The 230,686-nt window shown below is 45.9% G+C and carries 221 protein-coding genes, 18 tRNA genes, 3 rRNA genes, 1 pseudogene, 2 riboswitches and 1 other annotated feature (2 of these 246 running past the window's edge); of the genes and pseudogenes, 153 read left to right on the plus strand and 90 right to left on the minus strand.

Translation table 11 applies throughout. The annotated features are described in order from the left end of the window. The 4 genes from mprF to VJ374_RS02600 form a co-directional block, all read left to right on the plus strand. Positions 1-1,631, plus strand: the 3' portion of a protein-coding gene (gene mprF, locus VJ374_RS02585) for a bifunctional lysylphosphatidylglycerol flippase/synthetase MprF (RefSeq protein ID WP_035412340.1). The gene continues 928 nt to the left of window position 1, outside the view; the window shows 1,631 of its 2,559 coding nt (coding positions 929-2,559); its start codon lies off the left edge, out of view; its stop codon occupies positions 1,629-1,631. A 184-nt stretch (positions 1,632-1,815) separates the two neighbouring features. Then, positions 1,816-2,973, plus strand: a complete 1,158-nt coding sequence (nagA, locus tag VJ374_RS02590) for an N-acetylglucosamine-6-phosphate deacetylase (protein ID WP_290754194.1) — start codon at positions 1,816-1,818, stop codon at positions 2,971-2,973. Then, entirely contained in the window at positions 2,970-3,731 is a 762-nt protein-coding gene (gene nagB / locus VJ374_RS02595) for a glucosamine-6-phosphate deaminase (RefSeq protein ID WP_056063434.1), read from the plus strand. The genes nagA and nagB overlap by 4 nt, the downstream gene beginning before the upstream one ends. Positions 3,732-4,055: 324 nt before the next feature. Beyond that, the gene (locus VJ374_RS02600) at positions 4,056-5,165 is read left to right on the plus strand and encodes an LCP family protein (protein WP_308102347.1); all 1,110 of its coding nucleotides are present in this window, start codon (positions 4,056-4,058) and stop codon (positions 5,163-5,165) included. A 56-nt stretch (positions 5,166-5,221) separates the two neighbouring features. Here the strand turns inward: VJ374_RS02600 and phnF are convergent, their stop codons facing one another. Further along, entirely contained in the window at positions 5,222-5,956 is a 735-nt protein-coding gene (gene phnF / locus VJ374_RS02605) for a phosphonate metabolism transcriptional regulator PhnF (RefSeq protein WP_081780439.1), read from the minus strand. Positions 5,957-6,084: 128 nt separating this feature from the next. Between phnF and VJ374_RS02610 the strand changes: the two genes are divergently transcribed. The 12 genes from VJ374_RS02610 (at position 6,085) to lysA (ending at position 18,594) form a co-directional block, all read left to right on the plus strand. After that, on the plus strand, positions 6,085-7,233 hold the full coding sequence (locus tag VJ374_RS02610) for an alanyl-tRNA editing protein (protein WP_329470055.1): 1,149 nt from the start codon (positions 6,085-6,087) through the stop codon (positions 7,231-7,233). Continuing rightward, positions 7,230-7,658, plus strand: a complete 429-nt coding sequence (locus VJ374_RS02615) for a GNAT family N-acetyltransferase (RefSeq protein ID WP_029340768.1) — start codon at positions 7,230-7,232, stop codon at positions 7,656-7,658. Before VJ374_RS02610 ends, VJ374_RS02615 begins: the two co-directional genes overlap by 4 nt. 118 nt (positions 7,659-7,776) lie before the next feature. Continuing rightward, entirely contained in the window at positions 7,777-8,982 is a 1,206-nt protein-coding gene (locus VJ374_RS02620) for an argininosuccinate synthase (protein WP_329470056.1), read from the plus strand. Further along, positions 8,979-10,349, plus strand: coding sequence for an argininosuccinate lyase (argH, locus tag VJ374_RS02625; protein ID WP_290788068.1), 1,371 nt, complete (start codon positions 8,979-8,981; stop codon positions 10,347-10,349). The genes VJ374_RS02620 and argH overlap by 4 nt, the downstream gene beginning before the upstream one ends. A gap of 70 nt (positions 10,350-10,419) precedes the next feature. Continuing rightward, a riboswitch (Lysine riboswitch) is annotated at positions 10,420-10,597 on the plus strand. A gap of 112 nt (positions 10,598-10,709) precedes the next feature. Then, positions 10,710-11,909, plus strand: coding sequence for an aspartate kinase (locus VJ374_RS02630; RefSeq protein ID WP_056063449.1), 1,200 nt, complete (start codon positions 10,710-10,712; stop codon positions 11,907-11,909). Between the two features lie 13 nt (positions 11,910-11,922). Beyond that, the gene (locus tag VJ374_RS02635; RefSeq protein WP_329470059.1) at positions 11,923-12,915 is read left to right on the plus strand and encodes an aspartate-semialdehyde dehydrogenase; all 993 of its coding nucleotides are present in this window, start codon (positions 11,923-11,925) and stop codon (positions 12,913-12,915) included. A 17-nt stretch (positions 12,916-12,932) separates the two neighbouring features. Next, positions 12,933-13,814 (plus strand): 4-hydroxy-tetrahydrodipicolinate synthase, encoded by an 882-nt coding sequence (gene dapA / locus VJ374_RS02640; protein ID WP_329470060.1) that lies wholly within the window; start codon positions 12,933-12,935, stop codon positions 13,812-13,814. After that, complete coding sequence (dapB, locus tag VJ374_RS02645; protein WP_329470061.1) at positions 13,811-14,557, plus strand: 4-hydroxy-tetrahydrodipicolinate reductase; 747 nt, start codon at positions 13,811-13,813, stop codon at positions 14,555-14,557. The genes dapA and dapB overlap by 4 nt, the downstream gene beginning before the upstream one ends. Beyond that, positions 14,544-15,251 carry a 2,3,4,5-tetrahydropyridine-2,6-dicarboxylate N-acetyltransferase gene (gene dapD / locus VJ374_RS02650; RefSeq protein WP_029340774.1) on the plus strand — a complete coding sequence of 236 codons (708 nt, stop codon included), beginning with the start codon at positions 14,544-14,546 and terminating at the stop codon, positions 15,249-15,251. Before dapB ends, dapD begins: the two co-directional genes overlap by 14 nt. A 25-nt stretch (positions 15,252-15,276) precedes the next feature. Next, a complete protein-coding gene (locus VJ374_RS02655) occupies positions 15,277-16,209 on the plus strand; it encodes a branched-chain amino acid transaminase (protein WP_023467124.1) in 933 nt (310 codons plus the stop codon). After that, positions 16,206-17,264 (plus strand): alanine racemase, encoded by a 1,059-nt coding sequence (gene alr / locus VJ374_RS02660; protein ID WP_329470064.1) that lies wholly within the window; start codon positions 16,206-16,208, stop codon positions 17,262-17,264. The genes VJ374_RS02655 and alr overlap by 4 nt, the downstream gene beginning before the upstream one ends. A gap of 13 nt (positions 17,265-17,277) precedes the next feature. Beyond that, complete coding sequence (gene lysA / locus VJ374_RS02665) at positions 17,278-18,594, plus strand: diaminopimelate decarboxylase (protein ID WP_329470066.1); 1,317 nt, start codon at positions 17,278-17,280, stop codon at positions 18,592-18,594. A 120-nt stretch (positions 18,595-18,714) separates the two neighbouring features. On the opposite strand, the gene VJ374_RS02670 is transcribed toward lysA, so the two are convergent. Further along, positions 18,715-19,710: a LysM peptidoglycan-binding domain-containing protein gene (locus VJ374_RS02670; protein ID WP_056063464.1), complete on the minus strand. Its 996-nt coding sequence runs from the start codon at positions 19,708-19,710 to the stop codon at positions 18,715-18,717. 191 nt (positions 19,711-19,901) lie between these two features. Between VJ374_RS02670 and VJ374_RS02675 the strand changes: the two genes are divergently transcribed. Together VJ374_RS02675 and VJ374_RS02680 are read left to right on the plus strand one after the other, a co-directional pair. Further along, positions 19,902-21,029, plus strand: a complete 1,128-nt coding sequence (locus tag VJ374_RS02675; RefSeq protein WP_313586387.1) for an ABC transporter ATP-binding protein — start codon at positions 19,902-19,904, stop codon at positions 21,027-21,029. Then, positions 21,026-22,609 carry an ABC transporter permease/substrate-binding protein gene (locus VJ374_RS02680; protein ID WP_056063467.1) on the plus strand — a complete coding sequence of 528 codons (1,584 nt, stop codon included), beginning with the start codon at positions 21,026-21,028 and terminating at the stop codon, positions 22,607-22,609. The genes VJ374_RS02675 and VJ374_RS02680 overlap by 4 nt, the downstream gene beginning before the upstream one ends. A 145-nt stretch (positions 22,610-22,754) precedes the next feature. On the opposite strand, the gene VJ374_RS02685 is transcribed toward VJ374_RS02680, so the two are convergent. Then, a complete protein-coding gene (locus VJ374_RS02685) occupies positions 22,755-22,940 on the minus strand; it encodes a hypothetical protein (RefSeq protein ID WP_035412391.1) in 186 nt (61 codons plus the stop codon). A 112-nt stretch (positions 22,941-23,052) separates the two neighbouring features. Continuing rightward, entirely contained in the window at positions 23,053-23,592 is a 540-nt protein-coding gene (locus tag VJ374_RS02690; RefSeq protein ID WP_047395039.1) for a gamma carbonic anhydrase family protein, read from the minus strand. Between the two features lie 124 nt (positions 23,593-23,716). On the opposite strand from VJ374_RS02690, the gene ade reads away from it, so the two are divergent. Both ade and VJ374_RS02700 read left to right on the plus strand, forming a co-directional pair. Further along, positions 23,717-25,450, plus strand: coding sequence for an adenine deaminase (gene ade / locus VJ374_RS02695; protein ID WP_329470069.1), 1,734 nt, complete (start codon positions 23,717-23,719; stop codon positions 25,448-25,450). A gap of 263 nt (positions 25,451-25,713) precedes the next feature. Then, a complete protein-coding gene (locus tag VJ374_RS02700; RefSeq protein ID WP_035412398.1) occupies positions 25,714-25,971 on the plus strand; it encodes a hypothetical protein in 258 nt (85 codons plus the stop codon). A 131-nt stretch (positions 25,972-26,102) separates the two neighbouring features. Here the strand turns inward: VJ374_RS02700 and VJ374_RS02705 are convergent, their stop codons facing one another. After that, positions 26,103-27,737 (minus strand): peptide ABC transporter substrate-binding protein, encoded by a 1,635-nt coding sequence (locus VJ374_RS02705; RefSeq protein WP_290754139.1) that lies wholly within the window; start codon positions 27,735-27,737, stop codon positions 26,103-26,105. 109 nt (positions 27,738-27,846) lie between these two features. Further along, on the minus strand, positions 27,847-28,530 hold the full coding sequence (locus VJ374_RS02710) for an MgtC/SapB family protein (protein ID WP_290788048.1): 684 nt from the start codon (positions 28,528-28,530) through the stop codon (positions 27,847-27,849). A 111-nt stretch (positions 28,531-28,641) separates the two neighbouring features. On the opposite strand from VJ374_RS02710, the gene VJ374_RS02715 reads away from it, so the two are divergent. Next, positions 28,642-30,039, plus strand: coding sequence for a basic amino acid/polyamine antiporter (locus tag VJ374_RS02715; RefSeq protein ID WP_201247407.1), 1,398 nt, complete (start codon positions 28,642-28,644; stop codon positions 30,037-30,039). Positions 30,040-30,104: 65 nt separating this feature from the next. Here the strand turns inward: VJ374_RS02715 and VJ374_RS02720 are convergent, their stop codons facing one another. Further along, complete coding sequence (locus tag VJ374_RS02720) at positions 30,105-32,132, minus strand: EAL domain-containing protein (protein WP_329470072.1); 2,028 nt, start codon at positions 32,130-32,132, stop codon at positions 30,105-30,107. Positions 32,133-32,318: 186 nt separating this feature from the next. On the opposite strand from VJ374_RS02720, the gene VJ374_RS02725 reads away from it, so the two are divergent. From VJ374_RS02725 to nagE, 3 genes are all read left to right on the plus strand, one after another. After that, entirely contained in the window at positions 32,319-33,521 is a 1,203-nt protein-coding gene (locus tag VJ374_RS02725) for an ornithine--oxo-acid transaminase (protein WP_023467138.1), read from the plus strand. Positions 33,522-33,675: 154 nt separating this feature from the next. Beyond that, positions 33,676-33,873 (plus strand): CsbD family protein, encoded by a 198-nt coding sequence (locus VJ374_RS02730; protein ID WP_035412412.1) that lies wholly within the window; start codon positions 33,676-33,678, stop codon positions 33,871-33,873. A gap of 212 nt (positions 33,874-34,085) precedes the next feature. Continuing rightward, entirely contained in the window at positions 34,086-35,594 is a 1,509-nt protein-coding gene (gene nagE / locus VJ374_RS02735; protein ID WP_035412415.1) for an N-acetylglucosamine-specific PTS transporter subunit IIBC, read from the plus strand. Between the two features lie 20 nt (positions 35,595-35,614). On the opposite strand, the gene VJ374_RS02740 is transcribed toward nagE, so the two are convergent. The 4 genes from VJ374_RS02740 to yhfH form a co-directional block, all read right to left on the minus strand. Then, the gene (locus VJ374_RS02740) at positions 35,615-36,517 is read right to left on the minus strand and encodes an EamA family transporter (protein WP_290788042.1); all 903 of its coding nucleotides are present in this window, start codon (positions 36,515-36,517) and stop codon (positions 35,615-35,617) included. 100 nt (positions 36,518-36,617) lie between these two features. Then, the gene (locus tag VJ374_RS02745) at positions 36,618-37,259 is read right to left on the minus strand and encodes a YkyA family protein (protein ID WP_290788039.1); all 642 of its coding nucleotides are present in this window, start codon (positions 37,257-37,259) and stop codon (positions 36,618-36,620) included. 15 nt (positions 37,260-37,274) lie between these two features. Beyond that, positions 37,275-38,120: a polysaccharide deacetylase family protein gene (locus VJ374_RS02750; protein ID WP_329470075.1), complete on the minus strand. Its 846-nt coding sequence runs from the start codon at positions 38,118-38,120 to the stop codon at positions 37,275-37,277. A gap of 192 nt (positions 38,121-38,312) precedes the next feature. Next, positions 38,313-38,459 carry a protein YhfH gene (gene yhfH / locus VJ374_RS02755; protein WP_290788033.1) on the minus strand — a complete coding sequence of 49 codons (147 nt, stop codon included), beginning with the start codon at positions 38,457-38,459 and terminating at the stop codon, positions 38,313-38,315. Between the two features lie 185 nt (positions 38,460-38,644). Between yhfH and VJ374_RS02760 the strand changes: the two genes are divergently transcribed. After that, positions 38,645-39,271, plus strand: coding sequence for a nitroreductase family protein (locus VJ374_RS02760; protein ID WP_308102355.1), 627 nt, complete (start codon positions 38,645-38,647; stop codon positions 39,269-39,271). 139 nt (positions 39,272-39,410) lie between these two features. Beyond that, positions 39,411-39,483 (plus strand) — tRNA-Val (locus tag VJ374_RS02765). Between the two features lie 45 nt (positions 39,484-39,528). Here the strand turns inward: VJ374_RS02765 and VJ374_RS02770 are convergent. Further along, positions 39,529-40,083, minus strand: coding sequence for a YdhK family protein (locus VJ374_RS02770; RefSeq protein ID WP_308102356.1), 555 nt, complete (start codon positions 40,081-40,083; stop codon positions 39,529-39,531). Positions 40,084-40,230: 147 nt separating this feature from the next. Here VJ374_RS02770 and VJ374_RS02775 point away from each other — a divergent pair, with 147 nt between their 5' ends. Genes VJ374_RS02775 through VJ374_RS02785 form a run of 3 tightly spaced genes read left to right on the plus strand, consistent with a single transcriptional unit; the run spans position 40,231 to position 42,814 of the window. Further along, a complete protein-coding gene (locus VJ374_RS02775) occupies positions 40,231-41,580 on the plus strand; it encodes a sensor histidine kinase (RefSeq protein WP_329470077.1) in 1,350 nt (449 codons plus the stop codon). Position 41,581: 1 nt separating this feature from the next. Continuing rightward, on the plus strand, positions 41,582-42,229 hold the full coding sequence (locus VJ374_RS02780) for a response regulator transcription factor (protein WP_047395058.1): 648 nt from the start codon (positions 41,582-41,584) through the stop codon (positions 42,227-42,229). Between the two features lie 18 nt (positions 42,230-42,247). Beyond that, positions 42,248-42,814, plus strand: coding sequence for a histidine phosphatase family protein (locus VJ374_RS02785; RefSeq protein WP_290788018.1), 567 nt, complete (start codon positions 42,248-42,250; stop codon positions 42,812-42,814). A gap of 58 nt (positions 42,815-42,872) precedes the next feature. Here VJ374_RS02785 and VJ374_RS02790 read toward each other — a convergent pair whose 3' ends face one another. Both VJ374_RS02790 and VJ374_RS02795 read right to left on the minus strand, forming a co-directional pair. Continuing rightward, entirely contained in the window at positions 42,873-44,360 is a 1,488-nt protein-coding gene (locus VJ374_RS02790; protein ID WP_035412432.1) for a phytoene desaturase family protein, read from the minus strand. A gap of 17 nt (positions 44,361-44,377) precedes the next feature. After that, positions 44,378-44,923 (minus strand): methyltransferase family protein, encoded by a 546-nt coding sequence (locus tag VJ374_RS02795; RefSeq protein WP_308102361.1) that lies wholly within the window; start codon positions 44,921-44,923, stop codon positions 44,378-44,380. A gap of 213 nt (positions 44,924-45,136) precedes the next feature. On the opposite strand from VJ374_RS02795, the gene VJ374_RS02800 reads away from it, so the two are divergent. After that, positions 45,137-45,964, plus strand: coding sequence for a D-alanyl-D-alanine carboxypeptidase family protein (locus VJ374_RS02800; RefSeq protein ID WP_047395064.1), 828 nt, complete (start codon positions 45,137-45,139; stop codon positions 45,962-45,964). Between the two features lie 199 nt (positions 45,965-46,163). On the opposite strand, the gene VJ374_RS02805 is transcribed toward VJ374_RS02800, so the two are convergent. Then, a complete protein-coding gene (locus VJ374_RS02805) occupies positions 46,164-49,304 on the minus strand; it encodes an efflux RND transporter permease subunit (protein ID WP_329470082.1) in 3,141 nt (1,046 codons plus the stop codon). Between the two features lie 184 nt (positions 49,305-49,488). On the opposite strand from VJ374_RS02805, the gene VJ374_RS02810 reads away from it, so the two are divergent. Next, positions 49,489-49,561: transfer RNA gene (locus tag VJ374_RS02810), tRNA-Val, on the plus strand. Positions 49,562-49,657: 96 nt separating this feature from the next. Here VJ374_RS02810 and VJ374_RS02815 read toward each other — a convergent pair. After that, complete coding sequence (locus VJ374_RS02815) at positions 49,658-50,680, minus strand: PTS sugar transporter subunit IIC (RefSeq protein WP_308102364.1); 1,023 nt, start codon at positions 50,678-50,680, stop codon at positions 49,658-49,660. Positions 50,681-51,042: 362 nt separating this feature from the next. Between VJ374_RS02815 and VJ374_RS02820 the strand changes: the two genes are divergently transcribed. After that, on the plus strand, positions 51,043-51,777 hold the full coding sequence (locus VJ374_RS02820; RefSeq protein WP_329470085.1) for a metallophosphoesterase family protein: 735 nt from the start codon (positions 51,043-51,045) through the stop codon (positions 51,775-51,777). Positions 51,778-51,813: 36 nt separating this feature from the next. Here VJ374_RS02820 and VJ374_RS02825 read toward each other — a convergent pair whose 3' ends face one another. Then, entirely contained in the window at positions 51,814-52,092 is a 279-nt protein-coding gene (locus VJ374_RS02825) for a hypothetical protein (protein ID WP_056063494.1), read from the minus strand. A 123-nt stretch (positions 52,093-52,215) separates the two neighbouring features. On the opposite strand from VJ374_RS02825, the gene VJ374_RS02830 reads away from it, so the two are divergent. Continuing rightward, positions 52,216-52,473, plus strand: coding sequence for a hypothetical protein (locus tag VJ374_RS02830; RefSeq protein ID WP_329470086.1), 258 nt, complete (start codon positions 52,216-52,218; stop codon positions 52,471-52,473). 53 nt (positions 52,474-52,526) lie between these two features. On the opposite strand, the gene VJ374_RS02835 is transcribed toward VJ374_RS02830, so the two are convergent. The 3 genes from VJ374_RS02835 to VJ374_RS02845 form a co-directional block, all read right to left on the minus strand. Beyond that, positions 52,527-53,081, minus strand: coding sequence for a TetR/AcrR family transcriptional regulator (locus VJ374_RS02835; RefSeq protein WP_035412451.1), 555 nt, complete (start codon positions 53,079-53,081; stop codon positions 52,527-52,529). Then, the gene (locus VJ374_RS02840; protein ID WP_329470087.1) at positions 53,068-55,386 is read right to left on the minus strand and encodes a YhgE/Pip domain-containing protein; all 2,319 of its coding nucleotides are present in this window, start codon (positions 55,384-55,386) and stop codon (positions 53,068-53,070) included. The genes VJ374_RS02835 and VJ374_RS02840 overlap by 14 nt, the downstream gene beginning before the upstream one ends. Positions 55,387-55,535: 149 nt before the next feature. After that, complete coding sequence (locus VJ374_RS02845) at positions 55,536-56,501, minus strand: quinone oxidoreductase family protein (RefSeq protein WP_035412456.1); 966 nt, start codon at positions 56,499-56,501, stop codon at positions 55,536-55,538. Between the two features lie 104 nt (positions 56,502-56,605). Between VJ374_RS02845 and yidD the strand changes: the two genes are divergently transcribed. Continuing rightward, positions 56,606-56,890, plus strand: a complete 285-nt coding sequence (gene yidD, locus VJ374_RS02850) for a membrane protein insertion efficiency factor YidD (RefSeq protein ID WP_035412458.1) — start codon at positions 56,606-56,608, stop codon at positions 56,888-56,890. 108 nt (positions 56,891-56,998) lie between these two features. Here yidD and VJ374_RS02855 read toward each other — a convergent pair whose 3' ends face one another. Then, entirely contained in the window at positions 56,999-57,388 is a 390-nt protein-coding gene (locus VJ374_RS02855) for a tautomerase family protein (protein ID WP_056063504.1), read from the minus strand. A 60-nt stretch (positions 57,389-57,448) separates the two neighbouring features. After that, positions 57,449-58,933, minus strand: a complete 1,485-nt coding sequence (locus VJ374_RS02860; protein WP_081780441.1) for an aldehyde dehydrogenase family protein — start codon at positions 58,931-58,933, stop codon at positions 57,449-57,451. 273 nt (positions 58,934-59,206) lie between these two features. Between VJ374_RS02860 and VJ374_RS02865 the strand changes: the two genes are divergently transcribed. From VJ374_RS02865 to VJ374_RS02885, 5 genes are all read left to right on the plus strand, one after another. Beyond that, entirely contained in the window at positions 59,207-59,695 is a 489-nt protein-coding gene (locus VJ374_RS02865; protein WP_231496923.1) for a DUF456 domain-containing protein, read from the plus strand. A gap of 192 nt (positions 59,696-59,887) precedes the next feature. Continuing rightward, positions 59,888-61,225 (plus strand): hemolysin family protein, encoded by a 1,338-nt coding sequence (locus VJ374_RS02870; protein WP_329470090.1) that lies wholly within the window; start codon positions 59,888-59,890, stop codon positions 61,223-61,225. A gap of 175 nt (positions 61,226-61,400) precedes the next feature. Next, positions 61,401-61,835, plus strand: a complete 435-nt coding sequence (locus VJ374_RS02875; RefSeq protein WP_035412467.1) for an organic hydroperoxide resistance protein — start codon at positions 61,401-61,403, stop codon at positions 61,833-61,835. Positions 61,836-61,862: 27 nt separating this feature from the next. Beyond that, positions 61,863-62,036: a hypothetical protein gene (locus VJ374_RS02880; RefSeq protein WP_197026247.1), complete on the plus strand. Its 174-nt coding sequence runs from the start codon at positions 61,863-61,865 to the stop codon at positions 62,034-62,036. Positions 62,037-62,063: 27 nt separating this feature from the next. Beyond that, positions 62,064-62,576, plus strand: coding sequence for a type 1 glutamine amidotransferase domain-containing protein (locus VJ374_RS02885; protein ID WP_290775338.1), 513 nt, complete (start codon positions 62,064-62,066; stop codon positions 62,574-62,576). 47 nt (positions 62,577-62,623) lie between these two features. Here VJ374_RS02885 and mce read toward each other — a convergent pair whose 3' ends face one another. Continuing rightward, entirely contained in the window at positions 62,624-63,034 is a 411-nt protein-coding gene (gene mce / locus VJ374_RS02890; protein WP_035412473.1) for a methylmalonyl-CoA epimerase, read from the minus strand. 264 nt (positions 63,035-63,298) lie between these two features. Here mce and VJ374_RS02895 point away from each other — a divergent pair, with 264 nt between their 5' ends. The 7 genes from VJ374_RS02895 to VJ374_RS02925 all read left to right on the plus strand — a co-directional run bounded on the left by VJ374_RS02895 (position 63,299) and on the right by VJ374_RS02925 (position 69,590). Next, positions 63,299-64,759 (plus strand): murein hydrolase activator EnvC family protein, encoded by a 1,461-nt coding sequence (locus tag VJ374_RS02895; RefSeq protein WP_290754057.1) that lies wholly within the window; start codon positions 63,299-63,301, stop codon positions 64,757-64,759. Between the two features lie 202 nt (positions 64,760-64,961). After that, positions 64,962-66,239 (plus strand): murein hydrolase activator EnvC family protein, encoded by a 1,278-nt coding sequence (locus VJ374_RS02900; RefSeq protein WP_329470096.1) that lies wholly within the window; start codon positions 64,962-64,964, stop codon positions 66,237-66,239. Positions 66,240-66,303: 64 nt separating this feature from the next. Continuing rightward, positions 66,304-66,414, plus strand: a riboswitch (TPP riboswitch). A gap of 114 nt (positions 66,415-66,528) precedes the next feature. Beyond that, entirely contained in the window at positions 66,529-67,332 is an 804-nt protein-coding gene (gene thiD, locus VJ374_RS02905; protein ID WP_056063516.1) for a bifunctional hydroxymethylpyrimidine kinase/phosphomethylpyrimidine kinase, read from the plus strand. Then, positions 67,313-68,080 carry a hydroxyethylthiazole kinase gene (gene thiM, locus VJ374_RS02910; RefSeq protein WP_329470098.1) on the plus strand — a complete coding sequence of 256 codons (768 nt, stop codon included), beginning with the start codon at positions 67,313-67,315 and terminating at the stop codon, positions 68,078-68,080. Before thiD ends, thiM begins: the two co-directional genes overlap by 20 nt. Further along, the gene (thiE, locus tag VJ374_RS02915) at positions 68,070-68,708 is read left to right on the plus strand and encodes a thiamine phosphate synthase (RefSeq protein ID WP_035412485.1); all 639 of its coding nucleotides are present in this window, start codon (positions 68,070-68,072) and stop codon (positions 68,706-68,708) included. Before thiM ends, thiE begins: the two co-directional genes overlap by 11 nt. A 167-nt stretch (positions 68,709-68,875) precedes the next feature. Then, complete coding sequence (locus VJ374_RS02920) at positions 68,876-69,163, plus strand: hypothetical protein (RefSeq protein ID WP_329470100.1); 288 nt, start codon at positions 68,876-68,878, stop codon at positions 69,161-69,163. 58 nt (positions 69,164-69,221) lie between these two features. Beyond that, positions 69,222-69,590, plus strand: coding sequence for an ArsR/SmtB family transcription factor (locus VJ374_RS02925; protein WP_035412491.1), 369 nt, complete (start codon positions 69,222-69,224; stop codon positions 69,588-69,590). A 44-nt stretch (positions 69,591-69,634) separates the two neighbouring features. Here VJ374_RS02925 and VJ374_RS02930 read toward each other — a convergent pair whose 3' ends face one another. Both VJ374_RS02930 and VJ374_RS02935 read right to left on the minus strand, forming a co-directional pair. Then, a complete protein-coding gene (locus VJ374_RS02930; protein WP_035412493.1) occupies positions 69,635-70,273 on the minus strand; it encodes a CHASE3 domain-containing protein in 639 nt (212 codons plus the stop codon). 201 nt (positions 70,274-70,474) lie between these two features. Continuing rightward, complete coding sequence (locus tag VJ374_RS02935) at positions 70,475-71,341, minus strand: YitT family protein (RefSeq protein ID WP_035412496.1); 867 nt, start codon at positions 71,339-71,341, stop codon at positions 70,475-70,477. Positions 71,342-71,477: 136 nt separating this feature from the next. On the opposite strand from VJ374_RS02935, the gene VJ374_RS02940 reads away from it, so the two are divergent. Both VJ374_RS02940 and VJ374_RS02945 read left to right on the plus strand, forming a co-directional pair. Further along, positions 71,478-72,080 carry a hypothetical protein gene (locus VJ374_RS02940; protein WP_308102370.1) on the plus strand — a complete coding sequence of 201 codons (603 nt, stop codon included), beginning with the start codon at positions 71,478-71,480 and terminating at the stop codon, positions 72,078-72,080. A 183-nt stretch (positions 72,081-72,263) separates the two neighbouring features. Further along, the gene (locus VJ374_RS02945; RefSeq protein WP_329470103.1) at positions 72,264-73,100 is read left to right on the plus strand and encodes a formate/nitrite transporter family protein; all 837 of its coding nucleotides are present in this window, start codon (positions 72,264-72,266) and stop codon (positions 73,098-73,100) included. A gap of 35 nt (positions 73,101-73,135) precedes the next feature. On the opposite strand, the gene VJ374_RS02950 is transcribed toward VJ374_RS02945, so the two are convergent. After that, entirely contained in the window at positions 73,136-73,555 is a 420-nt protein-coding gene (locus tag VJ374_RS02950) for a YkvA family protein (RefSeq protein ID WP_035412504.1), read from the minus strand. Positions 73,556-73,653: 98 nt separating this feature from the next. Between VJ374_RS02950 and VJ374_RS02955 the strand changes: the two genes are divergently transcribed. Then, positions 73,654-74,877 carry an aminopeptidase gene (locus tag VJ374_RS02955; protein ID WP_329470105.1) on the plus strand — a complete coding sequence of 408 codons (1,224 nt, stop codon included), beginning with the start codon at positions 73,654-73,656 and terminating at the stop codon, positions 74,875-74,877. 55 nt (positions 74,878-74,932) lie between these two features. Here VJ374_RS02955 and murB read toward each other — a convergent pair whose 3' ends face one another. Further along, on the minus strand, positions 74,933-75,847 hold the full coding sequence (gene murB / locus VJ374_RS02960) for a UDP-N-acetylmuramate dehydrogenase (protein WP_214856439.1): 915 nt from the start codon (positions 75,845-75,847) through the stop codon (positions 74,933-74,935). A gap of 245 nt (positions 75,848-76,092) precedes the next feature. Here murB and VJ374_RS02965 point away from each other — a divergent pair, with 245 nt between their 5' ends. The 4 genes from VJ374_RS02965 to VJ374_RS02980 all read left to right on the plus strand — a co-directional run bounded on the left by VJ374_RS02965 (position 76,093) and on the right by VJ374_RS02980 (position 78,546). Further along, a complete protein-coding gene (locus VJ374_RS02965) occupies positions 76,093-76,608 on the plus strand; it encodes a GNAT family N-acetyltransferase (protein WP_035412512.1) in 516 nt (171 codons plus the stop codon). A gap of 14 nt (positions 76,609-76,622) precedes the next feature. Then, positions 76,623-77,108: a GNAT family N-acetyltransferase gene (locus VJ374_RS02970; protein ID WP_329470107.1), complete on the plus strand. Its 486-nt coding sequence runs from the start codon at positions 76,623-76,625 to the stop codon at positions 77,106-77,108. Between the two features lie 29 nt (positions 77,109-77,137). Further along, entirely contained in the window at positions 77,138-77,497 is a 360-nt protein-coding gene (locus VJ374_RS02975; protein WP_329470108.1) for a hypothetical protein, read from the plus strand. 113 nt (positions 77,498-77,610) lie between these two features. After that, complete coding sequence (locus VJ374_RS02980) at positions 77,611-78,546, plus strand: hypothetical protein (protein WP_035412518.1); 936 nt, start codon at positions 77,611-77,613, stop codon at positions 78,544-78,546. Here VJ374_RS02980 and VJ374_RS02985 read toward each other — a convergent pair. Continuing rightward, on the minus strand, positions 78,535-79,365 hold the full coding sequence (locus VJ374_RS02985) for a GNAT family N-acetyltransferase (protein ID WP_329471010.1): 831 nt from the start codon (positions 79,363-79,365) through the stop codon (positions 78,535-78,537). The two genes, VJ374_RS02980 and VJ374_RS02985, sit on opposite strands and share 12 nt — an antisense overlap. Before the next feature lie 149 nt (positions 79,366-79,514). On the opposite strand from VJ374_RS02985, the gene VJ374_RS02990 reads away from it, so the two are divergent. Then, positions 79,515-79,778 carry a hypothetical protein gene (locus tag VJ374_RS02990; protein ID WP_035412522.1) on the plus strand — a complete coding sequence of 88 codons (264 nt, stop codon included), beginning with the start codon at positions 79,515-79,517 and terminating at the stop codon, positions 79,776-79,778. A gap of 97 nt (positions 79,779-79,875) precedes the next feature. Here VJ374_RS02990 and VJ374_RS02995 read toward each other — a convergent pair whose 3' ends face one another. Continuing rightward, a complete protein-coding gene (locus VJ374_RS02995) occupies positions 79,876-80,787 on the minus strand; it encodes a hypothetical protein (RefSeq protein ID WP_329470110.1) in 912 nt (303 codons plus the stop codon). A gap of 144 nt (positions 80,788-80,931) precedes the next feature. Here VJ374_RS02995 and nfsA point away from each other — a divergent pair, with 144 nt between their 5' ends. From nfsA to VJ374_RS03020, 5 genes are all read left to right on the plus strand, one after another. After that, complete coding sequence (gene nfsA, locus VJ374_RS03000) at positions 80,932-81,678, plus strand: oxygen-insensitive NADPH nitroreductase (protein ID WP_329470112.1); 747 nt, start codon at positions 80,932-80,934, stop codon at positions 81,676-81,678. Positions 81,679-81,693: 15 nt separating this feature from the next. Then, positions 81,694-82,899 carry an LCP family protein gene (locus tag VJ374_RS03005; protein ID WP_329470114.1) on the plus strand — a complete coding sequence of 402 codons (1,206 nt, stop codon included), beginning with the start codon at positions 81,694-81,696 and terminating at the stop codon, positions 82,897-82,899. A 156-nt stretch (positions 82,900-83,055) separates the two neighbouring features. Continuing rightward, on the plus strand, positions 83,056-83,766 hold the full coding sequence (locus tag VJ374_RS03010; protein WP_329470116.1) for an NAD(P)H-binding protein: 711 nt from the start codon (positions 83,056-83,058) through the stop codon (positions 83,764-83,766). 150 nt (positions 83,767-83,916) lie between these two features. Further along, positions 83,917-84,453 carry a TlpA family protein disulfide reductase gene (locus tag VJ374_RS03015; protein WP_231496927.1) on the plus strand — a complete coding sequence of 179 codons (537 nt, stop codon included), beginning with the start codon at positions 83,917-83,919 and terminating at the stop codon, positions 84,451-84,453. A 2-nt stretch (positions 84,454-84,455) separates the two neighbouring features. Then, the gene (locus tag VJ374_RS03020; RefSeq protein WP_035412539.1) at positions 84,456-84,908 is read left to right on the plus strand and encodes a hypothetical protein; all 453 of its coding nucleotides are present in this window, start codon (positions 84,456-84,458) and stop codon (positions 84,906-84,908) included. A gap of 90 nt (positions 84,909-84,998) precedes the next feature. On the opposite strand, the gene VJ374_RS03025 is transcribed toward VJ374_RS03020, so the two are convergent. Together VJ374_RS03025 and nhaC are read right to left on the minus strand one after the other, a co-directional pair. After that, positions 84,999-85,208, minus strand: a complete 210-nt coding sequence (locus tag VJ374_RS03025; protein WP_023467214.1) for a DUF3006 domain-containing protein — start codon at positions 85,206-85,208, stop codon at positions 84,999-85,001. Positions 85,209-85,465: 257 nt separating this feature from the next. Continuing rightward, on the minus strand, positions 85,466-86,842 hold the full coding sequence (gene nhaC, locus VJ374_RS03030; protein WP_329470119.1) for a Na+/H+ antiporter NhaC: 1,377 nt from the start codon (positions 86,840-86,842) through the stop codon (positions 85,466-85,468). Positions 86,843-87,349: 507 nt separating this feature from the next. Here nhaC and argC point away from each other — a divergent pair. The 7 genes from argC to argF are packed head-to-tail and all read left to right on the plus strand — an operon-like array spanning position 87,350 to position 96,513. Further along, the gene (gene argC / locus VJ374_RS03035) at positions 87,350-88,381 is read left to right on the plus strand and encodes an N-acetyl-gamma-glutamyl-phosphate reductase (protein ID WP_290775359.1); all 1,032 of its coding nucleotides are present in this window, start codon (positions 87,350-87,352) and stop codon (positions 88,379-88,381) included. A 30-nt stretch (positions 88,382-88,411) separates the two neighbouring features. Continuing rightward, positions 88,412-89,629, plus strand: a complete 1,218-nt coding sequence (gene argJ, locus VJ374_RS03040) for a bifunctional glutamate N-acetyltransferase/amino-acid acetyltransferase ArgJ (RefSeq protein ID WP_329470121.1) — start codon at positions 88,412-88,414, stop codon at positions 89,627-89,629. Beyond that, entirely contained in the window at positions 89,626-90,399 is a 774-nt protein-coding gene (gene argB, locus VJ374_RS03045) for an acetylglutamate kinase (protein ID WP_329470122.1), read from the plus strand. Before argJ ends, argB begins: the two co-directional genes overlap by 4 nt. Then, positions 90,365-91,510 (plus strand): acetylornithine transaminase, encoded by a 1,146-nt coding sequence (locus VJ374_RS03050; RefSeq protein ID WP_056063541.1) that lies wholly within the window; start codon positions 90,365-90,367, stop codon positions 91,508-91,510. Before argB ends, VJ374_RS03050 begins: the two co-directional genes overlap by 35 nt. Then, positions 91,507-92,565, plus strand: coding sequence for a carbamoyl phosphate synthase small subunit (locus VJ374_RS03055; RefSeq protein WP_329470124.1), 1,059 nt, complete (start codon positions 91,507-91,509; stop codon positions 92,563-92,565). The genes VJ374_RS03050 and VJ374_RS03055 overlap by 4 nt, the downstream gene beginning before the upstream one ends. Continuing rightward, a complete protein-coding gene (carB, locus tag VJ374_RS03060) occupies positions 92,555-95,587 on the plus strand; it encodes a carbamoyl-phosphate synthase (glutamine-hydrolyzing) large subunit (protein ID WP_329470126.1) in 3,033 nt (1,010 codons plus the stop codon). Before VJ374_RS03055 ends, carB begins: the two co-directional genes overlap by 11 nt. Next, complete coding sequence (gene argF / locus VJ374_RS03065) at positions 95,584-96,513, plus strand: ornithine carbamoyltransferase (protein ID WP_056063549.1); 930 nt, start codon at positions 95,584-95,586, stop codon at positions 96,511-96,513. The genes carB and argF overlap by 4 nt, the downstream gene beginning before the upstream one ends. 53 nt (positions 96,514-96,566) lie before the next feature. Here the strand turns inward: argF and VJ374_RS03070 are convergent, their stop codons facing one another. Then, on the minus strand, positions 96,567-97,376 hold the full coding sequence (locus tag VJ374_RS03070) for an MBL fold metallo-hydrolase (protein WP_035412567.1): 810 nt from the start codon (positions 97,374-97,376) through the stop codon (positions 96,567-96,569). 152 nt (positions 97,377-97,528) lie between these two features. Beyond that, positions 97,529-97,602 (minus strand) — tRNA-Gly (locus tag VJ374_RS03075). A 169-nt stretch (positions 97,603-97,771) separates the two neighbouring features. Between VJ374_RS03075 and VJ374_RS03080 the strand changes: the two genes are divergently transcribed. Then, positions 97,772-98,317 carry an imm11 family protein gene (locus VJ374_RS03080; protein WP_231496925.1) on the plus strand — a complete coding sequence of 182 codons (546 nt, stop codon included), beginning with the start codon at positions 97,772-97,774 and terminating at the stop codon, positions 98,315-98,317. Continuing rightward, positions 98,314-98,733 carry a hypothetical protein gene (locus VJ374_RS03085; RefSeq protein ID WP_023467229.1) on the plus strand — a complete coding sequence of 140 codons (420 nt, stop codon included), beginning with the start codon at positions 98,314-98,316 and terminating at the stop codon, positions 98,731-98,733. Before VJ374_RS03080 ends, VJ374_RS03085 begins: the two co-directional genes overlap by 4 nt. Before the next feature lie 71 nt (positions 98,734-98,804). On the opposite strand, the gene VJ374_RS03090 is transcribed toward VJ374_RS03085, so the two are convergent. Then, positions 98,805-99,761, minus strand: a complete 957-nt coding sequence (locus VJ374_RS03090) for an alpha/beta hydrolase (RefSeq protein WP_329470130.1) — start codon at positions 99,759-99,761, stop codon at positions 98,805-98,807. Between the two features lie 16 nt (positions 99,762-99,777). After that, positions 99,778-101,457 carry a formate--tetrahydrofolate ligase gene (locus VJ374_RS03095; protein ID WP_035412576.1) on the minus strand — a complete coding sequence of 560 codons (1,680 nt, stop codon included), beginning with the start codon at positions 101,455-101,457 and terminating at the stop codon, positions 99,778-99,780. Between the two features lie 166 nt (positions 101,458-101,623). On the opposite strand from VJ374_RS03095, the gene VJ374_RS03100 reads away from it, so the two are divergent. From VJ374_RS03100 to VJ374_RS03120, 5 genes are all read left to right on the plus strand, one after another. After that, the gene (locus VJ374_RS03100; protein ID WP_329470132.1) at positions 101,624-102,511 is read left to right on the plus strand and encodes a carbohydrate ABC transporter permease; all 888 of its coding nucleotides are present in this window, start codon (positions 101,624-101,626) and stop codon (positions 102,509-102,511) included. Continuing rightward, a complete protein-coding gene (locus VJ374_RS03105; RefSeq protein ID WP_035412579.1) occupies positions 102,508-103,395 on the plus strand; it encodes a carbohydrate ABC transporter permease in 888 nt (295 codons plus the stop codon). Before VJ374_RS03100 ends, VJ374_RS03105 begins: the two co-directional genes overlap by 4 nt. A 144-nt stretch (positions 103,396-103,539) precedes the next feature. Further along, positions 103,540-103,787, plus strand: a binding site (T-box leader). A gap of 66 nt (positions 103,788-103,853) precedes the next feature. Further along, the gene (asnA, locus tag VJ374_RS03110; RefSeq protein ID WP_035412582.1) at positions 103,854-104,828 is read left to right on the plus strand and encodes an aspartate--ammonia ligase; all 975 of its coding nucleotides are present in this window, start codon (positions 103,854-103,856) and stop codon (positions 104,826-104,828) included. A gap of 171 nt (positions 104,829-104,999) precedes the next feature. Continuing rightward, a complete protein-coding gene (locus VJ374_RS03115; RefSeq protein WP_035412585.1) occupies positions 105,000-105,221 on the plus strand; it encodes a hypothetical protein in 222 nt (73 codons plus the stop codon). Between the two features lie 16 nt (positions 105,222-105,237). Beyond that, positions 105,238-105,873 (plus strand): DedA family protein, encoded by a 636-nt coding sequence (locus VJ374_RS03120; RefSeq protein ID WP_056063558.1) that lies wholly within the window; start codon positions 105,238-105,240, stop codon positions 105,871-105,873. Positions 105,874-106,025: 152 nt separating this feature from the next. Here the strand turns inward: VJ374_RS03120 and VJ374_RS03125 are convergent, their stop codons facing one another. Next, the gene (locus tag VJ374_RS03125) at positions 106,026-107,486 is read right to left on the minus strand and encodes a potassium/proton antiporter (protein WP_329470135.1); all 1,461 of its coding nucleotides are present in this window, start codon (positions 107,484-107,486) and stop codon (positions 106,026-106,028) included. Positions 107,487-107,676: 190 nt separating this feature from the next. On the opposite strand from VJ374_RS03125, the gene VJ374_RS03130 reads away from it, so the two are divergent. Next, on the plus strand, positions 107,677-108,957 hold the full coding sequence (locus VJ374_RS03130; RefSeq protein ID WP_035412590.1) for an ABC transporter substrate-binding protein: 1,281 nt from the start codon (positions 107,677-107,679) through the stop codon (positions 108,955-108,957). Positions 108,958-109,016: 59 nt separating this feature from the next. Here VJ374_RS03130 and VJ374_RS03135 read toward each other — a convergent pair whose 3' ends face one another. Then, entirely contained in the window at positions 109,017-110,306 is a 1,290-nt protein-coding gene (locus VJ374_RS03135) for an NCS2 family permease (RefSeq protein WP_329470137.1), read from the minus strand. Positions 110,307-110,503: 197 nt separating this feature from the next. Between VJ374_RS03135 and VJ374_RS03140 the strand changes: the two genes are divergently transcribed. The 11 genes from VJ374_RS03140 (at position 110,504) to VJ374_RS03190 (ending at position 121,420) form a co-directional block, all read left to right on the plus strand. Beyond that, positions 110,504-112,267, plus strand: coding sequence for a sensor histidine kinase (locus VJ374_RS03140; RefSeq protein ID WP_035412597.1), 1,764 nt, complete (start codon positions 110,504-110,506; stop codon positions 112,265-112,267). Further along, positions 112,264-112,968, plus strand: a complete 705-nt coding sequence (locus VJ374_RS03145) for a response regulator transcription factor (RefSeq protein WP_035412600.1) — start codon at positions 112,264-112,266, stop codon at positions 112,966-112,968. The genes VJ374_RS03140 and VJ374_RS03145 overlap by 4 nt, the downstream gene beginning before the upstream one ends. A gap of 24 nt (positions 112,969-112,992) precedes the next feature. Next, positions 112,993-113,700, plus strand: coding sequence for a purine-nucleoside phosphorylase (deoD, locus tag VJ374_RS03150; RefSeq protein WP_035412602.1), 708 nt, complete (start codon positions 112,993-112,995; stop codon positions 113,698-113,700). Positions 113,701-113,800: 100 nt separating this feature from the next. Further along, positions 113,801-115,183: an aldehyde dehydrogenase gene (locus tag VJ374_RS03155; RefSeq protein WP_329470140.1), complete on the plus strand. Its 1,383-nt coding sequence runs from the start codon at positions 113,801-113,803 to the stop codon at positions 115,181-115,183. 62 nt (positions 115,184-115,245) lie between these two features. After that, entirely contained in the window at positions 115,246-116,415 is a 1,170-nt protein-coding gene (locus tag VJ374_RS03160) for a CDP-glycerol glycerophosphotransferase family protein (protein ID WP_329471012.1), read from the plus strand. 16 nt (positions 116,416-116,431) lie between these two features. Beyond that, positions 116,432-116,821 (plus strand): glycerol-3-phosphate cytidylyltransferase, encoded by a 390-nt coding sequence (tagD, locus tag VJ374_RS03165; RefSeq protein ID WP_035412608.1) that lies wholly within the window; start codon positions 116,432-116,434, stop codon positions 116,819-116,821. A 94-nt stretch (positions 116,822-116,915) separates the two neighbouring features. Next, positions 116,916-118,028 (plus strand): CDP-glycerol glycerophosphotransferase family protein, encoded by a 1,113-nt coding sequence (locus VJ374_RS03170; RefSeq protein ID WP_329470142.1) that lies wholly within the window; start codon positions 116,916-116,918, stop codon positions 118,026-118,028. Positions 118,029-118,191: 163 nt separating this feature from the next. Then, positions 118,192-118,899, plus strand: a complete 708-nt coding sequence (locus VJ374_RS03175; protein WP_056063687.1) for a Crp/Fnr family transcriptional regulator — start codon at positions 118,192-118,194, stop codon at positions 118,897-118,899. A gap of 231 nt (positions 118,900-119,130) precedes the next feature. Then, positions 119,131-119,244 (plus strand): cytochrome C oxidase subunit II, encoded by a 114-nt coding sequence (locus VJ374_RS03180; protein ID WP_155960209.1) that lies wholly within the window; start codon positions 119,131-119,133, stop codon positions 119,242-119,244. Between the two features lie 12 nt (positions 119,245-119,256). After that, on the plus strand, positions 119,257-119,727 hold the full coding sequence (locus tag VJ374_RS03185; protein ID WP_329470145.1) for a cytochrome c oxidase subunit II: 471 nt from the start codon (positions 119,257-119,259) through the stop codon (positions 119,725-119,727). A gap of 1 nt (position 119,728) precedes the next feature. Beyond that, complete coding sequence (locus VJ374_RS03190; protein WP_251137987.1) at positions 119,729-121,420, plus strand: b(o/a)3-type cytochrome-c oxidase subunit 1; 1,692 nt, start codon at positions 119,729-119,731, stop codon at positions 121,418-121,420. A gap of 99 nt (positions 121,421-121,519) precedes the next feature. On the opposite strand, the gene VJ374_RS03195 is transcribed toward VJ374_RS03190, so the two are convergent. Genes VJ374_RS03195 through VJ374_RS03215 form a run of 5 tightly spaced genes read right to left on the minus strand, consistent with a single transcriptional unit; the run spans position 121,520 to position 124,992 of the window. Then, positions 121,520-122,149 carry a response regulator transcription factor gene (locus tag VJ374_RS03195; protein WP_329470147.1) on the minus strand — a complete coding sequence of 210 codons (630 nt, stop codon included), beginning with the start codon at positions 122,147-122,149 and terminating at the stop codon, positions 121,520-121,522. Beyond that, the gene (locus tag VJ374_RS03200; protein ID WP_056063588.1) at positions 122,146-123,171 is read right to left on the minus strand and encodes a sensor histidine kinase; all 1,026 of its coding nucleotides are present in this window, start codon (positions 123,169-123,171) and stop codon (positions 122,146-122,148) included. The genes VJ374_RS03195 and VJ374_RS03200 overlap by 4 nt, the downstream gene beginning before the upstream one ends. Further along, positions 123,168-123,887 (minus strand): cell wall-active antibiotics response protein LiaF, encoded by a 720-nt coding sequence (gene liaF / locus VJ374_RS03205; protein WP_029340864.1) that lies wholly within the window; start codon positions 123,885-123,887, stop codon positions 123,168-123,170. The genes VJ374_RS03200 and liaF overlap by 4 nt, the downstream gene beginning before the upstream one ends. Positions 123,888-123,946: 59 nt before the next feature. Further along, entirely contained in the window at positions 123,947-124,564 is a 618-nt protein-coding gene (locus VJ374_RS03210) for a PspA/IM30 family protein (protein WP_023467259.1), read from the minus strand. 50 nt (positions 124,565-124,614) lie between these two features. Next, positions 124,615-124,992 carry a lmo0954 family membrane protein gene (locus tag VJ374_RS03215; protein ID WP_058704987.1) on the minus strand — a complete coding sequence of 126 codons (378 nt, stop codon included), beginning with the start codon at positions 124,990-124,992 and terminating at the stop codon, positions 124,615-124,617. Between the two features lie 273 nt (positions 124,993-125,265). Between VJ374_RS03215 and rsgA the strand changes: the two genes are divergently transcribed. Continuing rightward, on the plus strand, positions 125,266-126,315 hold the full coding sequence (rsgA, locus tag VJ374_RS03220; protein ID WP_290775384.1) for a ribosome small subunit-dependent GTPase A: 1,050 nt from the start codon (positions 125,266-125,268) through the stop codon (positions 126,313-126,315). Positions 126,316-126,387: 72 nt separating this feature from the next. Here the strand turns inward: rsgA and abc-f are convergent, their stop codons facing one another. From abc-f to pflB, 4 genes are all read right to left on the minus strand, one after another. Further along, complete coding sequence (gene abc-f / locus VJ374_RS03225; RefSeq protein ID WP_329470150.1) at positions 126,388-128,088, minus strand: ribosomal protection-like ABC-F family protein; 1,701 nt, start codon at positions 128,086-128,088, stop codon at positions 126,388-126,390. A 20-nt stretch (positions 128,089-128,108) separates the two neighbouring features. Next, on the minus strand, positions 128,109-128,276 hold the full coding sequence (locus VJ374_RS03230) for a hypothetical protein (protein ID WP_156323181.1): 168 nt from the start codon (positions 128,274-128,276) through the stop codon (positions 128,109-128,111). A gap of 86 nt (positions 128,277-128,362) precedes the next feature. Beyond that, positions 128,363-129,082 (minus strand): pyruvate formate-lyase-activating protein, encoded by a 720-nt coding sequence (pflA, locus tag VJ374_RS03235; protein ID WP_329470153.1) that lies wholly within the window; start codon positions 129,080-129,082, stop codon positions 128,363-128,365. A 34-nt stretch (positions 129,083-129,116) separates the two neighbouring features. Beyond that, on the minus strand, positions 129,117-131,366 hold the full coding sequence (gene pflB, locus VJ374_RS03240) for a formate C-acetyltransferase (protein ID WP_329470154.1): 2,250 nt from the start codon (positions 131,364-131,366) through the stop codon (positions 129,117-129,119). Positions 131,367-131,705: 339 nt separating this feature from the next. On the opposite strand from pflB, the gene VJ374_RS03245 reads away from it, so the two are divergent. The 3 genes from VJ374_RS03245 to VJ374_RS03255 are packed head-to-tail and all read left to right on the plus strand — an operon-like array spanning position 131,706 to position 133,976. Next, positions 131,706-132,134: a hypothetical protein gene (locus tag VJ374_RS03245; RefSeq protein ID WP_056063604.1), complete on the plus strand. Its 429-nt coding sequence runs from the start codon at positions 131,706-131,708 to the stop codon at positions 132,132-132,134. Positions 132,135-132,162: 28 nt separating this feature from the next. Beyond that, complete coding sequence (locus tag VJ374_RS03250) at positions 132,163-133,335, plus strand: DEAD/DEAH box helicase (RefSeq protein WP_035412637.1); 1,173 nt, start codon at positions 132,163-132,165, stop codon at positions 133,333-133,335. Continuing rightward, positions 133,332-133,976, plus strand: a complete 645-nt coding sequence (locus VJ374_RS03255) for a hypothetical protein (protein ID WP_035412639.1) — start codon at positions 133,332-133,334, stop codon at positions 133,974-133,976. Before VJ374_RS03250 ends, VJ374_RS03255 begins: the two co-directional genes overlap by 4 nt. Before the next feature lie 54 nt (positions 133,977-134,030). Here the strand turns inward: VJ374_RS03255 and VJ374_RS03260 are convergent, their stop codons facing one another. The 7 genes from VJ374_RS03260 to VJ374_RS03290 all read right to left on the minus strand — a co-directional run bounded on the left by VJ374_RS03260 (position 134,031) and on the right by VJ374_RS03290 (position 141,417). Continuing rightward, positions 134,031-135,818 carry a diguanylate cyclase domain-containing protein gene (locus VJ374_RS03260; RefSeq protein WP_308102385.1) on the minus strand — a complete coding sequence of 596 codons (1,788 nt, stop codon included), beginning with the start codon at positions 135,816-135,818 and terminating at the stop codon, positions 134,031-134,033. 10 nt (positions 135,819-135,828) lie between these two features. Next, positions 135,829-137,661 carry a GGDEF domain-containing protein gene (locus VJ374_RS03265; RefSeq protein ID WP_329471014.1) on the minus strand — a complete coding sequence of 611 codons (1,833 nt, stop codon included), beginning with the start codon at positions 137,659-137,661 and terminating at the stop codon, positions 135,829-135,831. 180 nt (positions 137,662-137,841) lie between these two features. Continuing rightward, positions 137,842-139,743, minus strand: coding sequence for an ABC-F family ATP-binding cassette domain-containing protein (locus VJ374_RS03270; RefSeq protein ID WP_329470157.1), 1,902 nt, complete (start codon positions 139,741-139,743; stop codon positions 137,842-137,844). Between the two features lies 1 nt (position 139,744). Then, positions 139,745-140,443, minus strand: coding sequence for a lysophospholipid acyltransferase family protein (locus tag VJ374_RS03275; protein ID WP_329470159.1), 699 nt, complete (start codon positions 140,441-140,443; stop codon positions 139,745-139,747). Positions 140,444-140,522: 79 nt separating this feature from the next. Beyond that, the gene (locus VJ374_RS03280; RefSeq protein WP_023467272.1) at positions 140,523-140,780 is read right to left on the minus strand and encodes a hypothetical protein; all 258 of its coding nucleotides are present in this window, start codon (positions 140,778-140,780) and stop codon (positions 140,523-140,525) included. A 38-nt stretch (positions 140,781-140,818) separates the two neighbouring features. After that, positions 140,819-141,124 carry a hypothetical protein gene (locus VJ374_RS03285; RefSeq protein ID WP_035412654.1) on the minus strand — a complete coding sequence of 102 codons (306 nt, stop codon included), beginning with the start codon at positions 141,122-141,124 and terminating at the stop codon, positions 140,819-140,821. 125 nt (positions 141,125-141,249) lie between these two features. Continuing rightward, positions 141,250-141,417, minus strand: a complete 168-nt coding sequence (locus VJ374_RS03290) for a hypothetical protein (protein ID WP_023467274.1) — start codon at positions 141,415-141,417, stop codon at positions 141,250-141,252. 233 nt (positions 141,418-141,650) lie between these two features. On the opposite strand from VJ374_RS03290, the gene VJ374_RS03295 reads away from it, so the two are divergent. From VJ374_RS03295 to map, 5 genes are all read left to right on the plus strand, one after another. Further along, positions 141,651-142,505, plus strand: coding sequence for a CvfB family protein (locus tag VJ374_RS03295; protein ID WP_035412657.1), 855 nt, complete (start codon positions 141,651-141,653; stop codon positions 142,503-142,505). A 332-nt stretch (positions 142,506-142,837) separates the two neighbouring features. After that, positions 142,838-144,397: a degradosome RNA helicase CshA gene (locus VJ374_RS03300; protein WP_035412660.1), complete on the plus strand. Its 1,560-nt coding sequence runs from the start codon at positions 142,838-142,840 to the stop codon at positions 144,395-144,397. A gap of 106 nt (positions 144,398-144,503) precedes the next feature. Continuing rightward, a complete protein-coding gene (locus VJ374_RS03305; RefSeq protein ID WP_035412663.1) occupies positions 144,504-144,770 on the plus strand; it encodes a hypothetical protein in 267 nt (88 codons plus the stop codon). Between the two features lie 73 nt (positions 144,771-144,843). Next, positions 144,844-146,034, plus strand: coding sequence for an EAL-associated domain-containing protein (locus VJ374_RS03310; protein WP_056063615.1), 1,191 nt, complete (start codon positions 144,844-144,846; stop codon positions 146,032-146,034). Between the two features lie 13 nt (positions 146,035-146,047). Further along, the gene (map, locus tag VJ374_RS03315; RefSeq protein WP_023467279.1) at positions 146,048-146,809 is read left to right on the plus strand and encodes a type I methionyl aminopeptidase; all 762 of its coding nucleotides are present in this window, start codon (positions 146,048-146,050) and stop codon (positions 146,807-146,809) included. A gap of 76 nt (positions 146,810-146,885) precedes the next feature. Here the strand turns inward: map and menC are convergent, their stop codons facing one another. The 6 genes from menC to VJ374_RS03345 form a co-directional block, all read right to left on the minus strand. Beyond that, a complete protein-coding gene (gene menC, locus VJ374_RS03320; RefSeq protein ID WP_329470165.1) occupies positions 146,886-147,956 on the minus strand; it encodes an o-succinylbenzoate synthase in 1,071 nt (356 codons plus the stop codon). Then, positions 147,953-149,335: an o-succinylbenzoate--CoA ligase gene (gene menE, locus VJ374_RS03325; protein WP_369814211.1), complete on the minus strand. Its 1,383-nt coding sequence runs from the start codon at positions 149,333-149,335 to the stop codon at positions 147,953-147,955. Before menE ends, menC begins: the two co-directional genes overlap by 4 nt. A 62-nt stretch (positions 149,336-149,397) precedes the next feature. Then, on the minus strand, positions 149,398-150,222 hold the full coding sequence (menB, locus tag VJ374_RS03330; RefSeq protein ID WP_023469886.1) for a 1,4-dihydroxy-2-naphthoyl-CoA synthase: 825 nt from the start codon (positions 150,220-150,222) through the stop codon (positions 149,398-149,400). An 18-nt stretch (positions 150,223-150,240) separates the two neighbouring features. Beyond that, the gene (gene menH / locus VJ374_RS03335; protein WP_329470168.1) at positions 150,241-151,017 is read right to left on the minus strand and encodes a 2-succinyl-6-hydroxy-2,4-cyclohexadiene-1-carboxylate synthase; all 777 of its coding nucleotides are present in this window, start codon (positions 151,015-151,017) and stop codon (positions 150,241-150,243) included. Further along, a complete protein-coding gene (gene menD / locus VJ374_RS03340; protein WP_052019171.1) occupies positions 151,014-152,657 on the minus strand; it encodes a 2-succinyl-5-enolpyruvyl-6-hydroxy-3-cyclohexene-1-carboxylic-acid synthase in 1,644 nt (547 codons plus the stop codon). Before menD ends, menH begins: the two co-directional genes overlap by 4 nt. Continuing rightward, positions 152,647-154,032 carry an isochorismate synthase gene (locus VJ374_RS03345; protein ID WP_035412678.1) on the minus strand — a complete coding sequence of 462 codons (1,386 nt, stop codon included), beginning with the start codon at positions 154,030-154,032 and terminating at the stop codon, positions 152,647-152,649. Before VJ374_RS03345 ends, menD begins: the two co-directional genes overlap by 11 nt. A gap of 159 nt (positions 154,033-154,191) precedes the next feature. Here VJ374_RS03345 and VJ374_RS03350 point away from each other — a divergent pair, with 159 nt between their 5' ends. The 4 genes from VJ374_RS03350 (at position 154,192) to VJ374_RS03365 (ending at position 157,624) form a co-directional block, all read left to right on the plus strand. Beyond that, the gene (locus VJ374_RS03350; protein ID WP_329470171.1) at positions 154,192-155,085 is read left to right on the plus strand and encodes a 1,4-dihydroxy-2-naphthoate polyprenyltransferase; all 894 of its coding nucleotides are present in this window, start codon (positions 154,192-154,194) and stop codon (positions 155,083-155,085) included. A 178-nt stretch (positions 155,086-155,263) separates the two neighbouring features. Further along, positions 155,264-156,175: a guanosine-inosine kinase gene (locus VJ374_RS03355; RefSeq protein WP_035412684.1), complete on the plus strand. Its 912-nt coding sequence runs from the start codon at positions 155,264-155,266 to the stop codon at positions 156,173-156,175. A gap of 25 nt (positions 156,176-156,200) precedes the next feature. Then, positions 156,201-156,629, plus strand: a complete 429-nt coding sequence (locus VJ374_RS03360) for an NUDIX hydrolase (protein WP_035412687.1) — start codon at positions 156,201-156,203, stop codon at positions 156,627-156,629. An 86-nt stretch (positions 156,630-156,715) separates the two neighbouring features. After that, positions 156,716-157,624 (plus strand): YihY/virulence factor BrkB family protein, encoded by a 909-nt coding sequence (locus VJ374_RS03365; protein WP_035412690.1) that lies wholly within the window; start codon positions 156,716-156,718, stop codon positions 157,622-157,624. 53 nt (positions 157,625-157,677) lie between these two features. On the opposite strand, the gene VJ374_RS03370 is transcribed toward VJ374_RS03365, so the two are convergent. Further along, positions 157,678-159,627 (minus strand): heavy metal translocating P-type ATPase, encoded by a 1,950-nt coding sequence (locus VJ374_RS03370; protein WP_329470172.1) that lies wholly within the window; start codon positions 159,625-159,627, stop codon positions 157,678-157,680. A 185-nt stretch (positions 159,628-159,812) separates the two neighbouring features. Between VJ374_RS03370 and VJ374_RS03375 the strand changes: the two genes are divergently transcribed. Together VJ374_RS03375 and VJ374_RS03380 are read left to right on the plus strand one after the other, a co-directional pair. Further along, entirely contained in the window at positions 159,813-160,742 is a 930-nt protein-coding gene (locus VJ374_RS03375) for a DMT family transporter (protein ID WP_329470174.1), read from the plus strand. Between the two features lie 162 nt (positions 160,743-160,904). Then, positions 160,905-161,192: a hypothetical protein gene (locus tag VJ374_RS03380; protein WP_023467290.1), complete on the plus strand. Its 288-nt coding sequence runs from the start codon at positions 160,905-160,907 to the stop codon at positions 161,190-161,192. 40 nt (positions 161,193-161,232) lie between these two features. On the opposite strand, the pseudogene VJ374_RS03385 reads toward VJ374_RS03380, so the two are convergent. The 3 genes and pseudogenes from VJ374_RS03385 to yfkAB form a co-directional block, all read right to left on the minus strand. Continuing rightward, a pseudogene (locus VJ374_RS03385) lies at positions 161,233-162,384 on the minus strand (MFS transporter); the annotation flags it as partial. A 71-nt stretch (positions 162,385-162,455) separates the two neighbouring features. Then, complete coding sequence (locus VJ374_RS03390) at positions 162,456-162,638, minus strand: hypothetical protein (RefSeq protein WP_035412697.1); 183 nt, start codon at positions 162,636-162,638, stop codon at positions 162,456-162,458. A gap of 86 nt (positions 162,639-162,724) precedes the next feature. Then, the gene (gene yfkAB, locus VJ374_RS03395) at positions 162,725-163,837 is read right to left on the minus strand and encodes a radical SAM/CxCxxxxC motif protein YfkAB (protein ID WP_308102393.1); all 1,113 of its coding nucleotides are present in this window, start codon (positions 163,835-163,837) and stop codon (positions 162,725-162,727) included. An 84-nt stretch (positions 163,838-163,921) separates the two neighbouring features. On the opposite strand from yfkAB, the gene VJ374_RS03400 reads away from it, so the two are divergent. Next, on the plus strand, positions 163,922-164,134 hold the full coding sequence (locus VJ374_RS03400) for an SE1561 family protein (protein ID WP_023467294.1): 213 nt from the start codon (positions 163,922-163,924) through the stop codon (positions 164,132-164,134). 40 nt (positions 164,135-164,174) lie between these two features. Next, a complete protein-coding gene (gene rlmD, locus VJ374_RS03405; RefSeq protein WP_056063648.1) occupies positions 164,175-165,560 on the plus strand; it encodes a 23S rRNA (uracil(1939)-C(5))-methyltransferase RlmD in 1,386 nt (461 codons plus the stop codon). A gap of 69 nt (positions 165,561-165,629) precedes the next feature. Here rlmD and VJ374_RS03410 read toward each other — a convergent pair whose 3' ends face one another. The 7 genes from VJ374_RS03410 to VJ374_RS03440 form a co-directional block, all read right to left on the minus strand. After that, positions 165,630-166,508: an aldo/keto reductase gene (locus tag VJ374_RS03410; RefSeq protein ID WP_290787848.1), complete on the minus strand. Its 879-nt coding sequence runs from the start codon at positions 166,506-166,508 to the stop codon at positions 165,630-165,632. 32 nt (positions 166,509-166,540) lie between these two features. Further along, positions 166,541-167,104, minus strand: coding sequence for a TVP38/TMEM64 family protein (locus VJ374_RS03415; protein ID WP_056063653.1), 564 nt, complete (start codon positions 167,102-167,104; stop codon positions 166,541-166,543). After that, positions 167,104-168,498 carry a sensor histidine kinase gene (locus tag VJ374_RS03420; RefSeq protein ID WP_329470178.1) on the minus strand — a complete coding sequence of 465 codons (1,395 nt, stop codon included), beginning with the start codon at positions 168,496-168,498 and terminating at the stop codon, positions 167,104-167,106. The genes VJ374_RS03415 and VJ374_RS03420 overlap by 1 nt, the downstream gene beginning before the upstream one ends. Then, positions 168,495-169,178 carry a response regulator transcription factor gene (locus tag VJ374_RS03425; protein ID WP_023467299.1) on the minus strand — a complete coding sequence of 228 codons (684 nt, stop codon included), beginning with the start codon at positions 169,176-169,178 and terminating at the stop codon, positions 168,495-168,497. The genes VJ374_RS03420 and VJ374_RS03425 overlap by 4 nt, the downstream gene beginning before the upstream one ends. Before the next feature lie 127 nt (positions 169,179-169,305). After that, on the minus strand, positions 169,306-169,866 hold the full coding sequence (locus VJ374_RS03430; RefSeq protein ID WP_023467300.1) for a GNAT family N-acetyltransferase: 561 nt from the start codon (positions 169,864-169,866) through the stop codon (positions 169,306-169,308). Positions 169,867-170,096: 230 nt separating this feature from the next. Next, positions 170,097-171,236 carry an amidohydrolase gene (locus VJ374_RS03435; protein WP_308102396.1) on the minus strand — a complete coding sequence of 380 codons (1,140 nt, stop codon included), beginning with the start codon at positions 171,234-171,236 and terminating at the stop codon, positions 170,097-170,099. An 18-nt stretch (positions 171,237-171,254) separates the two neighbouring features. Further along, positions 171,255-172,163, minus strand: a complete 909-nt coding sequence (locus VJ374_RS03440) for a TIGR01777 family oxidoreductase (protein ID WP_329470181.1) — start codon at positions 172,161-172,163, stop codon at positions 171,255-171,257. 133 nt (positions 172,164-172,296) lie between these two features. Here VJ374_RS03440 and VJ374_RS03445 point away from each other — a divergent pair, with 133 nt between their 5' ends. The 5 genes from VJ374_RS03445 (at position 172,297) to VJ374_RS03465 (ending at position 177,886) form a co-directional block, all read left to right on the plus strand. Beyond that, a complete protein-coding gene (locus tag VJ374_RS03445) occupies positions 172,297-173,112 on the plus strand; it encodes a RecX family transcriptional regulator (protein ID WP_308102398.1) in 816 nt (271 codons plus the stop codon). A gap of 321 nt (positions 173,113-173,433) precedes the next feature. Further along, the gene (locus tag VJ374_RS03450; protein ID WP_329470182.1) at positions 173,434-175,161 is read left to right on the plus strand and encodes an ABC transporter ATP-binding protein; all 1,728 of its coding nucleotides are present in this window, start codon (positions 173,434-173,436) and stop codon (positions 175,159-175,161) included. A 14-nt stretch (positions 175,162-175,175) separates the two neighbouring features. Next, entirely contained in the window at positions 175,176-177,236 is a 2,061-nt protein-coding gene (locus VJ374_RS03455) for an ABC transporter ATP-binding protein (protein ID WP_329470183.1), read from the plus strand. A 60-nt stretch (positions 177,237-177,296) separates the two neighbouring features. After that, positions 177,297-177,617 carry a DUF1811 family protein gene (locus tag VJ374_RS03460; protein ID WP_023467306.1) on the plus strand — a complete coding sequence of 107 codons (321 nt, stop codon included), beginning with the start codon at positions 177,297-177,299 and terminating at the stop codon, positions 177,615-177,617. Beyond that, a complete protein-coding gene (locus VJ374_RS03465) occupies positions 177,614-177,886 on the plus strand; it encodes a YfhJ family protein (RefSeq protein ID WP_023467307.1) in 273 nt (90 codons plus the stop codon). Before VJ374_RS03460 ends, VJ374_RS03465 begins: the two co-directional genes overlap by 4 nt. A gap of 45 nt (positions 177,887-177,931) precedes the next feature. Here the strand turns inward: VJ374_RS03465 and VJ374_RS03470 are convergent, their stop codons facing one another. Next, complete coding sequence (locus tag VJ374_RS03470; protein ID WP_035412727.1) at positions 177,932-178,915, minus strand: metal-dependent hydrolase; 984 nt, start codon at positions 178,913-178,915, stop codon at positions 177,932-177,934. Between the two features lie 103 nt (positions 178,916-179,018). On the opposite strand from VJ374_RS03470, the gene mutY reads away from it, so the two are divergent. From mutY to VJ374_RS03490, 4 genes are all read left to right on the plus strand, one after another. Next, positions 179,019-180,035, plus strand: a complete 1,017-nt coding sequence (gene mutY / locus VJ374_RS03475) for an A/G-specific adenine glycosylase (protein ID WP_329470185.1) — start codon at positions 179,019-179,021, stop codon at positions 180,033-180,035. Further along, positions 180,035-180,460 (plus strand): SRPBCC family protein, encoded by a 426-nt coding sequence (locus tag VJ374_RS03480; RefSeq protein ID WP_035412732.1) that lies wholly within the window; start codon positions 180,035-180,037, stop codon positions 180,458-180,460. Before mutY ends, VJ374_RS03480 begins: the two co-directional genes overlap by 1 nt. 116 nt (positions 180,461-180,576) lie before the next feature. Further along, a complete protein-coding gene (gene ntdP, locus VJ374_RS03485; protein ID WP_023467311.1) occupies positions 180,577-181,119 on the plus strand; it encodes a nucleoside tri-diphosphate phosphatase in 543 nt (180 codons plus the stop codon). 90 nt (positions 181,120-181,209) lie between these two features. Beyond that, on the plus strand, positions 181,210-182,943 hold the full coding sequence (locus VJ374_RS03490; protein ID WP_329471016.1) for an ABC transporter ATP-binding protein: 1,734 nt from the start codon (positions 181,210-181,212) through the stop codon (positions 182,941-182,943). 49 nt (positions 182,944-182,992) lie between these two features. On the opposite strand, the gene VJ374_RS03495 is transcribed toward VJ374_RS03490, so the two are convergent. Further along, positions 182,993-184,291: a glutamate-1-semialdehyde 2,1-aminomutase gene (locus tag VJ374_RS03495; protein ID WP_329470186.1), complete on the minus strand. Its 1,299-nt coding sequence runs from the start codon at positions 184,289-184,291 to the stop codon at positions 182,993-182,995. 175 nt (positions 184,292-184,466) lie between these two features. On the opposite strand from VJ374_RS03495, the gene perR reads away from it, so the two are divergent. Further along, the gene (gene perR, locus VJ374_RS03500) at positions 184,467-184,889 is read left to right on the plus strand and encodes a peroxide-responsive transcriptional repressor PerR (RefSeq protein ID WP_369792039.1); all 423 of its coding nucleotides are present in this window, start codon (positions 184,467-184,469) and stop codon (positions 184,887-184,889) included. 15 nt (positions 184,890-184,904) lie between these two features. Here perR and VJ374_RS03505 read toward each other — a convergent pair whose 3' ends face one another. Next, positions 184,905-185,267 (minus strand): DUF2614 family zinc ribbon-containing protein, encoded by a 363-nt coding sequence (locus VJ374_RS03505; RefSeq protein ID WP_029340912.1) that lies wholly within the window; start codon positions 185,265-185,267, stop codon positions 184,905-184,907. A gap of 114 nt (positions 185,268-185,381) precedes the next feature. Between VJ374_RS03505 and VJ374_RS03510 the strand changes: the two genes are divergently transcribed. The 23 genes from VJ374_RS03510 to VJ374_RS03620 all read left to right on the plus strand — a co-directional run bounded on the left by VJ374_RS03510 (position 185,382) and on the right by VJ374_RS03620 (position 195,810). Beyond that, positions 185,382-186,251, plus strand: a complete 870-nt coding sequence (locus VJ374_RS03510) for a nucleotidyltransferase-like protein (RefSeq protein WP_035412741.1) — start codon at positions 185,382-185,384, stop codon at positions 186,249-186,251. Between the two features lie 347 nt (positions 186,252-186,598). Next, positions 186,599-188,160 (plus strand): 16S ribosomal RNA (locus tag VJ374_RS03515). 168 nt (positions 188,161-188,328) lie between these two features. Further along, a 23S ribosomal RNA gene (locus VJ374_RS03520) occupies positions 188,329-191,245 on the plus strand. Between the two features lie 102 nt (positions 191,246-191,347). After that, positions 191,348-191,463 (plus strand): 5S ribosomal RNA (rrf, locus tag VJ374_RS03525). The 16S, 23S and 5S rRNA genes sit together here with 15 tRNA genes alongside, the layout of an rRNA operon. Before the next feature lie 6 nt (positions 191,464-191,469). After that, positions 191,470-191,544: transfer RNA gene (locus VJ374_RS03530), tRNA-Asn, on the plus strand. 26 nt (positions 191,545-191,570) lie between these two features. Further along, positions 191,571-191,661, plus strand: a tRNA-Ser gene (locus VJ374_RS03535). 21 nt (positions 191,662-191,682) lie between these two features. Beyond that, a tRNA-Glu gene (locus VJ374_RS03540) sits at positions 191,683-191,757 on the plus strand. Between the two features lie 10 nt (positions 191,758-191,767). Next, positions 191,768-191,841: transfer RNA gene (locus VJ374_RS03545), tRNA-Met, on the plus strand. A gap of 8 nt (positions 191,842-191,849) precedes the next feature. Then, positions 191,850-191,925 (plus strand) — tRNA-Asp (locus tag VJ374_RS03550). A 7-nt stretch (positions 191,926-191,932) separates the two neighbouring features. Then, positions 191,933-192,008: transfer RNA gene (locus tag VJ374_RS03555), tRNA-Phe, on the plus strand. Positions 192,009-192,039: 31 nt separating this feature from the next. Continuing rightward, positions 192,040-192,123 (plus strand) — tRNA-Tyr (locus VJ374_RS03560). 4 nt (positions 192,124-192,127) lie between these two features. Further along, positions 192,128-192,198 (plus strand) — tRNA-Trp (locus tag VJ374_RS03565). Positions 192,199-192,207: 9 nt separating this feature from the next. Beyond that, positions 192,208-192,280, plus strand: a tRNA-His gene (locus VJ374_RS03570). 10 nt (positions 192,281-192,290) lie between these two features. Continuing rightward, positions 192,291-192,362, plus strand: a tRNA-Gln gene (locus tag VJ374_RS03575). A gap of 8 nt (positions 192,363-192,370) precedes the next feature. Next, positions 192,371-192,445 (plus strand) — tRNA-Gly (locus tag VJ374_RS03580). Between the two features lie 6 nt (positions 192,446-192,451). After that, a tRNA-Cys gene (locus VJ374_RS03585) sits at positions 192,452-192,525 on the plus strand. Positions 192,526-192,561: 36 nt separating this feature from the next. Further along, positions 192,562-192,642: transfer RNA gene (locus tag VJ374_RS03590), tRNA-Leu, on the plus strand. Positions 192,643-192,646: 4 nt separating this feature from the next. After that, positions 192,647-192,717 (plus strand) — tRNA-Gly (locus VJ374_RS03595). Positions 192,718-192,755: 38 nt separating this feature from the next. Continuing rightward, positions 192,756-192,826, plus strand: a tRNA-Gly gene (locus VJ374_RS03600). An 87-nt stretch (positions 192,827-192,913) separates the two neighbouring features. Next, the gene (gene queG, locus VJ374_RS03605) at positions 192,914-194,074 is read left to right on the plus strand and encodes a tRNA epoxyqueuosine(34) reductase QueG (RefSeq protein ID WP_329470190.1); all 1,161 of its coding nucleotides are present in this window, start codon (positions 192,914-192,916) and stop codon (positions 194,072-194,074) included. Next, entirely contained in the window at positions 194,049-194,528 is a 480-nt protein-coding gene (locus tag VJ374_RS03610; protein ID WP_035409455.1) for a methylated-DNA--[protein]-cysteine S-methyltransferase, read from the plus strand. The genes queG and VJ374_RS03610 overlap by 26 nt, the downstream gene beginning before the upstream one ends. A 3-nt stretch (positions 194,529-194,531) precedes the next feature. Then, entirely contained in the window at positions 194,532-195,005 is a 474-nt protein-coding gene (gene trmL / locus VJ374_RS03615) for a tRNA (uridine(34)/cytosine(34)/5-carboxymethylaminomethyluridine(34)-2'-O)-methyltransferase TrmL (RefSeq protein WP_023467320.1), read from the plus strand. Positions 195,006-195,243: 238 nt separating this feature from the next. Then, on the plus strand, positions 195,244-195,810 hold the full coding sequence (locus VJ374_RS03620) for a DUF5366 family protein (protein ID WP_035409453.1): 567 nt from the start codon (positions 195,244-195,246) through the stop codon (positions 195,808-195,810). Position 195,811: 1 nt separating this feature from the next. On the opposite strand, the gene VJ374_RS03625 is transcribed toward VJ374_RS03620, so the two are convergent. Further along, entirely contained in the window at positions 195,812-197,587 is a 1,776-nt protein-coding gene (locus VJ374_RS03625; protein WP_329470192.1) for a transglycosylase domain-containing protein, read from the minus strand. 206 nt (positions 197,588-197,793) lie between these two features. Here VJ374_RS03625 and VJ374_RS03630 point away from each other — a divergent pair, with 206 nt between their 5' ends. Genes VJ374_RS03630 through VJ374_RS03645 form a run of 4 tightly spaced genes read left to right on the plus strand, consistent with a single transcriptional unit; the run spans position 197,794 to position 203,986 of the window. Beyond that, complete coding sequence (locus VJ374_RS03630; RefSeq protein WP_035409448.1) at positions 197,794-198,954, plus strand: glucose-1-phosphate adenylyltransferase; 1,161 nt, start codon at positions 197,794-197,796, stop codon at positions 198,952-198,954. A 13-nt stretch (positions 198,955-198,967) separates the two neighbouring features. Further along, positions 198,968-200,068, plus strand: a complete 1,101-nt coding sequence (gene glgD / locus VJ374_RS03635; RefSeq protein ID WP_035409446.1) for a glucose-1-phosphate adenylyltransferase subunit GlgD — start codon at positions 198,968-198,970, stop codon at positions 200,066-200,068. Positions 200,069-200,082: 14 nt separating this feature from the next. Beyond that, positions 200,083-201,534: a glycogen synthase GlgA gene (glgA, locus tag VJ374_RS03640; RefSeq protein WP_029340919.1), complete on the plus strand. Its 1,452-nt coding sequence runs from the start codon at positions 200,083-200,085 to the stop codon at positions 201,532-201,534. A gap of 28 nt (positions 201,535-201,562) precedes the next feature. Next, the gene (locus VJ374_RS03645; RefSeq protein WP_329470194.1) at positions 201,563-203,986 is read left to right on the plus strand and encodes a glycogen/starch/alpha-glucan phosphorylase; all 2,424 of its coding nucleotides are present in this window, start codon (positions 201,563-201,565) and stop codon (positions 203,984-203,986) included. Positions 203,987-204,027: 41 nt separating this feature from the next. Here the strand turns inward: VJ374_RS03645 and VJ374_RS03650 are convergent, their stop codons facing one another. After that, entirely contained in the window at positions 204,028-204,846 is an 819-nt protein-coding gene (locus tag VJ374_RS03650; RefSeq protein WP_290773596.1) for a sulfurtransferase, read from the minus strand. A gap of 92 nt (positions 204,847-204,938) precedes the next feature. Between VJ374_RS03650 and VJ374_RS03655 the strand changes: the two genes are divergently transcribed. Continuing rightward, positions 204,939-206,675, plus strand: coding sequence for a phospho-sugar mutase (locus VJ374_RS03655; RefSeq protein ID WP_056059933.1), 1,737 nt, complete (start codon positions 204,939-204,941; stop codon positions 206,673-206,675). A gap of 137 nt (positions 206,676-206,812) precedes the next feature. Then, entirely contained in the window at positions 206,813-207,709 is an 897-nt protein-coding gene (locus VJ374_RS03660; RefSeq protein WP_056059936.1) for an aldo/keto reductase, read from the plus strand. 174 nt (positions 207,710-207,883) lie between these two features. Here the strand turns inward: VJ374_RS03660 and VJ374_RS03665 are convergent, their stop codons facing one another. The 5 genes from VJ374_RS03665 to VJ374_RS03685 all read right to left on the minus strand — a co-directional run bounded on the left by VJ374_RS03665 (position 207,884) and on the right by VJ374_RS03685 (position 211,850). Further along, positions 207,884-208,072 (minus strand): hypothetical protein, encoded by a 189-nt coding sequence (locus VJ374_RS03665; RefSeq protein ID WP_035409434.1) that lies wholly within the window; start codon positions 208,070-208,072, stop codon positions 207,884-207,886. A 141-nt stretch (positions 208,073-208,213) separates the two neighbouring features. Then, positions 208,214-208,864, minus strand: coding sequence for an amino acid ABC transporter permease (locus VJ374_RS03670; protein WP_056059938.1), 651 nt, complete (start codon positions 208,862-208,864; stop codon positions 208,214-208,216). Beyond that, positions 208,861-209,628, minus strand: coding sequence for a transporter substrate-binding domain-containing protein (locus VJ374_RS03675; protein WP_214856772.1), 768 nt, complete (start codon positions 209,626-209,628; stop codon positions 208,861-208,863). Before VJ374_RS03675 ends, VJ374_RS03670 begins: the two co-directional genes overlap by 4 nt. 164 nt (positions 209,629-209,792) lie before the next feature. Then, the gene (locus tag VJ374_RS03680; protein WP_035409428.1) at positions 209,793-210,899 is read right to left on the minus strand and encodes an ABC transporter ATP-binding protein; all 1,107 of its coding nucleotides are present in this window, start codon (positions 210,897-210,899) and stop codon (positions 209,793-209,795) included. A 117-nt stretch (positions 210,900-211,016) separates the two neighbouring features. Beyond that, positions 211,017-211,850, minus strand: a complete 834-nt coding sequence (locus VJ374_RS03685) for a PucR family transcriptional regulator (RefSeq protein WP_056059943.1) — start codon at positions 211,848-211,850, stop codon at positions 211,017-211,019. A 78-nt stretch (positions 211,851-211,928) separates the two neighbouring features. Between VJ374_RS03685 and VJ374_RS03690 the strand changes: the two genes are divergently transcribed. Continuing rightward, positions 211,929-213,065: a DUF445 family protein gene (locus tag VJ374_RS03690; RefSeq protein WP_329470198.1), complete on the plus strand. Its 1,137-nt coding sequence runs from the start codon at positions 211,929-211,931 to the stop codon at positions 213,063-213,065. Positions 213,066-213,085: 20 nt separating this feature from the next. Beyond that, positions 213,086-213,460: a YlbF/YmcA family competence regulator gene (locus VJ374_RS03695; protein WP_023467337.1), complete on the plus strand. Its 375-nt coding sequence runs from the start codon at positions 213,086-213,088 to the stop codon at positions 213,458-213,460. A gap of 53 nt (positions 213,461-213,513) precedes the next feature. On the opposite strand, the gene VJ374_RS03700 is transcribed toward VJ374_RS03695, so the two are convergent. From VJ374_RS03700 to VJ374_RS03710, 3 genes are all read right to left on the minus strand, one after another. Beyond that, positions 213,514-213,726 carry a YhzD family protein gene (locus VJ374_RS03700; RefSeq protein ID WP_056059948.1) on the minus strand — a complete coding sequence of 71 codons (213 nt, stop codon included), beginning with the start codon at positions 213,724-213,726 and terminating at the stop codon, positions 213,514-213,516. Positions 213,727-213,783: 57 nt separating this feature from the next. Beyond that, positions 213,784-214,863 (minus strand): DNA polymerase IV, encoded by a 1,080-nt coding sequence (gene dinB / locus VJ374_RS03705; protein WP_308101119.1) that lies wholly within the window; start codon positions 214,861-214,863, stop codon positions 213,784-213,786. A gap of 63 nt (positions 214,864-214,926) precedes the next feature. Beyond that, positions 214,927-215,832: a magnesium transporter CorA family protein gene (locus VJ374_RS03710; protein ID WP_056059954.1), complete on the minus strand. Its 906-nt coding sequence runs from the start codon at positions 215,830-215,832 to the stop codon at positions 214,927-214,929. A 104-nt stretch (positions 215,833-215,936) separates the two neighbouring features. On the opposite strand from VJ374_RS03710, the gene VJ374_RS03715 reads away from it, so the two are divergent. Both VJ374_RS03715 and namA read left to right on the plus strand, forming a co-directional pair. Then, entirely contained in the window at positions 215,937-216,857 is a 921-nt protein-coding gene (locus VJ374_RS03715) for an HD domain-containing protein (protein WP_029340932.1), read from the plus strand. 12 nt (positions 216,858-216,869) lie between these two features. Continuing rightward, positions 216,870-217,901, plus strand: a complete 1,032-nt coding sequence (gene namA, locus VJ374_RS03720) for an NADPH dehydrogenase NamA (protein ID WP_329470203.1) — start codon at positions 216,870-216,872, stop codon at positions 217,899-217,901. A gap of 59 nt (positions 217,902-217,960) precedes the next feature. Here namA and VJ374_RS03725 read toward each other — a convergent pair whose 3' ends face one another. The 4 genes from VJ374_RS03725 to VJ374_RS03740 all read right to left on the minus strand — a co-directional run bounded on the left by VJ374_RS03725 (position 217,961) and on the right by VJ374_RS03740 (position 220,675). Continuing rightward, positions 217,961-218,875, minus strand: a complete 915-nt coding sequence (locus VJ374_RS03725; RefSeq protein ID WP_035409413.1) for a peptidylprolyl isomerase — start codon at positions 218,873-218,875, stop codon at positions 217,961-217,963. Between the two features lie 265 nt (positions 218,876-219,140). Next, positions 219,141-219,710: an HTH-type transcriptional regulator Hpr gene (locus VJ374_RS03730; protein WP_035409411.1), complete on the minus strand. Its 570-nt coding sequence runs from the start codon at positions 219,708-219,710 to the stop codon at positions 219,141-219,143. Between the two features lie 83 nt (positions 219,711-219,793). Further along, positions 219,794-220,135 (minus strand): hypothetical protein, encoded by a 342-nt coding sequence (locus tag VJ374_RS03735; RefSeq protein WP_035409409.1) that lies wholly within the window; start codon positions 220,133-220,135, stop codon positions 219,794-219,796. Positions 220,136-220,249: 114 nt separating this feature from the next. Beyond that, complete coding sequence (locus VJ374_RS03740) at positions 220,250-220,675, minus strand: HIT family protein (RefSeq protein WP_056059960.1); 426 nt, start codon at positions 220,673-220,675, stop codon at positions 220,250-220,252. A gap of 130 nt (positions 220,676-220,805) precedes the next feature. On the opposite strand from VJ374_RS03740, the gene VJ374_RS03745 reads away from it, so the two are divergent. After that, complete coding sequence (locus VJ374_RS03745) at positions 220,806-221,858, plus strand: TcaA second domain-containing protein (protein ID WP_035409406.1); 1,053 nt, start codon at positions 220,806-220,808, stop codon at positions 221,856-221,858. 57 nt (positions 221,859-221,915) lie between these two features. Here the strand turns inward: VJ374_RS03745 and VJ374_RS03750 are convergent, their stop codons facing one another. Both VJ374_RS03750 and VJ374_RS03755 read right to left on the minus strand, forming a co-directional pair. Then, a complete protein-coding gene (locus VJ374_RS03750) occupies positions 221,916-222,167 on the minus strand; it encodes a GlsB/YeaQ/YmgE family stress response membrane protein (RefSeq protein ID WP_023467348.1) in 252 nt (83 codons plus the stop codon). A 33-nt stretch (positions 222,168-222,200) separates the two neighbouring features. Continuing rightward, positions 222,201-222,449, minus strand: a complete 249-nt coding sequence (locus VJ374_RS03755; protein ID WP_035409405.1) for a GlsB/YeaQ/YmgE family stress response membrane protein — start codon at positions 222,447-222,449, stop codon at positions 222,201-222,203. Positions 222,450-222,765: 316 nt separating this feature from the next. On the opposite strand from VJ374_RS03755, the gene VJ374_RS03760 reads away from it, so the two are divergent. Both VJ374_RS03760 and VJ374_RS03765 read left to right on the plus strand, forming a co-directional pair. Then, positions 222,766-223,500 carry an ABC transporter ATP-binding protein gene (locus VJ374_RS03760; protein ID WP_035409404.1) on the plus strand — a complete coding sequence of 245 codons (735 nt, stop codon included), beginning with the start codon at positions 222,766-222,768 and terminating at the stop codon, positions 223,498-223,500. Continuing rightward, positions 223,497-224,633 (plus strand): ABC transporter permease, encoded by a 1,137-nt coding sequence (locus VJ374_RS03765; RefSeq protein ID WP_329470208.1) that lies wholly within the window; start codon positions 223,497-223,499, stop codon positions 224,631-224,633. Before VJ374_RS03760 ends, VJ374_RS03765 begins: the two co-directional genes overlap by 4 nt. Positions 224,634-224,695: 62 nt before the next feature. Here the strand turns inward: VJ374_RS03765 and VJ374_RS03770 are convergent, their stop codons facing one another. Continuing rightward, entirely contained in the window at positions 224,696-225,994 is a 1,299-nt protein-coding gene (locus tag VJ374_RS03770; RefSeq protein WP_035409402.1) for an ammonium transporter, read from the minus strand. 117 nt (positions 225,995-226,111) lie between these two features. Between VJ374_RS03770 and VJ374_RS03775 the strand changes: the two genes are divergently transcribed. From VJ374_RS03775 to cls, 5 genes are all read left to right on the plus strand, one after another. Beyond that, on the plus strand, positions 226,112-226,414 hold the full coding sequence (locus tag VJ374_RS03775) for a MerR family transcriptional regulator (protein ID WP_035409401.1): 303 nt from the start codon (positions 226,112-226,114) through the stop codon (positions 226,412-226,414). A 142-nt stretch (positions 226,415-226,556) separates the two neighbouring features. Next, a complete protein-coding gene (hemE, locus tag VJ374_RS03780; RefSeq protein ID WP_035409400.1) occupies positions 226,557-227,603 on the plus strand; it encodes a uroporphyrinogen decarboxylase in 1,047 nt (348 codons plus the stop codon). Further along, positions 227,600-228,532 (plus strand): ferrochelatase, encoded by a 933-nt coding sequence (gene hemH / locus VJ374_RS03785; protein WP_023467355.1) that lies wholly within the window; start codon positions 227,600-227,602, stop codon positions 228,530-228,532. The genes hemE and hemH overlap by 4 nt, the downstream gene beginning before the upstream one ends. Then, a complete protein-coding gene (hemG, locus tag VJ374_RS03790) occupies positions 228,522-229,931 on the plus strand; it encodes a protoporphyrinogen oxidase (protein ID WP_035409399.1) in 1,410 nt (469 codons plus the stop codon). The genes hemH and hemG overlap by 11 nt, the downstream gene beginning before the upstream one ends. A gap of 135 nt (positions 229,932-230,066) precedes the next feature. Then, a protein-coding gene (cls, locus tag VJ374_RS03795) for a cardiolipin synthase (protein WP_056059974.1) crosses the window boundary here: on the plus strand, positions 230,067-230,686 show its 5' portion. Its footprint extends 832 nt past the window's final position; the window shows 620 of its 1,452 coding nt (coding positions 1-620); the start codon lies at positions 230,067-230,069; its stop codon lies beyond the right edge, outside the window.

Here is a 230,686-nt window from a genome sequence, read left to right on the forward strand (position 1 = left end):
TTGGTCCGTCGGTTGAGGTCGGGGGTGTCATTTGGCGCTTGCAATTGCGATTCCTCAGTAAAATTCGTCACTTCACCTTAGCGTTGATTACGCTTGTCGCGGGTATCACGATCTGGGGGCTAGCGATTTTGCCACCGGTCTCGACACAATATGAATATTTGGAATCTAAATTGCCCCATGAAGCGTTGTTGCTCGCAAACAGTTTCTTTTTGATGGGCGGACTATTATTTGTCCTCTTATCGACAGCGCTCTATCGTCGAACGAAGCGTTCCTTGTATATGATGTATGGCGCATCGTTCTTCGCGCTGGTCGGGATGGCACTTCGTGGATTTAACTTGATTTCCTTCCTTGCCGTCGTCGTCGTCCTCGGATTGTTACTGATGTCTCGTAACGCGTTTCATCGGGAACGGACACTGATTACGACGTCGCGTTTCATCCGGGTTGCGTTCGTTGGTCTGTTGTACATTGGCGGGTTCGTCTTTTTCGGATACGCTTTTTATACACTCGGGTCGGCAGACGGTACAGAAGTGTATCCGTCGCATGAGATTTTCATGTTTGCCGCGAGCTCATCCATCTTTGCGCTCGTTTATGGATTAGTTTTCATACGCTTGTTTAACACATTTAATCAACCGGTGCTCGGGGAGCGGTTCGATGCTGAAAAAATCGAAACGGTATTACGTGAACAGGGTGGCAATTATTTGAGCCATTTAGCGTTTCTCGGAGATAAGCGCTTCTTCTTTTCCGAAACAGGTCGTTCGTTCATTCAGTTCAGTCAGACTGGCAACCGGATCATGGTACTCGGTGATCCAAGTGGAGATCCAAAGGAGCATTCACAAGTCATCGCCTCCTTCCTCCGCCGTGTCGAAGATCTCGGATACATTCCGAACATCTATCAGATTCAAGCACAAAACATGTCGCTGTATCATGATTTCGGCTTCAACTTCTTCAAACTCGGCGAAGAAGCGATCGTCGATATTCCGTCTTTCACCGTATCAGGAAAAAAACGAGCTGGACTTCGCTCGATTAAAAATCGCTTTGAACGAGAAGGTATGACGTTTGAAGTGATCGAGCCACCTTTTTCGGATACATTGTTAGCAGAACTGCAAGAGGTCTCGGATGAATGGTTAGGTGGGAAGTCTGAAAAAGGCTTCTCACTCGGTTACTTCCACAAACCTTACTTAAATCGAGCACCAATCGGCATCATGCGTGAAGCGGAAGGACGGTTGATCGGATTCATGACGTTCATGCCTGCTTACCAAGAGGGGGTCCTATCGATTGACTTGATGCGTTTTCGACCGGACGGACCGAACGGGATCATGGATGCGATGTTCATTCGGCTATTCGAATATGCGAAAGAAGAAGGCTACCGGACATTTAACATGGGAATGGCGCCACTCTCGTCCGTCGGCGAGGATGAAACGTCCTTCTGGCAAGAACGTGTGGCGGCAGATGTCTTCAATAATATTCGTTACATGTATAGTTTCACGGGTCTACGACGATACAAAGAAAAATACGATCCAAAATGGGAAGGGCGCTACCTTGCTTACCGAAAGCGGCAATCGTTACCGATAGCAATCTTAAAAGCGACGCGTCTGATTTCTCGAAAGAAAGACCGAATTTTATTACCCTGATCGACTGACGCATGAAGATGGCAGTAGACGGGTATACAAAGGGCGACCCTTTGTCTAATGACAAACGGGATCGCCCTTTTGCAATTTCAGTTCAAATGTATAAAGGTCTATACAACTAGAAATAATCACGTTATACTAAATACGAAAGCAAGTCATGGAACGGATAGAGAAAGGGTGATGCCAGATGACAGTGATCATCAATGCCCGGATTTACACGGGAGAGCAGACGATTGAAGACGGGTTCATTCGCTTTGACCGAACCATCGAGGCGATTGGAACAATGTCGGAATTTGAGGAAATCGCAGGAGAAGAGACGATTGATGCGCACCATCAATCACTCATTCCTGGAATGATCGATGTGCACATTCATGGGGGATATGATGTCGATGTCATGGATGGAGATGCCGAAAGGTTGCATCATTTCAGCCGACAGATGTTACAAGAAGGCGTGACGTCCTTTTTAGCGACGACGATCACCCAAGATTGGGCAGACATCACACGAGCGCTCGAGACGGTGCGAACAGTCGTTGAGGAAGAGGACACGACGATCGTCGGTGTTCATCTCGAAGGACCGTTTATCAACCCGGATTATGCTGGTGCGCAACCGCGCGAATATATCGTTGAACCCGATGTCGAACAGTTCCTGAAATGGCAGGAAGCGTCTGGCAATACGATCAAACTCGTGACCTATGCCCCAGAACGCCCGGGAGCGCGTGCATTCGAGGAGGCAGTGCGATTAACGGGTGCGATTCCGTCTGCCGGCCATACGGATGCGACGTATACCCAAAACCAAGCTGGTCATGTCACCCATGGTACTCATCTCTACAATCAAATGCGTGCGCTGCATCACCGGGAACCGGGAACAGTCGGGTACTGTCTCCTGACGCCGGAAGTCTATGCCGAGATCATTCCGGACGGGATTCATAGTGCACCGGAAATGGTGGACTTCGCCTACCGGATGAAGGGTGCAGATCGATTGATCGTCATCACGGATGCGATGCGCGCCAAAGGACTCGCAGAAGGTGAATACGAGTTAGGGGGACAAGCTGTATTCGTTCGAGACGGTGCGGCACGCCTTGAGAATGGTAGTTTAGCCGGAAGTATTTTGACGATGGACGCCGCTTTACGAAACATCATCGCCTATACAGGTTGTACGCTCGAAGAAGCGGTTCGTATGACATCGGTCAATGCGGCAAAAGAGCTTCAGTTGACACAAAAGGGAAGTCTCTCGGTCGGTAAGGATGCGGATATTGTGTTGCTCGACGAGGGATTACACATTCAAGAAACGATTCATCGTGGTACGCGATACCGGATCACGAACGGAAAGGAGTCTACCTCATGAAATGGATGATTGTAGAAAAAGGAGAAGAATTAGCGCATGTGGCGTATCAATTTTTGAAACAGGAAATTGAGCGTCATCCGGAAGGATTAACAGTAGGGCTTGCGACGGGCAGTTCACCAGTTGGTGTGTATGAAGAATGGCGGAAGGACTCGCTTGACTGCAGACATGTGACGACGGTCAATCTAGATGAATATGTCGGTCTCAGCCCAGAACATCCACAAAGCTACCATACGTTCATGCAAGAACACTTGTTTAATGATGTACGTTTCAAGGAGTCTTTCGTACCAATCGGGAATACGGAAGATCCGGTTAAAGAAAGTGAACGATACGAGGCGCTCGTGCGCAAGCGAGGAATCGATATCCAATTGCTCGGAATCGGAGCGAATGGACACATCGCTTTCAATGAACCAGGTACGCCGTTCGATGCGAAGACACACGTGACGGAATTGACGGAATCGACGCGAGAAGCGAATCAACGTTTCTTTGATCGATTGGAGGAAGTGCCGACGAAAGCGATCACGATGGGAATCGGTACGATCATGGAAGCAAAAAAAATCCTTCTCGTCGCTTCAAGCGAACGAAAGGCAGAAGCCGTCCGCGATATGATGGAAGGGGTCGCGACGACGGATTGTCCGGCGACCGTGCTCAAACGCCATGCCGATGTTATGGTGATCCTCGACGAAGAGGCCGCCTCTTTATTGTCAGATGACGCTAAACGTACAGGGCGGGCTGCTTATTTGAATTTCATGAAAGCATGATGGAGAAACACGAATGAATTACAAGGTACAGAGCCACCCCATCAATTGGCTTTGTACCTTTTTTGTGGTTCATGAAAGAATGGAATAAAGCCCGGTCTCATGCGATTTTATATTTTAACGTGAGATAGGTAAGGAAATAACGAAAGACGACATGCTGGTAGCATTCATGCTAATCAGGCAAAGTGCTACGATACCGGAATTATTTTAGATGCAACTATTCTGTGCGGTTTCTTTAATCGAAACGTAAATTGACATTTCATTAAATGTCCGGATAATGGAGATTAGCGAACTTTACGGAAAATTTACATGAAAATGAGGGTTTACATGATGGAAACGCGATCCGCACGAAAGAGACAGCCAAGTGCTGGCAAGATGTTCATGAAAGTCGTCGCTGCACTCGTCCTGCTCGTCACAATCATCGGTTCTGGTTATGCTGGAGCTGTTTTTATCAAAACGCAAGAAACATTGGCAAAGACGCAGATTAAGATTCCCGGCTCAAAAGTGAGCTCTAAATATGATGATGTTCCGTCTGAATCATTCTTGATTCTCGGAACGGATGAAACGAAAAAAAGTAAGGAACGTCATGAACCAGCTCGTTCAGACGTCATGATCGTCGGAATTTTGAACAAAAAGACGGAGCAATTAGTGTTGACGAGTATCCCACGTGATTCACTCGTGAACATCGATTATTCGAAGTATGATATCCCTTACGGCAAGACAGGTGTTGAGCAAGATAAGATCACACATGCCCTTTACTTCGGTTCGATGGATAAATCGAATTCCTACAACGGCATTAAATTAGCACGTGAAACGACAGAAAACCTACTCGGGATTCAAATCGATCACGTCATCAAAGTTAATTTCCAAGGATTCGTTCAATTGATTGATGCATTAGATGGTGTAGATATCGATGTACGGTATGCGTTTAAAGAACAAGATTCAAAACGTAAAGCGGGTACCATCACCGTTGATAAAGGAAAGCAACATTTGACGGGGGAACAGGCACTGGCCTATGTCCGGAACCGTCATGATGATCCGCTCGGTGATATCGGTCGCGGACAAAAACAGATGCAAGTCATTCAAGCGGTCGCAAAAGAAGCGGCAAGTTTCCGTTCGCTCAGTGCATACCGTGATATTTTGGATGCCGTGGGTGATAATGTTGAAACAAACTTAGGACCGAATGATTACACACGCTTAGCAGATTTCACTGCAGCACTCCGTGACACAACGGAGTATCAGCTCGCTGGAGAAGGCTATATCGGCATTAGCGGGAAATGGGAATACCACCTCGATCCGAATCAACTGGAACAAGTGAAGAGCAACTTAGCGAAAGCGATGCAAGGTCAAGAAGTCAAGCCGATCGCAGATGAAACGGATGCTGTACAAGATACGACAGAACAAGCACCAGAGACAGAAACGATCCCTGCGCAGTAATCTATACACGAAAACCCCTCGAATCACCGTCACAGCATGGCGATTCGAGGGGTTTTTCAGCGTTGGCGTTCCATTTCGACAGTGAAGGTATATCGGTCTCCTCGGTAAGCAGAGATGACGTATTCAAACGGTTGTTCCGTCGCGAGATACGTCAGTTGCTCGACGGATAAGACAGGCGAAGCGGTCGACAAGCCAAGGTGACTCGCTTCTTCCTTTGTCGCGAGACGTGATTCAAACGTTTGACTCGCACGTCCGAGGTTTAATCCACTCGCTTCAGCAAATGCATAGAGTGATGCGGTCGCGACGTCTTGATCGAGTCCAGGCAAGAGTTGCTCTGGGATGTAGACAGTCTCAAGAGCAAGAGCTTGCTCATCAGCAATACGTAAACGCTTCAATTCATATACGGATGCGCCTTCGCGAATCCGGAGCTTATTTGCGATCGTCATCGACGCGTCGATGATTTGATAGGAGAGGAGCGCACTCGTCGGTTCTAGTCCAAGATGTTCCATCTCTTCCGAGAAACTCGTCAAACCGGAAAGTTGCATGACGATTTTTTTATTCGCGACGAATGTTCCTCGTCCTTTTTGACGAATCAAGTAACCAGCGTTGACCAAGTTTGAAATGGCTTGACGAACCGTCATTCGGCTAATTTGGTGGGCCTCGGCGAATTCGCGCTCGGACGGAATCAAGTCTCCAGGTTGAAGGACGCCGCTTTCGATTTGTTGTTTTAAGGCAGCTTCAATTTGATAGTAAATGGGGAGTGGTGAATTTTTATTGATGTGCTGAATCACGGCATTTCGTCCCTTCGCGATCGGTAGTCTTTCGTCTAGTGTACTAGGAAAAAGGCAAGCCGACAAACGGTTCTGGATGAAATATGGCATAATACAGAGTGAAACTGACAGAGAAAGGTGGTCGAGGCATGCGCCCCGAACAAATAGAATCCGATGTCCGAACCTTTCAGACATCCCTTCGTGCGACAAAACAAGTAGACGGCTATTGGGTTGCTTTAGAGAAAAGTTACTTTTATCCGGAGAGCGGTGGACAGCCAGCGGATCGTGGAACATTGAACAACCAACCTGTCCTTGACGTTCAAATCGAAGACGGTGTCGTCTGGCATCAACTGGCGAATCCGCTCACAGGAGACGTCACCGGGATCATAGATGATGCAGTCCGAATTGATCATGCGGCGCAACATACGGCACAACACGTCATCTCTGCGATCTTACACGATGAGTCGAACATCAAAACGCTTAGTTTTCGGACGGGAAGTGAGGTTTCGACGCTTGATATCGAGACACCTGAATGGACAACTATTCAACAAGAACAGCTGGATCGACGATTACGACATGTGATTGAACAAGGATTACCGATCACGGCGACTGAATATGACGAGGAGGAAGCCCTACGTCTACCATTACGAAAAACACCACAAGTCGAAGGACGAATTCGTGTCGTTCAAATCGGCACACTTGATTATAGTGCCTGTGGTGGGACGCATCTCAATTCGACGGCACAGCTCGAGTTGATTCTCTTTACTGGGGTCGAACGGATTCGTGGGAACATTCGTCTATCCTATGTCGCAAAGGAACGGGCATACCAACTTGTTCAGTCAGAACGTCACGCCTTGAGGGAAGCGGCGCAAGCTTTGTCAGTCAAGCCGGTTCAAATGCTAGAAGCCGTTCAAGCGTTACAAGAAGAACAGAAACGCTTAACGAAACAGGTCGAACACGCCCAGGAACAACTTGCAACATTCACGCTCGCTCAAGCTTTAGAACAACAAGAAGGTATTCTGATGTTTGAACATCTGAATGAAGAAATCAAAGCATCCGAGCAACTCGCTAAAGCGATCCAAGAAGCGGGACGCGTCGGCGTCGTCTGGAATGGGACGACAAACAAGTTACTGATGAGTAGTCCAGGGGAACCCCATCTCGGGAAGTTCGCTAAAGCGCATGTCCAAGCATTCAATGGACGAGGTGGAGGAAGTGCGGTTCAGGCACAAGCACAATTTACGAATCGGGATGATGCGATGGCATATGTCGATCGATTACGGGAGGAATATCAGTTATGACAGTCATTCAAGTACGTACAGCAGAACAACATCAAGCCGTTCGGATGATCCGGGAGCGTGTCTTCGTCGAGGAACAAGGCGTACCACGTCATCTTGAATACGATACACATGATGAAACAGCGATTCATCTGCTTGTCCTCGATGAACAGAGTCGACCGGTTGCAACGGGTCGCACACGACCATATGACGACCAACGGATGAAGGTGGAGCGTGTGGCGACGCTGTCGACAGCCCGAGGAAAAGGATACGGTGGTGAGTTGATGCAGGCGATGGAACGTGTCGCGCGGCGTGAAGGAAAACAACTGCTGACACTCGGTGCACAAGTCCAAGCCATCCCGTTTTATCAAGGTCTTGGTTATACGATCGTCTCCGATGAATTCGACGATGCGGGCATTCCACACCGGACGATGGAGAAGAAAATGTAAGTTATTTTGAAAGAAATCCTGCAAAAAGGGTTTCTTTTTTTTGTTTTCTATGTATATATATAATTCATAATGAATTTTTATACAGACAAATGAATTAAAAACCAGGAGGGAATTATACATGTCAAAACAAAAATTAATCTTAGCGTACTCTGGGGGACTCGATACATCAGTAGCCATCAAATGGTTGAGCAAGGACTATGATGTCATTGCCTTATGCATGGATGTCGGAGAAGGAAAAGATTTATCCGTCATCAAGGAAAAAGCACTCCTCGTCGGTGCGATCGAATCAATCGTTCTCGATGTCAAAGAAGAATTCGCACAAGACTTTGTCTTGCCAGCACTTCAATATGGCGCCCATTACGAAAATGCCTATCCGTTGATCTCAGCGCTTTCGCGTCCATTGATCGCAGAAAAGCTCGTCGAAGTCGCACATCAGCATGGTGCGACGGCGGTCGCACACGGATGTACCGGAAAAGGGAACGACCAGGTCCGGTTCGAAGTTTCGGTCGCGGCACTTGATCCGTCACTCGAAGTCATCGCACCGGTTCGGGAATGGAAATGGTCACGGGAAGAAGAGATCGCCTACGCGAAAGAAAACAATGTGCCAATCCCGATCAACCTCGACAGCCCATACTCGATCGACATGAACCTTTGGGGACGGAGTAATGAATGTGGCGTCCTAGAAAATCCATGGACAGAACCACCACAAGACGCATATGCGTTGACGGTAGCACCAGAAGACGCTCCGGATCAGGCAGAAGAAGTCATTATCGGCTTTGAAGCAGGTGTTCCAGTTTCTATCAACGGGACGAAGTATCCATTAGCGAAACTGATTACGGAACTGAACATCATCGCTGGAGCACATGGGGTCGGACGGATCGACCACGTCGAGAACCGTCTCGTCGGTATCAAATCGCGGGAAGTCTATGAGTGCCCAGGCGCAACTGTTTTACTCAAAGCGCACGCTACACTCGAGACGATTACATTGACGAAGGACGTCGCGCATTTCAAACCATTACTCAGCAAACAATACGCAGAAACAATCTACAACGGTCTCTTCCATGCGCCATTGACGAAAGGCTTGAAAGCTTTCTTGACGGCAACACAACAGGACGTTACAGGAGAAGTTCGCGTTAAACTGTTCAAAGGAAATGCAACTGTTACAGGTCGTCAGTCGGCTGTCTCGCTTTATGATGAGAAACTTGCGACGTACACGAAAGAAGATGCATTCGATCATGAAGCAGCAAAAGGCTTCATCAAATTACACGGTCTTGCCGTTTCAACGCATGCGAGTGTACATCGTCAGGCGGGTGTAACGAAATGACCAAACTCTGGGGTGGACGTTTTACGGAAAGTGCTTCCGCTCAAGCGGAAGCCTTCGGAGCATCAATCACGTTCGATCAAAAATTAGCAAGCGTTGATTTGAAAGGCAGTCTCGCACATGCACAGATGTTATTTGAACAAGGGATTCTCGCTCAAGATGAGTGGACACAAATCCAGCAAGGATTAAAGCAACTCGAAGCGACGTTAAAGGACCATTCCTACACATTAGCGGACGAAGACATTCATATGAATCTTGAGCGTTTGTTGACGGAACAGATCGGTCCAGTTGCAGGGAAACTGCATACGGCACGGAGCCGAAACGATCAAGTCGCAACCGATTTACATCTATGGATGGAGCAGCATGTCGAAGCGTTGACGACGGCATTACGCGAGCTCCAATCGGTCATTACGGAACAAGCTGAGCAACATATCGAGACGGTTATGCCGGGGTATACGCATTTGCAACGGGCACAACCAATCTCGCTTGCGCATCACTTGCTCGCTTATTTCTGGATGTTCGAACGTGATGTCGAACGGTTGACGGACAATCAAAAACGAATTCGGAAATCACCACTCGGGGCAGGCGCGCTCGCGGGGACCACGTTCCCGATCGACCGTTTCCGTTCTGCCGAGTTGCTCGGTTTTGAGTCGGTCTATCCGAACAGTCTCGATGCTGTCTCCGACCGCGACTTTGTCATTGAATATCTCGGAATCGCCTCGACCGTCATGATGCATCTCTCACGTTTTTGTGAAGAAATCATCATCTGGGCGTCGCAAGAATTCGGCTTCATCGAGTTGTCTGACGCCTTCTCGACAGGCTCAAGCATGATGCCACAAAAGAAAAACCCTGATTTTGCTGAATTGATTCGTGGAAAAACAGGTCGCGTCTACGGCAACCTGATGGGCTTCTTGACGACGATGAAGGCATTACCACTCGCTTACAACAAAGACATGCAAGAGGATAAGGAAGGGGTCTTCGATACAGCAGATACCGTTCTCAAGTCCGTTCAAATCTTCACCGGAATGATTGAATCCGCGACGTTTAAGACCGAAGCGCTCAAGAAGGCGACAATGCAAGACTTCTCGAATGCAACGGAACTCGCCGACTACCTTGTAACGAAAGGCATACCATTCCGGGAAGCGCATGAAATCGTAGGGAAAGCCGTCCTTTACTGTGTGCAGAACGGTTGTTTCCTGAAGGACTTGAATCTCGAGACGTATCAAACGTTCCATCCTGATATCACAGAAGACGTCTATCCGCTCCTCGATCCGGTTCAAGCAGTGGCACGCCGGACAAGCTACGGCGGTACAGGGTTTGCTGCCGTTTCGGAGCAACTCGAACTCGCGAAACAGCATCTTGCGAATTGACGAATTTTGAAAAAAATCAGTCAAATGACTGGATTTAACAAAAGATGTCTGCTATAACTGTAACTAACAACCGACAGATAGAGGCGCGGATGACATGAGTAGCATCATTCTTGAAGGCAAGCATGCTGAATGATGTGAAAGGGGAAGTCCGCCGAAGTGAACGAGAAGATGCTTCTTCTTATTTGCTGGTACAACGGTTAAGATCCGTTGTACTGCCGAAACCGATGTTTCGGAGCGCTATCTTACGTAAAAGAACGAATGACTTTGTCTTCGTTTGTCCGATCGTGATAACGACGGGCCGTAGGAACGCTCCTACCGGCCCGTCGTTTTTTTCTGTATCGGGACAAAGGAGATAGGATTGTGACAACTGTACTTAAATTTGGTGGAAGCTCGGTTGCGACTGTCGAACAGATTCAGTCTATTGCGAATTATTTGAAGAGTCGCGCAGCCGAAGGTGAAAAACTCGTCGTCGTCGTTTCGGCGATGGGCAAGATGACAGATTCTTTGATCGCTCAGGCGCAAGCCATCACGGATCGCCCTGAGCGGCGAGAACTCGATCGGTTGCTTGCCATCGGAGAAGAACAGACGATTTCATTACTCAGCATCGCTCTCAACTCACTTGGCGTCAAAGCGTTATCGCAAACGGGCGCGCAAGCAGGGATCAGCACGATGGGCGTGCATACGAAAAGTAAAATCAAACAGATCGATGGAGATCTATTACGACAAAAACTCGAAACGTACGATGTTGTCATCGTCGCCGGATTCCAAGGTGTCAACGAACTTGGTGACGTGACGACACTCGGACGAGGCGGATCGGATACGACGGCTGTTGCTCTTGCGGCAGTCCTTGATAAACGGTGTGAAATCTACACTGATGTCGACGGTGTGTATACGGCTGATCCACGAATCCATGCCACTGCTCAACCGATTCCACATATCTCGTATGATGAGATGATGGAAATGAGCGCCCTCGGGTCGAAGGTCATGGAAATGCGAAGTGTCGAACTAGGAAAAAAATACGGCGTACACATCTTCGTCGGGAAAACACTTGAATCGAAAAGGGGAACATGGATCATGGAAGCGACGGAAACAATGGAACAAAAAGCGGTGACGAGTGTCAGTGTGACGAAGAACGTCTTGACGGTATCAATCAAACACGTACCGCAAACGAATGCAGCAGTAGCCGATATCTTCGAACTCTTATCGAACCGTCACGTCAATATCGACATGATCAGTCAAACGACGTTCGACAGTGACATCTTCTTATCGTTCTCTTGTCCACTCGACGAGGAAGAGTTCCTCGACGAAGCATTGAAAGATATCATGGATCGCTTCACGACAGTCAAGGTCGACCGCCACGATCAGCACGCGAAGTTGTCTGTCGTCGGAATCGGAATGCGAGATGCGACAGGTGTTGCCTCAAAGTTGTTCGCGATCTTCCGAGCGGAGAACATCCCGTTCTATCAAGTTACGACATCAGAAATCAGTATCTCGTATACGATTGCACAAGCAGATATCGAACGGACGGTTGCAGCGATTGCAAACGCGTTCGAGTTATAAGGAGGAAAACAGCATGTATCATGTAGCCGTCATTGGAGCAACCGGCGCCGTCGGTCAAAAAATGTTACAAGTACTCGCAGAACTGGATTTCCCGGTCAGCCGCTTATCCGCCTATGCTTCTGCTCGTTCAGCAGGGAACACGGTACAGTTCAAAGGAGAAGACATCACGATTCAAGCGTTGACACCGAACATCACGGAAGACGGTATCGATGTCGCGCTGTTCGCAGCGGGCGGAACGATCAGTGAACAATATGCCCCTTTACTAGCTGAAAATGGAACACTCGTCGTCGATAACTCAAGTGCCTTCCGGATGCAGGAGACGATTCCGCTTGTTGTGCCAGAAGTTAATCCACAATCGATTCAAGCGACGGATCGCTTAATTGCGAATCCGAACTGTTCGACGATTCAATCCGTCGTCGCCTTAGCACCGCTCCAGTCACTGGGATTCGAACGGATCAATTACACGACGTATCAGGCAGTATCGGGTTCTGGTCAAAAAGGGATCGAGGACTTGGCGCGTGGGGCGCGCGGAGAAGAACCTGTCAATTATCCGCATCCGATTCACGATAACATCTTGCCGCATATCGATGTGTTCCTTGAGAACGGCTATACGAAAGAGGAGCAGAAGATGATTGATGAAACAAGAAAAATCTTCAATCTTCCAGCATTGCCTGTCAGTGCGACGTGTGTCCGGGTTCCGGTCACGAACTCTCACTCGGTTGCAATCAATGTCACGTTTACACAACCGACGACGGTTGCAACGATTCGTGAAGCACTTAAAAACGCACCCGGCGTCGTCCTCGTCGATGATGTCGCGAATACACGCTATCCGATGCCACTCGATGCGAGTGGGACGGACGACGTCTACGTCGGTCGGATTCGACAAGATGATAGTCTCGCGAACACGTTCCATCTTTGGTGTGTAGCTGACAACATCCGAAAAGGTGCTGCGTCGAACGCCGTACAAGTTGCACGCCAAGCGATCGAAGAGTCGATTCATTCATAAAAAAGGAGGAGTTCTTCATGTTCAAAGGAGCAGGTACAGCACTCGTCACACCATTTAATGAAGCAGGCGAGTTGGATTTACATGTATTCGAACGCTTGATCGAGCAACAACTCGCAGCAGGGATTCAGGCACTTGTCGTCGGAGGGACGACAGGAGAAGGCTCGACATTGACGAATACGGAATTCGAACAACTACTGACGACTGCCGTTCAGGTCACGGCAGGACGAGTACCCATCATTGCAGGAACGGGTTCGAACAACACGGCAGTAACGATCGAGAAAACATTACTCGCAGAACGCCTCGGTGCGGACGCAGCGATGCTTGTGACGCCTTATTACAATAAAACATCACAAGCTGGTCTCATCGCACACTTCACGGCAGTTGCTGATGCTACACAATTACCAATCATGCTGTACAATGTCCCGTCACGGACTGGTGTTGCGATTGCCGTCGAAACAGCGGTGACATTGGCACGTCATCCTCGGATTCAAGCTTTTAAAGAAGCGAGTGGAGACGTCAGCTTCATGGGTGAACTGATGGCGGCGATTCCGGAAGACTTCGCGGTCTTCTGTGGAAATGATGATCAAATCCTACCGTACATGGCATGGGGTGCACAGGGCGTCATCTCGGTTCTTTCAAATCCGTATCCAGCAGAGACACAAGCACTTGCTGAAGCGTTACTCGCGCAAGATCTCGCCACGGCCCGCCGGATTCAGGCAGACTTGTTACCAGTCATCGGTGCTTTGTTCAGTGACGTCAATCCGATTCCAGTTAAAGCATCGCTTGAAGAACTTGGCTTTGCTGTCGGTGCACCGCGCTTACCACTCGTCCGTCAATCGGAATCGGGTCATGCCCATTTACTTGAAACAATGCGTGCTTACAAAGGAGTGGTTCGATGAGACTCGCGTTACACGGTTATGGGGCGACAGGACAATACGTCGTCGAACTAGCAGCGCAAAGTGTCGTTGCGATCGTTGACCGGACGAAGTCATCCGATACAATCGCTTCATATGCCGAGCTGACGGAGATGTCAGAAACAGTCGATGCGATCATCGACTTCTCGCATCCGAGTTTGCTACCGGATCTACTCGCATACGGGCTGGCGACAAAGACGCCACTCGTTATCGCGACGACTGGTTTTTCTGAAGCGGAGCTTGCGTCCATCAAGGACGCTGCAAAAGAAATTCCGATCTTCCAGTCGTATAACATGTCGTATGGTATCGCAATGGTGCAGCAACTACTGAAGACACTGGTGCCACTGGCAGGGGCGTATGACATCGAATTGCTTGAGAAACATCATAATCAAAAAGTCGATGCTCCAAGTGGGACGGCCGAGTTGTTACTGCAAACGATTCAGACGGCACGTGACGTCACACCTGTGTATGACCGGTCGCAGACGCGGCAAAAGCGGGAGACGAACGAGATCGGGATGCATGCGATGCGCGGTGGAACGATCTTCGGAGAACACGAAGTCTTATTCGCAGGTGTCGACGAGTTGATTGAAATCAAACATACAGCGCTATCGAAAAAAGTATTTGCTTCTGGTGCGATCAAAGCAGCTGAAGCACTCATTCAAAAAACAGCGGGACTCTATACGTTAGAGACGCTCTACACACAGGAGGATTCACATGTTACTCACTGATGCTTACGAAATTGCTAAATTCATTAAAGATGCAAAAAAACAAACACCGGTAAAACTTTATGTTAACGGCGATTTGGCGGGCTTGACGATCGAAGGTGCTACAGCGTTCGGATCAGATGAATCAAAAATTTTCTTCGCAGATGCAGGACTTGCGGCTACTTTCTTAGAAAAGTATTCAGATCGCATCACGGATGTTCATGTGGAGTATGACCGTCGCAACAGTGCGGTACCTATGCTTGATACACGTCATTTGAATGCGCGAATCGAACCAGGTTCATGGATTCGTGATCATGTCGTCATTGGTGACAACGCGGTCGTTATGATGGGTGCCATCATTAATATCGGCGCATCGATCGGAGATGGTACAATGATTGATATGAACGCTGTCGTCGGTGCACGTGGGACGATCGGGAAAAACGTTCATGTCGGCGCAGGTGCCGTGGTCGCGGGTGTCCTCGAACCACCTTCAAAAACACCTGTCATCATTGAAGACGGTGTCTTGATTGGTGCGAATGCAGTCATTCTCGAAGGCGTCAAAGTCGGTAAAGATGCCGTCGTCGCTGCCGGTAGTGTCGTCACAGAAGACGTACCTGCTGGAAGCGTCGTTGCCGGAACACCTGCACGTGTCATCAAACAGAAAGATGCGAAAACAGAAGAGAAGACGCAATTGGTGGATGATTTACGTTCACTCTGATTGACGTCGAAGAGGAGGAAAACACATGGCAGTGGATACACAGTATGGAGAAGCAATTTGGTTAGATGGAGTCTTTCATGATCCGAAAGATGCGAACACGAGCGTCATGTCACATGCGATTCACTATGGTAGTGGATTCTTTGAAGGAATTCGTGCCTACGCGACACCGGACGGACCGGCGATTTTCCAATTGAAGGAACATATTGAACGTCTTTTCCGTAGTTGCGCCTATTACCACGTCACAATTCCGTATACGGTTGATGAACTCGTCCAGGCGACGATTGATCTAGTTGCGAAAAACGGATTCGAATCTTGTTATATCCGTCCATTCGTGTTCCTCGGTACGCCATGGCAAGCATTGATGGCGAAAGATACGACAGTTCATGTCGGCATCTCTTGCTGGGAACTTGGGGAATACTTCGATAAAGGCGCTGGCATCCGTGCTAAAGTCGCGTCATATCGCCGCGTCTCATCAACGATGATGCCGATGCAAGCGAAAGCGGCTGCCAACTATATGAACTCACAACTCTTAAAAGGTGAAGCCATCCGTGATGGATTTGATGAAGCGATCGCACTCGACATGAACGGAAATGTCAGTGAAGCGAGTGTCGCGAACCTCTTCCTTCTTAAAAACGGAACGATTCATACACCATCACTTGATTGTTCAGTACTCGATGGTATCACACGCCAAGTCATTATCCGTTTGGCACAAGATCAAGGCTATCCTGTCGTCGAACGTCACATCGGACGCGATGAATTATATGTCGCAGATGAGATTTTCTTAACAGGAACAGCTGCTGAAATCACGAGTGTCGGCGAAATCGATCATATCTCCATCAACGGCGGAACACGGAACGTCGCAGATGAATTGCTCGATCTTTACCGTCAAGCCGTCACAGGTCAATTGCCGCAATACGCGGATTGGTTGACGTATGTGACTCCAGCTGTTGCGGAATGAAGACGCGTACACTCGTTACGATCGATCGGAAGGCGGTGCGACAGAACGTCGCATCGGTCTTCGCTCGGTCACGTAAACATATTTTTGCCGTGGTCAAGAACAATGCGTATAACTTAGGGATGCTCGAGATGGTCGAGACGCTGATGGCGTCTGATGTGCATCATTTTGCTGTCGCCGAGTTGTATGAAGCCATTGAAATCAAAACGAATTTTCCAGACAGTTATGTACTGGTGATGAATCCGACGGAGGATTTTGAAACAGCACGACGTTTCGGAATTGCACTCGGTGTCTCATCGCTAGAATGGCTCGCCCTAAACAGTAAACAGCTGCAAGGAATCGAGTTACATTTGAAGATCAACGTCGGGATGAATCGTTTTGGTGTCAATTCGCTTCAAGAGGCGGAAGCTGTTCTTGCGCTTGCGCAAGCAGATTCGCTCGCTTTAACGGGTTTATATACACACTTTCCACTTGCCGATGAACCGGATGCGGATCACGATGGACAAGTCGAACGTTTCGTCGCCATTGCCGATGTACTACGAAATCGCCATACGTTTACGTATATGCACTCGGAAAACAGTGCAACGATCGTCAAACACGATCCGCGTCTCGCATTTTGTAATTATGTCCGCCCTGGAATCTTCTTATTCGGCTATTCACCGATCGAAAAGATGGACTGGCTCGTGCCATCGCTACGGATGACGACGGAGGTCGTTGAAATTCGCGAAATCAGACCGGGTGAGCACGTGGGATATGGCACGAACTTTACGAGTACAGAACCGATGCGGATTGCCATCTTACCAGTCGGCTATGGAGACGGTGTCGTCCGTGGGCGTGCCGCTCTGCCTGTTCATATTAAAGAAAAACCTTATCCGGTCATCAATAAATTATTCATGAGTCATACGTTCGTCGCTGTCGATGGAACGGTTGAGGTCGGAGACGAGGTCGTGCTATACGGGGATGGCGTTGAAATTGACGATATCACCCGGACAGGAGCAGCGAACAATTCAGAGCAGATGTGTGCCCGATCGTGGCGTTTGACGCATCAGTATCTATAAGGAGGAACTTATTATGTATGGAAGTCAATACCTGACAGAAGAAAACAACACGTTGCACATCGATGGTGTCGCAGCGACCGATCTTGCAGCACAGTACGGAACACCATTGTACGTGATGGCAGAACGGGAGCTGACGGATCGACTGGCGACCGTCCGGGAACACTTCCTTGATAAGTATCCGAATACGTATGCTTCCTTCGCTTCTAAAGCATTGACTGTCAGTGCGGTGTATGAACAAGTCGTGCGTCATGGTCTTGGAATTGACGTCGTCACGGGCGGGGAACTCTTCATCGCCCGTCAATCGGGCGTTCCAGCAGAGCGAATTTATTTCCATGGTTCGAATAAATCAACGGCTGATCTTCAGTATGCTGTCGAAGAAGGTGTCGGACGAATCGTCATCGATCACTTTGCAGAGATTGCACAACTGGAAGCGATTGCGGCACAAGCTGGTCGAACGGTTCATGTCTTGATTCGGATCGTGCCACAAGTCATCGGGGGAGCGCATGCGAAAATTCAGACAGGTGGTGTCGATACGAAATTCGGTTTCTCGACACATGCGTCAGATTACTTGGACGCAATCGAAGCGATTTTAGCATCAGAACATCTATCGTTACTTGGCATCCATTGTCATGTCGGTTCGCAAATCCAAGATCCGTCGCTGTTCGAACAGACGGCTCGGACGATGATGGGCTTCGTCGAAATAATTCGTGTACAACATGATTTCACAGTCAGCGAAGTCAACGTTGGAGGTGGGTTCGGAATTGCCTATACGCAGGACGACCAGCCACTTGATTTTGAAGCGACGATCGCACGCGTCATGGATGTCATTGAGACGGAAACGGCACGACTCGGCATCGAACGTCCGCGAATCGGTATCGAACCAGGACGCTGGGTCGTTGCGAATGCAGGGACGACACTTTATACAGTTGGGGCAATCAAAGAGATCGAACGCGTCCGGACATATCTTTCGGTGGACGGTGGAATGACGGATAACATTCGTCCCGCACTTTACGGAGCGGTTTATGAAACCGTCATCGCTAACCGGATGAGTGGCGAAACGACCGAAGTGACCGTCGTTGGAGCAGCTTGTGAATCAGGTGATCTCGTCGCTGAAAAAGCGCAGTTAGTTACGCCAAAGAGTGGCGATACCCTCGCTGTATTTGGAACGGGAGCGTATAACTTCTCGATGGCAAGCAACTACAATCAATTCTTACGTCCGGCACTCGTCTTCGTTCGGGACGGGGAATCCCGCGAAGTCGTCCGTCGACAAACATATGCGGACTTAGTTCAGTGTGATCTTGGAATCAATGGGGTCCGTTCAGAGTCATAAGAGGTGAGGGGTCAAGCGATTGACGACAAAAAAACCGGCGCAATCTCGCCGGTTTTTCATACATGTGACGATTCTTCTCGCGACTAGAGAGGAATCGTTTTTTTGCTGTGATCAGTATATTCATTTTGGGATTTTCAAGACTTGTCCAACGAGTAAGAGATTCGGATTTGTGATGCCGTTCGCCTGCATTAATGCTGTGACGGTGACGCCGTAACGTGTCGCAATCGAGTAAAGTGTATCACCCGCTTTAACCGTATACGTCGTTGTCGGGATTTTTAAGACTTGACCGACATTGAGTAGACTCCAATTCGTGATGTTGTTCGCACTCGCGAGGGCAGAGACCGAGACATTGTATTTACGGGCAATCGAATAGAGTGTATCGCCCGCTTTGACCGTATACGTCGTACCGGTTGGGACCGTAGAACGCAACAGTTCTGAAATCGTGACGAACGAATAGCCTTTTGCTTTTAATTTCGAAATCATCGTCGGCAGGGCGGTTGGTGTTCCTTTCGCACCAGCCCCAGTGTGCATGAGGATGATTGATCCAGGAACGACTTTTGGTAACACACGATCCAAGATGGCTGTTGAAGAGATCCCTTTCCAATCCGTCGAATCGATATTCCATTGAATCGTTTTCGTATAACCAGCCGCTCCGACGACACTCAATACCTTGCTGTTACTCGCGCCGAACGGCGCCCGAAAAATTGGTTTCGTCGTTTTTCCGGTCAAGGATCGGATGAGCGACTCCGTCCGGGATAATTCACTTGTCATTTGGCTTGCTGATAAAGTCGTGAAATCCGGATGTGAATACGAGTGATTGCCGATTTGATGTGTTGGAGAGGCGGTTGTGATGTTTTTAATCGATTGAGGATGGTTGTTTGCACCACTGCCTGTTAAAAAGAAAGTAGCTTTCACTTGATTACTTTTTAAGACACTTAATATTTTGGCAATGTTCGTTCCGTCTGAACCGTCATCAAATGTCAATGCGACGACTTTTTTGGTCGTCGTTCCTTTTGTGACAAACGTAGAACTCGCTGCATCGACCTGTGAGGGAATTGAAAGTGGGGTTAGGAGAAGCAATCCGATCATCATGATGGTGGGTTTCTTGATGTTCATCGTTAAGGGCCTCCTTCATCAAAACATGCTTTATCAGTACTCTTTATTTAGGTATTCCCTTTATTTTTAAAAAAGAACTAAGAATTTCCCCTTTTTCAAAGAAATAAAACTGATTTAATGGAAATTTGTTTAAACCATAATCTTTTTGGGAAACCATAATATATGGAAATAGTAAAAAGGAGTGAGAAGGAATGATCGAATTCAAAAACGTCGGCAAGCAGTTTAAGGAAAATGTCGTCTTAAAAGGCTTATCGCTCGAGATTCAAAAGGGTGAACTCGTTGTTTTCATCGGACCAAGTGGTTGTGGGAAAACGACATCACTTAAAATGATCAATCGATTGATCGAACCTTCTTCAGGCACGATTTTGGTCAATGGGAAGGATATCATGAAGACGGATACGATTGAATTAAGACGACATATGGGATATGTCATTCAACAAACTGGTCTGTTCCCTCATATGACGGTCCGGGAAAACATTCAATTGATTGCTGGACTTGAGGGGAAAGATCACGATCAAATGGATCAGCGGACAGAACAACTATTAACGATGGTCGGGCTTGATCCGAGACAATTTATTGATCGTTATCCGAGTGAACTCAGTGGCGGACAGCAGCAACGTGTCGGTTTTGCGCGTGCTCTGATGAATGATCCTGATGTCATCCTAATGGATGAGCCGTTCAGTGCTCTCGATCCCGTTACTCGTAATGATTTGCAGGAAGAGCTTTTCAACTTACAAGAGGAAGTGAAAAAGACGATTGTTTTCGTCACTCATGATATGGATGAAGCGATCAAGTTAGCGGATCGGATATGTATCATGCGTGACGGGGAGATCGTTCAGTTCGATACTCCAGAAGAAATCCTGCGTCATCCAAAAGATGAATATGTCGAATCGTTCATCGGAAAAAATAAAATTTGGAGTAGTCCAGAATTCATCAAGGCAGAAGATATCATGATTGAGGATCCAGTTTCAATCAGTGGTAAACGTACATTGCTACAGGGAATTGAAATCATGCGTGGGCGAAAAGTCGACAGTCTATTGATCACTGATCGTGACCGCGTTTTACAAGGGCTGATTAAGTTAAAGAACATCCAGACGATCCCGGATAAGAGCCAACGAATTGAAGAAGTAATGGAGGGCGAAATCATTGCCGTCAATGAACACGATTCGTTACTTGATGTCCTTGAAGTCATGAATCAGGAAGAGACAGGTTATCTGCCGGTAACAGATGCAACAGGAAAACTAAGAGGATTAATCACGCGTAGTAGCTTACTTTCCGTCTTGAGTGAGCAATTCATTCATGAGGAGGAAGTTCAATGAACGGTTTCTTTGATTATGTAAAAAATAATACCGATCAAATCGGTGACTTATTACTGGAGCACTTACAGCTGACGGTCTTTGCCGTCGTCATCGCCGTCGTCCTTGGGATTCCGATCGGGATTTTAATCACGCGCTATCAAAAGTTCGCAAAACCGGTCCTCGCGCTGACGAGCGTCGTGCAAGCCGTCCCGAGTCTTGCTTTACTCGGTTTCTTAATTCCGTTCATCGGTATCGGATCGACACCAGCGATCATCATGGTCGTGCTCTATTCACTCTTGCCGATCGTCAAAAATACGTACACAGGTCTATCGAGTATTCCGGGAGATACGCTTGAAGCAGCAAAAGGAATTGGTTTGACGGATCGTCAAATCCTCAGTAAGGTCCAGATTCCGCTTGCCTTACCGATCATGATGGCAGGGATTCGGATTTCAGCCGTCACAGCGGTCGGTTTAATGACGATTTCAGCATTCATCGGTGCCGGTGGTCTTGGTTACCTTGTCTTTTCAGGTATTCAAACGGTTGATAATAACCAGATTCTCGCCGGAGCGATTCCAGCTGGTATCTTAGCGCTTATCATCGACTTCGTCGTCAGCCGGATTGAATATTCGGTGGCGCCGAACGGTATTCCGCTCGCAGATGGTCGAATTAAAAACAAGGCACGGAAGCGCCGTAAAGCGATGTCAGCGGGACGCAAGATCGCAATCGCAAGCATCGTCTTCCTATTGGTTGGTGGTACAGTCGCTTATTCTTTCCTCAAGGAAGATAAGATCGTCATCGGATCGAAGAACTTTACGGAACAGTTGATTCTTGGAAATATGTTAGCGGATTTAATCGAAGATAAAACGGATCTACAAGTCGAACGTCAATTAAATCTCGGGGGGACGAAGGTCGCTTACGGGGCGCTTGAAAAAGGGGAGATTGACGCGTATGTCGAGTACACAGGGACATTGTTGATCGACGTGCTCAAGCAGGAAGTCGAGACGGATCCGAAAACGGTCTATGCAAAAGTCGGGAAGATGATTCCCGAAAAAAGTCAGGTCGATGTCCTAGATCCGATCGGCTTCAACAATACGTATGCTCTTGCCATGACAAAAGAAGACATTAAGAAGTACGACTTGAAGACAGTGTCGGACATGTCAAAAGTCAGTGATCGCTTGATTCTCGGTTCAACGATTGAATTCGCGAACCGTGAGGATGGTTATCTTGGTCTAAAGAAGAAGTATCCGGATATGAAGTTCAAAGATGTACAACCAGTTGATGGAGGACTTCGCTATACAGCATTGACGAACGGTCGAACGAATGTCATCGATAGTTTTTCAACAGACGGTCTTTTAAAGAAGTTTGATTTGACTGTACTCAAAGATGATAAAGAGTTCTTCCCACCCTACTATGCGGTACCACTTGTTCGTCAAGAAACCCTTAAAGAACATCCAGAGCTGAAAAAAGTCCTCAACACATTGAAGGATAAAATCACGGATGAAACGATGCAAGAACTGAACTACAAAGCAGATGTTGAGAAGCAGCGTCCTGAAAAAGTCGCGCGTGATTTCTTGATTAAAGAAGGATTGATTTCTAAATAAACAGATAGAGCCGAGGCGGGAATCCGCTTCGGCTCTTTTTGTATGCGCGCTGACGCGCTATATCGTTTTGGAAAATACGTAATCAAGTGATTAAATTATTTTTTGATGCGACTAGCGAGCCAAGCGCGAACAGTGCGTTGCTGAATCATACACGTTCTTCCTCTCGGTTTAATGTTCCAAGGCGGTGCTCGGCATCTTTAACGATACGTACTTGAACCTCAGCTGTCAACCAATCTGTTTCGAATTCAGGTAACGTCGGCAAACCATAGCTTGGGTTACTCGTAGATGAAAATAAATCAGACATAATACGTTCTTCATATACTGGAATCATATAAAAATCCCCTCTCTGTGTCTTGATTCATCTCTTGCACCTCTAGTGTACGAAAGAATTGTAAAGACGGAAGAGGGGAGGTATTAAGAACCTGTGAACTTTGTAAACGTTCTCACAAACTTGTCAAATCCTCTGTAATGGCTTCACAACTATCGGCATATTGCTGCCCTCGTTTCACATATTTTCGGACTGTCCGTTCCATGATGAATCGATCGTGGTCGCTGATATCGCGGACGATTTTTGCAGGAACCCCCATAACCATTGTCCCTGCAGGCACCTTCATTTTTGGCGGAACAAGACTTCCGGCAGCAACGAATGCACCTTCTCCAATTTCAGCTTCATCAAGGATCGTTGCCGACATTCCAATCAAAGCTCCTTTTCGAATGATACCTCCATGAATCATTGCCATATGACCAATCGTGACTTCATCTTCAATGATAGTCGGAAACCCTTCATACTGATGAATCATCGAACCATCTTGAATGTTGACGCGTTCTCCGATTTGGATCGGACCTTCATCTCCCCGGATGACTGTATTGAACCAGACGGATGAGTCTTTTCCGATCGTGACCTCTCCGATGACCTTTGATCCATCCGCTAAATAAACGGATGGATCGATGTTTGGAATAAGTGAACCGACACGATATTTCATGCGTTTTTCCCCCTCAGGCATTAAATCCATACTCTTTCATCTTGACGTTACAAAAAATAAATTGCAACAGCTTCCAAACTAATTGTAAGATAGTGAAAATACGCTTACACCAGGAGGAGACAGGATGGAACAAACAGTACGTGAACGATTGATTGCGATTGCTGCAAAAAAAGAGAAAGCAGCTGTCGTCTATCAGAACATTTCAGTCATCGATGTCATGACACGTGAGACGTATACGGCAGATGTAGCGATTGATTCAGGCTTTATTGCTGCTGTCGGAGAGGGGTATGAAGGAGTCGAGAATCGTCCGGGAACGAGTCTGTTCATCGCTCCAAGTTTTGTTGATGCCCATGTCCATATCGAATCATCGATGGTACCACCAAGTGAGTATGAGCAGGCGATTTTACCACTAGGCGTCACGACGATCATCGCGGATCCACATGAGATTGCGAACGTCAAAGGCGCAGAAGGTTTGTCCTTCATGCTAGATGATGCAGAAGATCTCGCCCTTGACGTGCGCATGATGTTACCGAGCTGTGTCCCGGCGACTTCGTTTGAACATGCGGGGGCATCACTTGATGCTGCGGCACTTGCGCCATTCGTCAATCATCCGGGTGTCCATGGTTTAGGTGAAGTCATGGATTATCCGGCTGTCGAACGAGCCGATCGCGACATGTTACAAAAAATCAAACAGATTGAAGACGCAGGGAAACTTGTCGATGGACATGCTGCAGGACTCGGACTACGCGAAATCAACATTTATGGTGTCGCTGGAATTCGGACGGATCATGAATCCGTCAGTAAGGAAGATGCAATTGCACGAGCACGTCGTGGTCTGTATGTCGAGGTACGGGAAGGGTCAGCAGCCCGAAACTTGAAGGAAGTACTCGATGCCGTGACAGAGAGTAATGCCAGCAGGTTCCTCTTCTGTACGGATGATAAACATTTGGACGATACATTACGCGAAGGTACGATTGATTATAATATTCGCTATGCGATTCGTCATGGGATTAAACGCGAAACAGCGTATGCGATGGCATCGTTGCACGCGACGAACGCGTATCGTCTAGACGATCGGGGAGCCATCGTACCAGGACGCCGGGCGGACTTCGTCTTATTATCGGATGCCGATAACGTCGTGATTGATGAGGTTTATATTCAAGGGAATTGTGTCGCACGAGCAGGGAAAACGATTCGACCCGTTCGCCGTGCTCATGTGCCGGAGTCATTACGTGGAACCTTGAATACAAAACCGATCACACCAGAAGTATTCGCCCTTCCACTCGAATCAGCACGTGCGCATGTCATCGGAGTCATTCCGAAAAGCATCGTCACCGAGCATTTAATTCTCGACGTTCCACTTCAAGAAGGGCATTTCGTTCCTGTGCCAGAGGAGGATCTCTTAAAAATTGCTGTCATTGAGCGTCATCACGGGACATCGTTCTCAGCAGTTGGGATCGTCAAAGGATTTAAGATGAAGCGTGGAGCGATTGCTGCGACCGTTGCTCATGATTCACATAATCTCGTCATCGTTGGGGCATCAGACGAAGAGATGCAACTCGCTGCAGAACGTCTTGTTCAAGCGGGTGGGGGTGTCATTGCTGTTAATGGACAAGACGTGCTTGCAGAGTTACCGCTTGAAATCGCTGGGTTGATGACGAATCGTCCTTTCCAAGAAGTCGGGGATACACTCGAAGCATTAAACGATGCACTTGATGTATTAGAAGCGGATCGGTCCTTTAATCCTTATTTGACGATGTCGTTCCTTTGCTTACCGGTCATTCCGGAATTGAAGTTGACCGACAGTGGGTTATTCGATGTGAAACACTTCCAGCATATTTCAGTACAAGCAAACTAAAGTCCATCGCGAGTCTGAGTCTCTTTCCGGGACTCAGACCGTTTTTTATTAGAAATAGATGATCTAAAATCAAAGAAAGATACTTTACAAAAGGTCTAAATATTCTTAATGAAACTTAATAGTTTGGATGTTGAATCATTTTGGAAAGCTTGTTATAGTAAGGTCTATATCATTTGTGAGAAATCTCACTTTCTTTGAAACTCTTTATTTAAAAGAGTCGTAGAAAAGAATAGGATCACTAAAGTGGAAAGGGGGCTATATTTATGGATAAATCATATTTTGAAGGACATGAAGTCTTGATTGCGGACGTCTATCGTTCATTCACGCGTCAATTTTATGCACTTCCGACACATCGGCGAACGAAACGTCAATTGCGAAACCTTGCATTCTCCGTTATTCGTCAAGCCAGACCGACGTATGAAGAACGCACCGTTTTGTACGCCTATTTTGCTGAATTCTTCCGAGCAGTGGAAGAAGGACAAGATGAAGAAATCGCTTTTTATAAACAAATCGCACAGTAAAGACCCCCGATGGCTCCGTCAGAAGGGGTCTTTGTTGTTTTTAGAGATATCTTCAGGAAATCAAAAACAAGTAGCGGACGAGGTCCACTACTTGTTGATTAAAGAATTCGATGTGTGCGTCAGGTCCTCGTTTACTTGATTTCCATCCATTTAAAGCTCATATCGGCACCGAATGGGTGACGGTATAATTTATCAATGTTTGTCCGTTGCAAGTACGCTTCACCTTTTTGATAGATCGGCGCGATCGCGTAGTCATCGGTTAGCAAGATTTTTTCAGCTTCTTGCATATCAGACCAACGTTTCGCTTCATCTGCTTGTTGTTTTGCCCCTTTGATGAGATCATCGAATTTTTTGTTCGAGTATTCCATCCGGTTGAAGCTTCCGCCTGTCAACCACATATCGAGGAACGTCATTGGATCCTGATAGTCAGGTCCCCATCCAGCTGCAGAGATATCATAATCGCCCTTCGATTCGAGGTCGAGGAAGTTCTTGAACGGTTGTTGTTTGATATTGATCGTCAAACCAGGAAGATGTTTCTCTAGATCACCTTTTAAGTATTCAGAGACTTTCTTGAATGCATCCTCATCTCGTGAGAGCATGCTGAGTTCGACTGTTTTGACACCAAGTTCTTTCAATCCAGCATCCCAAGCTTTTTTCGCTGCATCGGCATCATAGCTTTGAAGATCCGGATATTTCGCTCGGAAATCCTCACCATCCGGTGTGAACGTGAAGTCTTTCGCAACGATGAAGTTTGCTGGTTTTGATCCATCGTTTAGGATGACGTCCGTAATCCCTTGTTTCTCAAAACCAAGTGCGAGCGCTTTTCGGATGTTCTTGTTTTTCAATGCTTTATTCTTTTGGTTAAAGCGGAGGAAGTTGATCCGAGCATCTGGACGTGTCTTGTAATCCTCTGATTTTTCATATTGTGAAACGAATTCAGATGTAATCGGTGCGAAGTCGACCTCTTTTGCTTCAAAGAGGTTGACGCCAGTCGAGATTTCCTTAACGACTTTAACGTTGATCTGATCCATCTTGACGTTTGCTTTATCCCAGTAATCCGGGTTTTTCTTATATGTCCAACCCGCGTTCGCTTGCCACTTATCGAGGACAAAAGGTCCGTTGAAGACCATAGTGTCCACACTTGTCGCGAACTTATCGCCTTTATCTTCAACGAATGATTGCTTTAATGGTAAGTAAGTCGGAAAACTCGTCAAACCAAGGAAGTAAGGTGCTGGAGCTTCGAGTTGTACTTCAAGTGTCTGATCATCGATTTTCTTGACACCGAGTTCATCGAGTTCAGCTTTGCCTGCCATAATTTTATTGGCATTTTTCAAGTCCTGTAAAATGTATGCGTATTCTGCGGCTGTCTTTGGATCAAGTGCACGCTTCCAAGCATAGATGAAATCATCTGCTGTGACGGCTGATCCATCCGACCACTTCGCATCTTTACGCAATTTAAACGTATATGTCTTTTTATCTTTTGACACTTCGACACTTTCTGCGATTCCAGGTGTCGGCTTGTTATCACCATCAAGTCGATAAAGTCCTTCAAAGACGTTGTTCGTAACAATGATGGAAGTCGAGTCCGTCGTTTTCGTCGGATCAAGCTGAGGTACATCTGTCGTCGAAACGAGCGTGACTTCCTTTTTCTTGTTTTTTGAATCAGATCCGCTTGTGTTTTCATCATTTCCTTGCCCGCATGCAGCGACAGCAAGTAGTGCGATGCTAGATAGTCCAGCAAACGCAATTTTCGATGTTTTATTCATGGAACGATGACCCCCCGAGAGTTAGAGTTAAATATTTCAGAAAAATGTGAACATATTGTTAATTTAAGTGAAAGTGATTAAAAATGCAACATAAATTTTCAGATAATTCTCACTGATCAAGGTCTATATCCTTAATTCCGAGTGATTTTAAATAGTCATAAAGTAGGAATATGGTCAGTTTATGCGGGGAATACATTCGTAATGTCAATCGAACCGGATCTCCTCGCATGCGCATATTCGTAATATGAACACCTTTTCGTTCAAGAGCGAAGATGATTTCAGATGGATCCAGATCAGCAGGAAGGAGCAAGTGTGCGACAAGGACGTTCGCTTCGAACCGACTGTTATTAATACGGCGCATTCCTCGAGTCAACCCCTCTAATAAGAAGAACAAAAACAAAACAAGAAAAACTGATTCCCATATAAATCCTGCACCGACAGCAATTCCAATTCCACTTGAACTCCATATAATGGCGGCCGTCGTCAATCCACTGACGATATCGTGAGGGCGACGCAAAATGACACCAGCACCAATGAAGCCGATTCCGGCAATGATTTGTGCGACAAGGCGCATCGGATCCATTTGAACATTCGTCGCCATATCGTGATAGAGTGAAACGGATTTGATCGATACGATGGTTAAAAGACAGCTGATGAGGGTAATTACGAGGCTAGTGCGTATACCGACCGGTTTATTTTTTATTTCACGCTCGAATCCCATGAAAATTCCAAGGGCAGCAGCTATTAGGAGTTTGAAGAGGTCCTCGAGCTGAAATACATGAATCCAGTTCATTCGTCTCAAATCCTTTCTTTACTTTAAAAGGTGATTTGTTATAATGACTTTTGTGTCTTTCGAATGAATATACGTAAGATGTAATAGATATACGGAAAAAGGAAGTGTCTCATCATGAATCAGCAAAAAATCGGCTTCTTTGCTCTCGCAGCAATGGTCATCGGTTCGATGGTCGGTGGAGGTGCCTTTAACCTTCCCGGTGCAATGGCCCAAAGTGCAAGTGCAGGACCTATTCTCATCGGCTGGAGTATCACAGGAATTGGAATGATCATGCTCGCGCTCGTCTTTCAGCACCTTGCAAACAGTAAACCCGAACTTGAAGGTGGTATTTATGCCTATGCACGTGAAGGGTTCGGACGTTTCGTCGGTTTCAACAGTGCTTGGGGATACTGGGTATCTGCATGGATTGGAACGGTTGCGAACATCACGCTCGTCTTCAATGCGATTAGTTATTTCTTCCCGATTTTCGCGGCAGAGAATCGGATATTCCTTCTTTTAATGAGTATGGTCGTCATTTGGGGATTATTCTGGCTTGTCTCAAGCGGGATCAAGGAAGCGACCCTCGTCAATCTGATTACAACGATTGCAAAGCTCGTTCCAATCTTAATTTTCATTCTATTGGTTGGGATCGCCTTTAATATCAAAACGTTCAATTTAGACATCTGGGGAGATGGGACAGAACTCGGTTCAATCTTCGATCAAGTAAAAGGAACGATGCTCGTCACGCTTTGGGCGTTCGTTGGAATTGAAGGGGCAGTCGTTTTATCGAGTCGTGCTAAAAATCGAAGTGATGTCGGAAAAGCGACCGTAACGGGACTCGTTGGTGTTTTGGTCATCTATATCTTGATTTCGGTCTTATCACTTGGCGTCCTTAGTCAAGAAAAACTGGCTGGATTAAAGGAACCGACGATGGCGTATGTATTAGAGGCAGCAATCGGACCAGTCGGCGCGACGATCATCATGATTGGTTTAATCATCTCTCTATCCGGAGCGCTTCTTGGATGGACGATTTTAGCATCAGAGATTTCATATTTGGTTGCGAAAGATGGTGCGTTCCCGAAAGCATTCGCTAAGACGAATCGAAAAGGGGCACCAGTCGGAGCACTACTGATTACACAGATCGCCACACAAATTGTTGCTGGGATTGCGCTATTCTCTGCACAGACGTATCTCGTTCTATCAAGTATTGCCGGGATTTGTGCGCTCTTACCATATCTGTTATCAGCCTTGTACAGCATCCGGACTTCACGGGAAGAGCGGAATCGGAAAATGTTACTCTTCTCGGTCATCGCATCCGCGTACTCTATTTGGCTCGTCTATGCGTCGGGCGTTTGGTATATCGTCATTGCGGCATTAGTTTATGCGCCAGGCATTTTAGCATATGCGTTAGCAGAACGAGAACAGCAACGGACAGGCATGTCACGCTACGAGTGGATTGCTAGCATGATTCTTGTTGTCTTAGCCGGAGTGGCTGTTTACGGAATGGTCGTAGGAGAAATTCAATTGTAATTGTAAAAAACGATATGAAAAAAGAAGTCGTGGTGGATGCTTTTCCACCGTGACTTCTTTTTTTATTAAGGGGTTGAGAATCGTTTTTCGACATCCTGTACGGACAGTGGTTCAGAGAAAATGAACCCTTGCATGTACTGGCAATCTGTCGTTTTCAAGTAAGTCAAGGCATGCTCTGTCTCAACACCCTCAGCGACGAGGTTCAACTCTAGATTGCGACCCAGTTGAATGATAGAATCCAGCAAAGCATGATCGTTCTTTGCTAGTCCATCAATAAACACTTTATCGATTTTTAATTCATCAATTGGAAACGCACTGAGATACTGTAAAGAAGAGTAGCCTGTTCCAAAATCATCAATCGATAAGCGGAAACCGAGTGACTTAATGAGGTGCATGCGTTCGACGGTTCGTTGTGTCTGTAAGATAGCAATATTCTCTGTCATCTCGAGCGTGACGGAAGATGGCGAAACGAGTCGCTCCGTTACGATATGTTGCAACGTTCGAATAAAGGAGTCACTTTGGAATTGGTGCGGTGAAATGTTGATCGCCATCGTCAATTCAGGGTCAATCGTTTGTTGCCACTTCGCGAGCTGTTCGCATGCTTCGATGATGACCCAGTTGTTGATTGGTGTGATTAGAGAAGCTTCTTCGGCGAGTGGAATGAACTCATCCGGCGGAATATTTCCGAGCGCCGTATGATTCCAGCGTAATAACGCTTCGAATCCTTTGACGGCTTGTGATTGAAGCTCGATGATCGGTTGATAAGCAAGGTAGAGCGACTGATCTTCGAGTGCTGTGAAGAGAGAACGTTCGAGTTGGATTTTACGTGTGAATTGTGTGTCCATCTCGTGTGTTAAGTACTGAATCGTTCCCGTACCAATTGATTTTCCCGCATAGAGAGCAGTTTCAGAGCGGCGGTATAAATCTTCAAGTGTTTTCGCTTCAGACGGATAGACAGTGATACCGAATGTGCAAGAAACGATGAGTGAATGACCGTTAATGTAATAAGGACGTTGTAACGCTTGTTGTAATTTTCGAGCATATTGAAAGAGTAGATTACTCGAGGGTGCAGGTAATAGGACACCGAATAAATCACTCGTCGGATGAAAAGCAAGGACACCCGTCGTATGTTCCAAAAGCCGTGTTGCCATTGCTTGAAGGAGTTGATCCCCGACATGTGTTCCAAACGAATCGTTTATGACTTTGAAACGATCGATATCGAACAAAATGAGTGCAATGGGTTCATGTGATGCAGCAGACTGGAACAATGCTTCCCCTTCGCGTAAAAATCCACGTTTATTTAATAAATGCGTCATCTCATGGTGATGCACTAAAAAATCAAGTTCTTCTTCAAGCACAGTTGTTTCCGTAATGTCGTTACCGATGAACAGATGCTGAAAACGAACGCCGTTTGCATCATAAATCGGAATCAATGTTGCTTGGAGATGTTTTCGTTCACCCGTATGTGAAGTGAGACTAAGACGACCAGACCACGCTTTGCGTTCACGGAGTTGTGTTCGGATTTCTGAGACAGTCGCACTAGTTTGATCGAGAATTACGGACCATGGCTGACCAATAAGCATTTCAGGACAGTAACCTGTTACATCCATGAGTTGGTCGTTTATATACGTAATTGCACCACGCGCGTCAAATACAGCGACACTGGCGATTTGATCGAACGCCTGACGTAAATCCATCAAACCTTGAAATAATGGTTTTGTTGTAATCGGTTGTTGAGCAGACGGAATACCACAAACGAAAGCAGCAACGACGTTGCCTACTTCATCAAGTAGAGGAGACAGTAGCAACGTTGAGGTCATGGGAGTACCAGACTTATGGAATAAGGAGGCATTCGGCAATTGGACCGATTGACGGCGTTCTAAAAAGGAATGCCAAATTTGATGGCTGAATGCCATATCTTCCTGGTCAAGTAAAGGAACGATTTGGCCAACGATTTCCTGTTGTGTCCAGCCCCAATGCTGTTCTGCTAACTCGTTCCAGGAACGAATGGTCAAATCGATATTTAAGATGAAAGACGGTAGTGGAAACTCTTGAATGACGACTTCATAGGAATCAATGGTCGAACGATCCATTACGTGCGCACGCTCCTTTATGATGAAAAGAGATGACGGTTCACTTGTCTTGTCTTTTCCCAATATATTCAATTCTTACGCATCCCAATCCTCTAGGTTATACATTTTTTAGATGAAGATTATACAAGAAAATCTGCTATAATGATCTTGAAAGCGTTTTCTAAAGAGCTATAAGGGGGAATCTTGATGAATCAAACAGAGAAAATCATTCAACAGACAGAACAGTTCGGAGCACATAACTACCATCCACTCCCGATCGTCATTTCAGAAGCAGAAGGTGTCTTCGTCACGGATCCGGAAGGACGTCGTTATATGGATATGTTGAGTGCTTACTCAGCCGTCAACCAAGGACATCGTCATCCGAAAATCATCGAAGCTCTAAAACGACAGGCGGATAAGATCACTTTGACGTCACGTGCCTTCCACAATGATCAACTGGGCTTTTTCTATGAAAAAGTAGCACAATTGACGGGTAAAGACATGGTATTACCGATGAATACAGGTGCGGAAGCTGTTGAGACGGCAGTGAAAGCAGCACGACGCTGGGCATATGAAGTGAAACAAATCCCAGGTGATGCTGAAATCATCGTTTGTGAAGGAAACTTTCACGGTCGAACGATGACAGCCGTCTCCATGTCGACGGAGGCAGAATATCAACGAGGATTTGGACCGCTTCTTCCTGGAATCAAGACGATTCCATACGGCGATCTGGAGGCACTAAAACAGGCAATCACTGAAAATACAGCGGCATTCATCTTGGAGCCGATTCAAGGCGAAGCAGGAATTTTAATTCCGTATGATGGCTTCCTAAAAGATGCACAAGAAGTTTGTCGTGCGCAGAATGTTTTGCTCGTATCGGATGAGATTCAATCTGGACTTGGTCGTTCCGGTAAATGGTTTGCTTCTGATTGGGACGAGGTAACACCAGACATGTACATTCTTGGGAAAGCACTGGGTGGTGGGGTATTCCCAATCTCATGTGTTGCCGCGAATAAAGATGTCCTTTCTGTCTTCAATCCAGGTTCACACGGCTCGACGTTCGGTGGTAATCCACTCGCTTGTGCCGTATCGATTGCTTCACTTGAAGTATTAGAAGACGAAAAGTTACCGGAACGTTCACTCGAACTCGGTACGTACTTCATGGAAAAATTAAAACAAATTAACAACCCGATGATCAAAGAAGTACGTGGTCGTGGATTGTTCATTGGTGTTGAACTAACAGAAGCAGCTCGACCATATTGCGAAGCGTTGAAAGAGAAAGGCTTACTCTGTAAAGAAACACACGAGACAGTCATTCGCTTTGCACCACCGCTTGTCATCACAAAAGAAGAGTTGGATTGGGCGTTCGAACGGATTGAACAAGTGTTAGGCGTTTCCGTCGCCCAGTAAATGAATACATTCAAATCGAATAACAGTGAACAAGATGTTCACTGTTATTTTTGTTTGGATGAGTGTCGGTATGGATACAGGAAATGTTTGAAATTCAGTCATACGGGAACATACAACTATCGCAAAAAAAACTTTTTAAATGGGGGTAATGGTTATGTCAAATGACAGTGGTCTCAATAAAAAAGCAGATGGTCTTGTTGATAAAGTAGCGGGTAAAGCAAAAGAAGCACTCGGTAAAGCAACAGGAGATAAATCGACAGAGCGCGAAGGTAAAAAAGATCAATTAAAAGGTGACGCCAAGAAAACCGTAGGAAACGTTCAACAAAATTTTGAAGATACAACTCGTCGTTAAGACCGTGGGAATTAAATAGAAAAACCGGACTGGAGGAATACTCTAGTCCGGTTTTTAGTGTTTGCTATAATGAATTTTTATACTAATAAAAAAGATAGTGAATAATTTGTATAAAGGTCTAGTCATTTAGATATTTATATGGAATAATTAAAAACGTAAAAGCGTTTACATTGTTCTGTCATTATCGTTTTATTCAGGAAAGGGTGAAAAGGATGTTGCAGTTTCTACAACGAATTGGTAAGGCTTTGATGTTACCAATCGCAGTATTACCAGCTGCCGGAATCGTACTTCGATTAGGTTCGGCGGATATGCTAGATATTCCATTGATGGTAGCAGCAGGAGGGGCAATTTTTGATAACCTTCCATTGATATTTGCCATTGGTGTCGCAATCGGTCTATCGATTGATGCGAGTGGGGCAGCGGGTCTTGCCGGAGCCATCGGGTATCTTGTCTTAAAAAATGGCGTCGACTCGATGAACAAGGATTATTCCAGTGCACAGATTCAAGCAAAATATGATGCGATTGCGGCGATCGTCAATGATTCCTCGACCAAGGTCGATGGCGCGACACTTGGTTCGATTGCGAACCAGGCGACGCTCGGTTCAACCGTCAATATGGCAGTATTCGGTGGGATCATTGCGGGTATCGTTGCCGGTCTTCTATACAATCGCTTCTACAATATTAAGTTACCGGATTGGTTGGCATTCTTCGGAGGCCGTCGTTTTGTTCCAATCATTACCTCAGCTGTCATGCTCGTACTTGCTTTCATCTTTGGTTATGTTTGGCCGTTCATCGAGCAAGGTATCAACGGTGCCGGTGAATGGATGGTCGGTCTTGGCGCAGGAGGCGCTGCTTTGTTTGGATTCTTTAACCGTCTCCTGATTCCTGTCGGCTTGCACCATGTTTTAAATAATATTTTTTGGTTTGTTTTCGGTTCATACGAAAAAGCAGATGGTACGGTAGCGAACGGGGATATTGCGCGTTTCTTCGCTGGAGATCCAACAGCGGGGATTTATCAAGCTGGCTTCTTCCCGATCATGATGTTTGCCTTGCCAGCTGCAGCCTTTGCCATCGTCATGGCTGCGCGTAAGGAAAATCGAAAAGCCGTTGCCGGAGCGATGATTGGTCTTGGACTGACATCCTTCCTGACAGGAATTACGGAACCAATCGAGTTCTCGTTCATGTTCTTGTCACCTGTTTTATACGTCATCCATGCTGTACTAACGGGTCTATCGATGGCCATCGTTAACTTACTCGGTATTTTACATGGCTTCTCCTTCTCGGCTGGTTTCATTGATTACGCCTTGAACTTCGGGATTGCGAAAAAACCATTGTTGATCATCCCGGTTGGTCTCGCGTTCGCGGTCGTCTACTACTTCCTGTTCTACTTCATGATCACAAAATTCGATCTGAAGACACCAGGTCGTGAAGATGAATCGCTCGTTACAGACACGGGAGTCGTTTTGACGGACTCAGACGATAAATATGAACAACAAGCAGCTCAAATTTTTGCTGGATTGAAAGGAACAGAAAATGTCACGTCGATTGACAACTGTGCGACACGTTTACGTCTTCAAGTAAAGGATCCAAGCATCATTGATGAAGCGGCGATTAAAGCGGCTGGAGCAAAAGGTGTCATGAAGATGGGGGCAACAAGTGTTCAAATCATCATTGGCACAGATGTCGAATTCGTTGCAGATGCGATGAAGCGACAGAAGTAAAAAAACGACCTTTCCTGAGATCAGGAAAGGTCGTTTTGCTGTACGTTCGCAACAGGTGCTGTTTTGCTCGAGCGATAGATCGGATAAAAGATTCCAATCAAGATGATGACGATCCCAATCCATTGAGAGCTCATCAGATGTTCACCTAAAATTAACACGGAACAGATGACTGCTGTCGGTAGTTCAGCTGCTCCAAGCAAAGAAACGCTTGCTGGGGAGAGGTGAGGCGCGCCCGCAGCAAATAAGAGCGGTGGTAAAATTAACGCGAACAGACCGAGCGGAATCGCGTATAACAGAAGTCCATTTTCGAAGTTCGCAGAGGACAAGAACGTCGTCGGTGGATACATCGTCATGACGAAAGCAAGACCACCTGTCATCATGTAAAAACTCTTCTTGATGACGGGTAAATGATTGGCGATGCGTCCACTAGCGAGTAAGAAAATTGAGAAGCTGACAGCCGCTCCAAGACCGAATAATGTTCCACGGAAGTCAAGTGGACTCGAGTAAGCGGCACTCGCAAGAATGGCTCCGCCAATCAACAGAATCGCAGACAGGAAATGCGCGCGAGATGGTAAACGTCTGAATGCGAGCGCATCGATGATGACACCGATCCAAGTGAATTGGAATAAGAGAATGATTGCAACGGATGCCGATACGGTCTGAAGACTTTGATAGTACAGATAACCAGTTGTACCACTAGAGATACCGATCAACATGAGAAGACCAGCTGTCTTGAGATCGAGACGAAGATTTTTCGTAAATAAGGCAAGACCGAAAATCATCAGCCAACCGAAGAAAAATTGACTCCCAGAAACGGCTGCTGAGTTAAATCCAGCTGCATAAGCGAGTTTGACGATCGTTGAGAGGACACCATAACTGATAGCGCCAATGAGAACGAATAAGGTTGCTTTTGAGCGATGCATGAATAATTTCCCTCCATTTTTAGTAAAAACCACACAAAAAAGGTTGCAACGGGGCCTTGTCCAGGTTTTTTGGACAGGGTTTGGTTGCAACCTGTGTGATTTATTGAGTTGATGTGTCGAGCAAACGATACAGCCGGGTTTTCGTTTGATTATACCGAACGGTCAGCGTATTCCACTTCTTTAATGACGCGGTAGCTTTCCGTGTTAAACGATTTAAATCCGCTGTTGACTCATCAATCTTAACGAAATCCGGTTTTTTAGTCAAGCGTGAAAGCACTTTCTTTTCAGCGTCCATCGCTTGTCGATACGTTTTCGAGAACGTTTGAAACGTCTGCTGGCGTTCCTTGATGATTGCCACTAAGGCAGTTCCCTCTGTTTTTGCTTTACCATCAAGTTTGTTTACAGCATCCTTCAATTCTTCAAGATCAAGTTCAGCGTACGTTTCCTTACGTAACGTTTCTTCTTGTTTCAATAAAGAAAGCCGTTCGTCATTTAAGGCTTCTAGTTCCTCCCGTTCATTTTGAGAGCGTTTGATTTCTTCAGCACCTGCATCAAGAACGGCTTGGTACGTATTAACTGAAATTTCGTCCTTACGAGCACGTTGATCAGCTAACGTGAATGCTTTTTCTTCACCTTTGACTTGTTGCTCTAGCTGTTCATGAAGAGAGGCTGGTGAATCGTTGGAGCAGGCAGCGAGTCCGAAGCTCGACAGGAACAGTACTGCTACGAATGATTTTTTCATCTAGATAGTAACTCCTTATAAATTCGAGTATTGCACGAAGTTGTACGGAATATGGAAATCTTCATCATAAATCGCGAACTGATAGCCCTTTTTCTGAAGTCCGGCAACAATGGCCGGAAGGGCCTTGATAGCTTGTGGTTGTTCATGCAAGAGAATGATTTCAAATGGACGCTCTGCTCGCCGAATGACCGTATTTGCCACTTCTTTTACACTATCTTTGTAATACCAGTCCATTGAATCGATCGACCAGTCCCATACTCGGAAGTCTGCAGCGTGGATGGCAGATGCCATCTTTTTCGTAATGCCAGGATCAGATCCGTAAGGTGGTCGTGTCAAATGTGTTGTCAGTTTTGTTAAATCATAAATTTTTTTCTGAACGCTTTTCATTTCTGAAACGTACTGTCCTTTTTTGTACAATGTATCGTAATCGTGTGTTTCACCATGTAAGCCGATGTAATGTCCGGCTTTCGCAGCAGCTTTAACTTCTTTTGGAAAAACATCTACCTGTGATCCGAGATAAAAGAAAGTAGCGCGAGTATGAAGTTGATCTAATGTTCGAAGTAACTCTGATGTTAATGCGGATGGTCCGTCTTCAAAGGTTAAATAAGCGACTTTTTTGGTCACACCATTCCATTTTTCGACGCGTGCTTTCTCCATGTTGACGACAGGAACTTCGGTAATGGACTTACCGGTAGTGATTGCCTGTTGTTCAGGTGTGAAGACGTATCGATAAGCAATATACCCTCCGACTCCGAGAAAAACGAGTATAAGAAGTAAGAAAAATCGAGGGAAGAACTTTCTTTTTTTTGTCCGCGGTCGTGGACCGAGTTCGCTAGCGTGGCTTGAGGTAAATGGATCCATCGTTGTCTGTCGCTCCTTGTGTCAAAAAATATCATATACAGATAATGTAACATTTTAATTGTTTCTTTTGTAACAAATAGATGACAAAAAGATGACGGAAAATCGATTTTTCTAAAAATATCAACTTAATTAGAAATAGAGTATATAAAAACAAAAAAACAACCACTAGTTAAGTGATTGTTTTACATGTTATTAGTGTTCTGTTACAGCACATTCAACACATTCTGATTGATAGGATTCACATTGCTCGTCCATTTCTTTCCCACAATGAGCGCATGTCTTAACAGGAAGTTCACGATAAAACTCAGCAGACGCTTCTTGGTAAAGGGGTTGTTCCATGTGTTTTTCCTCCTTCAAAATAAACAAAATAGTCTTTTTTCTTGTTTTTATTGTATTAGTACAGAAGTTTAATGTCAAACATTGTTTTATAACAGATGATTTATTTGGAGTATTGGTAGAGGACAATGAAAAAGAGACATGCTACGATATCTAAGTAATCTGATAATAATAAGGGGGATTTGCACATGACACAGGCAACACTGGATACAATGCGTGTCTTAACAGAAAGACGTTCCGTTCGTCATTACGACGAAACGTTCAAACTTTCAAAACAGGAAGTGGAAGAACTATTAGAATGGACGACAGCGGCGCCGAGTGCTTGGAATCTACAACACTGGCATTTCACGGTCTTCCATTCAAAAGAAGCGAAGCAACAGCTTGCACCAATTGCATACAATCAGCCGGCCATCACTTCGGCTTCAGCAATCATTGCGATTCTAGGGGATGTTCAAGCCAATCGAAACTATAATCCGGTCTACGGTCCGGCAGTAGAAGCGGGTGGTATGACAGAAGAATTGTTCGATTCGATCAAGGCACAAGTAGAAGGCGCTTATCAAAGTGAAGCGTATGGTCGCGACGCGGCAATGTCGAATGCGAGTCTTGCTGCGATGCAATTGATGCTTGCGGCAGAAGCGCGTGGATTATCAACACTCGCAATGGGTGGATTTGATCATCAACGTTTTGCGGAAACGTTTATTACCGAGTCACGGTATGTACCGGTCATGTTAATTGCTGTCGGTAAAGCGGTCGAAGATGCAAAAAAACGTCCGGCACTCCGTTTACCGATCGATCGAGTATCAACCTTCCTGTAAGTCATTCAAAATGGAGGAAGCGGGGTTCAATTCCTCCGTTTTAATTTTTTTATTTTTTTTCGGAAAAAGACTTGTCAGCCTTTTAGTTTCTTGATATATTAATACATGTCCTAGCAAGTACATTACGTACTGCAAACATGATTCTGTAGCTCAGCTGGGAGAGCGCTACCTTGACAGGGTAGAGGTCGCTGGTTCGAGCCCAGTCAGAATCATACTGAAAGCCCGCTTCTCCTTTATAGGAAAAGCGGGCTTTTTTATTATTTCTTTATCTCATCCTCGGTGACCCATTTATGATTTTTCACCATCTCTCCACCGTCCGTTGGTTCATAGTTCACCATGTAGACAGTCGTTTCTTTTACTTCATCAATCGTCGCTTTAGCTCCATCCATACCTTTCATATGATCTGCCTTGACAGTCGTTTCATCACCAACTTGCAGTGGCTTAGTTGGAACTGGATCAAGTTCTTCCTGAATGACCCATTTGTGATTTTTCACCATCTTTCCACCAGTAGTCGGTTTATAACTGATCGCATAGACGACAGTATCATAAGCACCGGCAATCGTTGCTTTTGCTCCGTTCATTCCGTCCATATGATTCGTCGTCAAAGTGACATTACTGCCTCTCGGATAAGTCGGATCACTAGCTTTCTTTAAACCAGACGGTACCTTTCCGTCACTCGAATGCATCATATCTCCATGTGACATGTCGTGTGAGTCACTATTACTTCCATCGTCATTTGAAGCGGATCCACATGCACCGAGCCAAAGCGTAGAACTAAGAGCAAGTACAGTTAACGTCAATGATTTTTTCATATTAAAACCCTCCTGAAGTCATTAGTCTTCTTTACTATACCCAGCGTATGTGCAAATCGTGTGCAGATGAAGTGACAGTTTCGTTTATCGGCATTGATTATGTTTTTTTTCGCTATACTAAAATGGAGAGATAAGGAGGGAAACGTCATGCGTCGTATTTCATACTCGGTCGGAGGAATCGTTCTTGCGGCATTTTTAATTTGTGGCAGTGTATTGTTCGGGACTTTATATTATCAGTTGTCTCAAATACGAACGCAGGAAGTGGTGGATGGTTTGCTGAACCGAGGGAATACCCATCGTGATGTCCTGGTCGATTCCTACGACCAAACGACGATGCGTCATGTCAGTATGATGGAAGCGAACTCATCCTTTACTGTCGTGATCACCGATGCAAGAGGGAAACAACTCGAAGCATCACGTCCTTTGACGAGTGAGATGAGACGTGTATTACAACATACAGATTTTGATTATCGTCAACGAGGAAAAATCGTAACGATGCGTAACTTTTTAATGACGGACAGTCCCATCACCATTGACGAGGAACATCGTGGTCATGTCTTCATGTTCGCTTCTAAAGCAATCGTGGATCACGTACTTGATCCGTTGAAACAGCAGTTTTTCCAAGTTGGTCTGCTTGCACTTTTATTGGCAGGTGCTGCAAGCATTTGGACGACCCGAATCATTTCTCGTCCGTTGATTCAGATGGAAAAAGCGACGGCGCGTCTATTGGATGGGGAAAGTGGAGAGTTGCCAATTGATCGAAAAGACGAACTGGGACAATTGGCGCGTTCGATTCAGCAATTAAAACAGGATCTCGATTTTTTAAATCGGGAACGATCCGAATTTTTAGCAAGCGTATCTCATGAACTACGAACACCATTGACATATATAAAGGGATATGCGGATATTCTCAAACGCCAAACATTGACACCGGATGAACAACGACGCTACATCACGATCATTCGAGAAGAAAGTCAGCAAATGAATGAATGGATTGAACAACTATTTTGGCTGGCACGAATTGATGCCAATGCTTTTATGATGGAACGAAAACCAGTTGATGTCGAAGATTTGATTCATCAAGTGACACGATTGATGCGTCTAGACATCGAACAAGAAAATATTTCTTTTGAGATAGAAGGTGAGCCATTACAAGTGATGGGTGACGCTCAGCAACTCCGTCAGATGATTGTAAATATCATTGAAAATGCACGTCGACATACGACGTCGGGAAAAATCATCGTTCGTTATGGTGTCAACGCAGTAGGGGCTTTCATTCAAATCGAAGATACAGGAGAAGGGATTGCTGCAGACTCCTTACCTCATGTAACGAAACGGCTCTACCGAACGGAAACATCGCGTTCTCGAAAACATGGAGGAACTGGAATCGGACTCTCCATCGTTGAAGCAATTGCGCAGACACATGGAGCTGAATTGAACATCAAGAGTCAACTTGGACATGGAACACAAGTGACACTGCAGTGGAGGGAGAAATAAAATGCCGCATGTATTGATTGTAGATGATGAACCGAGAATGCTTGAACTGTTAAAACTGTATATTCAGCCGTATGGGTACACGTGTCAGCTTGTGGATTCTGCGCAACAAGCTCTTGAGCTCTGCTGTCAGAACGTATTTGATCTTATTTTAATGGATGTCATGATGCCAGATATGGACGGATGGACATGTTGTCGTCTCATTCGAAAACACTCTAACATCCCGATATTGATGGTTACGGCACGGAATCAGCGGGAAGACATCATTCGGACACGGGAAGTAGGGGCGAATGATTACATATCAAAGCCGATTCAAGAAGGAGAACTGATCGGACGAATGGAAGTTTTATTACAGCAGCGGCATGCTGGTCTATCCTATGACCGGGAAGGCTATCGTTGTTGTTACCTCCAACAAACGATTTCGTTAACGAAGACGGAGTTTGAATTGTTAGGTGTATTTTTAGATTCTCCACGACGTGTTTGGACGCGGAATCAGCTGACGACGATGTTATGGGGAGCGGAAGCGTCTGTAGACGAGCGGACAATCGACTCGCATATCAGACATTTAAGAGAAAAACTACGTGTTTGCGGTTTTCCAATCGAACAGCATCTGGAAACGGTTCGCGGAATCGGATACCGCTGGATACACTAGTAAGAAGGAGATTCAAACATGACGACACTCTATTTCGTACGGCACGCACATTCGACATACTCACCGGATGAACGGAGACGTCCACTTTCCGATAAAGGACAGGCAGATGCAAGACGTTTACTTGAAACGTTTCAAGAAATTCCAATCGACAGATTCTATAGTAGTCCGTATCAGCGGGCAATCGAGACGGTTGCACCGCTCGCGGAGGCACGTCGACAACCAATTATTGAGGTAGAAGAACTAAGAGAGCGATTACTAGCACCTGGAGAGCTTGACGGTTTTCAGGAGGCGGTTATGTATGTATGGCAACATCCGAACGATAATCCATTCGGGGGCGAAACGAACAAAGAAGCAGCGCAACGCATTCGGCAATTCATCGATGAACTGGTGGAGAAGCATTCCGACGAAATAGTTGTTCTTGGAACACATGGAAACATCATGGTGTTACTTCTCGAAACATTCGATCCGACATTTGATTATACATTTTGGAAATCCTTACCGATGCCAGCCGTGTGCCGGTTGGAAGTGAAATCAGGAGGAGAGGTAGATATTCACGTCGTACCACTTTTGACGAATGTAAAGTAAAAAAGAGGCGGAACTGATGAGTAAATCAGTTTCCGTCTCTTTTGTAATCAAAGAAATCTTAAGGCGTAGGAATAGCACCTTCATGTTTTCGGATCAAATCAGCTGTTAATTGACCGGATAAGGTGACCATCGGCACACCGCCGCCTGGGTGTGTAGAACCACCAACGAAATAAAGTCCTTCGTATAACTCGCTCTTCGATGGAATCTTGAATCCACCATTTTTCTTCCGATCAGCTGCGACACCATAAATCGATCCACCGTTTGGACCATATAAGTCCTTCAGATCTTCTGGGGTGAAGCGATATTCAAACTCGATTGATTCCCGAAGACCGTAAAGTCCCATTCGTTCGAGTTTATCAAGAACAACTTCACGATAAGCATCCCAGTCGACCTCACCTTTTTGGAGTGTTAGAGGAGGGACATGCGTCAAGACGAACAGATTATCTTTTCCATCGGGCGCTTGCGAAGCATCAGATTTCGACGAAACCCCGACATAAATCGTCGGATCCTCAGGAGGCGTTCCTTCTTTGAACATTTGAGCGAATTCGCGCTCTGGATTTTCTGAGAAAAAGAAGTTGTGATGTGCTAGTCCACTATACTCACGGTTCACACCAAGTAATAATACGAGTCCAGAAACAGAGGGAGCAAACGATGCCTGTAATTTTTTTGCCTGCTTCCGGGCTTTTTTCTCAGGTACGATTCGTTCGTAAGTCGGGATGACCTCAAGATTTGAGACGACGATGTCGGCTGCATGGAACGTACCATTCGAAAGGACACCAACTGCTTTTTTATTTTCAAGGACGATTTGTTCAACCGGTGAGTTGAGATGCACCGTGACGCGGAGCTCGTCAAGCAATCGTTTCATAGCACGCGCGATTTGATACATCCCGCCTTTAACATAATAGATGCCAAGCCCCATCTGTACATAAATCATTTGATTGAAGACGGCTGGCGCTTGATAAGGGTTGGAACCGACATACATGACCATGTAGTTGAACAGCTGTTCGAGATACGGATTATTGAGGTGTTTTTTTGTTCCGGTCGCGACGGTGTTCATCGGGTCCATCTTTAATAAATCAGACATCGTATGGTATTTTTTTAAGTCCTTTAAATCTTCGAGACTGTATTTATAAAAGCTGTCGAGACATAAGTCATACATTTGTTTTGAGTACCGGAACAATTCGACGAAATCCGCTCGTGACGAAATTTGCTCGACTTCTTCAAGCATTCCAGGTAAGTCACCTTTGACGTCGATTTTTGTTCCATCTTCAAAAAAAGTACGCCATTGCGGTTCAATGCGTTCGATTTCTAAGTAATCATCTAAGTTACGATGAACACTTGAGAAGAGTTGTTCGAGTACCCAAGGCATCGTTAAAATCGATGGACCAGTATCAAAAGTAAATCCTTTCCCGCTGCGCTGATTTAGTTTCCCACCGACGTTTGCATTTTTTTCAAGCATCGTGACTGCGTAACCATCTCCAGCTAAACGAATGGCAGCAGACATACCGGCAAGACCAGCTCCAATGACGATTGCACGTTTCTTCAAATGGATCACTTCTCCTTTTAATAGATGAATGGAATCAAACGTTTTCGTTTTGCAGCCCACATCGTATAGGCAGGTCCGAAACCTTTTGTCAACATCGCTTCCTCGATCCGGATTCGATAGAGTAGGAAAAAGAACATGAGCACTCCAGCGAAAGCGAATAGGACCATTTGTCCCGTGAACAGAGGAAAGCTGATCGTGATCAACAATAATCCACTGTACAATGGATGGCGCAAGAAACGATAAGGACCACTACTGACAAGCTTGTCATCAGCTGCGACGACGACGTGACGAGTGAATTGTTGTTTTAAGTGGAGAATTCCCCAAAGGCGTAAAGCGACTCCACTCCACAACAGCAGGCAGGAAGTGATGCGCAACCAGGGAGAAACACTTTCGTCCGCAAAGAGGAAAGAGCAGACGATCGTTCCACTCAAGACAAGGAAAATCAAATAAAAACTTACTTGTTCTGCGGCGCCCGACTGGGAATCGGATCGATTCCGAAAACGAATCATTTCACTGATCCAACAGACGCTACCAATGCTGAAGATCCATTCCCACAATGTCACGTACGCTCCTCCTTTCTGTTTCAGAACTTGTTTCGAAAGCGCATTCAACGTTATTTACCCATTGCAATTCACCCTTAAGCTACATTTAGAAAACTTCAGAAATACTTCATTTTCATGACAAGCATTCCGAATGAACCCTGTTTGAAAAAAATAATGGTATTCTAATCTAAAATGTGGATGCAGATCCTCATGCATAAAGGAGATACACGATTCATGAAATACATCAAGACACTCATCACGACATTGGCATTGACGGTAGCCTGTACGTCGACTTATATATCAGAAGCTGAGGCGGCGACCTCTTCTTATCGTCAAGCCAAGACATCCCTTCATTTACGTCAAGGGACATCAGTCGAGCAACCGAGTATTGCAGTCATTCCGACAGGGATTTATGTAACAGAACTATCAAAAATCGGTACGTGGTCCAAAATACAGTACGGAACGAAGATTGGCTATGCGAGTACGAAATATCTGTTGACGGATGAACAAATCGGTGGGAAACGTATTGGCAAGACACTCATCGCGAATAAGAACTTAGCACTCCGTTCGACGTACGCTCCTGGAGAGAATCAGCAAGCGCGTGCAGCTTTTGAGAAAATGCGCTTGGCAGCAAAAAAAGAGGGGATTACGCTGGTCGCATTTAGTACATACCGTTCGTACGCTTACCAAAAGGCATTGTTTGATAAATATGTCGCGCGAGATGGATATGAAAAAGCGAGTACTTATAGTGCGGAACCAGGAAAAAGCGAACATCAGACAGGACTCGCTTTTGATATCGGGGGAGCAGATTCTTCTAAATACGCGATGTTCAGTTTTGCGAAGACGAAAGAGGCGAAATGGCTGTTCGCGAATGCGCACCGGTACGGTTTCCATCTTCGTTATCCATCTGGTAAAGAATCGTGGACAGGTTATACGTATGAAAGCTGGCACTACCGTTATGTAGGGGCGACGCTTGCTGCTCGCCTGAAACTCAGTGGGTTGACAATGGAAGAGTATTTTCATCTTGCTCCTTGGAAACCAGTAAAGACTTCGACATCTTAAAACATGATAAAAGAGGGTGTTGGATTCATCTATTATTCGTCTTGAATGAAAGAGATGGACTGTTTGACAATGACCGGCATGCTGATTGGTGGCTGAACATGACGGTACATTGGAGCAGACGGATGAACCGTTGGAATCATAAGCCTCACACTATAAAAAGCCCATCGCAGTCCAAGCGATGGGCTTTTTTGATGTTCACTTAATTGGTTGTTCGTTCTTTTTTCGCTTTTTTGAAGAAGAACAGTTCATAGACGACTGGAACAATGATGAGTGTTAACAACGTAGATGTCGTTAACCCCCCAATAACTGTTAGGGCGAGACCTTTTGAGATCAATGTCCCTGAAGAAGTTGTTAATGCGAGTGGTACCAATGCCATGATCGTTGCGAATGCGGTCATCAGGATTGGACGCAATCGTGTTTTACCCGCTTCAATCAATGATTCGCGAATTGGCATACCACGACCAACGTTTTGACCAATACGGTCGACGAGAACGATGGCATTCGTGGTGACGATACCAATTAACATCAAGAAGCCGATCATGACACTGACCGATAATGGTTCATTTGCCAAGAAGAGCGTGACGAGTGAACCGATTGGAACAAAAATCAGTGAAGACAAGATGATGAACGGAATTCGTGCTTTTCCGAACGTGATCAGCATCGTCAGGTAAACAAGCCCGATTGCAACGACAATCGCGATTCCGAGGGACTGGAAGATTTCGACTGTATCATCATTCCCACCACCACTTGTCAACGAGACACCGTCTGGTAAATTAATTTTTTCGACCTCTGTTTTTACAGCATTAGAAACGTTTTGTACGTCGTCTCCTTTAATTTGTCCGGAAACGCGAGCATATACTTTTCCGTCGAGCTTCTGAATTGATGTGAAGGTCTCAACTTCTTTAACGGTCGCGACATCTGTTAGAGCAACAGGACCGTTTGCTGAGAACAGTTGGACGTCTTCGAGATCTTTCTTCGAAACGAGTCCTTTTTCATAAGACAATTGTACATCTTGATCTTTATTATCAAGATTCAACGTGCCAACAGTAACAGGCTTGGTTTGATCATTGACGGTCCCAAGGATCTGGAAGCCGGATAGTCCACGATCACTTGCTTTTTCAGGATCAATTTCAACGAGGAATTGCTTTTGTTTTTCGCTGAAGTTGTTTGTGATATATTTTAAATCACTATTTTTGGACATATTATCCTCGACTAATTTCGCAGCTTTTTGAAGCGCTTCGAGATCGTTCGAGAACAGGTCGACATCGACGTTGTTGTTCGACGGAGGACCACCTGTTGATAATTCAGCTACGCTGATTTTGACATTGACGTTTTCCTCTTGAGCGATGTCTTCCATCTGTGTCTCAAGTGATTTGATCGTTTTCTCAACGTTCGCGCCGTCCTTCAGGTTCAAGAAATAACTTGCTTTATTATCGAGACGTAAGCCTGTCGTAAAGTCTCGTGCTCCGACAGACGTCGTGACGTCAGCGATTGCTTGTTCTTTATCAAACATATTTTCCATCTCAAATGAGACGTCGCTCGTTTTCTCGAGCGATGTGGCAGCCGGAAGTTCAAGCGATGCCGTTAGTGTCTTTGAGGCTTCGTTCGGAATGAACGTAAAGCCGAGACGTGGAACGATCGCTAGAGAACCGCCGAGAAGAATGAACGATACAATTAAGATCGTCGCCTTATGCGAGAGTGACTTTTCAATCAGCTTGCCATACCACCGTTGAAGAGCACCTTCTTTTTCTTCTGCTGGAACCTTCTTAAAGGCAAATTTCGCAAGAATCGGTACGATCGTGATCGCAACGAGTAGTGAAGCAAGTAATGAGAAAATAATTGTCAAAGCAAACGGTAAGAAGAACTTACCAGTGATTCCACCTACGAATCCGATTGGCAGGAAGACGACGACGGTCGTTAGCGTCGATGACGTGATTGCTTTTAGAATCTCTTTTGTCGATTGTTCGATGATCTCATCCGTCATACCGGATTCGGATTTTCGAACACGCCGGAAGATGTTCTCGATAACGACGATACTATCATCAACGACACGACCGACCGCAACGGCCATCCCGCCAAGTGTCATGATGTTCAGAGAAATATCTTGCCAGTTCAAGAAGATAGCAGCAATGAGTAACGATAAAGGAATCGAGACGATGGCAATAATCGTTGCGCGAATATTTCGTAAGAACAAGAGTACAGCGAGAGAGGCAAAGAGGGCACCAAGTAATCCTTCTTTGACGAGTGTCGCGACGGATTCCTCGATATCCTTCGCTGAATCGATCCCAATCGTATAGTCGACTTGATCGTCATATTTATTAAGGATCTTCGTGACTTCATCTGCGATTTCGACCGTATTGGCATCTTGTTTTTTCGTGATTGCCATCGATAAGGAATCTTTTAAATCGTAACGTGTTTTTTCGCTTTGTTGCGAGACTGCTTCGATTTTTGCAATATCTTCTAGACGAATCGGTTCTGCAGGTTCAGACGCCTGATCTGTAGCTGCTCCACCTGTTGTACTTGGTGGTCCTTGTGTTGCACCTTGTGGTGGACCGCCAGCAGATGAACCACCTGTTTGATCGCTACTAGCTGAACTAGTCGCACCTGCAACGGGTGTCAATTGTAGATTTTTTAGTTTATCTAGATTTTCTAGTTTTTCCTCAACGCGAATCGGTATTTTTGAATCGTTTTCTGATAGCTGACCAGATGGGAACGAGACATACTTTCCGTTGATTTGTTCCTTGATACTTGAGAGCGAGAGTCCTGCTTCTGTTGCTTTCTGATTATCGACGGTGATTTGAACGAGATCATCTTTGTAGCCACCAACGGAAACGCTATTGATTCCTGGAATCTTATTAAGTTCAGGTTCGATATCGTCCTTGAGGATTTTTTCGATGTCTTTACCATCCTTACTAAAGAAAGAGATATTATAGATTGGGAACGATCCAAAGGACAGACGATTTAATTTCGTTGTTGCTTCCTCTGGTAGATTCGCATCTTGGATTGCAGCATCAATCTGTTGTTCGACTTTATCCATATCAGTATCGAACGGGAATTCGATGTTTAAGATACCGATGCTTTCATAAGAAGAGCTTGTCAGCTTAGTAGCTCCTTCGATTCCTTTCAAGGCAGTTTCAAGCTTCGAGACGACTTGTTTATCGACATCGTCGGGCGAAGCACCAGGATATACTGTTTCAACAGAGATTTGAGGAAATTCGATTTCTGGGAACTGATCGACTTTTAATTTCGAGAAAGAATAGACGCCTCCTAAAACTAAAAGAATGGCGATGATGAAAACAGCCACCGAATTCTTTAAACTGAATCGGGTTAAAAAGTTCATATGAACACTCCTTTCGTTTATATGTGCTTATTTACATAGTAGAGGACACTCATAGAACCCGCAACTTTAAAACTGTTTTATTCAAAAAGATCTTTTTGAAAAAAGATAATTTTTTTTGTTAAAAAGGCTTTACACCTTTCAATATGCTGCTATAATAAAAATATACCCAGTAACAACACAGCATGATTCTGTAGCTCAGCTGGGAGAGCGCTACCTTGACAGGGTAGAGGTCGCTGGTTCGAGCCCAGTCAGAATCATACCGAAATCGTTCCTTTTCGAAGGAACGATTTTTTTGCATTAAAAAAACTATTCCCGAAATCAATCAGGAATAGTTGGAAGGTAGAAATATTATTTTATTGGATTTCGAGATGAAGATCGCCACGCTTCGTCCAGCCTGCGACAGTCGTCAATCGATAGAAGACGAGTGTCAAGACACCAGGTAAAACGACACCAGTCAAGAAGAAGATAAGGAACGCCTGAGGACCTTGGTTGACGAAGATATTGAGTGGCGCAATCATCGAATTTAAACCGAGTCCAGCGAGTTCATATGGTACTTTCAAAGAGAGAAGAAGCGTCGCTACAGGAGCTGAAATCATCGCTGCGAGAAACGGTGCAACGACAAGACGTGGATTTTTAACGATATTCGGGAATTGTACTTTAGGTGTGACAAAGAATGAAGCAATCAAACCACCGGGATCCGTCTGACGATATGCCATCAATGTGAAGCCAACGAATTGAGCGGAACAGCCAATGAGTGCAGCGGCACTTGCTACAGGATCAAGCTGCAAAGCGATAGCGAGTGCTGCAGACGAAGCGGGAGACATCAATAAGACACTAAAGATGAGTGCAATGACAAGAGATGTAGCAATAGGAGACGATTCGACTGAAGCGGTGATCATAGCGCTGAATTTTGTAAGGAGTGGTGTCGTTACGGCAGCAGCACCGATACCAGTGATACCACCGGCAAGCACAGCACTCATCGGGATGACCATCATGTCAAATTTCGTTTTTCCAGTCATGCGTTTTCCAACGTATACAGCGACCGCAGCTGCGAGTAACGCACTGATTGGCTGACCGGGTACAAGAACGAGTCCAGAAGCAGTCGATTGAAGTGCAGCACCACCAATCGTCGCTGCGATCATCGCGCTGAACAGGACAAGTGTGTTTCCTCCGAGCTGAAAGGCGATACCGGCACCGAGTGCAGGAGCAAGCAGTACTTTTGCGACGCCGCCAATCGTCAGCAACATTTGGATATGTAAAAAATTGCCGAGCGTCTCAATCAGGAGTCCGACACCGAGTGTTACAAGAACGGCATTCGCCATTCCAGCTGATACTTTTACCATTCGATCCATCGCATATTCTTTCAACGTTGTCATCCTCTCTCTATCTATCTCTATTTTTTGCCATGAAAAAAGCCTATCCATTTTTGGGATAGGCGCCACTCATTCTGTGCGGGCGCCTCATTCGATGCATCGAAAGGAGGGCCCAAAAATCATTTCCGTTTCATCATCGGAAAAGTTTTCAGTCCCTCATGCATAGAATAATCAGTCGTCCGGCTTGGTTAAATGGCTGTTGCGTCGGAATCATTCAATCGTGCCCCTCTCTGTGAATTTTTCTAAGCCTAACATGCTTCTGATCAATAATCAATATTTTCTGACAATTTATTTTTTCTCTAAATCTAATAGGAATTCACGCTATCATCGGGAAATCCTAATGTACTAACAATGGAGGCGTTTACATGAAAGTAATGATTTTTACAGATATTCACGGGAATGTTTCAGCATTGCGTGCCGTGTTGTCCTATCTCGATCAGTCTTCAGACATCGATGCTATATATTGCCTCGGTGATCTCGTCGGTATCGGACCTGAACATAATGAGGTCATCAATTTGTTAAGGCAGCGACCTGATATTCAGACGATTTCAGGAAACCATGATGAATGCGTCCTTGCTTTGATTCATGGGGATGTCTATCCCGCTAGTTACCAACATGCGAAAGAGCATCACCAATGGATTGCAGATTCATTGACGCAGGAGAATCAGAGTTATTTGGAGCGTTTACCGCGTGTATTGAATGTCACCCATCAGGAACAAATGATGTATCTGACACACTATGCCTATGCCGATCAGACGAAAAAAATCGGTGAGGAGCCCTTAAAGCCAGCAGTGGATGGAACAAAAGAAAGCTTACCCGTCCTTTTTTCTGGAAATGAGGCGCGAATCATTGGCTTTGGTCACCACCATCCAGCACAACAAGTTGAGACGGAGCAAACGCTGTACATCAACCCTGGAGCGGTCGGATGTCAGGAAACAGCTCTTGCCCCAGTAGCAATCCTCACTTTAGAAAAAGGACAAGTTCGTTCGGAGATTCTGACGATTCCATATGATGACCGACCATTTCTAAATGTACTCAATACAACAGAAATGCCGGAACGTGAATTGATGCGACGTCTCTTCTTCGGAAATAGATCATGAAAAAAACCTTCATGAATAGTTCATGAAGGAAGTCGATCATGCAGAAAGTTTCGTCATGATTGAGACGAGGCAGACGATAATCAGTAACAGGATGCCGATATTTCGTTTCAACGAGTGGCGTGACCAGTAGAAGAATAGTGCAAGGACAGGAGCCACGAAAAAGGCAAGAACAAGACTGATCAGTGTTGCAAGAAATAAAACAAATATCCAGAGCTTGCTCGTTGTCCGGTAAACCTGCCACATGTCGTAAAGCGACATAAGTGTATAAGCGAGTAATACAAAGATGATTCCAGTTGATAAACTCAAAACGATCATCACTCCATTTCTTTTTTAGTATAAGGGAAGGAGCAAAGATGACTATATGTCTTGCAGGAAAAAACGTGACGAATCGATGAACGTACGACTAAACGCTGTAATGAAGGAAAAGGAGAGGAATTCATGTCAGATATGTATCGCCGTTTTTTTCTGTTTCCAGATATTTTAATCATGCTTGTATTACTGATTGGAATAAGTGGGTATATCATCGCGCAACCATTCAGTTGGTCCATGTTGCTATTCTTTTGCATCGGATTGATCGTCATGTTGCTTGCTTACGAGTGGAAGCATTATGTGGCGCATGTTTTGCTAAAGCCGAGAAGACGCTTTGGGAAATGGATGAAAAAACAGTCTTATCCAGCCAAGCGACACGTGATTTAGAAAAAGAATTGAATAATAAAAAACCGTCGATCCATGGATCAGCGGTTTTTTATTCATAGAACGCGCAACATGGCACGTCGAATCGTATCGAGTTCAAGTGGACGCGCAATCGATGGCCATTCGGCGATCAACGCGATATACGTTCGAAAGATCAGGAAGGCCGTGACATCGACCGGTATGTCGCGATCGTCTTGACCAAGACGAGTCTCAAGTAATGTCTTGATATATTCGACGACATGTCGTTCAATCCGCATCCGTAATTCCTGCATCTCTTGTAATTTTAAGTTGCGTGTTTCTTCGATGATTTGAAGAATGAATAAGTGTTGTTGCTGATGATAGACGATGGCGTCGATCATTGCTTGTTTATTTTCTTCTACGGTCGCCTGTTCGACGTAAGCGCGTTCTGCTTCTTCTTTCATCTCTTGCAACACACGTGTTACGAGTGATTCAAACAGATTGAGTTTACTTTCGAACAATTGATAGACGGTTGGTTTTCCGACATGAGCGCGTCGGGCGACACGCTCGATCGTCGTTCCCTTATAACCGAGTTCTGAAAAGCAAGCCATTGCTGAGTCGAGTATCAAAGTTTCTTTATCAGACTGTGTCATGTTGTTTTCGTCTCGCTTTCGTTGAGAGTAGAATCCGTTTGGCTCCGAGCCCTCCAACGAAGCTGATGATTAATGCGACGACTAATATGGTCGCAAGGACTTGACTATTGGATACGAGGGCATCCGTCACACCGAGTCCAAGCGCTTCGCGGAATCCACCGACCGAATATGTCATCGGTAAGAAAGCGTGAATCGCTTGGAAGAACCCTGGCGTCATTTCGACAGGGAACGTTCCACCACTACCACCGATTTGAAGAAGGAGTAGTAAGAAGGCAAGGAACTGTCCGACGCGACCGAGTAGCATCGCGAGCGTGAACAGAATGGTAATGAACGTCATACCTGTCAAGGCAGCGAATCCATAGAGCGCAGGGACACTCGCGACATCAGCATCCAGCACATAGACGATTGCTGTGGCCGCTGCGACACCTTGTAATGCGCCAATCGGTAAGATAAGTGATAATTTACCGACGAGGAAGCGCCATGTCAGACTCTCACCATGTTCGGGACGAATCTGATAGACCGAAGAGAACATCAAGGCACCTGCGAACAAGGCAATACTAAGGATATAAGCTGATAAACCAGAACCGTAATTGTTGACAGTCGAATAGTCATGTTCTTTTAAGACGACGGGTTCTGCTAGCATATTATCCCGCTCTTTTGTCGGCTTGACCGTCGCGTCTTTAGCTCCTTTGCTGAGCTCATCCTTCAGTGTTTTAGCTCCATCTTCAAGTTTCGTGTTGGCATCCGCGATTTTTGAAGCACCCTCGGTCGTTTTGCCGATACCATCTGTAATCGTAGAAGAACCAGATGCCAATTGTCCTAATCCGTTATTCAACGCGCTAGCCCCAGCTTGAAGTTGATGTGTACCATCTGACAGTTGGTTTGCGCCGTCAGCTAGTTGGGCACCGCCTGTTGCGGCTTTATGCACACCCGCAGTATACTGACCGAGTTTTTCATTGAACGTCTGTTGTCCACTAGCTAATTGTTGTGCGCCAGACTCGACTTGTTTCGCACCATCGACGAGCTTCAATTGTCCAGCGTTTAGTTGCGATACAGCAGACTGGACTTGCTGACCACCTGCGGCGAGTTGACCGATTTTCTTCGTTGCTTCTGTTGCTTGAGCAAGACTCTGATCAATTGCACCTTCTTGGGCAGCAAGACTTTGAATATTTTCTTCTAATGAACCAATAGAACCGAGTAATGTTTGTTTTTCTTCATCTGATAACTGTTCAGAAGCAGAAATAACTTCTTTTAGTTGAGCGACGGTTGCCTCAAGTGCTTCGCGACGGGCCCGTAAGTCCTGTTTCGCCTGTTCAGCATCTTGATTGAGTTGTGTTAAAAAGGCATTCGCAGCTTGTGCTTTTTCATCCAGTTGATTTAATCCGTCCGTCAACTGAGGAATTTTTTCATTAAGCTGAGCAGTACCCGCAGCCAGTTGTTCTGCCCCTTGGCGTACCTGTGTTGAGCCACCGCTGAGTTTTGTTGCGCCTTCTTGAAGTTGCGCGGCACCTGCCTGTAAATTGCCACCGTTTTCATCGAGTGTGTTCAATCCAGAAGATAGCTCATCCGTTTTTTGAGCGAAGAGGGTGGTCTTTTCGTCGAGTGTCGTGACACCATCACTCAGTTTTTTCGAACCTTGATTCGCTTCCCCGAGTTTTTCGGACAGTGTCAGACTGCCATCTGCGAGTTTTCCAAGATTTGTTGCTAGTGTTCTAGCGCCATCCGCTGTTTTATGGTTACCGTCCTCGAGTTTAGAGGAACCGTCCGACGCTTTTTCCATTCCGTTTGCGATTTTCTTTAACGCACCGAATATAGCACTACTATATTGTTTCGTAACGGATTTTCGGATTTTTTCGTTTAACTGTTTTGCGGCAGTACTCGAAATTTGTGTTCCCGAGTAGTTTTTCGCTGGATTCAAGTAATATTCTAACTCAATCTTCTTAGGGTGATCATCGAGTAGGGTCGTTGCATTTTTAGAAAAATTCTTTGGAATGACGACTGTCATGTAGACTTTTCCGTCACGCAATTCTTTCTCTGCCTTATCCTGAGACAAGAACTGCCAATCAAAATCATCATTTTTTTTGAGTTTATCGACGAATTGATCCCCGATGTCGACTTTCTCTCCTTTAAACTTTGTCGCCTGATCTTCGTTGACGATAGCGACCTTAATATCTTCTGTACGACCGTACGGGTCCCAGAATGCAGATAAGAAGATGGAGTTGTAAAGAAACGGTACGAGGATGAGGGCGAGAATAACGACGATCATCATCGGACTCTTCAATTTCTTCCATTCTGAGCGAAACATAAATACAAATCCCCTTTCTAAAACTCAAAACTAATTTGAGTTTTAGGTTTTGATGAGATTTACTTTACTCTCTTCATTATAAAAAATCAATCGATAATTCCAATTTCACACAAAAAAACGACTCACGGAGAGTCGTCTCTAGAAAATGATTAAGGAATTAACAGTAACTTTCCTGTACTACGTCGGCTTTCTAAAAAGTCATGCGCTGCTTTTCCATCAGATAAAGCAAAAATTGTCGGAGAGGACAGGTTAAGGTGACTAGATAAAATCCAATCAAACAGCTCACCCGATCTGCGGATGCGTTCCTCAGAAGACGTTAACACATTCCAAAGGTCGCCACCTGTTAATGTTTTGGACGTATCCATTAAAAAACGTGGATCGACAGGTGCGGGATCACCGCCTGCCATACCATAGAAGACGACGGTCCCATGTACTTTCGTTACATGGAAACTGTCCATTAGCGTAGAACCGATAGACTCATAAACGACATCGACCCCTCTACCAGAAGTTTGTGTAAGCACTTGCTCGACCCAGTTCTCTGAGTACAAATAGACAGACTCACAACCGGCAGTTTTTGCGATCTGTGCCTTATCGGGAGAAGAAGTTAAGCCAATCGGAGTTGCACCAAGTAAACGAATGAGTTGTGTCAGTAATTGCCCCACGCCACCGGCAGCAGCGTGAACTAAGACGGTATCTCCTGGTTGAACGTGATAACTGTCGCGAGTCAAATAATGTGCCGTCAATCCTTGTAATAAGACAGAAGCTGCTGTTTCGTATGAGATACCGTCAGGAAGCGGAATCAATTTATCAACGGGTGCCGCCACGTACTCAGCGTTCGCAAGCGGAACGTCCGCAAAAGCAATCCGTTGACCTACATGGAACGTTGAAACGGCTGCACCGATTGCGGTGATGACTCCTGCTCCTTCGTAACCTAAAATATAGGGAGGCTGTCCTTCTAAATGATAGTTTCCTTTTCGACGATAAATATCTGCAAAATTCAGACCGATCGCTTTCATTTCAATCAGAACTTCCTGTTCGCTGATTGTTGGCGTTGGCACGTCTTCGAAGCGTAATACATCAGAACCTCCGAATTCGTGGAATGTTAATGCCTTCATCTCAACACATCCTTCTTTTAAATCTGCTTATAGTATAAAGCAGAACATCTGAAAATGATGGACAGATGCGTTACACTAGAAAAAAAGAAGAAAGAAGGGACGTTATGAAACGTGTCTTAATGGGAGGCATTCGCTTTTATCAAAAAGTCATTTCTCCCATGAAACCAGCCACATGTCGATTCTATCCGACGTGTTCCCATTACGGGATGGAGGCAATTGAACGTCATGGTGCAGTAAAAGGGAGTTATTTGACGACACGCCGTTTGCTCCGTTGCCAACCGTTTCATCCAGGAGGTCTCGATTTCGTTCCAGAACCTGATCAGTTTAGTTGGAAAGCGCCGTTACAGCGAGAAAATCCCCGTGAGAAGGTCGAAGTCACTGTGGAATAAGTCATGTTAGGGTTTATGTTAATAGTTTAATGAATGAAGAAAAAGGGGGGGGGTTACCGGAAATCATCGGTAACACACCCCCCTTTAATTGTTTCATTTGTTGAACGCTCATAGTTTACCTGTTAAAAACTGTGCTTCACCGAGACCGAAACTCCAGTCCGCCGCATCATTTTCGACGATTGAAACCATTAAATCAGTCGGAGCAAGTCCACAATTTGCTTCTAATCGTTCAGCGAGCAATTGATAGAGACGTTGCTTCTTCTCTTTCGTCCGCGTTTTACTTGTCACACTGATAAGGACGATATCTTTACTCCGCTTAAAACCAAGACCTGTATCTTGAATGACCATTTCGTGAGCTTTGTGTGTATGCACGATTTGATACCGATCACGTTCCGGCACGTCGAATGCTTCGACCATCGCGTCATGTGCAGTGTTGAGTAACACGTTCAACTCTTCTTCAGAACGTCCTTCAATGACGTCGAATCGTAATAATGGCATAACCGTTCAGCTCCTTTTTTAAGTATGTAGAGCAGGGAAGAGTTCCCTGCTCTCGATTATTTATTCAAAGAATGGTTTGTATTGGCGGCGATCATGCATGACGGACAACCATTGTACAGTTGAGAATTCTTCAAGTACCCATTCACCGTTGAAGCGACCAAGTCCTGAATCTTTTTCACCACCAAATGGCATATGTGGCTCATCGTTGACCGATTGGTCGTTGATGTGAATCATACCTGTCTCGACTTCCAGTGCAAAAGCGGTCGCACGTTCAATAGATGAACCGTGCACTGCACCACTCAATCCGTATGGAAGAGAGTTTGCGATTTCAAGTGCCTCTTCATCTGTATCGAATGGGATGATGACGGCAACTGGTCCAAAGATTTCATTTTTAGCAAGCGGCATATCGTTCGTGACGCCTGTGACGACAGTTGGCGCAATGACGTTGTCTTTTGCTTCTCCACCTACACGAACGGTTGCACCGGCAGCTTTTGTTTTTTCAAGATCTTCAAGGATGCGTTCGACTTGTGATTGATTGATGAGTGGTCCGACTTGTGTCCGGTCATGTGATGGATCACCATACTGTAATTCTTTCACACGAGCAACGTATTTTTCGACGAACTCATCATGAATCGAAGAAGCGACAAGAATTCGGTTCGTCGACATACAGATTTGACCTTGATGATAGAACTTGCTGTAGACAGCAGATTCAACCGCACGATCGAGATCAGCATCATCAAGTACGACGAAGACGTTGTTTCCGCCAAGTTCAAGCGCTGTTTTCTTCAGGTGTTTACCGGCAAGTTCTCCGATGTGGCGACCGACTTCAGTTGATCCTGTAAAGGAAATCAAGCGTGGGACAGGGTGTTCGACGATGGCGTCACCGATTTCTGAACCACGACCGACGATGACATTTAAAACACCTTTTGGTAATCCAGCTTTTTCAAACAGGCTAGCGAAAATTAAACCGCCTGAGACAGGTGTGTCTGTTGCCGGTTTAACGACGACTGCATTCCCAATAGCGATAGCAGTAGCAATCGACCGCACAGCTAAGTGGAACGGGAAGTTCCATGGACTGATGACACCGATGACGCCAAGTGCTTTACGATAGATTCGGTTTTCTTTGCCTGGTACGACCGATGGACGAATTTCACCGTGCATCCGTAATGGGAAGGTAGCAGCTTCCTTGACGATCAAGACTGAGGCAAGGAATTCACCTTCCGCTTTAATACGTGTACTTCCTGACTCTTTGATTAGCCAATCGATGATAGTCTCTTTTTCTTCGTACAACACCTTCAGGAAGTTTTCGATGAGACCTTGGCGTTTTAAGGCAGGAACTTTCGCCCAGTCTTTTTGAGCAACTTGAGCCGCTTCATACGCGTCATCTAAATCTTGTTGGTTCGCGGCAGAAATCGTAAAGAGCTCTTCTCCAGTGAATGGATTTGTGTTCGTCATGTTGCTGTCACTTGCGCCTGTGCGCCACTGACCGTCAATATAAATCTTCGTAAAATCCGTATGCAATGTAGCTTCGTTTTGTTGAGCCATCTCATTTCATCCTCCATTCGTTATTATAACAATTAAGTTATTCACGTTATGAAAAGAAGTAAAACACATCCATACACTTCTACCAAACATGTTGCTCAAAATCAGTCAGTCAAGCGGGTTTTAAAGAACTTTAAACCAGGAATTTAACCAATATAATGCTATAAAAATGAGTGGGATCGTTCTTTTTTAGAAGGACGATTGAAACAAGCGCTTGATGAAACCTTTACCTCTTCACGTTCGTAATAAAAGCAAGAACTTTAGAAGAAGGGAGGGATGGAAGTGACAATTTTATTATGGAGTCTAATCGTCGTGTGTTTTCTCGTCGCTTTTGCAGGACTCGTATATCCGATCATCCCAAGTGCGCCGATTTTAGTGGTAGGCTTTTTGATTTATGGATTCGGATTCGGTTTCTCTGAATTATCGATTAGTTTTTGGGTGATTCAAGCGATTTTTATCATTCTCTTGTTCACACTGGATTATCTCGTCAGCGCCTACACTGTTGATCGACGGGGAGGATCTCAAGCGGCTAAAATCGCGACGACAGTGGGATTGATTGCTGGACCGTTTATTTTACCAGGAATCGGACTATTGATTTTCCCGTTCGTCTTTGCCATCTTGACGGAAAAAATCATTAGTAAAAAAACATGGCAAACAGCCGTTTCAGTAGGAATCGGTACGGTTCTCGGTATCTTATCAAGTGCGTTGTTAAAGGGAATCGCGATGTTGCTCATGATTGTAATCTTCATCCTATACGTGGTCTGACCGATTGAAATCGTGTCTTCAAGTACACATTTTGCAAAAGTTCCGTTATAGTATGAATATGAAAAAGTAAGGAAGCTTTGAAAGAATAAAGCTTCTTTTTGCTGTAAACGACCAGATGCCTTTGCATCTGGCTTTATATTAATGGAGGTGAATCCCCTTTCTTCGGGGAAACGATTGGACAGTACACACTCAATGGAGACATTCGACACGACGACGATCATTATTCGACTACTCGTCATTGCACTACTCATCATTTTAACCGCTTTTTTTGTTGCCGCCGAATTTTCGGTCGTCAAAATGCGAATGTCTCGAATCGATCAGTTGATTACAGAAGGAAGCAAGACTGCGAAAGTAGCGAAAAAGCTGCTTGAGAATTTGGATTATTATTTATCAGCCTGTCAACTTGGAATTACCGTGACAGCGCTTGGTCTCGGGTGGCTAGGAGAATCAACGGTAGGTGCGATTCTCAGTATGTTGTTCGAAGAAATCGACATCCCAAACTCCGTTTCGACGATCATTTCGTTCGTCCTTGCATTCTCAATTGTAACGTTTCTTCATGTCGTGCTTGGAGAACTAGCTCCTAAGTCCTTGGCTATTCAAAAGACGGAAGCCATCACGATGTTACTCGCACCACCGCTTTATTGGTTCGGTAAGGTCATGAAACCTTTCATTTGGACATTGAACGGTTCAGCCCGGGTCATTCTTCGTTTGTTTGGTGTTGAACCTGCTGGTCACGAAGAAGTTCACTCGGAAGAAGAAATTAAAATCATCATGACGCAGAGTTACAAGAGTGGAGAAATTAACCAGACCGAACTTTCCTACATGCAAAATATCTTCTCGTTCGATGAGCGGATCGCGAAAGACATCATGTTACCGCGGACAGATTTAATCACGATTTCGAACGATGCATCGATGGAGGACATTATTCGTCTCGTTGAAGAGTATCAGTTCACGCGTTATCCGGTAGCGGAAGAAGGAGATAAGGATAAAATACTTGGCTTCATCAATGCAAAACAATTATTTACGGACCATATGGCGAACAAGGGGAAAGCATTAAGTTATTATATCCACAACTTGCCGATCGTATCCGAGTATTCACCTCTTCAAGACGCGATGCTGAAAATGCAAGTGGAACGGACGCCAATGGCACTCGTCATTGATGAATACGGAGGGACAGCTGGTGTCATCACGATGGAAGACATATTGGAGGAAATCGTCGGAGAAATCCGAGATGAATTCGATAAAGATGAGAAAGCGGATATCGAACAGATTCATGAGCGATTATACCGGATTTCAGGTCGTGTCTTGATTGATGACTTAAATGAACGCTTTAACCTAGGTATTGAAGAAGAAGATATTGATACGATTGGTGGTTGGGTCATGGCACAGGATACAGAAGTATCAAGTGGTCAAGAATTCCGCTATCAAGCGTATACGATCAAGGTCATGGAAGTCGATAACCACCAAGTGAAGTCGATTTATCTTCAATTGCCTGATCAAGAAGAAGTTGCAGCAGAGGATATCGGATAAAATAGCAAAATCAAAAGACGATGGACATTAAGTTCATCGTCTTTTTTCGTTATTGAAAGAATGGCAGGGTAAAGGGATTGAACACTCCTTGTGTTTATCTCCGCCAGTGACGGGTATTACTGTTTATGTGGCAAAAAAGTCTTTTTTAATTCAACAGGAAAAGGGGTTTTCTATCATGTCAAACGTCATTCTTACTTCACGCGCATCTGCAGTCGGTGGTCGCGACGGGAAAGTCGCTTCAGATGATAACGTCATTAATCTTGATTTAGTCATGCCTGGAACAAAAGGCAAAGAAGACATTCCGACATCAAACCCGGAACAGTTATTCGCAGCAGGATATGCCGCTTGTTTTGATGGTGCCTACAATTTGATGGCGCGCCAAGCGAAAAAACGAGTCGAGACGCGGACGAATTCAGAAGTCAGCCTCTTACAGGACGAAGCGGATAACGGTGTGAAAATTGCGGCGAAACTCGTCGTCGAAGTCGTTGGGGTATCGCAAGAAGAAGCAGAAGAACTACTTGAGAAGACACACAATTTCTGCCCGTATTCAAAAGCGACTCGTGGCAACATCGATGTTGACCTTTCTGTTAAAGTCGTCGATTCGTTATAAGAAATGCATCCTTAAGGAGGGTTTTCGATGGCACCAAAAGAAACCGATCGTCCAAATGAAAAATTGGAAGATGAACGGGATCGTCTGTCTGATAAAGAACGGAAACTGACAGAGGAGCAACAAAAGGAAATCCTAAAAGGTAAAAACGAGATGCCAGATGATCCGGTTTCTCCACGAGATCGCGGAGAAGATCCGATTTAAATTCAAACAACTTGGGAGATGAATCACATGTCTAAAAAAGTAGCAGTCGTACTCGCCGATCATTTTGAAGATGTAGAATTCACTGGACCGGTTGATGCGTTAAAAGAAGCGGGGCACGACATTACTGTCATTGGTGCCAAAAAAAGTGCAGAGCTTGTTGGTAAACAGGAAGATGCAAAAGTAACCGTTGATCTCTCAATTGATGAGACATCGGCGGCAGACTATGATGCCCTTTTGATACCAGGTGGATTTTCACCAGATTTACTACGCGAAGATGAGCGTTTCGTCTCATTCGTCGAAGAATTCGATATGTCAAAAAAACCGATCTTCTCGATCTGTCATGGACCTCAGTTGATGATTAACGCCAAAATCGTTAAAGGAAGAAAAATGACAGGTTATAAATCAATTCGCATCGACCTAGAAAATGCTGGAGTAGATTTCGCGGACGAAGAAGTCGTCGTTGATGATAATTTTATCTCAAGTCGACAACCGGATGACATTCCTGCATTCAATCGAGAAATCGTTGCAAAACTCGGCTAATCGTATAAAACAAAAATCAGCACTGCGTTGTCGCAGTGCTGATTTTTTTATGAGTTCTCTGGATAATCACAGAGTTCCGTGATAACCCCATGTGAATGACGAGGGTTCATATAAATCAGTCGTCGTCCAAACGGCGTCGTTCGATACGTATCTTCTAAAAATGTTAAGCCTTGTTGTTTTGCTTCGGCGATTGCTTGATCTAAATCATCAACACGGTAGGCAATGTGATGGACTCCTTTTCCACGTTGTTTTAAAAAACGAGCGATTGGACTATCCTGGCTAGTTGGTGTCAACAGCTCGATATGCGCATCATCGAACTCGATGACGGCGATGTTGGAAGCGACACCAGGTGCGGGGTTTGAGTACTCTTTTGTTAATGTTCCACCAAGTACTTTTGTATAAAATGAGATTGCTTCTTGCATATCGCGAACGGCGATGCCGGTATGATCTAGTTTCATCTGATGTTTCCCTCCATTCGCTTCAGTTTCCCAAAAATGAATCAAAGTTGCAATGGGAAGCTGTTTTCCATCATTTTCTATTACATAGAAGAGGAACAATTTATTTAAAATGAAATATCACTGAAATATTATGGAAGAGGAATGAATGCTATAATCAAAAACGTTCCTATAAATAAGAAAAACTATTATAGAATTTAATTTTAACGTAACTGTTATTCCATATAATGCATCGACATACTACTAGAGAAAAAGAGGGAATACTACATGAAAAAAACGTTCGCGTCGCTCATCGTTTCCGCACTAGTTCTTTCATCAGCACCTCATTTTGCAGCAGCTGACGATTTAAGTGAACAGAAAGCTAAAAACGAACAACAGCAACAAGACAATGCTAAAAAACAAAAAAACTTAGAGTCTTCCGTTAATCAGGAGGGTCAAAAAATTTCTAAGACGCAACAAGAAGTCAATCGATTAGACGAAGCCTTGAATGAAAAGATCTTTGCTGTCGAAACGAAAGATCGTCAAATTAAGGCGACGGAACGAGAAATCGTTCAACTTGGAAAAGAAATCGAAAAGTATAAAGCGAAATTAAAACGCCAAGAAAAACTACTTGGGGATCGTCTTCGTGTCATGCAAGAAAATGACGGGAACTCGATTAAATGGGAAGAAGTCATTTTTGGGGCAAAAAACGTCGGTGACCTCGTTAGCCGTGTCATGGCCGGAAAATCGATTTCAAAGCAAGATGATAAAATGATCACGGATTATCAAAATACGCAAAAGCAGTTAGCGGATGCACAACAAGAAGTGAAAGACAAGAAAGCACAATTGGTTGTTGAAAAGCAAGAATTGAAACGCCAACAAGCAGAACTTGAATCGCAATTAAAAGAGCGAAACAAACGCTTAAAAGAATTACGTAAGAAAAAAGAGAAATTTGAAACACAATTGATGGATGCAAAAGAAGTCCAGCAAATTCTGATTGCTCAAGAAAAAGCGATTGCAGCTGAAAAGGCAGCACGTGAACGTGAAGCACGTATCGAAAAAGAGCGTCAAGCTCAAGCAGCACGTGAAGCAAAAGCGCGAGCAGAAGCTGAAGCAGCTCAAGCAGCGGCTCAAAAAGAAGCTGAGCAACAAGCAGCTAAAGAAGCAGCGGCTCAGCAGGCAGCACAAGAGAAAGCGTCGCAAGCAGCGAAACCTTCTGGTTCGACGAAACAATCGACTCCAAAAGCATCTACACCTGCGCCAGCACCAGCTGCGCCAGCACCAGCTGCGCCAACACCGTCAGCACCTGCGACACCTAAACCGTCACCATCATCCGGTGGTCTGTTCATCCATCCAACGGTTGGGGCTGTCACGCAAGGCTATGGCTCAGCAGGTGGAGAAAACGGTTATACGTTCCATAACGGGATCGACTTTGGTGGTCCGGTTGGAACTCCAATCGTTGCAGCTGCAACAGGAACAGTCATTACAGCATCAGGTGGTGGTCCTTACGGAAACCACATCATGATTGCTCACCAATTAAACGGTAAAACGTACACAACATTGTATGCTCATATGAGCGCACTCAATGCTCACGCAGGTCAACGCGTCAGTCAAGGTGAACAAATCGGTTTACGTGGAAGTACTGGGAATTCAACTGGTCCACACTTACACTTTGAAATCCACGTCGGTGGATACAGCTATAGTGCAACTGGTCCAGCTAGCTCAGTGAACCCAATGACGATGTTTTAAACAGTAAAGAATCGTTGCTTATGCAGCGGTTCTTTTTTTGCGATTTTCAAAAAATAAATGATTATATTACAAAAAAACGTTTTCATTTGAAATGTAAATGAAATTTTTTTGAAACGATTAGGGTGCTATAATCTATTTCAGATATGAGAGAAACTTGAATACTATAATAAAATATGAAAAACATAAGTGAGGAAAACGATATATGCTAAAAAAACTAATTTCTACCATTGTTTTAGGAGCATTACTTATAACAGGAACACAACCAATTGCGGCAGCAACGATCAAAGAAAAAAAGGCTGAAAATGCCGCAGAACAACGTAAATTAGAAAAAGCAATTAAAAAACAAGAGTCGAAAATTTCGAAAGAACAACGTCAAATCAATCGAATCGATGCAGCGATCAACGAAAAGATTTTTCAGATTTCCGAAAAAAATAAACAAATCGAGAAATTGAATTTGCGAATCGATGAATTAAAAGCGGACATCGTTCGCTACGAAGAGATGTTGAAAAAACAAGAAGAACTACTCGGTGATCGTCTACGTGTCTTCCAAGAAAACGATGGAAACTCAATCAAATGGGAAGAAGTCATTTTTGGATCGAAGGATTTAGGTGATTTATTTAGTCGTGTCATGGCAGGGAAAAAAATCGCGGAGCAAGATGATAAAATGATTTCGGATTACATCGCAACCCAACAAAAGCTAGCGGAAGCAAAACAAGCGCTCGTTGAAAAAAAGGCGGAGCAGGTTGAAGAGAAGAAAACATTAATCGAACAAAAAAAAGCGTTGAAAGTTCAAATGAAAGAACGCAGTGCTACGCTTAAAAAATTACGAAAAGGTAAGACGAAGTTTACGACAGAACTTCTAGACGCGAAAGAACTACAAACCACACTTGAAGCTCAAGAACGTGCGATTGCGGCAGCGAAGGCAGCAGCTAAAGTAGCGGCTGAAAGAGCAGCAGCCGAGAAAGCAGCAGCTGAAAAAGCCGCTAAAGCGAATGCTCAAGCAGCAAAACAAGCAGGTAAGAGTTCAGAATCACCTACTTCAGTTGCCCCACCCGTTGTTTCGAGCGGTGGGAAATTCGTTCGTCCATCTTCTGGTGGCGTATCACAAGGGTTTGGACCAGCAAGCGGTGCGAACGGCTATACGTTCCATAATGGTGTCGATTTCAGTGGTTCGGTCGGCTCACCAATCGTCGCAGCAGCAGCTGGAACGGTCATTACAGCTTCAGGTGGTGGGCCTTATGGAAATCACGTCATGATTTCTCACTTCCTTGACGGGAAAGTCTATACGACAGTCTACGCTCATATGAGTTCATTATCTGTTCATGCAGGACAAACAGTTTCTCAAGGTCAGCAAGTTGGAACACTTGGTAGTACTGGGAATTCAACAGGACCACACTTGCATTTCGAACTACATGTCGGAGGCTATCAGTACAGTGCCTCTTCTCCTCTGAATGCAGTTAATCCATTAGCATACCTATAATTCAAAACGAGCTTCGGCTCGTTTTTTTCTTGCCGCTATGCTACAGTTAAGGCGAAATGAATACTTGAGCAACTAGGGGAGCTGGAGGAATCCGGCTGAGAGGAAAACCAATCTGTTTTCGACCCTATTACCTGAACTGGATAATACCAGCGTAGGAAAGTTGAGCCGAACGGATACCGAAATGGTTGGATAACGATTTCGTATAGCGTCGACTGCTTTTTTACAGCGGTCGACGCTTTTTTGTCGGTAACAACTCCCTTACATTGCTCGATGGAAAGGTGAGAAAAATATGAAACATGTATTGACGATTGCGGGATCTGACTCCGGTGGTGGAGCTGGAATTCAGGCAGATTTAAAGACATTTTCGGCATTGGGCGTTTATGGGATGAGTGTTTTGACGGCGGTAACGGCTCAAAATACACTGGGCGTTCAAGCAGTAGAAGAGTTATCATCGGAAATCGTTGATGCCCAATTAGCTTCAATCTTTTCAGATATTCGTGTGGATGCTATCAAAATCGGTATGGTCTCGAATGCACAAACGATTCACGTCATTGCAACACATCTTCGCAAACAGACAGTTCCGATCATACTAGACCCTGTCATGGTCGCAAAAGGCGGGCATGCCCTATTGCGGACGGAGGCAGAGGAAGCACTAATCGCGGAGTTACTGCCACTTGCGACACTCGTCACACCAAATTTACCGGAAGCAGAGCGCTTAACAGGGCAGTCAGTTACTAATCTAGAGGAGATGCGACTGGCGATGCATCAGTTGGCTATGAAGACTGGAGCCGTCTTGCTAAAAGGTGGACATCTACCGGGAGCTGCCACGGATTTATTATGGGACGGGCAAGAGGAATACCGTTTCACATCAGATCGGTTAGATAATCAACATACTCATGGAACAGGCTGTACCTTATCTGCAGCGATTGCGGCACGGATGGCACTTGGAGAAGCTTTACCGGACAGTGTACGTCAGGCCAAGAAGTATGTTACAGAGGCGATTCGTCATGGATTTGCTCTCGGACAAGGGATTGGACCGACACATCATTTTCATTCACTTTGGAGGGATACACATGTTTACGACCATTCTTAAACACAAACCACTCATTCATCATTTGACGAACACAGTCACGATCAATGATTGCGCCAATGTCACACTCGCCGTTGGCGCATCTCCAGTCATGGCGGAGGATATTCGCGAAGTGGAAGAGATGGTTCGACTTGCGCAAGCTCTTGTCTTGAACATTGGAACAATTGATGCAGACATGCAAGCAGCTCAACGACTCGCCGCAAGCGAAGCGAGACGCTTGAACGTTCCGATCATCCTTGATCCAGTTGGAGCGGGAGCTACATCATTGCGTACGTCCTTTTCAAAAGAATTGAGTAGACTCGGATGTACGGTCGTTAAAGGAAATGCTTCAGAAATCAAGACATTGCTTGGGGAGAATGGACGAACAAAAGGAGTCGATGCTGCTAGTGATGAGATCATGGATCGAGAAATCATTCGTGCATTCGCTCGTAAACAAAAGTCCGTCATTGTCGTCACAGGTCCAATCGACTACATCACGGATGGCATGCGCGAAGTGGAACTACAAGTAGGTACGCCGCGTCTCGGAGACGTCACAGGTACGGGGTGTATGACAGCTTCTTTGATTGCGAGTTTTCTTGGTGCAGGATATTCTGCGTTTGAGGCAGCAGTCCACGGAACATTTATCATGGGAAAAGCAGGAGAACAGGCAGCATCAGAAAAAGGTCTAGGTAATTTCAAACGAGAGTTGCTCAATGCAATCAGTCTGATGACGGAGCAAGATTTGATGGAGGTGGTAGAACATGTCAATTGATTATTCCATTTATGCGGTGACAGATCGTCGATATCATCCGGGAGTTGCAATCGAAACGGTCGTTGAAGAAGCGATTTTAGGTGGTGCAACGATTATACAATTACGGGAAAAAACAGCGCAGGGAAAGGAATTCTTCGAACAGGCAGTCCGGTTAAAGAGATTGACGGATCGTCATGATGTTCCTTTGATTATCAATGACCGAATTGATATTGCGTTACTTGTCGGAGCTGGTTTGCATATCGGACAAGAAGATATTCCTCTAACCGCAGCGCGACGTCTCTTACCGAACACTGTGATCGGCGTATCGGTAGCAACCGTCGCGCAAGCGATTGAAGCAGAACGAGATGGAGCATCTTATTTAGGTGTAGGTTCTCTATTTGCGACGTCATCGAAAGCAGACGCCGACTCGATGTCACACACGATGCTTCAAGCGATTCGCGAAGCCGTGCGCTTACCTTTAATCGGCATTGGTGGAATTACGGCAACGAATGTCGCTTCTCTTCCTATCCCATTAGAAGGATATGCGGTCATCTCGGAAATTTTTGCTAAAGAAGATCGACGACGTGCTGCACAACATATGACAGATGCTGTATGGGAATGGCATCAATCTCTTCAGAACAGGGTATAATCCGTTCAGAGGTGATTGTATTGAAATGGCAGATGATCCGTTTTCGGGGCTATTGGATCCGGTATCGATTGGAACCACAAATCATTCGCGTGGATAATCGGGGGATCTACCATTTGGGGAAAATTTTATTTCCGCGTCCTAATCGTGTATCTTATGAAATGGCTCTCTTGCTGAAGGAAAAGTATGAAAGACGCTACAAACGTCCGTTGTATATCAAGACAAGTTCGATCGCTACAGAAATTTGGGGACACACCCACTTAGACATCTATTATCGAATACTGCTTCGTCTCCCGATTCCTGCTCGATTACGTAAGCGTTATAGGAATCGATTGGAGAGTACGAAGATCATCGATATCGGTGTACGTGCGGTCGATCAAAATCGAATCGTTTGGGATATCGGTGATTACGTAGGGGGATGGTTTGTATTTTGGCTCATTCGTAGGCGGATGCGCTGAACTTGCAAATGTCCTGTTTCTCATGGTGCAATATAGAAATAGAAACGAGGTGACGGACATGGACATTCCCCGTTGTGAAACGATTGCTATTGATGAACAGCGTGCGTCTGAGATTGGACAAGTCGTTGATACGATTCCGACGCTTGAAATCGGAAAATTATTTAAGATCCTTTCAGATGCGACACGACTACGAATCGTTTATGCGTTGACGATCGAAGAGGAATTGTGCGTTTGTGACGTCTCTGCTTCTGTCGACTGCTCGATTGCGACAGCATCTCATCATCTTCGCTCCCTGTTGAAACAAGGGCTCGTCAAGTTTCGTAAAGATGGAAAAGTCGTGTATTATTCTTTAGATGACCATCATGTGTCGTCGCTTGTTCATATGGCGATGGAGCATGTACAAGAGGGAAAAGCAGTATCTGAATAATTTTTAGAGTAAACGAAAAGCGCAGCTTTGGCTGCGCTTTTCGTTTACTCTAAGGACGATTCGTCTGACTTGTTAGGTGCGAACCGGTGGGAAAAAAAGATTGTCGCACTAATTAATAAAAAGGACAGAATAGAGAGACTGAGACACATCCATTTATATGTAGCGACTAAAGTATCTGATTGTTGTAATTTTGCTTGAAGTGTCTTATACAAATCATCTTTCACACGAGATAAGTCCTCGAGAATCGTTTGTGTCGTTTGCGTCGTTTGTTTGGCAAGGCGCTTTGCTGCCGTTGGACTCTGACGCTCATAGACGACGAATACTCGTTCAATCTCGGACTCCCAGACATTATTGCGACGTAGTAAATCCTTGATTGCTCCTGGCGTGGTCGACGATTGATTTAGACTGTTTCGTAAATCATGAATTTTAGAAGTAGAAAAGTAATACTGTTCGAGATAACGACTATCTTCATACAATAAAAGACCACGCACCGCATTGGCACGATCTCGGTTATGTTCAACCAACTGGTCCACTTGATTGATTAACGGTATGTCATGATCCTTCATTTGCTCTGTTATCGTTGCAATCGTCCGATAACCGGATAGGGCGTAAATGATTGGGATAGAAGCGAATAAACTGATCAAAAGGATCAGCAGAATACGCTGACGCCAAAGTGAGTGCATGCAATCATTCCTTTAAATAAATAGACATGTCATAAGCTTAACTACTATCGCAAAAAAAGTGAAGCCTGTCCATTTTTTGAATAGGGAGAAGAAAGTAAAAAAATCAGTATTCCTAATAAAAAAGCAGGAAAGCTGGTGCAATACGAGAAGCTGTTTTAAAGTAAACGAAATAGAAAAAGCACAGCTAGGCTGCGCTTGAGTTTAAAACGAATACGAATGTTCCTTATAATTTCCAAAAACAGTATGGATTTCTGAGAACGTAACGAACGCGTTAGGTTCGACAGAAGAAACAATTTCTTGCAAACGGACGATTTCATTATTTTGAACGACGACATAGACCATTTTCTTCGTTCGGTTGGAGTATCCTCCCCGTGCATCAAGGATCGTCACACCGCGACCAAGTTCTTTTGTGATGACTTCATTTATTTCATCCGCCTTTTCGCAAATAATGATACATTGCTTAGAAGCGGAATAAAAACTGTAAACCGTTTGAAGAGCTTTGGCGCGAACGAAGCTCATGATAAGAGCATACATAACGTGTTTCAAATCGAAGACCCACCATACCAAGATATAGATGACAAGATCTTGCATCAGAAATATGCGAGGAAGTGGCCAATTATGAAAACGAGCAAAGAAAAACTTTCCAAGAATATCGAGTCCACCAGTCGATGCGCCACCAAAGAAAATCAATGCCATCGCAAGACCAGAGACTAGACCGGCAAAGATGGAGGCAACAAGCGGATCATTCAACGACTCGGGAACGATCTGAGTCGGAATCCAGTCGATTAAAAAAGAAGAGGCAACGACAATGATGCCAGATAAGAACATGAATCGCTTTCGTAAGAAACGGAAACCTAAAAGGAAGAGGGGAATGTTTAAGAGCAATTGGGTTAATCCGATTGGGGTGTGGAAAAGCTCTTGAATGACAAGCGTGATCCCCATGATACCACCTGATCCGATATCATTTGGAGATAGTAGTAAGCTGATGTACAAGGAATACAGCAACGTACCTATGATTAAAAAACTGATTTTTTCAACTCTCTTTTTCTGTGGGTGTGTTGTAGTCATGGCATTATGATGAGTGACCTCATGCTCCTCCTTCTGTGAGTATCTGCCTGCAAGAGTACGCCCATATGCATAAAATTTCAACCCTTCTTATGAAAAAAGATGAAAAAGGGTAAGTTTTTTTAGGAAGGTGATGAAAATGAAGAAAACATTCTTGATTATAGGCTGTATTTGTTTAGGCGTATTGGTGGGGATTCGTCTTTTTCAACAACCAGACGAAGAAAACCAACGATCTATTTGGCATGATGGTGATCTCGTAGCAAGACAAGTCGGTGCTTCCATAATGAATACGGTAGCTGTTCGCCAATTAGCTGAACAACTCCCGTTTTCATCAGAATTAAAACAGGTAGATGTCGAAGGAGAGTCGTTACGGCTCGCTTATGACGTCACAGGCAAAGAACGGCGTGCTTGGATCGGGACCGATACTGGTACATTACAAATGAATCAGGATTTCTTGAACGCTCGCTTATCAAAAGTACTTATGCATCATACGCTTGTTTTATTTTCGACGATTCCTGACTTGACCAATCTTGAAATTCACTATACCGATCCCTATTCGAAAGCTGATTTTAAGATAGATCGTAGCGCGTTCGACATCTATACACCATCTGACATCGAACGCGCTACGTCATCGTCTGGACGTTTTAATCGTGTCGTCATCGATGGATATGTGCTTGATGCCTCCAGACGACAAACCTTTTTCGAGCATTTCGCATCAGGATTTTCGATTCAAACTAATTAATTGTATAAAGCAAGAAAAGGCATTTTTCACAATCTCGACACAATGATATCGTTTACATCTCGTTCTTTTATGAAAACGATAAAACAGGTCTATTCAAGACTTGAACATCTCTTAAGATGGAAGTATCATAATAAATGAACAAACATTGTGAAGTGTTGAACAAAAGAAAGAGAGGTTTCTACAATGAACGAGGTAGAAGCATTAGAAGGATTACGGAATAAAGCAATCAAGTCGACGCGTATGCTACAACTGCGTCCTCTCGAATACTTAGTTCGTGCCATGTTAGCGGGGATATTCATTGGATTTGCAATCATTTTTACCTTAAAAGCAATTAACGGGCTGTATATGGCAGAATCACCTGTCGCAACACTTGTCGGTGGATTGACGTTCGGAGTGGCACTCGTCTTGATCGTCTATGGCGGTGCAGAACTGTTTACAGGGAATACGATGTATTTCACGACGGCAACGATGCGCGGCTATACAACGAATATGGATACGATGAAGGTCTGGCTGGTTTGTCTGATCGGAAATGGGCTTGGAGGATTAGCATTCGCATTCCTCTTCTCTCAAACAGGCATCTTACAAGAACTTGGAATGAACAATTGGCTGTTTGCTGTATCGGAAACAAAAATTCATCATTCGACGTGGGAAATCTTTACTCGGGCGATCTTCTGTAACTGGATGGTCTGTTTAGCGATCTTCATTCCGAAGAACATGAAGAATGAGTTAGCGCAGATCATGATGATGATGGTACTTGTCGCAGTCTTCTTCGCATCAGGATTTGATCATGTCATCGCAAATATGGCATTGTTCTCTATCGCATTAATCGTACCACATCCGGATACGATTACGTTTGCAGGAGCCATGCACAATCTGTTACCGGCTTTAGCTGGGAATATCATCGGTGGAGCAGTCTTCATGGGAATGATTTATACGTGGTTGAATAAAGAAAAACTAGAAATAGATGAATCACGTCAATCTACGGCACCGGTTCATATCGCTTCTAAACAAAATGCATAATGAAAAAGCAGCTGTCGCGACAGCTGCTTTTTTATTCATTCCATATGTTGAAAGCGATCAACATCTGCGGCGAGTTCTTCGTAAATCGTCTCGACGATTTGTGCGTCATCAAAGAGTCCGAGGACGTTATCGTCCGGTAAGGCGTCAACAGGAGACGTAAAGTACAGAACTGCCGTTAGCAATAATTGTTCTTGCTCTGCATGCATCTCGAATTTTTTCTGATAGAGGGCACGAAGCATTTCGAGTAGTTGTTTTAATTGGAAATAAAGGACGAGTTCTGCCTCGCGTTCGATATCAGAACTTTCCGTAGACGCGATATCCTGTGTCAGATGTGCGAGTCCAATTTCTGCTCGAATCAACAATTCTTGTTGTGCTTTTTCATCACCGACGAGATCGAGTGCCTGTCGGTGAAAATACGTATAAGCTGATTTAAAATCTCCGGGTGTGAATTCCATGATGATGCCTCCTTCTCTTCTCTTTCTAGTTTCGCCTTATTTCTTGCAAAATTGCAACTATTTCGTGAAAATAAAGATACAAGAAAGGGGATTACATAATGCCGACACAAGCAGAATTACAACAGTACGCGTCTTTAGCAGTGCGTACCGGGATCAATCTACAGCCAGGACAACAACTTGAGGTGCGAGCGGGAATCGAGAATTTACCACTTGTTCGCGAAATCACACGTGTAGCATATGAAGTAGGTGCTACGCAAGTATATGTACAATGGTCAGATGATGAGATGACGAAAATCCGTTATTTTGATGCACCAGAAGACTCGTTTGATACATTTCCGGATTGGTTAAAAGCACGTTACGATCAGCTTGCAGAAGAAAAAACAGCATTCTTATCGGTCGTCAGCGAAGATCCAGATTTATTAAATGGTGTTGATTCAAGTCGAATCGCGCGTGCGAATAAAGCAGCTGGTATTGCTCTCGCCAATTGGCGAAAGTTCGTCATGAGTGACAATGTCAGCTGGTGTGTCGTAGCAGCACCTTCTGAAAGCTGGGCGAAGAAAGTATTCCCTGATGCAGAGGAACCGATTGAGAAACTGTGGGCAGCTATTTTGAAGGCAACACGTGCTGATCAAGCGGATCCGGTTGCTGCATGGGCGGATCATGATCATAATCTGCGTTCAAAAGCGAAATTCCTGACAGAGAAGAAATACAAAACATTGCATTATAAAGCGCCAGGAACAGAGTTATCAATTGAATTACCAGAACGTCACGTTTGGTTAGGTGGCGGTGGTCCGAATGCAGATGGTGTTGATTTTATCGCGAATCTGCCGACTGAAGAAGTGTTCACATTACCGAAGAAGACAGGTGTTAACGGTCATGTCTCGAGTACGAAACCACTCAGCTACAGTGGTAACTTGATTGATGAATTTACTCTTTGGTTCGAGGACGGAAAAATCATCAAAGCGGAAGCGAAACAGGGGCAAGAAGCATTGGATGATTTAATTTCCCTCGATGAAGGTGCCCGGTATCTCGGAGAAGTCGCGCTCGTACCACATCGTTCTCCGATTTCTGATTCAGGTATTTTATTCTACAATACGTTGTTTGATGAGAATGCTTCGTGCCACTTAGCAATTGGTCGTGCGTACTCGACGTGTCTTGAAAATGGTCCCAGTCTTTCAGCGGAAGAACTAGAAGCACAAGGTGCGAACGACTCGATGACGCATGTCGACTTCATGATTGGATCCGCGGATCTATCAATTGAGGGAGAACTTGCGGACGGGACGCGTGAATCAGTCATGCGTGACGGAAACTGGTCGATCTAAACGAATAAAAAGGTGAGTCCGAATACTGGGCTCACCTTTTCTAATTAGATTATTATCATGCTTCTTCCCCAATGATTTTTACTTCTGTCTCAAGTAAAATACCGAATTTTTCTTGGACGGTTTCTTGTACATGGCGAATGAGTGCAATGTAGTCAGATGCTGATGCGTTTTCGACGTTGACGATAAAACCGGCGTGTTTCTTTGATACTTCAGCACCACCGATGCGTGTTCCTTGGAGTTCACTATCTTGAATCAATTTACCCGCAAAATAGCCTTCTGGACGTTTGAAGACACTACCACAAGAAGGATATTCGAGAGGCTGCTTTGTTTCTCGTTTATGCGTTAGATCATCCATGACTTCCTTGATCAATGCTGGATCACCCTCCGTCAAAGCAAATCGTCCTTCGAGAATGATGTATTCTTTCTTTGAGAAACAACTCGTCCGGTATCCCAGTTCGAGTTCATCATGCGAAATGTTCAACAGATCCCCTTGTCGTGTCAAAACAGTGGCGCTATGAAGGCAATCTTTGACTTCTCCACCGTAGGCGCCTGCATTCATGATCAACGCGCCACCAATCGTTCCCGGAATCCCGCAAGCGAATTCAAGACCACTCAGTTGATGCGCATACGCAACACGAGACGCCTCGATGATTGCTGCGCCACTTTGAGCGACGAGTTCATGTCCTTCGACCGAAATGTCGGTTAACTTTTCAAACGAAAGAACGATACCGCGAATACCGCCATCACGTACGACGAGATTCGATCCGTTCCCGAGCAATGTCAAAGGGATGCCTCGTTCGTAAGCATATCTTACGACAAAAGCCGTTTCTTCATAAGACGTTGGGATGATGAAGAGATCAGCGATTCCTCCCATTTTTGTATACGTATGATATTTTAAAGGTTCATTGATCAGTACAGATTCTTTTGAAATGCCTTCATATAGCCCTGTCATTACTTGTTCAGTCATCATGGTCTCAGTCCTTTTCATAAATTCCTATCCAGCGCTTATGCGCTCAAAATATATTTTAACATTAATTGTGCAGTCGTTGTTCAACATACTGTTCCCAAAATACCGACTTATGCCGGGAATTGCAAGCACTAGGGAGTGAATGTCATCGATTAGTAATGAAAAACATCGCACAGGTAGAATAATAGGGAAGAGGAATGAAGGGAAAAGAACTCGGGAAAAGAAACATATAGAAGGAGGCGATGAGGATGGAAAGTGAACGATTATGGATGCGACCATTCGAAGAAGCGGATTTCAGCTTTTACAAGTCACTTGTTCAAAATGAGCAAGTCATGCGCTATATCAATGGTGGCGTTGCTCTGAGTGAAGATGAGGCACGAGAATGGTTCGATCGACAATTGGAACGATACTCGGATGAACGACAAACTGGTTTTTTGCTGTTATTCAAAAAAGAAACGAATGAACCAATCGGTTTCGCTGGATTATTGATGCAGGAAGTGGATGGAAAAGAAGAATTAGAAGTCGGTTATTGGCTCGAACCGAAGCACTGGAAAGTCGGTTATGGTCGTGAAGCAGCGAAACGACTAATGATGGAAGCGTTTAATCGAGGGCATGATCGAATCATCTCGATCATTCATCCCGATAATCGTTCTTCTCAAAATGTCGCTCGCGCAAACGGTCTGAACTGGGAAAAAGATACGATTTTTAAAGACATCCCGGTCACGATCTATGCTGGACAATTATCACGACTTTGTCGTAACTAAAGAGGAGAGTTTTTATGTACGTATTCGCATTTGAGTCTTTTCATCACATGACACCCGATACGTTATATGCATTGTTGAAATTACGAATGGATATTTTCGTCGTTGAGCAGGAGTGTGCATATCCGGAACTAGATGATCAAGATCAACAAGCCACACACCTGATCGTACGTAACGAAAGCGGTCAAATCGTTGGATGTCTTCGGATATACAACCATCCGACAAAAGGATTAGCGATTGGCCGGGTTGCCGTTCATAGTACTCACCGATCAGTTGGATTGGCAAAACAAATGATGGAGAAAGCGATGGATTATTTGCAGGAAAAAGCTACGATCTACTTACAAGCGCAAGCGCACTTAGAAGGGTTTTACGGGTCATTTGGTTTCGAAACTGTATCCGAACCTTATTTAGAGGATGATATTCCACATGTAGATATGCAGTTTTACGCAAAGGATTCTAAAAAAGACTTCACGTCGTCGAAGGATAAACCGATGAATAAGTAGAATGAACTTTTCTCGGAGGTGGATCAGTCATGAAGAAAGTGCTGGTCATTTGCGCGCTTAGTTTAATCGGTATCCTCTCTTTAGGAGTCGGTATTTCGTATGCTCAATTGCAAGGGAATTACCGTGATTCTGAGCAAGAATTGATGACGATTTTAGAGCGACAACATGATTTATCGGCTTCCTCCTTTCTTGAAGTGCATGCCTCCTTTTCTTTACAGCATCGGCAAATCATACACGTCCGCCTTCGTGGCGAGCCTGCCATCATATACGAATTCATCCAACCAAAGGATGAAATCGAATATTATGGATCTGTCGGAACAAGTGTTGAAAAGACAGGGAAGCACGATGACGTCTTTCGAAATGCTCATCTAAAAGTCGGGGAAAAATAAAAAAATGGAGGATCTTCCGGAAACAACGGAAGATCCTCCATTTTTTGCTTTTAAGACGATCGGATATTGCGTACACTACGAAGAGATACTGGAATGAGGAGGTCGAGGGAATCATGTGGAAACCCTTTACGAAAAATCAATCAATTGCTCCGGCGTTGCAAGCCTTTCGGGAACTTGACGTTGAGATGTTTCGGACGCACGTTGCTCAACTGAACGATGCGGAACAACGTGCCTTACAATTCATTAAACGATCGCTAGAGCAGGATTCACCTGCTCATTTAGAACTAGCACTGGAGATGAAACAACCGTTCAGCGAAATCGATCGTCTGTTCCAAACGCTTGTCGCGTGTCAAAATCGTCAGCAGTTACTCGAGATGCTATTAGCGCATGGTCTTGACGTCAATCAAGTCTACACACTTGAGGGTCATCGCTCCATCGTCCGGCAGCCGCTTCACTTTCCTGTAGGTCTTTATGCGGCGCGTCATCCAGAGCTATGGACACTTGTCGCTACAAAATTGGACGTTACCTACACAATGCATCTTCAACGCAGTGATCAATTCATGGAGACGCATGAATTAAATCTGCTTGATCTCGTCTTATTACTTGATATCGAAGAAGAATTGACGATTCGAGTGCTGGATCAGCTGAGCGAATGCAAAGCGACCGTTGGGCTAGCAGAACGATTACAGCGCCCGACTTCACCGTTGTTGTTCAAAACAATTGAGGCAAATGCCTATCTTCCGACGTTCGTTTATGCGAAACATTACTTTCCATTCTATGCGTTGATTGGACGGCAAACGACGCTCTTTCCATCTTTATTAAAACGTGTGATGCAAGAGCCTGTTGCATCTGAAATCTGTAAGGATGCCTTGCTTGCTTTCCATAACCATCACCCTGGACTTGCTATGACAATGGGAGACGTCTATATCGAACAGTTATTCGGGATGGGTCTGGTGCTTCGTGACGTGGGGCACGTTGATTTTAGAAAAATGGATGCGGAGTATGTGTTACCTGAATACAGAGAGGTCGTCGATCGGTTAAACGATTAACGGGGGATGATCTGTACTAAATGTATGCCAATAAGAGGTTAACTGGATATCGCAAAACATCGTGGGACGATATAGTCGTAATACGTCTTGCTGTGTTGAAAGAAAAAAGACTTCAAACGTTTGAATGTTCGAACGTCGTAGTTTTTCCTGAAACGTATGGAGTATGCGACTTCCGTAGCCTTGACGTCTCAGCCCAGGTAGACAGGTGATTTCAAGAAGACGAATGTTCGGACCGAGTTTTTGAAATAAGAGTGTACCGACGATCAATTGCTTATCATAGACTAAATAAGGAACAGCTTTTCGCCTGATTAACTTTTCTAAATCAGCAACACTGTGAGGGAAGAAGTGGGTGGATCCTTTGAGGGCATCGTTACGAAGAGCCAGATACGTATCTTGATTGCGTTCATGAACAGCTTTCAAACGCAATGTGGCAGGTTGTCCGTCTGATAATCCGATCAAACGAAATTGTTCGGCATATAAACTGTAGCCAAGCTCTTTCCAAATCGAGGTTACAGAAAGGTCATGTGGTGGAGAAACTTGTACGTGAATTTGTCGACACCCTTGCCGAAGGGCATGTGTGTGTAATGAAATGGCGAGACGACGGAAGGCTTGAATATCATGAAAAGCTCCGTTCGTTAAACGAACGACATCATGTACGACATGATAGCCAAGTGTCGCCTGGATCTGACCAGACTCGAGGTAAATCCATTGACACTCTTCAAGAGGCTGAAAAAATGAAATATCATACGGCTGTTGATGAGAATGTAGAAGTTGATGGACGTGTCGTCTTTGAACATGAGACAATTGACCGTAATACACGATAGGCAAATTAAATTCCTCCTTTAAGAAAGTGAAGATGGTTGCATCTCACTTTTATTTTACAGGAAATAAAAGGTATTTATATCTTTTGTTTCAAATAAAAAGTAGACGGATTCCTGAAGATAAGAAAGAATCGAGGCAAAAATATCATGAAGTATTTTTGGATCATCATTGGGTTATCAGGATTTCTAATCAGTGCGGATACATTGACAGTAGAAGCACGTGATTACGATGAACCGGGCGTGAGTAGTTCGACGACGTATGGTAATTATGGAACGGAAGACCATATCATCGTTGATCGAAAAGAACCAATTTATGAAGGATTCGATTCACCAAACGATATGGCATTTTTATTTGCCTGTATTGCTTTACTGGCAACGGTTGGACTTGGAATCGTTAATGCTTCTGATTGAGATGAATCTGCTCTGAGCCACGAGAATACAAAAAGCAAGTGACGCTGTCCGTCACTTGCTTTTTTGTATAGTATGAGTGGTTAGGAAGAGAAGGACCTTAAAAATGAATACGTTTTTTACGTCCGACGCGCTCCATACGATCATGCTCTTGTTCTAGTCCAGCGCGCTCGAGGAGGTCGAGATAATAACGAAAAGGAGTCGAACGATGCGAAAAGTAAGGAATATATTCTGTGAACAGCATTGTCTCCGCTCGTTCTAAGGCTCGTAGTGAAATCAGGGCATGCAACTCTGCAAAGCGAATTTCTTGATAAGTGGATAAAGCATCTGCATCGATTCGGACATGTGACTGTAGTTTTTTTGCATGCACGTTCAAGCAATTGATATAGGCTTCTTGGTGTTCTGCTGTCTCACAGTGGGCAAGTACGGCAAGTAAAAGATCACTGCGTTCGGTATCAACGTCCATTGGAACTTTCAAGGCAGTATAGAGCGCGCGTTCCATCCACTCGATGCCATGACTATCATTTTTATAATAACCGACTAATTCTTGAAAAAAATCGACTTGTGAGACTTTTAATAGTCGAAAAGGATCGTTACTTAAAAATAAAGGTTCTTCTCCGGCAGCTGACGAAAGAAGAAAGAAAAACTCCTCAAAGGCAATCTGGGTTCCATTTTTGCGATGTGCATAATGGCGTAAATGCTTCAGCAAACGTTTTGCGGTAATATACCAATTCTTTTGTTCGCGAAGCGGTACGATTGGGTTTGGCTCAAGGTACTGTAAGTCGTACGCCAATTGGATGAACCGATCTGTCTGTGCGATGGTTTGTTCGACGGTCGGTTGTTCCTGTTCTTTTTGCAAATCCTTATACTTCACGAACTGTGTCAACATGGCGTCAAACTCTTTCTCTTCGATGACTTGTCTCGGAAGTTGACGATAGATTTCGACGATGATATCGCGAAGGGTCGTATCGCCATACTGTTCCAATAAAAGACGTAGTTTCCGTATTCTCATGATCGACCTCCTTCGCCAAAAAAGCACAGTACAACACTATTCATTTCCCGCTTTTTTCATAAACCGAACCTCTTCATTTGCGCTTTTTAGTCAGAGACGACTATCTTAAATAAGAAGACTCATTACAGAAGGGGACAATTACTCATGAATGAAACCATTCAACATTTACTCAACCACCGGTCAATCCGGAAATTCAAACAACATCAATTAGACGAAAAGACAATCGAGACACTTGTTAAAGCAGCGCAGGCTGCATCGACATCTTCTTATCAGCAAGCCTATGCGATTATCGGTGTCGAAGATGAAGAATTGAAACGACAACTAGTCGACGTTGCAAGTGGTCAACAATACGTGGCAGAAAATAGTTATTTCTTTGTATTTTGTATGGATTACCACAAACACATGTTAGCAGCAGAACTAGCAGGGGGGGATGTAAATCGGACGATCGAGACGACAGAAGCACTTGTTGTGGGGGCTGTTGATGCGGGACTCGCTGCTCAAAATTTAGTCGTAGCTGCCGAGTCGCTCGGATATGGAACAGTCTATATCGGTTCACTGCGTAATGATGCCCGTCGTGTCAGCGAGCTCTTACAACTTCCTGATCACGTCGTACCATTATTCGGAGTCGCAGTCGGTCTTGCGGATCAGCAACCTGGTAAAAAACCCCGCCTTCCGATGGATGCGGTCTTCCACCGGAATACGTATACTGATGACGATACGATGCGTGACTTACTGGCACAATACGAAGAGTCGACGTCATCGTATTACGGAGAACGGACCGGTGGTCAACGGACAGAAGGGTGGGTCAAACAGATGGCTGCCTCGATGCACGAACCGAAACGGACGTATCTCCGCGAATTCTTGAAAGAGAAACAAATCGCAAAAGATTGATACGGAGGTATCTGAATGGCAGAACATCAACCACAGCGCTCCCGCTTGGAGCGACGACGCTTAGAACTAGAAGAGCAAGCAAAAGAAGAGGCATTTTCGTCGGAAGAGTCGATTGCTCATGAACCACTTAAGGGACAGCAGGGAACAGAAACGTACCATCGATATGTTGAAGAGCAACGACGGGACCAAAAAAGTACATCGCGTCGTTCTAAAAACAGCGTACTGAAACAGGTCGTACAGATGATCGGGAGCGCAGGCTCGCGATTGTTTTCTAATCAAGAACGCTCGAGACGTTCGAGAAAGACTGGGCGATCAGAGCAATCCGTGCAAAAAAAAACTGACGTATCTTCAAAAGAAGCCTATCCTAAAAAAATCAAGAAAAAACGTCGTTTTAAACGAAAGCTTCTTGGATTGTTTTTGCTGTTGCTCATCGCATTCGTTCTTTTTGCCTCCCAACCCTTCACGTTTTTGTTGATCGGTAGTGACGCACGACCTGGAGAATCGTTACGCGGGTCACGTTCAGACTCCCTGTCGGTTATGCAATTCATTCCACTTTCTCGAACGATTCAGTTGACATCGATTCCTCGGGACACGTATACACCGATCTCCTGTGAGAATGGAAAGAAAGATAAAATCACACATGCTTTTGCCTTCGGTGGAGAAGAATGTACACAAGATGCCGTTTCTGGTCTACTCGATGAAGACATCGATGGGAAGATCGTTATCTCCTTCGATAGTTTCATCGGATTAGTTGATCAAATCGGCGGAATCGATCTTGTATCGACAGGAACGTTCTCCGAGCAGGATGCAAGTGGGAAAGCAAATCAGTATTCATTCCAGAAAGGAAAGGAATACCATATGGATGGTGCAATGGCACTTGCCTATTCGAGACACCGTAAAACGGACAATGACGGGGCACGCGCAAATCGTCAGTCGGAAGTCATCCAAGCCGTCGCGACGGACTTGTTGAAGCCAACTGGATGGTCGAAAATTCCGGCAGCGCACACGTATATGAAAGAAGAGATGAACCTCGATTTAAGTGTTCGTGAGATGGCAACAGCAGGTTTATCGATCGCCTTGATGTCAGAACGGAAACACTATGAAATTGAAGCCGTCAGTCAGCGATTGAATGGTATTTTCTATGACTTACCGAATGAGAAGGCACTGCAAGAACTACGTGATCGTCTCGATACGACGTTTTATGGTACCTTGAAGAACTAAAGGGGAGGGGTTTCCTTCCGGTCATTGCGGGTATAAATTGATGTACGTTGCTCCTTTGGTGGATCGTGTTAGGTCATCTCCGAAAGTAACGATTTTTGGACATGACATCATGACATTCCACGAAGGTGACTAACTTATCGAGGAGGGACCCCCCATATGAAAGTACTAGTTGTAGGTGCATCCGGTACGATTGGAGCGCGCGTCGTCAAATCGCTTGCCAAGGGTCATCAGGTCACGGTCATCGTTCGTCACGAACATCTGGTGGAACGATTCGAAAAACTCGGTGTCAAGGCACATTACGTCGATATTGAAACAGAACTCGAAAAAGTCATTGAACATGGAGTCGCAGGACAGGATGCAGTCATTTGTGCGGCGACCGCAGGAGTAGACGGCGAAGCAACGGAAATTGAACTGCTGGATCGGACAGTTGCCTTAAAAACGATCGATGCAGCTAAAAAAGCGCGTATACGTCATTTCGTACTATTAAGTGCGTACGGTGCAGATCGACCTGAGCAATTTAAAAAGGATGTCTATCCGTTCTATGCTGCTAAGAATGCGGCTGAAGAGCAGATTGAACATAGCGGTTTGACGTATACGATCATTTGTCCCGTTGCCATCACGACTGGTGAAGGGCGCGGTTTGATTGAGGCAGATGAAGATTTGAAAGATACAAAGGATGCAACGATTTCGGAAACAGATGTCGCATCGATTCTCGTTGCTTCCGTTGATAATCGGTCAGTATTCAATCGACGTCTAGAAGTCAAGGAAGGGAAGACATCCTTGAATGAGGCCTTAGGCGGAACCGAGGCAGTCGGTAGCGTCAAAGATAACCGTCAAGTCAAAAAACAATTACCACGTTTTAACTAATCATTTAAAGAGCGTATCTAAATAAAATGAGGCGAACTCTTTTCTGTTTACAAAACAGAAGAGTTCGCTTTTTTGTTGATAAAAGAAGACGGTCGAAAAGAGGAAGTCTGCTACACTTAACGAAGAAGGAGGGGATTAGATGTGAAAAAAATGTTGATCTATCTGATCCTAGCGATCGCTATCATCGGCATTGCCTATCAAGGTTATCAAACATACGATGCGAAGCAAAAGAAAGTAGAACAACAACAAAAACAAGCATCACAAGGTGGTCTAGAGGTAGGGATGAAAGCCCCGAATCTATCCTTGCGTCAAGAAGGAAAAACAATCGATCTAGACGAAATTAATCATGATGTCTTTGTTATTAATTTTTGGGCGACGTGGTGTCCACCTTGCAAACAAGAAATTCCAGAACTAAATGCCTTTGCACGACATACGAATATACCTGTTTATGGCATCAACGTCACGACATCGGAGAGGCGTGTTTCAGATGTTGCCGATTTTCTGAAGCAGACACCTGTTGAATATTCCGTGTTGTATGATCGAACAGGAAATTCAGAAGACGCCTATCGTCTCGTAGCAATGCCCGCAACCTATGTATTAGATCGTAAAGGAACGATTCTTGCAAAACATGTCGGTCCTGTGACGGAACAGATGTTAAAAGAGATGGTGAAACGAACAGGAGGATGACAATGGAACTCCTATGCGACAACTGCTCCTTTCAACAAACATTTCAACTCGGTCAACTAGATGGGTGGCCGACGTTTCCTGCTGTCTTGACGCAAGGAGTTGAAGCGTTCATGACAGGTCTGCCGCTTTGGTTCGTACCGTCGATGCATGAACCGGTCTTACAGCGGACGTATGTGGACGACTGGAATCGTTTTCGTTTAATCCAATACTATCAGCTACATCAAGCAGAAGTAGCGGATGATTGGGTACCGTACCAATTAGACTTATATCATTGTCCAACATGTCACCAGTTTTCAAATCGATTTTGGTGTGCTTTATTTTTGCAATTGGATGTCGTACAGCCACAGTATGTGTGTCCAAACGATCAAACAATATTAGAACGAATCGAAATATCTGATGTCCATCAGTACCCTTGTCCGTCGTGTAGTCACCATTCCCTATATGTTCGTCGTTAAAGCGAAAAAGCCATTCGTTTCATGAAGGACTGATGAGAGAAATTTTTCTCTATAGTCGATGCATGATACCGAATGGCTTTTTATCGATCATCAGCCCATTTGCCGAAACGAAAACGTTTGAAAGGAAGAGGGTGATGAATTGCTGACATCTAACGTATAAGTCGTACCGTCAAAAATAATTGTATCGCCTAATCTTGCTTCAGGTGGTAAATAACGTCGTGGAATGAAGCTTGAACCATTTTCCCACAGTAGAACGGCATATTTACCATCAAGTCGCTCCAGCGTACCACGTTTGATCATATTAACTCCTCCCACAATTACATCGAAGTCGTTCCTCGATCGAACAGGAACGTACTCTTTCTCTATCATTCTCTGTAAATTTTATTCTTATGTTTGGTATATTCCCAGTTCGTTTCATCTTTACACATAATTCTTTAAAAAAACGTGATTCCAAGCCGTTTTCGTCGTAATTCGGACGTAATTAACTGGAAATAAAAGCGATAGTGGCAGAAAAAAAGATCCGATATGTCATATCGGACCTCTAATATGAAATAGACTTAAGAAGCGAGGGACTGTTTCGTTTGGACTTTAGTCGGACGAAGAAAAGCAAGTAAGAACGTAAACAATGGTGAAAGAAGTAAAAAGAATGCGAACGGGATGTATTCCGTTACCGGAACACCTAGTGTTGAAGCGAAGAATGCTCCGGAAACTCCCCACGGAATGAGTGGATTGACGAGTGTTCCTCCATCCTCTAGTGAACGAGAAAGGAAACGTGGATCAATGTGACGTTCTTCAAAAACCCGTTTAAATGCTTGTCCTGGCAATAAAATCGACAAGTACTGTTCTCCAGCCATCACGTTGACACCGATGGAAGATAAGGCAACAGCAGAGATGATACTTCCATCGCGTTTGAGTCGTGAAACGGTCCGTTCAATGATGACATCGATGACACCGATGCCGCGTAAAACACCACCGAAAGCGAGTGCGAGCATGACGAGCGAAACGGACCACATCATTGATTGCAAGCCACCCTTACTGATGATTGCTGCGACGGTTTTACTAGAAGATTCTAGTTTTAAACCGTTTTGAATGACGGCCATCCAATTTGAAACGTCCCAATTTCCTTGAACGAGACCTGTTAACAATAGACCACTTAAGACACCAGCTACAAGTGTCGGGATGACCGGCATCTTACGCAATGCTAGAACCATGACAAGTAAAGGAGAAAGTAGCGTCCATGGTGATAGATGGAACAAGCGGGCTAATTCCTCTTGTGTCGTTTTCACAACAGTCGAATCGACCGTGCCACTGCTACGTCCAAAGATGAAGAACAAAATAAATGTGATCGTGATGGCAGGAATCGTCGTTCCCATCATGAAACGAATATGATCAAATACGGTAACGTTGACGATTCCCGGTGCAAAGTTCGTCGTATCTGACAAAGGTGACATCTTATCTCCAAAACATGCGCCACTGATGATAGCACCTGCTGCAAGTGCGGGATTGACACCTAACGCGATTGCGATTCCCATTAAGGCAACACCAACCGTACCGATCGTCGTAAATGAACTGCCTGTAAAGGTCGAAACGACCATCGCAATGAGAAGGGCGCTCGGTGCGAACCAAGTCGCCGAAAGAGTGGATAAACCAAAATGAAGAAGGGTCGGCACTGCGCCACTCATCATCCAGACTGCGATCGTTATGCCGACGAGTAACATGATTAAGATTGGTTTAATCGCTTCCCGAATACCTTGAATCATATGATGTTCAACGTCTTCGAACTTAAATCCACGATAAACAGCATATCCTGAGACGAAAATAAGACTGGATAAGATGGCAAGATGCGGTTCGGCTTTAGCACCGAATAACGCGGACAATAAGATGATGATGCTGATTCCTAGGATAGCTGCGGATTCACGGAATGACATGCGCATGCTTCCACCTCCTTAAAAGAATATGGATAGATGATAGTCCTCTGTTGCTAACACGCTTTTATGCATGAAAGCAATGAACAAACGTAATCTTAACGAATAATAACGTTGGCGTCAACTATAAGAGATTCGCCAATGAATTAGAAAAGAGTATAAATGTGACGATTTTTTGTCGTAAACGCTTTCTTTTTTTCTTTAAATCTTGCACAATAGGAAGTATCAGATGACATTTTTGTGAACGATGAGGAGGATACATATGTTTACAATGATTTTTGTGGTAGTCGTTGCGATCATGGGTGCAGGCGTATTTGGGATCGATCATCTCGTAGCACAACGTGCTGAAAAGCGTTAAATGAGTGGATATAAAAGAAGTGTTGAAGGGGCTGTCTTATAGAAGACAATCACTTCAACGCTTCTTTTTTGCATAAAAACTAATAAAAATTCAATTGACAGTATAAATATACATATGTTTAAATCGGTATAACATTCTTTGAAGGGGAGCGTACAGTTATGAAATGTACCATCATCGGAGTAACAGGATACACCGGAATTGAACTATTAAGGCTATTAGAAGCACATCCTTCATTTGAAATCGTTTGTTTGATGAGTGATTCGATGGCAGGACAATCGATGAATGAGTTATTCCCATTCATGAATAAAAAAACGTATTCATTATTATCTTCCTTTTCCGTAGAACATTTAACGGAAACAGAGACAGACATAGTGTTCTTAGCGACACCGAGTGGAGTCTCGAAACAATACTTAGAACAACTTCAAAATTGGTCCGGTTACGTTATCGATTTAAGTGGTGATTTACGACTACCGTCTGAATCGTATGAAGCTTGGTATGATAAGGAACCAATTGATGCCCAGTTACAACAAAAAGCGACGTATGGTTTACCGGAATGGAATCGTCAAGCAATCAAAACGAGCAGATGGATTGCGAATCCCGGTTGTTATGCGACAGCGGTCCTTCTTGGACTAGCACCATTCGTAAAAGAGAAAAAAATCGATCCCTCTCAAATCATCATCCAAGCATCTTCTGGTCTAACGGGAGCAGGAAAGACGTTGACAACACAGACTCATCATGTCCATTCCAGTGAAAACGTTCGTTTATATAAAGTAAATCAACACCAACATATTCCAGAAATTGAACAGGCACTTTTGGAATGGACCGGTTCATCGTATCCGATCACGTTCTCGACGCAATTATTACCGATCAATCGAGGCATCATGGCGATCATGACGGTCCAGCCGTTCCTTGATCAATCAGAAGCAGAATGGCGATCCTGGTTGACGGAACAGTATGCAACGGAACCGTTTATACGTGTACAACACAGCGATCCGGAGATTAAGTCCGTCGTGGGTAGCAACCACTGTGATTTGACCGTCTATAAGGATGAACGGACAGGGCGCGTTACCATCGTTTCGGTCATCGATAATATGCAAAAAGGTGCTGCCGGACAGGCCGTTCAAAATGCCAACATTCTAGCAGGATTTGATGAAATGTCTGGTTTGACCCAACAACCGATCTTTATTTAAATACTTGGAGACGAAAGAGGAGGAACGCCTGTGTGGCAAGTACAAGTAGAGACCCCATTGACGATCACGACACCGAAGGGATTTCAAGCATCAGGGGTACACGTGGGGCTAAAGCGAAAGCGAAAGGATCTTGGTTTGATTTGGTGTGAGGAAGGAGCAAGTGCCGCAGCTGTCTATACGACGAATCAGGTGCAAGCAGCACCGATTACTGTGACGAAGCAAGCGATTCAGGCGTCACAAGGACGCATTCATGCCGTCCTCGTCAACAGCGGGAACGCGAATGCCTGTACGGGAGAACTTGGTCTATCACATGCGTATACATCACAACAAGCGTTAGCGACACATTTCGGGATCGCTCCTGAACAAGTTGTCATCGCTTCGACTGGGATCATCGGTCAACCGTTAGCCATTGATACGTTACTGGCAGGTATTCCACAGCTGATTCCTACAAATGACAAGGATGCCGCGAGTGATTTCGCCCATGCGATCCTGACAACCGATACCGGTACGAAATCAGCTGGTCAACAATACATGCAAGGTGATGTCCAAATTTCAGTATGTGGTGTAGCGAAAGGATCAGGGATGATTCATCCGAACATGGCGACGATGCTTGGGTTCTTGACGACCGATGCAACGATTGAACCGGATGTCTTACAGACACTATTGCGCCGGACGATTCATCGGACGTTTAACTGCATTACCGTAGATGGAGACAGTTCGACAAATGACATGGTCATGATTTTAGCGAGTGGAGCTGCAGGGGGAGCGCCGATCGTTGAAGGTACGGACGAAGCATTCGCATTCGAACAGGCCATCGAAACGGTTTGTCAAGATTTAGCGAAACAAATTGCGCGGGACGGGGAAGGTGCGACGAAGTTAATCGAAGTGACGGTAAAGGGAACACAAACCGATGAAGTAGCGCGGATGGTCGCTAAACAAGTCGTCGGATCGTCTCTCGTCAAAACAGCAATCTTTGGGGAAGATGCGAACTGGGGACGAATCATCGCTGCTGTCGGAAGTATCAAGGAGCCGCTTGATGTATCAAACGTTGATATTAAAATTGGTTCGCAGTGGGTGTTACAACAGAGCATGCCTGTCTTATTCGATGAAGCAGTTGCATCGCAGGAACTGGCAAAGCAGGATGTACAGATTCACATTGATTTGCATGATGGAGTAGGACAAGGACACGCTTACGGCTGTGACCTGACGTACGATTACGTCAAAATCAATGCGAGTTACCGGACATGACGAAACGAAAAGTCATCAAACTAGGTGGTAGTGTGTGGGAGCAATTGGATACGCGGTATTTCGAGGAATGGAAAGCGTGGGTCGAAACCGGTAACGAATTATTGATCGTCCATGGAGGTGGTCCTCTTCTATCGAGTTACTGTGAACAAGAGGGAATCAAACCCGTGTTTCGAAACGGTGTCCGTGTAACGACGGATGGTGTCTTACTCGGGGCGCGACGGATCTTAGCAGGGGAAGTCCAATCCGGGATCGTTCAGCAGTTGAATCAAGCGGGGATTCCTGCCGTCGGGATGAGCGGGTTAGACGGCGCAAGCGTCCATGGTAAAAAAGTCAAAGGACTCGGGGCAGTCGGTCAGATCACGCACATTCATCCGCGATTGTTCACGGTGTTGAGTACGAATGGTTATGTGCCGGTCGTCACATCCCTTGTCACAGGGGAGCAAGGTGTATTGAACAGTAACGGGGACGCGTGTGCGATTGCTGTCGCGAAAGCTTGGTCTGTCGACCGATTTGAATTGTTGACGGATGTTGAGGGTGTAAAAGTAAACGGTGACTATCAATCAGAAATCACGTCTGCAGCCATCGAAGCTGCGATCGCGTCGGGAGAAATCTACGGGGGAATGATTCCGAAGGTCGAAGCGATGATGCAGGCCACTCAGCATGGTATTCCAGAGATCGTCATTCGGTCTGGGAAAAATGCGTTAGCTGCAGGGACACGAATCAAGGAGGAATTACATGAGTGCACTACTACCCACTTATCAACGTACTGATGTGGAATTGGTCAAAGGACAAGGGTCGATCGTAGAAGATGCGACAGGAAAGACGTATCTTGATTTCATCATGGGAATCGCTGTATGCAACACAGGGCACCGTCATCCTTATGTTCAGCAACGGCTAGAGGAACAGTTGAACCGAATTTGGCATACGTCGAATCTGTTTCAAATCGCGGCACAAGAGCGGGTCGCCGAGCGACTGACGGAAGACAGTCATCTCAGTCATGCTTTCTTTTGTAACAGTGGTGCTGAAGCAAACGAGGCGGCGTACAAACTCGTTCGAAAATGGACAGGGAAAACAGAAGTTGTCACGTTTAAACAATCTTTCCATGGTCGGACATTTGCGATGATGGGCGCAACAGGACAGGAAAAAATCAAAGCGGGATACGGGGAGATGGTGAATGGATTCAAACATCTACCGTTTAACGAGATGGAAAGCCTATCAGCAATTACGGATCAAACTGCTGCTGTATGGCTCGAAATCATTCAAGGAGAGGGTGGGGTCGTCGTCGCTGACGATGCGTGGCTAGAAGCGTTGATGAAGAAGGCGCAGCAATACGATGTCAAAATCATCGTCGATGAAGTGCAAACCGGAATTGGTCGGACGGGTTCACGTTTTGCATTTGAGCAGACACCACTCGTACCGGATATCATCACCCTTGCGAAAGGACTTGGAAGTGGACTCGCGGTTGGTGCGCTACTCGCAACGGAAGAGGCAGCAGAAGTATTCACGCCCGGATCGCATGGTTCGACATTTGGTGGAAATCCACTCGCGATGACAGCTGCAGAAGCAACACTTGACCTCTTGTTAAGTGACACTGTCATGGCAGACATTCAAGAAAAAGGTGAATATTTACGTCAACAATTAGAAAAAAAATTACCCAAGTCGATCGTGAGTTCTATTCGTGGTCGTGGCTTGATGATTGGTATTGAATGTACGATGCCTGTCGCACCGCTGATTGACGCCTTACGTGAGAATGGTCTTCTTGTCGTTTCGGCTGGTCCTCATGTCATTCGCTTGTTGCCATCGTTATTCGTGACGGAACAAGAACTCACGCAAGCCATCGAAAAAATACAACTCGTTTGTCAACAGGAGGTCATCGTATGAAACAATCCGGAAAACTAACGCTTGCGAACGGAACGACGTTTACCGGTTCGTGGCAAGGAACAGTTCCAGTCAAAGGAGAAGTCGTCTTTTTTACTGGGATGACAGGATATCAGGAAGTCTTAACGGATCCATCTTATCAGGGGCAAATTCTTGTCTTCACATATCCGTTGATCGGTCAATACGGTATTCAAGCGGAGGCGTCAGAAAGCAACCAGATTCAAGTCGCTGGTGTCATCGTTCAAACTTTGGCTGAGGATGGGCAAGGAACATCACTCGCAAGCTGGCTAGGCGAAGCGAATGTTCCGGTTTTGTCGGGAGTAGATACGCGTTCCCTTGTACATCTATTACGGACAGAGGGCGACCAATTTGGAGACATGATGCAGGAGAATATGACAGTACCGGAGTCAGTAGACGCAGCATACATCGCTTCTGTGTCGACGACTTCAAACGTTGAATACGTTCCGGAAGTCGAAGAGGGTCATGTCGTCTGTATCGATTACGGTGTGAAACAATCGATGATCGATGCTTTGCTTGAACGGCATATGCGTGTGACGGTCGTGCCATACGATACGACACCGGAACGGATTCAAGCACTGGCACCAGACGGTCTGCTGTTTTCCAATGGACCTGGTGATCCGACGCAACTAGATCCATTCCTTTCAGAAATCCGTGAACTGGCGACGAGCTATCCGACACTTGGTATTTGTATGGGACACCAAGTTCTCGCTCATGCGTTCGGTTGTACCTTATTAAAACAACATCATGGACACCGAGGAGCGAATCATCCTGTACGTCATCTAGCATCCGGACAAGTATTCATGACGTCTCAGAATCATGGTTATGCCGTTGATGTTAAAAGCATCGAAGCGTCTGAGATGGAACTTGCGTATGAACACATCAATGATGGATCCGTTGAAGGATTGATTCATCCGGCTCTACCGATCATGACAGTCCAGTTTCACCCAGAAGCGAGTCCAGGACCGACAGAGGCGATGGTCGTCTTCGATCAATTCGTAAATACCGTATTACATGAGGAGGTAGCATATGTGGGATAAACAGAAAGTACTCGTCATCGGTTCGGGTCCGATCGTCATCGGACAAGCAGCAGAATTTGATTATTCCGGCACACAAGCCTGTCAGGCGCTTCGAGAAGCGGGATGCGAGGTCATCTTAATGAATTCGAATCCGGCTACTATCATGACGGATCCGAGCACGGCAGATCATGTCTACATTGAGGCGATGACTCTTGAAAAAGCAATAGCTATCATCAAACAAGATCGACCGTCCCATCTCCTAGCGACGGTCGGCGGACAAACGGCACTCAATCTTGCAATGTCACTCGAAGAAGCAGGAGTACTTGAGCAATACGGTGTCGAACTCCTAGGGACATCGCTTGAGACGATCCGAGACGGAGAAGATCGCGAACGATTCAAGCAAAAGATGATCGAGCTCGCGCAACCGCTCCCGGAAAGTCAAACGATCGAATCGTTAGCAGAGCTTGAAGAATTCATGGCAGTACATGGTGTCCCACTCGTCATCCGACCAGCCTTTACGCTCGGGGGAACGGGCGGTGGAATTGCGCTGACAAAGGACGAAGCACGTCTGCTAGCGCAAAACGGCTTACAAGCAAGTCCGATTTCACAGTGTTTGGTTGAAGTGAGTATTGCTGGTTATAAAGAAGTTGAATATGAAGTCATGCGTGACAGTGCAGATACGACGATCATCGTCTGTAACATGGAAAACATTGATCCCGTCGGTGTCCATACCGGAGACTCTGTCGTCTTTGCACCGATTCAATCGATTTCGGATCGAATGAATCAGCAATTGCGGACGGAAGCGCGTAAAATCGTGTCGCACCTCGGTGTCATCGGTGGATGCAACATCCAGTTTGCGATCCACCCGACGGAAGAACGCTACTTCGTCATTGAAGTCAATCCGCGTGTCAGTCGCTCTTCAGCACTTGCTTCCAAAGCGACGGGATATCCGATTGCGAAATTAGCGACGCGTCTTGCACTCGGTGAGCGACTCGACGACTGTATCAATCCTGTCACAAAGGAGACGATGGCGAGCTTCGAACCGACGATGGATTATATCACGGCAAAAGTGCCTTGTTTCCCGTTCGATCTATTTACTGGCAGTAACCGGACACTTGGTACACAAATGAAGGCGACCGGTGAGAGTATGGCGATGGGGAAGACGCTGGAAGAAGCGTTACAAAAGGCGTGGCGTGGTGCAGGAGTCGAGCAATCGCCTCTTTATCCGACATGGATGAAAACAGCGGAGGCTGGCGTATTGTGGAAAGAAATAAAAGCGCCGACGGACCGTCGTCTGCTCGCGATGTTAGCACTACTAGATCGTCAGGAAACGACCGTCGAAGAACTCGTCGAACAGACGAAAGTACAAGCTTTATTCGTCAAAGTACTCCAGCGCCTCGTCGATCAGCAACAAAAAATTGATTTATCGAATGAAAGTTCTTTAAAACAGACAAAAATGATGGGCTTCACGGACGAACAAATTGCCCTTCTGACGGGTGTCGGTGCTGTAGACATCGAGCACTTACGTAAAGAAAAAGGCATCCTTCCTGTCTATCATATGATTGATACATGTGCAGGAGAGTTCAAGAGTGCAACTCCTTACTTCTACGGAAACTGGAGTGGTCAAACGGAAGTCACTGCATCGACGAAAAAGAAAGTCGCTGTCATCGGTGCGGGACCCATTCGGATCGGTCAAGGAATCGAATTTGATTATTGTTCCGTTCACGCGGTACGTGCACTACAAGCATCCGGTTATGAAACGATCATGATCAACAATAATCCGGAGACCGTCTCGACCGACTTCGAAGTCGCAGATCGCCTATATGTTGAGCCCCTGACACTCGAAGACGTCATGCATGTCCTAGAAGCAGAGGATTGCCAAGATGTATTAGTCCAGTTCGGAGGACAAACGGGGATTGCGCTTGCGTCTGGTTTAGAGACAGCCGGTTATAATCTTCTTGGAACGACGGCAGCTGTCATCGATCAAATGGAAGACCGTGAGCGGTTCTATCAATTTTTAGATGACATCGGAATCGATCGTATTCCAGGACAAGAAGTGGCGACACACGAACAAATGATAGAAGTCGCAACAACGATTGGTTATCCGGTCATGATTCGTCCTTCCTATGTCATCGGAGGTAAAGGGATGCATATCATCCACGATCAAGAGCAATTAGAGACGATCGTTTCCGAATTAGCATTCCCTGTCCTTGTGGATGCCTACCTCCAAGGAAAGGAAATCGAAGTCGATTGCATTACGGATGGAACAACGACGTACGTTCCGATTTTGATGGAGCAATTGGAACGGGCAGGAGTTCACTCTGGAGATTCGACGATGATTCTACCACCTGTATCGCTCAGCGCTACCGTTCAGAGCGAAGTAGAACGAATTGCACAGATGATCGGGCAACGGATGGATTATAAAGGAGCGTACAATATCCAATTCGTCTTGCATGACGATCAGGTCTACGTGCTAGAAATCAATCCGCGTGCCTCCCGCACGTTACCGATCGTCGCCAAAGTAATGGGTCAACCAATCTTGCAGTGGGCAGTCCAAGCTGCTGTCGGTCAAGCGGTCGCACTACCAACAGAACAGACGAAACTTAATTTCCATGCCGTCAAGACCCCTGTTTTTTCAACGCTGAAACTACAAGGAGTCGATCCGAAAACAGGCCCTGTCATGCGTTCGACAGGTGAAACGTTGCAATGGACGACAGACGGACTGGCACTGGAGCGTTTCATTTTCGACGAGACGACGAAACGACATTTGACCGCAAGAGACATCATCGTTGCTGGAGCAGATACCGAGGCATTCGGAACAGGTGTAGCGTTAGATGAAACGATCGACTGGGCACAATGTGCGATTTTCTATTCACACGTGACAGAAGAAAAAACCAGTCGCGAAGCAGCGCTTGCTGCCGGAGTACAAGTTCTGACAGAACCTGAACTAGCACAGTATCATCTACAAGCGGTAGAAAAGTCCTCTTATGCTATTAAGCCACTTCATACATGGACAGAGCCGATCAAGGAGGAAGTAAAATGAAGACGATGCAACAACTGCAACATTTCTTGACGATGGCGGAACTGACGCCGGAAGCATTGACGGAGCTATTGGCACTCGCGAAAGATATCAAGCATCAACCAAGCGTTTACCAAAACGTATTAAGCCATAAAAAAGTTGCCTTATTGTTTGAAAAGGCATCGACGCGGACACGCCTATCATTTGAAGTGGGTGTTGTCGAACTTGGCGGGCATCCAATCGTACTGAGTGGAGCAGATATGCAAATCGGTCGGGGGGAGCCGCTTTCTGATACGATTCAAGTCATGAGCCGTTACGTCGATGCCCTCATGATCCGGACGTTCGGTCATGAGATCGTCGATACACTTGCGGCACATGGCACGATTCCAATCATTAACGGACTGACGGATTTGCATCATCCGTGCCAAGTCCTTGCTGACTTGCTGACGATCGAAGAGACATTCGGAACCCGGGCTGGAAAGATTTTGACATATATCGGGGACGGGAACAATATGGCGCATTCGCTAATGATTGGTGGAGCGCTCAGTGGAATGGAAGTCCGAATTTGTGCGCCAGCAGCCTATGCTCCTGATCCACAAGTCGTTCATGAGGCACAAGCCATCGCGAAAGAAACCGGTGGAAATATCATCGTCATGACGGACCCTAAGGAAGCAGCGAGTGGTGCGGATGTCGTGTATACGGATGTCTTCGCAAGCATGGGGCAAGAGGAAGAAGCGACGATGCGTCTGCAAGCATTTGAAGGATATCAGGTCAATGACGATATCATGAATCAAGCGAATGATGAAGCCATTTTCTTGCACTGCCTGCCGGCACACCGTGGGGAGGAAGTCACGGCAGACGTCATCGATGGCAAGCAATCTGTCATCTTCGATCAAGCCGAGAATCGTCTCCATGCACAAAAAGCGTTACTCGTCACATTACTTGGATAATCATAAAAGACTCGGTCGCCGATTTAGCGACCGAGTCTTTTGGTTGATGAAAGTTAATCGTAGTGACGCCGTGCTAATCGTTCCTCGTGTTCTTGTTTGACTTGTCGCTTATTTTTTTCGTGCAGACGTTTCATGAACGGAGTCGTTTGCCAGGATGGTGCCCAGTCAGATTCTTTTCCGGCACGGAGCGCGAGGATATAATCATAGCTCTGATGAAGTCGTTCAATCATCTCTGTTCGGACATCGCAAATGTGACCGTGTCCGGGAATCAAGAGTTTGACTTCATATTCATAAATGAACGACTCGAGTAGTTCGAGTGTCGTCAAATATTCAGAGGAATCGTGTTCAATCAAAGGGATTTCAACATCGGAAGCATAATCACCGCAGACTAACAAGTGAAGTGGCATAACGATGAAGGAAAGGTGAGTCGCTTCATGACCGGGCGTCATAAAGAAGATCAGCTTCGTCTGTCCAATCGTCAAAATCGTTTCAGACTCATGGATCACATGCGTCACATCTGGAAATAGCACGGGGGAGTCGATGTAAAATTCATCGTTAAAGTCTTGAACGGCTTTGAGCGCTTCTTGTCGATCGACATCGATGAACGGTTTAGAAGCGATGACGATGGCATCCGTAAAGGCGTAAGCACCTAAAATATGATCAAAATGAGCATGCGTATAGACGACATATAATGGTCGTTCACGACGCACGATTTCAACGTCTCGACGAATCGTTGCAATCTCATCAGGAAGCCAGCCAGGATCGACGACAATCAGACAATCAGGCGTCTCGATCAATGTTGAGGTTGTTTTCATAAGTGTACTTTGATAAATCGTCACGCCAGGCATTTTCATCTGAATCATACGAATCCTCCTTTACGAATCTCTATCTATATCGTTGTATACCCATAAATTCGTTGGAATCATCAGCAGAACCAATAAAAAAGACGACTCGCACGCCGCGAGTCGCCTGCCCTCTAGAGGGAAATGGTCCTAGACCTATGTTATGTCATAATTGGAGCGGGTGAAGAGAATCGAACTCTCGTCATCAGCTTGGAAGGCTGAGGTTTTACCATTAAACTACACCCGCGTATTGGCTACATGAAATATAGTAGCATAGCAAAGAGAGCATTTCCATAACTTTTATGAAAAAAGGCAATTTCTTTTGAGATTCAGTGTACAATAATACTAGTTAATCGTTTACACTGGTAATCTTGATTTGTAATATGGGTAAAGTTGGGTAGAGGAGAGAGTGTCTGGTGAATGAAGTAAGAGTTTGGAGCGAACAGCCGATGGGAAAAGGATGGGAAGCAATTTGTCATCACCAATTCGATCGTCATCGCTTATTGATAGGAGAGTGGTTCCATAACGTAGGTGTACTTGCTTTTTCCATCAATCAAGATGCGGATTTGCTACCGGATGTCCTTCCGAACACATTCGATCTGCCGCTCGTCTCGGAACGTGTGCAGCGAGTCATTGCAGCATATGCGCCCTTTTCTGTACAATGTCTCAAGGTACATCTTGAGACGAAGGACGGAGTGGTTCCGTACTATCTTCTCAATCTCTTATCTGTCAGTCGGATCGAACATTTACATACGACGGATGTATTCCGTCCGATTCCGAGACGGCGCGTCTATTTTTTGACAGAGCGACGAATCAGCGATTCGATATGTCCGCATCATCTTATGCGAGATGAGCGAACACATCGCATGTTCGTCTCTGCTCAACTCGCTCGACAATTCGAGCGTATGGCTGTGACGGGTATTCGCTTTGAAGAGATACAACGAATGGAGGAATTCAAATGAAACAGTACACAGTCGATCATTGGATCACGCTAGAATATCCAAAGGTATTTGAATATCAAGAAGAAGAAACATACGTCAGTTTTTATTCAACAGACGAAAATGCAATGGGCACGCTACAATTATCCATTTATGAGTCCGATTCAGAAGAACTGACACCGTATGAAGCGGCAGAACAAGAAATCAATCTGTTGGTAGAAGAGTTCGGCATCGAACTAACGGGAGCACTTGAAGTCCGCCGTAATTCAACAAAAGAAGCATTGCTAGCAGTAGACGGGAAAGAAGAAGATATCTTCTTACGCATCTATGCGTATTCAGACGGGGAACGGCTAGTCCTATTGACATACTCCGCAGAACGCGAGACGCTTGAAATCGAGGAAATCGAAGCGATGATTTCTTCACTAACTTGGATTCAATGAAGTACACAATAGATTGTTCAAAAGGCAGCAGATCCAAGGATCTGCTGCCTTTTTGTATCGATCGATATGACTTAAGAAGAACGAGAAGATGAGCGTGTAGCTGCAGGGTTGACTTGTTTATTCAACCAGCTCGCGATATCTGCGAAAACGCGGATACGTTCGAACTCATGGAAGAGCTCGTGGCGTAACCCTTTATAAATCGTCAGCTGTACGGCATCGACACGGACACGGTTATACATATCGAACAGATGATGGATACCTTTGCCGTCAAATGCGACCGGGTCATCGCCACCCGCAATGAGCAACAGTGGTAAGTGACGCGGATGCTGATAGATGGAGGCAAGTGCGTTGACGAGTTTCGTTGCGTGCAAGAGTTCATGGAAGAACCCGAGTGTGACCGTTTGACCGGATAACGGATCTTCATCATAGCGCATGACGGATTGTAGATCCGAAGAGAGCCAGGCATTTTTCGATAGTGCTGGGAAGAAACGTAGATTATAGCGTCCGAAGACCAGTTGTCCGAAACGTTCAGCAAGATGTGTAGAAGAAAGCTGATTGATTTGGCGTTCGACGAGCTTTTCGCTGATGTTACCGAGTAAACCTGTGCTCGTCGGAGGGCCGCTCGCGATGATTCCTGCTACCGTGTGACCGAGTGTTTGACCAATCCGGCGAGCGATCAACGAACCAAAACTGTGACCGAAAATGAATACTGGTAACGTCGGGTAACGTTCTTTGATGTCAGAGACGAGTTCTTCTGCGTCCTGCATCAATTGATTAAAACCTTGATTCGGTTCAAGATGACCGAGTGTCCCGCGCTGTGCAGCTTGAGTTCCGAAACAGCGCAAATCTGCGATGATCGTGTGGTAATGATGAGCATAGAGGAATTCTGCGAATTCCTCATACCGTGCGCCATGCTCCATCATCCCGTGAAAGACGATCACGACTCCTTTCGAATCATGTGCTTCGAGGCTATGCAATGTCGTAGTATAGCCGTCAGAGGCTATCCAGTGTGAATGATCAATCGTCATGTAACTCATCCTCTCATTAAGAAAGTCCGAATACCTGTCCGTCTTCCGAAACGCCCATATGGAAGGCAGCAGGAACCGCGGGTAATCCCGGCATCGTTAATACATTCCCAGTCAATGCAACGATGAATCCTGCACCAATCGATGGTCGGATTTCACGAACTGTAATCGTGAAGTCTTCGACACGACCATACCGAGCGGGGTCATCGGTTAAAGAAAATGGCGTTTTTGCCATACAAATCGGTAAATGATTCAATCCCATCTCCGTACACCGTTCGAGTTCGCGGAGGGCTTTGTCTTCAAAATGAACGTCGGCTGCGCCATAGACACGTTTTGCGATACGTTCGATCTTTTGACGAAGCGGCAACTCGTCAGGGTACAGTGGACGGAACTGGCTTGGTTCCTCAAGTGCTTGCATGACTTCCGCGACGAGTGCTTCACCGCCGGCACCGCCTTTACTGAAGACTTCGCTTTCCGCCACACGAATATTTCGTTCCTGGCACCATGTCAAAATCATGTTCCGCTCGGCTTCCGTATCGGTGAAGAAACGGTTCAAGGCAACGACGGCAGGGACACCGAACAAGTTCATCGTCTCAACGTGTTTTTCAAGTAAAGCAAGACCATCCGTTAAGGCAGCGAGGTTTTCTTCGCTGAGTTGTGTTCTGTCTACACCACCATGCATCTTCAAGGCACGAACCGTAGCGACGATGACGACGGCATCCGGATGGAGTTTGCCAATCCGAGATTTGATATTGAAGAATTTCTCAGCTCCTAAGTCAGCGCCGAATCCTGCTTCTGTGACAACGTAGTCACTTAACTTCAACGCGGTTTGTGTAGCAATCAAAGAGTTGCAGCCGTGTGCGATGTTCGCGAACGGTCCGCCATGAATCAATGCCGGTGTTCCTTCGACGGTCTGAACGAGGTTTGGGCGGAATGCATCTTTTAGAAGTAACGTTGCAGCTCCTGATGCTTGAATATCCTTGACCGTAACCGGCTGTTGATCGTACGTATACGCAACGACAATGCGGCTCAGGCGTCGTTCGAGATCCGTGATAGAGTCTGATAGACAGAGGACAGCCATGATTTCGGAAGCGACCGTGATATCGAAGCCATCTTGACGCGGAACGCCATGTGCAGGACCGCCGAGACCAATCGTAACTTGGCGCAAGGCACGGTCGTTTAAATCAAGCACACGTTTCCAGACGATACGGCGTGGATCAATGCCAAGAATGTTGCCTTGATGCAGGTGATTGTCGAGCAAGGCACTGATTGTATTATGAGCAGATGTGATCGCATGCATATCACCTGTGAAATGGAGATTGATCTCCTCCATCGGCAGGACTTGGCTATAGCCACCACCACACGCACCACCTTTTAATCCCATCGTCGGACCAAGTGAGGGTTCCCGTAAACAAATCATCGTCTTATGGTTTGCTCGGTGTAGTGCTTGTCCGAGTCCGACAGTGACGGTTGATTTCCCTTCACCGGCAGCCGTTGGATTGATAGCAGTGACAAGAATCAGTTTGCCGTCAGATTTCGTTGCCAGCCGGTTCAGCAGCCCGTCTGTCAACTTCGCTTTATACTTTCCGTACGTATCAAAATCTTCTTCTTGCAAACCAATCCGATCCGCGATTTCTCGAATCGGGCGTAAGACAGTTTGTTGTGCGATTTCTAAGTCAGAACGAATGGTCTTTTCCATGGTATCGACTCCCTCTTTGATTGGATCTCTCTTTTTTCTAATAGTAGCCTATCTAGTGTGAACGCGCCAAAAGAAAACGTTCAATATTTTCCACCCAATGGGTCAAATGGTGACGTGTTCAAGTGTAAGTGAAAGACGTACTGTAGAGTGGAGGAGGGATGAAACAATGACATCTGGACAAAAGAAGTGGAAACGCGGTCTTGATTTTTGGCTCTTCGTCGGACCGGTCTTTCTTGTATTCGCAGTGATCGTGCTTGTACCGTTTTTCAATGGCGTCATGTATTCGTTCACGGACTGGAATGGTGTAACAGGAGAATTAAATTGGATCGGCTTTGATAACTATGTCCGTCTCTTTACGAGTGACGAGCAGTTTCAGCAGTCATTTTGGTTGACGACGAAATATACGGTCGTCGCCGTCGTCTTAACGAATGTCGTCGGTTTCATCTTGGCGTTCTTATTGACACAAAATATTCGCACACGTAATTTCTTACGGACAATATTCTTTATGCCGAACTTAATCGGTGGATTGATTCTCGGATTCGTCTGGCAGTTCATCTATGTCAAAGGCTTTGCATCAATCGGTGAATTGACAGGGTGGAGCATATTTGAACTTCCATGGTTAGGAGATGCCCGAACAGGGTTCTGGGGTATCGTCATCGTTTCAATTTGGCAAGGTGGCGGTTACATCATGGTCATCTATATCGCGGCTCTACAAAACGTTCCTCAAGAGCTGATTGAAGCAGCAAAAATCGATGGTGCCAATCGTATATCGACGTTACGGAACATTACGTTGCCACTGATCATGCCGTCCGTCACGATTTGTCTGTTCTTAACGATTTCGTGGTCCTTCAAGTTATTCGATACGAACTTGTCACTAACGAATGGTGGACCCTTCAAATCGACCGAAATGCTTGCTTTAAACATTTACAAGGAATCGTTTACGAATAATAATCTTGGACTCGGTTCAGCGAAAGCAATCATCTTCTTCGTTGTTGTTGCGGCGATTACAGTCACTCAAGTCTATCTGACGAAAAAACGGGAGGTGGAAGCATGAGTACGGCACAACCGTTACCTACTCCACAAGAGGAGAAACCAAAGCGCTCTAAAAAGGCGAGAGGTCGTTATTCACTCCGTCTTGGAACGGTCGAACTAGCAGCCTTATTGATGGGGCTTCTGTATATGATTCCGTTTTATTACGTCGTCTCGAATTCATTCAAGACGCAGGGAGATATCTTTACGAACACATCGGGTCTACCAAAGGAATGGATGACTTCCAACTATTCAGAAGCATGGGAAGCCATGAACTTCGGAAAAGTCTTTTTAAACTCCGTCATCATTACAGTCGGTGCTAATGCGGTCATCATCATCTTTTGTTCGATGGCAGCCTGGAAGCTTGTCCGTACGAAAACACGTTTGTCGACGATCATCTTCTTCTTGTTCGTTGCTGCGATGATCATTCCATTCCAATCAATCATGATTCCTTTATCGAAACTGTCTGGGGATCTTGGATTACAGAATAGTTATTGGGGACTGATTTTGATGTACCTTGGTTTTGGTTCTGGACTATCGATCTTCCTGTATCATGGTTTCATGAAGTCGATTCCTGAAGAAATCGAGGAGGCAGCAATCATTGATGGTTGTTCACAATGGGGTGTGTTCTGGCGCATCGTCTTCCCATTGCTCAAGCCGATTACAGTGACGATCATCATCTTGAACACGCTGTGGATTTGGAACGATTTCTTATTACCCTCGCTCATGTTACGAGATGTCGATTTACGGACGATTCCTCTCGCGACGTTTTACTTCTTCGGACAGTATACAAAACAATGGGACTTGGCTCTTGCCGGACTCGTGCTTGGGATCATTCCGTTGTTGCTATTCTTCTTCGCCCTGCAAAAACAGATCATTCAAGGGATTACAAGTGGATCAATCAAATAATTTTTGTAAGCGCGTTCTCGATTCTAGGAGAACGCTTTTTTTATGTTTCATGCATCAGATTAATCTGATAACTTTTATTTTTTTTGAAAAAAAGGCTTTTCAAACACTTGCGACCTGTTGTACGATGTTCTCAATTCAATTGTAACAACGACGTTGAAGGGAAGAGTAACACCTTGTACGACCGTATAGCGAGCTGGGGATGGTGAGAGCCCAGTCGGAAGCAAGATGCGAAGAACCTCCCGGAGTCGCTACCCGAACCCGAATGTCAGTAGGCGTAGCCGGAGTTGCCTGTCCGTTATCATATGGCCGAAGATGAAGCGATTCGTCTTTTGAGTGAGCAACATCGTTGCTAACATGGGTGGTACCGCGGAACCGAGTCTTTCGTCCCATATTCTTGGGAAAGAAGGGCTCTTTTTTATGGCTTCTTTTTCAAAACACAATTGAGGAGGAACACCACCATGACAACACTCGTATCGATGAAACACACACAGGAAGCAATCACACTCGTAAAGAAACGCTTTGAGGAACGCTTTTCGACGACACTCGGATTAACACGTGTTGAAGCACCATTGTTCGTAGAGAGCACACTCGGCGTCAACGACCATCTCAACGGCGTAGAGCGCATCATCCGCTTTGATGCACTAGATCACACGACAGATCTTGAAATCGTCCAATCCCTTGCGAAATGGAAACGTCAAGCGCTTCACACATACGGATTCGAAGCTGGAGAAGGATTATACACATTGATGCATGCGATTCGTCGTGATGAGATACTTGATGCGACACATTCCATCCACGTCGACCAGTGGGATTGGGAACGGGTCATTACGAAAGAACAACGGACGAGTGCCTATCTAAAAGAAACGGTACAAGCGATTTATGCAACGATTCGCCAAGTCGAGCAAGAAGTGGAAGCAGAGTATGGCATTTCAGCGATCTTACCAGAAACGATTCATTTCATGACAACACAAGAACTAGAGGATGCCTATCCAACGCTTTCAACAAAAGAACGTGAAACAGAGGTCACGAAGGCATACGGTGCTGTTTTCTTGATGCAGATTGGTGGCGCGCTTGCTTCGGGAGAGAAGCATGATGGTCGAGCGGCAGATTACGACGATTGGACACTCAACGGTGACATCTTAGTACATCACCCAGAAATCGGAGCATTTGAATTGTCTTCAATGGGAATTCGTGTTGACCGTGAAGCGCTATTAAAACAGACGTCCATCGCTCAAGAAGAGGATAAATTGGCTTTCCCGTTCCATCAAGGTGTGCTCGAAGAGCGTCTGCCGTTAACGATGGGTGGAGGGATTGGTCAATCACGTATGGCGATGTTCTTATTGAAGAAACGTCATATCGGCGAAGTCCAAGCTTCTGTCTGGTCGGAAGAGACTCGTAAAAGTCTTCAAGCTGAAGGTATTCACTTGCTCTAACATATATATATAGTAAGAAAGCGTCAAAGGAATGATATTTTAAGTAACGAAGAGCACACTTCCATTCGGAAGTGTGCTCTTTTTTTAAAGGTCATAAGACCTCAGGCGGAGGAAAAGCGTGTCAATTCTTGATAGAATGGGGATAACAATAAATAAGAAAGAGGTGAAAGCATGTCTTCTCTATTAATCGTCGGAATACTCATCCCCATTTTGTTCATTGCGTTTCTTTGGTTCAACATTAAAGGTTTACGGACAATGTGGCGGGATTATAAACGGACAGGCTCAATCGTTGCACTCGGCTTTTTCATTGTCGGGGTCATCGGAATTTTCACAGGTGTCTGGACAACTCTAGTCGTCATCATTTATTATCTCCTCCGTCCAGCGAGAGGATGAACGGAGGGTTACTCGTATGTTGGAATGGTTATTTTCGGCCGGAGAATCCAATCTCTGGCTGTTTTTAGGAATCATGATCATTGGTCTTGGAACAGAATTGATTCCAGCAGAAGTCGGATTACCGCTACTCGGTTTATATGTATCGAACGGAACAGTCAGTTGGACAATTGCTGTTCTCGTCGGCTTTCTAGGGAGTTTGATGGGGGCGACAGTCTTTTATCTCTTAGGGCGTTACGCAGGTCGTCCAATCCTTGTACGATACGGAAAATGGTTACTGATCAAAGAAAAAGAAATTGAGCAGGGTGAGCGAATCGTCGGAAAGTATGGAACATGGTCCGCGTTATTTGGACGATTCTTCCCTGTCGTTCGTTCAGTCGTTTCGATTCCCTGTGGTCTGTTTGGTCTATCATTCAAGCGCTATCTACTCGCTTCAAGTATTGGATTATTTCCGGTCTCTTTCTTTTACATCTGGGTCGGGGAGCGATTCGGAGTAAAGCGAGCGGAGTCAATGCTTAAAGGGCTAGAGCAGGAGTTATGGTGGATTTTAGGCGGAATCGTCGTAATCCTCGGCGGGTACATCCTGTATCGTCGCTCTAAAGCGAAACAACACGGACAGACGCAAGACGTAAAAACGAAGCAACAGAATAAATGAAGGGGTCGACAAAAAGTCAGTCTCTACAAAGATAAGGGTGGCAGAATGATGATCTGCCACCCTTATCTCATAAAAAAGGACTCGTCACACGCGACACCTACAGGAAAGGGCGTGAAAAGACGAGTCCTTCTTTTTTTGAGTAAGCCCGGGATTCAAGCAGGAGGAAACAAGAATCGCTTCAGCGACTTAATACGATGTTTAGGCGTCAGCAGTAACAGTTGATCATTGCCTTCAAGAGCAGTGTCGCCACGGGGAGTAATGATATGATCATCGCGAATGATGGCGGTAATCAAAAACTCTTGCGGTAGATCGATTTCTGATATCGTCGTTCCGATGAACGGATGGGACATCGGTAACGTCAATTCAATGATTTCTGCGTTCGGTTTACCGATCGACATGAACTCAATGACCGTATGGATAGCAGAAGTCTGTGTCTCGTTGAGACGTAACCGTTCGGAAAGGAATGTCAACATACTCCCTTGAATCAGTGTCGATAGTAGAACTGTAAAGAACACGATATTGAAAATCATCGATGCATTCTCGATGTCGGCAACAAGTGGGTATGTCGCAAGAATGATCGGTACCGCTCCTTTTAGACCAGCAAAAGAAATAAAGACCTTCTCTTGCCACGAATAACGAAACGGCAATAAGCTAATCCAAACGGACAGCGGTCGAGCAATGAAAATCAAAATCAACGCAAGGGCAACGGAAGACAGGATAACCCGGATATCGAGCAATTGTTTCGGGAAGACGAGCAACCCGAGAACAATGAACATTCCGATTTGAGCTAGGTGCGCCATACTCATCGTAAAGCGGACGAGCGTCTGACGGTAGACGAGTTCATGATTACTGATATAGATTGCTGTCACATAAACGGCGAGAAATCCACTAGCATGAAATGTATCAGCTAACCCGAAAGACAAGAAAGCAAACGACATGAGTAAAATCGGATAAAAGCTCGAGGAAGATAAGTCAATCCGATTGATCAAGGTTGAAGCTGTCCATCCAATGAATAGACCGATTAAAAGCCCCATCGACATTTCCCAAACGAGTGAACCGAGTCCCATCAAGAGTGATGCTTCTTCAGGATTCGTCACGAATTCAAGGAATAAGACGGTCAAAAAGACAGCCATGGGGTCATTCGTTCCAGATTCAACTTCGAGTGTTGACCCTACCTTACGTCGGATCGGTTGTCCACTTAAGACAGAAAAGATGGCAGCAGCATCCGTCGATCCTACGATTGCGCCAAGTAAAAAGGCATTCGCCCAACTGAAGCCAAGAATGTAATGGGAGGCAACTGCAACGATGGAAGTAGCAATGAAGACTCCGGACGTTGCAAGAGAAAGCGAAGGTGCGAGCTCGTGTCGCACTTCTTTCCACGCTGTTTGCAGACCACCTTCAAACAGAATGATGATCAGAGCGACAGTTCCAAGAAGCTGGGCAAGTTCCGCATCGTCAAAGCGAATGAAACCCGTAATATCACTTCCGGCAATCATACCAAGAGCGATAAAAATCAATAGAGCAGGAATATTCAGACGACTTGATAACTTCGTCGTCCACACAGCGGCGAACAATAGTATACCAATCAATAAAATCGTGAATTGTAAGGACATGGCATCAAGCTCCTATTCAATAAAGAATCTTCTAGTTTCATGATACAACAATCCCGATGAAAAGACTCGGATAACGATTGTTCAATATTTTCCACCACACCGGACAACTTTCTCTCTCTTCATTGCAAGCGTTTTCATTTATTGTGAAGGTGTAGCACGTAAATGAAACGAAATCAGGGAGGGAATCCGAATGCGTAAAAGAAGATGGGCAGCATTACCTGTCGTCACAACGGCGATGGTCGTCGCTTTGGCAGCATGTGGTGGCGGTACATTGAATAGCGATGACTCGAAAGATAGTGGTTCAAAAGATGGTAAGACGCTCAACGTATTCCAATTCAAGGCTGAAATCGCAAAAGACATGGAAAAGATGGCAAAAGCGTATGAGAAGGAGACGGGGACGAAAGTCGTCGTACAAACAGTTGGTGGTGGATCGGATTATGGTGCTGCCTTGAAGTCGCAGTTTGCCTCTGGGAATGAACCGGATGTCTTTAACAACGGTGGCTTTACGGAAGCAAAAACATGGCAGGATAAATTAGAAGATTTGTCAGACGAAAAATGGGTCGGTGATCTAACGGACCTATCAAAAGAGCCGATGACAATTGATGGAAAGTTATACGGCATGCCGATGAACCTTGAAGGATACGGCTTCATCTACAACAAAGATATCTTCAAAAAAGCAGGCATCACAGAGCTTCCAAAAACATTAACGGAATTAACGGATGCATCTAAAAAGTTGAAAGCAGATGGTGTGACGCCGTTTTCGATCGGATATGGAGAGTGGTGGATTCTTGGAAACCACCTAATGAACATTCCGGTCGCACAGCAGGATGATCCAGATCAGTTCATCGCGGACTTGAATGCTGGAAAAGCTAAATTCGAAGATAACAAACAGTTCAAGGAATTCATGAATCTGTTTGATTTGACGATTAAGTATGGGAATAAAAATCCGTTAACGACGGATTACAACACACAAGTTTCTCAGTTCGCTGAAGGTAAGACAGCGATGATTCAACAAGGGAACTGGGCACAGCAATTGATTACAGATGTGAATCCGGATATCAATATGGGCTTCATCCCGATGCCAATCAATGACGATAAAGAAAAAATGGATCGTCTCCCTGTTGGCGTACCAAATAACTGGGTCGTCAATAAAAACTCGAAGAATAAAGCAGAAGCGAAAAAATTCCTCGAGTGGATGGCGACATCTGATACAGGAAAAGACTACATGGTCAACAAATTCAAGTTTATTCCGGCCTTCAAATCAATCGAAGCAAAAGATTTAGGACCGCTTGCGGATGATATCCAAGCGTACTCGAAAGCTGGTAAAACGATCTCATGGAACTGGTTCAAGTATCCGGATGGTGCAGTAAACGAGTTTGGTGCGATCATGCAGGCATACGTCGGTAAGCAAAAAACAGCTGACGAGATGCTACAAGATTTCACGAAAACATGGGACAAAATGAAGAAATAAGAAGTGATTCAAAAAAACATGCCTGTTCCGATCAACTGACGGAACAGGCATGTTTTTTATTATAGGAAAAATAATTGGATGAAGAAGAGAAGCGCAAATACATAGATGAGTGGATGGACGCGCTCTTTTTGGATGGCTTTCATGATCGGATAAACGATGAAGCCGAATGCGATACCGGTTGCGATGCTACCGGATAACGGCATGATCAAGATGACAAGGAAAGCTGTGAAAGCTTCACTGAAATCATCCCATGGAATCTGTTTGATGTTTTGAATCATAAAGGCACCGACTAGAATCAACGCGGGTGCGGTAATCGCGGGAACACTTGAAATCGATTGAACGAACGGTCCAAAGATGGCAGATAATGCGAAGAGTATCCCGACCGTCACGGACGTGAGTCCAGTCCGACCACCCGCAGCAACACCTGCTGCAGATTCTACATAAGCAGTTGTTGGACTTGTTCCGAACAAGGAGCCGGCAACCATCGCAGTCGAATCAGATAATAGTGCGCGTTCACTATTTTTCAATGATCCATCTTCTTCAATCAATCCAGCTTGTTCACCGACAGCGACCATCGTACCTGTCGTGTCAAACATCGTTACGAGCACGAAGGAGAGGACGCCGCTGAATAGCCCGTACTGAAATACGTCCTGAATGGCGTTGAACGGATTAGTGATGATCAATCCTTCCGGTAACGTTGGTAACGCGACGAAGGAATCTGAGAACTTTAATTCACCTGTCAAAAATGCGATCACACCAGAAAGGATCATGGCGTAAAGGATAGCTCCTGGTACCCGTTTGATCGTCAAGATCGCAGCAACTAATAACCCGATGAGTGTGATCAGCGCTTCTGGTGACGTCAAGGCACCAATCGTGACCAGTGTATCTTCACTACCAATGAGAATTCCTGACATCTTGAGACCAAGTGAAGCGATGAAGAGACCGATTCCACCCGTGATGGCAAGCTTTAAGGTCATCGGAATGATTTCGATCAGTTTCGTACGGATCGGCGAGAGTGATAACAACAAGAAGATGACACCAGCGACGAACACGACTGAAAGTGCTGTTTGATATGGAATTTTTTCACCGACGACAAGTGTATATGTGAAGTACGCGTTGAGTCCCATTCCGGGTGCGACTGCGATCGGTAGATTCGCATATAACCCCATTAAAAGTGTACCGATCAATGTAGCGATGATCGTCGCAGAAAAAGCTTGGGCTTGAGGGATACCGGCATCTGCTAAAATCGTCGGATTGACGAGCAAAATGTATGCCATCGTAATAAACGTTACAAATCCGGCTTGAATTTCACGTTTTACGGTTGTTTGGTGTGCGGCAAGTTTAAACATGGATAAAAGAACCACCTTCATAACAAATTGATTAAAAGACGAACATTGATGATATTATAGTAAAATTCATTCGGAATCAAGTCGAAAGAAAAAATAATTTATTATTGCAATCCTGAAAGAGAATATCAGGAAATGATGTAAGCGAATTCAAGGTTATGATACGATTGATTACAAGAAAAAGGATGGGGGCGCCTTTTATGAAAAGTATCCGGACACGTTTGATTCGTCTCGTTGTCTTAGCGATCTTAATTCCGACAGCCCTCGCGACTTCGATTTCCTATCTTTATGTACGACACCAGAACATCGAACAGGCAGAACATTCTAGCCTGAACGTGTTGACTCGGGGAAATACACAGGTGACTCATTATATAGAGGATATTCGACGTCTATCAACGAGTTTATATGCGAATCGCTCGTTGATGAACATCATGCGTGTCGGAGCGGATCAGGAACTAGACGAATCCGATGGAGTCGTCTCGCGGGCGATGTTAGGTCTATTTTTATCCCGACAGGATATTGAGCAGTTACATTTCGTCATCTTGAATGGCTATTCAGAGTATTCGGTTTACAATATGAAAACGACGAGTCGAGGAACATTTGATTGGATGCAAGAAACGGATTATTTTCGATTAATGAAACAAAAAAACAGTTGGTTGATTGACGGAGCTCACCCGATCGAACCGTACAATGTGCATACGATGATTCTCGATGAGAAACAAGTCGTCAGTTTTCGTTATCGGATTGATCGTGTCGAGACGGATGAGCCGCTTGGGTTCCTCTCAGTCGATATTCCGGTTCGGGTATTTGAACAGCAATTAAAATTGTTCGAGAATGATCCAGATGAGTCGCTGTGGCTGATGACCGATCAACGTGTTCTGGCACAGACTGGAGCAAAGATGGACCTACCTACCGACCAATTCACTGGACAGAGTGGAAGTCTACGTGTCGGAAAATCGTTCATCGTCTACTCGAAAACGATGACGAACGGAATCCCGTTGACACTGATCAAACGGATTCCTTATGCATCTGTCATCCAAGGGGCAAACGAGACGGCATTGATTCTCGTACTGATTGGTCTCGCTTCTCTTATCGTCATGATTATTGCCGCGAGTCTGGTTGCCATGCAAATCACGAAACCGATTAAACAGTTGACGGCAAACGTCTGGCGAGTCGAACAGGGTGATTTATCGGCACCGTTCGTTGCCACGACGAATGACGAGATTGGATTACTCAATCGTCAGTTCCAACGCATGATTCAACGGATCGATCGTTTGATTAAACGGGAATATCGATTGGCGCTCGAAAATCGGACGAATGAGCTTCGAGCCTTACAATCTCAACTCAATCCTCACTTTTTATTCAACGCCTTGCAATCGATCGGAACGACGACGTTACAAGGGGACCGGAAGATCGCGTACCGCTCCATCACCGGATTATCGCAAATGATGCGTTACTCGATGAACAATGAACAAACGATCGTAACGTTAAAACAAGAAGTCGATCATCTTCAAGCATACATCCGTCTGCAACAGCAACGTTTTCCTGAGCGATTCCGTTATATCGTCGACGTCCCTTGGCACCTCAATGACATTGAAGTACCAAAGATGATCTTACAACCGTTTGCTGAAAACTATTTCAAACACGGCTTCCGTCAACAATTAGCGGCGACAGAAAACTATCTTGCCTACAAAGTACGGACGGATGGTGGACGTCTCATCATTCAAATCGAGAATAGCGGTGCCGTCCTTGAAACAGGACGACTTGAAGAAATTGATCGAAAAATGCGTATGCATCGTAGTCCAGAGGATCTCGAGACGAGCGGGATCGGTCTCCACAATATCTACGAACGTCTCTTGATATTTTACGGGGAGGAAGCAAGTATGACCCTCTCTTCTCCAGTGACGGAGGGAGGATTCAAAATCGTGATTCGGATTCCATATGAAAAGGGGGATTTGGCATGAACGTATTGATCGTAGATGATGAACGACATGTACGAGAAGCGGTCAAACTGCTCGGAGAATGGGACAGATGGCGTGTTTCAAACCTATACGAGGCGGAACATGGGGAAGAGGCAAAACGTTTACTGGATACCGGAACGATCGATTTAATGCTGACCGACGTCGAAATGCCTGGACTGGACGGATTAACGTTACTGGAATGGACAAAAAATCATCATCCAAAGGTCGTCACGATCGTGCTGACAGGGTATGATGATTATACGTATATGCGGCGTGCCATTTTGCATCAATCCTTTGATTATTTATTGAAGCCAGTTGATCCAGATGTACTCAATGATGCCCTGTCCCGCGCGATGGAATGTATCCATCCGGTAGTGGAATCAGGGGAAGCGATTGATCAAATCGCAAAATACATCGAAACGCATTATGCGGAAGAATTGACACTACAATTCATGAGCGAACGGTTTTACTTGAGCCGAGAGTATATATCACGGCGCTTCAAACAGCGTTTTTCTGTTAACTTATCTGATTACATTCAAACAATTCGTTTGAATCGGGCGAAGGAATTGTTGAGCGAGACGGAAGCGCGTATTTATGAAATTGCGCTTGAAGTCGGATATCAGGACGATAAGTATTTTCGGAAAGTGTTCAAAAAACAATTCGGTGTCACACCGAACGAGTTTCGTGAATTGTTGTCGATTTAAACGACTATCGAGGAGGAATCGTACATGAGTGTACACATTAACGCAGCTGAAGGACAAATCGCCGAAACGGTCTTACTTCCAGGAGATCCGTTACGGGCTAAATACATCGCCGAGACGTTTTTAGAGGATGTTGTTCTCTACAATGAAGTTCGAGGAATGTATGGTTTTACAGGTACTTATAAGGGTAAAAAAGTTTCTGTTCAAGGAACAGGTATGGGTGTACCATCGATGTCAATCTATGCGAACGAACTCGTTCAGTCGTATGGTGCGAAAAACTTGATTCGTGTCGGTACTGCTGGTGGCATTACTCCAGACGTTAAAGTCCGCGATGTCGTTATCGCAATGAGTGCTTCACATGACATGGCACAAAACCGCGCTCGTTTTAACGGATTAGACTACGCACCGACAGCGTCTTTTGATCTGTTGCATAAAGCCTATACAGCCGCAAAAGAACAAGGCATCGATGCAAAAGTCGGTCAAATCTTCACGACGGATCAGTTCTATCAAGATGATTTTCATCATTTCAAAAAATGGGCAGATTTCGGATGCCTCGCAATCGAGATGGAAGCAGCAGGACTGTATACGCTCGCTGCGAAACATAAGGTAAATGCATTGACGATTTTGACGATTTCGGATCATCTGTTGACAGGGGAAGAAACGACATCGGAAGAGCGTCAAACGACATTCAACGACATGATGAAAGTCGCGCTCGAGACAGCGATTCAATTATAAAGAGCAAGACGGAGAATCCTCTCCGTCTTTTTTCATATTGAAAAAGAGATATGGTAAGATGAAGGCAGTGTTATAGACCAGTTAAAGGAGAGATTCTCGGATGGAAACAACGATGACAGAGACAGTTCTTTCAGAACGCTTGCAATTACAACGGCACTTTTTCCGGACAGGGGCAACACGCAGTCTAGCCTTCCGCTTAAGTATGTTAACGTTCTTACGCCAAGCAATCGAAACACATGAAGCGGCGATTTATGAGGCATTAAAACAAGATCTCAATAAAGGACAGCATGATGCGTTCACGACGGAAATCGGATTCGTTTACGGAGAGATTCAACGGATGGAGAGACAACTCCGTCGACTGGCAAGACCAAAACGTGTCGCAACACCGCTTCTGCATATCGGGTCGAAAAGTGAAATCCAATACGAACCTTATGGCAATGTGCTTGTGATTGCACCATGGAACTATCCCTTCCAGCTCGCACTTGCTCCTGTCATTGGTGCGATTGCAGCCGGGAATACGGTCGTCCTTAAACCATCCGAGTTGACACCGAATGTCTCTCGCGTATTACGAGAAGTCTTTGAAACGGCATTCCATGAACGATTCGGAATCGTCATAGAAGGGGATGCTGAAGTCAGCAGTGCCTTATTAAACGAGCGTTTTGACTATATCTTCTTTACGGGTTCCACACGCGTCGGAAAAATCGTACATCAGGCTGCGGCGAAGCACCTGACGCCTGTCACGCTTGAACTAGGTGGAAAATCTCCGACGATCGTGCACAAGGATGCAGACCTTCGTCTAGCAGCGAAGCGGATCGCATGGGGAAAATGGTTGAATGCGGGACAGACATGTATCGCTCCGGATTATGTATTGATTCATGAAGACGTCAAAGAACGCTTCTTACAACTGATAGAAGAAGAAGCCTTCAAACAGTACGGAAACGGCGTAGGCGTCTCTTCATACGTTAAAATCGTATCGGACGATCATTTGAATCGTTTAAGCAATTATTTAACGCAAGGAACGATCGAATTCGGTGGACAAGTGGATCCGGAAACACGCAAGATGGCGCCGACCGTCATGACTGGTGTAGTAACGGATGCTCCATTGATGCAAGACGAAATCTTCGGACCGATCCTACCGGTGTTAACATACCGTGAAATCGAAGAAGTTATTACATTCGTCAATGATCGTGATAAGCCGCTTGCGCTTTATCTATTCACAGAGAATAAAGCCATCGAGCATCGCGTCCTTGAGCGAATTTCGTTTGGTGGTGGATGCGTCAATGACACATTGATGCATGTCGCACAGCACCACTTACCATTTGGTGGAGTCGGAGCGAGTGGAATGGGTGGATATCATGGCAAATATAGTTTCGAGACGTTCAGTCATCGGAAAGGAATCGTCAAAAATACGACGGCATTTGATTTACCGTTCCGCTACATGCGAACAAATAGCAATTCCAAATGGATGCGCTTTTTGTTATGATGAGCTGTGATTAATTGACTTAAGAAGGAGCTCTTCACTTGAAAGATCAAGTAAAACAGTGGATGAAACGAACAGGCTTGATTGAACGCGGTCTTCGTACCGTCATGAGAGTCTTTACATGGTTGCCACAAAAACGTAAGCGAATTCTTTTCGAGAGTTTTCTCGGAAAACAATATAGTGACAGTCCGCGTGCCATTTACGAATTGATGCGCGCGATGCATCCGGAGTGTGAGTTGATTTTCAGCAAGCAACGAGGTGTTGCATTTCCACCAAATGTCAAGACAGTAGATCGGTTGACGTTCCGCTGGATTTATTTACTTGCGACGTCACGGGTCTGGGTATCAAACAGTCGGTTACCGGGTTGGTTGATCAAACCGGAAAAAACGTTTTATCTCCAAACTTGGCATGGCACACCGCTCAAGAAACTAGCGCTTGATATGGATGATGTCCAAATGGCGAATACGACAACCGAACGATATAAACAAGGATTTAAGCAGGAAGCAGCAAAATGGTCTAGCTTAGTTTCACCCAATGCCTATTCCAGTTCAATATTTAGACGGGCATTTGCATTTGAAGGTGAGATGCTAGAAATTGGGTATCCTCGAAATGATATATTTTATCAAGAGGCGCGACATGCTAAAATCAAAGAAGCAGTATATCGCCACTATGATATTGATCATTCAAAAAAAGTCTTATTGTATGCACCAACTTGGCGAGATAATGCATTCGAAGGTCAAGGGAAATATTCATTTGAGCTGCCTTTTTCGCTAAATGAATTTGAAAAGCGATTTGGGGATGAATACGTTCTGCTTGTCCGAATGCACTATTTAGTCGGAAGTCGTCTCGACGTCACTGCTTATCCATCCGTTCGAAATACATCGGACTACCCGGATATCGCGGAGCTTTATCTGGCATCGGACGCCTTGATCACGGATTATTCTTCTGTCATGTTTGATTTTGCGCACTTATCTCGTCCGATTTTATTCTATACGTATGATTTAGAACATTATCGAGATCAATTGCGTGGGTTTTACTTCGATTTTGAGCAGGAGGCACCGGGACCATTGTTGTCAACTGAAACAGCACTGTTTGAAGAGCTGGACCAGTTAGATGATTGGCACGCACGGTATGCGTCAGCATTTCGAGCGTTCCAAGAGACGTATTGTCAATGGGATGATGGACAGGCTTCAGAACGGGCAATGAAGACGATCATAAAGAGAATTCACGGATAAAAGGGAGAGAAGAATCATGAAGAAGGTTATTACGTACGGAACATTTGATTTATTACACTGGGGTCATATCAACATCTTAAAACGCGCAAAAGCGATGGGAGACTATCTTATCGTTGCGATTTCAACGGACGAATTCAATCGTTTGAAACATAAGCAGTCCTACCATAATTTCGAGAATCGGAAGATGATTCTTGAAGCTATCCGTTATGTGGATGAAGTCATTCCGGAAAACAGCTGGGATCAAAAAGTAGAAGATGTGAAGAAGCATAACGTCGACCTCTTCGTCATGGGTGATGATTGGAAAGGCGAGTTCGACTTCTTAAAAGAGCATTGTGAAGTCGTTTACCTTAGCCGAACTGAGGGTATTTCTACGAGTCAGATTAAAACGGAATTAGCTTCGAAGTGATTGAAGAGGAGACCACACGACGACGTGCGGTCTTTCTTCGTAGAAGGGCAGGATGAAAGTGGTTAGAGAAGGGATCGTATGGGTCTATTTATTGTTGTTTCGTATTTGTTATGGTGTTTTTCGGTTGTTACCGCTTCGCCCCGTCACTTTATTTTGGATGACATACGGGGATAACGCAAAACCTGTTAATGATCGCTTGGCGAAGGAATTGCCAAATGAGAAACGGTATCTTGTATATGATCACCATTTCATGAAGCAGCCGGATTTATGGAAGTCAGACCGAATGCTTCGCTTTCGTCGATTACGGTTCGTCAGACTCGCATATTTACTTGCGACCTCCCGGACGGTTTTCGTCGATAATTATGTTGCGGAATTCAGTGTTGCTAAAACGCGACGTGGAACACGACGTATCCAGCTATGGCATGCCGGCGGAACGTTAAAGCAGTTTGGACTAACTTCTTCGAAAAGCCTGTTCGTATCGGAACGGATACGAAATCGGTTCCGACGTGTCTATCAGGAATATGGTGATTTCATCGTGCCGGGGATGCGTTGTGCGACACAATTCATGGCACCGCATGATTTAAAACGATCTCATTTTAAACCGTTCGGCATGCCGCGGACGGATTATTGGTATGATGAGGTTCAGCGGGAACATCGGGCGCTTGATTTAAAAGAACGTTATGTAAAACCCGACCGCCGGATTCTATTGTATGCCCCGACTTACCGCGAATATAAAGGAACGGAAGATCACACGATTCAACAATTTGAACAACTGGCTAAAACAGGCTGGACGATTCTTGTTAAGTTACATCCGACGATCCGAGCGCTTTCGACCTATCGTTCCGCCCATATACATCTTGTGGATGACACGTTTCAGATCAATGATTATTTGCTCATCACGGATGTTCTGGTGACCGACTATTCGTCGATTCCATTTGAAAGCTGTCTTCTTGAGGTTCCAACGTTCTTATACACACCGGACATCGATACATATCGACAACTACCAGGACTTGTCGATCAGTATCCGAAACCATTACCGGTGCGACAGACGGAGCAGATGGCGCAATTGATGGAGTGGATCGTGTCTGACGCGATACTTGAAGAGTGCCGTCAGCACATGCAAGAATTCCAAACAAGTTGGTATGATCACCCACCAGGTCAAGCAGTTGAACGAATCGTTCATCATTATTACGGAACAGGTATGTAATACTATATCTGACGATTGCTTTAGTTTTAGAAAGCGGTCGTCAGATACTTTTTCAAAACTAATGTGAAACATTGAACAAAGTTTGACAATCTTTTGAAAATCCATTCTTTTGAACTGTGATGTTCTATACTAAAAGCAGAAGAAAAGGAGAGGAGAAATGGATATGCTGACTTGTGGAACGACTGAAGCGAATACATTCATCTTATCACCTGAGACAAGAACGTTACTAGAGAGCTTCATGACGGAAACGACGTTCAAAAAGGATTCCATCGTCTGTTGGGAAGGGGAAATGAACGACAAGTTGTTTTATGTGAAACAAGGAGGCGTCAAACTATCGAAGTTGACGAAAAAAGGCAGTCCATTACTCATGTTCTTATATTTCAAAGGGGATCTATTTGGTGAATTTGATGTAGGAGAAGCTTTTCCGAGTTCATACAGTATCGAGACGATGGAGGATAGTATCATCGGTTTCCTCTCAAAAGAAAAATTAGAGGAACTCATGAGAAAGGATGGTACTTTTGCGCTTGAGATCATGCGGTGGCAAGCATTGATGCGGAAACAGACGGAGACTAAATTGCGCGACTTGCTATTGTTCGGAAAACCGGGTGCGTTAGCTTCGACGTTACTTCGTCTCATCGCGATGGAAGGGGAACAAGTAGGAGAAACCTACCGTCTTGCAAAACGTCCATCCGATGGGGAGTTTGGTCAATTGATTGGCGCACCGCGTGAAACGGTCAATCGGATGTTCTCCCAGTGGAAAAAAGAAGGTGTCATTTCGATGACGCCAAAAGAAATCATCATTCATGATGCACAATATCTGCGTGATCTGTGTCATTGTGAAGGATGCCCAGCAGGTGTTTGTCGAATTTAATAGATAGTGTACAAACAATTCAAACGTGAAGCAGAATTTTCTGTCTCATGTATGGATTGTTTTTTTGTAGATGAGTCGTGCCTCCTTCTCTTGTTCAGATGTGAACTTTCTGTGTGTTTTTAGAAAGAAAAGTGCGGATTCTTCACATTTGAAGTGATATATATCACAGTTTCCGAACTTACTGAATTCTTACAATAAAGACAAGTTCAAAGCAGGAGAGGAGTAATCACCATGGACCAAAAATCAGAATCAAACCTCAAAGGAACATTTATTGCCGTCCTGATCGTAGCAGGTATCATCATTGGGATGTGGAGCTCAATCTTTCTACTATTCTTATCACGGTAAGGGGGAGTCACAATGCATATTCATCGTCTAGAAAAAATCTGGCTGATTTTTGGAACACTGATGCTTGGCGTCTTTTTAACCATCATCGGCGTATCCGCTTTTGCATCCGGAAATCAACCGCCATCCGATGCAACATTGATTGATCCGACGAAAGTTGATCAAACGAAACCATTCGACAAGCCAGGACTAAAAAAAATCGATGACGACCGATACGAAGCGATCATCGTCGCACAAGCGTTCCAATTCACACCAAAAGATATGGTCATTCCCAAAGGGGCAACGGTTGATTTTTTGGTGACATCAAAAGATGTTGTCCACGGCTTTGAAATTGTCAAGACGAATGTCAATATGATGGTCGTTCCTGGTCATATCAATTCCATTGAATATACATTCAAGGAAGCTGGCGAGTATTTGGTCGTCTGTAATGAATACTGTGGATCGGGTCATCATATGATGGCAACCAAAATCAAGGTGGTGGAATAAGATGAATGCCATTTCAAAAAAATTAAGACAGTTCGAGATGGAGCGTGGTCTGCCTGCTACCGTCATCGGAATTAAGGAAGCGAAGCTCGCTTTCGCACATGTTAGTTTTTCACTCGTTGCCTTATTGATTGGTGGTTTATGTGGATTGTTGCAAACGATGGTACGGACAGGTGTCATTCCAGAAATTGCTGGAGTCGGCTACTATGAGCTTCTCACTGCCCACGGGTTAATGCTTGCGATCGTCTTTACGACATTATTCATATTTGGATTACTGTTTTCATTTTTAGGTCAATCCTTTGGACGTTTCGAAGACTTTCCTCGACGTCTCGGGTGGGTTGGATTCTGGTTCATGATCCTTGGTGTCATCCTCGTCACATGGATGGTACTTGCAGGAGAAGCTTCCGTCCTCTATACATTCTATGCACCACTCAAGGCACATCCAGTATTTTATATTGGACTCGTCATCTTCGTCGTCGGAACGTGGATTGCTTCTGGTGCCATGTTCCGTATGTATGCTGATTATAAACGGGAACACCCTGGCGTTCATCCACCACTTCAAGCATACATGAGTATTATGACTGCCTTATTATGGGTGGTTGCGACACTCGGAGTAGCAGCGACGATTCTCTTTCAGCTCCTTCCCTTATCCCTTGGTTGGACGGATAAGGTCGGAATCGAGCTATCCCGGACGCTATTTTGGTACTTTGGTCATCCACTCGTCTATTTCTGGTTGTTACCTGCCTACATCGTCTGGTATACAGTCATCCCGAAAATCGTTGGTGGAAAGGTTTTTTCTGACGCGTTAGCACGTATGTCATTTTTATTGTTCCTCCTCTTTTCGTTCCCGGTTGGTTTTCACCATCAATTGTTAGAGCCGGGGATTTCTGCTTTTTGGAAGTATGTCCAAGTCGTCTTAACGTTCCTCGTCATCATTCCATCATTGATGACAGCCTTCTCGATGTTTGCGACTTTTGAGTTGGCGGGTCGTCGGAAAGGGGCGACCGGGGTATTTGGTTGGGTGAAAAAAATGCCGTATCGCGATGTACGTTTTCTTGCACCGTTCATCGGGATGTTGTTCTTCATTCCTGCAGGTGCAGGTGGTGTCATCAACGCATCCCATCAACTAAACATCATCGTTCACAATACGTTATGGGTCACAGGACACTTTCATATCACGGTCGGTGCCGCTGTGGCATTGACGTTCTTTGGAACGGCTTACTGGCTTGTCCCGCTCTTACGTGGTCGAACGTTAACAGCGGCAATGAATCGTCTTGGGCTTATTCAAACGGCTGCCTGGACGATCGGAATGCTCTTCATGTCGACAGCAATGCATATATCAGGTCTACTCGGTAATCCACGACGGACGGGTCCTGCCGCCTACTTCAAAGATTCGATCGTCGCTGACTGGATTCCATATCATGTCGCCATGGCAATTGGTGGGACGATTTTATTCATCTCGATTTTATTGTTCTTGTATGCGATGTTCCAACTTGCATTTCGTACACCAAAAGGAACGGAAGAATTTCCGATTGCTGAAACGGAAGAAGAGGCGATGGCAACGCCACTCTTCTTTGAAAATTGGAAGCTATGGATTTTTGTAACGTTCGCTTTGATTGCGTTTGCGTACACAGTACCGATTTGGCATATGATTGAAAACGCCCCTCCAGGCGCTCCGGGATGGAAGCTTTGGTAATCGTTTCGTCCAACATCAAAACCCCGAACGGTCTCTGACTAAGAGACGATTCGGGGTTTTTGGCATGCGCTTAAAGAATAAGTAATGAAGGGCTAAATCTTATTTGACGAGATTATGCTTGAAGGCATAGACGACAGCTTGTGTACGGTCTACGACATCTAGTTTTGATAAGATGTTCGAGACGTGTGTTTTGACGGTTTTTAAGGAAATGAATAATTCGTCCGCAATCTCTTGGTTCGCCATACCACGAGCCATCAATTGAAGAACTTCCTGCTCACGTTCCGTTAAATCATCATGTAAGTGTGTCGTAGGACGACGAAGACGTTCCATCATTTTACCGGTCACTTGTGCTGCCATGACGGATTGACCGTTTGCTGTCTTGCGAATCGCTTCTGCGATGTCAAAGGCGCTAGCTGTCTTTAAAACGTAACTCATCGCACCCGCTTCAATGACAGGATAGACTTTCTCGTCATCAAGAAAACTCGTCACGACGAGAATTTTTGCTTCCGGCCAGTCTTTGCGGATCAACCGGGTTCCTTCGACGCCATCAACTGGCTCCATCACTAAATCCATCAAGATAACATCCGGTCGGTGTTCGAGCGCTAGCAAGGCTCCCACTTGACCATCCGAAGCTTCAGCGACGACCTCGATGTCTGTTTGTGTGGAAAGGAAAGCAGACACACCGGCCCGGACCATCTCGTGGTCATCTACTAATAATACGCGTATCATACTTGCACCATCCGATCTTTTCTAAGTTTTACTTCGATTTGGGTTCCTTGTCCAGGAACACTGACGAGACGAATCGTTCCACCCATCTCAGCCGTTCGTTCTCGCATCGAATTGATGCCATAAGAGGCAAGTTTTTTTTCATCCACAACAAATCCAACACCATCATCATTCATGCTCAGGATAATTGTTTCGTTGAATTCTCGGAGCTCAATATCCATATGGGACGCTTTCGCGTGACGTAAGGCATTCGTTAATCCTTCTTGAACGATCCGGAACAACTCGTTTTCGATTTGTCGTGGGAGTGACATCTCTTCTAACTTCCAACTCAATTGTGTGGACTGCTTTCTAGATAATTCTTCGAGCAGTTGAGAAAGTCCTTGTTGTAACGTCATTCCTTCGAGTTCGACGGGACGAAGTTGAAGTAAGAGCGAACGCATTTCAGACTGTGCCGTTTGTGCCATCGTCTCGACCATTTCGATTTGTTTGGCAGCAGCTTCAGGTTGAGACAAAATCGTCTGTTTGGCTGCTGTCGTCATCATCGAGATGGCATAAAGTTGTTGTGAAACGGAGTCGTGTAAATCACGTGCGAGTCGCTTGCGTTCTTCGGTGACAGCTTGAATCCGTACCTGTTCGACGTGCTGCGGACGCGTGCTGATCTTTTGAACGGTCTCGACTTGCTCGTCAATACGTTTTCCAATTCGTGACAGGCGTGTCAACGTATGAAAATAGGGACCGGGAACAATTGTGACATCTTTTCCTTGCTCCAGTTCGATAATGGCAGTCGTGACACGCTTGAAGTCACGACGCAAGAAAAAATAATGCATGCTACCGATAGCAAGCGGCAGTAGTAATGAGAGTCCGATGACGAGTAAAAGGACAGGAAAGTCTTGCTGACGGACGAAGAGAACATGCCAATCGACTTGGCGTGTACTTAAGAATAACAACGTCGTCATGACGGCTGTCAAGAAGCCCGTCATGACTTGCAGAGCGATGACACCAAGCGGAAATTGATCACGCTTCATATCGAAGACACCTCCACGTTGCCAATACCGAGCATGACATGAATACGAACCTTCCGCGTCGCTTCACCATATTCTGGTGCTCGGAATTGAATGCGTCGATTGAAGAAGGTCGGAATACGGCGGATGTCCGTCTTGACGCTTCCGAAGCCGATCGACGTGTCGAGCGTATAATCATAACCGGACGGTAAAAGAATCCGGACGTCCCCGACGACGCCACTGACGACGATCAATGTTTCACCTTCCGGGACATAGGCATGCGTCAAATCGATTTCTAAATCCTTGACGATGAACTGTTCACTTAAGTCCTGTAAGACATACGGTGCATCGGCCTGGGTCGAGAAGGAGTAAGCTGGTTGAATCTTGATGCCTTCCTCTTCATATTGATGGGGGGCAATCCGTGAAAACAAAAATTCACGGACAGAATGCCGTGTCACAAGAATGATCCCAAGATAGAGCAAAATTCCGGCAATGACAAAACCGATGGCAGCCGAACTGAGGACGACGCCAGCAAGAATGATCGTACCGACGATATAAAAGAGGATCGCTAGTTTTTCATGATTGCGCCGCCGGAAATGAATCCCGACGTAATACAGCAGGAAAGGGAATAAGACACCGAACAATACATTTCCTGCACCGGATAATAGGTCATAGAATAGACCAAGGGCGAACAGGATCGATACGTAACCGACCAGTTGTTTCGTACTTAATCGTCGCACGATCAATCTCCTTTCTAACATGACAAAGGGAGGCATACGCCTCCTTCGTCATGAACTGCTTATTGGTGAATGCGGCGTTCGAGTTCAGCGATACGCGCATCGATATCATCTTCATCAACGGCTGGTTGTTTTGCTTCAGGTTCTTCCGCCGTGAACGGATGTGCTTCTTCTTTTATAGTAGCATTTGGTTCGCGATCTAGCACCTGGTTCATCTTGTTTTTTAAGTTCGAAACGTTTTCGCGCATCATCCATTCGTACCGTTTGTTCTGTAGGTCTTCGAGCTTCAACTTCAATTCGAGGGCTTCACGTTCAAGCTCATTTAACTCACGTTTCGTTTCAGCGACGAGTTCTTCGAAGAACCGGTATTGCTCTCCGTAATGTTTCGATTCGATGGCAGCACGTTCGGCGAGTTGCTGTTCACCGGCTTCATTTGCGATTTCAACTTGTTTGAAGCGTTTATCGGCTAAATCCTTCGCTTCTTCCTGCTTTTGAGTCAGTTCCAGCAATAATGTCCGTTGACGCTCAAGTAGTCGATCAATCTCTTTTAAATCAGCTTCTGTAGATCGAATATGACGAACGAGCTTTTTAGCAGGTACTTCGCCCTGTTCAGCGGCTTTTTTGACTTCTGTCATCATTTGTGTCGCAAAATCATTGAGTTGATCAAACACGTTTTTCATGAAAAATTCCTCCTTGAAAGTGGTAAACAGTATGGGTATTATCTTTAAATTTAGAATCGTTTTTCGTCTAAGTCTTTCCAGTCAGCTTCAAAATGTGTTGTTGACGTACGGCGGCGGTTAAAGAGATCTTGAACATTGACACGCTGTAGTTTCATACGCATGTAACCAACGTACAATGCGATGGCTGCTGCGATTCCGATGACTGCCCAGATGTTTGAGAGGGCAAGTCCGATTCCGATGGCTGCTAGAAATCCGAAACCGAGTTTCGCTGGCCATTTGTTCGATTGCATGAACTTACTGATCGAATAGAACGCAAGTAATGCCCCTAAACCAAGTCCGATCATATGTGGTAATGTTCCGATGACAACGGCGAGTAATGCGAGTCCGGCAAGAACCATCACCAATTGTTTTCCTTTCGATTGCTTCATGAGGAAGCCTCCCTTGTGTTGATACCTTTATAATACGGAAGTCCTTCTGTTCGTACGACGCTCTTTGGACCGTATTTGCTCTCGGGCTTAAGGCGGAGAGAAGGTCTGACTTTGAGGGAAGCGCTACCAGAAACATTGATTGATATGATATTCTATAAAGGAATCGAATCGAGAGGAGTGATGTTGATGAGTGCAACAATCAACGCTAAAAAAGTAACATGTGTCGAAAACCAGGGAGGGGTTTCCCTCCCTTAAATCAGAGGAGGAAACCATTTGAACGAATGGGGTACACCACCTGTCTACGAAACGACAGGAACAGAACAACTGGGACGAATCACGGCCGTCTACCAAACGCATTATCGTGTCATGACGGACACAGGAGAATCACTTAGCGAACTGTCTGGTAAGCTGCGTTTTCAATCAGGAACGAAAGCTGAATTGCCAGCGGTTGGAGACTGGATCATTCAAACAGAGCGAGAGCCAGGCAAAGGACGAATCGAACGGGTCTTGCCACGGTCGTCTCAATTTTCCCGAAAAGCGGCAGGGACGGAGACCGAGGAACAAATTATCTGCGCGAATGTCGACGTTGCCTTGCTCGTCATGGCTTTTGGACATGACTTCAACGTCCGTCGACTGGAACGTTATTTAACGGTTGCTTGGGATGCAGGAGTGACACCAATCATCGTCCTAACGAAAAAAAGTTTGATGCCGTCGATCGAAATAGAACTGCAGGCTGTCGAAGCGATTGCGTTCGGAACACCAATCCTTGCCGTTGATTCTTTGACGGGTGACGGATTAGAGGAACTACGTGCCCAGTTACAAGTCAAGCAAACGATCGTGTTAGTCGGATCGTCCGGCGTTGGGAAGTCGACGCTCGTCAATGCTTTAGCTGGAGAACAGTTAATGGAGACGGGTGGCGTACGGGAAGACGATGAACGTGGACGTCACACGACGACACATCGCGAACTGAAACGACTGGCGAACGGTCTATTGCTTGTTGATACACCGGGGATGCGAGAATTGGCCTTATGGGATGGCAGTGACGGTTTATCGTCGACGTTTTCCGATATTGAGGAGCTTGCTGAAAACTGTCGTTTCCGAGACTGTGAACATGATAAGGAACCGGGATGTGCCGTTCGGATAGCTTTAGAAGATGGCACACTAACTGCTGAGCGCTGGAACAGCTTCGTCAAGCTAAAACGAGAAATCGCCTATGCGGAACGCAAGCAAAACGTGGCGTTGCAGGCGGCGGAGAAAGAAAAGTGGAAAAAAATCCACAAGCAGGCCCAAGCGCATACGAAAGTGAAGTATCAAAAGCGATAATACGATTGATATATGAAAAGCATCTGCAACGGAAAAAGGAGTCTCTTTTTCTATGCAGATGCTTTTTTCTCGTTATTCTTTTGAAAGTGATTCATTTGTTTCTGTATTGAACGGCACGTTACCCGTCAAAGCATCAAGACGATGTAGATCGGATTGAATCGCTTCAGGGTCACTTCGGCGCGCGTTTCGTACCGTGGCCGTTCCGACCGGATGATCGTTGAATCCAGTCGTTAAATCAAACGTCCGATTCGACAGCCGATCGGTAAAATAACGATCGTGAGAGACGAAGAGGAGCTCACCAGGGAAAACATCGAGGGCGGCTTCGATTTGTTCACGAGTCGCAAGGTCCAAATAGTTCGTTGGTTCATCGAGAATAAGCAAGTGAGCACCAGAAAAATACAGACGTAAGAAAGCGATCCGACATTTCTCACCCATACTGGCGTCGGAAATCGACCGGTAAACATCATCGCGACGGAATAAAAAGCAGGCGAGCAACGTCCGGGCGTCCGTTTCACTCATCGTGCCGTACTCAAGTAACGCCTCTAACAACGTACCGGATGTCGGTAAGTGGGAGAGGGCTTGTGAAAAATAGCCGGTCTTCAATCGAGGATGACGGATTACGTTCCCTTGATGAGGAGCATATTCGCCCTCGATGAGACGCAGTAAGGTCGTTTTCCCGCTTCCATTCGGTCCGATGACAGCAATTCGGTCACCACGTTCTACCGTAAACGAAACGTCGTTTAGGATCGGTTTCGTCTCATGCATGAATGAGACACGTTCGAACGAAATCAGTCGTTTCGCACGAATCGCTTCATGTTCGAATGCGACGTGAACAGTCGGTGCAACTTGTGGTTTTTGTACACGATCCTCGAGTAGACGCTCGAGTTGCTGCTCTTTTGCCTTGACCTTCGTCGCATGTTTAGCAGCCTTCTTTTTCGCATACGGATCGCGTTCACTCGCTTGATTCGAGGCTTTTTGATGCCATTGCCGGTATCCTTGAATTATGCGTGTCAGCTCTTTACGGGTGCGTTCTTGTTTTTCGTACGCTCGTTGTTGCGACAGAGCTTGATGTTCCTTTTGTTCTTTATAGGACTGATAGTTTCCGCTGTATCGCGTTGCCCCTGATTCGGATAATTCAATGACGGCATCAGCCGTTGCGTCGATGAAGAATCGTTCGTGTGAGACATAGAGAATCGAGGTCCGTGACATGTTGACCCATTCCGTGAGCCACTCGAGTGTCTCTTGATCCAGATGATTCGTCGGTTCATCGAGAATGATGAAATCAGGTCGTGATAGAAGCAGACAGGCAAGTTGGAGGCGCGTCTGTTCACCACCGCTTAAACTGGATGCTTTGTGTGTCCAGAGTGCTTCCTCTAATTTGACTTCTTTTAAGACGCGTGCTGCATCTGCTTCCAGCGAGAAGGCGTCCTGATCGATTGCTTGTTGATAAATCGTCAAGTCACCATTTATGGCATTAGCGCGAAGTTGATAACGAACCTCATCCGCTCGTTCGACGACATCAAGAACGGTGTGATCGCCCGCCACAAAGTGTTGTGATAGTAGACCGAGTTTTTTGAAATGACGCTTGATCGAACCGTCAGTCGGCTGAAGTTGGTCAGTGATTAAGTGTAACAATGTCGTTTTTCCGATGCCGTTCGGACCAATCAAAGCGACGTGTTCGCCAGTATGAATATGAAAGGAGACGTCCGAGAAAAGACGTCGTTCGTCGTAATCCATTGATAGGTGTTGGATCGTAAGTGTTTCAGTAGGCATAAAAGCAGCTCCTTTAGTGTTCATTTCCGATAAGATGAAATGAAAAACACACCATCCGAAGCGAGCGGATGGTGTGCCGGAGTGTAACTCAAAGAAGGCGATGACCAGAGGATGGTCACACCGAAAAAGAGCAGACTCGTAGCGTCAGACATCCGCAACTGCATTGCGAAAGAGATGATTTCATTCATCAAGCGACGTGTACGAGTGATTGCTTCATTTCGGTGTTGTACCTCCTGTTCATAATCTATGATGTCATTGTAACAAATTGGAAACGTTAACACAAGTACGATTCAAGTAGGGTTTGCGCAGCATCCGTTTCTTCTCGTGAAGGGGGAAGCACATCAGTTAACGGATAAGCAAGACCAAGGTTTTCCCACTTATAGACTCCAAGTTGATGATACGGCAGTACCTCGACGCGCTCGACGTTTCCGAGCGTCCGGATGAACTCGCCGGTCTGACGGAGGAAATGTTCCGACATCGTGATACCTGGAACTAGGACGTGGCGAATCCAGACGGGAATGTTTCGCTCGGCTAGGCGTTTTGCAAAGGCGAGTGTATTGGCGTTACTCCGTCCAGTCAAGACGCGACAAGCAGCATCGTCGATATGCTTGATATCGAGCAGAACCAGATCCGTCGCATCGAGGATCGCGTCGATGTTTTTCGGGACGACGGATCCCGCGGTATCGATGACCGTGTGCAGTCCATGGCGTTTTGCCTCTGTTAAAGCAGCCTCTAGGAACTCTGGCTGAGCGAGCGGTTCACCTCCAGAGAAGGTGATTCCGCCACCCGTTGCTTCGAAAAAGGATCGATAGCTGATCGCTTCTTTTACTACTTCGTCTGCTGAGACACGCTGTCCGCAACCGAACTCCCATGTATCCACGTTATGACAGTATTGACACCGTAGTGGACATCCTTGCGTAAAGACGATGAATCGAATGCCAGGACCATCGACTGTTCCACATGATTCAACGGAATGGATCATACCATAGGTCATCCTGCTCACTTCCTTTCACATACTACACATCATTTTAGAGAGAACCGTGGAACGTACGATTGATGACATCAATCTGTTGTTCACGCGTCAGTTTAATGAAGTTGACGGCATAACCGGATACCCGAATCGTTAACTGTGGATATTGTTCCGGATGCTCCATGGCATCAAGTAACGTCTCACGGTCAAAGACGTTGACATTCAAATGATGTCCTTTTGAAGTCGTACCGCCCATATATCCGTCAAGTAATCCGACCGTATTTCGAATACGTGTGGCTTCATCCTTACCAAGTGCTTTTGGCACGATCGAGAACGTGTAGGAGATACCATCGAGCGCATGTTCATATGGTAATTTTCCGACAGACGTCAAGGCGGCGACAGCACCACGGGTATCACGTCCATGCATCGGGTTAGCACCCGGTGCGAATGGTTCACCCGCACGGCGTCCGTCGGGTGTATTTCCTGTCTTTTTACCGTAGACAACGTTTGAAGTGATCGTCAGGACAGACTGTGTCGGGAGCGCATTGCGATACGTTGGATGTTTACGGATTTTCTCCATGAACAGCGTCACGAGATCAACCGCCATCTGATCGACCCGTTCATCGTTATTCCCGAACTTTGGAAACTCGCCTTCGATCTTGAAATCAACTGCAACCCCATCCGCATCTCGGATTGGACGAACTGTCGCATAACGGATGGCGGATAGACTATCAGCGACGACTGATAAACCAGCGATACCGCATGCCATCGTCCGTAAGATTTCCGGATCATGTAAAGCCATTTCAATCCGTTCGTAGCTGTACTTATCATGCATGTAGTGGATGACATTCAGTGTGTTGACGTACAGTTCCGCGAGCCAATCGAGTTGACGATCATAAGCCGCCATGACGGTTTCGTAATCGAGTACTTCATCGAGCATCAATGGTGTAGCTGGGGCGACTTGGATTTTGAGCTTCTCGTCCATTCCGCCATTGATCGTATAGAGTAATGCTTTTGCCAGGTTTGCTCGAGCACCGAAGAACTGCATCTGTTTCCCGATCTTCATCGCGGAGACACAACAAGCGATGCCGTAATCATCTCCATAAACCGGTAACATCAAATCATCGTTTTCATATTGAATCGAGCTTGAAACGATCGACATCTTCGCGCAAAATTCCTTGAATCCGCGTGGAAGCTGAGTAGACCAGAGAACGGTTAGATTCGGTTCCGGTGCCGGACCGAGTGTCGAGAGCGTGTGTAAGAAGCGGAATGAACTTTTCGTGACGTTTGATCGTCCATCTTCACTCATTCCACCGATTGATTCCGTTACCCACGTCGGATCACCTGAGAAGAGATCGTTGTAGTCTGGTGTCCGTAAGAACTTGACGATCCGAAGTTTCATGACGAAATGATCGACGAGCTCTTGTGCTGTCTCTTCCGTCAAGCGACCAGCCGCAAGATCACGTTCGACATAAATATCGAGGAACGTCGAGACGCGACCAAGTGACATGGCTGCCCCATTTTGCTCCTTGATGGCAGCAAGATAGGCAAGATAGACCCACTGGAATGCTTCTTGTGCTGTTTCTGCAGGGCGGGAGAGATCGAAACCATAGCGAGCTCCAAGCTCGGTCAATTCCGTTAATGCGCGCAACTGTTCATTCATCTCTTCACGGTCGCGAATCATCGATTCAGATAAGAACCCGCCACGTGCCTTTAAATCCTTCTTACGTTCTTCGATCAAGCGTGCCGTTCCGTACAAAGCAACACGACGATAGTCACCGATGATCCGTCCGCGTCCATAAGCATCAGGTAATCCGGTGATAATACCGGCTTTACGTGCGGCACGCATCTCAGGGGTATAGGCATCGAAAACCCCTTGGTTATGTGTCTTCCGGTACTCGCTGAAAGTTTTCGTGACGGTCTCGTCTGCTTCAAAGCCATACGCAGCTAAGGCATCATTCACCATCCGAATCCCGCCGTTCGGATGAATTGAACGTTTGAACGGTTCATCCGTCTGTAAGCCGACGATTTTTTCAAGAGAGGGATCAAGATACCCTGCATCATGCGAGAGGATCGTTGATGGTGTCTTGGCATCGACGGCAAACACACCACCACGTTGTCGTTCTTCATTTGTCAGCTGTAGAATTTGTTGCCAGAGCCGTTCCGTCGCTTGCGTCGGACCGACTAAAAAGTGATCATCTCCTGTATATTCCGTGCGATTGAGTCGAATGAAATCTGCAACATCGATTGTCTTGATCCATTCGCCAGACGTAAAGTTTGCCCAGAAACTCGTTTTTTCTAATAACATGGATACCACTCCTTTAAAATTGAGCTAATGATCAGTTCCTTATGTGAATAGTGTAACAAAAGGAGAAGGAGATTCCCTTTACGTTCATGTGAATATTTTAACAAGTGACCAAACGTTGATATGACGGGCTTTCTTTATTTCTGTACTTATGAAAGAGTGAAGATTAAAAAACAGGTGAAGCCTGGTAAATCAAGATTTTCACGAAACTGTATGAGCTGATTTGAAAAAGATCCACTAGCACAGTTGAAACTGTGAGGAATGTCACGTTACGGTATCTTGTGTTTTTACGACGTATCGTTGACAATGAAAAAGGGAATATAGAACGTGGAGGTGTGCCAAATGGAGTATGTGTCATTAACACAACAAGGAGATTATCAGTCGGGAGACTGGGTCTCACTGAAAATCGGATCGGAAGGTTCGACGCGAACTGGGATGATCACAGAATTTGAAGGTGATGGATTCTGGATTCGGTTTGAAGATGATTTTGATTATGAAGACTTTATCGGCTATGATGAATCGTACTGGATTGCGCTTGTTCGCCGTCCCGTGGACGTAAAAGCGACGTATGCCAGTCTTGCCGTGTATCCGGCACTCGCTGCAGAATTACAGGATCGTGTCATCCAAGGCTTCGAGATTTTAGAGGAAGAAGCTGGTGAAGGAGAAGTCCGGTTCCACATCCGATTGCTCGACGCAGGAAATGAATATACACAGACATTACGGGGATACCGTGATGCATCAGGAGATCATGTCGAATACGTAACGGCATGATGGAATTAAGAGAGTAGGAGAAATCGTTATGAACTTTACAAAACCATTTTTACAGGAAGCATGGGAACGGGCGCGCTTTACAGAGTTGATGCCTGTTCAAGAACAAGCGATTCCGTTGTTGCGCGAAGGAAAAGATGTCCTAGCTGAAGCGCCGACAGGAACAGGGAAGACGCTTGCTTATGTCATTCCAGCTTTAGAAAAGATTGAAGTGGAAGAGCCACACGTGCAAGTCGTCATCACGGCACCAACACGGGAACTCGTCATGCAAATTCATCAAGTCATTCAATTATTTGCTCAAGGAAGTGGTATCAAATCCGGTGCATTCATTGGTGGTGTTGAATTAAAGCGACAATATGAACGATTGAAGAAAAAGCCGCAAATCATCGTCGGAACACCGGGACGTCTCGTCGAGTTGATTGATTCGAAGAAGCTGAAGATGCATAAGGTGAAATTGATCGTTTTAGATGAAGCGGATCAAATTTATGAAAGTGGCATGAGTGACTCGGCGACGCGAATCGCAAATAGTGCGCTACGCGATCGACAACTGGCATTTGTCTCAGCGACATTGCCGGAACGGACAGCAGAATGGGGACGGACGCTTGCGAATGATCCTGAGACGATTCGTGTTGAGCGTGCCGTCAGCACACAAGTGACATTCGGTTATTTGGAGACTTCACGTCGTCAGAAACCGGAATTGTTACGTCGTCTGGCGAACATGCAAGGATCAAAAGTGCTGACATTCATCAACAATCGCTCATTCCTTGGACCATTGAATGGCGAGTTGAGTAAATTCTCACTGAAATACCGGATTTTAGATGCTGAAAAAGGAAAACGAGAGCGGATGGAGACCTTGCGTTCTTATAAAAAGGGAGAGTTTCCTTTACTCGTCACGACAGGTCTTGCGGCGCGTGGGCTTGATATCGAAGCGGTCACACACGTCGTCCATTACGATTTACCGGAGTCGCTTGACGATTTCGTACACCGTTCAGGTCGGACGGGACGCGGAAACGCAAACGGGATGGTACTTGCACTTGTCACGGATCAAGATTTAAAACACTTAAAAACACTTGCAAAGCAAATGGGCGTCGAGATGGAGCCAATGGAAATTTACCGCGGAGAAGTCATTCCGAAACGTGAATTCACAGCTCCTCAGACGATTAAGCGACCGGCTACTCCTCACCGGAAAGGGCGATCGAAATGAAGAACGATCGAAAAGTAATTCCATTTCCGACGACGGTTTCTGAAGCGGAAATGAATGCAGCCTTGAAGAAAATGTATCAGGAAGCAGCAACAGCACGCAGTACGGACTGGGTCGCTTTCATTGAAGAGATTGCGACAGAAGGACGTTGGTATTTAAAAGATGCTGAATTGTTCCGGGACTTATTCGTTGACTGGGCGATCTTCTATGAAACGGATGATCAAGGAAAAACACCGCACGGTCGTTTTCTCGAGCAGATAAAAGACGAGCTATCACCTAGTCTCTATCGCGCCTTGCGTGGATTAGCTGACCCGATGCCTTCGCTGTTTCAAGTCGATGCAGATGGTGTTGTTGATTTAATGTCGAAACAGACGTATCAAACGGATTTGGCTGAGATCGAAGTCGAACCGGGGGATCTGTTGATTGGGAAACTGCTCTATATTTCTGGGAAGTGGCGCTTTGCGATTGCCTACATGAAGGTAGCGCGCGCATTAGTACCAGAAGTCCTCGCTTTGTTGACGGACTTCGTGGATGAAGTGGGAGAAGACGCGTTACTTCGTCAATATCCAGAGTTTTGTGCGGAATTAATCGACTTGCTCCTCGATATCGAAGAAGGTAACATTGCACCAAGACCAGAAGAATAACTCAAAAAACCTAGGACACGTTGACTACAAAAAGTCATATGTCCTAGGTTTTTTTCATGGGTCCGCTCGATATAAAGCGACATCATTCTTATCCCGATGTTTCACGCGATACATGGCAAGATCGGCTTGCTTTAAACATGTTTCAAGATCGGCCTCATGACACGCTGTCACTCCGATGCTTGCGGAAACGAATAAAGATTGTCCTTTGTAGACATAGGGACGTCTTAAAAATTGTAAAAAGGATTTACATTTTCGGCGTAAGGAGAGTTCATCATCGGCTTGTAAAAGGATCGCGAATTCATCTCCACCGAGGCGATACACGGATTCCGAAGAACTTGTATGTTCGCTCAATCGCTTCGCAACTTCAATTAACACATAATCTCCTGCCTCGTGACCATACGTATCATTGACTTGCTTAAATCCATCTAAATCGACTAAGGCAAGATAATTCTTATCGGAGAGTCGATTTGAGAAATCTCGTTCTAAGGAACGACGGTTTCCGATATTAGTCAAAGCATCATGATAGGCATGGTATTCGATTCTCTTTTGACGAATTTTGCTTTCCGTGACATCATGTAAAATCGTGAATCGTCCCATCGAGGTAGCGGCAATTTGAATCGGAATATCAATGATTTCATAGCGTCGACTTTGTTCATCCTCATACTCATCAACGTTCGTTTCGAGCATTTCTAACAAATGACGCATCGTACGAGGAACATGTTCAATCGTCATATCTGACAAATGAAACAGACGTTGGGCAGCTAAATTCGCGTACAGCGCAGTGCCGGACTGATCGAGTCGAATCATCGGATCAGGATGACCGAGGAAGAGTGGAATGACCTGTTGTTCACTATCTTGGATTTGTTGTTTTCGATGTTCAATGCGTGAAGCGAGTTGTTCATTTCGTTCGTGTAATTGTGCGACAATCAACCCATGTTGACGGGCAATCAAGATTTGTCGAACGATTAGTAGGAATAATATGATAAAGATGTCGAGTTTTCCACCTTCTTGTTCCACCATGTAGTGGATGAACAAAGGGATGGCCAGTAAAGGAAGCCACGAACGGGGAATGACCGTCGTTCGAGCAGTTCCTTCTTCAATATGATCAACATGCCATAGAATAGCTGCGCTTTGCGCCAAACGAATCAATATCGGGAAGAACACCAGATAATTCGCTGAAAAATCAGGGAAGTAGACACTAGAGACTTCATAGATACCACGAATGAAAATGGATAAGAATAATAGAAATAAGGCCATCCGTGATACCCAATGTGTTTCTTGGATGAACGTAAAATAGAAAAAAACGAACAAACCGAGTGATGTGTTCGTAATGACGATGATGGCATAAGGAACAGTCTGAAGCCCAGGGTTCGTCAGTTCATTGAGGACATGGAATGCGACAAGTCCAATGAAAATGACGATAATCGCGGCATCAACGAAAGCAAGTACATGTTGTCCGAGTGTTCGTTTTGTGATGATTCGGTAAAAAATCGCGTATAAGAATACGTAATGGGATATTGAAAATAAAATCAGGCTATAAATAGATGGAATTGGAAAGTCTAAATAGACAAAACGTAACGTCTCAAAAATGGAACCGATATAGGATAAAACCAGTGATCCTAAAGCAATCAGCCAGAAATTTCGTCTGGGTACGACTAATATTTGTTCCTTACGATAAGCCGTAAGAATGAAGTAAGCGATCAACCCAAGTGATACATACTGAAGTACCTGTTCGACAATCCCATTAGAGATGGAAGGAGTCCATGTAGTAAGGATCATTAGAATAAAAGAGATGACGAGCATGGCAGGGAACCAACGGATGAAGTAGTTTGATTTAAGCACGGGATCCCTCCTAACGTTTGATGTGGACAGCGAACATATAGTTATTTTTCTCGTTCTTCTTGATCTGGTACATGGCTTCGTCTGCCCGAATCAATAACTGTTCTGAACTCTTACCGTCTTCAGGGTATAAGGAAATTCCGATAGATGGTGTGATACGAAGCGTATACGTGTTGATATAGAATGGATAATTTAGGATTTCGAGAACGTGTTCGGCAAACTGTCGAGTTTCCGAGGCAGATGCCTGAATGAAGATCAAGAATTCATCTCCACCAAGGCGTGCGACGAGATCAGTTGGCGTCGTCATTGATTGAAGACGCGTTGCTGTTTCTTGTAGCAGTAAATCACCGACATCATGTCCATAGGTGTCATTGATTTGTTTGAATCCGTCCAAATCTATGAATAATAAGGAGCCATAATCTAGCGTTGGCAGAGTTAGATAGAGTTGCTCCTCGAAGTAACGCCGGTTTGGTAAACGAGTGAGTGAGTCATGGTATCCCATACGTTCTAGCCATACTTCCTGTTGATAGTCTTCTGTGACATCCGCTAAGACGACGAAATAGCGTTGCTGATGTGGAATATCGATGATTGTCGTATTCAAAAAGGTTTCTGGATGTTCCTCCGTAGCAGGTACATGTAGGAGGTGAGCAGGATAGGTCGACTGCTTTTGTTGAAGCAACGGGATGAGCCGATCAAGTTGACGGCGTTGACTCGGTCCGAGCGGTAAATCATTCCATCCTGCTTCTGCAGCGGCTGGATTGACGGATCGAATTTGATACATGTCATCGATTTCAAAAACGATTTCTGGATAAGACAAAAAAAGTGACGTCAGTTCTTTTTCACGCAACTGTAGCAACTCTGTTTTTTGATGAACGATGTCTTCTAGATTCGTTTGTAATGCCGTTGTTTCCTGTAACAACCGAAGATTTTCCCGGTATGAAAAAAGCTGCCGTGTTAAAAATAATAAAAACGTAATACCAATAGACAACAAGAAGAAGGTTCGAGAGACAGGATAAAACGTAATATAAAGAATCAGCGCAGATAATAAGATGTAAACCAACAGTGAACGCGTAAGTGTCTCGACTCGAATGAGATTTGCTTGCTCCTCACGACTCATGGGAAGTGTACGTGTGTTCAAAAAGGCGATGAGGAACAGACCGCTAAGTGGATATAGCGGAAGCAATAGACCCGATATTTGCGGTTCACCGTTTAATAACAAGGTATAAAACACAAAGTTCGTCATGCCGAGAATGAATGTTCCGAGGACAAGAAAGATAAATCCTGATCGTGATACGTTCCGTCTTAACCCAGACGCATAGAGTAAAAAAAAGAAAAGCGTCAACAAAATTGTCAAGAAGGCATAAAATGTCCAACTGAGTTGCTCGAGTGTCGTTCGCGTATAAGAGGGAACAAAGCGGAAAATAGCGATATATCCAGCAATCATTGAAACAGCGAATAAAGTCAAGGAATCAAGAATCAATAACTTTTGTTTTTTGAATAATGTCAAATCTAATTGTCGGAAAAAGAAAAGGACCATCATTGTCAAATGAATCGTATAAGGTAAATCCAGCAAGACGTTCAAATTGACATCGTTCCATTGAAAGAAACGTCCAATCATATTCAGGAAATCGCCTAAAAAATAAGAGAAGAAAGCGATGGATAACCACTTGTACGGAAGGGAAGGTTGTTTGAAAGCCGTCGATCGACTAAATAAGAAAATCATGAAAGAACCGCTTAAACTAATAAGTGCCGAGAGTTGTAACGAAAGGTCTTGTGGCAATAGCCAGAGCAGTATGTAAGTAATGACTAAGTAGAATGCGACGATAGGGTAGATGTTTTGAACCATCCGTTTCACTAGAACTCCTCCTTTCGCAAGCCTTCCTCCAAAACGAAATATGCTATAACATTACCCGATATCTAATATGAATTCACATTTATTTTCATAATTAAAAATAAAAGTAAGAGATGTTTTCTATTTCATAAAAAAAGCGGAACTCTTCTAAGTGAAGAACTCCGCTTATCGGATTTATTGATGAGATTGGCGATGGTTTTCAAATGCCTCGATTTTTTCAGAAAGATATGTCCAATATTCCATTCGCTCGTCAAGCATCGCTTTGGTCTTTTCGATGGCTTGATACAATTCATTGACCTTTCCGAGATCACTTCCTGCTGAAGCGAGATCAGCCTCTAATTGCTCTAGTTCAACTTCACTCTCTTCAATTTGTTGCTCAATGATAGCCCAATCTTGTTGTTCCTGATAACTTAGTTTCTTTGGCGTCTCTGTTTTTGGTGCTGTAGCAACCTCTGCCGTTTTTTCAACGACGATTGAGGGAACGGGTGCTGCCATTTGCTCAAGATAGTCTGTATATTGTCCGTAATAAAAAATGATGTTTCCATCTTCAAATGCAATCAGGCGATCGACGACCCGGTCGAGGAAGTAGCGATCATGACTGACTGTGATGACAGTACCTGGGAATGATTCTAAATAATCTTCTAGTACGGATAAGGTCTCGGTATCCAAGTCGTTCGTCGGCTCATCAAGGAAGAGGACGTTCGGTTCTTCCATCAAAATCGTTAACAATTTCAGACGTCGCTTTTCGCCACCAGAAAGCTTGCCGATTTGTTTATATTGTGCTTCCGGTTTAAAGAGAAATTGTTCGAGCATCTGACTTGCTGTGATCTCCTCACCGGCGAGTGTCGTAATGACTTTTGCGATCCGTTCGACCTCATCGATGACGCGGCGTTCGGGATGCGTAAATTCGGCGAATTGACCGTAAAAACCAATCTTCACCGTTTCGCCGTGAATGATCTCACCCGTTGTTGGCTCTAAGCGTTTCGCGAGGATTGAAAGAAGTGTCGATTTTCCACTACCGTTTCGACCAACGATGCCATACCGCTCTTTGCGTCCGATCAGAGCGTCAAACGATTCAAAAAGTGTCCGTTCACCAAATCGGTGCGAGACGTCATATGCTTCAATGACTTTCTTGCCGAGGCGGGTCGAACCGACCTGTACTTCAAGTGTCGCTTCTTCTTCCTCATACGAAAGGTCTTGTAAAGCATCCACGCGCTGGATCCGGGCTTTTTGTTTCGTCGTCCGTGCTTTTGCTCCGCGACGCAACCAAGCGAGTTCGCGACGGAGGATGTTTTGACGTTTTTCCTCCATAGAAGCCGTCCGTTCACGACGTTCGGCACGTTTTTCAAGAAACGATTCATAGTTTCCGACATAGAAATAAGCTGTTCCATTTGCGATCTCCATCATATGATTCGTGACACGATTCAAGAAATAGCGATCATGAGTGATTAGTAGAATCGCACCACGGTATTCCTTGATTTGAGTCTCAAGCCAGCTGATCGTCTCGGCATCAAGTTCGTTCGTCGGCTCATCAAGCAGGAGGAGATCGGCTTCATCGAGTAAGGCTTCAGCGAGTCCGACGCGCTTACGTTGTCCTCCGGAAAGAGAGCCGATCAACGCGTTCAAGTCGAGGATGCCGAGTTTGTTTAAGATCATTTTTAAACGCGATTCCGTGTCCCACGCTTGCGCGGCATCAACCTCGGTTTGCGCTGTGATGAAGCGGTTGAGTAACGTCTCACTTGTCGGATCCTGTTCGAGCGCTAGTCGTGCCGTTTCGTAGTGGCGCAACGCGTTGATCGTTGGTGTGTCACCCGAAAGGAGTACTTCCATGACAGTCCGATCTTCCGGATAATCGGTCGTTTGCGATAGCAAACGGATCCGATAATCATTTGGATGATGGATCGTACCAGCATCTGCTGTTTCTTTGCCTGCTAGAATGTGCAGGAGGGTCGATTTACCGGTACCGTTGACGCCAATGATACCGATCCGGTCACCAGGAGAGACAGAAAACGTGACATCTTCGAAGACAATTTTATCGGCAAATTCTTTTTTGAGATTTTCTACTTTCATTAACATATTAGACACCTTCTACAATCTGTTTGATTTGATGTTCGACCGTCTGGACGAGTTCTTTCTGTGTCATCGTGCTCGGATCAATCGACGGCAAGATCGTGACTTCGACTGTAGCCGGACGGATCTTACCCGTTTCCTCCATGACACGATAACTACCTGAAATCGCGACGGGTACGACGCGTGCGCCACTTGATGTCGCAAGGGTAAAACTTCCTGCTTTGAATTCCGCCATCGGTCCGCCTTTTGAACGTGTTCCTTCTGGGAAGATGATCATTGATTGTCCGTCCTTGATCGTGTCGACACCAGAGCGGATCGCTTTTAGGGACTGGCGTCGGTCTTTTCGGTCAATCATGACACACCCCATCAGATTCATCCAGACATTAACGATTGGAATTTTATTCACTTCGATTTTTGAGATGAATGCTTTTGGTTTATCGATTTTTCCAAGTAGAATCGGAACATCGAAGTTTCCTTGGTGATTCGAGATGAACACGACAGGTTCATTTGCCGGGATATGTTCATGCCCCATCACATGGACACGAACGCCAGCGAGTCGGAGGAGAGAGTTCGCCCAGGCGCTCGCTACACGCTGAACGAATGCATAGCGCGCGAGATGCGTTCGACGTTTTGCGGTTGGTAAAAACGGTAAGGTACAGGGTAAGACAAGTCCAAAATAAATGAACCAAATGACAGTACGGATCATGGTAAAGTGACAGCTCCTTTTTTTCATTGCTGATGTTATTGTACAAAAAAAGACCAGGTGTCGCACCCGGTCTCCATGATTATTCCCAGTAACGAGGCTCAGATTCCTCTTCGCTTTCTCCAAGTTCGAAAGTGAGGCGACGTGTCGTCGGATCAACGGAGAACGTAGCGTTCGTGTTGTCGATCTGTTTGATTTCCATCGTCTCTTCATCCAAGATGAGAGTCAAGCGGACCTTATCTTCGTGATCTACGAGCAGTACGCCATCTTCCTTCAACCATAAATCGATGACAGGTGAGTAGCGGAGTGTCCAACCGTTTGATAAAGGGATTTCGTTCATAATGAATCTGTTCCTCCTAGGTGATGAAATCGTGTTCTTTATTTATCATGCTGGTCTGTCCCAGAGAATGCAAGTGGTGTACTCGAATCTCGATTAGGATAGGCAATTTGATAAGACTGTTCTCGTTTTTTCATGCGTTCGTACTGTTTTTTGACGCGACGGTATTGAATGTATTCAATGTAAGTCAGATAGGACGTACGGAGTAACTGTCGAATCGATGATAACGATAGGCAAATCGCTAACGTAAAGACGAAAACACCAATCGAACTTGTATAATAACCGGTAACAAAACTTAAGTATGTAGTGATGAGACCCGCAATCGTCGTGAATAAGTAGAAGAGCACGTCCGTTTCCTCCTCGAAATTAAAATATAGGTATGTTCATCTAATTCGAGGTTGAACTTGATTTTCCTTTATCGTCCTGTAAATGTCCGGAAAAAATAAAAAAATCCACACGGAAGGTGTAGATTTTAAGGGCGATCGATTTGCTGAAGCGCTGGTGTCTTCGGAGTCATATCTGTACTGTTTGATCCTTCTGCAAAAACGATTCCAATCGTAGCAAGGAAAGCAAAAAATGCAAAAACCAATGTTTTCGTGAAGCGTCGAGCGAACGAACGCGATTGAATATTATGAAACATTTTTATCCCCCATATTTACCTAAACTAAACCTTCTTTTTCCTGTTATTTAATCATATATCTTTTTTTCAAAAAAATCACGCAAATGTGTTTCGTTCACAAATATGTCACAACTGTCATCGTGTGGTCGATTTCAGAGGTGAACAGAAAAAGAGTATAGTATGGTAGGGAAAGAACAGAAGGATGGTTCGAATGAACTTGAACCAATTCAAATAGAGAGAGGAGATGACCCGAAATGGGATTACGCGCAGGACAGGTTGTCACATTAAAAGTAGAACGTGAAGCAGAGTTCGGAGTGTTTTTGACAGATGGAAATGAAGATGTGTTGTTGCATAACAATGAACAGACACAAAAAGTAGCTCTTGATGATGAAGTAGAAGTCTTCTTGTATCAAGATAATGAAGGACGTTTGGCATCATCGATGACGATTCCAGAAGCTTCATTTGAAGACTACGTCAAGACGACGATCAATGGGACGCGCTATAACACAGGAGTGTTCGCGAATATCGGGATTCAAAAAGATGTTCTTGTCTCACTTGACGATTTGCCGCAACGTCGGATGTTCTGGCCGGAAGAAGGCGATCAACTTTTCATTCGTCTAAAACATGATCAAAAGCTTCGTTTACTCGGAGACCCTGCACCATATGCTTACTTCAACTTACGAGCGAAGCCAGCTCCAGAAGAATGGAACAACATGGACGTCGAAGGTCTCGTCTTCTCACAACGCGAACCAGGCGTCAATGTCTGGGTCAACGATCAGTCAATCGGATTCTTGCATGAACGCGAGATGGAACGTTGGCCGCGTCTTGGAGAAGTCTTGAAATTACGAGTGACAAATGTAAAACCAGATGGTACAGTATTACTTTCAGCACGACCACGTGCCTTTGAAGCCATTGATACAGACGCGGAGTTGATTCTGAACCATCTACTTGAACATGATGGTCAGATGCCGTATGGTGATAAGACAGCTCCCGAGAAGATCGATGAAGTATTCGGTCTCAGTAAGGCAGCATTCAAACGAGCGCTCGGTCGCCTGTTGAAAGATAAAAAAATAGAAAAAAATGAAACGGGTATTCGGTTGACGCAATAATCAAACCGAGTAAGCCTGCGTTTCGAATAGATAGTAAGGAATTCATCATTTTGGTGGTTGCGGCTGGTTTGATTACCGGCGACCATTTACTGAATATACCCCATCACTAGTGGGGGCACGCGATGACGTTCATCGCACGGTCCGGGCACTTCGCCTTTCCCTCGCCCTTATGGCAACGATTATGATGGTGACTTCCCTAAACATTATTATGAGAGAAACCACTCTATCTTTATGGGATAGATTCTGTTATAATAGGTAGTCGATTGTATTCGTTACGGTAGCGTCTGTTTAGTGGCAGACGCTTTTCATATGACAAAGGAGAGTATTTAGCATTGACAACATTTCGTGAATTAAATCTTAGTGAGGCACTTATCAAAGGTGTCCTAAAAATGGGCTTTGAAGAAGCAACACCAATCCAAGCAGAAACAATTCCAGTCGGACTCAGCGGCGTTGACTTAATTGGTCAAGCACAAACAGGTACTGGTAAAACTGCAGCATTCGGTATCCCAACAATCGAGCGTCTTGACGCAAAATCACGCAACATCCAAGCGTTGATCCTTGCTCCGACACGTGAGCTTGCAATCCAAGTAGCTGAAGAATTGAACCGGATCGGTGAAGTAAAACGCGTTCATGCACTTCCTGTTTACGGCGGTCAGCAAATCGATCGTCAAATCCGTGCACTTCGCAAAAATCCACAAATCGTCGTTGCGACACCAGGACGTTTGATGGACCACATGAACCGTAAGACGTTGAACCTCGATCACGTTCAAACGGTCATCCTTGACGAGGCAGATGAGATGTTGAACATGGGATTCGTCGAAGATATCGAGAAAATCCTCGGTGCACTTCCTGAAACACGTCAAACACTCTTGTTCTCAGCAACGATGCCACCACAAATTCGTAAAATCGCAGATCGTTTCATGACGACTCCGACGCACATCAAAGTCAAAGCAAAAGAAATGACAGTTGAAAACATCGACCAGTCATTCATCGAATTGAAAGAAAGCCAAAAATTCGACGTTCTTTGCCGTTTGATCGACACAGATTCTCCAGAACTTTCAATCATCTTCGGTCGTACGAAAAAACGTGTTGACGAGATGACAGAAGGCTTGATCCAACGCGGATACACAGCTGACGGTTTACATGGTGACTTAACACAAGCAAAACGTGACCAAGTCATCCGTCGTTTCAAAAAAGGAACGATCGATATCCTCGTAGCGACAGACGTTGCAGCACGTGGTCTTGACATCTCTGGTGTCACACACGTCTACAACTTCGACGTCCCACAAGATCCAGAAAGCTACGTTCACCGGATCGGTCGTACAGGTCGTGCTGGTAAAACAGGATCGGCTGTCACATTTGTTACACCACGTGAATTCGGTCAAATTAAAACAATCGAACGTGTCACGAACAAAAAAATGTCACGTCGTCATGCACCAACACTTGATGAAATCTTAGAAGGCAACTTGAAGCTTGCTGCACAAGAACTCATTAAACGTGTTGAAGCAAAAGACTCAAAAGAATATACGACACTTGCACAAGAACTCTTAGAAGAGTACGAAGCAGTGGAACTTCTTTCAGCAGCACTTAAAGGATTGACGAAAGAGCCGGATGCAACACCAGTCCAAATCTCTTCAATCGAACCAATCCGCGTGAAACGTTTCGGTAGCAACGGTGGTGGAAACCGTCGTCCTTACGGAAACAAAGGTGGAAGTGGAAGCGGCAACCGCAGTGGCGGATACCGTGGAAACAACCCGCGTGGTGGCGATCGTCGTGAAGGTGGTCGTTCATCTTCTTCATCAGATCGTCGTGAAGGCGGTTATGCTGGACGTAGCAACCGTAGCGAAAGCGATCGTAACCGTGGTGGACGCAAACCACGTTTTGAAAAGTAAACGATTCGAACCGATTTGTCACAGACAAGTCGGTTCTTTTTTATGATTTATCTAAGCGGTCATGATAAAATGAGCCATGAACGATAGGGAGAGGGCTGAATCATTCGTGTATACCATTTATGTAGCAGCATCCGTCTGTCTCGTTGCACTGATCGTCGCGACGAAAAAGATTTGTGAGCGGACGACAAAAGGACATTTTCGTTATATTCCGTTAGCGACCTTATTATTTGGTGGCATCATCTTTCTTGTGCTGGCCATTGGTAAGGGCGGAGCTGTTGGGATTCAATACGGTGTCCTGAGTATCATCTACTTGACGGCGACATTCGGTGTGTATTTGTATATCGCAATGCGGAAAGATACGACGTTATCGTAAAACAGGGGGCTCTCTCGTTACAGAGAGGCTCCTTTTTTGTTAAGATAGAACAAGAGTACAAGGGGGGAATAGAATGGACGCATTAGATGTCATCGTTCATCCCGAAGAGATAGAGGCGTGGTTTCAACCGATCGTAGGCGCTGCCCCTTTTAAGGTGGAAGGGTATGAAATCCAGTCCCATTTTCGTGGAGAACCGTTAAAACCATTTTTTCAGGAAGATGATGTTCCGATCGAGTATCAGCTCGAAGTCATGGGACATGTCGTCCGTCAAGCATTCCAAAAAGTACCCTCCGATACACAAGCGTTCATCCTGATCCGTTGTCGTCCGGCTTGGTTGTTTGAGAACGGTGGGGAAGATTTCTTGCATGTTTTACGTACGGTCGACTCGTCGTTTCCAAAAGAACGGATGTATGTTACTTTGACGGATGTTCAAGTCGATGATTTTGATCGTCTGGGCCGGATCGTCGCGTACTATCAGAATTCTGGACTGAAGGTAGCGCTGGATCGCGCGGAAGCAACGAGTCTCGAACGCGTCTTTTCGATGTCGCCGGATATGTTGATCGTCGATCTATCTTCAATGATTGAGAAAAAGACCGTCTCAGCATCGTATCCGCATCTCTTACAGACGATGGAGCACCTTTGTGATCAGCTTGGAGCGCCACTTTTGTATAAAAACATCAGTCATCTTGGTCAACTTCGATATGCGTGGCAGCATGGTGGACGCTATTACATGGGGAATCTTTTAGGAGAGGCTGCGCCGGAATGGGTCATGACTTGTCCTGGAATGGAGGTCTTGATCCATGAAGTCCCGATGTTCTATAAATATGATCGGGAACAGATGAATCGCCTGTTCCAACTGGAGCAAGACTGGACAGTCCGATTTAATGAGTATTGTCAGTCCTTGAAGTCGGAGCAAGATCTCGATCAATGGCTGCTAATGCTCGCCCGGAAGATGGAGCCGGAATTCATCCGGTTTTACATCACGGACGCGAATGGCTTCCAACAGTCTTCGAATGTCAGTAAAAAGAGTGGCGAGTGGAAACTGTATTCCTTCTACAAGGGATACAACTGGAGTTTTCGTCCTTACTTTATCCGGACGACGGTAGCAATGGAGAGACGGCATAGCGGATATCTGTCGGAACGGTACGTCGACTTCAGCTCGAGTGAACAAACGCGGACGTTTAGTATGCCGCTCAGCAATGGCATGTTCTTATTTGCGGATATCTCCGCAGATTATCTATATCAAGAACGATTGAGTGAATGAGGAGGAAATGAAAGTGTTAGATTATGATTATGAAGCATTACGAGAAATTGGACGCATCGTCGCGATGGCGCGCGACGAGATGGCGGATGCCGTCAAACCAGGAATCACGACAAAGGAACTTGATGACATCGGAGCACGTATTCTGAAGGAGCAGGGAGCAGAATCTGCCCCGATCGTCATGTATGATTTTCCGGGAGCGACATGTATCAGTGTCAACGATATCGCAGCACACGGTATTCCGGGTAAATATGTCATTCAAGAAGGCGATATTGTTAATGTCGATGTCTCAGCTGTGAAGAATGGCTACTATTCGGATACGGGGAAAACAGTCATCGCAGGAGAAGCAAAACGTCCGGAAGATGTCCGACTCGTTGAAGTATCATTGACGGCGCTTGAAAAAGGACTCGAGAAGGTCAAAGCCGGAACGAAGGTCAATCAGATCGGAAAAGCGATCTATGCTGAAACGCGTAAGAGTGGTTTCACCGTCATCCGTAACTTAGCGGGGCATGGTCTCGGGAAGACACTTCATGGTGAGCCGGAATCCATCTCGAACTACTTCAATCGTGAAGAAAACGATCTGCTGAAGGAAGGGCAAGTCATTGCTGTCGAGACGTTCATTTCAACAGGAGACGAGTTCTGTATCGAAGATGAGCGGGATGGCTGGACGTTATACACACCAAATCGGAGCCTTGTCTCACAGTTTGAGCACACTGTCGTCGTCTTAAAGGACGGGTATGAGATTTTGACGAAAGTCGAAGGCAAAGAATCGTTCTAAAAAAGTTCGCATAATAAAACACAAAAAGAGGCAATGGAAGTCAATCCATTGCCTCTTTTTCGTCGTGGTGTTCTTGTTACAAAGAGATCCGGGAGGTTGCCAATTTGTTTAATTGGGACTCGGATACGGCTGGAGCAAAATAGCGAATGTGTCCGTGTTCGACATGATACGGGGTCTCGAGCAAATCTTCTTTAAAATAATCCGCAGTACTTGCCATATCGATCGGATAAGCGAGCCCTGGAAGTGTCGCGAAAGCAAGGGTCTGACGACGTCCGATGCCGCTCTCGAACATCCCTCCGAGCCAGTAGGGCGCTTTTGTTCGAAGGGACAAAGCGTTCGTCAGCCCACCGACACGTGCCGGTTTGATGTTCAGAATCTGACCAGCGTGAAGCGTCTTCATCAAATCGGCATCCGCTGGAGCGACGATGGATTCATCTAGACAAATCGGTGTCTGCAAGAGTTTAGCGAGACGTTGATGTCCGGACCAATCCGACGCTACGAGCGGTTGTTCCATCATAACGAGACCGAATGAATCCCAATGCTGTAATAAAGGAAAGTCTGCTTCTGTGAAGCTGCCGTTAGCGTCAAACATCAAGGGCGCATCAGGGAAAGCGGCACGTACTTGCTCAAGAACGACGGTATCCGTCGGAGCGAGCTTCAGTTTGATCCGTCCATATCCGGAGGCGATCGCTTGTCCGACGGCTTCGACGGTCTGCGCTGCAGAAGCCCGTCCGAGTGCTTTCCCGCAAGGTACGAGGGATGATTCATCACCTCCGAGATACGTAGCGAGCGATTGTCCGGCAGCTGCTGCGAATAATTCATAAATTGCTCCTTCAAACATCGCTTTTGCCATCGGATTGCCTTGCACGATGCGGAAGCGGTGCGTGACATCTGCTGGATGATGGAGCGGTTGGTCAAGTAACTGGTACAGCAGTGAAGCGATTCCTTGCAGAGAATGTTGTGTTTCGGACGTATACCACGGTGTATCAAACGCGACTCCTTCCCCGTAACCCATTCGTCCTTCCGAATCGGTCAGGCGCAAAATCGTCGTCCTGCGTATCGTTAACGTCGAGAGTGCTGTTTGCATCGGACGACGAAAGACGAGCGGTACATCGAACAATTCGGCAGACCGGAGGGTGATGCTCATAATGACTCCTTCAGTTGTTTCCGCAATAGTTTACCGTTCGCATTGCGTGGCAAAACGCTATGATAGATGTAATCAACCGGACATTTATATTTGGCGAGCAATTGACTGATTTCCGTTCGGATGATGGCTTCATCGAGTGAACTAACGATGAAGGCAACCGGAACTTGTCCCCATTTAGCATCAAATCGTCCGACGACACCTGCTTCTTGAATCCCATCGATCGAGAGAAGTGCTGATTCGACCTCAGCCGGGTAAATATTTTCCCCACCTGAGATGATGAGATCACTTCGACGATCGAGGACATATAGGTATCCATCGGCGTCCAAACGTCCTAAGTCACCAGTCTTGAAAAAACCGTCTGCTGTAAAGGCGTCTGCCGTTTTCTCTTCATCATGAAAATAGCCTTTCATGATTGTCGGTCCTTTGACTTCGATTTCTTGGTGGCGCGTGATGCGGATTTGCGTCGGATAAATGGCTTGTCCAGCTGATCCGATTTTTCGTAAGGCATCCTCAGGCAGAAGAGTCGCGATTTGAGAAGCTGTTTCCGTCATCCCATATGTCTGCATGACAGGAATATTGCGGTCGAGTGCACGCGTCAGAATCGGTAATGGAACAGGACCACCCCCTGTCAGTACGACGCGAAGCGCGTGACGACGTAGTCCGGCGTCGAGCAACCGATCAAGCATGACTGAGACGAGTGAGACATGTGTAATTTTTTCCGTCGTAATCCAGTGTAAGGCGCGTTCTGGTGAAAAATGTGGCTCGAGAATGATCGGTACTCCATAGATGACCGCTCGATAGACGACGGCTAACCCACTCATATGAAACAGTGGTGTGACAATCAAAAAACGATCCTCTGGCAGTGATCCGATATGACGAGCGGCATTCGTCGCACTCGAGAAATGATTCAACATCGTTTGTTCCACAGCTTTCGGATGTCCGGTCGTACCACTCGTAAAGAGCATTGATTGGACGTATTGTTTAGGCATATGGCGTATTAACAGATCGGGCACTTCTTTTTCATAAGAAAAAGCTCGACACGGAATCGCTGTATCGAGTATCCGGTCTGTTACGACGAGCCGCACATCTGCCTGTTTGAATTGGCGCAGCACTTCCGTTTGCGTTAGTCGAGTGTTGATCGGGACGACGGTTAATTCAAGCAATTGAGCAGCGTGAAGAGCGACGATATACTGTGCACTGGATGGACCGTAAAGAGCAATCCGGTCTCCGCGTGTCACGATCGTCGCCCACGTACTCGCCAAACGATGCGCGCGTGCATATAGTTCAGACCACGTCCAACGCTCCGTTTCCGTAATGAGCGCGATGTCATCCGGTTGCTCTTTTGCCCGTGTATAGATCCAAGGATACAAAATAGTCACTTCCTTTTTGATGAATATACGAAAAAGGTTCAATGTCATAAGACGATTGAACCTTTTTTTCATTATGGGAAACGCGGAAACTGTCCGAAGTCAGGATTGCGTTTTTCTTTGAACGCATCGCGTCCTTCTTTTGCTTCGTCAGTCGTGTAGTACAGTAATGTTGCATCTCCTGCGAGTTGCTGAATCCCTGCGAGACCATCTGAATCGGCGTTGAATGCCGCTTTGAGGAAACGAAGAGCCGTTGGTGAATGTTGAAGAATTTCAGCACACCATTGAATCGTTTCTTGCTCGAGATCCGCGAGTGGAACGACCGTGTTGACGAGTCCCATATCAAGTGCTTGCTGTGCGTCATATTGACGGCAGAGGTACCAGATTTCACGCGCTTTCTTGTGTCCAACGACGCGCGCGAGGTAACCAGAGCCATAACCAGCATCGAATGAACCGACTTTTGGACCTGTTTGTCCGAAGCGGGCGTTGTCTGCAGCGATCGTCAAGTCACACACGAGGTGAAGGACGTGCCCGCCACCAATCGCATAACCTGCGACCATAGCGATGACTGGTTTCGGGATGACACGAATCAAACGTTGAAGATCAAGGACGTTTAAACGTGGGATTTCATCGTCGCCGACATATCCACCATGTCCGCGTACCTTTTGGTCTCCACCAGAGCAGAATGCGAGATCACCTTCACCTGTTAAGATGATGACGCCGACGTTTTGATCGTCACGTGCACGTGAAAATGCGTCGATGAGTTCATGGACCGTGTGTGGTCGGAACGCATTGCGAACTTCTGGACGATTGATCGTGATTTTTGCGATCCCGTTCCATTGTTCATATTTGATGTCTTCATAGCTACGGGCTGATACCCATTCCGGAGCGTATTTCATTTGAATTCCCCCAATATGTTAGTGATGAATAAGTAGATTCTTTACCATTGTAACAAACTTTTGCGGTTGGTCGATATGTGGGGCATGCGAAGCATGCAAAATCACGTGAATTTTTTCAGGTGATGCCGCTCGTAAGGCGATGGCGCGGAATTTTTCATCCTCTTCCCCGACGATCCAATCAATCTCTTTCGGAAGGCATGACCAAAGAGAGGGCATGCTTCCTGTACCTTGTGCTCGAAGCGAAGCACTCAGACCTTCAACCGTTTGAGACATACGCTCCTGACGCAGTCGCGTGCGTTGTTGTTCTTTGAGAAGCGCTTGAGGTTTAAATAATCCAAGTGTCTCCCAATGATCAATGAAAGCTTCGAGTCCATCCTTTTCGAGTCGCTCCGCTAACATACGATCGGATGCACGACGTACTTTTCGCTCCACTGCCGTCTTGATACCTGGTGTTGTACTAACAGCGATTGTTCGAGCGATTTGCTCAGAGACGACACTCAACATTAAGGCGATTCGTCCGCCCATCGAATAACCGAGGACAATCCATGGCTCGGATCGTGTAGCGAGCAGCGCCTCAAGATCCTTGACTTGTTGTGTCAAACGCATTCGTTGATTAGACGCTGGTATCGTTTCTCCATGTCCTATCAAATCGAGGCGGTAGACGGTGAAGTGAGTCGATAAATGCTCACTTAGCATGTCCCACGTCGAGAGGGAGCCTGTAAAACCGTGGAGTAATAAGAGCGGTGGACCAGCTCCCTCGATTTTCACATGATAGGGATGACCGCGTAAAATCATCGGAATACCTCGGCTAACGCTTGATTCGTCACGTCCCAAATCGAACGATGCATCTGTACGTTTTCGATTCGTGTTGTCTTGACTTCAAGTATCCGAGTGACATTCGTCTCTTCCGCAAGTGCTTGACGTAACGCAGCAATCGAATCAATCGCCTGATAGGTCACACCGTAGCCGGAGGCGAGGGAGGCGAAGTCGAGATGCTGCGGTGTACCGAATAGTGGCTCGAACACCGCTTGCTCGAGTTGCTGTTGCGGTAAGAAGCTAAAGATGCCGCCACCCGCATTGTTGACGAGAATGATCGTTAACGGAAGCGTGTGCGCTGTCATCAGCCCGTTGATATCATGAATGAATGCCAGGTCACCAACGAGTAAATAGCGGTGTTTGGCATCAAACGTTGCCCCGAGAGCACTCGAGAGGATGCCGTCAATCCCATTTGCTCCACGGTTCGCGAGTAGACGAAGGGGTGTTCCTGTAGGCAAGAACGTATCAATATCTCGGATTGGCATACTGTTCGAAACGAATAGGCTTCCTTCTTGTAACGTCGTTAACGCGCGGACGACGTTATACTCCGTCATCTCCTCTTGATCGATCGTCGTAAAGGCATCGGTGACGCGTCGCTCTGCCTGTTGTAACAGATTGAGGTACGTAGGGTCATGCGGAACGGGCTCATGATGTTCGAGTTGTCGCGCGTGACCAATCACGAAATCCGAATGGAGTTGGGGATCGCGCCAATTCCCTGGATGACCAACGACTGTCGTCGGAATATCCCGAGACCAAAGCAGATAAGGTTTTGACGTCGGCATGGCGCCGAAACGAATGATTCGATCCGGTCGGACGTGCTGAGCGGTGGCCGGATGTTTTAGCCATGTATCGTAGTAGGCAAAGACGTGATCATCATGCGATTGCCGCCCTTGACTGAGTGGATCTGCTAAGACCGGAATCCCTGCTTGTTTTGCATACGAGATGACAATCTGACTGTCCGCGGCAGCAAGTTGTGGTCCAAGTACAAAAAGAAGGCGCTCTTTCTGAAGCACGATCGCTAAGGCGTTATTTACTCCCGATGTCGGTTCAGGTAAAACGCCGACAGGACGACCTGTTCGTAAAAGATCGAGTTCAGGCACGAGTGGTTCACGTAATGGAACGTTGATTTGAACTGGTCCCGCCGGTTCCGTCAGGGAGAGCAGGGTTGCACGTTGTGCGACATGAGCGACGTAAGGAAGACTCGCTTCTTCCGCTAAGGGAAGATCAAATGCATGACGAACCTGCTTGCCGTATAGTCCGACCTGATCGATGGCTTGAGGTGCCCCGACATTACGTAATTCATGAGGTCGATCGGCAGTCAAAACGATCAATGGAAGTTCAAAAATATTAGCTTCGGTTACTGCTGAATAATAGTTCGTCGCAGCGGTACCGCTTGTACAAATTAGCGCAACGGGACGAACACGCTCTTCCGTCCGTGTTAAACCTAAAGCAAAAAAACTAGCCGACCGTTCGTCAACCAGGACGTGGGTACGGCTAGACGGATGCAGAAAAGCTGCAATAGCAAGTGGTGTCGAGCGGGAACCGGGACTGATGACGAAGTCCCGGACACCAGACGCAACGAGCGTATCAATTAACGTGTGCATCCACTTAGTCAACATAAATATCATCCTTTTCAATCGAACCAATGTGTGAAAGAGCTTGTAACATCGGTGATAGTTTAGTTTCCGTCTCTGCTAGCTCGCTGTCGAAATGAGAACCTTCAACAAGACCGCAACCGGCATAAAGAATGACAGCCCGTTCCGTAAATAATCCAGAGCGAATGGCAACAATGAATTCCCCATCATCCTGTCCGTTCATCCAACCGACGGGTGAACCGTACCAACCCCGTTCGAACGTTTCAATCTCTTGGATCGCATCGACCGCTAATTGCTTTGGCTCGCCACCAAGTGCAGGTGTCGGATGAAGTTTCTCAATCAGTTGGAATAACGTGACATCTGCTTTTAAACGCGCTGTGATCGGTGTATAGAGATGTTGGATATGACGATTTTTTAAGAGAATCGGGGTATCCGGACAATCCAGTTGCTCTGAAAAAGCAGATAACGTCCGTTCGATCGAATCAGCGACAATCCCGTGCTCCATTCGGTTCTTTTGATCTTGTAATAACGATTGACCGAGTGCCTCATCCATCTCATCCGTCGCGTGGCGCGGTGCAGAACCGGCGACGGCTGCTGTCTCAAGGCGACGTCCACGTTTTTGGACGAGTCGTTCCGGTGTGGCTCCGATAAAGGCCTCTTCCGGATTCGGCTGGAAGCAGAAGACATAGCTACCGGGCTGCGTATCTTCGAGTTCAGCAACGACGGCGGCTACATCAAGTGGGCGGTCCAGTTCGTAGACGACTTCCCGCGCCAAAACGATTTTTTCAAGTGTTGTCTCCAAGTAATGCATCGCTTGTTGAAACGAGGCTTCAAAGGCTTCATTTCCATCCCGAGATAGACGTAAACGCGTGACGCCTGTCGAAGTCGGTGTTTGCGGTTGATTAACTTTGGCGAAATCAAGTGCGAGCTGATTTAAGATTGAATCGACTTGATCCATCGGTTCAACACGGGCAAAGATCGTCACGCGTGTCTTACCATCTTGCTCTAAGAATAAAAACTTCGGAATCGTCATCGAAGCGTCTCCAAAGGAAGACCAGCGATAATCCGGTTGGTTAAGTTCAGTGAAAGAGAATCCGCTGAACGCAAATAAATCATGACCGACATGGTCGCGATTCACATTTGTCCATTGCGATTGAATTCGTAAAAAACGATCCGTTCCTGAAGCCTGAAGTTGTTGTACGATGCCAAACCCAATGGCCCGCATCGAGCGATCAGGTGTCGCGAAATAAAATCGTTCCTCGATACCCTGTTCGAGAGAACGCATGTCAGTTGCTTCGATTTCCCATGAATACGAAGCAAGTATAGGTCGTTGTGAGGCATTCGCCTGACTGACGGCCTGTTCGATACACTGTTTTAGCTCTTGTTGAGCGTAAGCCATACCGCTCATTGCCCCCTAGTCTGTAGATACTGTGATATGTTTCACTTATTCTAAGTGTAAACTTTTTGCGGACAAAAAAGAAGGAATAAGCTATCTTGGATTGAACATTGACATCAAAAAACGAAACCCGCTACACTTAGACAGGAAAGGGGTTATTATATGAATAAATCAATCGCTGTCTATTGGCGAATGACACGACCGCATACACTGACAGCAAGTTTTGTTCCGGTCGTCGTCGGTACGGCAGTTGTCGCACCACGTGTGGAATCGATACGCTTGGATTTGTTCGTAGCGATGTTAATCGCATCGATGTTGATTCAAATCGCAACGAATCTGTTCAATGAATACTACGATTACAAACGTGGTTTAGATACAGAGGAATCGGTCGGAATCGGTGGATCAATCGTACGTGATGGATTCAAGCCAGGTACGATTCTTGCATTTGCACTTACGTTGTATGGCATTTCCGCACTACTCGGTGTGTATCTATGCATCGAGACTTCGTGGTGGTTGCTTGTCGTAGGACTCATCTCGATGTTCGTCGGATATATTTACACCGGAGGACCACTACCGATCGCGTATACACCGTTTGGGGAAGTGGTTGCTGGCTTTTTCATGGGATATATCATCATTGCGATCTCCGCCTACTTGCAAATTGGTTATGTACCAACGGAAGCCATTGCGATTTCGATACCTGTTGCCATCTTGATCGGTTCAATCCTGCTTGCAAATAACATTCGGGACTTGGATAATGACAAGGTCAACGGACGAAAAACGATTGCCTGTCTTGTAGGGCATCGCCGTGCCGTGTACGTTTTGATCGGATTTTTTGCGGCAGCTGTCCTGTCACTCATCATTGCTGTAATGGCATTCGAAGTCTCTTGGTTTGCCTTACTTGCGTTGTTAAGTATTCCGCTCATGATTAAAACGGTCCGTCTCTTCTGGGAGGACTTGCCACCAGAACAACTGATGCCTGGTATGGCGCAGACTGGCAAAGTAAATACGATTTTCGGATTATTACTCGCAATCAGTCTCGTGATTGCGAACATCTAAATTCAAACAAAGCAGCAGGCGATTCGCTTGCTGTTTTTTTATGAGAAGATAGCGAACAGTTAGAAAAAAAGTGCTTCGGTTGTCACTGATTTAAAATTTTACTATAATTGAAGCAATGTGCCTGAAAGATCAATTCAAGGATCGGGAATCAGGAAATATGGTTAGAGGTGGAACTGGAATGAATAAAATCGCGGTAATCGGAAAAGTATTCGTCGACATAAAAGGAACTTCGTTCGCTCCTTTGCACAAGGATGCGAAAAACGTAGGAGACATCACGTTTTCGAATGGAGGAACAGGACGCAACGTAGCACAAAACTTAGCCGTCCTCGGGAATGAAGTTCGCTTTATCTCGACGGTTACGAATGATCAGATTGGCGTGGGAGTGCTCGATGAGCTGAAATCTTACGGTGCGAATGTGGATCATGTCGAAATGTTAGAAGATCATGGAATGGGTATGTGGCTAGCGGTCATGGATAACGAAGGTGACTTGCAAACCTCAATCTCGAAACAACCGGATGCGAAGTTGCTCGAAGAGGCGATTTTACGTCAATCAATCTATGCGCTCGATGGAGTCGATGCCGTTGCCATCGATCTTGATTTGTCTGTTACAGTCTTGGAACGTTTGATTCATCTATGTCGCAAAATGGAGTTGCCATTGTTTGGTGTTTGTGGTCACTTGAGCGTCATTGAACGGAATCGTCATCTGTTACAAGGATTCACTGGATTCATTTGCAGTCGCGAAGAAGCAGAAATTTTGTCTGATCTGTCAATCGTGACGGTAGAAGATGCGATTCATGTAGCAAATGAGCTAGCGAAAAAAGGTGCTCCATTCACGGTCGTGACGATGAGTGAACTAGGGGCGGTCTACGTCGATCGTCGTACGGCGACGTCAGGTCATGTTGGAACGAAAAAAGTAAAAGTCGTCGACTCAACGGGAGCAGGCGATTCCTTCTTCTCTGCTGTCTTATCTGAATTGACAAAAGAAAAACCAGCAGAAGAGGCATTAAAGCTTGGCATGAAAATCGCGGCAGAAGTCATCGCTTCGACAGAAAACGGATTGGTTCCAGAAATGCTGGATGCCATTCAATGAATTAATTTTGAAAAGGGGTGGCGTCATGCCGATTCAACGAAGTGCGATCATTTTACGAAATGAACAGGATGAAATTGCGTTGATTCGACGGGATAAACCGAACGAAACGTATTATGTCTTTCCAGGCGGTGGAAAAGATGATGGAGAATCACTAGAAGAGACAGCGATTCGTGAAGCACATGAAGAACTTGGTGTCGACGTGGAGTTGAATGGCATTGCTGCCATCGTCCGTTTTAACGGATTCGATAACCCTTATTTTTGGGCGAAAGCAATTGGCGGTCGCTTTGGAACAGGTATGGGTGAAGAATTCGAAGAGGAAGGGTCTGGTTATACACCAGTCTGGATTAAACGATCCGAGTTGCCGTCATTGCCGATTCGTCCACCGTCTCTTGCCAAACAATTGGCAGAAATGACAGAACCGTTCTATAAATTGATTCTTTCTGAAAACGAATGAGGTTTTAGTTGAAATAAAATGGGAAAAGTATATTAAAACAATGAGGTGGTCTTTGACTGCCTCTTTTTCATGAAGGAGAGATGACGATGGCGCATTCACGCGATCCTAAAGGGCTTGCCTTGAACTTAAAGCAGCGAATGTCCGATCACAACATTACGGATTATGCAGGGACACTCGCCTATTACTGGTTTTTATCCATTTTCCCAGGTATCATTTTCGTCATTTCCGTCCTGTCGTTCTTTGATATTGATCGTCAGACACTTGAGTCGCAAATCCGGGACTTAGCACCGGGTGGGGCCGTCAATACATTCACGGATACGATTTTTCAAGCCATCAAGGATCCGCAGGGGGGATTGTTATCGATTGGTGCGATTCTTGCCATCTGGTCCGCTTCAAAAGGTGTCGATCGCTTGATCACGACAGCGAACCATGCCTATGGTGATTTCTCGCCACGTGGTTTTGTCGCAGCACGCGGGATTGCTTTACTACTAACGATTGTTCTCGGAATCGGGATGTTATTATTGATTGTCTTGAACGTTCTTGGTGGTCCAATCATCACGTATCTTGCGAATTTCGTTCTCCCGATCGATATGGGGCAAAAAATCTTATTAACGGTCTTGCGTTACGTCGTTTCAACGATTCTATTGATTGGTATACTGTCGATCTTTTACCGCGTCGCACCAAAGCGCCCGATTACCTTTAAGGAAGCGATCCCAGGAGCCGTCTTTGGTGTCATCGTCTGGCAATTACTATCGGTCGGATTTGGATTCTACGTCTCGAACTTCTCAAACTACAATCAGACGTACGGTTCACTCGGTAGTGTCGTTATCTTGTTATTATGGCTTTATTTCACAGGATTGATCATCTTACTTGGTTCTGAATTGAACGCGTCATGGGAACGATTCATGAAAAAAGCGGATCCGAAGAAGATGGAAGAAAAGCGCTTGAAGGAACAAGCAGAACTCGATTCGATTCCGACGAATACGTTCGGATGAAGAGACGAAAAACGTCTGATTGCCATGCGGCAGTCAGACGTTTTTTTTAATGATTAAGCGGCTAATCGTTTTTCGGATACACGCTGTGGGAGAGTTGGTAAAGCATCCTGTTGAAGAAGACGTAAGCCATTCAGGATGACAAGAATCGTCGATCCTTCGTGTCCGACGACAGCGAACGGCATGATTAGGAACTGTGACAAGTTGGATGCGATCAATAGAAGGATGACACCGATCGCAAGCGTGATGTTTTGTTTGACGATCCGGTTCATCTTCCGGGCTTTATGCACGGCGTAGGCAAGACGACCTAAATCGTTTTTCATCAAGACAACGTCAGCAGTCTCAAGCGCAGCATCCGTTCCTTCACCCATTGCAATCCCGACATGTGCCAGTGCGAGCGCCGGAGCATCATTGATACCATCACCGACCATCGCAACGGTCCGACCTTCTGTTTGGTATTGCTTAATATAGCGCACTTTATCTTCCGGTAAGCATTCAGCGACGAAGTCCGTTAAACCCGCTTCACGCGAGATGGCTGCTGCCGTGACCGGATTATCACCTGTCAACATGATCGTCGCGATGCCGAGATCGTTTAAAGCGGCGATTGCTGTTTTAGCTTCCGGACGAATCGTATCACGTAATGCATAAAGTGCTACGATTTGTGATCCATTGCTGACATAAACGATTGTATGCCCTTGTTCTTTCAGTGACTGTTCAATCGTGACGAATGGATCGTCTAGACCTTCGTGGAATGCTCGCTTGCCAATGCGATACGTGACGCCATCGACAGTTGCTTCAATCCCGTATCCTGTCACATCTTTGAACGTTGACGGTTCGCGAACATCGGTTTTTAAGTGATCAACGATCGCTTGTGCGAGCGGGTGATTCGACTGGGCTTCAATGGAAACAACCGCTTGTTCGACGGCTCGGATATCGATACCTTCCGCGTACCGACTTTCAGTAACGACGGGTTTACCTGTTGTCAGAGTCCCTGTTTTATCGAAGACGATCGTGTCGACTTGTCCGAGTGTCTCGATATGTGCTCCACCTTTGAAGAGAACGCCATTTTTCGCAGATGCGGCGATTGCGGACAAGGCAGCAGGGGTAATCGACGCGACAAGCGCACAAGGCGAAGCAACAACGAGTAAAATCATCGCCCGATAAATGCTTGTCTCGAATGTCCAGCCGACGACGTAATGAGGAAGGACCATCATCAGGGCAACGACGAGGAGGACGATTTTGACATAACGACTTTCAAATCGTTCGATGAACTGAGCAGAGGGAGACTGCTCACTTTGTGCGTTTTGGACCATATGAATGATTTTTTGGAACAATGATTCATCAGCGGCTTTCGTCATTTCAATCGTCAAGACGCCATTCATGTTGACGGTCGAGTTATAGACGGTATCGCCCGTTTGTTTTTCAACAGGAATCGATTCGCCTGTAATCGATGCTTCTTCGATTGCTGCTTGACCACGAACGATGACACCATCGACCGGAATGCGTTCCCCGGGACGAACATAGACGAGGTTACCGATTACTAGTTGCTCGATTCCAACGACTTCAAGTTGTCCGTTTGCATTCAGACGCGTTGCTTCCTCTGGCTGTAAGGACATTAAACTTTGTAACGCCCGTTCATTTTTATTCATCGTATAGGTTTCAAGAGCACCGGATAACGCGAAGATGAAGATAAGGATCGCACCTTCCATCCAGTAGCCGATGGCAGCGGCACCGATGGCAGCTAAAATCATCAACAATTCGACGTTCAACGTTTTTTCTTGATACGTCTCCGTCAAGCCTTCCTTTGCTTTCGCATATCCTCCAATCACATATGCTGATAAGTACAACGTGACATAAACGGCAGACGCCGTATTGAATTTTTCGAGTCCATAAGCAACTAAAATCAATATTCCGCTAAACAATGCTAGAATCAATTCGTGATGCTCATCCCAAGCATGACGGAATACGGAACGCTGTTGAACATCGGTAGTAATGGAAGTCATCATATTAAAACTCCTTTCAAAATGTAAATGAGAAATGAAATCATTATAGAAAGAGAATGAGAATGTGATATATCAATGAGTTTAACTGATTGATAATGAGTTTCATTGTCTCTAGATTATAATTATTATTATCTGTAGAATTACTATACCATGCTTCAGTGAAAAGGAACAGGAAAGGAACCAGAAAGATGCAAAAAATTTTAACCCATCGGATTGGTCTCGTCGTCTTTGCATTATTGACGACCTTTTTGTGGGGAAGTGCGTTTCCCTTCATTAAGAAAAGTTATGAATTATTACAGATCACGTCTTCTGAATACGGGGAGCAACTATTGTTTGCGAGCTATCGCTTCTTTTTAGCAGGGGTGTTGCTACTTGTCGTCAGTGTATTCGTCTTTAAACAAACGATTACACTGAAGAATCGGACCTATGCCTATAGCCGTCTTGGTTTCTTTTTGACGTTCTTGCAGTATGTCTTTTTCTATATTGGTCTCTCTTTATCAACCGGTGTGCAAGGATCAATCATTGCCGGCTCGACTTCGTTCTTCCAAATGTTACTGGCTCATTTCCGGTACGAGGACGATCGATTGAATCGATTCAAAGGACTTGCCTTATTCCTTGGGTTTACAGGTGTCATCTTGGCCAACTGGCCGCAAGGTGGGCAAGGTGTCTCATTTGGTCTTGGAGAAGGATTATTGATTGCGGCAATGGTTTCCGGAGCATTCGGTAACTTGATCGCGAAAGAATACTCAGCACGTTATCCGGTGGCACCGATGACAGGATGGGCGATGGTCATTGGATCAATCGGTCTCTTCATCGCGGGCGTCGTTCTCGATGGTCACGTTGCACCGTTTACTTTTTCGACTACGAGTGCCTGGATGCTTGTGTATCTTGCTTTTTTATCCGCGACTGGATTTACGCTTTGGAATCTACTGATGAAATATAATCCAGTCAGTAAAGTATCGTTGTTTATGTTCTTCGTACCAATCTATGGTGTCAGTTTATCTGCTTTGATTCTGGGTGAGACGATTCCACCTCAAGCGTTGCTCGGTTTACTCTTCGTCATCGGAGGTATCTTAGTCTCGACATACTTACCAGTGTGGTTTCAAAAGCTAGGTTGACGAAGATTCAGAATCGTGTAAAAATAGTTTCAATTAAAGTAACTCCAATCGTTCGTTGCTTAAGCCGACCTGTTCGGCTTTTTTCTGTACGGTCATCAAAAGACCGATTCGGCCTTGTCTGAAAGGCTAGTGCGACTATAAAACGGAAGGAGATGAAAACGAATGGAACGGAATGAGATCGTTCGAAAGATCATTGCCACTCGTCGTCCACGTGATGAGTTTGCTCGGTTCGTCGTGACGTGCGTCAGTCAGCAGTTAAAGGAAACCCACGGAGATGTCGATGTGGAGATCATCGAGGCGGAGAGAGGTTACGATTCAGTGTGGTCAATCAACGGTCGAGAGGTCGTCGTGTTGCTTGAGACAGAAGAGTTGAAGCGTGCAAAGGAGCAACCGTATGCAATCGACGATAAGCTCTGGCGGAGTTTTCGACAAGAAGGAATCGTGAAATAAAAAACGGATCTTGCGCATCGATGGCGCAAGGTCCGTTTTTTTAGATTTCGGGTGTCTCGTGACGTTTTGCATACCGCAATAGAAGCGCAAGCGTCGTTAAGACAAGAACAAATAAACTGAAATACAGCATGGAAGGAAGTGTAACGAACAAACTACCAGCGATCGGTCCGAGAATCGAACCAAAACTGAAGGCAATCCCTGCAAGTAAGTTACCGGTTGGTAAAAGATGACGTGGTAACTGTTCTGTCATATAGGCAACACCGAGCGAATAGGTCGAGCCGAGTGCCATCCCACTGACGGCAAAAATCGCGAACAACCAACCGTAACGTTCGAAGACGAAGCAAGCAGTGAGAAAAGCGACGGAACCAATCGACAGTACAGTGACTAGCGTCCGACGTTTTCCGAAGTGATCGGCAAGTCGCCCGAGTGGTAGCTGCATGATCAATGAGCTGACGACAAATGTCGTGATTAAGGTACTTGTCTCGGATAAACCATATCCGTTACGCGTCGCAAAAACGGGAAAACTGGCATTCAGTGTGGCTTCGAGAAAACCGTATGTAAAACCAGGAAGTAATGTAAACCAAGCAGTCGATAGGACGAGTCGATACCGTGAAGCAGCACTTTGTAGTTCCTCTGGCATGACGGACGATGGTTTTTCGTTCGGTATACGGAATAGTAAAATTAGAACGATGACAGTTAAAGTCCCTGTTAACACGAACGGTAACCAATCGATCACATCGACGAGCGGTGCAGCAAGAGGACCTAAGGCAAAACCGAGACCGAATGCCATCCCGTATAACGACATCGTTCGTCCTAACCGTTCGTTTGGTGTAATGGACGTTACCCAGACTTGTGAACCATAATGTAACGTCTGATCACCGAAACCGACGAGGAAGCGGAGAATTACCCAAGCGATAATGCTTGGGAGTAATGGGAATAAGAAGACAGCCACTGCGACAAGGGCAAGACCGAATGAGATGACAGGAATATAACCACGCCGTCGTAACGGACCTTCCATAAGAGGTGCGGCAACGATGACACCGATATAGAGGACGGCGGCACTGAGTCCGTTAATGAAAGCAGATGTCCCTTGACGTTCTAACAAGATGGACAGTAATGGAATCAGTAATCCTTGTGTGAAACCGGAAATGAAGACGATCGATAAGATGAGAGTAAAACGACGTGACACAAGTAACGACGACCTTTCTTTTTTCTTTTAGCATAACACGCCCCGGACTTCGAAAAGGGAGACCGGGGCGTGTTTCATTTATTTTCTTGTTCAAACCGTGTCGGACGAGGCATGTGCAGGAGATGTTCATCCCAATCCGTCTGATCAAAGACTTCATCATGTTCAATGCTATGTGAAGCACGAATACCAACCATCATGATGAACAGAACCATACTGAACGTGCCGATAATTGCGATAATACCTACAAGCCATTCCATCCCGGTCACCCCTTTTAGAAAACAAAATGCGTCTACTTTGTGACATTTTTCCCGGGATGGCATCGTTCAAAACCTATTTTTCATTTTTAAAGCCGACTAGTTTGTTTTTTGAAATCAATCTCAGGGTAATAAGCATTCTTCACAAGCGCGTTCGGTCCAAGGCACTGCACTGCAGGACAGTGACACGACAAACTTTTATTCAGCTCTGTCTCTTGCCACTGGGCATACGCATCATTGAAGGACGTCTCGTGAATCGTACCGAGCGAAGCGAGTTCGTCACCGAAATCGGTTACGATGATTTCACCGTCGAAGATGTTGACGTTGAGACGGGAACGACCATCTGGGTCATTTCGGACCGATACGTTTTTCTCCTGACGCAAGCGACGATGCAGTTCTAAATCTGCCTCCTCCATTGAACAAGCATAGAAGGGGAGTGTTCCGAACAACATCCAGACGTTCGGATCCCGGACGTCAAGCAAACGATGGATTCCATTGCGAATTTCGGATAAGCTAGCGGCTTCGATCATCGACGCGAAGTCAGCTGGGTACATTGGATGCACTTCGTGACGGACACAGCCCATATCGACGATTTCTTTATGGATCGCTTCAAGATGTGGCAACGTCCGTTTATTGATCATCGTTTCGGCAGACACGATGACACCACGTGCATTCAAGACACGAGCATTCTCTTTCATCGTTTCAAATAGTTTCGTTCGTGCTTCACGTGACGGTTTTCGCTCCATCATCGCAAAGCCACCATCGATGAAATCATCGGCTGTTCCCCAGTTATGTGAGATATGCAAGACATCGAGATAAGGGATAATTAATTCATAACGAGATAATGGAAGTGTTAAATTTGAGTTGATTTGGGTTTTAGCGCCACGTTCGTGGGCATACTTAAGTAAAGGGACGACGTACTCCTTGACGGACTTCATTGAAAGCATCGGTTCGCCGCCTGTAATGGAAAAGGCGCGTAGGTGTTCGATTTCATCCAGACGTTGAATAAGCAGTTCGACAGGGATTTCAGGTGACTCGCTACTGGATAACATGTAACCAACGGCACAATGTTCGCAGCGCATGTTACACAGTTTTGTCGTCGTGACTTCAATGTTCGTCAAACGGACCGTGCCGTATTGTTCAATGTCGCGATAAGCTTCCCACGGATCGTTCGCGATCGTGATGGGTGATGAATGTGACATAGATACTCCTCCTTTTTAGTGCTCCACTTCGTATCGTATGCTAAAATAACGTCGGAATCCAGCGGAAGAAAGGAAGTCTGAATAATGGGAAAAGCAAGAACTGATAAACTTGGTCAAATGAATGTGCTAAAATCAAGAATGCAGCTTCTCTGTCATACAATCGATTCACTCGATGAATCATCAGATATCGAAGATTTGGAACGACTGATCGTATCACTAGATCAACTCAAGGCGAAAGTCGTTCGGTATGCGAAAGATATGAAAGAACAAGAAGAAACGAAAAAAGCGGTAGATTGAGACCGCTTTTTCATTTGCGTAAAGAGAAAGGATGAAATCAATGGCAACAAAAATCAAATTACAGACAGGTGAGGTCCGTTCGGTCACTTGTCTACGGATGGGCATCAACGGTGAAGGGATCGCGACGCTCGAGCGACAAATCGTCTTCATCCCAGGATTGCTTGTAGGTGAGACGGCGCAAATCGAGATCACGGAAATTCATGCGAACTATGCGAATGCAAAGATCTTAAAGCGTGACGATCGTTCACCAGACCGCGTGACACCACTTTGCCCAGTCTATAGTGTCTGTGGTGGCTGTCAATTACAACATATGAGTTACGATGGGCAATTGCGTTATAAGGAAGAGATGCTTCGCAATGCGTTCTTAAAATCAACGAAATTGAATGTCGAAAAGGCCGATATCCGTCCGACGATTGGTTCGAAGGAGTGGGGTTATCGCAATAAATCACAATTCGTCGTCGGGAAACAAGGCAATGAAATCGTTAGTGGTCTCTATTCTGCGAATTCGAATCGTCTGGTCGCAATCGATGATTGTGTCGTCCAAAATAAGGATACGCTTCGTGTCAACCAAGCTGTCACGAAATTACTCAACGATTATAAAGTACCTGTTTACCATGCAGCAAAACAAGACGGTGTCATGCGCCATATCGTCGTCCGGACAGGAATCAAAACGGGTGAAATTCAAGTCGTACTCGTTGCCTTTAAAGACGGCTTCCGTGATCTAGAGGGTTTGTCGCGCGATATCATGGACATTCCAGGTGTCGTCTCGGTCGCGCTGAACATCAATGATAAGTTGACGTCACGTGTCTTTGGAGAAGAGACGGAAGTCTTGCGAGGTGTCGAACGGATTGAAGAAGAGATGGGCGAGTTCACGTATCAACTGTCGCCACGCGCCTTCTTCCAGTTGAACCCGGAACAGGCAGAACGGATGTATGAGGAAATTGCCCGTGCTGCTGCTTTGACAGGCGAAGAACGTGTCGTTGATGCTTACGCAGGTGTCGGTTCAATCGGACTTTGGATTGCTAAGGGTGCAAAAGAAGTCCGTGGTATGGAAATCATCGAAGAAGCAGTTGAAGATGCGAATGCGCATATGAAGCAATATGGCTTTGACCATGCGCATTATGTCGTCGGTAAGGCAGAAGCATGGATTCCACGTTGGGTGAAGGAAGGCTGGATTCCAGACGTCTTCATCGTCGATCCCCCCCGTTCAGGTTGCGATACGCAGTTATTGAACGCAATGATTTCGTCTAAGGCGAAAAAAATCATCTATGTCTCGTGTAACCCGCAGACGCTTGCACGTGATTGCGATCATTTGATGAAAGCGGGATATAAGGTATCGTACATTCAACCGTATGATATGTTCCCACAAACGGCGCACGTTGAAGCGATCGTCGTGCTCGAAAAGAAGAAAAAGAAAAAGTTCTAAGCGCGAAATAAGCCCGTATGCACTCCTTGAACGAGTGAACATACGGGCTTATTTTCTGTGACTGCTCACTTACGTTTGCGAAACATAATCGAACGTGGCGTCACATTCGGAAAAACGTTCCTTCAATTGACTGACGCGGTCAGCTGGGAGTGGACCACGTTCAATCAATTGCTGGTTCAAAGCGAGGTGTTCTGGTCGAGACGTTCCGATGATGGCCGTCGTGATTCCTGGTTCGAAAACTGTAAAACGTAACGCGGTCTCAAGCCAGCTAGATTCCTCGAGTGGATAAGCCAGTTGTTGCGCTCGTTCCCAGTATGGTTCAACATATTGCCCGACCGGACGATCCGTGAAGCGCCACGGTGCATTACCGATTGGACGTTTGGCGATGACCCCGTGATTCAAAAGTGTAGGTAAGACTTGATCGACGCGTTGATCAAACAGATTGAAGGATGTCTGGAAACTATCGAAGCGTTTCGTTTCGATGGCATACTGCAAATCTTCTCGATCACCGGAATAGGCAATGACGCGGACTTTTCCAGCTTGTTTTGCTTGTTCAAGCGCTTCGATGACATCACTTTGAGCGAGGATTTCTCGACTACAAGAATGTAAGTGTACGATGTCGAGATGATTCGTTTGCATCGTCTGTAAGGCTTGATCGATGCCACCTTGAACCGCTTCAAACGTCCAATCCTGTGTACCGGGAACATCATAGCCGACTTTCGTCGACAAAATGACGTCGTGCCGACGATTCTTTAGAAATTGTCCGACGCGTTGCTCCGATAAGCCATAGCCGCGTGCTGTATCGATCAGATTGATGCCAAGATCACGTGCTTGTTCGAGCAAATAGATTGCTTCGCGGTCCGTCATCTGTTCTGCACCGATGTGACCGGCTCCGAACCCAAGCGGGGACACGAATAGATCGGATGTTCCAAAACGTCTTAACTTCATGAACGATACTTCCTTTCAGACAACCTGTAGTTTTATATCGATGATGCTCGTTTTTGGCGATTACGATAAATCAGATAACCAACGAGTGCCACGCCTGCTATCGACCATTGGACGATGGACGAGAATTGCATGAATTGATGGACGGCGAGCACTTCGACTAACATCGCTGGAATTTTTCCAATCGTACTCGCAGTTAGGAAGAGTAAGATGGAAATACCACTAGCAGCACTGACAATGTTGACGATGCCTGACGGGACAAATGGTAATAGCCGTAACAAAATGATCGTCCAAAAAGCTTCATGTCCTTGTTGTGTTTGGAGCTTTTGTTGCAAACGATTGACTCGATCTGGAAGCGGGCGACGAAGGGCATATCGTAGTCCTTTCCGGTAAAGTAGAAACGCACAAACCGCACCTAGGACTTCACCGGTGAAGGAGAGCAATGTGCCCGTCCATAGCCCGAAATAGACAAGATTCGCAGCGGTGACGAACGTACTCGGTAGGACACCAAGAACACTGATGACGACGCCAACCAAGACACTAACGAACGGAGCGAACGGTCCGAAGAGTTCAAAGGTTTGGATGACATGTTGTTCCATTATTCGAATTCATCCTCTTCATCCGGAAGAAGCGGTAACTCGATGTGGACGGTCGTTCCTTCTCCAAGAACGGAGTCGAACCGGATCGTCCCATCATGACGATCGATGATGTGTTTTGTGATCGCAAGACCAAGACCGGTTCCGCCATCTTTCCGCGTCCGTGATTTATCGACGCGATAAAAACGTTTCGTCAGTCGATCGAGATGTTCTTCCGGAATGCCTTCTCCTTCGTCCCGGATAAGGCAATGCGTCCGATCGCCGAGCGTTTCAGTCGATAAGAAGATCTGTTTGCCGGGCGGTGTGTATCGTAAAGCGTTATCGAGTAAATTGCCGAAGACTTGCTCGAGACGGTCTGTATCGCCTAAGACAATTTGATCCGGATCGAGATTCATCACGAATGTGACTCCTTTTGACTGGGCGATCGGTTCCATCCGGTAAATGACATCTTCAAGTACTTGACTGAAGACAAGTGGTTGTTTCGACATCGGATAGGAATCGCGTTCAAGTTGAGCGAGATCGAGCAGATCATTGACGAGACGTTGCAGACGCTCCGTTTCCCGCTCAATGATTTGGTAATACTGCGCACGCTTTTCTTCCTCGAGCGAATCATCCTGCATCATCTCCGTATAGCCACGAATGTAGGAGAGAGGTGTCCGCAATTCATGACTGACGTTCGCGAGGAACTCCTTTCGCTGCTCGTCGACCTCACCGAGCGATTCCGCCATCTTGTTCAATGTTTCTGCGAGTTCTCCGATTTCATCGTCCGATTGAATCGGAATCCGGTAATCAAAGTCACCTTGTGCATAAACAGTTGAGGCGCGCTTCATGTCGATCAACGGACGGATGATCGTGTCGATGATTTGTCGTCCGAAGATGACGAGATTCAAGACGATCAGTCCGATCATGAAGAAGATCATCAGGCGGAGTGGGCGGAATGGTTCACTGATTTGACCGAGTTCCAGATACAAGATCAGCGTACCGACCAGTCGATTGTTTTCGATGATCGGAAATCCAGTCATTAGAATGTCCGTTCCTTCAATCGGATGGGTCCGGCTCGAGACGACCGTCTCGCCATTACGAAGCTGTTCGATGTCCGCATTCGTCAAAAAACGGAGTCCTGCCGGATTTTTCTTCAGAAAATCGATGAAGAAGACTTTCGATTCCGTCAATTCATTCGTATAAGTCATCCCATCGTAAAAAGCACCAGATAAGCCTTCGGACTTGTAAATGTTGATTAGCTTTTCCCCACGGTTCAATAAGATATCTTCTTGCGTCTGAAGATAGAACCGGTCGTAGAGATAAAACGTCAGCAGGACAAATAAAATGGCAGAAAAAACGCTCGTGAACCAAATCGTAATCCAAATCCGGCGCCGGATCGTATAGCGCTTAATCATACTTCCTCGAATTTATAACCGATGCCCCAAACTGTTTGAATCGAGCCACCGGCTTCCCCGAGCTTTAAGCGAAGTGTTTTGATATGCGTATCGACCGTCCGTAAGTTACCGATATAATCCGCACCCCAAATTTGATCGAGTAGCTGTTCGCGAGAAAAGACCTTATCATTGTTTTGAGCAAACAGATGCAACAAATCAAATTCCTTACGCGTCAGACTGACCGGCTTGCCATTGACATGGACACTCCGACTTTCAGTGTCGAGTTCAAGCATACCGAGCGTTAAAGTAGCCGATTGATCAACTGTAAAGCGGTGAGAACGACGAAGAGTCGCTTCGATACGAGCAAGTAGTTCTCGGGGGCTGAATGGTTTTGTAATATAGTCATCAGCTCCGATTTTCAGACCGTGGATGCGGTCGAGTTCGTCTGAACGTGCCGTCAGCATGATGATCGGAACATTTGAGAACTCACGGATGCGCATACAGGCTGTCAAGCCGTCCATTTCCGGCATCATGACATCGAGTAGAACGAGATGGAATGTATTTTGTTGAATGAGATGGATGGCTTCTTGTCCGTTAGAAGCTGTCATCGTCGTGTAGTGTTCTTTTTCGAGATTCGAGACGAGAAGGTCACGCATTTGTGCTTCGTCATCTACTACGAGAATGTTAAACGATTCTGGCATTAGTCTTCGCTCCATTTCCTGTAGAAGAAAAGGTTTCTTCCATAAAGATGAGTTTTCTTATTTATCATACCATTTCAAACTTTAGAAACGCATGCGTCGACACAAAAAAGCATGAGAGACAAGGCCCTCATGCTTCGAGTTGTTGGTGATCGTATAGTGTTTCGAGTTCCCGACCATGAATGTACATGTGGAAACTAGATTTTGAGACTTCATACAGCGTGAACTGAGTTTCGCCAGCATTCAATTGCTCAAGAAGCGCAGGGCGCAACTCATCCGCACAGAACGCATACGGCAATTTTTCAGCTGCTTTTTGTGACCGAATATTGCTTTTGCGAATTTTCATGAAGACACTCTCATATCCGAGCTCGAAGAACAGCTCAGAGAAGAAGGCTTCTTTCGCTAAATGATTGTATCCTTTACCATGATACGGTTTACCTAACCATGTACCGAGAAACCCATATTGTCCTTCGATATCGAGTAAACTAATCGTACCAATCGGTTGATCGAATTCATCTAGGATAGTACGTGATACGATTTCACCACGTTCTTCCTCTTCGATTGCCTGCTTTGTAGTAAACAGAAATTCATCAAAGTACCGTGTTTTTTGGCGGACGTACGGATATACGTCTTGATGCTGCATCAGTTCGAACAAATCAGCGCAGTCGCTCAGCTCCCGTTGCTTGAGCATACTTCCATTCCTCCTTTTAGGACCGCAAGAATGATTGTCGAAAGCTACCTGTCTGACTCGTTTGAACCGCGCATGGTATGCCTTCTTCAGTTGTCGGATAAGATAATATTACCTTCTTTTTTTAAAATTGCAAGAAAATAATTTTTGTGAAAAAAGATACAAAAACAAGATGTTTTCCGTAAGCGTCTAAAACCCCCGAAAGGTGCAAAAAACACCTGGCGGGGGTGGGGTTAAATCAAGTTCAGTTGAGCGTGTTCGAAAATGATTTTTCCATCGATCATCGTCATGAGCGGCTTCGCTAAATAGTCGAGTGGGAAGTGACTCCACAGGACGAGATCCGCGTCTTTTCCGATCTCAATCGATCCGACCCGATCGTCCACACCAAGCGAACGGGCTGGATGGATCGTGATCGCGCGTAAGGCGACATCGACCGGTAGACCTTCTCGTGCGGCAAGACCAGCACAGAGGTTCAAGTATTGGACAGGCGTGTATGGATGATCGGTCGTAATCGAGATTTCAAGACCATGTTCGTGAAGAATCCGGTACGTTTCCCATGTCTTATTCTTCAGTTCGATTTTAGACTTTCGCGTAAAGGTTGGTCCGACCGTCACTTTTTCGATCGGTAATTGTTCCATCTCTTTTGCGACGAGATGACCTTCCGTACAATGTTCGATGCGTAAATCAAGATCAAACTCTTCCGCGAAACGAATGGCGGAAAGGATATCATCTGCTCGATGTGCGTGTACACGGAGCGGCATCTTGTGATCGAGGACCCGTTTGATCATTTGATGGGCGAATGTTTCGGAAACCGGTTGCGTTCGAACTTCAAGAAAAGCTTCGCGCAACATCCCCATGATGCCCATCCGTGTCAGTTCACCAGCACGACCAGCACTATGGACACGCTTTGGGTTTTCACCAAGTGCCACCTTCAGACCCGCATACTTTCGAAGAATCATATCATCGATGAACCGTCCGTGCGTTTTGATGACACTCGTGACGCCACCGATGATGTTCATGCTACCCGGCATGACTTGAACGGTCGTGATTCCGTGTTCGACAGCTTCCTTAAAGCCTTCATCCAGCGGATAGACGCCATCAATGGCACGCAGATGAGGAGTCATCGCGAAAATCGTCTCATTCGCATCATTTCCGACGGTTCCGGTACCTTCGTCATATAATCCGAGATGTGTATGGGCATCGATGAAACCGGGCAATAAAAAGTGACCTTCTGCTTCAATGACTTGATCGTCTTCTAAATGATCCAGTAATTCACCGATTTCAATGATTTTCCCATCACGAATGCGGATGTCCCCGTAAAAACTGTCCGAAGTAATCGGATAGATATGTGCATTTCGAATTAAGATATCCAAGTATCGTCCACCCCTGTACTAGTTTGAATGCTCGATTGCTCGTAACGCATCCTTTAGTTCAGCATACCGAAACTTGTATCCGTTTTCGAGCGCTTTTTTCGGAACAACACGAGCTCCTTCTAGTACAATCGTACTCTTTTCACCAAGTGCGAGTTCTAACGCGAAGCGTGGCGCCGGGAGCCAGTGTGGGCGATGTAAGACTTTTCCGACCGTCTGGCCGAAACGACGCATCGTTTCCGGATGAGGAGCAGTGATGTTCAGCGGTCCTTCGACTGTCGGGGTCTCGAGCGCGAATAGGAATAACTCGACTAGATCATCGATGTGGACCCAGGAGACCCATTGTTTACCGTCGCCCATCGTCCCACCACCAAACAAGACATAAGGGAGACGCATTAACGGATAAGCGCCACCGGCTTTCGTCAAGACGACACCAATTCGTGGATGGACGAGTCGAATGCCGGCGTCAGCAATCGGACGAGCAAGATCTTCCCACGCAACACAGACATGACTTAAGAAGTCAGCGGTCGGTGGAAGGGATTGATCTTCAGAGAAGGTTTGATGCCGATCTTGTCCGTAAATGCCAACCGCAGAAGCAGACAAAACGACATTTGGTTTTTGATCGAGTGCTTCAACGATTCGCACGAGCTCCTTCGTCGTACTGACGCGGCTGTCGAGAATGACGCGTTTACGTTCATCCGTCCAACGTCCGTCGTTGATCGAAGCACCAGCAAGATGAATGAATGCATCGACGCCCTCTAAGTGCTGTTCCGGTTTTGCGTCTTCTGTCATCCACTTGATATATGTGACATGCGCATCGTTCGCTTTCGGATGACGCGTCAAGATAAATATGTGATGTCCTTGCTCTAATAAACGCTTCGTCAAGGCTTGACCAATCATACCGGTTCCACCGGTAATCGCAATGTTCATGTAATTCATCCTCCCTGAAATAAGTAAAAGTAGCTTCTTTCCATTTGTTCCCGTTCCATGGTTTCACTCAAACATAGACCTGCCTGTTCATGATATCGTAGAACTACCGAGTCAGGTTAGAGGAGGGAATGTAATGAAGATCAAACGGATCTCGACACAGAAAAAGAACAGCGAACGATTTAATATCTATGTCGAGCGTGATGGCAAAGAAGAGTATGCCTTTGCCGTAGACGTCGATATTTTAATCAAATACAATCTGCAACGCGATAAAGAACTCGATGATGACTTCGTCAAGGAAGTATTGACGGCTGAAGAACAGCAGAAAGCATATCGTCTCTCATTGAATCATTTATCGTACCGCATGCGGGCGACGAGTGAAGTCGTCGCGTATTTAACAGAGAAAGAGACACCGGAGCATGCGATCAAACATGCAATCGAGCGATTGACAGAGCAACGCTATCTAGATGATCAACAGTTCGCACTTGCTTATACGGCAACGAAAAAAGCGACGACACCACAAGGACCTGGACGGATTCGCCGCGACCTTGAGGCATTGAAGATACCGAAGACAGCGATTGATGAAGCGATCGTGACGTTTACGGATGAAGAGGAATACGAAAAAGTCCTGAAGTTTTTGCGGCAAAAGCAAAAAGAGCTGCAACGGCGTTCCATGCGGGAACTGACGCAAAAGCTACAGATGACACTCATGCAACGCGGTTTCTCGTCCGACTTGATCAACGCGGGTATCGAAGAGGTGTTCCGAGCTGAAGAAGGGGACGAAGAAGAACAAGCGGCCCTTTATCAAGCGCGTAAGTATTATCCGAAATATCGACAACTTGAACCGTTCGAGCGTGAACAAAAGGTGAAGCAAGCACTTGTTCGAAAAGGATTTCCATACGGTTTAGCAGCTCAAGTCCTTGAACAAGTCAAAGAAGAAGAAGCAGAATGACGCAATCAAGACGAAAAATTGACAATTATCCGACAATTGTGCTATTCTACGCACAGACTAAGAAAAGGAGGAACCGTCCTATGAAAAAGCCAATTGGTTTCACTCATATCCAACAGCTGAATACGACGGAGACTCTTGAGCACGTATAAGTAATTCATTTCATGTGCGAGCAAGGGGATTCGTCTCCCGAGCGCGCAGACGAACAAGAATGGATCATGCCCATTTCAAGGCATACTGATTCTCGGACTGCATCCGGAAATCCGTATGCCTTTTTGCGTGCTCGGAAAAAGTACTTCATTTTACAGTAAAGGGGGGACCCTCATGCGTTTATTTAATCAATTGAGTTGGTTTCTTAAAGAACACAAATCATCGTACCTCGTAGCAGTCGTCTTGTTAATCATCACCGGCTTCATCGATTTAACGCCACCGTGGCTGATCGGTAAGGTCATCGACGGTTTACGGTCGGGATCGATGGACCGGACGACACTTTTGCAGTATGTCGGCGGATTAACGGTCATCTCCATTGTGTCCTTCATCTTGACGTATCAATGGTTAGCGAAATTATTCGGAACGGCCTTTTTATTAGAACGGACGCTGCGGAGCCGCTTCTTTACGCACTTATTAAAACTGACGCCGACATTCTATCAAAAGAATCGGACGGGAGACTTGATGGCGCTCGCGACGAACGACTTAAAGGCTGTCGAGCGGACAGCCGGATTTGGTGTTTTGACGCTTGTCGACTCGCTGAACATGACAGCGATTACGCTCGTCGTCATGGGTGTCGCGATCGATTGGAAATTGACGCTTGCTGCTTTGTTACCGATGCCGCTCCTTGCCTATGCGATGAATAAGCTCGGGAGTCAGATTCACGGTCGTTTCATCACTGCCCAGGATTCGTTTGGAACGATGAATGACCAAGTCGTCGAGTCGATTTCCGGACTGCGTGTCATCCGCTCGTTCGTACAAGAACCAGTCGACGTCAAACGGTTCGATGATGTCACGACGGATGTTTTTGAGAAAAACATGCACGTCGCAAAAATCGATGTCTTATTTGAACCGATTATCAAGTTACTCGTCGGCTTCAGTTACTTGATCGGCTTATCGTTCGGGACTTATCTCGTCTTTACGAACGACATCACGCTAGGGCAATTGGTTGCCTTTAATATCTATCTCGGGATGCTGATCTGGCCGATGTACGCCTTTGGTGAATTGATCAATGTCATCCAGCGCGGAACAGCAAGTCTTGATCGCTTAGAAGCAACGATGCGAGTCAAACCGTTGATTGTTTCGACACCGCGGGAACACGTCGAACATCCCGAGCGAATCGAGATGAACGATTTGACGTTTACGTATCCAGAGACAGCCCATCCAGTCTTACGCGATTTGAATATTTTGATTGAACAAGGAACAACGATCGGGATCGTCGGACCAACGGGATCCGGGAAAACGACGTTCTTGCGTCAATTCTTACGTGAGTATCCGATTGGACGGGATATGCTGACAGTCAACGGCGTACCGTATGAAGATATTGCGCTAGAGACGGTTCGCGGTTGGACGGGCTATGTGTCACAAGAACATTTACTATTTTCAAAATCTGTTCGGGATAACATTTTGTTTGGTGCAGGTGAAGCGACAGAAGAAGAATTGCAGGAAGCGATTCGTCTCGCATCGTTCGAAAAAGATATCGAGACGCTTGAACAAGGACTTGAGACGATGGTCGGCGAACGTGGTGTGACGTTATCAGGAGGTCAAAAGCAACGTCTGTCGATCGCGCGGGCGATGTTAAAAAAACCAGAATTGCTATTGCTTGATGATTCACTATCAGCGGTAGACGCGAAAACGGAATCACATATCATTGATTCGATTCGATCGAATCGCCACCAATCGACGACATTGATTGTTGCTCATCGTTTATCGGCAGTGGCACATGCGGATGAAATCATCGTCTTACAAGACGGAATGATTTCTGAACGAGGAACACATGACAGCCTGATGGCACAAAATGGCTGGTACGCTCAACAATTCGAGCGACAAAGTGAAGAAATGTAAGGAGGTGCCTCTGCATGAATGAATTGGAATTATATCAACTCGATCCGGCACGTCGGAAGACGACGATCCGTTCGTTAATCCGCTATGCGATGCATGAGAAAAAAGCAATTTTCTTAGGATTGTTTCTACTCGTATTAGCAGTCGGAGCGGAATTGACAGGTCCGTATATCGCCAAAGTCATCATTGATGAACATATCGTTGCGATTGAAAAGGACTGGGTTGAAGTTAAAGCGGACGGTGCGGTCACGTACGACGGTCGTCAGTTCGCCAAAGCACAAGACGTATCTAAAAGTGAAATCGTTCAATCCGTCTCGATCGTCCAAACGGCTAAGGGATACTTGTTCGTACCGAAACAAGTCGTCAGTGGAGGAGAACGGAAAATTAGTGGGAATACGCTGACGGTCACGCGTGGAAACGATGTATACACGTATGACGGTATTCAAAAGCTGACACAAGGGCAGGTCTATGATTTTTATTCAAAGGACTTAAAAGCGATTGGCTGGTTATCGTTGATCTACGTCATTTTGCTGCTTGCAGCAGCTGGTTTGAACTGGATTCAACAAATTTTGCTCCAACGCTCTGCCCATAAAATCATTAAACGGATGCGTCTTGATGTCTTTACGCATCTGCAACGGTTACCGGTCCGTTATTTCGATCAGACGCCAATCGGGAAAATCGTTAGTCGAGTCACGAATGATACGGAGACGATTCGCGATCTTTATCTCGGTGTGCTCGCCCGGGTCTTCTCGGGGATCATCACAATGGCGGGAATTCTCGTCGCGATGTTCTTCCTCGATTATCGATTAGGACTTGTTTCGCTGATCATCATTCCGATCGTCTATTTCTGGATTCAACTGTTCCAGAAACTCGCGACGAAGAATAACTTCAAGGTCCGTTCACTCGTTGCCGACATGAATGGTCAACTGAATGAGAACATCCAGACGATGCCGATCATTCAGGCTTATGCACGTGAGAAGGAAGTTCTTGCTGAATTCGAACAAAAGAATGAAGAGAACTATCAGACACGGGCAAAGTTGTTACGACTTGATGCCTTGATGTCACACAACTTATCCTACTTTTTGAAAAACTTGACGCTCGCCTTGTTGATTTGGGTCGTCGGCGGAAAAAGTCTGACGAATGGATCGTTTTTATCACTCGGGATCTTATATGCGTATATCGATTACGTGTCCCGTTTATTCGAACCGGTCACTCAAATCATGAATCAGCTGTCACCGCTACAACAAGCGCTCGTGTCAGCGGACCGAATGTTCCAGTTGCTCGACGAAAAGGGCGAGCCGGTCGAACAAGGGCGCGTTGCTCGGTTTAAAGGAGCGGTATCCTTCAAAGACGTCGAATTCAGTTACGAAGCGGGAAATCCCGTATTACGTGAAATTCAAATCGATGCTCGTCCTGGCGCGACGATTGCCCTCGTCGGTCATACGGGTAGCGGGAAAAGTTCAATCATGAATTTATTGATGCGTTTTTATGATCCGTCAAAGGGACAGTTGTTGATTGACGGACAGGACGTGACGACTTTACCGAAACAAGCGGTTCGTGAGCATATGGGGATCGTCTTACAGGATCCGTTCCTCTTCACAGGAACGATTCGCTCGAACATCACACTCGGCAATCCTGATATTTCCGAAGAACGAGTACGACAAGCGATCGAAGCCGTCGGCGCGGATCGGTTCATTGATCGTTTACCGAACGGGCTCGATGAACCAGTCATCGAAAAAGGTGCCACGTTATCAGCGGGGGAACGACAGTTGATCAGTTTTGCCCGTGCGTTAGCGTTTGATCCTGCAATCCTAGTTCTTGACGAAGCGACAGCGAGTGTTGACTCGGAAACGGAAGCGGTCATTCAAGATGCCTTGTTAACGTTAACGAAAGGACGAACGACGTTCATCATCGCCCATCGCTTGTCGACGATCAAGGATGCGGATGAGATTCTTGTTCTCGATCATGGTCGGATCGTCGAGCGAGGATCCCATGATGTGCTCCTTGCAACGTCCGGGATTTATGCGAAAATGTATGCGTTACAAAGTAAGCGGAATCTAGAATTGAAATCAAGCTAATCCATCCAGTTTCTCCTCCTTTTCGTTTATACTGAAAAACGAAGAGGGGGAGTTTTTGTAATGGAGACACGGATGAGTCAATTATCGAAATACGAGCTTGAGATGTTGATTACGAAATTAAGTGAACAAAAACGAAAAGCGGAGCAACACGGGAACGTCAGCGAAGTGGAAGTCGTGACGCGAAAAATCGCCATTGCGAAAAGTTATTTGATTGATCCGGCACGATTCGAACGGGGAGCCTTTTACCGAATCGAAGGAGAAGAGGCGCGATTTGAGTTACACTTCGTCAATGGCGTCATGGGTTGGGGACATTTTGAAGGAACGGCTCAGGAAGTCGCGATTCCGCTCGCGTTATTCACAGGAGAGGGAGAACAGACATGACGAATCGAGAACAAGCCCTTCAGCAACTGGCTGAAGAATTATTACAAGTGAATGAAGTATTAACCCCGGAAGAAGCACTGACGTGGGTCGAAGTGCTGTGGGAAGATTTCGAAGCGACACTCGCGCGCGCAGGTGAGAAATATCAAGGTGAAGCCGTTGCGGTTCATTTTGTCGAGCAGCAGATCAAACAGCACGGGGCAATGTTACACCGGTTTAATACGACGAACGAAAAATTCAAGCATTTGATGACAGGTCGAAACGTCGAATGAAAAAAGCTCCGCACATCGGGATTTCCGTTGCGCGGAGCTTTGTCTTTATAATGCAGGGATGAACAGTTTTTTCTGCAAGGTCCGTTCGCTAAACACCCAGCCGGTATAGGAGCTGACGATCTCTTGTGTGGCAGCGTCGATTCTGACGACGGCAACGAATGGATAGACTTCCTTCGTGAAGTAACGCAGGTTGGTGAAGCGGTATTCGACAATGCCATCCTTTCGTGAGACCGTATACGTATGAATCTTCGAAAACTCAAGAAACGCTTGCAAGTCCGCGTTTTGTTTGACGATTTCGTACAAGGCGTCACCGTGTGGTTCGTCCTTGATCCGGAAGTTTCCGCATTCGACGACGGTTCCACTGTTAATCTTAACGACGGAATACTCATCGCGTAAACGTGCCGCGACATGCCATTCATCCCATTTCATGCCAGGGGAGATGAACAGTTTATGCGCACCGCGATAATAGCGGGCTGCGGTCGCGAGGGCATCGTTTCGTAACTTGAATTGAACAGCGTAGTAGATGATGACGATAGCAATTAAAATCGGGAAGATGACGATCGTCGCTCGCGTTAGTAGCCAAATCCCGAACGCGGCATAATACATCGTGAACAGATATGGATCAAATGTATTGATGACACCCCAACCGATCCAGGATTTTTTGAACGGGTGTAAGGCTTGTGTTCCGTAAGCGTTAAACAGATCGACGAAGACATGAAGAGCGACAGCGATCTGTGCCATCAGCCATAATGAAGTCGGAGGTACACCGAATAACGTGCCGATGACGATCGAAAGTAATAATGGCCAAGCGAGCAAAGCGATCAAACCGTGTGATTTTCCGCGGTGTTGGCGCAAGTAGGCGCTGTTTCCTTTAAATTTAAAGACAGTATCGAAGTCCGGTGCGTGTGAGCCGACGAGCGCTGTCGTCGTCACGGCAGCAAACAGCGTCGTGCTCGCTGCGACGTCAGGGTGTAGCGTCGAGATGGCGGCGAGACAAAGTCCCATGCCAATATGCGTACCAGTATCCAATGCGAATTCGCTCCTTCTATGAAATCGTGATGGTGAATCCATCGTGGTTCTGCCGAGTAATTTTTAATTAATATATCGTATTTAAGAGAAAAGAGGTAACCTTTTGACTGTCGTTCAAGAATATTTCACAAACTTTAATAAAACACAATTTACCACAGAACTGATTGCCTGGTTCCTTCGTGAACAGCGAGATCTCCCGTGGCGAAGAACCAAAAACCCGTATCATATCTGGATTAGTGAAATCATGCTCCAACAAACGCGCGTCGATACAGTCATTCCGTATTATGAGCGCTTCACGAAACGTTTTCCGACACCGCATGATTTAGCAGAAGCGGATCAAAGTGAAGTCCTGAAGCACTGGGAGGGCTTAGGGTACTATTCCCGTGTCAAGAACCTTCAAATCGCGGTTCAGGAAGTTGTTGAAAAATATGATGGAATCGTGCCCGATGAAAAGGAATTGTTCAGTCAACTGAAGGGTGTCGGTCCGTATACGACAGGAGCAGTTCTATCGATTGCTTATGGGCAAGCAGAACCGGCAGTGGACGGGAACGTGATGCGCGTCCTATCGCGTGTACTTGGAATTTATGAAGATATCGCTGCACCGAAGACGCGAAAATTGTTTGAAGCGGCCGTGCATCAATTGATTGATCCAGCTGATCCGTCAAGCTTCAATCAGGGGTTGATGGAACTTGGCGCGATGGTCTGTACGCCGAAGTCACCGATGTGTGGACTTTGTCCTGTTCAAGACGTTTGTTTTGCATATGACCGAAACGCACAGGAAGAACTGCCTGTGAAGACGAAGAAAGGGAAGACGCAAATAATTCCTTATGACGCTCTTGTTTATGAAGCAGACGGAAAAATCGCAATTGAACAACGGGGGGAGACCGGTTTGCTTGCTGGCATGTGGCAATACCCACTTCGAGAAGCAGAAGAAGAGCGTGACGGAACGCTTATCGGACATGTTCGACACATCTTTTCGCACCGGATTTGGGAGATTGCTGTCTATCGCGTGACGGAACAGCCGGACCAGACGATACTAGTTGATCAGGAAACGTATGCGACGCATCCGATATCTGTCGCCCAAATGAAGATTGATCGACTATTAAAGGGGGAGATCTAATGCATACTTTTCGATTTGAGACGCGTGTCGATACATCAAAGAAGCAAGCGTGGGATTTTTTAAGTGATGCCAAGGCATTGAGTCGATTGACGGTATTTCCGCAAGTGAAGACGTCGGGTGATACACGGACGCGAGCCGGGAATACGATTCGTCTACGTGTCGGAGTTTCACCACTATTTGTCTCGTGGACGTCTTGGATTCCTTTCGTAGAAGAATATGTCTTCGTCGATGTTGGTACAAAAGTGCCGTATCCGTTTCGTGCCTGGTGCCACGTGCACCGAGTCGAAGAACGTGAATCTGGCGTCTATTTCATGGATGAAGTGACGTATGCCTCCTTCTTACCAGCCTTCGTCATTGAAGCATTCATCTTGAAACCGATGTTCAAACAGCGAAAAAATGCGATTTTGAATCACTTTCAAGGCTGAATTCCGTCATTTTTCTGAAAAAATACCCTTTCGTTTTTCATGTGTTCTGAAAATGGGTATAATAAGCACGAGAGTATAACAGAATGGAAGAAAAACGCTTTAGAAAGGAGTAGCACATGAGTCGATTCCCAAAAGAAAGTAGCAAGATTGAGATTCAAAGTTTCAAACATAACGGGAGCTTACACAGAGTTTGGGAAGAAACGCTCGTGCTGAAATCGACGGAAGAAGAATTGATTGGGTTCAATGATCGCATCATGGTCAGTGAATCGGATGGTCGTCAGTGGCGAACGCGAGAGCCTGCAATCTGTTATTTTTCAACAGAACTCTGGTTCAATGTCATTTGTATGATTCGGGAGGATGGCATTTACTACTACTGCAACCTCGGATCCCCTTCTACGTTCGATGAGAAAGATCGAGCAGTCAAGTACATTGATTATGATTTAGATATCAAAGTATATCCGGATATGTCCTACATGATCCTCGATGAGGACGAATATGAGAAACATCGCCGCGAGATGAATTATCCGAAGGCGATCGATCGTATTTTGAAAGACAATGTCCAAATCCTGATCCAGTGGATTCGTAGTCGCAAGGGTCCATTTAACCCGGCTTTTGTGGATATGTGGTATCGTGAATATGAAACAAGATATCGGAGATGATGGTTCGCCATCGTCTTTTTTTAGTTGAAGGAAGTGAAACATGTGGCAACACAAGCAAAACGTAAGAAACAAGGCTCGATTCGTCGGTATATGGCGTTCGTCAAGCCGTATCAAAAACAGATCCTCTTGACGGTCTTCGTCGGGATCATCAAGTTCTCGATCCCACTCGGACTTCCATTGTTGTATAAGTACATCATCGACCATATCCTAACTGGGAACACGATGCCGATGGCGGAAAAAAGTAAGCAATTGGCATATTTGATCGGAGCAGGTGTCTTCATCTTCTTGATCGTCAAGCCGCCGCTTGAATACGTTCGCCAATATCTCGCACAATGGTCAGCGTCGAAGATTCTATTTGACGTACGGAACCGATTGTTTGACCATGTTCAGAAATTGTCGCTTCGTTTTTATTCGAATACGAAAACCGGAGAAGTCATTTCGCGGATCATCAATGATGTCGAGCAGACGAAAGACTTCGTCGTCACAGGATTAATGAATCTATGGCTTGATATGATCACGATTTTTATTGCCATTGCCATCATGTGGACGATTGATCCGAAGTTGACGCTTATCGCCATCATTCCTTTACCCTTCTACGCCCTCGCCGTTAAGTTCTTTTACGGTCGCTTACGTGGATTGACACGGGAACGCTCGGCAGCACTTGCGGAGCTACAAGGTCATTTGACGGAGCGGGTCAACGGCATGGCGGTCATCCGTAGTTTTGCACTGGAACCACACGAGAACAAAGCGTTCAAACATCAAAATGATGGGTTCTTAAAAGCAGCGCTTCGTCAAACGAACTGGAATGCGCGGACATACGTCGTCGTCTCGACGATTACGGACTTCGCACCAATCCTGATCTTCGGAACGGCGGCGTTCTTCGTCTTGAACGGACATGTGACACTCGGGACGATGGTCGCGTTCATTGGTTATATCGACCGTCTGTATGCACCGCTCGGTCGTCTCGTCAACTCCTCAACGACGTTGACACAGTCGATTGCCTCGATGGACCGGATGTTCGAGTTTTTAGATGAGCCGTACGACATTACGGAAAAACCGAATGCGCGTGAACCGAAAGATGTCCGCGGAAACGTTCAATTTGAAAACATCAGTTTCGCTTATGAAGAAGGCGGCGAGCTGGCGATCGATCGCTTGACGCTTGACGTTCAGGCAGGCGAACGGATTGCTTTCGTCGGGATGTCAGGTGGCGGGAAATCAACGCTCGTCAGTTTGATTCCGCGTTTTTATGATGTGTCTGCCGGTCGGATCACGCTTGACGGTGTTGATATTCGTGACTTGAAGTTGCGAGGTCTTCGCGATCAGATCGGGATGGTCATGCAGGAATCGATTCTATTTAGTGAGTCGGTCCAAATGAACATCAAGATGGGGAATCCGGACGCGACGGACGAGGAAGTCATCGCAGCAGCAAAAGCAGCGAATGCCCACGAATTCATCGAACGATTACCAAACGGTTATCATACGCCGGTCGGAGAACGAGGCGTCAAGTTATCGGGTGGTCAAAAACAACGTCTTGCGATTGCGCGGGTCTTCTTGAAGAATCCGCCGATTCTGATCTTGGATGAGGCGACGAGTGCGCTCGATTTAGAGAGCGAAGCGATGATTCAAGATTCGTTAGCGCGTCTTGCGAAAGGGCGGACAACGTTTACTGTCGCGCACCGTTTATCAACGATTACCGATGCCGATAAGATTGTCGTCATTGAAAATGGTCAGATTACGGAAATTGGCACACACGAAGTTCTCATGCAAAAACGAGGCGCTTATTTTGAACTGTATGCCATTCAAAATCTGGAACTCGTCGAATAACAAAAAACAGCGCCCCTTTGCGAGGGCGCTGCTTTTTTAGTGAAGAGACTTAAAGTCGAGCAAAGGCACGATCGACTGCTGCGATCGTCTCATTGATGTCGGCTTCCGTATGTTCTGTCGTCAGGAACCACGCTTCGTATTTTGAAGGAGCAAGGTTGACGCCTTCTTCTAGCATCAATTTGAAGAAGCGACCAAACATTTCACTGTCCGCACGTTCTGCACCGTCATAGTCGATGACTGTTTCATCCGTGAAGTAGACAGTCATGGCACCTTTTAGACGGTTGATCGTAATCGTGACGTCATGACGTTTTGCTGCTTCAAGTACACCTTGTTCGAGTAGGGCACCAAGGTGATCGAGTTGTTCATAAACGCCAGGTTGCTCAAGTAGTTCAAGACAAGCGATACCGGCAGCCATCGATGCCGGGTTCCCTGCCATCGTACCTGCTTGATAGGCTGGACCGAGTGGCGCGACATGTTCCATGATTTCCTTGCGACCGCCATAAGCACCAATCGGTAAACCACCACCGATGATTTTCCCGAGCGCCGTCATATCAGGGCGGATATTGAGTAGTTCTTGTGCACTGCCGTATGTGAAGCGGAATGCAGTGATGACTTCATCGTAAATAACAAGTGCACCGTGAGCATGCGTAATTTCGTTGACCGCAGCAAGGAATCCAGGTTGCGGTTCGACGATACCGAAGTTTCCGACGATCGGTTCAACGAGTACACAAGCGACTTGATCGCCCCATTGTTCCATGATTTGACGGTACGATTCAATATCATTGAACGGTGTCGTAATAACTTCTTTTGCCGTCGCTTTCGTGACACCTGCTGAATCGGGAGAACCAAGTGTCGCTGGACCACTTCCTGCTGCGATCAGCATCAAATCCGAGTGACCGTGGTAACAGCCACTGAACTTCACGACAAGCTCACGACCTGTATATGCTCGTGCGACGCGAATCGTCGTCATGACGGCTTCCGTTCCGGAGTTCGTAAAACGTACTTTTTCAAGCGAAGGAATCGCTTTTTGTAGTTTATGTGCAAAGTCGATTTCTAGACGGTGGGGCGTGCCATAAAGAAGACCGTTCTGGGCAGCGTGTGTGATCGCTTCCGTAATGTGGGGGTGACCGTGTCCTGTGATGATCGGACCGTAGGCCGCTAAGTAATCAATGTAGCGATTGCCATCGACATCATAAAAGTAAGCACCTTTTCCGCTTTCCATATAGACAGGTGCACCGCCGCCGACGGCTTTGAATGAACGGGATGGGCTGTTGACGCCACCAACGATACACTCTTGTGCGATTTCATATAACGCCTCTGAAGTAGGGCGAGTAGTGTGAGTAGACATGAGGATTCCTCCAATCGATGATTCGTGAAAAATATCACGATATGATTGTATCATGGACGTCAAATCCGGTGCAGAGCCGTTGACGGAATGACTTTTTGTAGGTAGACTAATTATAAAGATTATAATCTGATAATCAATGAAAGATAGAAATGAGGGGATGGACGTGGCTAACGAAATGCTGGATGACGCCGTGAAGTCGCTTCGGGAATCAGGCGTTCGAATGACACCACAACGTCACGCGATTTTAGAATATCTGACGACGGGACACACACATCCGACAGCGGATGAGATTTATCGTGCACTCGAACATCGATTTCCAAATATGAGTGTGGCGACTGTATACAATAACTTACGCGTTTTTCGAGAAAAGGGAATCGTTGAGGAAATGAACTACGGAGACGCTTCAAGTCGCTTCGATTTCGTTACGACACGCCATTACCACATGATCTGTGAGAACTGCGGAAAGATCGTTGATTTCAATTATCCTGTGCTCGATGATGTCGAAACGGTAGCGGCTCATTTAACAGGTTTCAAAGTCGATCGTCATCGACTAGAGGTGTATGGAACTTGCCCGGACTGTCAATCGAATGTCCAATAAAAAAACGAGCTGCCCTTAGCGGGGAGCTCGTTTATTGTGTTTATTGTACTTTTCGTCAAATTCTTTTCCTTCGAGAGAAGGATCCATCGTCAGTGGTTCGTCACAATGCATACATAAGTCGACGCGACCAAGGACTTTTGTTTCTTTTCCACAGTTCGGACAAGTAACGACAGCTGCCTTCGTTGATGTTAGACCAATCAAGAAGTAGAGTGCCGTACTGGCGAGGACCATAACGAAACCGAGAAGCATGAGTAAGACCATGATGATCTCGAATTGTTTGAGTAATAGACCGCCGTACATGACGAGCATACCGCCGAATACGAGAAACATTGCTAAGTTTCGCGCGCGGTTTATTTTATTTTTACGTTGTTTTTTCAAGTGAATTCCCCCTGTTGTCAGTCTAGCATAAGAAGTGGGATTGCCTGAAGAAGGAAAGCTTGTTTTTTTGTCGAAAATGGTAACGACGAGTTCGTATAGAAGGGTGAGAAGTAAATGGAACAAGCAACACGAACGATTTATTCGGAATACGCAGCTTATCGTGAAACTCAAGGAATCATTGCGGTCGAAAAACGACAACCACGGGATTCTCTGACAGATCAATTTGATACACTTCTTGTTGTCATCACAAGAGATCCGGAAGTCGAATGGACGATTAAACATTACCGATTGAATACGTTGAAAGTATCTTTACATCTTGTACACGAGGATGTGTTATCGCGTTGGATTTTATTGAACGCCAATCGACGAGCAATTCATTGGATTGCTGAAGGGACGATCGTATTCGAACGAAACGATTACTTAGTTGACTTAAAAAGACAACTACTCGATTTTCCTGATGAGGAACGACATTTACAGATGACGATTTCCTTTGCTAAATTGTTGCGTCGTTTCCAAGATGGAAGAAACTTGTTTAGTCGCGGACATCATTATGATGCCTATACACATGTCCATCATGCGTTGCATCACCTGGCACGGTTATCCGTCCTCGAAAAAGGAAAACATCCTGAAACGGTCGTTTGGGAACAGGCGCGACTCGATGACCCGGATGTCTATAAACTATACGAGCAATTATTGATGAGTGAAGAGACACTAGATCAACGTATTCATCTTGCTTTGATTGGGCTTGAGCACCTTTTGCAATCCAAGGTTTTATCGGGAGGACGCTATTTATTCGAAATTATGCGTGAACGGACGGATCCTTGGACGATGTATGAATTGATGGAAGAAGAACGATTGCAAGAAGTTAAAGTAGATTTGAGCAGCTTAATCGATTTCTTCATGCGAAAAGGTTTGATTCGTATCTCATATCAAACGACTAAAGGGGCGGGAGTCGAACTCGTGACGTATGAGCCGGTCGTATGACGATCGGCTTTACTTTTTCCTAGAATTGTTTTTGCTATATATAGAAGAAAAAAGATTTCAAAAGTTTTTTTAGAAAAACTATTGACGGTATTATACCGAGATAGTATATTAATACATGTCGACAGGGCAACACGCGCTGGACGGTGACAGGAAAGAAAAAAGATTTCAAAAAAAGGATTGACGCTTAAGTTATTCCGTGATATCTTATTAAAGTCGCTGAAAACGACACGACGAACTTTGAAAACTGAACGATGAGGCAAAAATCGTATTCTACGGAATACAAAAACGAATGAAGCGCAAGCTTCGTCAATCGTGACTCCGGTCACAACAACGAGCAAGTCAAACACTTCATGGAGAGTTTGATCCTGGCTCAGGACGAACGCTGGCGGCGTGCCTAATACATGCAAGTCGAGCGCAGGAAGCTGACGGAACTCTTCGGAGGGAAGGCAGTGGAATGAGCGGCGGACGGGTGAGTAACACGTAAGGAACCTGCCTCAAGGATTGGGATAACTCCGAGAAATCGGAGCTAATACCGGATAGTTCAACGGACCGCATGGTCCGCTGATGAAAGGCGCTTCGGCGTCACCTTGAGATGGCCTTGCGGTGCATTAGCTAGTTGGTGGGGTAACGGCCCACCAAGGCGACGATGCATAGCCGACCTGAGAGGGTGATCGGCCACACTGGGACTGAGACACGGCCCAGACTCCTACGGGAGGCAGCAGTAGGGAATCTTCCACAATGGACGAAAGTCTGATGGAGCAACGCCGCGTGAGTGATGAAGGTTTTCGGATCGTAAAACTCTGTTGTAAGGGAAGAACACGTACGAGAGGGAATGCTCGTACCTTGACGGTACCTTACGAGAAAGCCACGGCTAACTACGTGCCAGCAGCCGCGGTAATACGTAGGTGGCAAGCGTTGTCCGGAATTATTGGGCGTAAAGCGCGCGCAGGCGGCCTTTTAAGTCTGATGTGAAAGCCCCCGGCTCAACCGGGGAGGGCCATTGGAAACTGGAAGGCTTGAGTACAGAAGAGAAGAGTGGAATTCCACGTGTAGCGGTGAAATGCGTAGAGATGTGGAGGAACACCAGTGGCGAAGGCGACTCTTTGGTCTGTAACTGACGCTGAGGCGCGAAAGCGTGGGGAGCAAACAGGATTAGATACCCTGGTAGTCCACGCCGTAAACGATGAGTGCTAGGTGTTGGGGGGTTTCCGCCCCTCAGTGCTGAAGCTAACGCATTAAGCACTCCGCCTGGGGAGTACGGCCGCAAGGCTGAAACTCAAAGGAATTGACGGGGACCCGCACAAGCGGTGGAGCATGTGGTTTAATTCGAAGCAACGCGAAGAACCTTACCAACTCTTGACATCCCATTGACCGCTTGAGAGATCAAGTTTTCCCTTCGGGGACAATGGTGACAGGTGGTGCATGGTTGTCGTCAGCTCGTGTCGTGAGATGTTGGGTTAAGTCCCGCAACGAGCGCAACCCCTATCCTTAGTTGCCAGCATTCAGTTGGGCACTCTAGGGAGACTGCCGGTGACAAACCGGAGGAAGGTGGGGATGACGTCAAATCATCATGCCCCTTATGAGTTGGGCTACACACGTGCTACAATGGACGGTACAAAGGGCAGCGAGACCGCGAGGTGGAGCCAATCCCATAAAGCCGTTCCCAGTTCGGATTGCAGGCTGCAACTCGCCTGCATGAAGTCGGAATCGCTAGTAATCGCAGGTCAGCATACTGCGGTGAATACGTTCCCGGGTCTTGTACACACCGCCCGTCACACCACGAGAGTTTGCAACACCCGAAGCCGGTGAGGTAACCGCAAGGAGCCAGCCGTCGAAGGTGGGGTAGATGATTGGGGTGAAGTCGTAACAAGGTAGCCGTATCGGAAGGTGCGGCTGGATCACCTCCTTTCTAAGGAAAACGTCCCTTACGGGACATGCCCATCGTTCAGTTTTGAGAGCTCGTCTCTCACGTCTCGATAGAGACACTCGCACCTTGAAAACTGAAGACATCAACAAGACATCAAACTTTTAATTAACCATGTCATTTAAGACGTGTGTTCTTAGAATACCAACGCTAGATCAAGGTATGAAGGGCGTACGGTGGATGCCTTGGCACTAGGAGCCGATGAAGGACGCGACGAACAGCGATATGCTTCGGGGAGCAGTAAGTATGCTTTGATCCGAAGATTTCCGAATGGGGGAACCCACCATCTGTAATGGGATGGGACATGTTACATGAATACATAGTGTAACGTGAGGCAGACCCGGGGAACTGAAACATCTAAGTACCCGGAGGAAGAGAAAGCAAATGCGATTCCCTGAGTAGCGGCGAGCGAAACGGGAACAGCCCAAACCGAAGAGCATGCTCTTCGGGGTTGTAGGACACTCTACACGGAGTCAAAAAGGAAGACAGTAGGTGAAGGACCTGGAAAGGTCGGCCGAAGAAGGTGACAGCCCTGTAGCTGAAACTGTTTTCCCTCCAGAGTGGATCCTGAGTACGGCGGGACACGTGAAACCCCGTCGGAATCCGGGAGGACCATCTCCCAAGGCTAAATACTCCCTAGTGACCGATAGTGAACCAGTACCGTGAGGGAAAGGTGAAAAGCACCCCGGAAGGGGAGTGAAATAGATCCTGAAACCGTATGCCTACAAGTAGTCAGAGCCCGTTAACGGGTGATGGCGTGCCTTTTGTAGAATGAACCGGCGAGTTACGATAACGCGCGAGGTTAAGCCGATGAGGCGGAGCCGTAGCGAAAGCGAGTCTGAACAGGGCGTTCAGTGCGTTGTCGTAGACCCGAAACCAGGTGATCTACCCATGTCCAGGATGAAGGTCAGGTAACACTGACTGGAGGTCCGAACCCACGCACGTTGAAAAGTGCGGGGATGAGGTGTGGGTAGCGGTGAAATGCCAATCGAACCTGGAGATAGCTGGTTCTCCCCGAAATAGCTTTAGGGCTAGCCTCGAGGTTGAGAGTTCTGGAGGTAGAGCACTGATTGGACTAGGGGCCCCCACAGGGTTACCGAATTCAGTTAAACTCCGAATGCCAGCAACTTATACTCGGGAGTCAGACTGCGAGTGATAAGATCCGTAGTAGTCAAGAGGGAAACAGCCCAGACCGCCAGCTAAGGTCCCCAAGTGTATGTTAAGTGGAAAAGGATGTGGCGCTGCCTAGACAGCTAGGATGTTGGCTTAGAAGCAGCCACCATTCAAAGAGTGCGTAATAGCTCACTAGTCGAGTGGCGCCGCGCCGAAAATGTAACGGGGCTAAACATACCACCGAAGCTGCGGATTCCGTAAGGAATGGTAGGGGAGCGTTCCAAACCGCTGTGAAGCTGTACCGGAAGGAGCAGTGGAGCGTTTGGAAGTGAGAATGCCGGTGTGAGTAGCGAAAAGAGGGGTGAGAATCCCCTCCGTCGAAAGCCCAAGGTTTCCTGAGGAAGGCTCGTCCGCTCAGGGTTAGTCTGGACCTAAGCCGAGGCCGAAAGGCGTAGGCGATGGATAACAGGTTGATATTCCTGTACCGCCGATCCACCGTTTGAACAATGGGGGGACGCAGGAGGATAGTGACGCATGCGGATGGAAGTGCATGTGCAAGTTTCAAGACCGTCTGATTGGCAAATCCGTCAGGCACCACAGTCAAGGAACGATGCGGAGTCCCGTAGGGACGTAGGTCACGATTTCACACTGCCAAGAAAAGCCTCTAGTGAGGGGGAAGGCGCCAGTACCGTAAACCGACACAGGTAGGCGAGATGAGAATTCTAAGACGCGCGGGATAACTCTCGTTAAGGAACTCGGCAAAATGGTCCCGTAACTTCGGGAGAAGGGACGCTCTACACATGTAGAGCCGCAGTGAATAGGCCCAAACGACTGTTTAGCAAAAACACAGGTCTCTGCTAAATCGCAAGATGACGTATAGGGGCTGACGCCTGCCCGGTGCTGGAAGGTTAAGGGGATGGGTTAGCGCAAGCGAAGCTTTGAACCGAAGCCCCAGTAAACGGCGGCCGTAACTATAACGGTCCTAAGGTAGCGAAATTCCTTGTCGGGTAAGTTCCGACCCGCACGAAAGGCGTAACGATTTGGGCACTGTCTCAACGAGAGACCCGGTGAAATCATAGTACCTGTGAAGATGCAGGTTACCCGCGACAGGACGGAAAGACCCCATGGAGCTTTACTACAGCCTGATATTGAGGCTTTGTGCATGATGTACAGGATAGGCGGGAGACGTCGAGCCCGGAGCGCCAGCTTCGGAGGAGTCACCCTTGGGATACCGCCCTTCATGCATAGAGTCTCTAACTCGCAGCCGTGATCCGGCTGGAGGACCGTGTCAGGCGGGTAGTTTGACTGGGGCGGTCGCCTCCTAAACAGTAACGGAGGCGCCCAAAGGTTCCCTCAGAATGGTTGGAAATCATTCGTAGAGCGCAAAGGCAGAAGGGAGCTTGACTGCGAGACCTACAAGTCGAGCAGGGACGAAAGTCGGGCTTAGTGATCCGGTGGTTCCGCATGGAAGGGCCATCGCTCAACGGATAAAAGCTACCCTGGGGATAACAGGCTGATCTCCCCCAAGAGTCCACATCGACGGGGAGGTTTGGCACCTCGATGTCGGCTCATCGCATCCTGGGGCTGGAGTAGGTCCCAAGGGTTGGGCTGTTCGCCCATTAAAGCGGTACGCGAGCTGGGTTCAGAACGTCGTGAGACAGTTCGGTCCCTATCCGTCGTGGGCGCAGGAAATTTGAGGAGAGCTGTCCTTAGTACGAGAGGACCGGGATGGACGCACCGCTGGTGTACCAGTTGTTCCGCCAGGAGCATCGCTGGGTAGCTACGTGCGGACGGGATAAATGCTGAAAGCATCTAAGCATGAAGCCCCCTCCAAGATGAGATTTCCCTTTGAGTAATCAAGAAAGACCCCTCAGAGACGATGAGGTAGATAGGTCACGGGTGGAAGCATGGCGACATGTGGAGCTGAGTGATACTAATCGGTCGAGGCCTTGTTCTAGCAGATGCATTGTTGATGACTTCAGTTTTGAGGGCGCGAGCCTTTCAAAAAAATGAAAAAAAGTCTTGACGTTATGTGAACATAATGTTAAGATAATAAATGTCTGGTGGCGATAGCCAAGTGGTCACACCCGTTCCCATGCCGAACACGGAAGTTAAGCACTTGAACGCCGAAAGTAGTTGGGGGCTTCTCCCTGTGAGGATAGGACGCTGCCAGGCGATCGTTCCGCAATAGCTCAGCGGTAGAGCAACCGGCTGTTAACCGGTAGGTCGTAGGTTCAAATCCTACTTGCGGAGCCATTTATTACTTCTTCACCACGTACAATGGAGAGCTGTCCGAGTGGCCGAAGGAGCACGATTGGAAATCGTGTAGGCGTCAAAAGCGTCTCAAGGGTTCGAATCCCTTGCTCTCCGCCATCATCACTTTCAATTCAGAATGGCCCGTTGGTCAAGCGGTTAAGACACCGCCCTTTCACGGCGGTAACACGGGTTCGAATCCCGTACGGGTCACCATTTATAGCGTCGCGGGGTGGAGCAGTCTGGTAGCTCGTTGGGCTCATAACCCAAAGGTCGTCGGTTCAAATCCGGCCCCCGCAATTACATACGGTCCTGTGGTGTAGCGGTTAACATGCCTGCCTGTCACGCAGGAGATCGCGGGTTCGAATCCCGTCAGGACCGCCATTGTTAAGGCTTTGTAGCTCAGTTGGTAGAGCAAAGGACTGAAAATCCTTGTGTCGGCGGTTCGATTCCGTCCAAAGCCACCATCTTTATTAACAACATGATTTTCCCATTTGTGGGGGGGTAGCGAAGTGGCTAAACGCGGCGGACTGTAAATCCGCTCCCTCGGGTTCGGCGGTTCGAATCCGCCCCCCCCCACCACCATAGGGGCATAGTTTAGCGGTAGAACTACGGTCTCCAAAACCGTCAGCGCGGGTTCGATTCCTGCTGCCCCTGTTTACCATGGCGATTGTGGCGAAGTGGTTAACGCACCGGATTGTGATTCCGGCATTCGTGGGTTCAATTCCCATCAGTCGCCCTCTTATTATTGGGCTGTAGCCAAGTGGTAAGGCACTGGATTTTGATTCCAGCACGCGAAGGTTCGATCCCTTCCAGCCCAGCTTTTCAAGCGGAAGTAGTTCAGTGGTAGAATACGACCTTGCCAAGGTCGGGGTCGCGGGTTCGAATCCCGTCTTCCGCTCCAATGAGTGGCGCCATAGCCAAGTGGTAAGGCAGAGGACTGCAACTCCTTTATCGTCAGTTCGATTCTGACTGGCGCCTCCAACTATTTCTCAATTAAATAGTTTTGCAAGAGATTGTGCCGGTGTGGCGGAACTGGTAGACGCGCACGACTCAAAATCGTGTTCCTTTGGAGTGTCGGTTCGATTCCGACCACCGGTATCTTGCGGGTGTAGTTTAATGGTAAAACCTCAGCCTTCCAAGCTGATGACGAGGGTTCGATTCCCTTCACCCGCTTTATACTTTTTACACAATCTGATGTTTCACCTGATCATGCGGGTGTAGTTTAATGGTAAAACCTCAGCCTTCCAAGCTGATGACGAGGGTTCGATTCCCTTCACCCGCTTACCTAAAAAGAGCAATGTGTCGTTTTCGCTGACACCTTGCTCTTTTTGTTTAGGAAGGAATCTTAAGAGGAAAGGAGCGTGTCGTAATGGATGGTGTACAATTGAAATTGGCTTTACAAGAGTACGCAGTTGAGATTGGAATCGATGAGCTGAAGGTGACGACGGCTGACCCTTTTCTTGTCTTAAAACGTCGACTTCAAGCACAACAGGAGAAAGGATTTGCTTCTGGTTTTGAAGAGCCCGATCTCGATCTACGAACGACTCCTTCGTTACTCGTAGAAGATGCGGCTTCGATCATTGCCATTGCGGTCGCGTATCCAAGTACTCTCAAAAATGCACCTCGTGGCAAGGAAGGGGAGCGGCGGGGTATTTTTTGTCGATCGTCCTGGGGACTGGATTACCATCAGGCGTTGCGACAACGTTTGACGTTGCTTGAAGAAAAAATTCAAGAGTTGAATCCAGGTGCAAGGACGCGCTCGATGGTCGATACAGGAGAACTCGTCGATCGTGCAGTAGCAGAACGAGCAGGTATTGGATTCAGTGGTAAAAATTGCTCGATCATCAGTGAAGAGCACGGATCGTATCTTTATCTCGGTGAATTGATTACTGACCTCGTCTTGCCGCCGGATCAGCCAGTCGAAGAATTATGTGGAACATGCAATAAATGTATCGATGCTTGTCCGACGGATGCGCTAGTTGAACCTGGTGTCATCGACGCTAAACGATGTATCTCGTTTTTAACACAGACGAAAACGTTACTGCCAGAACCGTTTCGGATGGCGCTTGGGAACCGTCTGTATGGGTGTGATACATGTCAGCAAGTATGTCCATATAACCGGAAGAAGAATGCGACACATCATGTTGAACTACAACCGGATCCGGAGCAGGTCAAACCGCTCCTTGTTCCACTCTTATCAATGAGTAACCGTGAGTTCAAGAGTCGTTTCGGAACATTATCCGGAGCATGGCGTGGTAAGAAGCCGATTCAACGTAATGCGATTTGTGCGCTTGTTCATTATCGAGACAAGAGTGCTATTGACGCGCTACGGTTAATGACGGAAACAGATGCCCGCGAAGACATGCGGGCGCTTGCACTCTGGGCAGTCGGTCGGATTGGCGGAATTGATGAGAAGTCGTACATCGAATCCCGTCTTTTAGCGGATACTGCAGTGGATGTTCAGACAGAAGGACAACGGTTAATTGAAGAGTGGGGGGAAGCAGATGCCATTTCAACAGCTCACTTATAAGTTCGGTACATTGCTCGTCGCATGGGAAAAAGAGCAAATCGTGTACCTCGACTTTGGGTTGAATAAAGATCGTGCTCGGACCTATTTAGCAGAAGAGACAGACGAAGGTACATTACCGAAAGCTTGGCGTATGGCGTTTGATCGTTATGCACAAGGAGAGGTACAAGCGCTTGATGCGCTTCCTTGTCAGTTGCGTGTCACACCATTTGCAGAGAAAGTGTTACAAGCTTTGCGAACCGTTCCGTTCGGTCAGACGATCAGTTATGGTGAACTGGCTCGAATGATTGGAAAACCACAGGCAGCACGAGCTGTTGGCGGTGCCTTGAATCGGAATCCGATCGCATTGATTTATCCATGCCACCGTGTCATCGGGGCGACCGGTAAATTGACGGGGTTCGCAAGCGGAATTGCCCATAAAGAAGCGCTTTTAGCGCATGAGATAGGAGAGAATTGAACCATGGCTATTCATGTCGTTATGTATCAACCGGAAATTCCTCAAAATACAGGTAATATTTCGCGAACATGTGCAGCGACGCATTCCGTCCTTCACTTGATCCGACCGCTCGGCTTCTCGACAGACGATAAGCAACTTAAACGTGCGGGTCTTGACTACTGGGAATTTGTCGATGTCCGTTATCATGATTCGTTAGAAGAACTGTGGGAAAAACATCCGGAAGGTATTTTCTACTATATTACGAAATACGGGGAACAGTACCCAAGTCAGATTGACTTATCGGACGTTGAACAGGACTATTTCTTCGTCTTTGGTCGGGAAACAAAAGGATTGCCGCTTGAAGTCATCGATGCAAACGCAGAACGGTGTATCCGTTTACCCCAATCGAATCTCGTTCGTTCACTGAACGTCTCGAACACGGCAGCGATCATCGTCTATGAAGCATTACGTCAGCAAGGATACGCAGGTCTTCTGTAAAGCAAAAGCTCCATCCTGATTCAGGATGGAGCTTTTATGAGTTATTCGTTACCTTCAGGTTTTTTGTTGTAGCCTGCAGTGAAGATTGCTGTCAAAAACGCAAGACTTACGCCGACCATTAAGATAAATGCCATTTTTGTTTCCCCCTTCAGTCTCTTGAACCGATATAATCTATTATAGTATACCTGTAAGTGAAATTGTGTGCTACATATGAATTTTCTATGAATGGAGACTCCACATGCGTACGAACGTTTACCTATTAAGTTATGCCCCACTGATCAGCATCTTGTTATTTAGTACATCCCTTGCGATCGCGACGACGGAACTTGCATTGCATTGGCTCGATCAAGTCGGCGTGTACGATGAACTGCTCCAGCTACTGACGGCACGTGATACGAAGCTCGTCGTTTGGCTTGGTTTTTTGATCGTCTATTTCATGATCTTTAGTTCGCTTAAACTACTATCGGACACGATCAATCAGCTCGGTTTCGCCTTTTTCATCAAAGAACAAGAGGGAACGACACTCGGTATGTTACGTCCGGGCAGTATTCTCCTGCTCGTCGGAGGATGTGTCAGCTTTGCTTTCATGACGTCCTTCTTGCACGTTGGGATCGTATTGCTTGTATCCTTCTTCATCTATTTTATCTTTTACACGGTACAGATTAGTAAAATGACGAGTGCGGCTGGAGCTGTTGGGTTAATCATCTTCTCCTTCTTAGCCTGGGGCGTTCTACTCGCTGGTCTATCATGGGTTGGTCTGACCTTATTCAATTCCTTTGGAGAAGCAATTTTATTTCCGAGTTGACTCAAGGACGTAAAATCGTCGCCCACGTCTGGACCTGTAACGTTGCATTGGCTTCAGCAGGGAAAGGGCGGGGACGGTCAGCTCCTAACCAAATACCCCCGATGTGTTGATTTTTGATACCGACGAACCACATATCCTTATTATCATTCGTTGTTCCTGTTTTTCCTCCGATATAGCGCGCGGAAGGATCGTATCCTTTGCGCCCTGTTCCATACGTCATGACATTCTTTAAACCAGCCCGTAATTCACGGTTCGTCTGACTGGACCAAATCCGTTGTTCCTTTTCCTGCGGTCGTTCGACCGTTCCGTTTCGAAACGTAATACTTTTAATCATCGATGCCGGTCGATAGATCCCGTCATTGACGAATACGGAATAAGCGTTCGTCAGTTCATATGGACTGATCCCGTATTGCAACCCACCTAGGGCACTCGTAAAGGCATCATCCTCACGTGTCCACTGGCTAAACTGGAATGGACGGATGGACTTCAATCCTTCTTGGAAAGAAACAGCAAAAGCACGGATCGCTGGTGTGTTATAAGAATAAGCGATCGCATCGGCAATCGTCACTTGTCCAAGGATCCGATTTCCGCTATTTGACGGACAGTAGCCATCGATACAGACGGGACTACCGTCTAACGTGCTCGACAAGCGGGCTTTCGTCTTCTCAAGGTAAGGACCGTAGACAAGTAACGGTTTGATGGCTGAACCAGGTTGTCGGTACGACTGCACTGCTCGGTTGAACTGACCTGTCAAATTTGATTTGTAGCCGACAAGAGCCGTGACTCCGTGTGTTTGTCCGTCGATGCCAACATAAGCCCCCTCAATCGGGTTGGGTAGATTGCGAAGAGCTTCCTTAGCCCGTCGTTGTTCTGCTGAGTCGAGATATGTCGAGATGACCGCACCTTGTTGATGCAGATATTCTGCAGCATGCTTCTCACTCCAACCCTTTTTTTGAGCGGTCATCCGAACGGCAGCTTGAACGGTGGCATCGATATAGTCCGGATAAGGAACCCGCGGCTTATAAGATCGAGGTGTCACATGAGAAATAGTAAAATCTTTCGTCAGTACACGATCGCGCACTAATGCTTGAGCGATTCGTTGCTGACGTTTTTTTGTATTTTCAGGAAAACGAAGCGGATCGTAGAGTGACGGATTGTTCGGAATCGCTGTCAAAAAGCTGATTTCAGACCAATTCAACTCGCGCGCTGGCTTATTGAAATATGATTTTGCGGCCAGTTCGATCCCGTAAATATTATTCGCGAAATATGCTTGATTGACATACGCTGTCATCAATTCTTTTTTCGAATATTTTTGCTCCAAAGACACAGCAATTAGCAACTCTTTTATTTTTCTAGTATATGTTTTTTCGTTTGTTAGATATGTCATTCTTGCTAGTTGTTGTGTGATCGTACTGCCACCTTGAGATTTAGAATCAGACTGGTTTTTCGTAAACGCGCGTAAGATTCCTGTGATGTCATATCCGTCATGTTGATAGAAACGTTGATCTTCGATAGCAACAAACGCTTGCTCGACTTTTTTCGGTAATGTTCGAGGCGTTAAGTCATCCCGTCGCAATCCGTCATAGAGCTCGACCCGTTTGTTTTCATAGGTTACGGTGATTGGTTGGTAGGAGGTCAGTGGATGTCGTGTCGTCTGTTCATCGGCCCAGAAAAAAAGTGTGCGTGCTGTTTTTAACTCATCTTTAATTGAAAATAAGGAAAACAGAAGCATCATCGTAAGACCAAGTAAGACGAGATATCCTGTCGTAATTCGCATGAGAACTCCTTTCAAAAAGCCATTTCATTCCTATTATCGGTCTTTTATGGAGAAATCAATAGATTTTTTTTCGATTTTTGTATTTTAATAAACCTATTTTGCAGGAATGTTATATTAAAAAGAGAAAAGATTGGGTATATAGAAGTATCTGTGGATTTTAGAACGCGAGTCATCTGTAAAAAAAGAGCATAAATGGAGGGGACGAAATGGCTAAAAAGAATGTCGTTGCGATGTTACTTGCAGGCGGAGAAGGGAAACGTCTGGGAGCTTTAACGAAACATACTGCAAAACCAGCTGTTGCATTTGGAGGAAAATACCGGATCATTGATTTCCCACTTTCGAACTGTACGAACTCAGGAATCGATACAGTTGGCGTGTTGACGCAATACGAACCATTAGAGTTGAATCGATACCTTGGCATTGGAAGTCCATGGGATTTGGATCGCCGTAATGGCGGATTAACGATTCTTCCACCATACCAAGCACAGAACGGCAAAAACTGGTATGAGGGCACAGCAAATGCTATTTATCGAAATATGAGTTATATCAATCAATTTGACCCTGAATATGTTCTTGTTCTATCAGGCGACCATATTTATAAAATGGATTATGAAAAAATGATCGAGGAGCATCGACTTGGTGGAGCTGACGTGACGATTTCCGTACGTGAAGTACCATGGGACGAGGCACCGCGATTTGGTATCCTCAATACGGACGATGACTTACGAATCAATGAATTCGAAGAAAAACCAAAAAATCCGAAATCAAATCTTGCATCGATGGGGATTTATGTCTTTAACTGGGATATCTTAAAACGCCACTTGATTCAAGATGCCGGCGATGCGGAATCAAGCTTTGACTTCGGTAAAAATATCATCCCGAACATGCTTTTTGAAAATCTCAATATCCGTGCGTATAAATTCAAAGGATACTGGAAAGACGTCGGGACGATTCAATCCCTTTGGGAAGCGAACATGGATCTATTGACGGCAGAGCCTGAATTCGATTTGTATGAACCGTCATGGAAAGTACATTCGGTCAACCCGAATCAGCAACCACAATACATTGGAAACGCTGCGACAGTCGAGACATCGATCATCAACGAAGGATGCCACATCGAAGGAGAAATCAATCATTCGGTTCTCTTCTACGGTGTCGATGTAGCAGAAGGATCACTCGTCAAAGACTCGGTCATCTTCCCGAACGTCAAAATCGGACGAGACGTCACGATTCACCGGGCGATTTTAGCAGATGGTGTCATCGTTGAAGATGGTGCGACGATTGGATCTCCGGACGGAGAAGTCTTCGTCATTGAAGCAGACAGCATCGTTAAAAAGAACGAAGTCATCAAAGAAGCAATTCAATAAGGGGGATATTCGAATGAAGGTCGATTTATTAGGCGTCATCAATCTAAGTGGTGAAGAAGGATTTTTCAAAGAACTAACAGAGCATCGTAACTTGGCAGCTGTGCCATTTGCGGGTCGTTATCGATTGATCGATTTTACATTAACGAACATGGTACAAAACGATATCGCGAACATCGGGATTTTTACGCTCGAGAAATATCGTGGCATGATGGACCATCTTGGATCTGGTAAAGAGTGGGATCTTGACCGTTCAAACGGTGGACTCTATATCTTCCCACCTGCATTGTCACAAGATGCGAACGAGTTCCGTGGGGATCTATCGAACTTCCACCTTCACCGTGATTTTTTCCTTCGCAGTAAGGAGAACTATGTCGTCGTCTCTGGTTCGAACATCTTATCAGCCGTAGATTATCGTGATGTCTTGCGCGAACATAAAGAATCGAATGCGGATATCACAGTCGTTTATACGAAGCGTGAACTGCCTTGCAAATACTGCCGTCCAATTCGCTTTGGCGAGCAGAACCGCGTGACTGCAATCGGATCACGAGGGTTCCAGCCGACTGATGAGACGTTCTACATGGAAACGGTCGTTCTATCGAAGAACCTATTCGTTCGTTTGATTGATGAGGCGATTGCGCGTGGCGAGTACGATTTACTACAAAGTATCATCCGTTCGCAGCTAAATCGCTTGCATGTACATGGTTATGAATATCGTGGTACATCACAAGTCATCCACTCACTTCGTTCATACTACCGTGAGAGCATGCTATTGCTTGAACAGTGGGGAGCAATCAACGACTTCCAGCATGTCTACACGAAAATCAAGCATGAACCGCCGACACGTTATTTGCCAGGTTCAGCGATTAAGAACTCACTCGTCGCAAACGGCTGTAAGTTAGAAGGCACGACGACGGATAGCATCCTGTTCCGTGGTGTTAAAGTCGGAAAGCATGCGCGCGTCAAAAACTCGATCATCATGCAAAAATCGGTCATTGAAGAAGGCGCGGTCGTTGAGTACGCGATTCTCGACAAAGAAGTGACCGTCAAACGCGGTCAAGTCATTCGCGGTACGGCAGAAGAACCAATCGTCATCAAAAAACAAACAATCGTTTAAAGGAGATGTCATTCATGAAGGTATGGTTTGCTGCCACGGAAGCGACACCCTTCATCAAGACAGGGGGGCTAGCTGACGTCGTCGGCTCGCTCCCTTTAGCGCTTGCTGAGGAAGGGGCAGACGTTTCGGTCGTCTTACCCAATTATGGTCAAATCAAGGAACAATACAAATCAGAGATGGAGTTTTTATTCGACTTCATCGTACCAGTTGGCTGGCGACAGCAATTTGGTGCTGTCCTCCGATTAAAACAAGATGGTGTAACGTTCTATTTCATCGATAATGAGTACTATTTCAAACGCGATGGTGTCATTTATGGACATTACGATGATGCGGAACGATTTGCGTATTTTTCACGTGCCGTTCTTGAGATGATTCAACATCTCGATCGGAAAGAAGTACCGGACGTCATCCATTGTCACGATTGGCAAACAGGTGTGATTCCGGCGTTCCTACGAATCCATTATCAGCACCTAGAGCGCTATCAAGATATTAAAACGGTCTTTACGATTCACAATCTACAATATCAAGGTGTTTTCCCGGAGGAAGTACTCGGTGATTTACTTGGATTGAGTCATGAACACTTCACAGCCGATGGTATTGCTCATAACGGTCTCGTCAATTACATGAAGGCAGGACTCGTCCATTCCAATCAAATCACGACAGTCAGTCCATCATATCGTGATGAGATCATGGATCCGTATTACGGTGAGACGCTTGAACCCGTCTTACAACATCGCGCTGTCGACGTACGCGGAATCTTGAATGGAATCGACTATCGTCAATTTGATCCTGCACATGATACGCATCTCGTTGAGACGTATTCGGTCGATACCGTCACGGAAGGAAAGGCGAAGAACAAAGCTGCCTTACAAGAAGAACTAGGTCTCCCCATCAATCCGGATGTACCATTGTTTGGTTTCGTTTCTCGTCTCGTCGACCAAAAGGGGATTGATTTGCTCGCGCATATCTTGCCAGATTTGTTTGAACTCGATGCGCAGTTCATCATCCTTGGATCAGGTGAAGCGGAATATGAAGGGTTGTTCCATCATGCGACATCGATTCGTCCAGACAAAATCGCTTCTTACATCGGGTTCGACGTTGGTCTCGCGCAACGAATCTATGCGGGCAGTGACGCCTTCTTGATGCCTTCGCGTTTTGAACCATGTGGTCTCAGTCAGTTGATTTCGATGAAGTACGGCTGTTTACCAGTCGTCCGGGAAACAGGTGGTCTTCGTGATACGGTCAAGCCATTCAATCAGTTTACGTTAGAAGGAAATGGATTCTCGTTCGCGAATTATAATGCACATGAGTTTTTAGAAGCGATTAAACGTACCATTGAGGTCTATCATGATCGCCCGGTCTTTGAGCACTTGATTGAGACGGCGATGAATGAGGATTTCAGTTGGTTGCGTTCAGCCGACGAATACTTGGCGTTATATCGTTTGATTGCACCGTCCGCCACTTGATCGTATCACTGGGAAAAGGAGTTACGTCATGTTCAAAGATATAGAGAAGTTCAAGGAGAGGTTTACGGAACGATTCGTTTCGATGCATGGCAAGGCAATAACGGAAGCAACAGAAAACGATATCTATCAGACACTTGCTTATCTGGTACGTGAGACGGTCACGACCGATTGGTTGCGGACAAAGGAAACATATACCCATAAAAAAAGTAAGCAAGTCTATTACTTTTCACTCGAGTTTTTGCTCGGACGTTTCTTGCATAACAACCTATTAAGTCTTGACGTCTTAAAGGATGTGGAACGGGGACTGGAAGAACTCGGATATCAGCTCAGTGATCTGACAGAAGAAGAGCCGGAACCAGGACTCGGAAACGGAGGTCTCGGTCGTCTCGCAGCCTGTTTTCTTGATTCCTTGGCTGCGCTTGGTCTACCGGGACATGGGAACGGTATCCGATACCAATATGGTCTGTTTAAGCAAAAAATCATCGATGGCTATCAAGTCGAGCTACCGGATAACTGGCTGAAGAACGGAAACATGTGGGAAATTAGACGTTCTGATAAAGCGGTCGATATTTCATTCGGTGGACATGTGTGGCTCGAAGAAGTCGGTGATGGGTATCGCGTCCATCATGAACCGACTGAAATCGTCCGTGCTGTTCCGTACGATATGCCGATCGTTGGCTATCAAAACAAGGTTGTCAATAACCTGCGACTCTGGAGTGCTGAGTCTCCACTTGATGATGATGAATTACTTAGTCAATACCGTGGGAACTATAAAGATTTACTGGCACATAAACAATCGATTCAGACGATTTCAGAGTTCTTGTATCCGGATGATACGACGTACGAAGGAAAAGAACTCCGTCTGAAGCAACAATATTTCTTCGTCTCTGCAGGATTAAGGAGTATCTTGACGTCCTTTAAAAAACGAAACCATTCATTGAAGCAACTCGGGAATCATATTGCCATTCATATCAATGATACGCATCCGGTCGTCGCGATTCCGGAATTGATGCGGATTCTTGTTGATGAAGAAAGGTTTGGATGGGAAGAAGCGTGGCGGATCACGAAGAGTGTCATGTCGTTTACGAACCACACGTTATTATCAGAAGCACTCGAACGTTGGCCGGTTGATTTGTTCCGTCGCTTGTTGCCACGCATCTATCTCATCATCGAGGAAATCAACCGACGCTTCTGTAAAGATGTGCTGGCGAACTATCCACACATGGAAGCACATATGCGAGATATCGCCATCATCGCGGACGATCGGATCAACATGGCGAATCTGGCTGTCGTCGGCACGCATTCAACGAACGGTGTCGCTCAGATTCATACTGAGATTCTGAAGCAGCGCGAGATGCGACTATTCTATGAGATGTTTCCGCTTCGATTTAATAATAAGACGAACGGGATTACACATCGTCGCTGGCTTCTCTCATCGAACCCAGCACTGGCAAAACGTGTGACAGAAGCGATCGGGGATGGTTGGATTCAGCATCCGTCCGATTTGCAAAAATTGACGAAATGGGCAGAGGATTCAGCACTGCAGAAGGACATCGCCGAGATCAAGCTTCAGCGTAAGGAAGAATTAGCGTTGCTCATTGAAAAGGAAACAGGTATCGTCGTTGATCCAACCTCGATTTTTGATGTTCAAGTCAAGCGATTGCATGCGTACAAACGTCAACTCTTAAATGCGTTACACATTCATTCGCTCTATTATCGTCTGAAGGAAGACCGTTCCTTTACGATGACACCGCGGACATTCATCTTTGGTGCAAAGGCAGCGCCAGGCTATCATTATGCAAAAGAAGTCATTCGTTATATCAATGCGTTAGCTCGCTTAATTAATCAGGATCCAGAGGTCAGCCCATACTTGAAAGTCGTCTTCCTAGAAAACTATCGTGTATCGCTTGCTGAAAAGATTTTCCCGGCAAGTGATGTCAGTGAGCAGATTTCGACTGCCAGCTATGAAGCCTCTGGAACCGGCAATATGAAGTTCATGATGAATGGCGCTTTGACGATTGGAACGCTCGACGGAGCGAACATCGAAATTCGAGATGAAGTTGGGGATGCGAACATCTTCATCTTCGGCTTAACGCCGCAGGAAGTCATGAATTATAAGCAATACGGCGGTTATAGTGCGTATGATCAATACAGTGCCCAACCCGAGTTGCGACGAATCATCGATAGTCTCGTCGACGGGACATTATTTGCTCCGGGTGAATTCCAAGCAATTTACGATTCATTATTGACGTATAATGATGAGTATCTGATCCTGAAAGACTTCATGTCGTATCAACAAGCGCAGGAACGTATCGATCGGATGTATCAGCAACCGGAAGAATGGTATAAACGTGTCATTCTTAATATTGCTCGGTCAGGTGTGTTCTCAAGTGATCGAACGATTAAAGAGTATGCGAATGCGATCTGGAACATCAAACCAATTCAACTCTAAACAAAAAGACACTGACAGATGTTTCTGTCAGCGTCTGATGTTTACGAACGGGAGACGTCTTCACCGCGGCTGACCCAATCACTATAAGAGCCGGCGTAAAGCCGGACATCGGTTTTCCCGAGTGAGTGGAGAGCGATGACATTGACGCACGCTGTCACACCGCTTCCACAGTAGAGGATAGGTGCCGTGACCGGCAGGATGTCGGCGTATAGTTCTTTCAGATCTTCCGCATCTCGTAAACGACCATCTGGTGAGAGTGCTTGTTCAAAGTAACAATTTACGGCACCCGGAATGTGTCCGGCGACATGATCGAGTGGTTCGATTTCTCCGCGATACCGATCGGGCGCTCGGGAATCGATGACCAGCGTTTCTGTCAGCTGATCCTTTAGCTCTTCGAACGAGACGAGCATCTCGTCTTGGAAACGCGGCGTGTACTGAGAGGGTTCATAAGTAAAAGTCTCGTCTGTAACCGGAAGATCGAACGCTAGGTAAGAGGAGAATCCGCCCTCGAGAACTACGACACGCTCATGTCCGATCCATTTAAATAACCACCATGCACGAGCGGCATATGGAAAACCATCGTCATACAAAACGACGAAGTCTTCCGGGGTCACACCATGCTGTTCCAGTGTGTGTTGCCACGCTTCTTTTGAAGGAAGCGGATGCCGACCGCCGACCTCATCGATTGGACCAGAAAGGTCAGTCGTTAAATCCAGGTGCTGTGCACCTTCGACGTGTTGTTCTAAGAAAGCATTTCGTCCATATTCAGGTTGTTGTAAGTCATAGCGGCAGTCAAACCAGCGAATCTGATCCGTACGGACGAGCTGTTGAAGGTCTGCCATTTGAATCGTAGGAAACATGCCTCATCACCTTACCCTTTCTAGTGTTAATCATATGAAAGGTATCGTATCATCGCAAGTCTTACCCTCATTCAAAAAGGAGTCGATTTACTATGTCATGGAAAGAAACCTATCAAAAATGGGATCAGTTCGCTGATCTTGACAGTACATTAAAAGAAGAACTCGTCACGCTAGCAGCGGATGAAAAAGCAGCTGAAGAAGCATTCTATAAAGAACTCGAGTTTGGAACAGGTGGTATGCGCGGGGAGATCGGTGTCGGAACGAACCGGATGAATGTGTATACAGTTCGAAAAGCTTCACAAGGGTTCGCAGCATTCATTAAGGCATCAGGAGAAGAAGCGGCAGCAAAAGGAATCGTCATCGCACACGATTCACGCCATTTCTCACCAGAATTTGCGCTGGAGGCGGCACGGACGCTCGCAAGTAACGGCATCAAAGCGTATCTGTTCGACGGTCTACGTCCGACACCAGAACTTTCGTTTGCGGTTCGGTCTTTACAAGCAGCGGGCGGGATCGTCATCACAGCGAGTCACAACCCACCAGAATACAACGGCTATAAAGTGTACGGAGACGACGGTGGACAACTTCCACCAAAAGAAGCGGATGAACTCGTATCGTACGTCAGTCAAATCGAAGACGAGCTGTCGATTGAACTTGAGCAAGAAGAGGTCCTTCGTGCGAACGGTTTAATCGTCCGTGTCGGCGAAGAACTTGACGAAGCGTATCAAGAAAAATTACAGACGATTCGTGTCTTACCTTCAATCCAATCGGAATTAGCCGATCCACTAAAAATCGTTTTCACTCCACTTCACGGAACAGGTCTTGTCCCGGTAACAGAAGGCTTGAAACGTTACGGTTTCGAACACGTGACAGTCGTTAAGGAGCAAGCAGAGCCAGACGGTGCATTCCCGACCGTGACGTCACCGAACCCGGAAGAACATGCTGCCTTTAAACTGGCGATCGAATACGGAGATCGTACAGATGCCGATATCTTGATTGCGACGGATCCCGATGCTGACCGCGTCGGAGTAGCAACACGTGATGCAGACGGAGAATGGACAGTCTTGACAGGGAATCAGACGGGGGCATTGTTGCTTGACTATATCCTTTCACAAAAAGCGGCGCAGGGGACACTACCAGAGAACGGATTTGTCGCGAAGACAATCGTTACTTCAGAACTAGGTGCGTTGATTGCACGTCATTATGATCTCCATGTCGAGAACACGTTGACAGGCTTTAAGTTCATCGGGGAAAAAATCAAACAATACAATGCATCGGGTCAATATGAGTATCTCTTCGGCTATGAAGAGAGCTATGGATATCTCATCGGGGACTTCTGCCGCGACAAGGATGCCGTCCAAGCGTGCTTGTTAGCTGCTGAGATGGCTGCGTATCACAAAAAAGAAGGACGGACGCTCTATGAGGCATTACAGTCGATTTACGAGCAGTTCGGGTACTTTGAAGAGTCACTCCGCTCTCTGACGCTCAAAGGGAAGGATGGCGTGGCACAGATTGGTCGTATCATGGATACGTTCCGTGAGAATCCACCAAAACAAGTGGCTGGAGAACAGGTCGTCTTGTTCGAGGATTATGATGCGAGCATCGCTCACGATCTGAAGACACATCAACCCTCACCGATCAATCTGCCAAAATCCAATGTCTTGAAGTTCACGCTCAGTGATGGATCGTGGTTCTGCCTTCGTCCATCGGGCACGGAACCAAAAATTAAGTTCTATTTCAGCGTCACGTCACCAGATGCTGCTGAGACGACACGAAAACGTCAGCAAATCGAAGATGAAGTCATGCAGGAAGTCGAGCAAATTCAATAAGTCCTAAACAGGATTCCGTCGATGACGGAATCCTGTTTTTTGTCTTAGAGCATTGAAAATTGAAATTCGTGCAACCGTTACCATTTTGAGGTACAGTAAACGAGATAGAGTTCATACGATAGAGGAGTGGAAGAAACATGGAACGGATTCAGCTAACAGAAGATTTATCATTCTCACGGATCATTCATGGTCTGTGGCGATTGAATGAATGGGAAATGACGAAGGAAGAGCGTCTTGAATTGATTGAAGCATGCCTTGCTTTAGGAATTACGACGTTTGATCACGCAGATATCTATGGCGATTATACGAATGAACGCTTATTCGGGGAAGCTCTTGCCTTAAAACCGGAATTACGTGACCGGATGGAGATCGTCACGAAGACGGGCATCAAGATGAAAGGGAATCATTTCTCGGATCAGTCATTATCGTTCTATGATACGACGAAAGAGCATATTATCAAACAGGTCAATCGTTCCCTGCAAGAACTCGGTGTCGAGTACGTCGATACGTTGTTGATTCACCGTCCAGATCCATTGATGGATCCGAACGAGATTGCAGAAGCGTTCGTTGAGCTGAAGGACGCGGGTAAGGTACGGACATTCGGTCTATCGAACCATACACCTGCACAACAGAGTCTTATACAATCACGCTTACCGTTCATGCTCGTGACGAACCAACTCGAGTTATCGGTTTCGGAACTGAAACATTTCGAGGATGGATCCGTCGATCTGTGTCATGAAAATGAGATGCCATTGATGGCATGGAGTCCGCTTGCGGGCGGTCGTCTCTTTAAGGACGAGCGATACGCACCGTTACGTGAAAAATTAGCTGAGATCGCTGAAAAGATCGGGGCAAAAGAAATCGACGAAGTCGCATATGCATGGTTACTTAAACATCCAGCACGTATCATGCCGATCGTTGGTTCTGGTAAGATTGAACGCATCGAATCTGCTGTTCGTTCGACGAATCTGTCGTTGACGCGCGAGCAATGGTTTGAGATTTTGAAGGCATCACGAGGTCGTGATGTCGATTAATCTAGACTGTGAGACAGAAATAAACGCATAAAATATTTTCTGTTTAAGAAATGAAGCGAGAGGATCGACCAGTACACGATCTGGAAACGATCCTCTCTTTCGTTTATGAATAGAGTAACAGTAAACAAAAAAAGTCCCATCTCAAGGGGGAGGAGAGATGGGAGATCTATGAGGTTAAGCTTCTAAGCGAAGCATCTCCTGACGATATTTATCTAAACGATCTTTACTTGCTGACATGCCAGCTTGGTCATTGGCTTGAATCGCATCGAAGAGCGTACTGAGCTCATAATCGATTTCGAGACGTAGCACTGGAATTCGCTGCTCTGCATCTTGTCTACGGAAAGCTTCAATTACTTGTTTCATCTCGGCCACGCTCCTTTGTAATTTGTCAGATAATTCTGATTTTTATTAGTATACTTGATTATTCCCGGATTGACTAGTGCTAAACCTCAAAAAATCTAAAAAAATACACTTGAAATCCTGACGGTTCCAAGTGTGAAAAATTCATTCTGGAATGCTGAAACGTGCTTCTAAACGATGTTGGACGCTTTGAATAAGTGTTGACATGACCCAGTAAATTGCAGCGGAGAACAAAAGTAGCGGCATGACGAGGTATGTCGTCGCTGAAATCTGGTCAGAGACGTACGTTAATTCCTCGACAGCAACGATCGTACCGAGTGATGTCGACTTGATGATATCGATGACAGAGTTCGAAAGCGGTGGAATCGCCCGAGATAGTGCTTGCGGCAGGATAACGTCCTTGAATGTCTTGCGACGCGGAATTCCAAGTGAGTCAGCAGCTTCCCATTGTCCACGATCGACAGAGGAGATGGCAGCGCGGAACGATTCCGAGATATATGCGGAAAAGTGAAGTGACAAACCGAAGGCAAGTGCTTGGAATCCAGTTAATTGAAGCGTGACGAGACCATTATAAAGAATCAAGATTTGCAACAAGAGTGGCGTTCCGCGGAAGAACGAGACGTATAAACGTGCAAAACCGCTGAAAACGGCAACGCGGCTATCACGCATGACGGCAAGAATCAACCCGAGAATAAGCGCAAAGACGATGGCGAGACCACTTGCTAGAAGGGTCGTGCCAATCGCCTTTGCGTAGACGTCCGAGTTATCCCGGACGATCGTCAGTAATTCACTCACTTACTGATATCCTCGTTGAAGTACTTCTTACCGATTTTTGCAAGAGTGCCGTCTTCTTGCATCTCAGCGAGTGCTTTATTGAAGTCTTTTGTATACTTGCTGTTTTTCGCCATCATGAAACCAGATTCGTTCTTGTCGAACGTCTCACCGACCGCTTTGACTTTATAGCCAGCTTTTTTCAACTCCGTCAAAACGAAGAGACGATCGTTCATGGCTGCATCAACGCGACCTGCTTCAAGATCTTTCAGGACTTGGTTCGCACCTTTGTAGTATTTTACTTTAGCGCCAGCTTCTTCAGCTGTTTTCGCATAAAGTGAACCTTGTGTCGAACCGACTGTTTTTCCTTTTAAGTCGTCGAGTGTTTTGATGTCGTTCGTTTTATTGTTGACGATGATCGTTGAACCAGAGACCGTATACGCATCAGAAAAAGCGTACTTTTCTTGACGCTCAGGTGTGATACCCATTTGGTTCGCAATGACATCGATTCGTTTTGAATCGAGTGCCGGGATGAGTCCTTTAAAGTCCATCGCTTTGTAATCGACTTTATAGCCAGCACGTTTTGCGACTTCGTTCATGACATCTACGTCATAACCCATCAATTTTCCTTTTTCTTTGTACGTGAATGGTGGGTATGTTGCTTCCGTTCCGACTGTAATGACTTTTGACTCTTTACCAGAACCTGCGTTGTCGTTCGAAGCGCCGCATGCTGCAAGCACCCCCGCTGTCGATAATGCTGCTACAGCTAATTTCAAACCGTGTTTCATAGCGCTCTCTCCTTTTATAAATGAATGATTTCAATTCCTAGTTTTCGAATAGGATTAATTTTAAGCTACAAGCAGTATCATACAAAGTTACAGGAACGTCTGTCAATAAAAAAGACTGCCCTTAAATGGACAGTCTGAAACATCATAACTGATCGATGATGTGATTAACGAATCGTTGCTTCTGTTGAAGCATCGAAGAAGTGTGCTTTTGTCATATCGAAGAAGAGATCAAGCTGTGATCCCATCTCGACATGTGAACGTGAATCGACACGTGCCGTGAATGCTTGTTGTCCGACTTTTGAGTAGAGATAAGACTCTGCACCCATCAATTCGGATACTTCGATATGCGCTGGGAAACGATGTGCTGTTTTAGTGTCTTGGTAGATCAATTCCGCATGGATGTCTTCTGGACGAATTCCGAGGACGAGATCTTTATTCGTGTAACCGCGGTCGCGGAGAACTTTCATTTTTCCTTCTGGTACTTCGAATTTCTCTTCTGTTCCTGAAACATGGAAGAGACCGTCTTCTGCCAGTTTACCTGTCAAGAAGTTCATCGATGGTGAACCGATGAATCCAGCAACGAACATGTTATCCGGGTGATCATAGACTTCCTTCGGCGTACCGACTTGTTGAATGATTCCGGCTTTCATGATGACGATCCGTGTCGCAAGCGTCATCGCTTCCGTCTGATCGTGCGTGACGTAAATCGTCGTCGTCTCAAGACGTTTGTGTAACTGAATGATCTCCTTACGCATTTGTACACGTAATTTAGCGTCCAAGTTCGAGAGCGGCTCATCCATTAAGAAGACTTTAGCATCACGAACGATGGCGCGACCAATCGCGACCCGTTGACGCTGACCACCAGAGAGTGCTTTTGGCTTCCGCTCGAGATATTCTTCAAGACCAAGGATACGAGCTGCGTTATCAACGCGTTGCTTGATTTCATCTTTCGGGAACTTCCGAAGCTTTAATCCGAACGCCATGTTATCGAAGACGTTCATGTGTGGATACAAAGCGTAGTTTTGGAAGACCATCGCGATATCGCGATCTTTTGGCGCTACATCATTCATGCGTTTACCGTCGATGATAAAGTCTCCACCTGAGATTTCTTCAAGTCCAGCGATCATCCGGAGTGTCGTCGATTTCCCACAACCAGATGGTCCAACGAAGACGATGAATTCCTTATCTTTAATATGCAGATTGAAATCATCAACCGCTTTTGCATCACCTGAGTAGATTTTATCGATATGTTCAAGACGAATTTCAGCCATGTTGTAGTTCCCCCTAGTAAATGATGAAATAATAACGCTTACAAGAAATAGTATAAAAGAAGTCAGGTAGTCTGCCTATGGACAACCTGACTAAATGCAAACGTTTTCAATTAGGCATCATGCTACAAGTAACAAGGTATAAAGAAAAGTGGCCCCTTCAAACGACCGAACATCGATTTCTGTCTGTTCCGTTAAGCGGTCAAGTCGATACTGGAGACTGTTCCGATGTAAGTATAGATGTTTTGCTGTCAAAGAGACATTCAAGTTAGCTCGGCAAAAAGCGAGGATCGTCTCACGAGACTCTGGCTCGAGGGACAGGATGAACTGATCGACGAGTGTTGCCCGATATCGGTCATCTAGACTTGCAAGACGAGTCATGGCAGGTAAAAAACGTTCGATTTGCGTAGAAGGGACGAAGGTGAGCGCTGCTTGTTCGAGTTGGAATTGAACGGCAATGTCGCCGGTAGCACGCTGTTGACCAAGCAACACCTTACCATCGAGCACAAAATCAGATTGTAGTGCTAAAAATAAATCGTGTAGTTCTGCCTCAATAACGAATTCTTCTCGTTCGATGATCGTAAAACGATGAGTACTGAAAGGAATGAGCGTACTGGTCTGCGAAAAGAAAGAGGAGAGCAGTTGTTGGATTTCCTCACTCGTACGTTCATCAGTTGGATTAAATAAAAAGTGGACAAGTCGAAATGGTCGATCTTCCACAGCATGAGCAGATTGGAGACGTTCTCGCCATAGATCGATATCTGACCGCGACGTCGTGATGATGCGCTCGGCAAATACATCAAGTAGTTGTTGTTCACGGTCGGAGATGGCAGTCGTCTTGATCCCAAAACAAAGCCCATCTGTAAGGCGATATACGCTATACTGTTCCTGGCAATACAGATTCGGATCGGTCGTAAGCTGGTCATTGAATACAGTCATCAGTTGTCGTAACACACGGCATCACTCCTAAATCGTACATAACTAACTATCTCGACTTTACCATAAGTCGAAAATCGGAAGGAATGATAACTTATGTCAGACACTTTGTTACTCGTGTTGAAGCTTGTTGGAATCGTCATCATCGGTGCTCTTATCGGAGCGATCACGAACCATTTGGCGATCCGAATGTTGTTTCGACCACTTGAACCGAAATACATTGGAAAATTTCGCGTACCATTCACGCCTGGTCTGATTCCAAAACGACGGAATGAACTGGCAGCAAATCTCGGACGGACGGTCGTCAAGCATCTCTTGACGCCAGAAGGGATTGGGAAACGTCTCGCATCACCAGCTGTTCGTGGAGCCGTCACGCGTCTCGTCGAACAAGAAGTCATGAAATGGACACGCTCGGAAGAGACGACGGAAGCGTGGATTAGTCGATTCATCGACGAACCAAAACAACGGATCCAAGGGAAAATCAGTTATCACTTGGAGCAGGAGTTTTCGCGTCTGATGAATAAATGGCGGGAGCAATCCGTACGCGACTTGATCGGAGCAAGCGGAGAACAAAAAATTGAAGAAGTCATGCCGCGACTAGTCGCATCCGTATTACACCAAGCAGAAGCATACTTTGACGGACCAGAAGGACGTCTACAACTCGAGGAAACCGTTGCTCGTTTCATCCAACAGCGACTGGGTGGCGGGATGTTCGGGATGTTGCTCGCAAATGTCAACGTCGTCGATATGATTCAGCCGGAGCTGAAAAGGGTATTTCAATCAGAGTCGACGTCTCAGTTCATTCTTGCCTTATTACGTCAGGAATGGCAAAAGGGACTGGATCGCCCGCTTTCATCCTATATGACGGAAGAGACGGAGTCGCGGATTCGACAGACCGTCAAAGAACAAGTCATGGCACGTTTACCGATTGAGTCGATGCTTGCTACACCGCTACGCGTTTGGTTGAATCCACTCGAGTCACAATTACTCGAGCGACATGTCCCTGTCATCATCGATCATCTATTCGAACGGACGACGAATCAAATCGGGCAGATCCTTCAGACGCTCGATCTCGAAACAATCGTTCGAGAAGAAGTTGATTTGCTTGATACTGCGTATCTCGAGGAAATCGTCTTATCGATTTCCAAGCGGGAATTCCGTGCTATCACTTGGCTTGGAGGGTTATTAGGTGGTTTAATTGGATTGATACAGGCGGGACTTTATCTCGTCTAAACAAATTGGAGGTTTTACTCATGGCAGAAACAAATTTATACGATCACGCGTACACGCTGGAGCGTGCATTACGCGAAACTTCGGAGTACACGACATTAAAAGATTTGTATACGCAAGTTAACGCAGATCCGGAATCAAACGAATTGTTCGCGTCGTTCCGTAACATCCAACTCGAATTACAACAAAAACAGATGCAAGGTGAAGAAATTACACCAGACGATATGGCGTCTGCACAAACAAAGATGCTTGAAGTACAAAACAATCCATTGATCAGTCAGCTGATGCAAGAAGAGCAACGGATGCATACGATGCTGACGGAAGTCACACAAATCATCATGAAGCCGTTAGAAGAACTCTACGCGCCGATGATGGAGCAACAAGACGACGTGCAATAAGTAAACAAAAGGAAGACGTGCCGATATAGCGCGTCTTCCTTTTTTAGTATGGTTTAAGATGACGCAGGAACGATTCGTGGTAAGTAAGCGCGCTCGAAATGAATGAGACGACCTGAACGTGTAACGCGAGCTGCATGATGGGCATAACCGCTTTCATTCAAGCGTCTAATCCCTTCTTCTCGTGCCTGACCATCCGTCTCTGCTTCAAAGACGTCATCGAGTAACGTTTCACCACGATCTGAAAATACTGTAATCGTATACTGCATACTTGTTCCCCCTTGTCTGATTGGTCTTGTACTCAGTATAATGAATCGCTATTCATTTCACAAGCGTAAGTCCAAGTCCTGCCACGTCAACTGTCTCGCAGCGGGAGGAGTAGTCAGGTGACTGACCGTCATACCAATCAAGCGGATTGGTCCATCGAAGGTAATGCCATTGAACAGTTTCGTTGTTTCCTCAAGTAATCGTTCTTCGTCCGCCGTCTCTTCTGCAAACGTATGCCGTTTCGAACGTGACTGGAATGTGTCGGTCTTCCACTTGATCGTAATCGTTCGGCAGACGAGTTCTTTTTTTTGAAGACTTGCAATGACAGATTTTGATTCTCGAATCAACGTCTCAAATATCGTATCGATATCCTCCGTATCTTCTTCAAAGGTAGTCTCAGAACCAATCGATTTTCGCTCGCGTTCCGGACGAACTGGTCGTTCATCGATCCCATGCGCCATTGCATGTAGTTCCGTTCCCCGATCGCGTCCAAGCAAAGCCCGCAATTGTTCGACGGGCATTGCTTGAACATCTGCGACGGTTTCAATCCCTTGTTTTCGTAACGCTTGTTCTGTGACTTTTCCGACGCCATGTAAATCTCCAATTTTCAATGGAGACAAGAAATTGAGAACTTCTTCTGGTGGGACGACGGTCATCCCGTTTGGCTTTTCATATCCGGAAGCGACCTTCGCGACGAGCTTAGAGTTAGAGACACCGGCAGAGGCTGTCAGACCCGTTCGTTCTTTAATTTGTTTCAGGATATATTGCGCAATATACGTCGCACTTTTTTGATCGAAATAATTTTCCGTGACGTCAAGATACGCCTCATCAAGCGAGAGCGGCTCGACGAGCGGTGTCACTTCTCGAAAAAGCTCCATGATTTGCGCACTGACAGTCCGGTAGACGTCAAAACGAGGACGAATGAAGACGGCACGAGGGCACAGTTGGAACGCGCGTCTTGAAGGCATCGCGCTATGGATGCCGTATTTCCGTGCTTCATAGGAACAGGTCGCTACGACACCACGGGCATGAGGCGGTCCACCGACGACGACGGGAACACCTTTTAATCGAGGACGATCGCGTTGCTCGACGGAAGCATAAAAGGCGTCCATATCAATATGAATGATTTTTCGTTCCATCGGACAAGCGTCTCCTTTCAGTGGATATGATACAATTAGTATAACGAACTTATGTTCTGATATCTATTTTTTTGGTCGACTATTCTTTGGCATACGCACAAGAGCGCCTAACCATCCACGCCAGCGCATCCAGTAAAAGATACCACTAGTCGATAAAAAGATTAGACCGAGGGATAGGGCGTAGCCGTATTTCCAGTCTAATTCCGGCATGATTTTAAAGTTCATCCCCCAAATCGCACCGAGGGCCATCGTCGGTGTCGCGACGGCAGTAAAGATCGTTAATGCCTTCATAATCTCGTTTCCTCGGAAGTTCGAAACGGTCGTTGATAAGTCGAGAAGGACTTCAATGTCTTTTTGATAGTGTTCAATGAGCATCAACAGACGGCGGACACGTTTCATAGCTAGTTTCAAGGAAATGTCCTCAAGATACGTTTCTTCCTCGAGAAACGACTCTTCGCCAGCCATGACGAGTTCTTGAAATGGAACGATCAAATCGGACCAGTTCTCAATCGTGTCGCGTAACGCGAAGATGCTATCAAGCGAATCTTCATTGATGCTGCCGCGTAGTTCATCTTGTCTTGAAAACAGTTCTGTCTCAAACTGATCGATACCGGCGAAATACGTATTCAACTGTAAAGCGAGAATCGTATAAAAAGCCGCGAATGGATGAGCGGGAGAATAGGGTGAGACTAAGGACACGATTGAATCCGACAATCCGATCGTAATCAGTTTTTCTTTCGTTACATAAAAGCAAATCGAGCGGCGGTCACTTTTGTCGACAGGGTTTTGCCATGTGACGACAGCGCCATAGAGAACCCCTTTTTCTGAACGCGTGAAGTTCATATCTTTCGATCGCAACTGCGTGATCCAGTCCATTTCGGATTGGTCGACGGCAGCCGTCGGAAATATTTGTTCATAGTCAGCTAAATCGAGATAGCGGGACCAATTAAATTGAGGTTCCAGTTCCATGTTCATGACTCCCATATAGTAGAATGAAATAGTATATGCCTTAAGTGTAGTCAATGGAATATAAAAAAGACACCTATTTTACAGATAAAGGACGTGTTTCAAGAATGAAAGGAATCGGGAAGTTAGCAGTTGGAGAAACGCTCGATCAACGAGCGATGATCAAGCAAGCAGTCAAAGGAATTGCAGCAAATGGGAAACCATACCTAACGCTCATCTTGACGGATAAGACAGGCGAAATCGAGACGAAGATGTGGGATACGAGTGACCTTGAAAAATATGCGCCAAAGTCAATCGTTCATGCTGCTGGAGAAGTCATGGACTATCGAGGACGGACACAACTGAAGCTCAAACAAATTACGGTCCTAGAGGAGACGAATGTCGAGGACTATGTTCAATCAGCACCTATTCCACGAGAGCAGATTGAGACGGAAGTACTCGCGTTCGTAGAATCGATTCAAAACAGTGACATGAAAAAGCTCGTCAAACATTTGATCACTTCACGATTTGACGCCTACTTCACGCATCCGGCAGCGGTCAAGAATCATCATGCCTTTTACTCGGGACTGTCGTACCACGTCCTTTCGATGTTGCGCTTAGCGGATCAAATCGCTCAACTCTATCCGACCTTAAACCGTGACGTGCTAATCAGTGGCATCATTCTACATGATTATGCGAAAATCAAGGAGTTATCCGATCCGGTTGCACCGGAATATACGTTACCTGGTAAACTCGTCGGTCATATTACGATGATGGTAGCGGAACTCGAAAAAGTCGGAGCAGAATTACAAATTGACGCAGAAGTACTGACTGTCTTGCAACATCTCGTCTTAAGTCATCATGGACGACCGGAATGGGGATCTGCTGTAGCACCACAAATGCGTGAGGCTGAAGTCTTGTTCTTGATCGATAACCTCGATGCGCGAATGACGATGATGGATCGTCTTCTTGAATATGTCGAACCGGGACAGTTCTCAGAACGATCATTTGCACTAGATAATCGTGCTTTCTATCGTCCGAAGCTATAAGGGGGAAGAAAGATGAAGACGAAGTTGTTTGATACGGTTCAACTCGGAACGTTGACATTCCGCAATCGGGTCATTATGGCGCCAATGTGCATGTACAGTGCAAAAGAAGATGGACTCGTGACGGATTGGCACGTCACACACTATGCAACCCGTGCAATGGGAGGCGTTGGTGGTGTCATTTTAGAAGCGAGTGCTGTCACGCCAGATGGTCGCATTTCAGCTGGGGACCTTGGGATCTGGTCAGATTCACATATCGAAGGATTACAACGAATCGCACAGCAAGTCAAAGCAGCGGGCGCAAAAGCGGGGATCCAACTGGCCCATGCCGGGCGTAAAAGCACGACGGCAGAACCACCCGTCGCACCGAGCGCTTTACCGTTTGATGATACGTATATGCATCCCCGTGCATTGACACTTGAGGAAATCGCGACAATCAAACAACAGTTCATCGATGCAGCATTAAGAGCGGAACGAGCAGGATATGACTTCATTGAAATCCATGGCGCACATGGTTATTTATTGAACACGTTCCTCTCTCCGTTATCCAATATTCGAGAAGACCAGTACGGCGGATCGACTGAAAATCGGATGCGCTTGTTGTTAGAAATCATTGATGGAATTCAAGCAGTCTCACAGCTCTCGATTTGGGTCCGGATTTCAGCAGCGGATCACGCAACAGGGGGAATGACGGCGACGGATTATATTCCACTTGCGAAAGAACTAGCAGCACGTAACATCGACCTACTCGACTGTAGTTCAGGTGCTGTCGTCGCCAACGCTGTACCGGAAGTATATCCGGGCTATCAAGTCAGCTATGCGGAAGAATTGAAACGAGAGACAGGCATGGCAACAGGAGCGGTTGGATTGATTACGACAGCAGCTCATGCAGAAGAGATCGTCCGTAACGGTCGAGCAGATATTGTCCTGCTCGCACGTGAACTTCTTCGCCAACCTTATTGGGTATATCATGCGGCAGCCGAACTAGGAGATACGGTCGCCTTGCCAAAGCAATACGAACGAGCTCCGATCCGGACGGTTCGCTAATTCCTCACTCTATGAAAAACAACGTAAAAAAGGAAGCCGTCATGGCTTCCTTTTTTTGATTATTGCTGTTGTTGCATCATTTGTTGTTGCATTTGTTGTTGTTCTTGTTTGTCTAGATCGAAAGCGTCTTTGAAGTCTTTGTTTTCGACTTTGACATTGTATTCTTTCATGAGTGAACGATAAATATCGTTCGGGTTGACTTGTGCTGCTTTCTCTTCAGCAAGTGCTTTTTTAATACGTGCTTTTTCTTTATCGAGCGTGAAGTTTTTCTTCTCTTTGCGATCGACTACTTTAATGATGTGATAGCCGAATTGTGTTTTGATCGGATCGGAGATTTTACCTTCAACGCCATCCTTGAACGCGTAATCTTCGAATTCCTTGACCATCTTACCTTTTGTGAAGTACCCGAGGTCTCCACCTTTTGCACCGCTACCTGTATCTGTTGATTTTTCTTTTGCAAGTTTCGCGAAGTCTGCGCCTTTATCCAATTGCTTTTTGATGTCTTTTGCTTCTGACTCTTTCGCAACAAGGATATGGCTTGCTTTGACTTCGACTTTTTCTTGATCGAAACGCTCTTGGATTTCTTTATCTGTTACTTTTGATTTCGCAGATTTTGCTTCTGTTAAGAGCATTTGTGTGCGAAGTACTTTTTCGAATTCTTTTTCGTTCTTGATTCCAGCAGATTTCAGTGTTGAGCTGAACTGCTCTTTATCCGGGAACTGGTCTTTTGTTTTCTTGACTTCTGCTTCGACTTCTTTGTCCGTGACTTCCTTACCGTATTTCTTTTCAAGCAATTTGTTCATCGTTTGCTGGAAGGCGATTTGAGCACCAGCTTTTTCGTATGCTTCATCTTGGACGTCAGCCTTGTTGACTTCGCCACCTTTGTAATTGATGACGGCTTCGTCATTTGATCCACATGCTGCTAACGTAAATACACTTGCGACTGCTGCTGCGCCTAGCAATTTCTTTTTCATACATACACCCCTAATTTACCATTTATTTCAACCGTTTTATCATATCATATTCTCGTTTGGTTGACAGCTGTATCTTGTCATGCCAAGAGATACTTGCTCTTTTCCATGCTATCACATCCAGGTAGTCGGTTGAGGATAATTTTTATGGGAAATTGTGAGGGAAATAACGCTCTTGAGACATAGTAGTAATGTCCCTGTCATGAGGAAATAAGACCTAAAAAAAGCATTCTAGCTGAAGGCTAAAACGCTTTTGATGATAGTATGCTTATGCTTTTTTTATCGAGTCCATGACAGGATCTTGCGGACGGCGATCTGCTTCTTCCGTGATCATCTTCGATGTCTCGGCAAAGATGTCCATGAAGCTGTCTCCGTACAAACGACGCACGATTGCAGAAATATCCGTCAGTTCTGGGAACTTACCGTACAATTCCTGAAGAGGAAGTGATGCGCGGAAGACGCCATTTTCTTCGGGACGGAATGCTTGGATCGTCTCGAGTAAAAGCGATTCGCCTGCCGGTGTCAACTGGACATAGGTATTTCGTTTATCGGTTTCCTTTTTCGAGAACGTCAACAATCCGCGGTCCTCTAACTTCTTCGAGAAGTTGAATGCCGTCGAGACGTGCATGACACCATACTTCGCGATCTCAGAAATCGAGGCACCACCTAGGGCATGCGAAATCCATAAAATATGGTGTTCGTTGATGTTTAGATCAAAAGGCTTGATCCAATTTTGCCAATCTTTTTCTACCGTTTTCCATAGTGCTTTGCTTAATTGGACAATTTTATGGCTATACAATAATGCCTCTTGTCCAGGATATAACTTTTCGTGTTCCATATCTGACTCATCCTTTCGAAAGGTGACAATGGCTCAAACGCGCAAAATGCAAACTATACAAAAACAAATCGAAGCAACGGATCTTACTTTTGTGGAGAAAGCTGGTCTGCTTCCTGTTTCGCTTCATCAGCGAGAGACTGGATCTTCGTGAGCGATGCTTGGACTTCCGTTTGGTATTCCGAGACGCTCTGCATGACTTCTTCCTTGAAGTGCATACCAGACACTTTTGCTGTCTCTACTAAGTTCTTGCCCTCGTGGGTCAAATCCTGCACATTCGTTACGATTGTAGAATAAGAATTTCGACGTTGATGACCGTTCGAAGAGTCGCTTTTCGTACCTTGGCGAAGCGCCTTTAGACCATAAAAAGTCACAAGTGTTAGCGTAGCACCAAAAGCGACCCAGTTACGGGCGGGACGCTTCGACATGATAAACCTCCTTTTTAATATTAAAATATTTGTTTCATATTATTTTACCGAAAATTGAGTGAAAGAAACCTATTTCGGCAATATTTTTCTAAGAAGAGAAGAAAAAGAGCGGACTTAGATATGCGAAGCGATTGAATTTGCGAGTTCAGCCAATTCTTCTGCCGTGTAGTCGTCGTTATGGACTTCCCACTTCGCGCCGAATCCGTCTTGTTTATCGTGACGAGGAATGAGATGTAAATGGAAGTGTGAGACTGATTGACCAGCTACTTTTCCTGTATTGGATAGAAGGTTCATACCAGCTGCATTTGTCTCTTGTTGAAGCGCACGGCTGATTTGCGGAATCGTCGCAAACACGTCCTGTGCCTGTTCAGGCGAGAGATCATACATATTATCGGCATGCTGTTTTGGGATAACGAGCGTATGTCCTTTCGTCACTTGTGACAAGTCGAGGAAGGCGAGAACGGTTTCGTTCTCAAATACGATATGACCAGGGACTTCTTTGCGAGCGATTTTACAGAAGATACATGATTCTTTTTGCATGGAACAGTCACTCCTTTGGGTAAGATAATATTAGTATACGGAAAGTTTCCGCCTTCCGCACGATTGACAGTCAACTTGAACCCGATACACTTAAGACCATACAGCTAATGGAGAAAAAGGAGCGAAGTGCATGGCATCACGAATAGCCTCAACGGCACAGAAAAAACGAAAACGACGTTTACTCATTGGTAGCGCCTTCATCGCCTGTCTGTTTTTGTTAGTTGCCTTTTGGTTTGGGCGCAACATGCAAGAGGCGGCAAAAATGGAGAAAACGGACGAGCGGCTTGCTACTCTATTGAAGGAAAAGGATCAGCGTGGATTCCAACAACTAGTCACGATGAACGATAAACCATTACCGATGAGTGAGGCGACACGACTCATTACTTGGTTGACGACTGAATCAGAACGAACAGATCGGGTCATCAAACAAGTCAAACAGGATCAAGACTCTGGTAAACAAGTAAAGGCACATCTATTTACGTTACAAAAAGAGGATGGATGGCTTTGGTATGACCGGTATTCTCTCAATCTGAATCCACAACGATTGATCGTTTCAAGTGATGTCCCTAAAACAGAAGTATCATTAGACGGGGAAGTCATTGGAACGATGGATGGAACATCACTAGAAATCAAGCGTTCTCCAGGAGAATATGATGTCCAGGTGAGTGCCGACCAATCAGGACAGACCGTTCAGGACTCAAAAACCGTTCAACTCGGTGATGAACCAAACACGGCAGTTGATTTTAAATTAGCTGATCAGTTCAATACGACTGTATCAAACGAATATGCAGTCGATATTAAAACATTACTTGAGACGGAAGTGAAAGCGCGGACTGGAAAAAGTATCGATACGATGACCAGCTATCTCGGGAAATCGCGCGATGCATTCGAGAACGCGTTCGGAACGCCTGATTCGACAGTTGCGAATCGAGCACGGTACGATGGATATGAAGTGACCTATCAGTCGGGACAGGTGGAGGAGTTATTAATCCGATTGAATAAAACTCCGGATGAATTGGAAGCTGTCGCTGGAAAACCAGAACGAAAGAAGCGAGAGCGCGTCGGTACGGTTTGGGAATATCCATCTAGCTTTCTCGAAGGCGTGTTCGAATGGTTGAATTTACGAGTGGAAAAACGTGTCGTCGAGCGAGAAGATGGCATGTGGTTACAATTAAAAGATTAAAGTATAAAAAACTAACGCATAAAAAATCCTCGGACATCATGTCCGAGGATTTTTTGTTTATCGTTTATTCACCGCACGGAGAATGAACGATACAATGAGGATGAGAATGATAGCTCCGAGTAAAGCAGGTACGATTGCGAATCCAGCAACCATTGGACCCCAATTTCCGAATAATGCTTGACCGATCAATGCACCAACGAAACCAGCGATGATGTTACCAATGATACCGCCTGGTACGTCTTTACCTAAAATTAGACTTGCTAACCATCCAATAATACCACCAACGATTAATGCCCATAAGAATCCCATTTCAAAACACTCCTTTTCGATTAAAATATATGATTACTTGCGTACTGCCCGGAGAATAAGTGAGACGATGAAGATCAAAATGACTGCCCCGAGAATAGCCGGAATGACTGCAAATCCGCCAATTTCTGGTCCCATTGAACCAAAGATAGCTTGACCAATCATCGAACCGATGAAACCAGCGATGATGTTACCGATGATGCCGCCCGGTACATCTTTTCCAATGATTAAACTTGCGATCCAACCGATGAGACCACCAACGATTAATGCCCATAAGAATCCCATTTTTAAACAACTCCTCTACATATTAGTTTTACCTGTTTTCAGGCAGTTATAAACACGTGTGAAAGTGAAAAAATTGAAATCATTCATTCATTGAAAGGACTAGAAGATTAGACCACTTGATAAAGATTAAATGAACGATTCATCGTTTTCACTTTCGATTTGCATGTAAATCGTTTTCATATATTGATGTAACGATTACACTTAGAGTAATTGCCGAAAAAACAAGTATTAAAACATTATATTTTAAAAAATGAGGCACGAAGCTAGAAAGTCTAAGAAGATCTACCTTACGATGAGCTTAAAGGGAGTGGCAAACATGTTATTAGAGATCAAGGGTTTATCAGGAGGATACGGATCTAAAACAGTCCTTCATGATATCAATATTGAAGTGGATCAAGGGGAACTCGTTGGTTTAATCGGTTTAAATGGTGCGGGGAAATCAACGACGATTAAACACATCCTCGGTCTATTACCGGTCAAAACGGGATCTGTACGAATCAATAGATTGGATTTAGCGACGAACGAAACCGAGTATCGTCGTCAAGTCGCGTATATTCCGGAACAGCCGATGTTATATGAACAACTAACGTTACGGGAGCACCTTCGCCTCATGGCACAAGGATATGATGTCGAAGAAGCAGTAGCGATAGAACGAGCAAATCATTATGCTGAACGTCTTCGGATGACGAAACAATTAGAGTGGTTTCCAAGTGTCTTCTCAAAAGGGATGAAACAAAAAGCAATGATCTTGTGCGCCCTTGTCACGGGGAGTGAATTGTTGATCGTTGATGAACCATTCGTTGGACTTGATCCACTGGCAATCCGAGAGTTGCTTCAGATTTTCAGTGAACTCAAGCAGGACGGTAAAGGAATTTTAATGTCAACGCATATCCTGGAGACAGCCGAGCGCCACTGCAACCGATTCGTTCTCTTACATGAAGGACATATTGCGGCGGAAGGGACAACGGCTGCTTTACGAGCTCGCTATGGACTACAAGATGGAACGCTGGATGATCTGTACGTTGCTGCGATCGAGGAGGCAGAACGATGAATAGCCAGTCCTTATGGAAGGAACGGTATCAGGCGGCGATGACGGAAACAGTGAAATATACACGATATATGGCGAATGGTGGACTATTATTCACCGTCTACTTTGTTATTTTATACGCATTAGTCGTCTACGGTCGTTTCCTCGACCAACTCGATCCATCATTTCCAGGTCGATTCGTCATGGCAGCCTTATTTCTGATTCTGCCGCTCTACCGGACAAGTCGAACGTTTCTTGTCGAGGCGGATCAAGTGTTTCTATTACCCGTGTTAGCGAAGTTATCCAGTTTCATGCAGCAGGTGCGCGCATATAATGCGATTTTTGGTATCATTCGTGCCGTGATTCCGTTTCTAGCAGTCGTTGTTCTCTATGTTCGGACAGAACAGACGACACCGTTTGAACTTGTCTTAATGGGCGTAGCTCTTGCCCTATTCGGAGCGGCAGCGAATTTGTCGAAACTTGAAGGCATCGCACATCGAACAGTGTTATTGTATGCATTTGGAGCAGCACTACTCGTCATCATCGATATGGCGTGGATGTCGATCGTCGTTGCCTTGCTGTTAATGATCGTCCTTCATCTGAAGCGTCAGGATCATCTCCCGTTACGTGAATGGATTGCGCTCGAACGAGAATCACGTGATCGTTTTTATCGACTAGCCAACTGGTTCGTCGATGTTCCACATCTATCGGCAACGTATAAACACCGTCGTCTCTTAAGTAACATGGTCGAGCGGTTTCCGTACCAAGCCCAGACGACATTTGATTATTTGTATGTCAAACAGTTCATCCGGAGTGGGGACGGCATCGGATTGATTGTTCGTTTAACACTGATCGGGGCTGTGTTCATGTGGTTGGCGAGCGGTAACGTTTGGTTCGTTGCACTTGCGATTCCTGCATTTGGTGGATTAACGAGTTTTCAATTGGCGCCGTTTACGAAAGCAGTCGATCAGCATCTGTTGACTCGCTTATTGCCATTTGGGAATGCCGTACATGCTAAACAGAAAATCATCCGCTTCGCAGCAATCAGTCAATGTATCATTTTGACGTTACTTGGATTCTTCTTAAGCGGATCCATCTATGTCGTGGGTGGGGCAGCTTTGGCACTTATGATTGGTGAATACTACGCCCGAAAGTAATAAACACGAAAGAGCCTACGTGATGAATATTCATCGCGTAGGCTCTTATTCGTTATGAACCATTAATTGACACGTTCGTTTGATAGATCTTCTTCTTCAACCATATGCAATTCCTTGCTGACAGGAGCAGGAAGATCGTAAGAAGCTTGACCATGTTCCGCGACGTCAAGACCACGGAGTTCATCTTCGCGTGTGATTCGAAGTCCGATCGTAAGGTCGAGGACTTTTAAGAAAGCATAACTTAAGACGCTGACGATGACGATAGCAAAGACGACACCAAGAGCTTGAACACCGAGTTGCGTGAAGCCACCTCCATAGAAGAGTCCTGCTTGTCCGATACCTGTGATTTCAACGAGTCGAGGTGAAGCGAAGAATCCAGTTGCGAGTGTACCCCAGATACCAGCGACGCCATGAACGGAGAAGGCACAAAGTGGATCATCCACGCGACTTGCGAGAAGAATGCTCGTTCCATACGTGATCACACCAGCAAGGAAACCAATGACGACGGCTGCCCATGGTTCCACAAAGGCACAGGCTGCTGTGATGGCGACGAGTGCAGCTAATACGCCGTTGATGATCGAAGGAATATCTGCGACGCGACGGTGCCAGAATGAGATGGCAAGAGCGCCGAGGGCACCTGCTGCAGTCGCGAGTAACGTCGTCAAAGCAACGTAACTAAAGAATCCGTCGGCAATCGTTAATGTCGAACCAGCGTTGAAGCCGAACCAACATAACCAGAGGATGAAGGCACCGACGACAGAATAAATGACATTGTGTCCAAGCAACGGTGTTTTTTCAGCACCGATTCGTTTCTTAAGCAGTAAAGCAGCAACAAGTGCAGCAATCCCACCTTGTAAGTGGACGACCGTTGACCCGGCGAAATCTTGCATTCCGAGCGAACCAAGGAATCCACCTGCCCAAACGGAACGAGCAATGATCGGATAGATGATAGCAACGAAAAACGTTCCGAACAACAAGTAAACGGATAATTTAGCACGTTCTGCGAATCCGCCCCAAGCGATTGCGAGAGAGACGGCGACAAACGAGAGTTGGAAGAGGAACTTTACATCAATCGTGATGTTCGACCAATCAAGGCTGCTGAATCCTCCATGTAAGAAGAATCCTTCTGTTCCGATAATGGAGTTACCATCACCGAACGTCAATCCGAATCCGATAGCCCAAAAGGCGAGAGCGGCAACTGAGAAGCTGATAATTTGTTTAACAGCGACGTGCCCCGCGTTCTTTGCCCGTAACATCCCTGTTTCCAGAAGTAAGAATCCGATTTGCATCGTAAAGACGAGCAGTGCTGCGAATAAGACATAAAACGTATCGACTGAAATTGCGAGTTGTTCCAGTTTCATTGTCGTTCCTCCTTTATCCATTTAAAGTATGTGTTTACTTTAGACGGAAATACTTTCAAAGAAACGTGTTGTGTCAGAAAATCTGACATGGTATTTTTGTGGAAAGGAGTGACGAAGATGAAGTATCGCGAAAAAAAGGTGATGTCGATCGGAATCGTCTGTGAATTGACCGGCTTGTCAGAACGTCAGATTCGTTACTATGAAGAACGGAAATTAATCTTTCCAGAACGGACAAATGGAAAGACGCGAAAATATTCGTTTACGGATGTCGAGCGACTCGTCGAAGTCGCGGAAAAAATCGAGGATGGTTGGCGCACGCACGAAATTCGAGAAAAAGAACGTAAGGTAACGGAACAGCAACGTTCTGACTTAATTCGTGGTCAGTTAAACGCTGCATTCGGTCTTTACAAGAAACAGTGAACATTTCATGAACTGGTAACAGAACTGTCATTTTGTAAACGATTTATTGGCACAGACTTCTTAATTTCAGATATAATGTTTCTGTGTTCACAAACTTATCGTACGTTTTTTGGGGCGTTAGAACGAGTATAAAGGGGTAGTTATGATGAAGAAATTCAATGATACGTTTTTGCGGGCGATCCGTGGCGAGCAGATTGATCACGTTCCCGTCTGGTACATGCGACAAGCAGGTCGTTATCAAGCGGAATATCGTGAAATCAAGAAGACACGGACGCTTTTCGAGATCACACATGACTCGGAGCTAGGCGCATATGTGACAGAACTACCTGTAAAACAACTAGGGGTCGATGCAGCGATTCTATATAAAGATATCATGACGCCACTTCCGTCGATGGGCGTTGATGTTGAAATCAAGAGTGGCATCGGTCCAGTCATTGCGAATCCGATTCGCACGATGGCAGATGTCGAAGCACTGCAACCGTTCAACCGTGAAGATATTCCGTACATTTATGAAACAATTCGTTTATTACGGGAACGACTTGAAGTGCCGTTAATTGGTTTTTCCGGGGCGCCATTTACACTTGCGAGCTATATGATTGAAGGTGGACCTTCAAAGGGATACCATAAAACGAAAGCATTGATGTATGGACAACCTGAAGTATGGCATGCCTTAATGGAGAAACTAGGTGACATGGTCATCGATTACATCAAATCACAAGTAGATGCAGGGATTCAAGCGTTCCAAATCTTTGATTCATGGGTCGGAACGACAAGCCGGAAAGATTATGTCCGTTACATCAAACCGACGATGGAACGCATTTTCACGGAACTAAAAGATACAGGCGTGCCGATGATCATGTTCGGTGTAGGGGCGAGTCATTTGGCAGAAGAGTGGCATAGCTTACCGTTAGACGTCGTTGGACTCGATTGGCGCTTATCGATCGATGAAGCACGTGAACGTGGGCTGACGAAACCCGTCCAAGGGAACCTCGATCCGTCTTATCTGTTAGCACCATGGGATATCCTTGAAGCGAAAGCGAAGGAGATTCTCGACATGGGAATGAAACAACCAGGGTTCATCTTTAACCTCGGTCACGGCATCTTCCCGGAAGTTGATCCAGAAGTATTGAAACGTTTGACTGCATTTATCCATGATTATTCGAAAGAAAAAATGGAGGTAGAAAAATGAAGACGTTAGGATTACTTGTCATGGCGTATGGTACGCCGTATAAACCTGAAGATATCGAGCGGTATTATACGCATATCCGCCGCGGACGCAAACCGTCTCCAGAAGCATTGGCAGAGTTGACGGAACGCTACGAAGCCATTGGTGGAGTCTCACCACTCGCACAAGTCACGATTGACCAGGCAGAAGAGCTGCACCGTCAATTGTCTGAGAAATATGCCGGTGAAATCGAGTTTAAGCTTTATCTTGGTCTAAAGCACATCGAGCCATTCGTTGAGGATGCTGTCGAGCAAATGGCAAAAGACGGCATCACAGAAGCGGTCACAGTCGTTTTAGCACCGCACTATTCGACGTTCAGTATTCGTTCATATAATGGTCGTGCGAAGGAAGTCGCAGATCAGCACGGTATTCGTCTCGCATCCGTTGAATCGTGGTACAAAGAAGAAGCATTTCTCGATTGGTGGGGGAAAGAAATCCGTAAGACGTTCGACGCTTTACCAGTTCCTGAAGAAAAAGCCGTTCTCGTCGTTTCAGCGCACAGTCTGCCTGAGAAAATCATCGCAAACGGCGATCCGTACCCAGAGCAATTGAAAGAAACTGCCGAATTGATCGCACAACGTGCCGGTGTACCGCATATGATCACAGGTTGGCAATCAGCTGGACAAACACCTGAGCCATGGCTCGGCCCTGATGTTCAGGATCTGACACGTGATGTTTACGAAGAAAAAGGATACGAAGCGTTCGTTTACGTGCCAGTCGGCTTCGTTGCGGACCATCTAGAAGTATTATTCGATAATGACTATGAGTGTAAAGTCGTCTGCGACGAACTCGGAATCCATTATGCGCGACCTGTCATGCCAAACGCGGATCCTGCTTTCATGAAAGCTGTCACGGAAGCCGTCGCGAAACAGGTGGGTAGTTATGTCCAGTAAACGTCTCGTCATCGTGGGCGGTGGTATATCAGGACTTGCGGCCGCCTATTATGCAGAGAAACAGTTTCCGGAAATGAACATCACGTTACTTGAGGCAGAAGGTCGTCTCGGTGGTAAGGTGGCAACATATCGGGACGAAGGATTGACGATCGAGCGGGGACCAGATTCGTATGTAGCACGAAAACACGTACTGACGGATCTCATCGAAGAGATTGGATTAGGGGAGCAACTCGTTCGTAATAACACGTCGCAAGCCTATATATTGGATGCGCGAGGTCTCCACCCGATTCCAAAAGGTGCCGTCATGGGTATCCCGACGGATTTAGAGTTATTTGCAGAGACTTCTTTGTTGACGGAAGAAGAAAAAGCAGAAGTGTCAGAACGATTGCTTCACCCGGCTCCTGATTTGACGATTCCAGAAACAGATATCCCGCTAGGAGAGTATTTGCGTCCGCGTCTTGGAGATGCGCTCGTCGAGAAGCTGATCGAACCGCTTCTTTCAGGCATTTATGCTGGTGATATCGATCGGATGAGTACGTTTGCGACCTACCCGCAATTTGTTGCAAATGAACAAAAGGCAGGAAGTTTGTTTGAAGGAATGCGTCTCATGCGTCCGCTTGACCAACAACAAGGTCCGACGCTCAAAGCGACAGGTCAATTTTTATCGCTCGCTACTGGACTCGAGTCTCTCGTCGAGCGGCTAGAAGAGGTGCTTGAACGGACAGAAATTCGTCTTGAGACACCACTTCGCTCGATTAAACGGGAAGAAGATGGACGGTATCGTCTCGAAACGGATCATGGTCCAGAGTATGCCGATGATATTTTGTTAACGATTCCGCATCGCCAAGTCGTGTCCCTGTTACCAGAAGCGACGCTGCCTGGGCTTGCGAACCTCTCGACACACTCGACGGCGACAGTCACGTTGATTTTCGATAAGGAAACAGCGTTGCCGATCGATGGAACAGGTTTCATCGTCAACCGTCAGGCACCGTATTCGATTACAGCGTGTACGGCGATTGATCAAAAGTGGAATCATGCAGCACCGAATCATACCGTGCTTCGTGCCTTCATCGGTCGTCCCGGAAAAGATGCACTCGTTCGTGAATCAGACGAAATGATTGAACGGGTCGTCTTAGAAGATCTTGAAGCCATCTGTGGTCGTCCGTTGCAACCGGAACGTGTCGTCATCAGTCGTCTATTAGACGGCTTACCGGCCTACACGGTAGGGCATGCACAGCGGATTCAAGAAGTGCGAGAAACCATCGCTTCGCACTATCCACACATTCATTTAGCCGGACTTGCTTATGATGGTGTTGGATTGCCAGACTGTGTAGCAGGTGTCAAAGCGACACTTGAACAAATGGCGTTACAACAACCGGAACCATGTCAAGAATCATGAAAGACCTAAACCTTTTTGAAGCCATTCGTGCTTTAAAAAGGTTTTTTTGTCTTCAAAAGAATGACGCGGAAGGAAACGGGAATAGGAGACAAGGGACCAAAATCGAACAATACCGTTGAAACGGGAGGGAATCGTATGGTGGAAGTATGGAGTACGTTCACGATCATCATCGTCTACGGATTGCTCATCATGAATATCTTGGCGGTCCTAACGGTTATTTTTCTCGAACGGCGCGATATTGGTGCGACGTGGGCATGGGTGTTCATCTTGTATTTCGTTCCGCTCGTTGGGTTTCTCGTCTATCTGTTTTTCGGAAGATTGTTGAAAAAATCGAATTTTTATCGTATTACGGAAGAAGAACAACTAGAACACGATAGACGGATTGCCTTACAGAAAAAAGAACTCGTGACGATGGGGCGGCACCCGATGATTCAAAAGCACCGGGATATGATTCGGATGAATCTGATGTCGAACGGTTCGTTACTCAGTCTCTCGAATCAACTGCAGATTCTTTCGGATGGAGAACAGAAATTCAATCGGATGATTCAAGATATCCGCCAGGCAGAGCATGAAGTGAATATTCAATACTACATTATTCAGAAAGATCGCCTTGGGCTAGCGTTGATCGATACATTAACCGAATGTGCCCGTCGTGGAATCAAAGTCCGTCTATTATATGATGCTGTCGGATCACGTAGTCTCAAACGGACGGATTTCAAAGATTTACTGGTACACGGGGGAGAAGTGTTCGCTTT

Origin of the sequence: Exiguobacterium sp. 9-2, assembly GCF_036287235.1 — a bacterium.
Taxonomy (GTDB): domain Bacteria; phylum Bacillota; class Bacilli; order Exiguobacteriales; family Exiguobacteriaceae; genus Exiguobacterium_A.

Excerpts from the sequence above, each read along its gene's own strand:
- VJ374_RS02690 (WP_047395039.1), bottom strand. The coding sequence starts at position 23,592 with ATGAAATATCGTGTCGGTTCACTTATTCCAAACATCGATCCATCCGTT.
- yidD (WP_035412458.1), top strand. The coding sequence starts at position 56,606 with ATGAAACGTGTCTTAATGGGAGGCATTCGCTTTTATCAAAAAGTCATT.
- VJ374_RS03420 (WP_329470178.1), bottom strand. The coding sequence starts at position 168,498 with ATGATTAAGCGCTATACGATCCGGCGCCGGATTTGGATTACGATTTGG.
- VJ374_RS03655 (WP_056059933.1), top strand. The coding sequence starts at position 204,939 with ATGTCATGGAAAGAAACCTATCAAAAATGGGATCAGTTCGCTGATCTT.
- VJ374_RS03750 (WP_023467348.1), bottom strand. The coding sequence starts at position 222,167 with ATGGGATTCTTATGGGCATTAATCGTTGGTGGTATTATTGGATGGTTA.
- VJ374_RS03015 (WP_231496927.1), top strand. The coding sequence starts at position 83,917 with ATGTTGATCTATCTGATCCTAGCGATCGCTATCATCGGCATTGCCTAT.
- VJ374_RS03765 (WP_329470208.1), top strand. The coding sequence starts at position 223,497 with ATGAATAGCCAGTCCTTATGGAAGGAACGGTATCAGGCGGCGATGACG.
- VJ374_RS03760 (WP_035409404.1), top strand. The coding sequence starts at position 222,766 with ATGTTATTAGAGATCAAGGGTTTATCAGGAGGATACGGATCTAAAACA.
- VJ374_RS03755 (WP_035409405.1), bottom strand. The coding sequence starts at position 222,449 with ATGGGATTCTTATGGGCATTAATCGTTGGTGGTCTCATCGGTTGGATC.
- tagD (WP_035412608.1), top strand. The coding sequence starts at position 116,432 with ATGAAGAAGGTTATTACGTACGGAACATTTGATTTATTACACTGGGGT.
- VJ374_RS02830 (WP_329470086.1), top strand. The coding sequence starts at position 52,216 with ATGTCAGATATGTATCGCCGTTTTTTTCTGTTTCCAGATATTTTAATC.
- VJ374_RS02720 (WP_329470072.1), bottom strand. The coding sequence starts at position 32,132 with ATGGATCGTTCGACCATTGATTCCTATGAAGTCGTCATTCAAGAGTTT.
- VJ374_RS02785 (WP_290788018.1), top strand. The coding sequence starts at position 42,248 with ATGACGACACTCTATTTCGTACGGCACGCACATTCGACATACTCACCG.
- VJ374_RS02875 (WP_035412467.1), top strand. The coding sequence starts at position 61,401 with ATGTCAAACGTCATTCTTACTTCACGCGCATCTGCAGTCGGTGGTCGC.
- VJ374_RS03510 (WP_035412741.1), top strand. The coding sequence starts at position 185,382 with ATGGAACAAGCAACACGAACGATTTATTCGGAATACGCAGCTTATCGT.
- yfkAB (WP_308102393.1), bottom strand. The coding sequence starts at position 163,837 with ATGTCACATTCATCACCCATCACGATCGCGAACGATCCGTGGGAAGCT.
- murB (WP_214856439.1), bottom strand. The coding sequence starts at position 75,847 with ATGATGACTGAACAAGTAATGACAGGGCTATATGAAGGCATTTCAAAA.
- VJ374_RS03190 (WP_251137987.1), top strand. The coding sequence starts at position 119,729 with ATGAATGCCATTTCAAAAAAATTAAGACAGTTCGAGATGGAGCGTGGT.
- VJ374_RS02750 (WP_329470075.1), bottom strand. The coding sequence starts at position 38,120 with ATGGATCCATTTACCTCAAGCCACGCTAGCGAACTCGGTCCACGACCG.
- VJ374_RS02655 (WP_023467124.1), top strand. The coding sequence starts at position 15,277 with ATGGCAGTGGATACACAGTATGGAGAAGCAATTTGGTTAGATGGAGTC.
- menB (WP_023469886.1), bottom strand. The coding sequence starts at position 150,222 with ATGAAATACGCTCCGGAATGGGTATCAGCCCGTAGCTATGAAGACATC.
- VJ374_RS02745 (WP_290788039.1), bottom strand. The coding sequence starts at position 37,259 with ATGAAAAAATCATTCGTAGCAGTACTGTTCCTGTCGAGCTTCGGACTC.
- VJ374_RS03700 (WP_056059948.1), bottom strand. The coding sequence starts at position 213,726 with ATGCAGTATACGATTACAGTATTTTCAGATCGTGGTGAAACGTTACTC.
- VJ374_RS03185 (WP_329470145.1), top strand. The coding sequence starts at position 119,257 with ATGCATATTCATCGTCTAGAAAAAATCTGGCTGATTTTTGGAACACTG.
- VJ374_RS02610 (WP_329470055.1), top strand. The coding sequence starts at position 6,085 with ATGCGCCCCGAACAAATAGAATCCGATGTCCGAACCTTTCAGACATCC.
- VJ374_RS03155 (WP_329470140.1), top strand. The coding sequence starts at position 113,801 with ATGGAAACAACGATGACAGAGACAGTTCTTTCAGAACGCTTGCAATTA.
- VJ374_RS02825 (WP_056063494.1), bottom strand. The coding sequence starts at position 52,092 with ATGATCGTTTTGAGTTTATCAACTGGAATCATCTTTGTATTACTCGCT.
- nagB (WP_056063434.1), top strand. The coding sequence starts at position 2,970 with ATGAAATGGATGATTGTAGAAAAAGGAGAAGAATTAGCGCATGTGGCG.
- VJ374_RS03390 (WP_035412697.1), bottom strand. The coding sequence starts at position 162,638 with ATGGAATGGCTTGTAGGTATTATCGCAATTATCGGCACGTTCAGTATG.
- hemG (WP_035409399.1), top strand. The coding sequence starts at position 228,522 with ATGTCCAGTAAACGTCTCGTCATCGTGGGCGGTGGTATATCAGGACTT.
- VJ374_RS02995 (WP_329470110.1), bottom strand. The coding sequence starts at position 80,787 with ATGAGAATACGGAAACTACGTCTTTTATTGGAACAGTATGGCGATACG.
- VJ374_RS02780 (WP_047395058.1), top strand. The coding sequence starts at position 41,582 with ATGCCGCATGTATTGATTGTAGATGATGAACCGAGAATGCTTGAACTG.
- VJ374_RS02675 (WP_313586387.1), top strand. The coding sequence starts at position 19,902 with ATGATCGAATTCAAAAACGTCGGCAAGCAGTTTAAGGAAAATGTCGTC.
- VJ374_RS03050 (WP_056063541.1), top strand. The coding sequence starts at position 90,365 with ATGAGTGCACTACTACCCACTTATCAACGTACTGATGTGGAATTGGTC.
- VJ374_RS03275 (WP_329470159.1), bottom strand. The coding sequence starts at position 140,443 with ATGATCCGTACTGTCATTTGGTTCATTTATTTTGGACTTGTCTTACCC.
- VJ374_RS03115 (WP_035412585.1), top strand. The coding sequence starts at position 105,000 with ATGTCTTCTCTATTAATCGTCGGAATACTCATCCCCATTTTGTTCATT.
- deoD (WP_035412602.1), top strand. The coding sequence starts at position 112,993 with ATGAGTGTACACATTAACGCAGCTGAAGGACAAATCGCCGAAACGGTC.
- VJ374_RS02725 (WP_023467138.1), top strand. The coding sequence starts at position 32,319 with ATGAATCAAACAGAGAAAATCATTCAACAGACAGAACAGTTCGGAGCA.
- lysA (WP_329470066.1), top strand. The coding sequence starts at position 17,278 with ATGTATGGAAGTCAATACCTGACAGAAGAAAACAACACGTTGCACATC.
- VJ374_RS03645 (WP_329470194.1), top strand. The coding sequence starts at position 201,563 with ATGTTCAAAGATATAGAGAAGTTCAAGGAGAGGTTTACGGAACGATTC.
- VJ374_RS02865 (WP_231496923.1), top strand. The coding sequence starts at position 59,207 with ATGGAAGTGACAATTTTATTATGGAGTCTAATCGTCGTGTGTTTTCTC.
- VJ374_RS03695 (WP_023467337.1), top strand. The coding sequence starts at position 213,086 with ATGGCAGAAACAAATTTATACGATCACGCGTACACGCTGGAGCGTGCA.
- VJ374_RS02930 (WP_035412493.1), bottom strand. The coding sequence starts at position 70,273 with ATGCACTCACTTTGGCGTCAGCGTATTCTGCTGATCCTTTTGATCAGT.
- VJ374_RS02975 (WP_329470108.1), top strand. The coding sequence starts at position 77,138 with ATGAAGAAAGTGCTGGTCATTTGCGCGCTTAGTTTAATCGGTATCCTC.
- VJ374_RS03280 (WP_023467272.1), bottom strand. The coding sequence starts at position 140,780 with ATGAACGAAATCCCTTTATCAAACGGTTGGACACTCCGCTACTCACCT.
- nagA (WP_290754194.1), top strand. The coding sequence starts at position 1,816 with ATGACAGTGATCATCAATGCCCGGATTTACACGGGAGAGCAGACGATT.
- VJ374_RS02600 (WP_308102347.1), top strand. The coding sequence starts at position 4,056 with ATGATGGAAACGCGATCCGCACGAAAGAGACAGCCAAGTGCTGGCAAG.
- VJ374_RS03620 (WP_035409453.1), top strand. The coding sequence starts at position 195,244 with ATGCGTACGAACGTTTACCTATTAAGTTATGCCCCACTGATCAGCATC.
- VJ374_RS03650 (WP_290773596.1), bottom strand. The coding sequence starts at position 204,846 with ATGTTTCCTACGATTCAAATGGCAGACCTTCAACAGCTCGTCCGTACG.
- VJ374_RS02840 (WP_329470087.1), bottom strand. The coding sequence starts at position 55,386 with ATGTTTCGCTCAGAATGGAAGAAATTGAAGAGTCCGATGATGATCGTC.
- nfsA (WP_329470112.1), top strand. The coding sequence starts at position 80,932 with ATGAATGAAACCATTCAACATTTACTCAACCACCGGTCAATCCGGAAA.
- VJ374_RS03200 (WP_056063588.1), bottom strand. The coding sequence starts at position 123,171 with ATGAAGCGTGATCAATTTCCGCTTGGTGTCATCGCTCTGCAAGTCATG.
- VJ374_RS03020 (WP_035412539.1), top strand. The coding sequence starts at position 84,456 with ATGGAACTCCTATGCGACAACTGCTCCTTTCAACAAACATTTCAACTC.
- VJ374_RS02950 (WP_035412504.1), bottom strand. The coding sequence starts at position 73,555 with ATGGAATTCACACCCGGAGATTTTAAATCAGCTTATACGTATTTTCAC.
- VJ374_RS03770 (WP_035409402.1), bottom strand. The coding sequence starts at position 225,994 with ATGAAACTGGAACAACTCGCAATTTCAGTCGATACGTTTTATGTCTTA.
- VJ374_RS02620 (WP_329470056.1), top strand. The coding sequence starts at position 7,777 with ATGTCAAAACAAAAATTAATCTTAGCGTACTCTGGGGGACTCGATACA.
- VJ374_RS02945 (WP_329470103.1), top strand. The coding sequence starts at position 72,264 with ATGAACGAGGTAGAAGCATTAGAAGGATTACGGAATAAAGCAATCAAG.
- VJ374_RS03710 (WP_056059954.1), bottom strand. The coding sequence starts at position 215,832 with ATGGAACTGGAACCTCAATTTAATTGGTCCCGCTATCTCGATTTAGCT.
- VJ374_RS03460 (WP_023467306.1), top strand. The coding sequence starts at position 177,297 with ATGGAGACACGGATGAGTCAATTATCGAAATACGAGCTTGAGATGTTG.
- pflB (WP_329470154.1), bottom strand. The coding sequence starts at position 131,366 with ATGTTATTAGAAAAAACGAGTTTCTGGGCAAACTTTACGTCTGGCGAA.
- VJ374_RS02935 (WP_035412496.1), bottom strand. The coding sequence starts at position 71,341 with ATGACTACAACACACCCACAGAAAAAGAGAGTTGAAAAAATCAGTTTT.
- VJ374_RS02940 (WP_308102370.1), top strand. The coding sequence starts at position 71,478 with ATGAAGAAAACATTCTTGATTATAGGCTGTATTTGTTTAGGCGTATTG.
- dapB (WP_329470061.1), top strand. The coding sequence starts at position 13,811 with ATGAGACTCGCGTTACACGGTTATGGGGCGACAGGACAATACGTCGTC.
- VJ374_RS02895 (WP_290754057.1), top strand. The coding sequence starts at position 63,299 with ATGAAAAAAACGTTCGCGTCGCTCATCGTTTCCGCACTAGTTCTTTCA.
- VJ374_RS03490 (WP_329471016.1), top strand. The coding sequence starts at position 181,210 with ATGGCGTTCGTCAAGCCGTATCAAAAACAGATCCTCTTGACGGTCTTC.
- VJ374_RS02730 (WP_035412412.1), top strand. The coding sequence starts at position 33,676 with ATGTCAAATGACAGTGGTCTCAATAAAAAAGCAGATGGTCTTGTTGAT.
- VJ374_RS03160 (WP_329471012.1), top strand. The coding sequence starts at position 115,246 with ATGAAACGAACAGGCTTGATTGAACGCGGTCTTCGTACCGTCATGAGA.
- VJ374_RS03245 (WP_056063604.1), top strand. The coding sequence starts at position 131,706 with ATGGAGTATGTGTCATTAACACAACAAGGAGATTATCAGTCGGGAGAC.
- VJ374_RS03610 (WP_035409455.1), top strand. The coding sequence starts at position 194,049 with ATGCCATTTCAACAGCTCACTTATAAGTTCGGTACATTGCTCGTCGCA.
- VJ374_RS03740 (WP_056059960.1), bottom strand. The coding sequence starts at position 220,675 with ATGCAAAAAGAATCATGTATCTTCTGTAAAATCGCTCGCAAAGAAGTC.
- thiD (WP_056063516.1), top strand. The coding sequence starts at position 66,529 with ATGAAACATGTATTGACGATTGCGGGATCTGACTCCGGTGGTGGAGCT.
- dapD (WP_029340774.1), top strand. The coding sequence starts at position 14,544 with ATGTTACTCACTGATGCTTACGAAATTGCTAAATTCATTAAAGATGCA.
- thiE (WP_035412485.1), top strand. The coding sequence starts at position 68,070 with ATGTCAATTGATTATTCCATTTATGCGGTGACAGATCGTCGATATCAT.
- VJ374_RS03310 (WP_056063615.1), top strand. The coding sequence starts at position 144,844 with ATGGACGCATTAGATGTCATCGTTCATCCCGAAGAGATAGAGGCGTGG.
- VJ374_RS02635 (WP_329470059.1), top strand. The coding sequence starts at position 11,923 with ATGTATCATGTAGCCGTCATTGGAGCAACCGGCGCCGTCGGTCAAAAA.
- yhfH (WP_290788033.1), bottom strand. The coding sequence starts at position 38,459 with ATGGAACAACCCCTTTACCAAGAAGCGTCTGCTGAGTTTTATCGTGAA.
- dapA (WP_329470060.1), top strand. The coding sequence starts at position 12,933 with ATGTTCAAAGGAGCAGGTACAGCACTCGTCACACCATTTAATGAAGCA.
- VJ374_RS03265 (WP_329471014.1), bottom strand. The coding sequence starts at position 137,661 with ATGGTTCAAAACATCTACCCTATCGTCGCATTCTACTTAGTCATTACT.
- VJ374_RS03775 (WP_035409401.1), top strand. The coding sequence starts at position 226,112 with ATGAAGTATCGCGAAAAAAAGGTGATGTCGATCGGAATCGTCTGTGAA.
- VJ374_RS02685 (WP_035412391.1), bottom strand. The coding sequence starts at position 22,940 with ATGATTCCAGTATATGAAGAACGTATTATGTCTGATTTATTTTCATCT.
- VJ374_RS02870 (WP_329470090.1), top strand. The coding sequence starts at position 59,888 with ATGGAGACATTCGACACGACGACGATCATTATTCGACTACTCGTCATT.
- VJ374_RS02805 (WP_329470082.1), bottom strand. The coding sequence starts at position 49,304 with ATGAACTTTTTAACCCGATTCAGTTTAAAGAATTCGGTGGCTGTTTTC.
- VJ374_RS03355 (WP_035412684.1), top strand. The coding sequence starts at position 155,264 with ATGAATAAAATCGCGGTAATCGGAAAAGTATTCGTCGACATAAAAGGA.
- VJ374_RS03175 (WP_056063687.1), top strand. The coding sequence starts at position 118,192 with ATGCTGACTTGTGGAACGACTGAAGCGAATACATTCATCTTATCACCT.
- nhaC (WP_329470119.1), bottom strand. The coding sequence starts at position 86,842 with ATGCGCATGTCATTCCGTGAATCCGCAGCTATCCTAGGAATCAGCATC.
- VJ374_RS03630 (WP_035409448.1), top strand. The coding sequence starts at position 197,794 with ATGGCTAAAAAGAATGTCGTTGCGATGTTACTTGCAGGCGGAGAAGGG.
- VJ374_RS03425 (WP_023467299.1), bottom strand. The coding sequence starts at position 169,178 with ATGCCAGAATCGTTTAACATTCTCGTAGTAGATGACGAAGCACAAATG.
- VJ374_RS03440 (WP_329470181.1), bottom strand. The coding sequence starts at position 172,163 with ATGAACATTGCGATTACCGGTGGAACCGGTATGATTGGTCAAGCCTTG.
- VJ374_RS03410 (WP_290787848.1), bottom strand. The coding sequence starts at position 166,508 with ATGAAGTTAAGACGTTTTGGAACATCCGATCTATTCGTGTCCCCGCTT.
- VJ374_RS03010 (WP_329470116.1), top strand. The coding sequence starts at position 83,056 with ATGAAAGTACTAGTTGTAGGTGCATCCGGTACGATTGGAGCGCGCGTC.
- menH (WP_329470168.1), bottom strand. The coding sequence starts at position 151,017 with ATGATTTTACGCGGTCATCCCTATCATGTGAAAATCGAGGGAGCTGGT.
- hemE (WP_035409400.1), top strand. The coding sequence starts at position 226,557 with ATGATGAAGAAATTCAATGATACGTTTTTGCGGGCGATCCGTGGCGAG.
- VJ374_RS03455 (WP_329470183.1), top strand. The coding sequence starts at position 175,176 with ATGAATGAATTGGAATTATATCAACTCGATCCGGCACGTCGGAAGACG.
- mce (WP_035412473.1), bottom strand. The coding sequence starts at position 63,034 with ATGAAACTAGATCATACCGGCATCGCCGTTCGCGATATGCAAGAAGCA.
- abc-f (WP_329470150.1), bottom strand. The coding sequence starts at position 128,088 with ATGCCTACTGAAACACTTACGATCCAACACCTATCAATGGATTACGAC.
- VJ374_RS02820 (WP_329470085.1), top strand. The coding sequence starts at position 51,043 with ATGAAAGTAATGATTTTTACAGATATTCACGGGAATGTTTCAGCATTG.
- VJ374_RS03445 (WP_308102398.1), top strand. The coding sequence starts at position 172,297 with ATGAAGATCAAACGGATCTCGACACAGAAAAAGAACAGCGAACGATTT.
- asnA (WP_035412582.1), top strand. The coding sequence starts at position 103,854 with ATGACAACACTCGTATCGATGAAACACACACAGGAAGCAATCACACTC.
- VJ374_RS03145 (WP_035412600.1), top strand. The coding sequence starts at position 112,264 with ATGAACGTATTGATCGTAGATGATGAACGACATGTACGAGAAGCGGTC.
- VJ374_RS02705 (WP_290754139.1), bottom strand. The coding sequence starts at position 27,737 with ATGAATAAAACATCGAAAATTGCGTTTGCTGGACTATCTAGCATCGCA.
- nagE (WP_035412415.1), top strand. The coding sequence starts at position 34,086 with ATGTTGCAGTTTCTACAACGAATTGGTAAGGCTTTGATGTTACCAATC.
- VJ374_RS03465 (WP_023467307.1), top strand. The coding sequence starts at position 177,614 with ATGACGAATCGAGAACAAGCCCTTCAGCAACTGGCTGAAGAATTATTA.
- VJ374_RS03180 (WP_155960209.1), top strand. The coding sequence starts at position 119,131 with ATGGACCAAAAATCAGAATCAAACCTCAAAGGAACATTTATTGCCGTC.
- glgA (WP_029340919.1), top strand. The coding sequence starts at position 200,083 with ATGAAGGTATGGTTTGCTGCCACGGAAGCGACACCCTTCATCAAGACA.
- VJ374_RS02700 (WP_035412398.1), top strand. The coding sequence starts at position 25,714 with ATGGATAAATCATATTTTGAAGGACATGAAGTCTTGATTGCGGACGTC.
- VJ374_RS03350 (WP_329470171.1), top strand. The coding sequence starts at position 154,192 with ATGAATAAATCAATCGCTGTCTATTGGCGAATGACACGACCGCATACA.
- VJ374_RS03365 (WP_035412690.1), top strand. The coding sequence starts at position 156,716 with ATGGCGCATTCACGCGATCCTAAAGGGCTTGCCTTGAACTTAAAGCAG.
- VJ374_RS03140 (WP_035412597.1), top strand. The coding sequence starts at position 110,504 with ATGAAAAGTATCCGGACACGTTTGATTCGTCTCGTTGTCTTAGCGATC.
- VJ374_RS03130 (WP_035412590.1), top strand. The coding sequence starts at position 107,677 with ATGCGTAAAAGAAGATGGGCAGCATTACCTGTCGTCACAACGGCGATG.
- perR (WP_369792039.1), top strand. The coding sequence starts at position 184,467 with ATGCTGGATGACGCCGTGAAGTCGCTTCGGGAATCAGGCGTTCGAATG.
- VJ374_RS02740 (WP_290788042.1), bottom strand. The coding sequence starts at position 36,517 with ATGCATCGCTCAAAAGCAACCTTATTCGTTCTCATTGGCGCTATCAGT.
- queG (WP_329470190.1), top strand. The coding sequence starts at position 192,914 with ATGGATGGTGTACAATTGAAATTGGCTTTACAAGAGTACGCAGTTGAG.
- VJ374_RS03120 (WP_056063558.1), top strand. The coding sequence starts at position 105,238 with ATGTTGGAATGGTTATTTTCGGCCGGAGAATCCAATCTCTGGCTGTTT.
- VJ374_RS03125 (WP_329470135.1), bottom strand. The coding sequence starts at position 107,486 with ATGTCCTTACAATTCACGATTTTATTGATTGGTATACTATTGTTCGCC.
- VJ374_RS03625 (WP_329470192.1), bottom strand. The coding sequence starts at position 197,587 with ATGCGAATTACGACAGGATATCTCGTCTTACTTGGTCTTACGATGATG.
- VJ374_RS02955 (WP_329470105.1), top strand. The coding sequence starts at position 73,654 with ATGCCGACACAAGCAGAATTACAACAGTACGCGTCTTTAGCAGTGCGT.
- namA (WP_329470203.1), top strand. The coding sequence starts at position 216,870 with ATGAAGACGAAGTTGTTTGATACGGTTCAACTCGGAACGTTGACATTC.
- VJ374_RS03495 (WP_329470186.1), bottom strand. The coding sequence starts at position 184,291 with ATGTCTACTCACACTACTCGCCCTACTTCAGAGGCGTTATATGAAATC.
- VJ374_RS03690 (WP_329470198.1), top strand. The coding sequence starts at position 211,929 with ATGTCAGACACTTTGTTACTCGTGTTGAAGCTTGTTGGAATCGTCATC.
- VJ374_RS03230 (WP_156323181.1), bottom strand. The coding sequence starts at position 128,276 with ATGAATGAAATCATCTCTTTCGCAATGCAGTTGCGGATGTCTGACGCT.
- VJ374_RS03085 (WP_023467229.1), top strand. The coding sequence starts at position 98,314 with ATGAAACAGTACACAGTCGATCATTGGATCACGCTAGAATATCCAAAG.
- VJ374_RS03375 (WP_329470174.1), top strand. The coding sequence starts at position 159,813 with ATGCAAAAAATTTTAACCCATCGGATTGGTCTCGTCGTCTTTGCATTA.
- VJ374_RS02965 (WP_035412512.1), top strand. The coding sequence starts at position 76,093 with ATGGAAAGTGAACGATTATGGATGCGACCATTCGAAGAAGCGGATTTC.
- VJ374_RS03430 (WP_023467300.1), bottom strand. The coding sequence starts at position 169,866 with ATGCTCAAGCAACGGGAGCTGAGCGACTGCGCTGATTTGTTCGAACTG.
- VJ374_RS03290 (WP_023467274.1), bottom strand. The coding sequence starts at position 141,417 with ATGTTTCATAATATTCAATCGCGTTCGTTCGCTCGACGCTTCACGAAA.
- VJ374_RS02855 (WP_056063504.1), bottom strand. The coding sequence starts at position 57,388 with ATGCCATTATTACGATTCGACGTCATTGAAGGACGTTCTGAAGAAGAG.
- VJ374_RS03090 (WP_329470130.1), bottom strand. The coding sequence starts at position 99,761 with ATGACGATTGATCATTCACACTGGATAGCCTCTGACGGCTATACTACG.
- menC (WP_329470165.1), bottom strand. The coding sequence starts at position 147,956 with ATGAGCATCACCCTCCGGTCTGCCGAATTGTTCGATGTACCGCTCGTC.
- ade (WP_329470069.1), top strand. The coding sequence starts at position 23,717 with ATGGAACAAACAGTACGTGAACGATTGATTGCGATTGCTGCAAAAAAA.
- VJ374_RS03135 (WP_329470137.1), bottom strand. The coding sequence starts at position 110,306 with ATGTTTAAACTTGCCGCACACCAAACAACCGTAAAACGTGAAATTCAA.
- VJ374_RS03745 (WP_035409406.1), top strand. The coding sequence starts at position 220,806 with ATGGCATCACGAATAGCCTCAACGGCACAGAAAAAACGAAAACGACGT.
- VJ374_RS03400 (WP_023467294.1), top strand. The coding sequence starts at position 163,922 with ATGGGAAAAGCAAGAACTGATAAACTTGGTCAAATGAATGTGCTAAAA.
- VJ374_RS02925 (WP_035412491.1), top strand. The coding sequence starts at position 69,222 with ATGGACATTCCCCGTTGTGAAACGATTGCTATTGATGAACAGCGTGCG.
- VJ374_RS02680 (WP_056063467.1), top strand. The coding sequence starts at position 21,026 with ATGAACGGTTTCTTTGATTATGTAAAAAATAATACCGATCAAATCGGT.
- argF (WP_056063549.1), top strand. The coding sequence starts at position 95,584 with ATGAAGACGATGCAACAACTGCAACATTTCTTGACGATGGCGGAACTG.
- VJ374_RS03250 (WP_035412637.1), top strand. The coding sequence starts at position 132,163 with ATGAACTTTACAAAACCATTTTTACAGGAAGCATGGGAACGGGCGCGC.
- pflA (WP_329470153.1), bottom strand. The coding sequence starts at position 129,082 with ATGACCTATGGTATGATCCATTCCGTTGAATCATGTGGAACAGTCGAT.
- VJ374_RS03210 (WP_023467259.1), bottom strand. The coding sequence starts at position 124,564 with ATGAAAAACGTGTTTGATCAACTCAATGATTTTGCGACACAAATGATG.
- VJ374_RS03025 (WP_023467214.1), bottom strand. The coding sequence starts at position 85,208 with ATGATCAAACGTGGTACGCTGGAGCGACTTGATGGTAAATATGCCGTT.
- glgD (WP_035409446.1), top strand. The coding sequence starts at position 198,968 with ATGAAGGTCGATTTATTAGGCGTCATCAATCTAAGTGGTGAAGAAGGA.
- VJ374_RS03370 (WP_329470172.1), bottom strand. The coding sequence starts at position 159,627 with ATGATGACTTCCATTACTACCGATGTTCAACAGCGTTCCGTATTCCGT.
- rlmD (WP_056063648.1), top strand. The coding sequence starts at position 164,175 with ATGGCAACAAAAATCAAATTACAGACAGGTGAGGTCCGTTCGGTCACT.
- VJ374_RS03070 (WP_035412567.1), bottom strand. The coding sequence starts at position 97,376 with ATGATTCAGATGAAAATGCCTGGCGTGACGATTTATCAAAGTACACTT.
- VJ374_RS03295 (WP_035412657.1), top strand. The coding sequence starts at position 141,651 with ATGGGATTACGCGCAGGACAGGTTGTCACATTAAAAGTAGAACGTGAA.
- VJ374_RS03680 (WP_035409428.1), bottom strand. The coding sequence starts at position 210,899 with ATGGCTGAAATTCGTCTTGAACATATCGATAAAATCTACTCAGGTGAT.
- VJ374_RS02860 (WP_081780441.1), bottom strand. The coding sequence starts at position 58,933 with ATGGCTCAACAAAACGAAGCTACATTGCATACGGATTTTACGAAGATT.
- VJ374_RS03270 (WP_329470157.1), bottom strand. The coding sequence starts at position 139,743 with ATGTTAATGAAAGTAGAAAATCTCAAAAAAGAATTTGCCGATAAAATT.
- carB (WP_329470126.1), top strand. The coding sequence starts at position 92,555 with ATGTGGGATAAACAGAAAGTACTCGTCATCGGTTCGGGTCCGATCGTC.
- VJ374_RS03450 (WP_329470182.1), top strand. The coding sequence starts at position 173,434 with ATGCGTTTATTTAATCAATTGAGTTGGTTTCTTAAAGAACACAAATCA.
- VJ374_RS03415 (WP_056063653.1), bottom strand. The coding sequence starts at position 167,104 with ATGGAACAACATGTCATCCAAACCTTTGAACTCTTCGGACCGTTCGCT.
- VJ374_RS02845 (WP_035412456.1), bottom strand. The coding sequence starts at position 56,501 with ATGAAGGCATTAACATTCCACGAATTCGGAGGTTCTGATGTATTACGC.
- VJ374_RS02615 (WP_029340768.1), top strand. The coding sequence starts at position 7,230 with ATGACAGTCATTCAAGTACGTACAGCAGAACAACATCAAGCCGTTCGG.
- VJ374_RS03730 (WP_035409411.1), bottom strand. The coding sequence starts at position 219,710 with ATGGAACACGAAAAGTTATATCCTGGACAAGAGGCATTATTGTATAGC.
- VJ374_RS03005 (WP_329470114.1), top strand. The coding sequence starts at position 81,694 with ATGGCAGAACATCAACCACAGCGCTCCCGCTTGGAGCGACGACGCTTA.
- VJ374_RS03255 (WP_035412639.1), top strand. The coding sequence starts at position 133,332 with ATGAAGAACGATCGAAAAGTAATTCCATTTCCGACGACGGTTTCTGAA.
- VJ374_RS03715 (WP_029340932.1), top strand. The coding sequence starts at position 215,937 with ATGAAAGGAATCGGGAAGTTAGCAGTTGGAGAAACGCTCGATCAACGA.
- VJ374_RS02770 (WP_308102356.1), bottom strand. The coding sequence starts at position 40,083 with ATGAAAAAATCATTGACGTTAACTGTACTTGCTCTTAGTTCTACGCTT.
- VJ374_RS03345 (WP_035412678.1), bottom strand. The coding sequence starts at position 154,032 with ATGGCTTACGCTCAACAAGAGCTAAAACAGTGTATCGAACAGGCCGTC.
- VJ374_RS02710 (WP_290788048.1), bottom strand. The coding sequence starts at position 28,530 with ATGAACTGGATTCATGTATTTCAGCTCGAGGACCTCTTCAAACTCCTA.
- VJ374_RS03055 (WP_329470124.1), top strand. The coding sequence starts at position 91,507 with ATGAAACAATCCGGAAAACTAACGCTTGCGAACGGAACGACGTTTACC.
- VJ374_RS02815 (WP_308102364.1), bottom strand. The coding sequence starts at position 50,680 with ATGACAACGTTGAAAGAATATGCGATGGATCGAATGGTAAAAGTATCA.
- VJ374_RS02970 (WP_329470107.1), top strand. The coding sequence starts at position 76,623 with ATGTACGTATTCGCATTTGAGTCTTTTCATCACATGACACCCGATACG.
- hemH (WP_023467355.1), top strand. The coding sequence starts at position 227,600 with ATGAAGACGTTAGGATTACTTGTCATGGCGTATGGTACGCCGTATAAA.
- VJ374_RS02670 (WP_056063464.1), bottom strand. The coding sequence starts at position 19,710 with ATGAACATCAAGAAACCCACCATCATGATGATCGGATTGCTTCTCCTA.
- VJ374_RS03660 (WP_056059936.1), top strand. The coding sequence starts at position 206,813 with ATGGAACGGATTCAGCTAACAGAAGATTTATCATTCTCACGGATCATT.
- VJ374_RS02800 (WP_047395064.1), top strand. The coding sequence starts at position 45,137 with ATGAAATACATCAAGACACTCATCACGACATTGGCATTGACGGTAGCC.
- VJ374_RS03100 (WP_329470132.1), top strand. The coding sequence starts at position 101,624 with ATGACATCTGGACAAAAGAAGTGGAAACGCGGTCTTGATTTTTGGCTC.
- argH (WP_290788068.1), top strand. The coding sequence starts at position 8,979 with ATGACCAAACTCTGGGGTGGACGTTTTACGGAAAGTGCTTCCGCTCAA.
- trmL (WP_023467320.1), top strand. The coding sequence starts at position 194,532 with ATGGCTATTCATGTCGTTATGTATCAACCGGAAATTCCTCAAAATACA.
- VJ374_RS03095 (WP_035412576.1), bottom strand. The coding sequence starts at position 101,457 with ATGGAAAAGACCATTCGTTCTGACTTAGAAATCGCACAACAAACTGTC.
- VJ374_RS02980 (WP_035412518.1), top strand. The coding sequence starts at position 77,611 with ATGTGGAAACCCTTTACGAAAAATCAATCAATTGCTCCGGCGTTGCAA.
- VJ374_RS02880 (WP_197026247.1), top strand. The coding sequence starts at position 61,863 with ATGGCACCAAAAGAAACCGATCGTCCAAATGAAAAATTGGAAGATGAA.
- VJ374_RS02885 (WP_290775338.1), top strand. The coding sequence starts at position 62,064 with ATGTCTAAAAAAGTAGCAGTCGTACTCGCCGATCATTTTGAAGATGTA.
- VJ374_RS03735 (WP_035409409.1), bottom strand. The coding sequence starts at position 220,135 with ATGTCGAAGCGTCCCGCCCGTAACTGGGTCGCTTTTGGTGCTACGCTA.
- VJ374_RS02775 (WP_329470077.1), top strand. The coding sequence starts at position 40,231 with ATGCGTCGTATTTCATACTCGGTCGGAGGAATCGTTCTTGCGGCATTT.
- VJ374_RS02900 (WP_329470096.1), top strand. The coding sequence starts at position 64,962 with ATGCTAAAAAAACTAATTTCTACCATTGTTTTAGGAGCATTACTTATA.
- VJ374_RS03480 (WP_035412732.1), top strand. The coding sequence starts at position 180,035 with ATGCATACTTTTCGATTTGAGACGCGTGTCGATACATCAAAGAAGCAA.
- VJ374_RS03195 (WP_329470147.1), bottom strand. The coding sequence starts at position 122,149 with ATGATACGCGTATTATTAGTAGATGACCACGAGATGGTCCGGGCCGGT.
- VJ374_RS03105 (WP_035412579.1), top strand. The coding sequence starts at position 102,508 with ATGAGTACGGCACAACCGTTACCTACTCCACAAGAGGAGAAACCAAAG.
- VJ374_RS03665 (WP_035409434.1), bottom strand. The coding sequence starts at position 208,072 with ATGAAACAAGTAATTGAAGCTTTCCGTAGACAAGATGCAGAGCAGCGA.
- VJ374_RS03675 (WP_214856772.1), bottom strand. The coding sequence starts at position 209,628 with ATGAAACACGGTTTGAAATTAGCTGTAGCAGCATTATCGACAGCGGGG.
- VJ374_RS03360 (WP_035412687.1), top strand. The coding sequence starts at position 156,201 with ATGCCGATTCAACGAAGTGCGATCATTTTACGAAATGAACAGGATGAA.
- alr (WP_329470064.1), top strand. The coding sequence starts at position 16,206 with ATGAAGACGCGTACACTCGTTACGATCGATCGGAAGGCGGTGCGACAG.
- dinB (WP_308101119.1), bottom strand. The coding sequence starts at position 214,863 with ATGGAACGAAAAATCATTCATATTGATATGGACGCCTTTTATGCTTCC.
- VJ374_RS03215 (WP_058704987.1), bottom strand. The coding sequence starts at position 124,992 with ATGAAGCAATCGAAAGGAAAACAATTGGTGATGGTTCTTGCCGGACTC.
- VJ374_RS03380 (WP_023467290.1), top strand. The coding sequence starts at position 160,905 with ATGGAACGGAATGAGATCGTTCGAAAGATCATTGCCACTCGTCGTCCA.
- ntdP (WP_023467311.1), top strand. The coding sequence starts at position 180,577 with ATGAGTCGATTCCCAAAAGAAAGTAGCAAGATTGAGATTCAAAGTTTC.
- VJ374_RS02990 (WP_035412522.1), top strand. The coding sequence starts at position 79,515 with ATGAAGTATTTTTGGATCATCATTGGGTTATCAGGATTTCTAATCAGT.
- VJ374_RS02760 (WP_308102355.1), top strand. The coding sequence starts at position 38,645 with ATGACACAGGCAACACTGGATACAATGCGTGTCTTAACAGAAAGACGT.
- argB (WP_329470122.1), top strand. The coding sequence starts at position 89,626 with ATGACGAAACGAAAAGTCATCAAACTAGGTGGTAGTGTGTGGGAGCAA.
- VJ374_RS03725 (WP_035409413.1), bottom strand. The coding sequence starts at position 218,875 with ATGAAAAAGAAATTGCTAGGCGCAGCAGCAGTCGCAAGTGTATTTACG.
- menD (WP_052019171.1), bottom strand. The coding sequence starts at position 152,657 with ATGTTGACTAAGTGGATGCACACGTTAATTGATACGCTCGTTGCGTCT.
- thiM (WP_329470098.1), top strand. The coding sequence starts at position 67,313 with ATGTTTACGACCATTCTTAAACACAAACCACTCATTCATCATTTGACG.
- VJ374_RS02835 (WP_035412451.1), bottom strand. The coding sequence starts at position 53,081 with ATGACACAGTCTGATAAAGAAACTTTGATACTCGACTCAGCAATGGCT.
- argC (WP_290775359.1), top strand. The coding sequence starts at position 87,350 with ATGAAATGTACCATCATCGGAGTAACAGGATACACCGGAATTGAACTA.